This window comes from Chryseobacterium metallicongregator (assembly GCF_031324065.1).
GTDB classification, from domain to species: Bacteria; Bacteroidota; Bacteroidia; order Flavobacteriales; family Weeksellaceae; genus Chryseobacterium; species Chryseobacterium metallicongregator.
In genome coordinates, this window is the sequence record NZ_JAVIXS010000003.1 from 115,343 (window position 1) to 346,028 (window position 230,686).

General features: G+C 35.5%; 207 protein-coding genes, 9 tRNA genes, 1 other RNA gene and 1 riboswitch (1 of these 218 only partly in view). Of the genes, 123 read left to right on the forward strand and 94 right to left on the reverse strand.

What is annotated here, in order from left to right:
• Positions 1-40 precede the first annotated feature (40 nt).
• The 6 genes from REB14_RS24190 (at position 41) to REB14_RS04755 (ending at position 3,852) form a co-directional block, all read left to right on the forward strand.
• Positions 41-196, forward strand: a complete 156-nt coding sequence (locus REB14_RS24190) for a CCPGW family putative bacteriocin (protein ID WP_409993781.1) — start codon at positions 41-43, stop codon at positions 194-196.
• 131 nt (positions 197-327) lie between these two features.
• On the forward strand, positions 328-975 hold the full coding sequence (locus REB14_RS04735) for an O-methyltransferase (protein WP_079243334.1): 648 nt from the start codon (positions 328-330) through the stop codon (positions 973-975).
• Between the two features lie 85 nt (positions 976-1,060).
• Positions 1,061-1,777, forward strand: coding sequence for a C40 family peptidase (locus tag REB14_RS04740; protein ID WP_034693014.1), 717 nt, complete (start codon positions 1,061-1,063; stop codon positions 1,775-1,777).
• Positions 1,778-1,799: 22 nt separating this feature from the next.
• Entirely contained in the window at positions 1,800-2,267 is a 468-nt protein-coding gene (locus REB14_RS04745) for a DUF1648 domain-containing protein (RefSeq protein WP_309521643.1), read from the forward strand.
• Complete coding sequence (locus REB14_RS04750; protein WP_309521644.1) at positions 2,264-2,608, forward strand: cupin domain-containing protein; 345 nt, start codon at positions 2,264-2,266, stop codon at positions 2,606-2,608. Before REB14_RS04745 ends, REB14_RS04750 begins: the two co-directional genes overlap by 4 nt.
• A gap of 5 nt (positions 2,609-2,613) precedes the next feature.
• Positions 2,614-3,852, forward strand: a complete 1,239-nt coding sequence (locus tag REB14_RS04755; RefSeq protein WP_309521645.1) for a 3-deoxy-D-manno-octulosonic acid transferase — start codon at positions 2,614-2,616, stop codon at positions 3,850-3,852.
• Here REB14_RS04755 and REB14_RS04760 read toward each other — a convergent pair.
• The 3 genes from REB14_RS04760 to REB14_RS04770 are packed head-to-tail and all read right to left on the reverse strand — an operon-like array spanning position 3,844 to position 6,283.
• Positions 3,844-4,470 (reverse strand): calponin homology domain-containing protein, encoded by a 627-nt coding sequence (locus tag REB14_RS04760; protein WP_079243330.1) that lies wholly within the window; start codon positions 4,468-4,470, stop codon positions 3,844-3,846. The two genes, REB14_RS04755 and REB14_RS04760, sit on opposite strands and share 9 nt — an antisense overlap.
• The gene (locus REB14_RS04765; protein ID WP_079243329.1) at positions 4,470-5,228 is read right to left on the reverse strand and encodes a glycosyltransferase family 2 protein; all 759 of its coding nucleotides are present in this window, start codon (positions 5,226-5,228) and stop codon (positions 4,470-4,472) included. Before REB14_RS04765 ends, REB14_RS04760 begins: the two co-directional genes overlap by 1 nt.
• A 23-nt stretch (positions 5,229-5,251) precedes the next feature.
• Entirely contained in the window at positions 5,252-6,283 is a 1,032-nt protein-coding gene (locus REB14_RS04770) for an acyltransferase family protein (protein WP_309521646.1), read from the reverse strand.
• Positions 6,284-6,428: 145 nt separating this feature from the next.
• Between REB14_RS04770 and REB14_RS04775 the strand changes: the two genes are divergently transcribed.
• The 11 genes from REB14_RS04775 to REB14_RS04825 all read left to right on the forward strand — a co-directional run bounded on the left by REB14_RS04775 (position 6,429) and on the right by REB14_RS04825 (position 16,902).
• On the forward strand, positions 6,429-6,905 hold the full coding sequence (locus tag REB14_RS04775; RefSeq protein WP_047373532.1) for a lipocalin-like domain-containing protein: 477 nt from the start codon (positions 6,429-6,431) through the stop codon (positions 6,903-6,905).
• 172 nt (positions 6,906-7,077) lie between these two features.
• Positions 7,078-9,891 carry a leucine--tRNA ligase gene (gene leuS, locus REB14_RS04780; protein ID WP_309521647.1) on the forward strand — a complete coding sequence of 938 codons (2,814 nt, stop codon included), beginning with the start codon at positions 7,078-7,080 and terminating at the stop codon, positions 9,889-9,891.
• Positions 9,892-10,131: 240 nt separating this feature from the next.
• On the forward strand, positions 10,132-10,995 hold the full coding sequence (locus tag REB14_RS04785; RefSeq protein ID WP_034693032.1) for a MotA/TolQ/ExbB proton channel family protein: 864 nt from the start codon (positions 10,132-10,134) through the stop codon (positions 10,993-10,995).
• Positions 10,996-11,056: 61 nt separating this feature from the next.
• Complete coding sequence (locus REB14_RS04790) at positions 11,057-11,665, forward strand: ExbD/TolR family protein (protein ID WP_034693033.1); 609 nt, start codon at positions 11,057-11,059, stop codon at positions 11,663-11,665.
• 11 nt (positions 11,666-11,676) lie between these two features.
• Positions 11,677-12,243, forward strand: coding sequence for an ExbD/TolR family protein (locus tag REB14_RS04795; RefSeq protein WP_034693034.1), 567 nt, complete (start codon positions 11,677-11,679; stop codon positions 12,241-12,243).
• Positions 12,244-12,271: 28 nt separating this feature from the next.
• Positions 12,272-13,111 (forward strand): energy transducer TonB, encoded by an 840-nt coding sequence (locus REB14_RS04800; protein WP_079243326.1) that lies wholly within the window; start codon positions 12,272-12,274, stop codon positions 13,109-13,111.
• 75 nt (positions 13,112-13,186) lie between these two features.
• Positions 13,187-13,384: a DUF308 domain-containing protein gene (locus REB14_RS04805; protein ID WP_171006307.1), complete on the forward strand. Its 198-nt coding sequence runs from the start codon at positions 13,187-13,189 to the stop codon at positions 13,382-13,384.
• Positions 13,374-14,246, forward strand: coding sequence for a PstS family phosphate ABC transporter substrate-binding protein (locus REB14_RS04810; protein ID WP_034693036.1), 873 nt, complete (start codon positions 13,374-13,376; stop codon positions 14,244-14,246). The genes REB14_RS04805 and REB14_RS04810 overlap by 11 nt, the downstream gene beginning before the upstream one ends.
• Positions 14,247-14,337: 91 nt before the next feature.
• Entirely contained in the window at positions 14,338-15,990 is a 1,653-nt protein-coding gene (locus REB14_RS04815; protein ID WP_079243324.1) for a tetratricopeptide repeat protein, read from the forward strand.
• A gap of 81 nt (positions 15,991-16,071) precedes the next feature.
• Complete coding sequence (bshB1, locus tag REB14_RS04820) at positions 16,072-16,791, forward strand: bacillithiol biosynthesis deacetylase BshB1 (protein ID WP_079243323.1); 720 nt, start codon at positions 16,072-16,074, stop codon at positions 16,789-16,791.
• Positions 16,792-16,826: 35 nt separating this feature from the next.
• Positions 16,827-16,902 (forward strand) — tRNA-His (locus REB14_RS04825).
• Positions 16,903-17,190: 288 nt separating this feature from the next.
• Here the strand turns inward: REB14_RS04825 and REB14_RS04830 are convergent.
• Together REB14_RS04830 and REB14_RS04835 are read right to left on the reverse strand one after the other, a co-directional pair.
• Positions 17,191-17,526, reverse strand: coding sequence for a DUF3276 family protein (locus tag REB14_RS04830; RefSeq protein WP_002976288.1), 336 nt, complete (start codon positions 17,524-17,526; stop codon positions 17,191-17,193).
• 99 nt (positions 17,527-17,625) lie between these two features.
• Positions 17,626-19,287, reverse strand: a complete 1,662-nt coding sequence (locus tag REB14_RS04835; protein ID WP_079243322.1) for an ABC transporter ATP-binding protein — start codon at positions 19,285-19,287, stop codon at positions 17,626-17,628.
• Between the two features lie 91 nt (positions 19,288-19,378).
• On the opposite strand from REB14_RS04835, the gene REB14_RS04840 reads away from it, so the two are divergent.
• From REB14_RS04840 to REB14_RS04860, 5 genes are all read left to right on the forward strand, one after another.
• Positions 19,379-20,284, forward strand: coding sequence for a transcription antitermination protein NusB (locus REB14_RS04840; protein ID WP_034693040.1), 906 nt, complete (start codon positions 19,379-19,381; stop codon positions 20,282-20,284).
• Between the two features lies 1 nt (position 20,285).
• Positions 20,286-20,792: a DUF1573 domain-containing protein gene (locus REB14_RS04845; RefSeq protein ID WP_079243321.1), complete on the forward strand. Its 507-nt coding sequence runs from the start codon at positions 20,286-20,288 to the stop codon at positions 20,790-20,792.
• A 10-nt stretch (positions 20,793-20,802) separates the two neighbouring features.
• Positions 20,803-21,165, forward strand: coding sequence for a preprotein translocase subunit YajC (gene yajC, locus REB14_RS04850; protein WP_079243320.1), 363 nt, complete (start codon positions 20,803-20,805; stop codon positions 21,163-21,165).
• Positions 21,166-21,305: 140 nt separating this feature from the next.
• Positions 21,306-22,040, forward strand: a complete 735-nt coding sequence (locus REB14_RS04855; protein WP_079243319.1) for an SDR family NAD(P)-dependent oxidoreductase — start codon at positions 21,306-21,308, stop codon at positions 22,038-22,040.
• A gap of 271 nt (positions 22,041-22,311) precedes the next feature.
• The gene (locus tag REB14_RS04860) at positions 22,312-23,157 is read left to right on the forward strand and encodes a mechanosensitive ion channel family protein (protein ID WP_079243318.1); all 846 of its coding nucleotides are present in this window, start codon (positions 22,312-22,314) and stop codon (positions 23,155-23,157) included.
• 52 nt (positions 23,158-23,209) lie between these two features.
• Here REB14_RS04860 and REB14_RS04865 read toward each other — a convergent pair whose 3' ends face one another.
• The gene (locus tag REB14_RS04865; protein ID WP_079243317.1) at positions 23,210-23,755 is read right to left on the reverse strand and encodes a hypothetical protein; all 546 of its coding nucleotides are present in this window, start codon (positions 23,753-23,755) and stop codon (positions 23,210-23,212) included.
• Positions 23,756-23,923: 168 nt separating this feature from the next.
• Between REB14_RS04865 and REB14_RS04870 the strand changes: the two genes are divergently transcribed.
• The gene (locus REB14_RS04870; RefSeq protein WP_079243316.1) at positions 23,924-24,493 is read left to right on the forward strand and encodes a Crp/Fnr family transcriptional regulator; all 570 of its coding nucleotides are present in this window, start codon (positions 23,924-23,926) and stop codon (positions 24,491-24,493) included.
• A 149-nt stretch (positions 24,494-24,642) separates the two neighbouring features.
• Complete coding sequence (locus tag REB14_RS04875) at positions 24,643-25,911, forward strand: adenylosuccinate synthase (protein ID WP_309521648.1); 1,269 nt, start codon at positions 24,643-24,645, stop codon at positions 25,909-25,911.
• Positions 25,912-25,978: 67 nt separating this feature from the next.
• On the opposite strand, the gene REB14_RS04880 is transcribed toward REB14_RS04875, so the two are convergent.
• From REB14_RS04880 to REB14_RS04890, 3 genes are all read right to left on the reverse strand, one after another.
• On the reverse strand, positions 25,979-27,310 hold the full coding sequence (locus REB14_RS04880; protein WP_079243314.1) for a M12 family metallopeptidase: 1,332 nt from the start codon (positions 27,308-27,310) through the stop codon (positions 25,979-25,981).
• A gap of 516 nt (positions 27,311-27,826) precedes the next feature.
• Positions 27,827-29,581, reverse strand: a complete 1,755-nt coding sequence (gene aspS / locus REB14_RS04885; protein ID WP_079243313.1) for an aspartate--tRNA ligase — start codon at positions 29,579-29,581, stop codon at positions 27,827-27,829.
• 138 nt (positions 29,582-29,719) lie between these two features.
• Positions 29,720-30,082 carry an ankyrin repeat domain-containing protein gene (locus tag REB14_RS04890; protein ID WP_079243312.1) on the reverse strand — a complete coding sequence of 121 codons (363 nt, stop codon included), beginning with the start codon at positions 30,080-30,082 and terminating at the stop codon, positions 29,720-29,722.
• Positions 30,083-30,194: 112 nt separating this feature from the next.
• Between REB14_RS04890 and REB14_RS04895 the strand changes: the two genes are divergently transcribed.
• Positions 30,195-31,589: an MATE family efflux transporter gene (locus REB14_RS04895; protein ID WP_309521649.1), complete on the forward strand. Its 1,395-nt coding sequence runs from the start codon at positions 30,195-30,197 to the stop codon at positions 31,587-31,589.
• Between the two features lie 184 nt (positions 31,590-31,773).
• Positions 31,774-31,893, forward strand: coding sequence for a 30S ribosomal protein THX (locus REB14_RS04900; protein WP_079243310.1), 120 nt, complete (start codon positions 31,774-31,776; stop codon positions 31,891-31,893).
• 58 nt (positions 31,894-31,951) lie between these two features.
• On the opposite strand, the gene REB14_RS04905 is transcribed toward REB14_RS04900, so the two are convergent.
• Entirely contained in the window at positions 31,952-32,608 is a 657-nt protein-coding gene (locus REB14_RS04905) for a DUF937 domain-containing protein (RefSeq protein ID WP_079243309.1), read from the reverse strand.
• 111 nt (positions 32,609-32,719) lie between these two features.
• Complete coding sequence (locus tag REB14_RS04910; protein ID WP_079243308.1) at positions 32,720-33,229, reverse strand: DUF2480 family protein; 510 nt, start codon at positions 33,227-33,229, stop codon at positions 32,720-32,722.
• Positions 33,230-33,307: 78 nt separating this feature from the next.
• On the opposite strand from REB14_RS04910, the gene lpxB reads away from it, so the two are divergent.
• The 12 genes from lpxB (at position 33,308) to REB14_RS04970 (ending at position 53,498) form a co-directional block, all read left to right on the forward strand.
• Positions 33,308-34,411: a lipid-A-disaccharide synthase gene (lpxB, locus tag REB14_RS04915; protein WP_309521650.1), complete on the forward strand. Its 1,104-nt coding sequence runs from the start codon at positions 33,308-33,310 to the stop codon at positions 34,409-34,411.
• 39 nt (positions 34,412-34,450) lie between these two features.
• On the forward strand, positions 34,451-35,542 hold the full coding sequence (locus REB14_RS04920; RefSeq protein WP_309521651.1) for a glycoside hydrolase family 99 protein: 1,092 nt from the start codon (positions 34,451-34,453) through the stop codon (positions 35,540-35,542).
• A 141-nt stretch (positions 35,543-35,683) separates the two neighbouring features.
• Positions 35,684-37,456: a ComEC/Rec2 family competence protein gene (locus REB14_RS04925; protein ID WP_079243305.1), complete on the forward strand. Its 1,773-nt coding sequence runs from the start codon at positions 35,684-35,686 to the stop codon at positions 37,454-37,456.
• 145 nt (positions 37,457-37,601) lie between these two features.
• Positions 37,602-38,264, forward strand: a complete 663-nt coding sequence (locus tag REB14_RS04930) for a succinate dehydrogenase cytochrome b subunit (protein WP_034693075.1) — start codon at positions 37,602-37,604, stop codon at positions 38,262-38,264.
• Positions 38,265-38,279: 15 nt separating this feature from the next.
• Positions 38,280-40,292 (forward strand): fumarate reductase/succinate dehydrogenase flavoprotein subunit, encoded by a 2,013-nt coding sequence (locus REB14_RS04935; RefSeq protein ID WP_079243304.1) that lies wholly within the window; start codon positions 38,280-38,282, stop codon positions 40,290-40,292.
• A gap of 24 nt (positions 40,293-40,316) precedes the next feature.
• Positions 40,317-41,084 carry a succinate dehydrogenase/fumarate reductase iron-sulfur subunit gene (locus REB14_RS04940; protein ID WP_034693080.1) on the forward strand — a complete coding sequence of 256 codons (768 nt, stop codon included), beginning with the start codon at positions 40,317-40,319 and terminating at the stop codon, positions 41,082-41,084.
• Positions 41,085-41,392: 308 nt separating this feature from the next.
• Positions 41,393-42,931 (forward strand): TlpA family protein disulfide reductase, encoded by a 1,539-nt coding sequence (locus tag REB14_RS04945; RefSeq protein WP_309521652.1) that lies wholly within the window; start codon positions 41,393-41,395, stop codon positions 42,929-42,931.
• 108 nt (positions 42,932-43,039) lie between these two features.
• Complete coding sequence (rlmD, locus tag REB14_RS04950; protein ID WP_079243302.1) at positions 43,040-44,452, forward strand: 23S rRNA (uracil(1939)-C(5))-methyltransferase RlmD; 1,413 nt, start codon at positions 43,040-43,042, stop codon at positions 44,450-44,452.
• A 31-nt stretch (positions 44,453-44,483) separates the two neighbouring features.
• Positions 44,484-44,960 carry a DUF6452 family protein gene (locus tag REB14_RS04955; protein ID WP_079243301.1) on the forward strand — a complete coding sequence of 159 codons (477 nt, stop codon included), beginning with the start codon at positions 44,484-44,486 and terminating at the stop codon, positions 44,958-44,960.
• Positions 44,926-45,591 (forward strand): DUF6048 family protein, encoded by a 666-nt coding sequence (locus REB14_RS04960; RefSeq protein ID WP_079243300.1) that lies wholly within the window; start codon positions 44,926-44,928, stop codon positions 45,589-45,591. Before REB14_RS04955 ends, REB14_RS04960 begins: the two co-directional genes overlap by 35 nt.
• Positions 45,592-45,867: 276 nt before the next feature.
• The gene (locus REB14_RS04965; RefSeq protein WP_079243299.1) at positions 45,868-48,900 is read left to right on the forward strand and encodes a reprolysin-like metallopeptidase; all 3,033 of its coding nucleotides are present in this window, start codon (positions 45,868-45,870) and stop codon (positions 48,898-48,900) included.
• A 167-nt stretch (positions 48,901-49,067) separates the two neighbouring features.
• Positions 49,068-53,498, forward strand: coding sequence for a GEVED domain-containing protein (locus REB14_RS04970; protein WP_079243298.1), 4,431 nt, complete (start codon positions 49,068-49,070; stop codon positions 53,496-53,498).
• A gap of 137 nt (positions 53,499-53,635) precedes the next feature.
• On the opposite strand, the gene coaE is transcribed toward REB14_RS04970, so the two are convergent.
• Genes coaE through ruvB form a run of 4 tightly spaced genes read right to left on the reverse strand, consistent with a single transcriptional unit; the run spans position 53,636 to position 56,838 of the window.
• Positions 53,636-54,265 (reverse strand): dephospho-CoA kinase, encoded by a 630-nt coding sequence (gene coaE, locus REB14_RS04975; protein WP_309521653.1) that lies wholly within the window; start codon positions 54,263-54,265, stop codon positions 53,636-53,638.
• Positions 54,266-54,274: 9 nt separating this feature from the next.
• Positions 54,275-55,141: an MBL fold metallo-hydrolase gene (locus REB14_RS04980; protein ID WP_079243296.1), complete on the reverse strand. Its 867-nt coding sequence runs from the start codon at positions 55,139-55,141 to the stop codon at positions 54,275-54,277.
• A gap of 13 nt (positions 55,142-55,154) precedes the next feature.
• The gene (locus tag REB14_RS04985) at positions 55,155-55,766 is read right to left on the reverse strand and encodes an FMN-binding negative transcriptional regulator (RefSeq protein ID WP_079243295.1); all 612 of its coding nucleotides are present in this window, start codon (positions 55,764-55,766) and stop codon (positions 55,155-55,157) included.
• A gap of 49 nt (positions 55,767-55,815) precedes the next feature.
• Positions 55,816-56,838, reverse strand: a complete 1,023-nt coding sequence (ruvB, locus tag REB14_RS04990; protein ID WP_062675795.1) for a Holliday junction branch migration DNA helicase RuvB — start codon at positions 56,836-56,838, stop codon at positions 55,816-55,818.
• 259 nt (positions 56,839-57,097) lie between these two features.
• Between ruvB and hutI the strand changes: the two genes are divergently transcribed.
• The 3 genes from hutI to REB14_RS05005 all read left to right on the forward strand — a co-directional run bounded on the left by hutI (position 57,098) and on the right by REB14_RS05005 (position 61,007).
• Positions 57,098-58,321, forward strand: a complete 1,224-nt coding sequence (gene hutI, locus REB14_RS04995) for an imidazolonepropionase (RefSeq protein ID WP_309521654.1) — start codon at positions 57,098-57,100, stop codon at positions 58,319-58,321.
• Between the two features lie 334 nt (positions 58,322-58,655).
• Complete coding sequence (hutG, locus tag REB14_RS05000; RefSeq protein WP_309521655.1) at positions 58,656-59,576, forward strand: formimidoylglutamase; 921 nt, start codon at positions 58,656-58,658, stop codon at positions 59,574-59,576.
• Between the two features lie 138 nt (positions 59,577-59,714).
• Positions 59,715-61,007, forward strand: coding sequence for an aldehyde dehydrogenase family protein (locus REB14_RS05005; protein ID WP_309521656.1), 1,293 nt, complete (start codon positions 59,715-59,717; stop codon positions 61,005-61,007).
• Between the two features lie 199 nt (positions 61,008-61,206).
• On the opposite strand, the gene pyk is transcribed toward REB14_RS05005, so the two are convergent.
• The 10 genes from pyk to REB14_RS05055 all read right to left on the reverse strand — a co-directional run bounded on the left by pyk (position 61,207) and on the right by REB14_RS05055 (position 70,049).
• Positions 61,207-62,652 carry a pyruvate kinase gene (pyk, locus tag REB14_RS05010; RefSeq protein ID WP_034693110.1) on the reverse strand — a complete coding sequence of 482 codons (1,446 nt, stop codon included), beginning with the start codon at positions 62,650-62,652 and terminating at the stop codon, positions 61,207-61,209.
• Positions 62,645-63,118 carry an IPExxxVDY family protein gene (locus tag REB14_RS05015; RefSeq protein WP_034693113.1) on the reverse strand — a complete coding sequence of 158 codons (474 nt, stop codon included), beginning with the start codon at positions 63,116-63,118 and terminating at the stop codon, positions 62,645-62,647. Before REB14_RS05015 ends, pyk begins: the two co-directional genes overlap by 8 nt.
• Positions 63,096-63,860 carry a ribonuclease III gene (rnc, locus tag REB14_RS05020; protein ID WP_079243289.1) on the reverse strand — a complete coding sequence of 255 codons (765 nt, stop codon included), beginning with the start codon at positions 63,858-63,860 and terminating at the stop codon, positions 63,096-63,098. Before rnc ends, REB14_RS05015 begins: the two co-directional genes overlap by 23 nt.
• A gap of 9 nt (positions 63,861-63,869) precedes the next feature.
• The gene (gene fabF, locus REB14_RS05025; RefSeq protein WP_047435444.1) at positions 63,870-65,114 is read right to left on the reverse strand and encodes a beta-ketoacyl-ACP synthase II; all 1,245 of its coding nucleotides are present in this window, start codon (positions 65,112-65,114) and stop codon (positions 63,870-63,872) included.
• Between the two features lie 34 nt (positions 65,115-65,148).
• Positions 65,149-65,388: an acyl carrier protein gene (locus tag REB14_RS05030; RefSeq protein ID WP_002976354.1), complete on the reverse strand. Its 240-nt coding sequence runs from the start codon at positions 65,386-65,388 to the stop codon at positions 65,149-65,151.
• 452 nt (positions 65,389-65,840) lie between these two features.
• Complete coding sequence (locus tag REB14_RS05035; protein ID WP_309521657.1) at positions 65,841-66,407, reverse strand: DUF6705 family protein; 567 nt, start codon at positions 66,405-66,407, stop codon at positions 65,841-65,843.
• Positions 66,408-66,452: 45 nt separating this feature from the next.
• Positions 66,453-67,037: a DUF6705 family protein gene (locus REB14_RS05040; protein WP_309521658.1), complete on the reverse strand. Its 585-nt coding sequence runs from the start codon at positions 67,035-67,037 to the stop codon at positions 66,453-66,455.
• A gap of 45 nt (positions 67,038-67,082) precedes the next feature.
• Positions 67,083-67,652, reverse strand: coding sequence for a hypothetical protein (locus REB14_RS05045; protein ID WP_309521659.1), 570 nt, complete (start codon positions 67,650-67,652; stop codon positions 67,083-67,085).
• 45 nt (positions 67,653-67,697) lie between these two features.
• Positions 67,698-68,276, reverse strand: a complete 579-nt coding sequence (locus REB14_RS05050; RefSeq protein WP_309521660.1) for a DUF6705 family protein — start codon at positions 68,274-68,276, stop codon at positions 67,698-67,700.
• Positions 68,277-68,300: 24 nt separating this feature from the next.
• Entirely contained in the window at positions 68,301-70,049 is a 1,749-nt protein-coding gene (locus REB14_RS05055; RefSeq protein ID WP_309521661.1) for a hypothetical protein, read from the reverse strand.
• 605 nt (positions 70,050-70,654) lie between these two features.
• Between REB14_RS05055 and REB14_RS05060 the strand changes: the two genes are divergently transcribed.
• From REB14_RS05060 to REB14_RS05105, 10 genes are all read left to right on the forward strand, one after another.
• Positions 70,655-71,986: a phage integrase SAM-like domain-containing protein gene (locus REB14_RS05060; RefSeq protein WP_309521662.1), complete on the forward strand. Its 1,332-nt coding sequence runs from the start codon at positions 70,655-70,657 to the stop codon at positions 71,984-71,986.
• Complete coding sequence (locus REB14_RS05065) at positions 71,983-73,188, forward strand: hypothetical protein (protein WP_309521663.1); 1,206 nt, start codon at positions 71,983-71,985, stop codon at positions 73,186-73,188. The genes REB14_RS05060 and REB14_RS05065 overlap by 4 nt, the downstream gene beginning before the upstream one ends.
• A 128-nt stretch (positions 73,189-73,316) precedes the next feature.
• Positions 73,317-73,595 (forward strand): helix-turn-helix domain-containing protein, encoded by a 279-nt coding sequence (locus tag REB14_RS05070; protein ID WP_309521664.1) that lies wholly within the window; start codon positions 73,317-73,319, stop codon positions 73,593-73,595.
• Positions 73,596-73,603: 8 nt separating this feature from the next.
• A complete protein-coding gene (locus REB14_RS05075; protein WP_309521665.1) occupies positions 73,604-73,882 on the forward strand; it encodes a hypothetical protein in 279 nt (92 codons plus the stop codon).
• Positions 73,879-75,315 carry a hypothetical protein gene (locus REB14_RS05080; protein WP_309521666.1) on the forward strand — a complete coding sequence of 479 codons (1,437 nt, stop codon included), beginning with the start codon at positions 73,879-73,881 and terminating at the stop codon, positions 75,313-75,315. The genes REB14_RS05075 and REB14_RS05080 overlap by 4 nt, the downstream gene beginning before the upstream one ends.
• Before the next feature lie 186 nt (positions 75,316-75,501).
• Positions 75,502-78,771: a DEAD/DEAH box helicase gene (locus tag REB14_RS05085; RefSeq protein WP_309521667.1), complete on the forward strand. Its 3,270-nt coding sequence runs from the start codon at positions 75,502-75,504 to the stop codon at positions 78,769-78,771.
• Positions 78,772-79,063: 292 nt separating this feature from the next.
• A complete protein-coding gene (locus REB14_RS05090) occupies positions 79,064-79,345 on the forward strand; it encodes a hypothetical protein (protein WP_047098589.1) in 282 nt (93 codons plus the stop codon).
• A 56-nt stretch (positions 79,346-79,401) separates the two neighbouring features.
• Entirely contained in the window at positions 79,402-79,761 is a 360-nt protein-coding gene (locus REB14_RS05095; protein ID WP_309521668.1) for a hypothetical protein, read from the forward strand.
• 201 nt (positions 79,762-79,962) lie between these two features.
• Complete coding sequence (locus REB14_RS05100) at positions 79,963-81,345, forward strand: TIR domain-containing protein (protein ID WP_309521669.1); 1,383 nt, start codon at positions 79,963-79,965, stop codon at positions 81,343-81,345.
• A 20-nt stretch (positions 81,346-81,365) separates the two neighbouring features.
• The gene (locus REB14_RS05105) at positions 81,366-82,181 is read left to right on the forward strand and encodes a toll/interleukin-1 receptor domain-containing protein (protein WP_309521670.1); all 816 of its coding nucleotides are present in this window, start codon (positions 81,366-81,368) and stop codon (positions 82,179-82,181) included.
• A 380-nt stretch (positions 82,182-82,561) separates the two neighbouring features.
• Here the strand turns inward: REB14_RS05105 and ssrA are convergent.
• Positions 82,562-82,963, reverse strand: a transfer-messenger RNA (tmRNA) gene (gene ssrA, locus REB14_RS05110).
• A 269-nt stretch (positions 82,964-83,232) separates the two neighbouring features.
• On the opposite strand from ssrA, the gene rpsU reads away from it, so the two are divergent.
• From rpsU to REB14_RS05185, 15 genes are all read left to right on the forward strand, one after another.
• Complete coding sequence (rpsU, locus tag REB14_RS05115; RefSeq protein WP_034693154.1) at positions 83,233-83,430, forward strand: 30S ribosomal protein S21; 198 nt, start codon at positions 83,233-83,235, stop codon at positions 83,428-83,430.
• 78 nt (positions 83,431-83,508) lie between these two features.
• Positions 83,509-84,396 (forward strand): tyrosine-type recombinase/integrase, encoded by an 888-nt coding sequence (locus REB14_RS05120; protein WP_309521799.1) that lies wholly within the window; start codon positions 83,509-83,511, stop codon positions 84,394-84,396.
• Positions 84,393-84,683 carry an HPF/RaiA family ribosome-associated protein gene (locus tag REB14_RS05125; protein WP_047435429.1) on the forward strand — a complete coding sequence of 97 codons (291 nt, stop codon included), beginning with the start codon at positions 84,393-84,395 and terminating at the stop codon, positions 84,681-84,683. Before REB14_RS05120 ends, REB14_RS05125 begins: the two co-directional genes overlap by 4 nt.
• 109 nt (positions 84,684-84,792) lie before the next feature.
• Positions 84,793-84,866, forward strand: a tRNA-Thr gene (locus REB14_RS05130).
• Positions 84,867-84,884: 18 nt separating this feature from the next.
• Positions 84,885-84,965, forward strand: a tRNA-Tyr gene (locus REB14_RS05135).
• Positions 84,966-85,053: 88 nt separating this feature from the next.
• A tRNA-Gly gene (locus REB14_RS05140) sits at positions 85,054-85,126 on the forward strand.
• A gap of 89 nt (positions 85,127-85,215) precedes the next feature.
• A tRNA-Thr gene (locus tag REB14_RS05145) sits at positions 85,216-85,289 on the forward strand.
• 20 nt (positions 85,290-85,309) lie between these two features.
• Positions 85,310-85,390, forward strand: a tRNA-Tyr gene (locus REB14_RS05150).
• Positions 85,391-85,477: 87 nt separating this feature from the next.
• Positions 85,478-85,550, forward strand: a tRNA-Gly gene (locus REB14_RS05155).
• A gap of 42 nt (positions 85,551-85,592) precedes the next feature.
• A tRNA-Thr gene (locus REB14_RS05160) sits at positions 85,593-85,664 on the forward strand.
• A gap of 230 nt (positions 85,665-85,894) precedes the next feature.
• On the forward strand, positions 85,895-86,575 hold the full coding sequence (locus REB14_RS05165; protein ID WP_034693163.1) for a response regulator transcription factor: 681 nt from the start codon (positions 85,895-85,897) through the stop codon (positions 86,573-86,575).
• Positions 86,576-87,940 (forward strand): sensor histidine kinase, encoded by a 1,365-nt coding sequence (locus REB14_RS05170; RefSeq protein ID WP_079243269.1) that lies wholly within the window; start codon positions 86,576-86,578, stop codon positions 87,938-87,940.
• A gap of 216 nt (positions 87,941-88,156) precedes the next feature.
• Positions 88,157-89,398, forward strand: coding sequence for a TolC family protein (locus REB14_RS05175; protein WP_079243268.1), 1,242 nt, complete (start codon positions 88,157-88,159; stop codon positions 89,396-89,398).
• Between the two features lie 4 nt (positions 89,399-89,402).
• A complete protein-coding gene (locus REB14_RS05180) occupies positions 89,403-90,488 on the forward strand; it encodes an efflux RND transporter periplasmic adaptor subunit (protein WP_309521800.1) in 1,086 nt (361 codons plus the stop codon).
• Positions 90,489-90,557: 69 nt separating this feature from the next.
• On the forward strand, positions 90,558-93,656 hold the full coding sequence (locus REB14_RS05185) for an efflux RND transporter permease subunit (protein ID WP_309521671.1): 3,099 nt from the start codon (positions 90,558-90,560) through the stop codon (positions 93,654-93,656).
• Between the two features lie 86 nt (positions 93,657-93,742).
• On the opposite strand, the gene REB14_RS05190 is transcribed toward REB14_RS05185, so the two are convergent.
• Positions 93,743-95,242: a DUF4394 domain-containing protein gene (locus REB14_RS05190; protein ID WP_309521672.1), complete on the reverse strand. Its 1,500-nt coding sequence runs from the start codon at positions 95,240-95,242 to the stop codon at positions 93,743-93,745.
• 326 nt (positions 95,243-95,568) lie between these two features.
• Between REB14_RS05190 and tuf the strand changes: the two genes are divergently transcribed.
• From tuf to REB14_RS05315, 25 genes are all read left to right on the forward strand, one after another.
• The gene (tuf, locus tag REB14_RS05195; protein WP_034693176.1) at positions 95,569-96,756 is read left to right on the forward strand and encodes an elongation factor Tu; all 1,188 of its coding nucleotides are present in this window, start codon (positions 95,569-95,571) and stop codon (positions 96,754-96,756) included.
• Between the two features lie 65 nt (positions 96,757-96,821).
• A tRNA-Trp gene (locus REB14_RS05200) sits at positions 96,822-96,892 on the forward strand.
• A gap of 12 nt (positions 96,893-96,904) precedes the next feature.
• On the forward strand, positions 96,905-97,111 hold the full coding sequence (gene secE, locus REB14_RS05205) for a preprotein translocase subunit SecE (RefSeq protein ID WP_002976410.1): 207 nt from the start codon (positions 96,905-96,907) through the stop codon (positions 97,109-97,111).
• A gap of 19 nt (positions 97,112-97,130) precedes the next feature.
• Positions 97,131-97,673 carry a transcription termination/antitermination protein NusG gene (gene nusG, locus REB14_RS05210; RefSeq protein ID WP_002976412.1) on the forward strand — a complete coding sequence of 181 codons (543 nt, stop codon included), beginning with the start codon at positions 97,131-97,133 and terminating at the stop codon, positions 97,671-97,673.
• Between the two features lie 505 nt (positions 97,674-98,178).
• The gene (locus REB14_RS05215; protein WP_079243265.1) at positions 98,179-98,799 is read left to right on the forward strand and encodes a hypothetical protein; all 621 of its coding nucleotides are present in this window, start codon (positions 98,179-98,181) and stop codon (positions 98,797-98,799) included.
• Positions 98,800-98,812: 13 nt separating this feature from the next.
• Complete coding sequence (locus REB14_RS05220; RefSeq protein WP_079243264.1) at positions 98,813-99,460, forward strand: hypothetical protein; 648 nt, start codon at positions 98,813-98,815, stop codon at positions 99,458-99,460.
• Between the two features lie 7 nt (positions 99,461-99,467).
• On the forward strand, positions 99,468-100,136 hold the full coding sequence (locus REB14_RS05225; RefSeq protein ID WP_079243263.1) for a hypothetical protein: 669 nt from the start codon (positions 99,468-99,470) through the stop codon (positions 100,134-100,136).
• A 270-nt stretch (positions 100,137-100,406) separates the two neighbouring features.
• Positions 100,407-100,850, forward strand: a complete 444-nt coding sequence (gene rplK, locus REB14_RS05230; RefSeq protein ID WP_047435399.1) for a 50S ribosomal protein L11 — start codon at positions 100,407-100,409, stop codon at positions 100,848-100,850.
• A gap of 11 nt (positions 100,851-100,861) precedes the next feature.
• The gene (rplA, locus tag REB14_RS05235; RefSeq protein ID WP_002976422.1) at positions 100,862-101,554 is read left to right on the forward strand and encodes a 50S ribosomal protein L1; all 693 of its coding nucleotides are present in this window, start codon (positions 100,862-100,864) and stop codon (positions 101,552-101,554) included.
• A 17-nt stretch (positions 101,555-101,571) separates the two neighbouring features.
• Positions 101,572-102,159 (forward strand): 50S ribosomal protein L10, encoded by a 588-nt coding sequence (gene rplJ, locus REB14_RS05240; protein ID WP_062675819.1) that lies wholly within the window; start codon positions 101,572-101,574, stop codon positions 102,157-102,159.
• 46 nt (positions 102,160-102,205) lie between these two features.
• The gene (gene rplL, locus REB14_RS05245; RefSeq protein ID WP_034693192.1) at positions 102,206-102,571 is read left to right on the forward strand and encodes a 50S ribosomal protein L7/L12; all 366 of its coding nucleotides are present in this window, start codon (positions 102,206-102,208) and stop codon (positions 102,569-102,571) included.
• A 271-nt stretch (positions 102,572-102,842) separates the two neighbouring features.
• Positions 102,843-103,313 carry a hypothetical protein gene (locus REB14_RS05250; protein ID WP_079243262.1) on the forward strand — a complete coding sequence of 157 codons (471 nt, stop codon included), beginning with the start codon at positions 102,843-102,845 and terminating at the stop codon, positions 103,311-103,313.
• Positions 103,314-103,442: 129 nt separating this feature from the next.
• Entirely contained in the window at positions 103,443-104,576 is a 1,134-nt protein-coding gene (locus REB14_RS05255; protein ID WP_309521673.1) for a hypothetical protein, read from the forward strand.
• Between the two features lie 34 nt (positions 104,577-104,610).
• Positions 104,611-107,205, forward strand: coding sequence for a T9SS type A sorting domain-containing protein (locus REB14_RS05260; RefSeq protein ID WP_309521674.1), 2,595 nt, complete (start codon positions 104,611-104,613; stop codon positions 107,203-107,205).
• A gap of 441 nt (positions 107,206-107,646) precedes the next feature.
• Positions 107,647-111,468, forward strand: a complete 3,822-nt coding sequence (rpoB, locus tag REB14_RS05265; RefSeq protein ID WP_079243259.1) for a DNA-directed RNA polymerase subunit beta — start codon at positions 107,647-107,649, stop codon at positions 111,466-111,468.
• 106 nt (positions 111,469-111,574) lie between these two features.
• Positions 111,575-115,840: a DNA-directed RNA polymerase subunit beta' gene (rpoC, locus tag REB14_RS05270; protein ID WP_079243258.1), complete on the forward strand. Its 4,266-nt coding sequence runs from the start codon at positions 111,575-111,577 to the stop codon at positions 115,838-115,840.
• Positions 115,841-115,927: 87 nt separating this feature from the next.
• Positions 115,928-116,233 carry a DUF3467 domain-containing protein gene (locus REB14_RS05275; RefSeq protein WP_027375539.1) on the forward strand — a complete coding sequence of 102 codons (306 nt, stop codon included), beginning with the start codon at positions 115,928-115,930 and terminating at the stop codon, positions 116,231-116,233.
• A 178-nt stretch (positions 116,234-116,411) separates the two neighbouring features.
• A complete protein-coding gene (locus REB14_RS05280; RefSeq protein ID WP_062675830.1) occupies positions 116,412-117,062 on the forward strand; it encodes a Crp/Fnr family transcriptional regulator in 651 nt (216 codons plus the stop codon).
• Between the two features lie 125 nt (positions 117,063-117,187).
• The gene (locus REB14_RS05285; RefSeq protein WP_079243257.1) at positions 117,188-118,030 is read left to right on the forward strand and encodes a DUF5777 family beta-barrel protein; all 843 of its coding nucleotides are present in this window, start codon (positions 117,188-117,190) and stop codon (positions 118,028-118,030) included.
• Between the two features lies 1 nt (position 118,031).
• The gene (locus REB14_RS05290; protein ID WP_034693212.1) at positions 118,032-118,379 is read left to right on the forward strand and encodes a hypothetical protein; all 348 of its coding nucleotides are present in this window, start codon (positions 118,032-118,034) and stop codon (positions 118,377-118,379) included.
• A gap of 10 nt (positions 118,380-118,389) precedes the next feature.
• Positions 118,390-118,935 carry a YceI family protein gene (locus REB14_RS05295; protein WP_079243990.1) on the forward strand — a complete coding sequence of 182 codons (546 nt, stop codon included), beginning with the start codon at positions 118,390-118,392 and terminating at the stop codon, positions 118,933-118,935.
• Positions 118,932-119,456, forward strand: a complete 525-nt coding sequence (locus tag REB14_RS05300; RefSeq protein ID WP_079243256.1) for an ankyrin repeat domain-containing protein — start codon at positions 118,932-118,934, stop codon at positions 119,454-119,456. The genes REB14_RS05295 and REB14_RS05300 overlap by 4 nt, the downstream gene beginning before the upstream one ends.
• Before the next feature lie 4 nt (positions 119,457-119,460).
• On the forward strand, positions 119,461-120,246 hold the full coding sequence (locus tag REB14_RS05305; protein WP_309521675.1) for a T9SS type A sorting domain-containing protein: 786 nt from the start codon (positions 119,461-119,463) through the stop codon (positions 120,244-120,246).
• Between the two features lie 177 nt (positions 120,247-120,423).
• Positions 120,424-121,269: a GNAT family N-acetyltransferase gene (locus REB14_RS05310; RefSeq protein WP_309521676.1), complete on the forward strand. Its 846-nt coding sequence runs from the start codon at positions 120,424-120,426 to the stop codon at positions 121,267-121,269.
• 109 nt (positions 121,270-121,378) lie between these two features.
• The gene (locus tag REB14_RS05315; RefSeq protein ID WP_309521677.1) at positions 121,379-122,662 is read left to right on the forward strand and encodes an alkaline phosphatase family protein; all 1,284 of its coding nucleotides are present in this window, start codon (positions 121,379-121,381) and stop codon (positions 122,660-122,662) included.
• 86 nt (positions 122,663-122,748) lie between these two features.
• Here REB14_RS05315 and REB14_RS05320 read toward each other — a convergent pair whose 3' ends face one another.
• Positions 122,749-123,627, reverse strand: a complete 879-nt coding sequence (locus REB14_RS05320; RefSeq protein WP_309521678.1) for an NAD(P)H-binding protein — start codon at positions 123,625-123,627, stop codon at positions 122,749-122,751.
• A gap of 82 nt (positions 123,628-123,709) precedes the next feature.
• Here REB14_RS05320 and REB14_RS05325 point away from each other — a divergent pair, with 82 nt between their 5' ends.
• Positions 123,710-124,138 (forward strand): winged helix-turn-helix transcriptional regulator, encoded by a 429-nt coding sequence (locus REB14_RS05325; RefSeq protein ID WP_309521679.1) that lies wholly within the window; start codon positions 123,710-123,712, stop codon positions 124,136-124,138.
• 52 nt (positions 124,139-124,190) lie between these two features.
• Here REB14_RS05325 and REB14_RS05330 read toward each other — a convergent pair whose 3' ends face one another.
• Positions 124,191-125,243, reverse strand: coding sequence for an NAD(P)-dependent alcohol dehydrogenase (locus REB14_RS05330; protein ID WP_309521680.1), 1,053 nt, complete (start codon positions 125,241-125,243; stop codon positions 124,191-124,193).
• A gap of 22 nt (positions 125,244-125,265) precedes the next feature.
• Positions 125,266-125,670, reverse strand: a complete 405-nt coding sequence (locus tag REB14_RS05335) for a cupin domain-containing protein (protein WP_309521681.1) — start codon at positions 125,668-125,670, stop codon at positions 125,266-125,268.
• Between the two features lie 131 nt (positions 125,671-125,801).
• On the opposite strand from REB14_RS05335, the gene REB14_RS05340 reads away from it, so the two are divergent.
• The 3 genes from REB14_RS05340 (at position 125,802) to REB14_RS05350 (ending at position 128,753) form a co-directional block, all read left to right on the forward strand.
• A complete protein-coding gene (locus REB14_RS05340; RefSeq protein ID WP_309521682.1) occupies positions 125,802-126,704 on the forward strand; it encodes a helix-turn-helix domain-containing protein in 903 nt (300 codons plus the stop codon).
• A gap of 293 nt (positions 126,705-126,997) precedes the next feature.
• Complete coding sequence (locus REB14_RS05345; protein ID WP_079243247.1) at positions 126,998-128,338, forward strand: carboxylesterase family protein; 1,341 nt, start codon at positions 126,998-127,000, stop codon at positions 128,336-128,338.
• A 247-nt stretch (positions 128,339-128,585) separates the two neighbouring features.
• Positions 128,586-128,753: a hypothetical protein gene (locus REB14_RS05350; RefSeq protein ID WP_158521389.1), complete on the forward strand. Its 168-nt coding sequence runs from the start codon at positions 128,586-128,588 to the stop codon at positions 128,751-128,753.
• A gap of 81 nt (positions 128,754-128,834) precedes the next feature.
• On the opposite strand, the gene REB14_RS05355 is transcribed toward REB14_RS05350, so the two are convergent.
• The 6 genes from REB14_RS05355 to lpxK form a co-directional block, all read right to left on the reverse strand.
• Positions 128,835-130,307 (reverse strand): alpha-amylase, encoded by a 1,473-nt coding sequence (locus tag REB14_RS05355; RefSeq protein WP_309521683.1) that lies wholly within the window; start codon positions 130,305-130,307, stop codon positions 128,835-128,837.
• Positions 130,308-130,351: 44 nt separating this feature from the next.
• Positions 130,352-131,449, reverse strand: a complete 1,098-nt coding sequence (dinB, locus tag REB14_RS05360; RefSeq protein ID WP_079243246.1) for a DNA polymerase IV — start codon at positions 131,447-131,449, stop codon at positions 130,352-130,354.
• Positions 131,450-131,633: 184 nt separating this feature from the next.
• Positions 131,634-132,086 carry a GNAT family N-acetyltransferase gene (locus REB14_RS05365; RefSeq protein WP_309521684.1) on the reverse strand — a complete coding sequence of 151 codons (453 nt, stop codon included), beginning with the start codon at positions 132,084-132,086 and terminating at the stop codon, positions 131,634-131,636.
• A gap of 89 nt (positions 132,087-132,175) precedes the next feature.
• Positions 132,176-132,691 carry a TlpA family protein disulfide reductase gene (locus REB14_RS05370; protein WP_309521685.1) on the reverse strand — a complete coding sequence of 172 codons (516 nt, stop codon included), beginning with the start codon at positions 132,689-132,691 and terminating at the stop codon, positions 132,176-132,178.
• 210 nt (positions 132,692-132,901) lie between these two features.
• Positions 132,902-133,717, reverse strand: coding sequence for a purine-nucleoside phosphorylase (locus REB14_RS05375; RefSeq protein ID WP_309521686.1), 816 nt, complete (start codon positions 133,715-133,717; stop codon positions 132,902-132,904).
• Complete coding sequence (lpxK, locus tag REB14_RS05380; RefSeq protein WP_079243242.1) at positions 133,701-134,726, reverse strand: tetraacyldisaccharide 4'-kinase; 1,026 nt, start codon at positions 134,724-134,726, stop codon at positions 133,701-133,703. The genes REB14_RS05375 and lpxK overlap by 17 nt, the downstream gene beginning before the upstream one ends.
• Before the next feature lie 88 nt (positions 134,727-134,814).
• Between lpxK and truA the strand changes: the two genes are divergently transcribed.
• The 5 genes from truA to REB14_RS05405 all read left to right on the forward strand — a co-directional run bounded on the left by truA (position 134,815) and on the right by REB14_RS05405 (position 139,338).
• The gene (gene truA, locus REB14_RS05385; protein ID WP_309521687.1) at positions 134,815-135,570 is read left to right on the forward strand and encodes a tRNA pseudouridine(38-40) synthase TruA; all 756 of its coding nucleotides are present in this window, start codon (positions 134,815-134,817) and stop codon (positions 135,568-135,570) included.
• 23 nt (positions 135,571-135,593) lie between these two features.
• Entirely contained in the window at positions 135,594-135,935 is a 342-nt protein-coding gene (locus tag REB14_RS05390) for a hypothetical protein (RefSeq protein ID WP_079243240.1), read from the forward strand.
• Between the two features lie 69 nt (positions 135,936-136,004).
• Complete coding sequence (locus tag REB14_RS05395; protein ID WP_034696189.1) at positions 136,005-136,592, forward strand: Crp/Fnr family transcriptional regulator; 588 nt, start codon at positions 136,005-136,007, stop codon at positions 136,590-136,592.
• Between the two features lie 86 nt (positions 136,593-136,678).
• Positions 136,679-137,449, forward strand: coding sequence for an alpha/beta hydrolase (locus REB14_RS05400; RefSeq protein WP_079243239.1), 771 nt, complete (start codon positions 136,679-136,681; stop codon positions 137,447-137,449).
• A 131-nt stretch (positions 137,450-137,580) separates the two neighbouring features.
• A complete protein-coding gene (locus REB14_RS05405) occupies positions 137,581-139,338 on the forward strand; it encodes an ABC transporter ATP-binding protein (protein ID WP_079243238.1) in 1,758 nt (585 codons plus the stop codon).
• A gap of 90 nt (positions 139,339-139,428) precedes the next feature.
• On the opposite strand, the gene REB14_RS05410 is transcribed toward REB14_RS05405, so the two are convergent.
• The 5 genes from REB14_RS05410 to REB14_RS05430 all read right to left on the reverse strand — a co-directional run bounded on the left by REB14_RS05410 (position 139,429) and on the right by REB14_RS05430 (position 142,835).
• A complete protein-coding gene (locus REB14_RS05410) occupies positions 139,429-140,043 on the reverse strand; it encodes a class I SAM-dependent methyltransferase (RefSeq protein ID WP_309521688.1) in 615 nt (204 codons plus the stop codon).
• The gene (locus REB14_RS05415; protein WP_309521689.1) at positions 140,040-140,633 is read right to left on the reverse strand and encodes a hypothetical protein; all 594 of its coding nucleotides are present in this window, start codon (positions 140,631-140,633) and stop codon (positions 140,040-140,042) included. The genes REB14_RS05410 and REB14_RS05415 overlap by 4 nt, the downstream gene beginning before the upstream one ends.
• Positions 140,623-141,093, reverse strand: coding sequence for an RNA polymerase sigma factor (locus REB14_RS05420; RefSeq protein ID WP_309521690.1), 471 nt, complete (start codon positions 141,091-141,093; stop codon positions 140,623-140,625). The genes REB14_RS05415 and REB14_RS05420 overlap by 11 nt, the downstream gene beginning before the upstream one ends.
• Positions 141,093-141,944, reverse strand: coding sequence for an alpha/beta fold hydrolase (locus REB14_RS05425; protein WP_309521691.1), 852 nt, complete (start codon positions 141,942-141,944; stop codon positions 141,093-141,095). Before REB14_RS05425 ends, REB14_RS05420 begins: the two co-directional genes overlap by 1 nt.
• 216 nt (positions 141,945-142,160) lie before the next feature.
• The gene (locus REB14_RS05430; RefSeq protein ID WP_309521692.1) at positions 142,161-142,835 is read right to left on the reverse strand and encodes a DUF4919 domain-containing protein; all 675 of its coding nucleotides are present in this window, start codon (positions 142,833-142,835) and stop codon (positions 142,161-142,163) included.
• Positions 142,836-143,054: 219 nt separating this feature from the next.
• Between REB14_RS05430 and REB14_RS05435 the strand changes: the two genes are divergently transcribed.
• Positions 143,055-143,270: a hypothetical protein gene (locus tag REB14_RS05435; RefSeq protein ID WP_034696179.1), complete on the forward strand. Its 216-nt coding sequence runs from the start codon at positions 143,055-143,057 to the stop codon at positions 143,268-143,270.
• 59 nt (positions 143,271-143,329) lie between these two features.
• Here REB14_RS05435 and REB14_RS05440 read toward each other — a convergent pair whose 3' ends face one another.
• Positions 143,330-144,625 carry an MFS transporter gene (locus REB14_RS05440; RefSeq protein WP_309521693.1) on the reverse strand — a complete coding sequence of 432 codons (1,296 nt, stop codon included), beginning with the start codon at positions 144,623-144,625 and terminating at the stop codon, positions 143,330-143,332.
• Positions 144,626-144,733: 108 nt separating this feature from the next.
• Positions 144,734-145,486 carry a DUF3575 domain-containing protein gene (locus tag REB14_RS05445; protein WP_309521694.1) on the reverse strand — a complete coding sequence of 251 codons (753 nt, stop codon included), beginning with the start codon at positions 145,484-145,486 and terminating at the stop codon, positions 144,734-144,736.
• A 168-nt stretch (positions 145,487-145,654) separates the two neighbouring features.
• On the opposite strand from REB14_RS05445, the gene REB14_RS05450 reads away from it, so the two are divergent.
• Entirely contained in the window at positions 145,655-147,739 is a 2,085-nt protein-coding gene (locus tag REB14_RS05450; protein WP_309521695.1) for an outer membrane beta-barrel protein, read from the forward strand.
• Between the two features lie 57 nt (positions 147,740-147,796).
• Here the strand turns inward: REB14_RS05450 and REB14_RS05455 are convergent, their stop codons facing one another.
• The 25 genes from REB14_RS05455 to REB14_RS05575 form a co-directional block, all read right to left on the reverse strand.
• Positions 147,797-148,795 (reverse strand): T9SS type A sorting domain-containing protein, encoded by a 999-nt coding sequence (locus REB14_RS05455; protein WP_079243230.1) that lies wholly within the window; start codon positions 148,793-148,795, stop codon positions 147,797-147,799.
• A gap of 134 nt (positions 148,796-148,929) precedes the next feature.
• Positions 148,930-149,577: a 3,4-dihydroxy-2-butanone-4-phosphate synthase gene (gene ribB, locus REB14_RS05460; RefSeq protein WP_034696171.1), complete on the reverse strand. Its 648-nt coding sequence runs from the start codon at positions 149,575-149,577 to the stop codon at positions 148,930-148,932.
• A 92-nt stretch (positions 149,578-149,669) separates the two neighbouring features.
• A riboswitch (FMN riboswitch) is annotated at positions 149,670-149,795 on the reverse strand.
• Between the two features lie 140 nt (positions 149,796-149,935).
• Positions 149,936-150,289 carry a DUF2200 domain-containing protein gene (locus REB14_RS05465; protein WP_079243229.1) on the reverse strand — a complete coding sequence of 118 codons (354 nt, stop codon included), beginning with the start codon at positions 150,287-150,289 and terminating at the stop codon, positions 149,936-149,938.
• 9 nt (positions 150,290-150,298) lie between these two features.
• The gene (locus tag REB14_RS05470; protein WP_309521696.1) at positions 150,299-151,075 is read right to left on the reverse strand and encodes an alpha/beta fold hydrolase; all 777 of its coding nucleotides are present in this window, start codon (positions 151,073-151,075) and stop codon (positions 150,299-150,301) included.
• A 748-nt stretch (positions 151,076-151,823) separates the two neighbouring features.
• Positions 151,824-152,597, reverse strand: coding sequence for a hypothetical protein (locus tag REB14_RS05475; RefSeq protein ID WP_309521697.1), 774 nt, complete (start codon positions 152,595-152,597; stop codon positions 151,824-151,826).
• A gap of 58 nt (positions 152,598-152,655) precedes the next feature.
• A complete protein-coding gene (locus REB14_RS05480; RefSeq protein ID WP_309521698.1) occupies positions 152,656-153,159 on the reverse strand; it encodes a DinB family protein in 504 nt (167 codons plus the stop codon).
• Between the two features lie 36 nt (positions 153,160-153,195).
• Positions 153,196-153,579 carry a 5-carboxymethyl-2-hydroxymuconate Delta-isomerase gene (locus REB14_RS05485; RefSeq protein ID WP_309521699.1) on the reverse strand — a complete coding sequence of 128 codons (384 nt, stop codon included), beginning with the start codon at positions 153,577-153,579 and terminating at the stop codon, positions 153,196-153,198.
• A gap of 131 nt (positions 153,580-153,710) precedes the next feature.
• Positions 153,711-155,321, reverse strand: coding sequence for a serine hydrolase (locus REB14_RS05490; protein WP_309521700.1), 1,611 nt, complete (start codon positions 155,319-155,321; stop codon positions 153,711-153,713).
• Between the two features lie 82 nt (positions 155,322-155,403).
• A complete protein-coding gene (locus tag REB14_RS05495) occupies positions 155,404-155,838 on the reverse strand; it encodes a hypothetical protein (RefSeq protein WP_309521701.1) in 435 nt (144 codons plus the stop codon).
• 4 nt (positions 155,839-155,842) lie between these two features.
• A complete protein-coding gene (locus REB14_RS05500; protein WP_309521702.1) occupies positions 155,843-156,343 on the reverse strand; it encodes a hypothetical protein in 501 nt (166 codons plus the stop codon).
• Positions 156,327-156,872, reverse strand: coding sequence for a hypothetical protein (locus tag REB14_RS05505; protein WP_309521703.1), 546 nt, complete (start codon positions 156,870-156,872; stop codon positions 156,327-156,329). The genes REB14_RS05500 and REB14_RS05505 overlap by 17 nt, the downstream gene beginning before the upstream one ends.
• Position 156,873: 1 nt before the next feature.
• Positions 156,874-157,665, reverse strand: a complete 792-nt coding sequence (locus tag REB14_RS05510) for a hypothetical protein (RefSeq protein WP_145953312.1) — start codon at positions 157,663-157,665, stop codon at positions 156,874-156,876.
• A 30-nt stretch (positions 157,666-157,695) separates the two neighbouring features.
• Entirely contained in the window at positions 157,696-158,235 is a 540-nt protein-coding gene (locus REB14_RS05515) for a dihydrofolate reductase family protein (RefSeq protein WP_079243219.1), read from the reverse strand.
• 91 nt (positions 158,236-158,326) lie between these two features.
• Positions 158,327-159,043 (reverse strand): hypothetical protein, encoded by a 717-nt coding sequence (locus tag REB14_RS05520; protein ID WP_309521704.1) that lies wholly within the window; start codon positions 159,041-159,043, stop codon positions 158,327-158,329.
• A complete protein-coding gene (locus REB14_RS05525) occupies positions 159,015-159,656 on the reverse strand; it encodes a hypothetical protein (protein ID WP_079243217.1) in 642 nt (213 codons plus the stop codon). Before REB14_RS05525 ends, REB14_RS05520 begins: the two co-directional genes overlap by 29 nt.
• Positions 159,657-159,719: 63 nt before the next feature.
• Positions 159,720-160,688 (reverse strand): hypothetical protein, encoded by a 969-nt coding sequence (locus REB14_RS05530; protein WP_309521705.1) that lies wholly within the window; start codon positions 160,686-160,688, stop codon positions 159,720-159,722.
• 65 nt (positions 160,689-160,753) lie between these two features.
• Positions 160,754-161,230: a hypothetical protein gene (locus REB14_RS05535; protein WP_309521706.1), complete on the reverse strand. Its 477-nt coding sequence runs from the start codon at positions 161,228-161,230 to the stop codon at positions 160,754-160,756.
• 84 nt (positions 161,231-161,314) lie between these two features.
• Complete coding sequence (locus REB14_RS05540; RefSeq protein WP_079243987.1) at positions 161,315-161,974, reverse strand: DUF2461 domain-containing protein; 660 nt, start codon at positions 161,972-161,974, stop codon at positions 161,315-161,317.
• Positions 161,975-161,991: 17 nt separating this feature from the next.
• The gene (locus REB14_RS05545; protein ID WP_309521707.1) at positions 161,992-163,194 is read right to left on the reverse strand and encodes a hypothetical protein; all 1,203 of its coding nucleotides are present in this window, start codon (positions 163,192-163,194) and stop codon (positions 161,992-161,994) included.
• On the reverse strand, positions 163,184-163,879 hold the full coding sequence (locus REB14_RS05550) for a hypothetical protein (RefSeq protein WP_309521708.1): 696 nt from the start codon (positions 163,877-163,879) through the stop codon (positions 163,184-163,186). The genes REB14_RS05545 and REB14_RS05550 overlap by 11 nt, the downstream gene beginning before the upstream one ends.
• 142 nt (positions 163,880-164,021) lie before the next feature.
• Positions 164,022-164,528, reverse strand: a complete 507-nt coding sequence (locus REB14_RS05555; RefSeq protein WP_309521709.1) for a hypothetical protein — start codon at positions 164,526-164,528, stop codon at positions 164,022-164,024.
• Positions 164,529-164,575: 47 nt separating this feature from the next.
• A complete protein-coding gene (locus REB14_RS05560) occupies positions 164,576-165,751 on the reverse strand; it encodes a Kelch repeat-containing protein (protein ID WP_309521710.1) in 1,176 nt (391 codons plus the stop codon).
• Positions 165,752-165,899: 148 nt separating this feature from the next.
• Complete coding sequence (locus REB14_RS05565; RefSeq protein ID WP_309521711.1) at positions 165,900-166,748, reverse strand: Kelch repeat-containing protein; 849 nt, start codon at positions 166,746-166,748, stop codon at positions 165,900-165,902.
• A 150-nt stretch (positions 166,749-166,898) separates the two neighbouring features.
• Entirely contained in the window at positions 166,899-167,534 is a 636-nt protein-coding gene (locus REB14_RS05570) for an SMI1/KNR4 family protein (RefSeq protein WP_309521712.1), read from the reverse strand.
• A 1-nt stretch (position 167,535) separates the two neighbouring features.
• Positions 167,536-167,658 (reverse strand): hypothetical protein, encoded by a 123-nt coding sequence (locus tag REB14_RS05575; protein WP_309521713.1) that lies wholly within the window; start codon positions 167,656-167,658, stop codon positions 167,536-167,538.
• 316 nt (positions 167,659-167,974) lie between these two features.
• Here REB14_RS05575 and REB14_RS05580 point away from each other — a divergent pair, with 316 nt between their 5' ends.
• Positions 167,975-168,403: a CBS domain-containing protein gene (locus REB14_RS05580; protein ID WP_309521714.1), complete on the forward strand. Its 429-nt coding sequence runs from the start codon at positions 167,975-167,977 to the stop codon at positions 168,401-168,403.
• A gap of 189 nt (positions 168,404-168,592) precedes the next feature.
• Here REB14_RS05580 and REB14_RS05585 read toward each other — a convergent pair whose 3' ends face one another.
• The 13 genes from REB14_RS05585 to REB14_RS05645 all read right to left on the reverse strand — a co-directional run bounded on the left by REB14_RS05585 (position 168,593) and on the right by REB14_RS05645 (position 181,196).
• Positions 168,593-169,234: a hypothetical protein gene (locus REB14_RS05585; protein ID WP_309521715.1), complete on the reverse strand. Its 642-nt coding sequence runs from the start codon at positions 169,232-169,234 to the stop codon at positions 168,593-168,595.
• 522 nt (positions 169,235-169,756) lie between these two features.
• Positions 169,757-170,344 carry a hypothetical protein gene (locus REB14_RS05590; protein ID WP_309521716.1) on the reverse strand — a complete coding sequence of 196 codons (588 nt, stop codon included), beginning with the start codon at positions 170,342-170,344 and terminating at the stop codon, positions 169,757-169,759.
• A 22-nt stretch (positions 170,345-170,366) separates the two neighbouring features.
• On the reverse strand, positions 170,367-170,816 hold the full coding sequence (locus tag REB14_RS05595) for a hypothetical protein (protein ID WP_309521717.1): 450 nt from the start codon (positions 170,814-170,816) through the stop codon (positions 170,367-170,369).
• Between the two features lie 26 nt (positions 170,817-170,842).
• Complete coding sequence (locus tag REB14_RS05600; protein ID WP_309521718.1) at positions 170,843-171,250, reverse strand: helix-turn-helix transcriptional regulator; 408 nt, start codon at positions 171,248-171,250, stop codon at positions 170,843-170,845.
• A 147-nt stretch (positions 171,251-171,397) separates the two neighbouring features.
• Entirely contained in the window at positions 171,398-173,347 is a 1,950-nt protein-coding gene (locus tag REB14_RS05605) for a DUF262 domain-containing protein (protein WP_309521719.1), read from the reverse strand.
• 364 nt (positions 173,348-173,711) lie between these two features.
• Complete coding sequence (locus tag REB14_RS05610; RefSeq protein ID WP_309521720.1) at positions 173,712-174,422, reverse strand: endonuclease/exonuclease/phosphatase family protein; 711 nt, start codon at positions 174,420-174,422, stop codon at positions 173,712-173,714.
• A 226-nt stretch (positions 174,423-174,648) separates the two neighbouring features.
• Positions 174,649-176,274: a chaperonin GroEL gene (groL, locus tag REB14_RS05615; protein WP_309521721.1), complete on the reverse strand. Its 1,626-nt coding sequence runs from the start codon at positions 176,272-176,274 to the stop codon at positions 174,649-174,651.
• Positions 176,275-176,343: 69 nt separating this feature from the next.
• Positions 176,344-176,676: a four helix bundle protein gene (locus REB14_RS05620; protein WP_309521722.1), complete on the reverse strand. Its 333-nt coding sequence runs from the start codon at positions 176,674-176,676 to the stop codon at positions 176,344-176,346.
• A gap of 77 nt (positions 176,677-176,753) precedes the next feature.
• A complete protein-coding gene (locus tag REB14_RS05625; protein ID WP_034696138.1) occupies positions 176,754-177,032 on the reverse strand; it encodes a co-chaperone GroES in 279 nt (92 codons plus the stop codon).
• Between the two features lie 115 nt (positions 177,033-177,147).
• The gene (locus REB14_RS05630) at positions 177,148-177,939 is read right to left on the reverse strand and encodes a TerC family protein (protein ID WP_309521723.1); all 792 of its coding nucleotides are present in this window, start codon (positions 177,937-177,939) and stop codon (positions 177,148-177,150) included.
• Positions 177,926-179,137 (reverse strand): cation:dicarboxylate symporter family transporter, encoded by a 1,212-nt coding sequence (locus tag REB14_RS05635; protein WP_309521724.1) that lies wholly within the window; start codon positions 179,135-179,137, stop codon positions 177,926-177,928. Before REB14_RS05635 ends, REB14_RS05630 begins: the two co-directional genes overlap by 14 nt.
• Before the next feature lie 52 nt (positions 179,138-179,189).
• A complete protein-coding gene (locus REB14_RS05640) occupies positions 179,190-180,476 on the reverse strand; it encodes a CitMHS family transporter (RefSeq protein ID WP_309521725.1) in 1,287 nt (428 codons plus the stop codon).
• Positions 180,477-180,500: 24 nt separating this feature from the next.
• Positions 180,501-181,196 (reverse strand): DUF2490 domain-containing protein, encoded by a 696-nt coding sequence (locus REB14_RS05645; RefSeq protein ID WP_238594298.1) that lies wholly within the window; start codon positions 181,194-181,196, stop codon positions 180,501-180,503.
• A gap of 295 nt (positions 181,197-181,491) precedes the next feature.
• Here REB14_RS05645 and REB14_RS05650 point away from each other — a divergent pair, with 295 nt between their 5' ends.
• Positions 181,492-182,460 carry a sensor histidine kinase gene (locus tag REB14_RS05650; protein ID WP_309521726.1) on the forward strand — a complete coding sequence of 323 codons (969 nt, stop codon included), beginning with the start codon at positions 181,492-181,494 and terminating at the stop codon, positions 182,458-182,460.
• Complete coding sequence (locus REB14_RS05655) at positions 182,453-183,151, forward strand: LytR/AlgR family response regulator transcription factor (protein ID WP_079243191.1); 699 nt, start codon at positions 182,453-182,455, stop codon at positions 183,149-183,151. The genes REB14_RS05650 and REB14_RS05655 overlap by 8 nt, the downstream gene beginning before the upstream one ends.
• Before the next feature lie 54 nt (positions 183,152-183,205).
• Here the strand turns inward: REB14_RS05655 and REB14_RS05660 are convergent, their stop codons facing one another.
• The 5 genes from REB14_RS05660 to REB14_RS05680 all read right to left on the reverse strand — a co-directional run bounded on the left by REB14_RS05660 (position 183,206) and on the right by REB14_RS05680 (position 187,680).
• Positions 183,206-183,340: a hypothetical protein gene (locus tag REB14_RS05660; protein WP_255812661.1), complete on the reverse strand. Its 135-nt coding sequence runs from the start codon at positions 183,338-183,340 to the stop codon at positions 183,206-183,208.
• A 235-nt stretch (positions 183,341-183,575) separates the two neighbouring features.
• A complete protein-coding gene (locus tag REB14_RS05665; RefSeq protein WP_167348788.1) occupies positions 183,576-183,713 on the reverse strand; it encodes a hypothetical protein in 138 nt (45 codons plus the stop codon).
• A gap of 155 nt (positions 183,714-183,868) precedes the next feature.
• Complete coding sequence (locus REB14_RS05670; protein WP_079243190.1) at positions 183,869-184,591, reverse strand: DUF3108 domain-containing protein; 723 nt, start codon at positions 184,589-184,591, stop codon at positions 183,869-183,871.
• Between the two features lie 55 nt (positions 184,592-184,646).
• Complete coding sequence (locus REB14_RS05675) at positions 184,647-187,034, reverse strand: M1 family metallopeptidase (RefSeq protein WP_309521727.1); 2,388 nt, start codon at positions 187,032-187,034, stop codon at positions 184,647-184,649.
• A gap of 67 nt (positions 187,035-187,101) precedes the next feature.
• Entirely contained in the window at positions 187,102-187,680 is a 579-nt protein-coding gene (locus REB14_RS05680) for a HupE/UreJ family protein (RefSeq protein WP_079243188.1), read from the reverse strand.
• A gap of 151 nt (positions 187,681-187,831) precedes the next feature.
• Here REB14_RS05680 and REB14_RS05685 point away from each other — a divergent pair, with 151 nt between their 5' ends.
• Both REB14_RS05685 and REB14_RS05690 read left to right on the forward strand, forming a co-directional pair.
• On the forward strand, positions 187,832-191,047 hold the full coding sequence (locus tag REB14_RS05685) for a S8/S53 family peptidase (RefSeq protein ID WP_309521728.1): 3,216 nt from the start codon (positions 187,832-187,834) through the stop codon (positions 191,045-191,047).
• An 80-nt stretch (positions 191,048-191,127) separates the two neighbouring features.
• Positions 191,128-191,643 (forward strand): DUF6702 family protein, encoded by a 516-nt coding sequence (locus tag REB14_RS05690; RefSeq protein WP_309521729.1) that lies wholly within the window; start codon positions 191,128-191,130, stop codon positions 191,641-191,643.
• Between the two features lie 55 nt (positions 191,644-191,698).
• On the opposite strand, the gene REB14_RS05695 is transcribed toward REB14_RS05690, so the two are convergent.
• Together REB14_RS05695 and radA are read right to left on the reverse strand one after the other, a co-directional pair.
• A complete protein-coding gene (locus REB14_RS05695) occupies positions 191,699-192,292 on the reverse strand; it encodes an acyl carrier protein phosphodiesterase (protein ID WP_079243185.1) in 594 nt (197 codons plus the stop codon).
• Positions 192,293-192,423: 131 nt separating this feature from the next.
• Positions 192,424-193,773, reverse strand: a complete 1,350-nt coding sequence (gene radA / locus REB14_RS05700) for a DNA repair protein RadA (RefSeq protein WP_079243184.1) — start codon at positions 193,771-193,773, stop codon at positions 192,424-192,426.
• A gap of 139 nt (positions 193,774-193,912) precedes the next feature.
• On the opposite strand from radA, the gene REB14_RS05705 reads away from it, so the two are divergent.
• From REB14_RS05705 to yidC, 3 genes are all read left to right on the forward strand, one after another.
• The gene (locus tag REB14_RS05705) at positions 193,913-194,482 is read left to right on the forward strand and encodes a YceI family protein (RefSeq protein WP_079243183.1); all 570 of its coding nucleotides are present in this window, start codon (positions 193,913-193,915) and stop codon (positions 194,480-194,482) included.
• 226 nt (positions 194,483-194,708) lie between these two features.
• Positions 194,709-196,316, forward strand: coding sequence for a CTP synthase (locus tag REB14_RS05710; RefSeq protein ID WP_079243182.1), 1,608 nt, complete (start codon positions 194,709-194,711; stop codon positions 196,314-196,316).
• 178 nt (positions 196,317-196,494) lie between these two features.
• Entirely contained in the window at positions 196,495-198,294 is a 1,800-nt protein-coding gene (gene yidC / locus REB14_RS05715; RefSeq protein ID WP_034696117.1) for a membrane protein insertase YidC, read from the forward strand.
• Between the two features lie 129 nt (positions 198,295-198,423).
• Here the strand turns inward: yidC and REB14_RS05720 are convergent, their stop codons facing one another.
• Entirely contained in the window at positions 198,424-199,008 is a 585-nt protein-coding gene (locus REB14_RS05720) for a ribonuclease HII (RefSeq protein WP_079243181.1), read from the reverse strand.
• Positions 199,009-199,704: 696 nt separating this feature from the next.
• Between REB14_RS05720 and REB14_RS05725 the strand changes: the two genes are divergently transcribed.
• From REB14_RS05725 to argS, 6 genes are all read left to right on the forward strand, one after another.
• On the forward strand, positions 199,705-202,662 hold the full coding sequence (locus REB14_RS05725) for a SusC/RagA family TonB-linked outer membrane protein (protein WP_079243180.1): 2,958 nt from the start codon (positions 199,705-199,707) through the stop codon (positions 202,660-202,662).
• Positions 202,663-202,665: 3 nt separating this feature from the next.
• Positions 202,666-204,126, forward strand: a complete 1,461-nt coding sequence (locus tag REB14_RS05730) for a SusD/RagB family nutrient-binding outer membrane lipoprotein (RefSeq protein WP_079243179.1) — start codon at positions 202,666-202,668, stop codon at positions 204,124-204,126.
• A 57-nt stretch (positions 204,127-204,183) separates the two neighbouring features.
• Positions 204,184-204,633: a lipocalin-like domain-containing protein gene (locus REB14_RS05735; RefSeq protein WP_079243178.1), complete on the forward strand. Its 450-nt coding sequence runs from the start codon at positions 204,184-204,186 to the stop codon at positions 204,631-204,633.
• Positions 204,634-204,966: 333 nt separating this feature from the next.
• The gene (locus tag REB14_RS05740; RefSeq protein WP_079243177.1) at positions 204,967-207,885 is read left to right on the forward strand and encodes a SusC/RagA family TonB-linked outer membrane protein; all 2,919 of its coding nucleotides are present in this window, start codon (positions 204,967-204,969) and stop codon (positions 207,883-207,885) included.
• 2 nt (positions 207,886-207,887) lie between these two features.
• Complete coding sequence (locus tag REB14_RS05745; RefSeq protein ID WP_309521730.1) at positions 207,888-209,252, forward strand: SusD/RagB family nutrient-binding outer membrane lipoprotein; 1,365 nt, start codon at positions 207,888-207,890, stop codon at positions 209,250-209,252.
• A gap of 128 nt (positions 209,253-209,380) precedes the next feature.
• Complete coding sequence (gene argS / locus REB14_RS05750) at positions 209,381-211,141, forward strand: arginine--tRNA ligase (RefSeq protein WP_309521731.1); 1,761 nt, start codon at positions 209,381-209,383, stop codon at positions 211,139-211,141.
• 55 nt (positions 211,142-211,196) lie between these two features.
• Here argS and REB14_RS05755 read toward each other — a convergent pair whose 3' ends face one another.
• From REB14_RS05755 to ccoN, 5 genes are all read right to left on the reverse strand, one after another.
• On the reverse strand, positions 211,197-212,168 hold the full coding sequence (locus REB14_RS05755; RefSeq protein WP_309521732.1) for a YihY/virulence factor BrkB family protein: 972 nt from the start codon (positions 212,166-212,168) through the stop codon (positions 211,197-211,199).
• A gap of 1 nt (position 212,169) precedes the next feature.
• On the reverse strand, positions 212,170-214,497 hold the full coding sequence (gene tamL / locus REB14_RS05760; RefSeq protein ID WP_309521733.1) for a translocation and assembly module lipoprotein TamL: 2,328 nt from the start codon (positions 214,495-214,497) through the stop codon (positions 212,170-212,172).
• Complete coding sequence (locus tag REB14_RS05765; RefSeq protein ID WP_309521734.1) at positions 214,497-219,524, reverse strand: translocation/assembly module TamB domain-containing protein; 5,028 nt, start codon at positions 219,522-219,524, stop codon at positions 214,497-214,499. Before REB14_RS05765 ends, tamL begins: the two co-directional genes overlap by 1 nt.
• Before the next feature lie 289 nt (positions 219,525-219,813).
• Positions 219,814-220,701, reverse strand: coding sequence for a cbb3-type cytochrome c oxidase N-terminal domain-containing protein (locus REB14_RS05770; protein ID WP_062672552.1), 888 nt, complete (start codon positions 220,699-220,701; stop codon positions 219,814-219,816).
• A gap of 19 nt (positions 220,702-220,720) precedes the next feature.
• Positions 220,721-223,000: a cytochrome-c oxidase, cbb3-type subunit I gene (gene ccoN, locus REB14_RS05775; RefSeq protein WP_079243171.1), complete on the reverse strand. Its 2,280-nt coding sequence runs from the start codon at positions 222,998-223,000 to the stop codon at positions 220,721-220,723.
• 184 nt (positions 223,001-223,184) lie between these two features.
• On the opposite strand from ccoN, the gene REB14_RS05780 reads away from it, so the two are divergent.
• From REB14_RS05780 to REB14_RS05810, 7 genes are all read left to right on the forward strand, one after another.
• Positions 223,185-223,478, forward strand: coding sequence for a helix-turn-helix domain-containing protein (locus REB14_RS05780; RefSeq protein ID WP_079243170.1), 294 nt, complete (start codon positions 223,185-223,187; stop codon positions 223,476-223,478).
• Positions 223,479-223,764: 286 nt separating this feature from the next.
• A complete protein-coding gene (locus REB14_RS05785) occupies positions 223,765-224,613 on the forward strand; it encodes a hypothetical protein (protein WP_309521735.1) in 849 nt (282 codons plus the stop codon).
• Positions 224,614-224,820: 207 nt separating this feature from the next.
• Positions 224,821-226,734 (forward strand): sensor histidine kinase, encoded by a 1,914-nt coding sequence (locus tag REB14_RS05790; protein ID WP_309521736.1) that lies wholly within the window; start codon positions 224,821-224,823, stop codon positions 226,732-226,734.
• The gene (locus REB14_RS05795) at positions 226,731-227,345 is read left to right on the forward strand and encodes a response regulator transcription factor (protein ID WP_309521737.1); all 615 of its coding nucleotides are present in this window, start codon (positions 226,731-226,733) and stop codon (positions 227,343-227,345) included. Before REB14_RS05790 ends, REB14_RS05795 begins: the two co-directional genes overlap by 4 nt.
• 190 nt (positions 227,346-227,535) lie before the next feature.
• Positions 227,536-228,360: a hypothetical protein gene (locus REB14_RS05800; protein ID WP_309521738.1), complete on the forward strand. Its 825-nt coding sequence runs from the start codon at positions 227,536-227,538 to the stop codon at positions 228,358-228,360.
• 189 nt (positions 228,361-228,549) lie between these two features.
• Positions 228,550-229,968, forward strand: a complete 1,419-nt coding sequence (locus REB14_RS05805) for an amino acid permease (protein ID WP_079243166.1) — start codon at positions 228,550-228,552, stop codon at positions 229,966-229,968.
• 341 nt (positions 229,969-230,309) lie between these two features.
• Positions 230,310-230,686, forward strand: partial view of an agmatine deiminase family protein gene (locus REB14_RS05810; protein ID WP_309521739.1) — the 5' portion only. 730 nt of this gene lie beyond the right edge of the window; 377 of the gene's 1,107 nt are visible here — the first part of the coding sequence; the start codon lies at positions 230,310-230,312; its stop codon lies off the right edge, out of view.

The following is a 230,686-nucleotide window of genomic DNA, read 5'->3' on the forward strand; positions in this document are numbered from 1 at the left end:
AATCTAAAGAGTAGGAAATTAATACTAAACTAAAATTATTATGAAAAATTCAAAAAAACTTTCAAGAGGAGAAATGAAAACTGTACAAGGTGCTATTAAAGGGTGTAATCCACAGATATTTTGTACCAGCCCACAAACAAAGTGTTGTCCGGGATGGGTTTGTGCTGGTATAAGACAATATTGTATAGCCGTATAATGACTTTTTACATACAATTTAGATCTGGCTAAGAAAAAGAGAGAGATTAATTTCTCTCTTTTTTTGTATCTTCCTGTTGAACTTAAAAACTAGCTTTAAAATCCTTAAATTTGTTTTTAAATTAAAATGGTATGAGTTTTTTTGAAGAAAAGAATCCTGAAATGGACAGATATTTGGAGGCACACGCTTCTTCGGAATCCGAAATTCTGAAAAAGCTCAGAAGAGAGACCTATCAGAAAACGACACAGCCTCATATGATTTCCGGATATCAGCAGGGAAGACTTTTGACGATTATTTCCCAGATGATGCAGCCGAAAAGTATTCTTGAAATAGGAACATTCACAGGGTATGCTACCTTATGCCTTGCATCAGGACTGGCAAAAGACGGAAAAATTACAACATTGGATGTGAATGAAGATCTTGCCTATCTTCCTAAAAAATATTTTGAGTCTAGTGAATATGCCGGTCAGATTGATTTTAAACTTCAGGATGCCAAGGAATATTTAAAAGAAACAGATGAGTTTTTTGATCTTATTTTTGTAGATGCTGATAAAGAAAACTATGCTGAATATTTCAGACTGATTAAACCGCATACAAAATCAGGAACGGTGATTCTTTTTGATAATGTCTTGTGGTATGGTAAAGTGTTGGAAGAAAATCCGAAGCTGAAATCTACCCAGTCTATCCAGGAATTAAATGATTTGGCAGCAAAAGACGAAGATTTTGAAAATCTTATTTTACCTTTGCGTGATGGAGTCAACTTTCTTCGCAGAAAGTAACTGAAATATTCAAGGATTAAACATTTAAAGAGATACACATTGTATTTTTAATCTTTAAATTATTCAATCTTTAAATTGAAAATTAATGAATAAAGGAGTTTGTATTGTTACAGTAGCGCCGGTTCGTGCAGAAAATTCTGACAGAGCTGAAATTGTTACGGAAATATTGTTTGGGGAAAGCGCAGATATTTTGGAGGTAGATAAAAACTGGACCAAAATAAAAATGCATTATGATGGCTATGAAGGATGGATGGACACCAAGCAGCTGAAACCTATAACAGACGAAGAGCTGGCCAAAAGAAAAGTGACTGTCGTTACTGAAGATTTTTCTTCTGTACTCATGAATGATGGCAAAACTTTACTTTCTATGGGCTCCGAAGTGGAGTTTCCGGTGGTTGCTTCAAGAAGAAGTCATGATGTGCGTGAAAGTATTGCCCTGACAGCAAAAGAGTTCCTAAATGTACCTTATCTGTGGGGAGGGAAAAGCTTTTTTGCGGTGGACTGCTCCGGATTTACCCAATTGGTTTACAAAATTCACAATATAAAAATACCCAGAGATGCATCACAACAGGCTGAGGTAGGTGAAGCACTTACTTTTATAGAAGAAACGCAGCCTGGAGATCTTGCATTCTTTGAAAATGCAGAAGGGAAAATTATTCATGTAGGAATTATGCTGGAAAATCAAAAGATCATCCATGCTTCCGGAAAAGTAAGGATAGACACGCTGGATTCCACAGGGATTTTCAATAAAGAAATGAATAAGCATACTCATAAACTGAGAGTGCTGAAAAGTGTAATCTAATCTTAATTCAATCTCGTCTGAAATGGAAAATATTCTTTTTACAGTTTTTGATATTTTTAATTTTGGATTGGTTGTTTTTCTGTGGTGGTTTACCCTGAAAAACTATAATACATTGCCAGAGAGGATTCCTGTACATTTTGATATGGAAGGGAAAGCGGATGGATTTGGCGGAAGAATGTATGCCTTTCTGATGCCTGCACTGGCTCTGGGATTATATGCTCTGTTCGTTTATGGCATGAGACATCCTGAATACACTAACTTCCCGGTAGAAATTACGGATCAGAATATGAATGCTCAGTTTTTAATTATTAAAATTGGCTTGAGAATTCTTTTTTTGCTACTGGCAGTTATTTTTATGAATATTCAGGACTATATGTTCAGATATGCCTTAGATGATCAGGCTAAACCGAGAATTACATTTGCTGCCATCTTTTTATCTGTCGTTTTATTTACTCCTGCATTGCTTTTTATTGCTCATCTATTCAAATGATACATTCTAAAGATAATTCAGAACATTATATCTGGGGAAACCAATGTGACAGCTGGATTCTTAAAAATACCCAAAGCTTATCCGTAAAGCAGGAGAAAATGCCTGCAGGTACTTCAGAGAAACTGCACTTTCATAAAGTGGCAGAACAGTTTTTTTATATTCTGAAAGGAGAAGCAGTATTCCACATTAATAAAGAAAAATTCTTGGTTCAACAAGGAGAATCTATATCCATTGAGCGGGGAATGAAGCATCTTATCTCCAATGAATCAGATGAAGAAATTGAGTTTTTAATCATATCAAATCCTCCCACGGATAATGACAGAATTGAAATTAAAGAATAATTAAAATGGCATTTCTGTACAATATATTTATCAGTCTACTTACCTTCGGAATGAAGGCTTTTGCGCTGATTAATGATAAAACTAAAAAAGGCGTTGAAGGAAGAAGCCAATCTTTGAATAAAGTAAAGTCTGTATTTTCAAAAACAGATCAAGTAATCTGGATGCACGCAGCAAGCCTGGGTGAGTATGAGCAGGGATTACCTGTTCTGGAGAAACTTAAAGAGAATTTTCCTCAGCACAAAATACTGGTGACTTTCTTTTCTCCATCAGGATATGAAAATGTGGTAAAGAAGAAACATATTGCAGACGTTATTTGTTATTTGCCTTTCGATAAAAAAAGTGCTGTAAAAGAATTTATAGACCAATTTAATACTGAACTATTTTTTACGGTTAAGTATGATTACTGGTACAATCTTTTTTCAGAATTGAAAAACAAAGGGACAAAGATTTATGTCATTTCTGCCCTGTTCTATGAAAGACAGTCTTTCTTTACTTCCTATGGAAAATGGTTTGTGAAGCAGCTTCAGAGAAATGTAGATTGGTTTTTCCACCAGACTCAGTTTTCATTGGCTTTGGCGAAAAGCGTTGGATTAACGAAGTCTTCCGTAACGGGAGATACAAGATTTGACAGAGTAAAACAGCTGCGTGAAAGAAATAATCATGTAGATTTTATTGCAGACTTTATTGGTGAAAATAAAGCAATAGTCTTTGGGAGTTCGTGGCAGGCAGAAGAGAAAATAGCAGAAGTAGTTTTCCGCAAAAATAATACAGTAAAACTAATTATAGCGCCTCACGATCTGAAAAGAGTAGAACATTTAAAAAATATATTCCCGGATGCTTTACTGTACAGCGAAATACAAAACACTCAACCTTCAACTTTCAATACTTCAATTCTGATCATAGACAGCATTGGTTTATTATCAAAATTATATTCCTACGCAGATGTAGCTGTTGTAGGAGGAGGATTTCATGATGCGGGACTTCATAATATTCTGGAAGCAGCTACCTTTGGTGTTCCTGTGATCTTTGGAAATCATTACAAAAAGAATCCGGAAGCGGATGGCCTGATCTCGGCCAATGGCGGAAAGTCTTTCTCTGACGAATATACAGTATCAGAATTCGTTTTATTTCTTACGAATGAGGATAACAGAGAAGAACTTGAAGAGATGTCTCAAAACGCCGGAAAATTCGTGGATGAGAAACCAGATTCTACCAGAATGATTCTTCAGAAAATTTTATCTTAAGAATCCCTGGCTTTTAATGTCTTTCATGATCTGATCAATGTTTTCAGGAATCCTGTCGCATTCCAGCCAGTTGAGGTCAAGACCGTTATTGGTACACAATTTTTGAAGATAATGGTTTTCTGATATTTTCTTTTGAGTATCATGAAGATACTCATCAATTTCCATCCAGTAATCTTCATCCAGCTTTTTTACAAGAATCAATGACTTGAAAACTTTGTTGATGATGTAAATGTAAAGTTTATAAACATTGTCAAACCTTTGTCTGCTGAGGTCACTATTGTTTTCCAGTACCTTGTTGACAAGAAGAAGATTTAGGGAAATCTCTCCAAATTTATCAGTCGTTATTTTTACATGTTCTGTAATCTCTGCACTTATTTTTCGAACAGTAGAAAGGAAATATTTAGCATTTCCCACATATTTTGAAGCCAGAAGAAGCTGTTCCTCCACATGCTCTTCCATCGCGTTTCTTTTATCATCCGTAGTTTCCGGATCAATCAGTTCGAAGTAGAGCTTTTTAGATAATAATTTATCCTTTCTCAGGAGTCTGAAAATAAGTTTGTCCTTCTCCGTTCCGGAAAAAGCACTCAGAGCGGCTTTGAACTCTTTTGAATACTCCATTAATTGAAAATTTTCGAATATTTCAGGAATCCGTTTAATGCCCAGTTAGCCGTATAATACAACGATTTTACTGTGGAGAATCCCATGAAATCTTTATAGACAAGATACTGATCTTTGATGATGTTTTTTTTATTCCTTGAAACGCTGTTTTCGCGCATTCTGTATTTAGCCATCGTTTTTTTTACCGGGTAACCTTTAGGAATTACTTTCAACAAATTCAGCCACATGACATGATCTTCACGCTTGCTTTTTACCGGAAAGAAAAATTTTCCGACTCTTTTAGTATCATAAATGGTGGAAACCGGTGCCAGTCTGCAGGTTTTAAGTAAATTCGAAAAAGTAACAATTTTGTCGGCTTCGAAATCTTTTAAAATCGGTTCCATTGTATATTCATCACATCTTGAGTAGTTGCAATATGCCAGTTCTGCATTATTTTGCTGAAGAAATGTAATCATGCTTTCCAGGTATTCGGGATACCACAAATCATCCGAGTCGAGAAACGCAATATATCTTCCATCAGCTCTTTCAAGGCTTTTATTTCGGGCATTTCCTGCTCCTCCATTTTTCTCCAGTACCTGCAATTTTATTCTGGGATCATTATATTTTTTGATGATCTCAACAGTGTTATCTTTAGAAAGATCATCAGTAATCAGCCATTCCCAGTTTTCATAGGTTTGGTTAAGAACAGAATGTATGGTTTCCTCGATAAATTCTGCAGAATTATAACTGGGAGTAATAATGGAGATTAGATCTTTCATTTATGTTTTTCTATACTACAAAATTATAAAAATCTTTTTTCATAAAGATGCCAGGAGCTTACACCTACCGCAATAACCACCAACATACATACCAAAGCCATTACAAATGGATTATAATCTTCAAATAACCCTAAAGTCTGGAAAGTTCTGATAATAGGGAAGTGGAAAATGTAGATCCCGTAGGTGAAATCGCCATATTTTCCGAAATTATTTAAGAATTTGAATGAATAGGCAATGTACATTACAATAACCCCGATCATCATTGGAGAAAAAAGCTGAACTTTTAAGAATAAGTCAATCCACACAGTAACGAATGCAATGATGAAAATGATATTTTTATGTTGGATGAATTTATCAAAATTAAAGTAAATTAACATTCCAGGGATAAAATAGGATAATGTTCCTGGAAGCTGTTTGGCAAGTGAAATTTTATTTAAAGATTCAAAATAATTTAGATAAATAAGTGATAAGAAATATAAAATAATCAAACTTATATTTCTGTATTTATTATTTTTTCCGAAAAGCAAAAACAACAGAGGAACCGCAAAATAGTAGCACATTTCTATTTTCAGTGTCCATAGGGCTCCATTCACTGCTTGATTCCCAAAAACTCCCGGAAGCCAGGGGGCTTTAAAATTTAAAAATAATGAATTCCAAAAAATGTATTTGTAAACTTGTGTATTGCTAAAATATTCAGTGAAAGAATAAGTGCTTACCAAGCTTAATAAAATCGCGCATAAAAAAATAACCAATAAGTAGGCAGGAACAATTCTTTTGATTCTCTTTTTTAAATAGCTTTTCAGGCTTGAAGACCTCTCATAGCTCCTTGCAATAAGAAATCCACTCACTGCAAAAAAACCGAAAACAGCAATTTCTATGGGGCTGTGCTCAAAAATCTTGAGATCAGGGGAAGCGCTGAGTGTGCCAAGATGTCCCAGAAAGACAATAAAGGCAAGGAGAACACGTATAAAATCAAAATTGTTTCTCGTAATATCCTGCATTTGTATTTTGTTTCCTGCAAAAATAACTTTTTTAATAGAATGAACGATGCTCATGTATTCATTATTTGTTAAATAAAGGGAAAATAGGGTGTCCCTATTTTTAAATATATATAAATAATCGTCGATGAAATAATTTTTCATAAAAAATAGTAATATAAATCAAAAAAATTATAATTTTAGCGCTTGAAAAAATTGATCTATGAAGAAATTAGCATTACTATTTGCAGGTTTATCTTTGTTTGCTGCAGCTACAGGCTGTAGTAGTGACAATGATACTGTTCTGGAAGCTCCTCTTGTTGGGACATGGCAACCGTTAAAAGAAGTAGTTACCACTGTAGAAGTTGGTGAAGACCCGGTTTCTAACACGATTACTTATACAGATTGTCAGAAGCAGACAAGATGGTGGTTCAGCGTTGACTCTAAAGGAGGAAAAACCAACTGGGGAGATACTGCTACACCTGGTCAGTGTGCTATTCTTTCAGATATAAAATTCAATTATACTTATAATAAGGAAGGGAAAGACGTTCAGATGAAAATTCAGGGAATCGTGGAACCGCAAAATGCAAAGGTTATTACTTTGGATGCTACAACGCTCAATCTTGCGGTAAGAGAGGAGACTCAGGATCCTACTATATTCCAGACAAGAACATATACCTTCAAAAGAGTTACTCAATAATAGTATATACTTCAGGATATAAAACAGATCTCATCTCCGGATGGGATTTTTTTGTTGAGGGTAGAATTGCAATTCATTATAAATTCAATTTCTATTTACTTTAAAATCATTATTTTTGTGAATCTTGTCAAAAAGAAAAATAATTCAGTCTAACATATAACATATATATAAAGTGTTTTACGATCATCAGCAGATAGAAAAAAAGTGGCAGAAATACTGGGAGGAAAATCAAACCTATAAGACCTCTAATAACACAGACAAACCTAAGTTTTATGTACTCGATATGTTTCCGTACCCATCAGGAGCAGGACTTCACGTAGGTCATCCGCTTGGATATATTGCATCGGATATCTATGCAAGATACAAAAGACATCAGGGGTTTAATGTACTCCACCCGGTAGGATATGACAGCTTTGGACTTCCAGCTGAGCAATATGCGATCCAGACAGGACAGCATCCGGCTATTACTACAGAACAGAATATCAACAGATACGAAGAGCAGCTGAAAAAAATAGGTTTCTCATTCGACTGGAGCAGAGAAGTAAGAACTTCAGACGCTTCATATTATAAATGGACACAATGGATTTTTATCCAGCTGTATCATTCGTGGTATAATAAAAATACTGATAAGGCAGAATCTATTGATTCTTTGATTCACCATTTTGAAGAAAAAGGAACAGAAGGATTAAATGCCAATCAGAATGACGAATTAAATTTCACTTCAGAAGAGTGGAAGAATGCTTCTGAAATTGATAAAGAAGATATCCTTTTAAACTATCGTCTTGCTTACAGAGCAGAAACGACAGTAAACTGGTGTCCTGCATTAGGAACGGTACTGGCGAACGATGAGGTGAAAGATGGAAAATCTGAAAGAGGAGGATTTCCGGTATTCCAGAAGAAAATGATGCAGTGGAGCATGAGAATTTCTGCGTACTCTGAAAGATTATTACAGGGATTAAATACATTAGACTGGCCGCAGCCGTTGAAAGATTCTCAGGAATACTGGATCGGAAAATCTCAGGGAGCTCAGGTGCAGTTCAATGTAGAAGGTCATAATGAAACCGTTGAGGTATTTACCACAAGACCTGACACCATCTTTGGAGCAACTTTTATGGTATTGGCTCCGGAAAATCCTTTAGTGGAAACCATTACTACGGATGCTCAAAAAGTAGAAGTAGATACCTATATTGAAGAAACTTCCAAAAAAACGGAGAGAGACAGAATGTCTGACGTGAAAAACGTGAGCGGAGCTTTCACCGGAAGTTATGCGATCAACCCATTCAGCAATGAAAAAATGCCAATCTATATTTCAGATTATGTGTTGATGGGATATGGAACAGGAGCAGTGATGGCAGTTCCGGCACACGATGAGCGTGACCACAGATTTGCTAAGAAATTTAATCTTGAAATCAAGAAAGTGGTAGAAACGGAAGAAGATGTTCAGGAGAAATCTTTTGATTCCAAAGATTCCGTTTGTGTCAACTCTGATTTCTTAAACGGATTACATTATAATGAAGCGAAAGCAAAAATGATTTCCGAGATCGAAACGAAAGGAATCGGTCATGGAACAACAAACTACAGACAGCGTGATGCTATTTTCTCAAGACAGCGTTATTGGGGAGAACCAGTTCCTATATATTATAAGGATGGAATGCCTTACACGTTGCCGACTTCTGCTTTACCATTGGAACTTCCTGAAGTTGAAAAATATTTACCTACAGAAGACGGAGATCCTCCATTAGGAAATGCAAAAGAATTTGCATGGGATGAAGCTAACCAGAAGGTAATCGCTACAGAACTGGTTGATGATAAAACAATTTTCCCTTTAGAATTATCTACGATGCCAGGTTGGGCAGGAAGCTCATGGTATTTCCTTAGATATATGGATCCTAACGATGAAGAAACTTTTGTTAAAAAAGAGTTAGCAGATTATTGGGGACAAGTAGACCTATATATAGGAGGAAGCGAACACGCTACCGGACACTTATTATATTCCCGTTTCTGGAACATGTTCTTAAAAGACAGAGGATATATCAGTCATGATGAGCCATTCCAGAAATTGATCAACCAGGGGATGATCTTAGGGATGAGTGCATTTGTATACAGAATTGACGGTACGAATCAATATGTATCTAAAAATTTGGCTAAAGATTACCAAACTCAGCAGATTCACGTAGACGTATCCTTATTAAAAGGAACCTCTGATGAATTGGATACAGAAGCCTTCAAATTATGGAGGCCGGATTATGCAGAGGCAGAATTTATTCTTGAAGACGGAAAATACATCACAGACCGTGAAGTAGAAAAAATGTCCAAGTCAAAATATAATGTAGTAAATCCTGATGACATCTGTGGAGAGTACGGAGCAGACGGCTTAAGATTATATGAAATGTTCTTAGGACCTTTAGAACAATCCAAGCCTTGGAATACACAAGGGCTAAGCGGAGTATATGGTTTCCTTAAAAAATTCTGGAATCTGTATTTCAACGGAGACGTATTTGAAGTTTCAGATGAAGAACCTACAAAAGCAGAATACAAAGTTTTACATACCTTAATAAAGAAGGTAGTATACGATATTGAAAACTTCTCTTTCAATACCTCAGTATCATCCTTTATGATTGCTGTAAACGAGCTTCAGAAAATAAAATGCAACAAGCGCAATATTTTAGAACCGCTTGCCGTTATCATTTCTCCGTATGCCCCTCACATCTGTGAAGAATTGTGGAGTTTATTAGGACACGGTACATCGATAGAATTTGAACAATTCCCGGCATTGAATGAAGATTATCTGGTTGAAGACGAAATTGAGTATCCGGTAAGTGTAAATGGTAAAATGAAGTTCAAAATTTCGCTTTCAGCTCAATTATCTGCCAAGGAAGTAGAAGATTTGGTGATTTCGAACGAGAAAATGCAACAGATTTTGGAGGGTAAAACCCCTAAAAAAATCATTGTAGTCCCTCACCGTATTGTGAATATCGTAATTTAAAAAAAAATTAACATTGGGAAATTAAAAAAAATGGGTGTCTTATTTTTATGATTTTTTAATTCAAATGTTAAATTTGGAAAAAATAAATAAAATAATTTAAAATAATTACTATTTCGAAATCGTATTAAATTTTCTTTATCAAAAAAAAGCAAAATGTTTAATTAAGACTCTTGCATTTTAATTAATTTTGCCTTTAATTTACACCCTGTAAAATTTTAAAACAATATAATTTAGTTAAATATGGAAATGAATGTTTCAAAAAATGATGAGCAAGTAGTTGCTAGAAAGGCAGGAGGTTTAAATCCAGCTGTTATTATTCCTATTCTATTTGCTATAGGAGTATGTATTTATTTATTCGTTCTTGGTAGCCCAGGAAACTTTAAGGATGCAGAAAAACTAGGAAGTGGTTCTGTAGCTTTTTCAAGTGTTGAAGGAAAAGACATTCACCCAGAATCGTTTTTAGGTATTATCTACAAAGGAGGGGTTATCGTACCAATCTTGATTACTTTCATGATTACTGTAATCGTTTTCTCTTTTGAAAGATATTTCGTTCTTGGTAAAGCTGCTGGAAAAGGAAACTTAGACAACTTCGTTGTTCAAGTAAGAAGCTTACTAAACCAAAACAAAATTGACGAAGCTATCGAAGAGTGTGACAGACAACAAGGATCTGTTGGTAACGTAGTAAAAGAAGGTCTTACTACTTACAAAGCACTTTCTCACGATACTACATTAAATAAAGAGCAGAAAATGGTAGCTCTTAACAAAGCTATCGAAGAAGCTACTACTCTTGAGATGCCAATGCTTGAGAAAAACATGATGATTCTTTCTACTCTAGGTACAGTTGCAACCCTAATCGCACTACTTGGAACAGTAATCGGGATGATCAAGGCGTTCTTTGCATTAGGTTCAGGAGGTGGTACTCCAGATGCTGCTGCTCTATCTACAGGTATCTCTGAAGCCTTGATTAACACGGCATTAGGTATTGGTACTTCAGCAATCGCTATTATCCTTTATAACTTCTTTACATCTAAAATTGATGGATTAACTTACAAGATCGACGAGATCTCTATGAGTATCCAACAATCTTTCGCTGAATTCAACTAAGAATTAGCAAGATATTTGCATTAGCAATTAAAAGAAGTTTAATTAAAAATATTTTATAATAATGGCGAGAGTCAAACCTAAAAGACATGGAGTAGTAACGGACATGACCGCAATGTGTGACGTTGCGTTCCTACTTCTTACGTTCTTTATCTTGACCACTCAGTTTAAAAAACCTGACGTGGAGCAGATCAAACCGCCATCTTCAATTTCGGAAAAATTGCTTCCTGATGCTAGTTTAATGACTATCAACGCTACTCCGGACGGAAAATTCTATTTCCAGCCAGTAGAAAATGCATCAGAAAGAATTGCTCTTTTGGATAAAATGGGACAAAAGTATGGTATTACTTTTGACAACAACCAAAAAGCTGCTTTCCAGAAAGTTCAGGCAATCGGAGTTCCAATGAACCAGCTTAAAGGTTACTTGGATATGCCTGCAGATGAGCAGAAAAATTATAGAAGTCCATCAGGAATTCCTATGGACAGTACAAATAAGCAATTAATTGATTGGGTAAAAGAAAGTTTGAGCGTAAACCCTGACTATAAGTTAGCGATTAAAGGTGACGTTACAACACAATACCCTAAAGTGAAAAGCTTATTTGAAGGTTTAAGAGATATTGATTTTCTTAAATTTTGGTTGATTACATCACAAGAAGGTAAACCTAACGAATAATATCGATAGAAATGGCAGAAGTACAAGTACAAGAAAAAGGCGGCAAGGGCGGCAAGGTCCGTTCCAAGAAGCAAAACACCAGAGTCGATATGACTCCGATGGTGGACTTGGGTTTTCTATTGATTACCTTCTTTATGTTCACAACTACGTTCAGTAAACCGAACGTTATGGATTTGGGTCTTCCGGCTAAACCGAAAGATGAAAAACAAAAACCACCTCCAACAGAAATTAAACTTTCTAACTCAATTTCTATCTTATTAGGAAAAAACAATAGAGTTTTTTGGCACCAGCAGGATGCTACATCCTTAAATGACCAAACTCTTATGGAAACTACTCTTGACAGAGAAGGAATTAGAAAAGTAATTCAGCAGGCAAAATCTAGAGCTGCAGATCAAACGAAATTTACCGTGATCATCAAGCCAACTGACGATGCTATATATAAGAACTTTGTTGATATTCTTGACGAAATGGCAATTACCAAAAGTGAGCAGTACGGGGTTACTGATATCAAACCTTGGGAAAAAGCTATTTATGAGAAGAAAGTAGGAGGTGCTGCCGCACCAGCTGCTACAAAGTAATTTAACCATAAAATTGTATATCTAATCTATGGCAGATGAAAATGTATACGGTCAGAATCTTACTTTAGACGAGATCGTATTTGAAAATAGAAACAAGGAATATGGTGCCTATGATCTTAGACATCAGTATCCGAGACTTTTAACAAAGTCTTTTATTATCGGAACAGCATTATTCCTTTTGGCAGCTTTGTCTCCGTTCATCTATCTTACGATTAAAAATCTTACAGCTCCGCCTAAGCAAGAAGTTAAGGCAGATCTAGTAGATATTATCGAGGAAGAACCGATTATCGAGCAGCCTAAAGAAGAAGAACCACCACCACCTCCGCCTCCAAAAGAGGAAGAGAAAATTGAAGTAATTCAGAACGTGGTTCCAGAGCCTGTAAAAGCTCCGAAAATTGAAACACCACCACCACCAATTTCTAAGCAGTTGGAAACTACAACTGGTTTGAATAATCAGGAGGGGGTAAAAGCTCCGGCTTATACACCACCACCGCCACCACCATCTACAGGTACTAAAGCTACTACAGTAGAAGTGAAAGCGAACAACCCTAACGAGATCTATAAAGATGTTGACCAGTCTGCAGAATATCCTGGAGGTATGGGAGCATTAAGAAAGTTCTTGGGAGATAACTTCGATACATCTTTGATGGAAGGAGGTGAAGGAACACTTAAAGCGAAGCTTAAGTTCGTTGTAGAAAAAGACGGAACTGTTTCGAATGTTACTATTGAAGAGAAATCTCCAAATGGCGACTTCAACAGTGAAGCAATGCGTGTAGTTAAGAAACTTAAAAAATGGACTCCTGCGAAAAGAAACGGGGAGAGCGTTAGATCTTACTATAGCGTACCATTTACTATGAACTTTGAATAAGACTTATTTATTCAAAATATAAATAAAAAGAGAGGCTTATGCTTCTCTTTTTATTTTTTTTGGTATTTTTGTTACATGATGTTCAATTGGTTATCCCTGGTTACGGGATTGTTTTATATCGTTTTAGGAATTGTAGTGATTGTCTACAAATTCTTCTTTACTATCTTAGAGCCCGCTGTTGCTTATGCGTTAGGAGTGGTGCTTATTATCTATGGTATTTTTAGAATTTACAGGGCGATCTCAAGAATTAAAAAATCGAGAAATGAAGAATAGTTTCAAGCTTGCAGTAATTTTTGTGTTGAGTATGATGCTTGCAAGCTGCAAAAAGGAGAAAAACGCTCCTTCTTATCACAAAGGTAATCTTACAATTTTTACTGACGAATCTTTTCAAAGCGTTACAGAAGCATTAGCTGACGGCTATATGATCAACTATCCTGAGACACACATCAAAGTAGAAACCAAGAAAGAAGATTTAGGACTTCTTGATCTTTTGAAAGGAAGTGCTAAAGTGGTAGTAATGTCCAGAAATCTTAATCCTGAAGAAATAAAAACATATGAGGAAAGAACAGATTTAAAGTTTCTTCCTGCTAAATTTGCTGCAGATGCAGTGGTTTTTGTTGTTCCTAAAGATTCTCCAAAAGAAAGTATTTCAATAGAAGAAATCAACAGCGGTTTGATGTCTGATAAAAAGGAATTTATTTTTGACGGAACCAACTCCAGTAACCTGAATTTTGTTGCTGAGAAATTAAAAAAACAACCCAAAGACCTGAAATTTTCCATTATTCCGGGAAATCAGAAGATTATAGAGGAATTAGGAAAATATCCCGATAAAATAGGCGTTATTGGATTGAATACTTTTAGCCGTCCTTATGATAAAACGTCAGAAAAATTGAGAGAGATGGTGAAGGTTCTTCCTGTGGTAGAAAAAGGAAAATCTTACAATGCAGATTTTGAAGGACTTCGTACAATGGAATATCCGTTTACAAGAGTGCTTTATTTCCTGATTAACGAAGGTAATTTTAATATTGCCAATGGATTTATAAGATTTTCATGTACCCATTTAGGCCAAAAAATTGTGCAGAAAGAAGGGTTGCAACCTTATAATATTTATAAGAGAGAAGTGCAGATGCGTTAAAAAATATTAAATTCACAATTTATCCTCATTAAAAATTTTGATTTGGTCTGAAAATTGTGTACAATAAAACTCAATTATTTGAAAATATAAAATGAAAGATATAATGAATATGAATGTAAAGAAGATTGCTTTTGGAGCAGCCGTGGTATTTTTTACCGGTTTTGCCTCTGCACAGACATTGCAGGATGGTATCAACAGTATAGACAGTGATAAATTTGCGCAGGCAAAAACAAATTTCACTGAAATGATCGCTAAAGAACCTACAGCTGATAACTACTTCTATTTAGGAAATACTTTCTTAAGACAAGGAGAGCCAGATTACGCTAAAGCAACTGAAAATTTCAATAAAGGCTTAGCGGCTGATGGTAAAAGCTATCTGAACAAAATTGGTTTAGCTGCTGTTAAATTAGGTAAAGGTGATAAAAATGCCGTTGCTGAAATTCAGAAAGTAGTTACTGATTCAAGAGAAAAAGATGCTGAAGTTCTTTTCAGAGCAGCAGAAGCTTTAACTCTATTCGAGAAAAACAGTTCACCTGATCTTGCTATTCAGTTTTTAACTAAAGCTATCGAAAAAGCTGAGAAAAAAGGTGTTCCTGCCCATTATTATTATACATTAGGAGATGCTTACAGATTAAAGAGAATGCCGGGAGAGGCTATGTCTGCTTATGATAAAGCATTGCCTACTGCTAAAAATAAAGCTTCCGTTTATACAAGAATGGCAACTTTATGGATGGCTGCACAACAATGGCAACAAGCTAAGCAAAACATTGATAAAGCTATTGGTGTAGATGCTACTTACGCGCCTGCATATAAGGCATTAGCTGGTTATGATATCAGATACCAACAGAATGCAAAGGCTACACAAGACCTTATCAACTATACCAAGTATGCTGATGAAGATCCGTATACTCAATTAGAAATTGCAAAACTATACTTCACAAACGAAGATTATGCAAACTCTAAAATGGTATTAGATAAGATTTTTGATAAAATTGAAGATCCTATCAAGTTCAAATTAAGAGCTTACAATGCATATGCCGATAAAAACTATGCAGATGCTAAGCAAAACATGGATACTTTCGTTTCTCAGGTTGAAAAAACAAGAGTACAGCCTGCCGACCAAGGTTTGCAAGGTCTTATTGCTGCAGGTTTAGCAAAAGATGAAAAAGATGCTGCTAAAAAGACAGCTTTAATGACAGAATCTCAGCAGAAAGTTGCTATCGCAAAGGCTGCTAAAGATGAAACAATGAAGTGGGATCTTGAATTGGCTAACATCGCTGGAGGCGGTGGTGTATCTCAGTCAGAAGTTGACAAAGGACCTACTAACCCTACCATTGATGCATTAAAACAGAAAGTTGCGGCTAATAACCAGGATTCTGATTCATTATTTAAGCTAGCTACAGCTTACCAGGATGTTAAAAACTGGAATGGAGCTATCCTTACATGGCAAAAAATGTCTGCGCTTCTTCCAGATTGGGCACCGGCATATTACAGCCAGGGATATTCTTACCAGCAGGCAGGAAACAATGATGCAGCAAAAATGGCTTATGAGAAATTCATCAGTACAGTAAAACCAGCTGATCAGGAAGCTAACAAACAGACTCTTGCTTATGCTTATTTTGCTGTAGCATATATGAGCAAAGACTCTGATGCTGCTAAAGCAAAAGATTATGTAGCAAAATCTCTACAGTTGGATCCTACTTACCAGGATGCTGTAAAATTAAATGCAGAGATCAATAAGTAATTTAAAATTTAAATTATAGATATTAAAACTTCCCATTCGTAATGTTTGGGAAGTTTTTATTTTAAACTTATCTTTGATTTTATGAAAACTGATATACTTGCTTTTGGAGCACATCCTGATGATGTAGAATTGGGGTGTGGAGGAACTATCGCTAAAATGGTTTCAGAGGGAAAAAAATGTGTAGTTGTAGATCTTACAAGAGGAGAGCTCGGAACAAGAGGTACAGATGAAACCAGAAAAGCTGAAGCTGCAGATGCTGCCAAAATCTTAGGGCTTTCCGCAAGAGAGAATCTTGGAATGAAAGATGGTTTTTTGGTGAATTCCGAAGAATACCAAATGAGGATCGTAAAAATGATTCGTAAATACAGGCCAGAAATCGTCTTAGCGAATGCAATTGATGATAGACATCCAGATCATGCAAAAGGAGCGAAATTAGTATCGGATGCGTGCTTTTTGTCCGGACTGAGAAAAATTGAAACTGTATTGGATGGAGAATCTCAGGAAGTATGGAGACCAAAACATATTTTTCATTATATTCAGTGGAAAGATATCAAACCGGAATTTGTTATTGATATTTCGGAGCATCTTAATACAAAGTTGGAAGCTTGTATGGCATACAAAACTCAGTTTTATGATCCGACTTCTAAAGAACCCGAGACTCCAATTACCACAAAAGACTTTTATGAGAGCTTAACTTACCGCGCACAGGATTTAGGGCGATTATCGGGAGTGACTTATGCTGAGGGATTTACGTCTGAAAGATTAATTTCTTTGAAAAATTTTGATGGAATTGTTTGGTAGTTGAGGAAATTGTCCTATATTTGCACTCAGAAAACGGTGATTGTAGCTCAGTTGGTTAGAGCGTCGGATTGTGGTTCCGAAGGTCGTGGGTTCGAGACCCATCATTCACCCAAAGAAAGTACACTTTTTGAAAGTGTACTTTTTTATTTTTGTACCTATTTCAGTACTCACTAAAAGTTTATTTTTCTACTTTTTTTTCAAACTTTTTCACGTATTACGTTTATAATCTTGAGCCAGCATATAAAAATGGTATTGCCAAAATAATAAAATAGGTATGAGAAATCTTAAAAATAAATATTCATCATAATATTCAATAGAAACGGGCTTTAGCCCATTGATAGTTTTAGAGCATAAAAAAAGCATCTTTTTCAGATGCTTGTGTTTTTAGATATTCTTTTTTTAAACCTCGTCGTCAGAATCAATTGTATATGATCTGCTTTTGAAGTCTTTGTCATGTTTTTCTGAAATTACATCCTCACCCTTTTCATTAATGATGAAATCTGTGGACTCATTAAACATCTCCTGGAAACTCTTAAAATCTTCCTTGTAAAGGTAAATTTTATGCTTCTCGAATGTAGCTTCCCCATTCTCTCCGAAATTCTTCTTACTCTCCGTGATTGTAAGATAATAATCTCCTGCTTTCGTCTCGCGCACATCAAAGAAATAAGTTCTTCTCCCTGCTTTTAACACCTTCGTGAAAATCTCATTTTCATGGCGTTCCTTGTATTCACTCATTGTTAGATATTTTTTAATCTTGTTAAGAACAAATATAAAAGAATTCTTTTAATCACAAAATTTTTTTTATGATTTATTTAACAATTGAGAATGAAATGGCTATGCGGTTACAGAATTGGCAATTTCGGTTAGGTTGATAATCTGGTGGGCTTTTTGTGCGCTAGACTCTCTGTGTGTGATAATTATGGAAGTAGCGTTACTGATTTTTTTGTCAATATTTTCCAGAATATTCTGCTCCGTTTCAGTGTCTAAAGCGGACAAAGAATCGTCAAAAATAATGATATTAGGGTCCTTAATTAAGGCTCTTGCGATACAAATTCTTTGCTTTTGTCCCCCCGAAAGCATTACTCCGCGTTCACCTACAAGTGTTTTATATTGGTCTTTAAACTCTACAATATTTTTGTGAACATCTGCAATATTGGAATACTCTACTACTTTCTCGTGAGAAGGATGATCAATGGCAAAACCAATATTATTTTCAATAGAATCCGAGAATAAATAGCTTTCCTGAGGAATATACCCGATAAAGTTTCTGTAGTTCTCCAGATTATGGTCTTTCAGGTTTTTACCATCAATTAAAATTTCTCCTACTGTAGGATCTATTAATCGGCATAATAGTAAGGCAATAGTTGATTTTCCACTACCGGTTTTCCCCATAATAGCTAATGATTCTCCGGCTTTTACTTTGAAACTTAGATTGTCCAGGGCTTTGATGCCTGTATTTGGATATACGTAAGAAACATTTCTGAATTCTATATCTCCTTTGATCGGATAATTTTCAAAATTAGTATTAATAATTTCAGATTTTTTATCCATAAATTCATTGATTCTCTGCATAGATGCTTCAGCTCTCTGGTTGACAGAAGTTACCCATCCTACCATAGAGAAAGGAAAAATCAGGGTGTTGATATACATGAAGAAATCGGCAATCTTACCAATGCTTAATTCTCCTGCAATATATTTTGTTCCTCCAATCCAGATGATCGCTACATTTAATAACCCGATGACAAAAAGAATAATGGTGAAAAAATAGGCTTCCGTTTTAGCAAGATCCAAAGCTTTATTCTGATAATCGGTGACTTTGATTCCGTAGTTTTTTTCAATGTATTTTTCTCTGGCGAAAAATTTTACCACACGGATTCCGGAAAAGCTGTCCTGAACAAAAGTTGAAATGGCAGACTGGCTTTTCTGCATGATCTTTGACTTTTTGTTGATAATAGAACTTACCTTATAAATAGCAAAAGATAAAATAGGAAGTGGAAGTAAAGTCCACATCGTCATGGAAGCATCCGTTTTTACCATGTAAATAGCTGTAATCAGTACCAGTACAATCAGGTTGGCTACATACATCACCCCAGGACCAAGATACATTCTTACTGCCACCACATCTTCACTTAATCTGTTCATTAAGTCTCCGATGGTAGTTTGTTTATAATCCGTTAAAGATAAATCCTGATAATGTCTGTAGATTTTATTTTTAAGCTCGTATTCTATTCTTCTGGACGCAACAATGATGGTCTGTCTCATCATAAAGGTAAAGAATCCGGTTAAGAGAGAACATCCTACAATAATTCCAACATAAATCAGAACCTGATTGTTAAAGCCAAGATTCCCACTTTTTGTAAGTTCATCCACAGATTTTCCTACAAACTGAACCTTATATATATTAAAGAAATTACTGGCAATGATAAATAGTACCCCCCAAAACAACAATATTTTGTGTTTCCAAAAATAGGGGTTTAAGGTTTTAAGCGCTTTCATATAGTTGCACAAAATTACAAAAATGTCATCACACTACGAATTTCATCAATTTTAAATTTTGTATCTTTGCACCCATAAAAAAGCTCTTTGAATGTTAGGAAGACGACAAATCCGTGAAAAAGTAGTACAGACCGTGTATTCTTACTACCAAAATCCTGTAAAATTTGATGTTTTAGAGAAAAACATGTTTGCCGGGATAGAGAAAATCTATTATCTATACATCTATCAGCTCAACTTTTTGGTGGGCTTGAAAGATTTGGCAGAAAATCAGATCGAAATTGGTAAGAATAAATTTCTTAAAACTGATGCTGATATTAATCCTAACCAAAAATTCATCAACAACCAGGTATTGCTTAAGCTGGAAGAAAATCCTGAAAGATTATTTTTCACAGGACAGCACAAGCAACTGAAATGGGATATGCATGATGATTTATTGGTAAAAACTTTCCAGAGAATTACTGCCGGGAAACGTTATCAGGATTTCATGAAAGAAGAAGGATATTCTTTTGAAGAAGATCAGAAATTTATAGGTAAATTATTTCTAAGATATATTGCTGAAAATGAAGATTTTCATGATTACTTGGGAGATAAGGAACTTTCATGGTACGATGATATCCATATTGCCAATTCAATGGTACAAAAAACAATCGGTTTCCTGAGAGAAGATGAAGAAAGCAGAACTTTGATCAAAATGATTAAAGATGAAGAAGATAAAACATTCGCTGCAAAATTGTTAAGAGATACCCTGAATAACTGGGAAAACAATGAAAAGAAACTGGAAGAAAGACTGGAAAACTGGGATTTGGAAAGAGTTTCTCTAATGGATAAAGTAATTTTATCTACAGCAATTGCAGAACTTGATAACTTTGCTTTCACACCTTCAAGAGTAATTATTAATGAATATATTGAAATTGCAAAAGTATTTGCTACAGACCGTTCCAATATCTTCATCAATGGTATTTTAGATAAATATTGTAAAGATCAAAATAGAATATAAAATGAAAAAGACGTTATCAATTATCGCCTTGTCAATTATAGGCTTTGGGTTAGTATCATGTAAAAAAGAAAACAAAGAAACTCAAAGTGCTGAAACTGCAACTACTGATTCTGCAGCTGTTGCGGCTCCGGTAACCACTGATTCTGCAGCAGCACCTGTAGCAGGTGAAACAGTTGCTCCGGTTTCTAACGAACCATCTACTTCTGTAGCTTTATCTGAAAACAGCTTCGATTTTGGAAAAATCAAAAAAGGAGATAAAGTAGAGCACGTATATGAAATTACCAATACAGGTAAGAATCCATTAATCATTTCTGAAGTGAAGCCAGGATGCGGATGTACAGCTCCTGATTTTACAAAAGAGCCTATCATGCCTGGTAAAAAAGGAAAAGTTACTTTGCATTTCGATTCTTCAAGCTTCGACGGAAACGTTCAGAAGTATGCAGACGTTTTTGCTAATGTAGAAAAAGCTCCAATCAGATTAACGTTCACAGCGAACATTCAACCATAATATTTACAATATGTTAACACTATTTTTACAGGCACAGGGTGGATCTTCACCTATGATGCTGATCATGATGGGGGTAATGTTTGTAGGGTTTTATTTCCTGATGATCAGACCTCAGATGAAAAAGCAAAAGCAGGAGAAAAACTTTCAGGAAAACCTTAAAGTGGGAACAAGAGTAGTTCTTACATCAGGTCTTCACGGAAGAATTGCTCAGGTTCAGGATGATGGTTTTGTTATCGAAACATTATCCGGAAAACTGAAATTCGAAAAAGCAGCAGTTTCAAGAGAAATGACTGAAGCTCGTTTTGGAGATAAAGCAAAAACTGCTGATAAGGCAGAAGACAAAAAAGAAACAGCAACTGAAGAAAAAAAATAATTCAGTCTGAAAAATATTTAGCTGCGGCGGGTGAACTTTGTTCACCCGCCGCAATTTTTTTACACTGGTTTGAAAAATTATGTCCATTTGTGGAAAACAATTAGTGAAATTAGTGTTTAATAAAAAATTATCTTTGCTTCATGAATCAAAACACAAACAAAACGGTTCTTATTCTGGGAGCCAATTCTGATGTTGCCAAGCAATGCATAAAACAATATATGGAAAAAGGGTTTTCCGTAATTGCAGCTTCCAGAAATACAACCTCTTTGAATGATTTCATTGATTCAAACAATCTGGATCGCTCAAAAGTCTCTGTTTCGTATTTTGATGCTGCTGATTTTGATTCTCATCATCAATTTTATTCCAGTCTTTCTGTACAACCTCATATTGTGGTTTATGCTGCAGGTTTTTTAGTAGATAATCAAAAAGCACTGACTGATTTCAAGGGAGCCAGACAAATGATGGAAGTCAATTATATGGGTGGTGTGTCTATCCTAAGCATTATTGCAATGGACAAAAACAATAAAAATCTTGAAAGAATCATTGGTCTATCTTCCTTGTCCGGAGTAAGAGGGAGAAAAAGCAATTTTGTCTATGGAAGTACAAAGGCTGCGTTTACACAGTTTCTGGCGGGATTGAGACAAGAACTAGCTTCTCGAAAAATAATTGTGAATGCCTTGGTTATTGGCTATATCAGAACAAAAATCAACGAAGGATTAGAACTGAATGAATCTCTGATCATGGAGCCGGATTATGTGGCCGGATTTATTGTCAACGCCGGAAATTCCTTTACCATTGTTCCGAACTTTAAATGGAAGATTATTTATCATATTCTGAGACTTTTGCCGGAAAGCCTTGCTGCAAAATTACCTTAAGTAATTTTCATTAATATTATTTTTCTTGGATAGCTTACACACTTCGGTATCGTTTTTGTAATTCTATGACCCAAAAATTATTTCTTCCTGCAAGATTCAATTTCTGAATGAATATTGAGTAAAGCAGAAATATTCTTTTCTGCTGTTAATCTATTTTTAAGGATAAAATATAATTTACTTTCACTCTACAGTGCAAGGTGGATTTCTTTTTTTCAATCCTGCAGAAGATGTCAATGCTTCATTGATATAAATAGTAAACACATAGTATAAAATGGACGATTTAGAACTGAACAAGATTCAACAACACTGGGACACCTTAATTTCTTCAGCAATCTCATGGGCACCGAGAATTTTTACTGCAATCATTTCTGCATTATTGATTTATCTTATCGGATCATGGATGATCAGAATGATTAAAAAACTGGTTGAAAAAGGTTTCAAAAAGAGAAATATGGAAGCTTCGTTGCAGCATTTTCTTTTAAATATTATCAACTGGGGACTTAATATTCTGCTGTTTATTGTTGTTGTGACGCAACTTGGAGTACAAACATCTGCGTTTGTTGCAATGATTGGTGCCGCAGGTTTAGCGGTAGGTTTAGCTTTACAGGGATCTTTAACAAATTTTGCAGGTGGAATCTTAATTCTGCTATTAAAACCATTTAAGATTGGTGATTTTATTTCTACCAATTCAGGGGTTTCAGGAACTGTAGATGCTATTGATATTTTTCATACAAAACTGATCACCCCACAAAACCAACTGATTATTATTCCTAACGGAGTAGTTTCAAATAACAGTATTACCAATTTTACCCAACTGGGAACAAGGAGAACATCACTGGATATCGGAATTGCCTATGATGCGGATCTTAAACAGACCAAGGACATTTTAATGAACGTTATCAAGAATAATCAATATGCTCTTGCAACGCCTGCCCCACAGGTGGTGGTTACTGAACTTGGAGACAGTGCTGTGAATGTATCCGTAAGAGTGAGTACTTCCACTGAAAATTTCTGGGCAATGAATGAAGAACTAATCATCGGTTGTAAAGAAGCTCTCGATAAAGCTGGAATCGGAATTCCTTTTCCACAGAGAGATATCCATGTTTACAATCAATAATTATATTTAATTTTTTTTAAGAAGCTCCTGCATTATTGTAATGTGGGAGTTTTTATTTTTCTTTTGTAGAATGTTGCTGAAGAAAATCTAATAAAATTTTATATTCATTCTCCTTAAACTCAGGTTCCGTAAAAATGAAATTAACCTTGTTATTAACCATATTTAAAATAAGGTATTGATCAACCATTTTATAATGAGTTTTATCCCAGACGCAGTTGATTGTATTGAATGGATTTTTAACAGTAATGCTGTCCTTGTGAAGGGTTATAAAACTGATTTCCTCATGTTTTCTTCTAAGATTTTCAATTTGTTCTTCTATCAAATTGAAGGTTTTATTTTTGGTACTGAAATATTGATATAAAAGAAGGAAAATATATCCTACAAATAAGAAACTACCATATTTAAAAATAACAGAAACAGGACCAAGATTCAAAGATTTTAGAGGAAGAAATCCTAGTGCCAGGAATAGAACAGCATATAGGATTGCTTTTTTTAGTTCAACGAAGTGCTTTTTCCATGTATACTGAAAGAAAAATCTCTGATTTTCCCACTCAATATTTTCATTGAAATATAATTGTAATTTTATAGGCTCCTCCATGATAAAAGTTTTGGATGCAAAAATATTGAAATTATTCAGTGTCGATAATACTTTTCACCTTAATAAATCTTTTTGTCCCTTTTTTTAAGGTTTTTACCAAATGACAATTGTTTTTATCGGTCAGTTTTATACCTTTATATTACCGCAATCCGTGGGTAAAACAGAAATATGGAAGAGCTTTTTACTTATATCAAAAAATTCGGAATACTGAATCCTCAGGAGGAACTTTTGATTGCTGAAGGAATTCAGGAAATTAAAGTAAAGAAGGGAGAACCTTTTGTAGAGGCTGGGAAAGTAAGTCAAAGAATTGCTTTTGTAAAGGAAGGGGTTTTCCGCTCTTTATACTATAACAAACAGGGTGACGATTTTACCAGATATTTTATCTATGAAGGTAGATTTATAGGAGATTTTCAAGGTTTTACCGATCAGCTGCCTGCTCATGAAGATATTGAAGCTATTACAGATGCTGTACTGCTGGTGATTAATCTTAAGCATTTTAAACTTCTGGAAGAGAAAATTGCAGTATGGCCGGTTTTGTTTGCAAGAATTCATGCGTTTGTTGTTGAGAATAAACTAAAGGTTGCCAGTATCATGCTCAACCAGGATGCGAAATCACGTTATATTCATTTTTTAAATCATTATCCGGGGCTTGCCAACAGAGTTCCACAATCTATGCTGGCTTCGTATCTTGGAGTCACTCCTTCTTCACTGAGCCGGATCAGGAGAAATATCGTATAAGATTTTGTGGGAGAGTAATAGAGTTGGTGAGTTGTTACTAATTTCTAACATCTAGATTTTAATTTCTCAGTAAATCTCTTTTTGTCAAATGGCAATGGTCTTTCTTATTGACTGTCATAGCTTTGTTTCATAAAATTTAAAGTACGAATATGGATATTGTATTAGGATTACAATGGGGTGATGAAGGAAAAGGAAAGTTTATTGATCTGATCAGTGAAAATTATGACATTACAGCACGTTTTAATGGTGGATCGAACGCTGGGCACAGCATAGAGAGAAACGGACGAAGAATTACGCTTAAAATGATTCCTTCAGGGATCTTTATGAACGGAGTACAAAATGTGATCGGGACAGGAACCGTTCTGGATCCTGTAAGTTTCAAAAAAGAAATTGCAAATCTTCAGTTATTTGATGAAACGGTTCAGCCGGAAAGTAATGTGATTATTTCATTGAAAGCACACTTTGTACTGCCTACTCATAAGCTTCTTGATGTTTTTATGGAGGAAAGTTCTGATTATACAACCATCGGAACCACCAAAAACGGGATTGCACAGGCTTATTCAAATAAAATCTTAAGACAGAATGTAAGAATACGAGATATGTTTGTTTCTGACTTTAGAAGCAGAGTACAGCACATTTTAGAAAGAGATTATAAGATGCTGATCGCAGGAGGTATGACACTGCCTTCTTTGGAGGAAATAAGTAATGAATTTTTTGAAGCGGTAGATTTTCTGAAAAAATTCAAATGCACAGAAACTGAAATATATTTAAACAATGCTCTGGCAGAAGGTAGAACAATCTTAGCTGAAGGTTCTCAGGCTGCCATGCTGGATATTGACCACGGAACTTACCCGTATGTAACTTCTTCTTCCACCACGGCTTCAGGAGCGAGCAGTGGACTTGGTGTTTCACCGAAAAGGATAGGTGAGATATTCGGGATTGCAAAAGCTTACTGTACAAGAGTAGGGAATGGTGTTTTTCCAACGGAACTGTTTGATGAATTAGGTGAAGAGATCAGAACAAAAGGGAATGAGTTTGGTTCCAATACGGGACGTCCGAGAAGAACAGGCTGGCTGGATCTTCCTGCTTTGAAGTATGCTGTGATGATCAATGGGGTAACCCAGCTGGTTCTCACAAAAGCAGATGTTTTAAGTGGACTGAAATCCGTAGCAGTTTGTACCCATTATGAACTGGAAAATGGAGAGATCATAACTGCTTCAGGTTTACTTCCTGAAAACGGAAAACCTATACTAAAATGGATGAATGGATGGGAAGCTGACTTCTCTGCAATGAAAAGTCCTTCAGAATTACCCAAAGAAGTCAACGAGTTTCTTTCATTCTTGGAAGAAGAATTGGGAATTCCTGTGGCTTATCTTTCAACCGGGCCGGGAAGAAATGAGATGTTGAAATTAATCTAATAGATAGTTATAGAATAGAAAGAGGTTAGGGAGTTTATTTCCTAACCTCTTTTTTGTATGAAGAAATTTAGTTAACTTTTGTAAGGATAAAGCGTTGTTTTGTAGAAGGCTGAACCGTTTGATCAGTTGTGCCGATTACAATAGGGGTAAGATTGGTTGTTGTGCCATTTTTTACCTCTAATCTCAATGCTGGTGCGTTCTTAGGAGCAAATCCAAATCCATTATTTCCTAAATTAAATAATAACCATTTTTGAGAATCTGTATTTGCATTGGTTCTTAATTCAACAGCCGTTCCATTCGTTGTTCCATTACTTTTTACAGTTAATACCTTTGTAGGATCCAATAAAGATTTGATGATATAATAACCATGATCTGATTTGGTGAAAGTAAATCTCTGGTTATTCCCTGTAGAAGCTGAGTACAGAATGATGCTGGTGCCGTCTGTAGTTGAACTTCCTGAAATATCTACATTTTTATCACTCGCTAAAGCAGTTCCCATGGTATACGTTCCGTTGATGGCAGAAGTAGCATTAACAGGTCCATACAAATGATTGATTCCGGCATAATCACCTGCAGACAATCCTGTTCTTTGCTTGGTGAATGTAGATCCATCCAGCTTGGTCATTACAGGCTGACTTGAGTCTATAGCAAAGTCTGTAGACTGATACATCATCACTGAACCGAAATCAAACGCACCATGTCCTGCATAATCATTATAAAGATTGAAGTTATGACGGCTTCCTTCTACAGCCTTGTTAACATCTACAATGATGTACTGATCTCTATCCGGGCGACACTGCTCATGCATGATTCCCATAGAATGCATGATTTCGTGAGCAATAATGGCGGGATAAGTAATATTATAAATTTTTATACCGTTAACTCTGTTTTTTTGCCATCCAAGTGGAGAACTGTTGGACGTTGTATAAGTAAAGGTGATATATTCTGTTTGGTTGGTCCGTTCAACAAACTGCATGCTGGTCTGTGAAGAAATCATATCAAACGCTTTGTTGATATTGGTCAGGAACGTATTATAATTTTGAGTACTCAGACTTCCCTGGCTTGGTAATGTATAGTAGACGGTTGCATTCGGCCATGTCTTAATAAAGGAGCTTACAATGGTACTTTTCTCTGCAGTTGATATTCCGGGGTTAGCCTGCTTTTGTAATACATTAAACTGTTCTGGGCTAATCGTAATATCTTCTGCATAAAAATATTCTCCATTTACTTCATTGACATAGGTGTCTTTCCCGTCAATTGATAATTTGTGAATCTTTGCATTGTCTAGCTTCGTGGTGATAGGATCGATTGAATCAGTTTGAGGATTTTCAATGTCCGACCTACATGAATTCAGTGCCAAAACAAGGCATCCTGATAATAGTAATAGTTTGCTTTTCATATGATTTAATATTGGTTTGGTGATCAAGGTTTAAAATATGAACAGCTATATTATTATCATACGCATGAGATTATAAAAATACATCAATTCCTAAGTTTTGATTAAGTCTTCATTATAAATCAGCTGTGTAACGTAAATATATTAATAAAAATCATATTTACATATAACATAATATAATGATTGTTTTGTTGGATTTTTATTTTAAAAATGTATTTATTTCGTTTGTTTAGTTGTTTTAATTTAATTTTTACTATCGAATTTTAAATTTGATTATTTCACGAATATTTGATATAGTGTATAAAAATATACTTTTTGTTAGTATAAGGTTTGTTTTGTTAGCAAATTGATAAATAATATTAGAATTTGTAATGTTTTTGATTCTAAATAATGCTACTTTATTAAAATTTATTTTTCAAAAATAGTGTCGTCAGTATAAAACATTAGGAAGTTCAGGGTGAGCTTTAGGCTTCTGTAATAAGAATATAAAAAAAGCGGGGCAAATACCCCGCTTTACATTTATGCTTTTAAATTCAATTGTAATTCTAATTCGTCGAGCTGTGCATCAGCAATCGAAGCAGGTGCATCGATCATTACATCTCGTCCTGAATTGTTCTTAGGGAAAGCAATATAATCTCTAATCACTTCGTTTCCGTCAAGAATTGCCACCAAACGGTCAAATCCGAATGCTAAACCTCCGTGTGGCGGAGCACCATATTTGAATGCATTCATCAGGAATCCAAACTGAGCTTCTGCTTCTTCTCTGGTAAATCCTAATAAATCAAACATTTTAGACTGAAGATCTCTGTCAAAAATTCTGATAGATCCACCTCCGATTTCGTTTCCGTTCAGAACCATATCATAAGCGTTGGCTCTTGCTTTTCCAGGATCTGTTTCCAATAAGTGGATATCTTCCGGTTTTGGAGACGTGAAAGGGTGGTGCATTGCATGGTATCTTTCAGTGTCTTCATCCCATTCCAATAGAGGGAAGTCAACTACCCAAAGTGGTGCAAATACATTTCCTTTTCTTAATCCCAAACGGTTACCAAGTTCCATTCTTAATGCGGAAAGCTGAGCTCTTACTTTATTTTCGTTTCCGGAAAGAATTAACATTAAGTCACCTTCTTTTGCTCCGAATTTTTCAATGATCTTTCCTAAATCTTCCTCGTTGTAGAATTTGTTTACCGATGAGGTTTTCACTCCGTCATTCTGGAATTTTGCCCAAACCATTCCTGAAGCACCAATCTGAGGACGTTTTACCCAATCCACAAGTTCATCGATCTGCTTTCTTGTATAGTCTGCACATCCTTCTACATTGATCCCGACTACTAATTCAGCATCATCAAATATTTTAAAGTCTTTTCCTTTTACCAGTTCATTCAGCTCTACGAACTCCATTCCGAAACGGATATCCGGTTTGTCATTTCCATATTTTTTCATCGCCTCTGCGAAAGTCATTCTTGGGAAAGCTCCGAATTCCTGACCTGTAATATCTTTTATAAGAGTTTTAGTCATTCCTTCGAATACGTTCATAACGTCTTCCTGCTCTACGAAAGCCATTTCACAGTCGATTTGTGTAAACTCCGGCTGTCTGTCTGCTCTTAAATCCTCATCGCGGAAACATTTTACAATCTGGAAATATTTATCCATTCCACCTACCATCAAAAGTTGTTTGAAAGTTTGTGGAGACTGTGGCAATGCATAAAACTGTCCAGGATTCATTCTGCTTGGTACAACAAAGTCTCTTGCTCCTTCCGGAGTAGACTTGATCAAAACAGGGGTTTCCACTTCAATGAAACCTTCGTCAGATAAATAATTTCTTACTTTCTGTGCCATCTTGTGACGGAAGATCAGTTTATCTTTTACCGGATTTCTTCTGATATCCAGGTAACGGTATTTCATTCTTAATTCTTCACCACCGTCTGTTTCATCCTCAATAGTGAAAGGCGGAAGCTGAGAATCGTTAAGAATTGTCAGTTTTTCTACCAGAATTTCAATTTCTCCAGTTGGAATATTAGGGTTTTTGCTTACTCTTTCAATAACTCTTCCGGTAGCCTGAATCACAAATTCACGGCCCAGTTTTTTTGCTTCTTCCATCAATTGTGCAGAAGAGCGGTCCTGGTCAAAAACCAGCTGGGTAATTCCGTAACGATCTCGAAGATCTACCCAAATCATAAATCCTTTATCACGGATAGTCTGTACCCATCCTGATAGTGTAACTTCTTCATTCAGATTTTTCAGAGATAGCTCTCCGTTGGTGTGTGATCGAAACATAATTATTTGTTTAAAGTTCAATGTTTAAGGTTCAATTCCGAACCTTGAATTTTTCGTTGGCAAAGATAAGATTTTTGCAGGTTTTATAAATAAAAAAAACTCCCTTTCGGAAGTTTCATATATTGTTTTTAGATTTTTTTAGATTCTGTTACCACCTTTTGCGATTAGAATTCTCTTTACTTCTTCGCTGCCTTTTGTTTCATCAGCTACTTCAAGAGGAGTTTTATTCTGACATTTTTTATTCACATTCGCTTTGTTATCCAAAAGGAAGTTGATAATATTCTTTCTGTCAGACATTACGCTGAAGCCAAGGGGTGAATAAAGTATATTTCCCACAAGGAAACATTTGTTGTAATCTCCTGGAGCAAACTGTTTTTTGAATGTTGTTATATCATCAGAATAAATGGCTTTCATCTTTTCCTGACTCATCTTCTGGGCAGAGAACATGCTGCCGGACAGTAACATTCCAAATAGAAAAGTAGTAGAGATTATTTTTTTCATAAGGATAATTTTTAAGAATATACAAATCTAAATTAAATTTTATTACCAATTGCTAAGTTTTTCTAATAATTGGATTTGTATTTTTGGGATTACATAAAATATTAATTGCGAAATGACAAAATATATTGAATTTTTGAAAAAAGCATTCAGCGGTGAAGAAACTGATTTTACCAAAGTGAACATCAGAAGTGCTGTGCTGCTTTTGGCAATTCCCATGATGCTGGAAATGGCTATGGAATCCGTATTTGCGCTTGTTGATCTCTATTTTGTCGGCCATCTGAAAGAAAGCGGTTTTGCTATCCAGACGGTGGGGCTTACCGAATCTGTACTTTCGATAATGTATTCTATTGCCATTGGGATGAGTATGGCGGCTACAGCTTTGGTAGCAAGAAGAATTGGTGAGAAAAATCCGGAACAGGCTTCCAGGAGTGCAGCGCAGGTATTACTCGTTTCCTTTGCGATTACTTTTATTTTAAGCTTGTTGGGAGTGATCTTTGCAGAAGAAATTTTAATCCTGATGGGTTCAAAGCCTGAAGCAGCAGCTTATGGGAAGAATTTTACCAGAATTATGATGGGAAGCAGCACGATTATTATGCTTTTGTTTTTAATTAATGGGATTTTCAGAGGAGCCGGAAATGCTATGATTGCTATGAAAAGTTTATGGATAGCCAATATTGCTAATATCATTCTCTGTCCGATTCTGATAAAAGGCTTAGGACCTGTTCCTGCTTTAGGACTAACGGGAGCTGCTTTGGCAACAACAATAGGACGTAGTATTGGTGTTATGTATCAGCTGTATCATCTTTTGGTAGCCGATACTCAGATAAGAATTAAGCTTCCTTATTTTAAACCGAATTATGCATTAATCAAATCCATTATAAAAATTGCAACTCCCGGAATTTTTCAGTTTGTCATTGCCTCATGCAGCTGGATTTTCCTTGCAGAGCTTGTTGCAACTACCGGAGGGGAAAATGCATCGGCAGGGTATCAGACCGCTTTAAGATTGATGATGTTCTTTATGCTTCCAGCCTGGGGATTGAGTAATGCTGCATCTACGTTGGTAGGGCAGAATATGGGAGCGAATGAAATGCTGAGAGCAGAACAGTCGGTGATGAAAACCGTGAAATATAATGTCATTTTTATGCTGGTGGTAAGTTTGATTTTCCTTTTTATGGGGAACTTTTTAGTTGGTTTTTTTACTCAGGAAATGGCTATTAAAGATTTTGCTAAAAATGCGCTTCAGATTATGAGTATAGGATTTATTTTCTATGGAATCGGGATGGTGATGATCAATGCCTTTAATGGGGCTGGTGATACATGGACTCCTACCTGGGTTAATCTTTTTGGATTCTGGCTGTTTCAGATTCCGCTGGCTTATTTCTTATCAAAATATCTTGATATGGGACCCAAAGGAGTTTTTATCTCAATTCCTGCCGCAGAAACTTTAATTACGATTGTTGCCTTTATCTTATTTAAAAAAGGAAAATGGAAGACGATAAAAGTGTAGGAGATGGATGCTACTTAAGCCTTAAGTATACAAATTGTTTTTTAAGAATAATTAATTTGCAGATCAATAATAAAAATAACTTCCAGTTTTCCTCCCTAATTTATAAAACTTTAACAGCTTCATTAATTGGATTTTAGTATTGTATTTTCTAAATTCGTAGAACAACAAATACATATATAATACTATGGGAAAAGGAGACAAAAAATCAAGAAGAGGAAAAATTAATTCCGGAAGTTATGGTAAAAGAAGACCTAAAAAAGCTTCAAAATCATTTCCTGCTTCTGCAGAAAAATCTAAAAAGTAATTAAAAATAAAAAGACCGAAGATCATAACTCCGGTCTTTTTTATGAAAATTAAATTAATTATTTACCTCCCAAAATATTACCAAGGATGCTGCCTAAGCCGCCGCCTTGTTGTTGGTTTCCACCACCCAATACACTTCCCAGAATATCGTTCAAAGGATTTCCTGATGATTGAGATTGTCCTCCTCCTCCTCCTAAAACACTTCCAAGAATGTCATTTAAAGGATTAGACTGCTGAGCTTGTGCCTGATTGGAAGCATTTCCAAGGATTCCTCCTAGAAGATCTCCTAAACCTCCTGCTCCTACATTGCTCTGTTGTTTTTGCTGTCCGATATAACCCATTACTACAGGTGCAAGCATTGCAAGAATAGGACCTATTTTATCTATTGAAATTCCAGTGTTCTGTGACAGTTGGTTTTCAACAGTACTTTTTTGCCCACCGAAGATATGATCAAGAATAGATCCTCCTTCAGCCTGTCTTGCTTCAATTTGTGAAGCATCATTTAAAATACTTCCGTTGTGGTCTTTATCTAAAGCATTATTTAAAGCTTCTGCTTCTTTAGCATCCTGAGATTTATTTCTAAGATAAGAAATAATAAGAGGGGTAGCAACAGCTAATAGGGCGATTACCTGGTTTTTATTGATTCCGAATTTGTTTTCAGCCTGTTCAGCAACCTGGTTGCCTGTGTTCCCTGTAAGTAGGTCAATTAAACTCATTTTTTGTGTTTATTTAGTATTAAGTACACCAAAGTTATCAAAAAATATGCCTCACAAATTGACCGTCTTTCATAATTATTGTTAAAGTTTCTGAGAGCTTTTCAGAAAGCCTTAGTTTTTAATGATAGGAACGTTTGAACACGCTTCTCCGAACATTAGAGATTTTACAATAGGTTTCAGTTGTTCTACCAATTCAATATAAGCATTTTCAGGAATTTCTTTATCTGAACATCCTTTTACAAGGACTCTTTTTCCTCTCATTTCCTCAAAATCATGAGTCTGGATCGCATTATGCATTAAAATAACTTCCAGATCCTCGCGGCTTCCAAAAACTACTTTCTTTGCTACATCGGTAATTTTTGCTGTTAAAACAAAATAAGCCCAAAGAGGAATAATAGTGTCTACAGAATTGTAAATGTATATATAAGCGTCTTTATATTGTTCCGTATCGATAGCGTCTACCTTTTCGCGGAAATCTTTTTCTTTCAGGATCATTTCCTGAAAAAGGAAATCTTTAAGGTCTATACCCTTTCTTTCCCCTTTTGGCAGTAAAGTGGTAAGGTCAAAATTGATAAGGCCGCTTTCTGCAACTTTATTCCGGATTTCAAATTCTTCTGACATTTTTTATCATTATCTTTGAACAAATTTACGAATTAAGATCATATCTGTCTTAATTTGTTCTCTATCCTTACTATAGAAATGAAGTATTATATTATTGCAGGAGAAGCTTCCGGTGACCTGCATGGAAGCAATCTGATGAAAGCCTTACAACAAAAGGATCCGAATGCGGAATTCAGATTTTGGGGCGGTGACATGATGAAAGCTCAGGGCGGAACGCTGGTGAAACATTATCGTGACCTTGCCTTTATGGGATTTCTGGAAGTAGTGATGAACCTCCGTACTATTCTGAATAATATTAAATTCTGTAAAGAGGATATTCAGAAGAACAGACCTGATGTTTTGATTCTGGTAGATTATCCGGGATTTAATCTGAGAATTGCCAGATTTGCCAAAGAATTGGGAATCAAAGTGGTTTATTATATTTCTCCACAGCTTTGGGCATGGAAAGAAGGCCGCGTAGAGATTATCAAAAAATATGTGGATGAAATGATGGTTATTCTTCCATTTGAAGAAGAATTTTATAGAAAACATGGAGTACATTCTCATTTTGTAGGTCACCCGTTGCTGGATGCTATTTCGGATCTTCAGGAAATAAGCATTGAAAAATTCAAATCGGAGCATGGGTTGAATGAAAAAGAAATTATTGCATTACTTCCGGGTTCCAGAGAACAGGAAGTAGAAAAGATGCTTGAAATAATGCTTTCCGTAAGACCGCAGTTTCAAAACTATCAGTTTGTGATTGCCGGAGCCCCAAGTCTTCCAAAAGAATTTTATCAGAAATATGTAGATGATAATGTTCATTTTGTTTCTAATAAAACCTATGATTTGCTAAGATGTTCAAAAGCTGCTTTGGTGACTTCCGGAACAGCTACGTTGGAAACCGCTTTGTTGAATATCCCTGAAGTGGTGTGCTATCGTGGAAGTAAGATTTCCTATGCTATTGCTAAAAGATTGGTGAAAAATATCAATTATATTTCTCTGGTTAATCTGATTATGGACAGAGAAGTGGTGAAAGAATTGATTCAAAATGATCTGAATACTAAAAATCTGGTAGAAGAGCTCAATAAAATTTTGTCAGGAGAAAAGAGGGAGCAGGTTCTGAATGACTATAGCCTTCTTAGAGAAAAACTTGGCGGAAAAGGAGCCAGCGATCATGCTGCTGAGGTGATATTGAAAGTATAGTTTGTGCTGATTTTCTGATTATTAATCTACTTTTTAACTATGAATTATTGTAACCGTTTACTGTTATTCCTGACTTTTGTATTATTTTTCACAAACAGTTTTGCCCAGCAGAACAGTATAAGAGATAAGGTTCAGATATTTTATTACGGCTGGTACGCCAATCCTGCAACAGATGGAGATTATCAGCATTGGAATCATGAGATTCTTCCTCACTGGAGTAATCCGAAGTGGAATAATCTGGGGCATCATAAAGGAGGTGATGATATCGGAGCTAATTTTTACCCGGCTCTTGGTAACTACAGTTCCAATGATCCGAAAACTATCGAGCAACATATGAAAATGATTAAAGACTCCGGAGTAGGAGTGGTTGTCGTAAGCTGGTTGGGAAAAGATTCGTTTACGGATAAAAGTCTTATCAAGTATTTAGATATTGCAGATCGGTTTGATTTAAAAATAGCATTCCACATTGAGCCCTTTTATAAAAACACTTCGGAATTAAAAGAGCAGCTTTCTTACCTGTTAAAAACGTATTCCAATCATCATGCATTCTATAAAAAAGAAGGAAAACCTCTGTTTTATGTGTATGACAGCTATAAAATTTCTAAAGAAGAATGGATGAAAATATTATCCAAAGATGGAGCGGAAACAGTCAGAAACACGGATTTAGATGCTCTTTATATCGGACTTTGGGTTGAGAAAGATGATGCTAAATTTTTCGATTCGGCAGGCTTTGATGGTTTCTATACCTATTTTGCCAGCGAAGGATTTGTATATGGAAGTACAACGGCTAATTGGGATTTTATGGCCAACTTTGCTAAAGATCATCATCTGATTTTTATTCCGTGTGTAGGTCCTGGTTATTCCGATACAAGAATCCGACCGTGGAATGAAGCTAATTTCAAAAGCAGAGATCATGGAAAATATTATGAGAAAATGTTTGATGCTGCCAGTAAAGTAAATCCTGAGTTTATTGGAATTACATCATTCAATGAATGGCATGAAGGAACGCAAATAGAGCCTGCTATTCCTAAAAAAGCAGTAGATTTCAAATATGAAGATTACGGGAAAGATCCTTTATTTTATATCAAAGAAACGAAGCGTTTGACGGATAAATTTTTGAAAAAGAGATAATATACTTTTAAATGTAATTTTTAGTAAAAAAAATTAAGCGTTCTGTTAACATTTTTAATGAAGACAGAGCGCTTATTTAGTTTTTAAAGAGGTCGTGAATTTCCCATTCATTGCCTATTTTAAAAGGATAATTAATGGATATTGAACAAACAACCTCTTCTTATTCTGGCAATATGCTTTATTCTTGGAATTCTTTTTCAGGATAGAGTGGTATTAGCAGAGATCGTTGTTGATGGAGTGGGAATAATATGCTCAATATTGTTGATTTTAATCTGTTTTCATTCTTATCTTCTGCATAAAACCAAAATTGTTTTATTGATGCTTCTGTTGTTTGGAGCAGGAATTGTTCTTCATTTCTATAACACTTCTTCATCGGTTGATAAACTCCCCATAAATAAGCATGAAACGGTTTTATTTAAGATCTCTCAGAAACTAAATTCTTCGGAAAAATATAGAAAATATGAAGGCATTGCACAGGCGAGAAATGCATGTTTTAATTCAATTTTTTATGTTCCAAAAGAGAGTAAAGAGTTAGATTTTATTCACTACTATAAAGCTAAGGTTTACATTACGAAACCTCAGATTCTGTCATATGATTTTCAATTTGATTATGCTCAATATCTGAAAAGAAAACATATGGATTGCCAGGTTTATCTTTCAAAAGAAATTATATCTGCTGAACGGAATGACTTAACGTGGGCAGATCAGCTTAGGCAATATAGGTTTGAAGTTCTTAAGAAAATTGATAAAATAGAAATTTCAGCAAAAACTAAAGAATTTCTAAAAGGTATTATTCTGGCAGACCGAACAGAAATTGATGCAGGCACTGTTAGTGATTTCAATAAGTCCGGGTTGGTTCATTTTCTGGCTATTTCTGGAACTCATATTGTGGTTGTTTTTGGGATGTTCTACTTTTTTCTGATTCGGTTTGCTCCTTTGCAATTCAGAAAATATGCGGTTGTTTTCAGTTTGATTTTTATCTGGTTGTTCGCCGCTTTTATCGGATTTGGTAATTCGGTATTACGGTCCTGCATCATGTTGAGTGTTTATTTCATTTTTGTTTTGCTTCAGCGAAAGCCGGATCTGCTTCATGCATTGGCTTTATCTGCTTTTTTTATTCTAATCGGAGATACACAACAGCTTTTTGATGTAGGTTTTCAGCTTAGCTTTTTGGCTGTTCTGGGAATTTATTGGCTGAATCAGCCTCTGCTGAAATACTTCCCAAAACAGGATAATTATATTAAAAAACTTCTGTTTAACACGATTACAATATCTTTATCTGCACAGTTGGCAACACTTCCTCTGGTATTGTACTATTTTCATCAGTTTTCATTGATATCAATCATTGCCAATTTTGTTATTGTTCCTTTTTCTGAATTAATTATTATTTTCTCTTTTTTAATAACAGTTCTTATTTCTTTTGGGATTGATTTTGCACTTATAAATGGTATATATGATGGGATTATTCAGTTTTTACTGAAGGTAATCCATTGGTTTGCTGAAGTGGATGTACTGTTCTTTGAAAATATTCCAATGAATGGGATAGAAGTGATGTCAGTATCAGTGTTTGTCTATTTGCTAAGAGCAGCTATACTGAAATTCAATATGAAAAATACGATGAGGTTGATGATGACAGCATTACTATTTCTAATGATAAGAAGCGGAATCACGGCTTTTGAAAATCAGAAGGAAGAGATATTGGTTCATCATTTTAACAGAAACAAAATTTTTTCAGTGAAAAATGGTGACAGAGTCTGTTTCTGGATTTCGGATATGAAAAATAAGACGAAGATTTTACAGTATATAGTCAATCCATATTGTGCTTCCAGGAGAGTAGATCATTTTGAGATAAAAACCTTGTCACCCTCCATTCAAAAAGTGGTTTTCAGGAATAAGATTTATGATCTGAAATGATGGTTCTGAATTTAGCCATTTTCCTGTATTTATAATGGGTGAAAATCTTATTTAGAAAGATTACAAACTGTCTATTTGTGAGATTTCTCACTTTTCGATATTGTTAAACTTTCTTAATTTTGTGGAAATTCAAATTTAAACTTATATGGCAGGTTTAACGAGTTCTACGATAGGTAGAAAATACGCTATGGCATTATCAGCTATGTTTTTGCTGATTTTTCTTATACTGCATTTGACAACCAATTTGTTATCAGTTCTAAACAAGGATGCATTCAATACAGCATCTGACTTTATGGGCTATAATCCTTTTGTGCAGTTCTTAATGCAGCCTATTCTTGGTTTTGCAGTAATTTTCCATTTTGTAATGGGATTTGTGCTTGAGATCAAGAATAATAAAGCGCGTCCGGTAAAGTATGCAGCTAACAACGCATCAGTGAATTCTTCATGGATGTCCAGAAATATGATTATTTCAGGAGCTGTTATTTTAGCTTTCTTGGCGCTTCACTTATATGATTTCTGGCTACATGAAATTAATTACAAGTATGTAGAAGGATTGACTCCTGATGCAGAACGTTTCTGGCCGGAACTTCATGAAAAGTTTGCTGATCTTTGGAGAGTGGCTTTGTATGTAATCTCTTTTGTTCTGCTAGGATTACACTTAGCGCACGGATTCCAGTCTTCATTCCAGTCTATCGGTGCGAGACATCCAAAATATACGCCGGTGATCAAAGCTTTCGGGACATGGTATTCAATCCTTATCCCTGCAGGATTTATCATCGTTGCAGTTTTCCATTTTATAACTCAATAATATCAATATACTAGTATGAGTAAATTAGATTCAAGAATTCCAGCGGGTCCTCTTAAAGACAAGTGGAAAAATCATAAAGACCATATGAACCTTGTTGCACCAAACAACAGAGATAAGATTGATATTATTGTTGTAGGTACAGGTTTGGCAGGAGGTTCTGCTGCAGCTACATTAGCTGAGCAAGGATATAATGTGAAAGCATTCTGCTACCAGGATTCTCCAAGAAGAGCACACTCTATTGCAGCTCAGGGAGGGATCAACGCAGCTAAAAATTACCAGGGAGACGGTGACTCTACTTACAGATTATTCTATGATACCATTAAAGGTGGTGACTATAGAGCAAGAGAGGCCAACGTTTACAGATTAGCTGAAGTTTCTGCAAATATTATTGACCAGTGTGTTTCCCAGGGAGTTCCTTTCGGGAGAGATTATGGCGGTCAGCTAGATAACCGTTCATTTGGTGGGGTTCAGGTAAAAAGAACTTTCTACGCAAAAGGACAAACAGGGCAGCAGTTATTATTAGGTGCTTATTCTTCAATGAGCCGTCAGATCGGTAAAGGAAGAATCAAAATGTATAACCGTCATGAGATGTTAGATCTTGTTATTGTTGACGGAAAAGCGAGAGGGATTATCGCAAGAAACCTTGTAACAGGTGAAATTGAAAGACATTCTGCTCACGCTGTAGTAATCGCTTCTGGAGGATACGGAAACGTATATTTCCTTTCTACCAATGCAATGGGATCTAACGTTTCTGCTGCATGGAAAATTCACAAAAAAGGAGCTTACTTCGCAAACCCTTGCTACGTACAGATTCACCCGACTTGTATTCCTGTTCATGGAACACAGCAGTCTAAACTGACTTTGATGTCTGAATCATTAAGAAACTCAGGAAGAATCTGGGTTCCTAAAAAACATGAAGATTCGGTAGCAATCAGAGAAGGTAAATTAAGACCTGAAAATATTAAAGAAGAAGATAGAGATTATTATTTGGAAAGAAGATACCCTGCATTCGGTAACCTTGTACCTAGAGACGTTGCGTCCAGGGCTGCTAAGGAAAGATGTGATGCTGGATTCGGAATCGAAAATAATGATACTCAGGAAGGTGTTTACCTTGATTTCTCTACAGAGATCATGAAAAAAGGTAAAGAATCCGCTATCGAAAAACATATTCATAATCCAACAGATCAGCAGATCTATGATTTAGGTAAGAGCTGGGTAGAGGAGAAATACGGTAACTTATTCGTAATGTACGAAAAAATTACTGCTGATGATCCTTACAAAACTCCAATGAAGATCTATCCTGCAGTTCACTATACCATGGGTGGTGTATGGGTTGATTATAACCTTCAGTCTACTATTCCGGGATGTTTCGTAATCGGTGAAGCTAACTTCTCTGATCACGGTGCAAACAGATTGGGTGCTTCTGCATTGATGCAGGGTCTTGCTGACGGATATTTCGTACTTCCTTACACGATTGCAGATTACCTTTCTGCAGATATCAGAACAGGAGCTATTCCTACGAACTCAGGAGCGTTTGACGAAGCTGAAAAAGGAATTAAAGAAAAAATTGAATTCTTCTTAAACAATAAAGGAACTCATTCTGTAGACCATTTCCACAAACAATTAGGAAACATTATGTGGAATAAAGTTGGAATGGGAAGAACTCCTGAAGGATTAAGAGAAGCAATCAAAGAAATTGAAGAAGTAAGAAACGATTTCTGGAAAAACGTAAAAGTACCAGGAGAAGGAGAAGGGATGAACACTGAACTTGAAAAAGCATTCAGAGTAGCAGACTTCCTTGAACTTGGACAATTAATGGCTATCGATGCACTACACAGAAATGAATCTTGTGGTGGACATTTCCGTGAAGACCATTCAACTCCGGATGGAGAAGCGGAAAGAGATGACGTAAACTACAAATACGTCGGAGCTTGGGAATATCAAGGAAACGATATCAACACAGAAGTGTTGCATAAAGAAGAATTGATATACGACAACATCGAGGTTAAAACTAGAAGTTATAAATAATCTCCAACCTATAAATATAACATTATGAGTGCAAAAAAAGGCTTACATCTTACGCTGAAAATTTGGAGACAAAAAAATAGTAAAACTAAAGGTCAGTTTGAGACCTATAAAATATCAGATGTATCTACAGACTCTTCATTTTTGGAGATGTTGGATATCCTGAACGAAAACTTAATTAACGAAGGAAAAGAACCTATCGCTTTCGACCACGACTGTCGTGAAGGAATTTGCGGTATGTGTTCTCTTTACATCAATGGTAGAGCTCACGGGCCTGATACAGGTATTACAACTTGTCAGCTTCACATGAGAATGTTCAAAGATGGTGAGACGATCGTTATTGAACCTTGGAGAAGTGCTGCTTTCCCTGTAATCAAAGATTTGATGGTAGACAGAAGCGCATTCGACAGAGTAATGGCAGCAGGAGGATTCATTTCTGTGAACACTTCTGGTAATACATTGGATGCTAATGCAATCCCTGTTCCTAAAGAAGATGCAGATAAAGCAATGGATGCTGCAGCTTGTATCGGATGTGGAGCGTGTGTAGCTACATGTAAAAACGGATCTGCAATGTTATTCGTTGGAGCAAAAGTTTCTCAGTATGCATTACTTCCACAAGGTAGAGTAGAAGCTAAGAGAAGGGTTCTGAACATGGTGAAAGCTATGGACGAAGAAGGTTTCGGAAACTGTTCAAATACCGGAGCATGTGAGGTAGAATGCCCTAAAGGTATTTCTCTTGAAAACATCGCAAGAATGAACAGAGAATACATGGCTGCTCTTGCAGATCAAGGATAGAATTGATTCAAATATATAAAAAATCGCCTTCATTTTTGGAGGCGATTTTTTTATGAAAAAGTTAACCCTGTTAAAGTTTGTTAACTTATTGACTGATCTTCGTTATTCTTTATTTATTAAGTATATATTTGGAAGGTAATTGAATCGTTTTCTGAAAAAACTTTCAAATACTTTTTACCTTCAAAAAGATGACCTTCAATAATTGGAATATCCCTTTTGAATGGTAATAATAAAATTTTTAAAAAAAATAATTAGTGTGAATTAGCAAGCCCTAAAAAGCGTATTTTTGTGTAATATTAAAAATTGAAATGAAAAAATATCTTTTATTGTTTATCATCACATTCTTTGTGATGTCTTGTTCAAAAAAAGTAGAAGTAAAAGGAAAAATTACTGGAAGCTCACCATTAGAAAGAATTGAATTTGTAGAAGCTTCAGGAGTAGGAACCCTGCCTTTGATTAATATAGGTCTTGATAAAGACGGAAACTTTTCAGGAAATTTTGACGCTCCTAAAGATGGAATGTACGTAATCAATTACGCTGGCAGACAAAGCCTGATCTATCTTGAAGGTGGACAAAAAGTAAATATCTCAGGAAACGGAGCAACTTTCCCAAATGAATATGTGATTACCGGGGATGCTAAAAAGAATAATGACTTCCTTACGGCAAGTATGAAGTTCTTGGCAGAATATGGAGGTAAAGTTAATTTACCTGTATTAATGGGTGGAGATGAAGCTGCATTTTTGAAAGGTATGCATAAAATTGAAGCAGATATTAATAAAAACGTAGATGACCTTGCAAAGAAAAATAATCCAAGCAAAGGATTATTGGAATGGAAGAAAAACGATGTGAAAGTAACCATTCTTAACTTGCTTGCGAACTATGAAATGTCTCACGGTCCAATGTCTGGAAATCCTTCTTTCAAAGCGTCTAAAGCTTTCAAAGATTACGAAACTCAGCTGGAAACAGACAAAGATGGAATGGTAAAAACGATTCCTCTTTACAGACAATATCTTCTTGTAAAAATGACTCCGGATTTCCAGAAGTATGCTGAAGCAAACAGCAAAGGAAAAACAGGGATTACAACTTCTGAGATGTTCGCTCAGTATTTGAAAACAAAAAAAGATTTATCTCAAACTGCAAAAGATTATCTTCTTGCATTTGTAATGGCGCAGGCTGATATTCATCCAACAACTCCGGCTGCCAATATTGACAAGATTAAAAAGATCATCGATTCAGATATTAAAGATGCTACCATTAAAAGTGATCTTTTAAAAATGCAGGTAGCTATTACAGGACTTAAAATCGGAGAAGCAGCTCCTGAAGCATCATTAGCAAAACAAGATGGTAAATCATACCAGCTTTCTGAAAACAAAGGAAAACCTTATATGTTATTCTTCTATGCTTCATGGAATCCTTACATCAGCGAAGCTACAGTACCTGTATTAAAAGAAGTGGTAAACTTTTATAAGTCTAAAATGAATTTTGTATTTGTAAACGTAGACGATACAAAAGATCAATTTATTAAGACAAGCAACTCTTTATTAAAAGGTATTCAGGGAGTGAATGTTTATGGAGAAGGAGGATTGAACTCTGACATCGCTAAGAAATATGGAGTATACGGGTTTAAGTTACCTTGCTTTGTGATTATTGATAAAGATGGTAAAATTGCCAGCAGATCTTTTGTAAACCTTGGTGAGCAGGAATTAGTGACTATTTTGGATAAACAAACAGGTCTTTCAGCACCGAAGGTAGATCCAGCGCAAATGCAGCCACAATTACAGCTTGATCCATCTGCAATGCAGCAAGCACCACAGCCAGCAAATCCACAGCCGGCTCCAACAAAATAATAAACTTTAACACAGTATAGAAACCTTATCTTCGGATAAGGTTTTTTTTATTGTATTTTTGCAAACTGGAACGTAAAAGTTTCAATTAGGAAAATAGAAAATTTTAGAATGAGTAGGAAGAAAAAAAGAGATCTAACTCTTGAAAATATAAAATTGTTGACTGCCGGAGCAAAAGGAGTGGCAATAGGAAAAACAGAGGAGGGTAAAACCGTAATGGTAACAGGCGCAATTCCAGGAGATATTGTGAATGTGAGAGTGAAAAAAGCGAAGTCTAAATATTATGAAGGCGAAGCGATTGAAATACTTGAAAAATCCCCATACAGAGTTGAACCTAAATGTATCCACTTTGGTACTTGCGGAGGATGCAAGTGGCAGAATATGAGCTATGAAAAACAGCTTGATTTTAAACAGGAAGAAGTCTATAATAATATTAAAAGAATCGGAGGGATTGATGAGTTTGAAACTGTGCCAATTCTTGGATCTGAAGAACAGTATTTTTATAGAAATAAAATGGAGTTTTCCTTTTCCAATGCAAGATGGCTTACTCAGTACGAAATCAGTTCTGAAGAAAATTTCGGGAGCAAAGATGCTTTAGGTTTTCATATTCCCGGAATGTGGAGCAAAATTCTTGATTTGAAAGAATGTTTCCTTCAGGAAGATCCTTCTAATGCTATTAGATTGGCTGTAAAAGAATATGGCGTTAATACTGGCCTGGATTTCTTTGATGTAAGAAATCAGGAAGGATTCTTAAGAACCTTAATGATGAGACAGAATTCTCATGGAGAATGGATGGTTCTTTTCCAGCTTTACAGAGAAGAAAAAGAAAACAGAGAAAAACTTTTTGAGTTCTTATTAGAAAAATTCCCACAGATTAAAACATTGGTATATGCCATCAATCCTAAACAGAATGACTCTATCTATGATTTAAATATCAACGTATATTTCGGAGAAGGGTATCTTATGGAAGAGATGGACGGGCTGAAGTTTAAGATTGGACCGAAATCATTCTTCCAGACCAATTACAAACAGGCGTTGGAGCTATACAGAAAAACTCTGGAGTTTGCAGATCTGAAAGGTGATGAAGTTGTGTATGATCTTTATACAGGGACAGGAACCATCGCACAATATGTAGCAAGAAATGCAAAACAGGTAATCGGAATAGAATCTGTACAGGAAGCAATAGATGCGGCAATAGAACATGCTGCTTTGAACGGTTTAACAAATACAACATTCTATTGTGGAGATATGAAAGATATCTTTAATGATGAATTCATGGCTAACCATCCTAAAGCAGATGTATTAATCACAGATCCACCAAGAGATGGAATGCATCAGAAGGTTGTAGAACAGATTCTTAAGCTTTCGCCGGAAAAAGTAGTTTATGTAAGCTGTAACTCTGCTACACAGGCAAGAGATCTTGCTTTAATGAAAGAACATTATACTTTAGTAAAGATCTTACCGGTAGATATGTTCCCACAAACACACCATGTTGAGAACATTGCATTACTGATTAAAAAATAAATTTATTTAAATTTGAATTTCAAATCTTAATATGAAGTATTTTAAATTTCTCATAGCGATCTGCTTTTTAGGAATGCTTGTTTCCTGTGGAGGCGACGATGATATTTGTGAAAGCGGAGAAGGAACTCCAAGAATGAAGGTGGCCTTCAGAGACATTGATAGTGGAAAAGAGACGACTCTGGATTCACTTTATGTCGCAGTAGACTATGGTGCCGGAAAGGTAGATCTGGGAGTAGCTGTAAAGACTGATTCCAGGTTAATTCCTCTACGGGTAGACAGTTCACCTTATACAGACGTTTATTTTAAACTTACGAAAAAGGGCACGGAATCTAAAGTAAGAATTAAATATACTACAAAGTCAACATATGTCTCTCCCGGATGCGGAATCAAAAAGTATTACGAGAATTTAACTTCAGAATTAGTAACTCCGGATCCAGTTCAGAAAGTGGAGGCCGGACAAAATCAAATAGAGAATGAAGACAAGACTAATCTTTACCTTTCTTTTTAGTTTATTTGGAATAATAAGCTGGGCCCAAGACAAAAAAAAGGAAGCAGAGAAGAAGGTTCAGGAAAAATATGAACCTAATTTTATGGTTGGCCTTGATGTATTGAATACCGGAGCCGGATTTTTTTCAGATAGAAAACTGTATCAGGGATTTATTTCCTCCAAGATCAAAGGAAATGTTCATGCTATTGCAGAAGCCGGTTTTGAGAAAAACGTATATCAGAAAAATGGCTATGATGCTAAGGCAAGCGGTCCTTTCGTTAAGTTAGGAGCTTTCTATATGCTGGCAAAAGATGCAGAAAATGAATTTAACGGATTTTATGCTGGTGGAAAAGTTGCTGGATCTTTCTATAATCAGGAATATATGGCGATTCCCGTTCGTGGATTTGGAGGAAGTAATTCTTCTGAAGCATTTCCTTCATCCTCACAGTCTTCTTTTTGGTTGGAAGGAACTATTGGAGGTAGAGTACAGTTATTCAGTTCCAATTTTTATATAGATGTAAATCTCCAGCCAAGATATATGGTATATACTTCTAAACAGGATGACATCACTCCAATGATTGTTCCTGGTTTTGGAAAAAGTTCTTCAAAGTTTAATATGGGATTTGCATGGAATATAGCTTATAAATTCTAGAAATGATAGCTCTTACCGATTAAAATAAAAAAACACAACCTTTAGAATATTCTAAAGGTTGTGTTTTTTTTAATGAATGCTATTTATAATTTCTATAAATGATTATCCTTGACTTTTACAATATATATAATATAAAATCAATCTTGTTTTTTGATTTATATTTTTTTTAATGAATGTGTTTTTTAGGTGTATAATATTAAAAAATATTAAGTTATTTTATTTGTGTGAGTTATAAAATGGCTATATTTGGCGGAAATTATAATTGTGTTTTAATTTATGAAAAGAGTATTTACTGCTTTAATGTTTACTTGTATAGGAGGGGCAGTGTTCGGCCAATGGACACCAACTTCTCTTAAAAAAGGAGACGACAACAAAAGAAGTACAGGATTTAGAGTAGATCAATCTAATGTAAGAAGTAACGGGTACTATAAACTGGACCTGAACTTACTGAGATCTCAGCTGAAGAATGCACAGGAAATGGGAGCAAATTCCACTCCTGTAGTAATTTCTCTTCCTACGATGAGCGGGAAGATTGAAAGGTTTAATGTATATAGTTTTCCAGTAGTTGTAAAAGAACTGGCAGACAAGTATGAATTAGGATCTTATGTTGGAACAAGTGTCGATGACCCTACCAAATACTTAAGATTCAGTATCGCTCCTAATGATTTTCAGTCAATGATCATCCATGGAGATAAATATGAATTTATTGATCCTGCTTCAACAGACAAAACAGTGTATGCTGTTCATCCTAAGACAAAAAAGGAAAAGAACGGTTTCTTGTGTTCTACAGAAGAATCTCCTGCTGCTAAGAAGGAAATAGATGCTTTATTAAAAAATGGACAGTCGTTCACTAATCAGCCAACAACTTTTAATAAAAGTTCTGATAAGAAATATAGAACAATGAGACTGGCAATGTCTGTTACGGGTGAGTATACGCAATACTTTATGGGACTTGCTGGTGTACCTGCTACTGCTACGGATGATCAGAAAAGAGCTCCTGCTCTTGTTGCGATCAACAATACTCTAACCAGAGTAAATGGAGTTTTTGAGAAAGACTTTGCATTGCATTTGAATTTACAAAACTTTCCCAATGTAATTTATATTGATCCTGCTACAGATCCATATGCCGCTGCTGCAACCGGAGCACAAGGCGCATGGAATGCACAGCTGCAAACAGCTTTGACAAATAATGTAGGAAATACTAACTATGATATCGGACACTTATTCGGTAAATCTGGAGGTGGAGGAAACGCCGGATGTATCGGATGTGTATGTATTAATCCTACAACTTCAGTTCCTAAAGGAAAAGGTTCAGGATTTACTTCTCCTGCGAATGGAATTCCATCAGGGGATAGCTTCGATATTGACTATGTAGCCCATGAGATGGGTCACCAGTTAGGAGCTAACCATACTTTCTCTCATAATCTTGAAGGAAGCGGGGTAAATATGGAGCCAGGTTCAGGAACTACCATTATGGGATATGCAGGTATTACTGGTCCTGATACAGATGTTCAGCAAAACTCTGATCCTTATTTCCATAAAGCAAGTATCGGTCAGGTACAAGCTAACTTAATTGCAAAAACATGTGACGTAGAAACTACAATTACCAATAACCCACCGGTAATTACTGACCTGCCAACATATACTATACCAAAAGGTACTGCTTTTGCCTTGACGGGTAGTGCTACAGATCCTGAAAATGACCCAATGACATATTCTTGGGAAGAGGTAGATGATGCTTTAGTTTCCATTGATAAATATAACTTAGGAAATACAACATCAGGAGCCTCATTCAGATCTGCTGCTCCAAACGCAAGCCCAACAAGATACTTCCCGAAATTTACGTCTGTAATGAATGGAGTATTAAATAACGCAAACAATACTTGGGAAGCTGTATCTACTACGGCAAGAACTACAAATTTTGCATTAACTGTAAGAGATAATAATTCCAATGTAGCTGAACAGCAATCTGCTTTTAAAGTTCAGACTATCGTTGTAGGAGATAATGGTCCTTTCAGATTAGCTAACCAATATGCTGATGTGAATACTCCAACTCCGGTTCAATGGATTGTTGCCAATACTAATGCAGCTCCTTATAATGTTGCTAATGTAAAAATTGATTATACTACAGATAACGGAACAACCTGGACGGTATTATCAGCATCAACACCTAATGACGGATCTGAAAACTTTACTTTCCCTTCTTCATTGAACGGTCAGACTATTAAAGTAAGAGTTTCTTCAATAGGAAATGTTTTCTATGCAGTAGGACCTGTAAGTATTGCACCCCTATCTGCTTGTAGCAGTGCTGCACCAACTAACGTTGTTGTAAGCAACATTACGGTGTCTTCAGGAAGTGTATCTTGGATGTCTTATACAGGCGCAACTTATAAAGTACGTTACAGAAAAGTAGGTACAACTGTATGGACTGAAGCTGATACAGCAGTTCCTTCAATCAACCTAAGTAATTTAATTGATGGTACAACGTATGAAGTTCAGGTAGCTTTAGTTTGTGGTACTACAGTAGGAACATATTCTGCATCTGTAAACTTCAGTACACCTGCACTTGCTTACTGCGCAGCTGCTTCAACAAGTTCAGACTATGAGTACATTGCCAATGTGACACTTGCGAATGTAAATAATACTTCGGCAAATAGTACATATACAAACTATGCAACAAATACAGCACTTCAAGTTAACCTTGTAAAAGGAACTACTTATCCTATTTCTGTTACCGTAGGAAACTCCGGTAGTGCTGATTATGATACGGTAGCTGCATTTATAGACTTTAACAAGGATGGTGTTTTCAGTGATTCAGAAAGAGTATTGAATTATCCTGTAACATTAACGCAGCCATCAACTGTAGTAAGCGGAAACGTTACAATTCCAGCGAATGCAGTAGAAGGACAGCCGTTAAGAATGAGAGTTGTAGCATTCTATGTAGGTGCTGGAACTGGAGGTGGTAACATTGGTTTATCATTACCTTCAGATTATGTTTGTGGAGAACTTTTCGATGGTGAGGTTGAAGATTATAACGTAGTTATTACAGGTAATCTTGCTACTTCTGAAAGTGCTGTTAAAAATAATGGTATTCAGATTTATCCAAACCCTGCAACTGATGTTCTAAACATTACTAAAGTTTCAGATAAAGCAACTTATAAAATCTATAGTGCTGCCGGACAATTAGTCGATAGAGGAAATATTAATAATGGAAAGGTTAATGTTTCAGCTTTAGTTAAAGGTGGTTACATTATTACAATAGATGATAAAGGAATTGAACAATTCAAATCTAAATTTATCAAAAAATAAAGATAACCTTTAAATATTAGTAAATCCCCGGGAACTCCCGGGGATTTCTTTATTTAGAGCATAAGTGATGAATTTGTTATTTTTTTATAAAAAAAACATAAATGCACTTATAAATTAATAATAAAAAATGATTAGATTTGTGTGATTAATATTATAATGAAAACATTATGAAGAAATTCTTTACCTCTTTAATTCTGTTTCTCTGTTTGATTTGTACAGGCTTTGTATCCAAAGTCTCGGCTCAGGCAGGACAGATCGGGACAGGAACGGGTACCTCTGTGTATCTCCCCATACGTTCCTACTATGGGTATAGTTATTCCCAGCAGATCTATACGGCTGCGGAACTTACGACTGCCATTGGTACGTCGAACTATATCACAGCTATAAAGTTTTATTCCACTACTGTTGCAACCTCTCAGGCTGTATATAAGGATTGGGTGGTATACATGGGAAATACTACCCAGGCTGCCTTTACATCCAATACAAACTGGGTGCCGCTAAGTTCTCTGACTCAGGTGTATGCCGGAGATTTACCTAACTTAACGAATGGAAACTGGGTAACGCTTCAATTAGCTACACCATTTTTATGGAATGGAACAGACAATCTTGTGGTTGCTGTAAATGAAAAAACTCCAGGTTACGCATCTTCACCAGGTACCGCTTGGGGATCTTATAATGCAGGGGCAAACCGAGGTATCATCTATTATGAAGATGGAACGAACCCGGATCCTGCTGCACCTCCTTCTGCAAAAGACAGACTTGCAGATATTCCAAGAATCCAGCTGGAAAGTCACCAGTTGCCAGCGTGTTCAGCAGCACCGCCTACTAATATTACAGTTTCAAACCTTACAACAACTTCAGCTAACGTAGCTTGGTATCTTTCTGCAGGAGCTACTTATGTTGTAAGATACAGACCTGTATCAGGTGGAGCCTGGACAACGATTAACGTTACAACTCCTTTGATTGGGAATCAGCTGATTACCGGATTAACTGAGCAAACTCAATATGAAGTTCAGGTAGCAACTGTCTGTGGAGGCTCTCAGGGAGCATTCTCTTCCAGCGTAAACTTTACAACACCGGCTCTTACATATTGTGCTTCTGGTGCTACTAGTACATTTATTGACGGATATATCAATCAGGTTTCTGTTAATGCACAAGGAGCTCCATCAATGAACAGTAACTCTGATCAAAGTGGTTATACAGATTACAGTACAGATCCTACGAGAGTAGTTACTTTAGTAAGAGGTGGTACTGCTACAGTTTCTGTTTCAAAAACTTGGCCGGGGTATCAATATAGCTTCTTAACGGGAGTTTGGATTGACTTTAACCGTAATGGTGTTTTTGAAGCAAATGAAAGAGTACTTACTTCACCAAGTAATACAACAACTCCAGTTACAGCTACATTTACAGTACCAAATGCTGCAGGTGGTGTTTACACTGGAAACCTGACTACAAAAATGCGTGTTGTATTAAACGAATACAGCCCTATTAACGCTTGTGGAACATACTCTTATGGTGAAACTGAAGACTATGCAGTAAAATTTATAGATTTATCACCTTGTACTACAGCACCACCATCTAATATCACAGTAAATAGCATAACTCCTTCTTCAGCTAATGTTACTTGGACATCAGCTACAGGAGCTACTTATATAGTAAGATACAGAGTTTCTCCTTCTGGTGCTTGGCAGCAGATTGCTGTAAATACCCCATTAATCAGTAATCAAATGCTTACCGGATTACTGGAGCAGACTACCTATGAAGTACAGGTTGCTACTGTTTGTGGAGGAACAACAGGTGCATTCTCACCAAGTGTTACCTTTACAACACCAGCTCTTACTTATTGTACAGCAGGTCCTACAAGTAATACTGCTACAAGCGGATATATTAATAATGTAACTGTTACTCCTACGAATACTCCTATTATGTTGAGTAATTCCGGATCTGACAATTATAAAGATTATACAACAGATGCTACAAGAGTAGTGATCTTTGAAAGAGGTTCAGCAAATAATAAAATTTCTGTAAACAAATACTGGCCAGGTTCTCCTACATCTTATGGAGTTTCAGCATGGGTAGATTTTAACAGAAACGGAACATTTGAAACCAGTGAAAGAATTCTTAATACTACCTATAACACAACTACCCCTGTAACGGCTACTTTCGCAGTACCTACGGTGGCAAGTGGTAACGTATATACAGGAACTCTTCCTACCCGTATGCGTGTAGTAATGAGATATTTTGATAATGCTAATCCTTGTGGTACATTCAGCCAGGGAGAAGTAGAAGATTATGCAGTGAAATTTGTAGATGCTCAGCCTTGTTCAACAGCTGCTCCAACAAATATTACAGTGAATAATATTGGCGCTACTACAGCAACGGTATCATGGGTTGCTACTGCGGGTGCTACATATAATATAAGATGGAGAGTTGCTCCAAGTGGAGCTTGGCAAACAGCTACAGTTCCTGCTGGTCAGAACTTCTATGGAATTACTGGTCTTACAGAGCAAACCAATTATGAAGTTCAGGTTTCTACAACTTGTAACGGTTCCACAGGTTCTTACTCATCATCAGTAGCATTTACAACACCTCCATTGTCTTACTGTCCAATGACAGGTACCGGAACGAATGACCATATCTCGAATGTAACAGTTACCTCTTCGAATCTTGGAGTTCCACCAATGAATAATACTTCAGTACAGACAAACTATACAAGCTATACTACAGCTGAAACTCTTGTTACTTTAGATGTAAATTCTCAAAATAACAAAATCTCTGTTGCAAAAGGTTGGACAGGCGCAACAGGTAACGATGCTGTAACAGCTTGGATTGACTTTGATAGAAACGGACAGTTTACAGATGCCGAGAGAATTTTAATTTCTCCAGCTAATACAACGACTCCGGTTACAGCTACTTTTGCTGTTCCTTCAACTGCTTACACTGGACCATTGACAACTACTATGAGAGTTGTACTGAAACGTACAAGTGCTCCTACCATGTGTCAGAATGCAGTAGATGGAGAAGTGGAAGACTATAGAGTAAGAATCAGACCTTGTAGCAATGCAACTCCTAATGCACCAACATTTACAACAACGCATACAACAGCTACTGTTACCATCACTGGAGCAGGAGTGAGCTATGTGGTGAGATACAGAGTTCAGGGAACAACAGCTTGGACGCAAGTATATGCTTCAGCACAATTGGGGAACCTTCCGTTAGTAATTAGCGGATTGACACCAGCTACTACTTATGAAGTGGAGGTAGCAGCAATTTGTGGAGATATCGTTGGAACAGCAACTCCAATCAAGACATTCACTACAAGATGTGATCCTACTCCTCCAAATGTAACAGTAAGTAACATAACTCCAACAACAGCATTAATTACGTGGTCTCCGCTTGCAGCAAGCTCTACGTATACAATGAGATGGAGAAAAGTAGGTACTACTACATGGGCTACTATAAGTTTACCAGCAGCTCCAGCCAATACTTATGTATTAGGAAGTGTAACTCCTCTAGAGCCATATACAACTTATGAAGTACAGATTGCTAACCAGTGTAATGGTGAAACAACGCTGAACCCATATTCAAACCCTAAAGTATTTACTACAGAAAGAATATGCCAGATTCCGCCTCCAGGATTAACAATTACTCAATTGCTTCCTACATCAGCGGCAATCCAGTGGGATTCGTTCCCGGGAGCAACGTATGTTCTTAGATATAGAAAAGTAGGTATTCCAAGCTGGACAGAAGTACCCTCATTAGTTAATAACCTTGTATTGACAGGTCTTACAGAATTAACGAAATATGAAATGCAGGTAGTGAATATCTGTAATGGTACGCCAGGAAACTATACTCCTCCTTACTACTTTACAACTCCTACAGTAATCTACTGTAAGATGAAAGCAGAAAACTCTACAGGAGAGCATATCTCTAAAGTTACTGTGAAGCCTACCGGTAAGAAAACAATGGAGAATGAATCCGGAGCATCTACTTATACAGATTATACAGGAGTTCCTAAAACATTCATTGAGATGATCCAGGGGTCAACTGACAATGAGATCATCATCGAGAAGAAATGGACAGGGAATACTTACAACGAAGGAATCGCAGTTTGGATTGACTTCAACAGAAACGGAGAGTTTGATATCAATGAAAGAGTATTTACTTCTTCACCAAATTCAAACAGCCCTGTTTCAGGAAAATTCAATGTACCTGCAGATGCTTTTGTAAGTATGACAGACTATAAGTATGTAGTGATGAGAGTAGCAATGTCTAGAGACGGTATCCCTGTAAACTGTGCTGACTTCAAAAACGGAGAAGTAGAGGATTATACAGTGAGAATCTCTAAACCGACTGTTGCTAATCCAATTGATCAGACAAGTGTTATGATTTATCCTAACCCGGTAAGCTCAGTATTGTTTGTGAAAAATGTTAGCAAGAGAGCTAAATATAAGATCTACAATGCTGCTGGGCAGGTAATTGCTGACGGTATCTTACTAAATAACCAGATCAATGTAAGCAGATTGATTAACGGTGTTTATGTTATTGATATCGACGATAACGGTAATACTACCCAAAAGAAATTTATCAAAGAATAAGTCATTTAAATTTCAAATAGAATAAGCCTCCAGAAATGGAGGCTTATTTTTTATTAAAATATCTTATTGGAATAATCCCTCAGAAATTATTTTTTGCAGAAAAAAACTCGTTAGAAAAGCTTCTAACGAGTTCTTATTTATTCAATATTGAAAACTACTTTTTCAGTCTGTTCTTTTAGTTCTTCCAGATTGGTATTATTGTAAATGATACAATCTGCCATTTTTATTTTATCCCTTTCAGGCATCTGTTTTTCCATGACAGCTTCTACCTCGCGATAGGTTTTGTTATCCCTGTCCATTACTCTTTTAATTCTGATATTATCCTCAGCAGTTACTAAAAGAGATTTATAACATTGTCTGTTAAGTTTCAATTCAAACAATAAAGCTGTTTCTTTAAAAACTAAATATTTGGTTTGTTTCTTAACCCAGTTTTCAAAATCAATTCTTACAGCGGGGTGGATGATCTCATTCAATTGCTGAAGCAGATCTCTGTTATTAAAAACTTGATCAGCCACAAATTTTCTGTCATATAACCCATTTTCATCATAAGATTCTTCGCCAAGAAGTTCCTTGATTTTTATTTTCAGTTCTTCACTCTCATTGACAATGGCTTTAGCTCTGTCATCGGAATAATAAACCGGGAAACCGAATTCCTCTATAAAGCGCGCTACTGTAGTTTTTCCAGAACCTATTCCTCCTGTTAAACCAATGATCTTGGGTGCTGGTTCCGGCTCTATCTGCTGTGTTTCTGAATGTAATTCTTCCATGATTAAAAATTAATATCCAAAAACATCATTAAAGCTAAACGTTTCATCAAGTCTCACCCCTTTTTCGGTCATTTTAAGGCTTGCAAGCTCGTTATGCGCATCATGCTCAAAGAACAATAAATACTCGTTGTCTACACACTGCTTCAGGAACTTTGCTTTCTCTTCCATTGTTAAAAGTGGTCTGGTATCATATCCCATCACATACACAGGGTTGATATGTCCTGCCGTAGGGATAAGGTCTGCAGCAAAAACAACAGTTTTTTCCTGGTATTGGATTACCGGAAGCATTTGTTTTTCTGTATGCCCGTCTACGAAAATAACATCCATTTTAAGATCTGGAGCAAAACCATAGTTTCCGGTAGTAGGAAGAGGTAAATAGTTAAGCTGGCCGCTTTCCTGCATTGGCATAATATTTTCCTTCAGGAAGCTTGCTTTTTCTCTTGCATTGGGTTCTGTTGCCCATTGCCAGTGATTTTCATTCGTCCAGAAGTTGGCATTTTTGAAGGCTGGTCTGTATCCGGTTCTGTCGTCATTCCATTCGATAGCACCACCACAGTGATCGAAGTGAAGGTGGGTAAGGAATACGTCCGTAATATCCTCCTTTATAAAGCCATATTTTTTAAGATTTTTATCAAGAGTATCATCTCCCCAAAGAGAGTAGTGACCGAAGAATTTATCATCCTGTTTGTTACCAAGACCGCAGTCTACGAGGATCAGTTTTTTTCCATCTTCAATAAGCAGAGAACGTGTTCCCAGCTCGATCAGGTTTTTTTCGTCTGCAGGGTTCGTTTTTTCCCACAGACTCTTCGGGACGACTCCGAACATAGCACCGCCGTCCAGTTTAAATTTTCCACATTGTATTGGATATAACTTCATATGTATATTTTGATTATTTCTTTATTAATTTCATTTTCTCCGCAATTTTTCTCGCGTTATCATCAGATTGTTCAAGTTGAGTAATGATGTTGTTAAAATCATTCTCTTTTCTGTTCTGAGAAAGTTTTTGTTTGATAAATATTTCGGTTGGAATAACTTTAATCCCAAAAGCACCCTTCATTTCCTTTTCCACAAATTCTTTTCCCATGTCTTTCACCATCATTGGACATTGCTGAAAGCTTTCATATTTGGACGTTAATTTATCCAAATGAGCATACAGTTCATTATGATTCATTATTTCAACTTTTCCGTGAATCTGTACTGCCTCATAATTCCAGGTGGAAACATTGATATGATCATACCAGCTACTGGAAATATAAGTATGAGCCCCTAAGAAATCACAAAGAACTTCATCACCATTTTTTAAGGTTTTCGCCTGAGGGTTAGCTCTTGAAATATGAGTTTCAACATAAATATTTTCAGGATCATCTTCATTGAGCATCATCATAGAATGAGTGGCCCGTATCTTATCTACGGAAGAAATCAGTAAAGCAAAAGAATTTTCTTTGATAATCTTTCGCATCACATCAAAATCTTCACTTCTATATAATTTGGGTATAAACATAAACTAATCAATTCTCATTAACCTTAAACTTTGAACTCAAAACTTTGAATTAAAATAGCTCTCCCGGGTTTTTAGGTCTTGTAATATTCAAATGTTTGTAAGCTTTATCAGTAACTTCTCGCCCTCTTGGAGTACGGATAATAAACCCTTCCTGAATCAAAAACGGTTCATATACTTCTTCCAGTGTTTCCGGATTTTCAGCAATAGATGTTGCCAGAGCGGAAATACCAACCGGTTTTCCTTTGAAGTTTTCAATCATGACACGCATGATCTTATTGTCCATTTCATCCAGACCAAATTCATCCACATTAAGAGAATCCAGGGCATATTTTGTAATCTTGATTTCAATTTCACCATTTCCTTTGATCTCGGCGAAATCACGTACTCTTCTTAATAATGCATTCGCAATTCTTGGCGTTCCACGGCTTCTTCTCGCAATTTCGATTGCTGCGTCTTCATAAATAACTACTCCTAAAACCCTTGCACTTCTCTGAATAATCATAGACAGAAGTTCAATAGAATAATATTCCAGTCTGCTTTGAATCCCAAATCGGGCAAGCATTGGCTTTGTAAGCATACCACTTCTTGTCGTAGCACCTACGAGAGTAAAAGGATTCAGCCCGATTTGCACACTTCTTGCATTAGGACCTGTTTCCAGCATGATGTCAATCTTGTAATCCTCCATTGCAGAATACAGATATTCCTCCACTACAGGAGAAAGACGGTGAATCTCATCAATGAAAAGAACATCATTTTCTTCCAGATTGGTTAATAAACCAGCTAAACTTCCGGGTTTATCCAATACAGGGCCCGATGTAACCTTACAGTTTACCCCAAGTTCATTAGCGATAATATTGGCTAAAGTCGTTTTACCAAGCCCCGGTGGACCATGTAATAAAACATGATCTAGTGCTCCGCCACGTCTTTTCGCAGCGGTAACAAAAACCTCAAGGTTCTCCAGCGTCTTTCTCTGCCCCGCAAAATCTTTAAAGCTCTGGGGACGGATCTGTTCTTCCTGCATCAGCTCCTCTCGTGAGTAGTTTTCCTTATCTGGATGTAAAAAATCTGGCATTAATTCATTTCATTTACTTCAAAGATAGCAAATTTCGACTAAGGTTGAAGGGCAGATTGAGAAAACGTTGAGATTGATAGAGAGGTTTAAGCCGGGGTTGAAAATGAGAATAGCTAAGATTTAAATAATTGGGATATTTTAAGTATTTTTGAGAGGAGAAATTATTAATAAAAATTAATGAAATTTTGAATGTTTAGAAAAAGAGTACTGATATAAAATGAATCAGCTTGAATCTAAACATCGCATTAACTTTAAACTAATGAAATTAATAGGACCATTCAAGCAGGTGGTAACGCTTGCTAACTTACCCTTAAGAGGAAAACTTTCCGATGAGCAGCTGGAAATTATTGTAGACGGAGGAATTGTAGTAGATCAGAATACCATCCAGAAAGTTGGAAATTTTGAGACATTAAAAACAGAAAATCCTACCATAGAAATTGAACAGATTGAGGGAGAACAGGTTGTTCTTCCTGCTTTTGTAGATTCACATACCCACATTTGTTTCGGAGGAAACCGCGCTAATGATTTTGCCATGCGTAATGCAGGGAAAACTTATCTTGAGATCGCAGAAAGCGGCGGTGGAATCTGGAGCTCAGTACAGCATACGAGAAATGCTTCGGAAGAAGAATTATTAAAAACTTTAGTGGAAAGAATCAATTTTTTGGTTGATTTGGGAATTACTACCATTGAAGTGAAGAGCGGTTACGGTCTGGATATAGAAAACGAGCTGAAAATGCTTAGAATCATTAAAAAAGCACAGCATAAAACTAAGGCAACTTTAGTTCCGACTTGTCTTTCTGCCCATTTAAAACCTAGAGATTTTGAAGGAAGCAATCCCGAATATCTGGAATATATCATTACCGAAATTTTACCAAAAGTAAAAGAAGAGGAATTGGCAAACAGAGTAGATATTTTTATTGAAAAGTCTGCTTTTCAGCCGGAAGAAAGTAAAGATTTCTTACTTAAAGCAAAAGAATTAGGCTTTGAAATAACCGTTCATGCCGATCAGTTTACTCCTGGGAGTTCAAGAATTGCAGTAGAAGTTGGAGCGAAGTCTGCGGACCATTTAGAAGCAACCATTGATGAAGACATTCAGTTTCTGGCGGAATCTGATACCGTGGCAACGGCGTTACCGGGAGCAAGTTTAGGCCTTGGTGAGAAATTTACTCCGGCAAGGAAGTTATTGGATGCAGGAGCTATTGTGGCTATTGCAAGTGACTGGAATCCGGGATCTGCCCCAATGGGAAATTTAATTACCCAGGCTTCTATTTTAGCAACCTTCCAAAAGCTTACAACAGCTGAAGTGTTGGCAGGAATGACCTTCCGTGCTGCTTTTGCATTGAATCTTCAAGACAGAGGACAATTAGAAGCAGGGAAAAAAGCAGATTTTGTCACTTTCAAAACTAATAATTTCCAGAATGTATTGTATAATCAGGGAAGCTTGAAAGCTGAACTTGTTTATATTGATGGAAATCCAATATAAAAGTATTGTTTTGAAGGCAATTAAAAATTTTATAATTTATTTGGTATTACTTGTAGTATCTTTAAATATAACTGTTTTTTTGCAATCCCTTTGGAATAATGGTGAAGTAATAAAAGAAGTGAAGGTCTCAGGAATATTTTATTCTGGATTGATCTTTATATCTTTTCTATTAACAGCTCTGTTATCTTTTTATTTTTTTATCAGAGCCATATTTTGTATTTTACAGATAATAAAAAGTGCATTCGTTATCTTGGCGGGCAAAAACGAACAATTAAAGAAATAGTTGAATTTGATTGCACTTAAAAAGCAACCTACAAATTGGAATTATTTAATAATGAATAATATTTGGCAAGGCAGATTGGATGGAGAAGAACTTCTCTATCACAGATTATTTCAAAGAGTAAAAGAAGAACGTAATTACGACAACATCTCTACAGGTGATTTTGCCCTGCATGGCTTTGCTGTGGATGAAGGAGTAAGAAGAAATAAAGGCCGTCAGGGAGCGAAAGATGCTCCTGATGTGATCCGAAAAAATATGTCTAATTTTCCGGTAATTCTTCCTGACTTTTCAATGCTTGACTTTGGGAATGTTACCTGTGAGGATGGTAATCTTGAAAATACTCAGAATAATCTTGCCAAAAATATCTCAAAAGTACTTTTGAAAGGAGGGAAATCTCTTGTTTTGGGTGGAGGTCATGAAGTGACTTATGCTCATTATCTAGGCGTTAAAACAGCTTTCCCGGAACAAAAAATAGGCATTATTAATATCGATGCTCATTTTGATAACCGACAACCGGAAAATGGAGTAGGACCAAGCTCAGGGACCGGATTCTGGCAGATTGCTCAGGAAGGCCCTATCAATTCTTTGCATATTGGAATTCAGAGAAACTCCAATACGTTGAAACTTTTTGATACCGCTCATCAGTACGGGATGAAATATATCCTGGCAGACGAACTGTTTTTTGAAAATCTTAGCTCCATCTATCAGCGCATTGATGAACTGCTGGAGAGTGTAGATTATGCCTATCTTACCATTTGCATGGATGTCTTCAATGCATCAGTAGCTCCCGGAGTTTCAGCTGCAGCATATAATGGTATCTTTGCAGATACAGCCTTTATGCATTTTTACAGACATATCTTAAAAAATAAAAAATTGGTGGCGCTGGATGTGGCGGAAGTAAACCCTTTTTTCGATATCCAGGACAGAACAGCAAGGCTGGCAGCATGTCTTGTGAATGAATGGCTAATGATGTAAGATAAAGTTATATTCTTCCGATAGAGAAAATCATTATTTTATTGACCCTTAAGGAATGGAATTTGCTAATTTCACCGTGCTTTTAAAATAAAAGCGCTCATAAATTCATTAGCTGAATTTAAAACAGAAATTTATATTATGGAACAATTAATTGAAAGCAAGCTTATTAAAGCAGATAAAGCGTTTTCAGTGTGGAGAAAAGTGCCGTTTGAGGAAAGGCAGAAGTTAATTGCAAAAGCAGCGGAAATTTTAAAGAATAATTCGGAGAAATTTGGGAAAATAATTACTACAGAAATGAATAAACCCATTTCAGAATCTATTGCTGAAGTGGAAAAGTGTGCTTTAATGATGAATTATTATGCCACTGCTGAAAATATATTAAAACCAGAAAAAGTTGAATCTGAGTTTGCTTATTCTGAAGTTCATTATGCCCCGAAAGGAGTAATCTTAGGGGTGATGCCATGGAACTTTCCTTTTTGGCAGGTATTGAGATTTGCTACTCCTGCCATTTTAGCTGGAAATACGATCGTCTTGAAACATGCTTCAATTTGTTTTGGAAGTGGAAATGCTATTGAAGAAGTTCTTCTTCAGGCAGGTTTTCCTGAAGGTATTTTTCAGAATCTTGAAGTAGGGCATAAAGCTGTAAAAGAAATCCTTGAACATGATGCTGTAAAAGGAGTAAGCCTTACAGGGAGTGGAAAAGCAGGAGGAGAAGTGGCTTCAATTGCTGGTTTAAATATTAAAAAATCTTTACTTGAATTAGGCGGAAGTGATGCTTTCATTATTTTCGATGATGCAGATCTTGAAGAAGCAGCAAAAGCTGGAGCAAAGTCAAGACTTCAAAACTGCGGACAAACCTGTACTGCGGCAAAAAGATTTATCATTGATGAAAAGATTGAAGATAAATTCTTACCTGTATTCATTGAAGAATATAAGAAATATGAAATTGGGGATCCTTTAGATAAAGAAACCAAACTGGCAGGAATGGCAAGACCAGATCTTGCTGATGAATTGGAAGCGCAGTTCAACAGAGCATTGGAAAACGGTGCTGAAATTATCATTCCTCTGGAAAGAGTTTCTGAAAATGAATTTAAACCAGGTTTAATCAGAGTTCAGGAAGGAAATCCAATTTTAAAAGAAGAACTTTTCGGACCTCTTGGTATGGTTATGATTGCAAAAACTGATGAAGAAGCTTTACAGATGGCGAATGATATTCCTTTCGGACTTTCTAATTCTGTCTGGACTAAAAATAAAGACCGTCAGTTATTCTTCATTGAAAACCTTGAATCTGGAACAGTCAATATCAACCGTATGACAAGTTCTGATCCACGTTTTCCTTTCGGAGGATCAAAAGCTTCAGGATATGGAACCGAACTTTCTTTTTTAGCTTTAAAAGAATTTGTGACCGCTAAAACCATTGTTGGTAACTAAATTAGGTATAATGTCATTCAGAGGAATCGAGGAGTTTTAGAGGTTCTTCACTTCACTCCGTTTCGTTCAGAATGACAAATTACCGTTTATAAGTTAACAGTAAGCGTTACACTATAAATAAAAACTCCCGAAAATCAATTTTCGGGAGTTTTTTTATGCTTTGACAAAAAGTAATTTTGCTTATTGCTTATTGCTTATCTTATACTGTAGTCAATCTCAATGTATTCGTTTTCCCACCTTCATATGATGGAGTAGCATTGATGTTGATTACGAAGTCTCCGGTTTCGATATAACCATAGTTGTGCGTTAACATATTTACCTGAATGATCGTTTCGTCAGTAGACTTCTTCATATCATAGTAATAGGCATGTACACCCCAAAGAAGGTTCAGCATGGTAATAACTCTTCTGTTACCACTATATACGATGATGTGAGAGTTTGGTCTGTGTGCTGCAAGCTGGAAAGCTGTATATCCTGAATGAGTAAGGGTTACAATAGCAGAAACGTTGGTTGTTTTAGCAATTCTTACTGCTGCAAGACAAACCCTGTTGGTAATGAATCTTTCATCGATACAGTTGTAATCTTTCTCAATAGGCTCATTTTTGTGTTGGTAAAAATGAGTAGTTTCGATATTCTTTACAATTTTAGCCATGTTTTCTACAACCTGTACCGGATATCTCCCTACAGAAGTTTCTCCGGAAAGCATTACGGCATCAGCTCCATCCAATACAGAGTTCGCAACATCATTTACTTCCGCTCTTGTAGGTGTTAAGCTATTGATCATGGTTTCCATCATCTGAGTGGCAATAATTACCGGCTTGGAATAAAATCTTGCTTTTTCTACCAGGTTTTTCTGGATCGCAGGAACTTCTTCCATTGGAACCTCTACACCTAGGTCTCCACGTGCAACCATTAATCCATCACATTCAAGAAGGATTTCCTCAATATTTTTAACGCCTTCAGGTTTTTCAATTTTCGCAATAATAGGAGTCTTGAATTTACCGTTCGGATGTTTCGCAATTAATTCTTTCAGGTCAATGATGTCTTGTGCATGACGAACAAAAGAAAGAGCAATCCAGTCTACCTCCATGTCAAGCATGAAATTAGCATCCTGAATATCTTTTTCTGTCAATGCAGGAAGAGAAACGTTTGTATTAGGTAGATTAACCCCTTTTTTAGAACTTAACGGACCTCCCTGAATAGTTTTTGCTTTTACAGTATCTTTTTCATTGGTTTCGATAACCTCCAACATGAGTTTCCCATCATCAATAAGGATTCTTTCCCCTACTTTTACGTCTTGTGGAAACTGCTGGTAAGTCATATATACCTTAGTGGAATCTCCCTCCATCTTTTCATTGGTGAAAGTAAGAATATCACCTGGATTCAGGTAAGATCCTTCTTTTACAACTCCCACTCTCAGTTTAGGCCCCTGAAGGTCTCCAAGAATTCCTACAGAATAACCATACTCATTGTTTAGCTCTCTAATTATTTCAATATTTTTTCGAACTAAGTCGTAATCTGCATGGGAAAAATTTATTCTGAAAATATCAACACCCGCTTTCATTAAATCTAACATTACCTCCTTCGACGATGAAGCAGGCCCTAGTGTTGCGATAATTTTTGTCTTCTTTAAATACTTATTCATAATACTGGATAATTTGATAAAGTTCCTCATCAGAACTCAGTGTATAATCTTGAATTGGAAACACAAGATTTTCAGGGAGCAAAATTACGGAAAAATCAGGAAACTGTTCCGAACTATGCAGAATATATTCCACATCTACCTGATTATTTAATAAAAATTTAATGTTTTCTTCTTCTGTAAAGAGTTCTGTCTGAATTTTTTTTTGCTTACTTTCAGAAGATTTATTGGAAATGAAGGTAAAACAAGTCTTCGTATACTTGTGGTAGGCTTCAAATCTTGGAAAAAAATAATCATAATAACCTCCATGAAAGACAAGATCTTTCTTTCTTGAAAAATTGAGGTTGTTGGTTTGATTTATTTTGTAGAAAAACTCATGAGCAGGTACATCTTTGGCTAATCTTACCAATCCTATGGCAATATCTTCAAATTCTATATCATCAAGATCATAAAGTTTTTGAATTTCCAAGTATATTTTCTTTTTTGTTTAAAATATAAAATGCTCTCTGTGCTGCTTTTTCCTCTGCTTTCTTCTTGGAAGTCTCTGTTGCATTAGCTATTTTTTCTTCTCCCAGCCATACATGACACCTAAATACGATAGATTTATTAGCCTGTATTTCCTCGCAGGTTTCGTACTTTATATTAACCTTCTTCTTTTGGCTCCATTCGAGCAGGAGACCTTTATAACTTACAATTTTGTTTTCAAGCTTGTTGATCTCGGAAGGGGTCAGCAATTTTTCCAAAATAATCCTTTTGCAGGCATCATAATGGAAGTCTAAGTAAACGGCACCGATTAAGGCTTCAAACAAATTTCCAGAGATATTTTCTCCCAAAGCTGATGAGCTGTTTTGCTTTTGCAAAAGGCTGGTAAGCTTGAGATCTTCTCCTAATTTATTGAGGTTTTTCCTATTAACAATCTTAGATTTCATTTGTGTCAGATATCCCTCATTGGCTTGAGGATAAGTCTGGAACAAATGACAAGAAATAATTGTACCCAAAACAGAATCTCCCAAAAATTCAAGTCTTTCGTAATTGCTGTCTTGATTTTTAGAAGAATTTTTCAAAGAAAAAGCTTCGCGGTAAAGAGCTATATTCTGTACCTCAGTACCCAAAACTTTTCTAAGCTCGGTACTGAGAAAATATTCTCTCTCCGTTAATTGTCTTTTTCTTTTTTTGAGAAGGAATTTAGAAAAGTATTTCTGTAACTCCATTCATTGAATTTAGATTTTCTTAAATAGAACGCAAGCGTTATGCCCGCCAAATCCAAAAGTATTGCTCATGGCTACTTTTACATCTTTCTTAACAGCAGTATTGAACGTAAAGTTGAGTCTGCTGTCAATATTTTCATCATCAGTAAAATGGTTGATGGTTGGAGGAACAGTACCATGAATAATAGTTCCCAATGCAGCGATAGCTTCAATAACTCCTGCAGCACCTAAAAGGTGACCAGTCATTGATTTTGTAGAATTAATCTGAATGTCATAAGCGTGCTCGCCTAATAATTTCGAAATTGCATTGGATTCTGCGATGTCTCCTAATGGAGTAGATGTACCATGCATGTTGATATGATCTACTTCATCAGCAGTTAAGCCTGCGTCTTCCAAACAGCTTTTCATTACCAGATAAGCACCAAGGCCTTCAGGATGTGGAGCAGTCATGTGATGTGCATCAGCACTCAGACCTCCTCCCAGTAATTCTGCATAAATTGTAGCACCACGTTTTACAGCGTGCTCATATTCTTCAAGAACGATACAACCTGCGCCTTCCCCTAATACAAATCCATCTCTGTCTTTGTCAAAAGGTCTTGAAGCCGTTTTAGGATCGTCATTTCTTGTAGAAAGTGCCATCATTGCGTTGAATCCACCGACACCACTTGCTGTAACGGCTGCTTCAGAGCCTCCGCACACAATCACGTCTGCTTTTCCTAATTGGATCAGCATTTTAGAATCAATTATAGCATTTGCTGAAGATGCACATGCAGATACAGTAGTATAGTTTGGTCCGTGGAAACCGTATTCTATTGAGATATGCCCTGGAGTGATATCCGCAATCATTTTTGGGATAAAGAAAGGGTTAAATCTCGGAATTTCCGTATTCGCCCATCCTAACACTTCAGTTTCAAAGGTCTCTAATCCTCCGATTCCAGAACCCCAGATTACACCAACTCTGTTTTTATCTACATTGTCTTCAATAATTCCGGAATGCGTTACAGCTTCTCTTGCTGCAACAAGTCCCAATTGAGTATTTCTGTCCATTTTTTTAGCCTCTTTCTTATCGAAATGCTGTAACGGATCGAAATTTTTTACCTCGCAAGCGAACTTTGTTTTAAAGTTTGTGGCATCAAAAAGAGTAATCGGAGCGGCACCGCTCTCACCTTTCACAAGATTTTCCCAGTATTCTTTTGCATTATTTCCTATTGGTGTTATTGCTCCAAATCCGGTTACAACTACTCTTTTTAATTCCATAAACTTTGTTTAATTTCTTTTTTGTTGAAGAATATTATTTATTTACTACTTCTTCGATGTAAGCGATAGCGTGTCCTACAGTAGTAATTTTTTCAGCTTGATCATCAGGGATCTGAATGTTAAATTCTTTTTCAAATTCCATGATTAACTCAACTGTATCTAGTGAATCAGCTCCTAAATCGTTAGTGAAGCTAGCTTCAGGAGTTACTTCTGTTTCTTCAACGTCAAGCTTATCAGCGATGATAGCTTTTACTCTTGATGCAATGTCTGACATAGTAAATTATTTTTTTAATTGTTAGATGGTGCAAATATATAAAATTCTTTACGATAAAACATTTTTTTAGTCTTTTTTGTGGACCGGAAGCTTTCATTTTAGATTGTTTAGCTTTAGTCTTTTCGTTTTCAGTGGTTTATATTTGGTGTAAATGATAAATGAAGAAGGATAACTTTATATTTAATTATACTGATCAATTTTTTAAGAGAATAATGTATTGATTTAAGTGAAAGTTTATCCGTTATCTACCGTTATTGATTTAAGAGAGCAGTATGCAATTCTTGAAAGGCAAGAAGAAGTTAGAGAAATTTTTGAAAATATGCTTGAACCTCAGATATTGCTATGAATTGAATCATTTAGCACTATGGAGTAATGATAAACTTTTCAAAGTTTCTTAAAATAAAAATGATTGGCTTTACCACAGATAAGTAAGGCCAATCATTTTTTAGTAATTATTGTTTAGTAAAAATCAAATCTTTTGTTTCAGGAAGATAAATGGTTGTATCTAAAGTTGAAGGGCATTTACTTTCTGTTGTTGTAATATCATTTGGACGATATTCCCAGGACAGCTGAGTCACATTTAATTTTTTCAAATAAATACTTCCCCACCCAACATGGCAATTTGTACCAGTATAAATAAACTCCAAAGCATTTTTTGCAGGTCTTATTTTAAAACTATAAAATTCAATGTCTGAGCTAGTATTTTGGGTATCTTGTAAAATTGTTCCTGAAGAATTTTTAACAATGTATTTCACTATTAAAGCATCCATGTAATAGTTTTTCTGAGTACTTTTCTCTAATTTATTTTCTTGTTTAGTAATAAACAATGTGATTTCTTTTCCATCGAAACGACCTTGGTAAGTGCCAATATAAGGAGTTAATTCATTATTTGTATCTTTTATATATGCACCATTGGGAATTTTAGCGAATGGAGTGTTTAGAGGAAGATTTTGTACGGAACATGATAAGGTGTTAATCATTAAGCACATCATTAAGACTTTTAAATATATTGTTTTCATGATTCATCATTGTGAAAAAGACCGCCATTAAGACAGTCTTTATCATTATTGTTTTGTAAATATTAAATCTTTTGTCTCAGGTAGATAAATGGTTGTATCTAAAGTTGAAGGACATTTACTTTCTGTTGTTGTAATATCATTTGGACGATATTCCCAGGAAAGTTGTGTGGTGTTAACTTTTTTAAGTATTATTTTACCCCATCCAACATGACAGTTTGTACCAGCGTAGTTAAATAATGCCGTAGTTCCATTTTCTGTAACCCATTGGCTATAGATTGTGTGCAATAAATCATCTTGAAATACTTTATTTTTAGTATCTTGAAGAATTACCCCCAAGGGATTTTTAACAGTGTAGCGTATAGTGAGAGCATCTATATAAATTTGTTTATCTCCAAAATCAAATAACTTATCATTTTCTTTAGAAATATAGAGCGTGAATTGATTTCCATTATATGAAGCTAAATATGAGCCTATGAAATCTTTAAGCTCATTATTTGTATCCTTTAGGTGTGATAAATTAGGAATTTTATCGATTGACGTTAATAATGGGAATATCTGTTGTGCTTTACAAGATATAAGACTGAAAAATAACATTAGAATTACTGCTATTTTGTTATATATTGTTTTCATATTTCATCATTGTAAAAAAGACTGCCATTAAGACAGTCTCTATCCTTATTGTTTAGTGAAAATCAAATCTTTTGTTTCAGGAAGATAAATGGTTGTATCTAAAGTTGAAGAACATTTACTTTCTGTTGTTGTAATATCATCAGGTCTATATTCCCAAGAAATTTGACTGGAATTTACTTTTTTCAGATAAATATCTCCCCATCCAACATGACAATTTGTACCACCATAATAAAATATAATAGTGTTTTGATTTGGGCGAGTGTAGTAACTATAAAATTCAATATTACTTAGATTATTATTCATGGTATCCTGTAGAATAACTCCAGCAGAATTTTTCACAATATATTTTACTATTAAAGCATCCATATAATAGTTTTTTTGAGAGTTTTGTTCTAATTTATCATCCTGTTTAGTTATAAATAATGTAATTTCTTTTCCATTGAAATTAGCTTTGTAAGTTCCAACATCTTGTATCAACTCATTATTTGTGTCTTTTAGATGAGCATTGTTTGGAATGTTTTGTAATGGTGTGTTTAGAGGGAGAGTTTGTGCAGAACATAATAATATGTTAATAATAAAACACATCATTAAGGTTTTTGAATATATTGTTTTCATATTTCATCATTGTAAAAAGACTGTCATTAAGGACAGTCTTTATCATTATTGTTTAGTAAAAATCAAATCTTTTGTTTCAGGAAGATAAATGGTTGTATCTAAAGTTGAAGGACATTTACTTTCTGTTGTTGTAATATCATTTGGACGATATTCCCAAGAAAGTTGTGTGGTATTAACTTTTTTTAATATTATTTTACCCCATCCTACACTACAATTTGTACCAGCATAGTTAAATGATACCTTAGTGCCATTTTCTATTACCCATAAACTGTAAATAGTATGCAGTAAATCTGGTTGGAAAACTTTATTTTGTGTATCTTGTAGAACAGCTCCAGAAGAATTTTTTATGATGTATCTTATAGATAAAATATCTTTGTAAATCTGTTTTCCCCTAGTGTTGAAAAGTTTATCATTTTCTTTAGAAATAAAAAGAGTAATTTGATTACCATTATATGTAGCTGAGTATGTACCCGTAAAAGATTGAAGTTCATTATTTGTGTCCTTTAAGTGTGATAAATTAGGAATATTATCTATTGATGTTAATAATGGGAATGTCTGCTGAGCTTTACAAGATATGATATTCAGCATTACTAAGATAAGAGCTATTTTATATACTATTTTCATTTTTTTATTTTTTATAGATTAATTTTATGGACATGGTGTTGCTGTAATTGAGCCTGAACTATCTTTTGTCACATTATATACAGTTCCGTTAGACTCTACACGCTGAAGGACTATTTTGTTATCAAGTCCCATATTTGTCAATGTATCAAAAAACAATTTTTCTAATCCTTTTTCATTCAAATCGCCTGCTGAATTAATATAAGTACTCCCGTTTAAACTGGTATTGGTTAATTCGCTTTCTTTAGTTTGATAGTCATTCTTAAACTGTGCCATTTGTGCAGGTGAATATACAAAATTTCCTAATTCTGTTCCTGTACCTGCATAACGTATCACATAATGTATTTCTTTTTTTCCACCAGGGCAAGTATTGCACCATTCTGCTGCTATCATTCCAAAATACGCATTTCCCACACCATCATTTACACTTTGTGCTGCTGCAAATCCAAATAAGGTATCTACAATGTCATAAGGCGAAAGTATGTGTATTCCCGATGCTGTATGATTGTGGTATCCTCCATAGCCATCTGTTGTATCATTGAATTTAACCTGATGAGATAAATTGACATCGGCTGGAACGACTGTTCCATCTTTTTTCTCTTTAAAACCTATTTCTCCTGTTTTTGGATTAATGAGAGTTTGCTGTGCCTGTGCTTTTACATTGGAAATGCCTTGTTGAATACTAGATTTGTTTAGTGTTGTTTTTGTTCTCTCACAAGGAGTATCCAAAAACTGATTATAAAATTGTTCCCAGGTTGCATTTGGATTATTTGCGAAAAATTGTTGAGCAAAATTTAGCTTTGATTCAAATTCTTTCCATATAGTAATTGTGTTTGGTCCTAAATTTCCCAAACTTTTAAAATATCTAATACTCCAATGTAGCAATTGTGTGTTATTCTGATTTAAATTATTATAGAAATAAGAAAGTAATTGACCACCTATGTATTGATTGTTTTGGATATAAGTGTACTCATCTGCTGAAAGCTCTGCAAAACCACTTTCATTCAACATATAATTGAAACTATCTTGTATTGACATTTCGCTAGATGTAGTGCTGCCACCGCTGTCACCGCCGCCATCATACATTCCCATGTTGGGAAAACCTTTTGGAGGCTGTCCTCCGCTTGGACAAATCTCTGTAATTTCCACAACATAATAAGGCTTTTCACTTGCGACACATTGTGCGTACTGAGATGGAGAATGATTATCACCATTACAATTTACCTCTATAAGCCTAATGCTTAATGAGCAATCCATCTTATTCGCAGATGTTTTTGTTCCTGTTACTTTGTCGGGAAGTGGTGTGCCATTAGAAAGTTCTTTGACTCCCATTGGTCTATCGTCCATAGTTGTATATTCAACCGTACCCGTGAAATTATCAATCTGATAGTTTTTTGTTAAGTCTGCAGGTTTGTATTTTGCTATAAAACCTATGCTTTTGTTTTCATTATCAGTACTATATACTAAAACGTCCGAAGACCTGTCTAAATGTCTGACTACAGTACTGTAAGAGGTAACATTATTTTGTGTAATTACTGTTACAGTTGCTTCATCAGATAGCGAAGATAAAAAATCTTCACTTTTACCGTAAGTGTGTGAAGGGTTGTTTTTTATCTCAGTAAGATAATTTTTGAAAGCTAAAGCTTCTTTTAGTTTAATAGTTTTCCTGAAATCTGATTGAAAAGTATTGGTTTCAGTATCATTTGAAAGTTCAGTTCTACAGCCGAACATGAGGAGGGTTAATGCCAAAAGCATTAAAAGATTAAGTTTTTTCATCAAAAAGTATTTTTTTTAAAGTTACTAATTTATTGATTGTTTGTGTTGTAAATAATTTCTGAAACAAATTTATATCTGCAAGGCAGACAAAACCTGTCGTATAATATTTTATTGTGTGGTTGAAGTCTTTTTTTCTCTTTAAATTTTCCCGATTAGTGTGTTTAATTTGAGTTTGAAATCAAGGATTCTGTATGTTTTCTGCGGATTTGAATGTGCTATGATTCTTTGCCCATCGGCATTTATGGTTACTAATAGATTGGTATTTATAATTGAATTGTATTCTGTCAATCAGAAGACAATATAAAATGTTTGGGAACAAATTCAGGAATAAAAACAAAAAAGAGAAAATGTAATTATTTAGAAATAAATAAGTTACATTTTCTCTTTAGTTTTAAAAGTGGAGTTGGAGGGATTCAGACTTGTGTTAATGATTAAATTTTATTCAATCTTAATCAATTTTTATAAATATTAAATAATTGATAATCAGGTATTATTTTATTTTTTGGATGAATGGTATTTAATAAAGTTGAATGATATTGACAAATTGTTGTCTAAATGTTGTCTAATTTATTTTGATATGATAAATTTGTGTTAAACAATTTGTCATGGCTAAAGTTCAATTCTTAATTCAAGGAAAAAGCTCTAACAATCCAATTTACCTTCGATTCTCATTAGGGAGAAAGTTTGATGCTAAACGCAAAACAGGATTTGTGTGTGACGTTAAATGTTGGAGTACTACAACGGGTTTTCCTAAACCTGTAGATCCGGCACATAAAAATTTGAAGAGCAATCTGCAAAAGCTCGAGGTTTTCATTTTAGAACAATACAATCAGGATTTTGCAAGTGGCGTTTCAATTAATCACGAGTGGCTGGAGAATAAGATTGCTGTTTTCACTGGAAGAGTTGATCCAGACCAAAAAGATTACTTGGTAACCTACGGAGAATATTATGTAGAACAATTGCCTTATATGATATCTACAAAAGGTAAGAAAGGGGTGAGTGATAGGTCAATAAAAAAATATCGAACTATTGTAAATAAATTGATTGAATTTCAGAAGTATAAGAAAAAAGCATTTCTTTTAAAAGATGTTGACTTAAATTTTGGTAAGGACTTTATAAGATTTTTAATTGATACCGGAGCGACCAATGAAAATACAGCAGGAAGATATATCAAATTTGTCAAAACGATTATTTTGGATGCTCGAAAGAATGGTCATGAAGTAAGTCATCAAATTGATAATGTAAGAGGATTTACAGTTTCTACTCCCATAAATCCACTATCATTTAATGAAATCAACAAAATAAAGAATAAGGAATTTTCAGAAGAAAAATATAAGATAACACGAGATTGGTTTATTATTGGGTGTTATGTTGGACAAAGAGCTTCTGACTTATTTAGGATGACCACCAAGATGATACAAACGGTTGGTAATTTTGATTTTATAGTGATTACACAAGAAAAGACCAAAAAGTTAGTTCAGATTCCAATTCATCAAGAGGTCAGAAATATTCTTAATAAGTACAATGGTGAATTTCCTCCTTTATTCTCACAAAATATTGAAACAAATACAACTCTTTTTAATAGATATATTAAAAAAGTTTGTGAAAAAGCTGGGATTGATGAACTCGTGGAAGGTAATTTGTTCAATAAAGAAACAAAGAAAGGAGAGAGGGGTATTTATCCTAAATGGAAATTGGTATCATCACACGACTGTAGGAGAAGTTTTGCAACGAATTTCTACGCCAAAAAAGAATTTCCAACACCTTTATTAATGAATATTACGGCTCATTCTTCAGAAAAACAATTCCTTGATTATATCGGACAGAAATCAATTGACCAATCAATGCAGCTTGCAGAAATTTGGAGTAAACTGGAGGAGGATAATAAAAAAGAGGGTAAATTAGTATTGTTGAAAACAGGTTCTGATAATCAATGAATATAGAAATCAAAATAATAGAAGATACTCAAAAACTTCTTTCAGAAGATAGGATTACCCAATCTGATGTAGATGAAATATTTGATAAACTTGATAAGCTGTTGTTTTCCGAGACTTATGACAGTAAAAAATTTGGTGTTTTATTAAATACGAAAATTGTTGACAAATTATTCAATGAAGTTACTGGGCTAGAAAATGAAATTTCAAAATTGGGAAACAGTAGATCGAATCTAGAGAAAAAGCAAAACCTTATAGCAAAGGAAAATATTTTAAATAATCTAATGATAAAGCTTTTCACAAGTTATTCTGATTATTTGAATAAGAGTGAAGCATATAAGGTTTTTGCGAATACTTATTTACAAAGGGTAGAAGACCTTTGTCAAAATCTCTTGAATAGAAATGTCAACGAAGAGTATCCATTTCCAGAATATTACGATAAAAGTAATGCTAATAGGATAATCACCGAAATTGAGGAATACTATAAGAAAATTTTTCTTAATCCAGAAAATACAGTATTCGTAAAAACTAGGCTAACTAAACTTTCTGATTCTTTAAAAATAAAAATAGTAAATGTTGAAAATGAAATTGGTATTTGGAAACAAAGAAAGGATAAATACCAGAAAAAGTTGCTTTCTTTTTCAAGCGAGCAATCTGAAGAAAAAGATAGAACTTTTGATTTATACGATTGTGAAATGTCTGGAGTAATAAATTTGCTTCATTATAAAAATGACATAGTAAATTTATACAACCATATAGTAGATGAGTATCCGTTTATCAATTCGAAACCAATAACGATTTCAGATATTACTGTTTTCGGAAACTCTAACCTAGACATAATAAAATATATGTATTCAGAATATTCTGATTTCATTGATGAAACAGTTACTGATGAAAGTAATTTTGTTCAAACCTTTATGGATTTACCAATTACTCATAAAATTAACCTCATCAATGGAAGTTTACCTGACTATGCCTATTTTATTAAAAGTCTGAAGCCTTTCTTTATTTCTAAATATAAAGATGAATCGGGAGTTTATAATCAATGGTGGTCAGATAGATTTTTGTTCTCTGGAAAGGAAAAAACTAAGCGAGATATTAGCAATATGATTTCAGCTTTAGATAAAGGAAGAGGAGCATCAAAAAAGAGTGCGACAAAAAATATTGTTGATTTTCTAAGTTCATCCTACCATCGTCCTACATAAATTCAATTTTATTTATTTAATTGATTGATAATCAGCATTATTAAATAACGTTCAGTGGAGCGTTATTTTTTTTGTCCTACATATCCTACTCTAAAATTGTAACCATAAAACAATCAAAATATAACATTATGGAAACAATTAAAAGTAATGGATTGGCAAATCCTGCAAAAAATGTTACCGGAATAATTAGAAAATTAATATTTGGAACAAGTTTAAAAAATCAGACTCAACAACCTCAGTTCCAAAAAGAACTATTGACGAGAGAAGAAACAGCAACATTCTTTGATGTCGATTTGAGTACACTTCATAACTGGAAGAAAAAAGGAGTTTTGCTACCTGTTGGAATTGGTGGTCGGGTTTATTACCGAATGACTGATATAGAAAATGCTTTAGTTCAACTTAAATAATTAGAATCATGAAAAACATTAAAAATTTACCAAATCAATTTATTGGAATAGGAGAAGTAAAAGATTCTGTATTTACTAAGATCAAAGAATCCGACAAGGCTTTCATCTTTGAAGTTAATAATGGTTGTTCCAAAAATCATTACGAAGTTTTTAGGAGAAAAGCTAAAACTAATTCGGTTTGTTACTGTTACCCCACATCAAAAGCATTTGGATATTGGGCTTGGTGTCCATCAACTTTAGAAAAGGCTTTGGAAATCTTTGAAGAACTTAACAATAGTTTAAAATGAAGCCTTTTGCAGTTTTAATACCGGAAGGGATTGATATCGAAGAAATAGTAAATGTCAATCCTTCTCTTTTTGAAGAGGATTATGTAAAATATTTGTTCTCTACAATCATAACCAAACAGGGTTTAATGATTGAAAATAAAGAAATTGATAGCGATATAGAAAATAAAAAAAATCAAAAGAAAGATTCAACAGGAATATATATTAAAATCGAGGCATTGTTTCAAGGTGGGAATTATAACAAACATAACCTGCTTTGCGAGTATTTGATTCGTAATAATATCACTATCAAAAGAAGTCGAACAACCCAGCGTGAAGTCAGTATTTTTGAAAGGAAAAAGTACAGAAGAGGTGAAAATTCATTTCTTTATCGGTTGGGTTGGTTTTTTAGAAACCGTAGACTAAAGGTATCTTACATTACAGATTATAAAATGATAAAGACAATTAAACAAAATCAATCAAGATGTGACTCGGAATTAAAAAGAGGGAAATACAAATTTTTAAATAAATTTTTTGATGAGCAAAGTCTAAAGATTGATTTAGAAGGAGCAATTCTGAAATGTGAAGAAAGATATACTGTTCATAAGGATTACAGTAAGTATATCAAGGAGTTCACTCAGATTGTCAATATTCATAATGGTGTTTTCCGATTAATTTTTAAAAAAGATTCGGTCGGTAGGGTGTATACTAATTTAACTCAATTGAATAAAGAATATAGGAAGTTTTTAACTTACAATGATAAAACACTTGTAGAAGTAGATTTGTCTAATTCAGTAATATTCTTTTTAGGGTTAATGTTAAATAAAGGTACTATTGATGGATTCATAGATATATTTAACAACAAAACTAATAGTTTAATAAATGAGAATAGTATTTCTACCCTACATATGTTTTCAAAATCCATTGAAACCCTTAGTAGTAAAGAGATTGATTTGGTACGGCAACTAAGTAAAAGTGGTAGATTTTATAATTCGTTTGTTACGGATTTTGAAAAGCTATTTTCGTTTGATAAGATGAAGTTTTTCTATAAAAATGAGAATGACGATGAATATGTAGGAACAGGAAAGCAAAAGAAAAGAATTAGTAAAAAGCAAATCTTAGCAATGCTTTTTGCCAGACCAACACAATATTCAGATATTCAGGAAGTTTTTAAAATTCAATTTCCGGAATTGTTGAAAGTAATCAATGAGTTTAAGGACAGAGTTGGTTATAAAAAGCTCTCATATTTACTTTTTCAGATTGAAGCTTTTTTTATTTTAAACGTTGCTGCAAGAAACTTTAACAAACAATACTGGAGAAAAGCACCTGTTTTTACCCTGCATGATTGCTTAATTACCACCTCAGATTATTCGTGTGAGTTACAAGATCATTTGAATAAAAATCTGAATGTAATTCTTGGTTGTGCACCGAAAACAGAAGTAAAAAACTGGTGTTAAATAATAAGAAGATATTGGTTATTCTTAATTTTTATATTTCATCTAATATGTGACATAATGATTGTTTTTTTCTAATATTCTTAACGAATATTCTTTTTTATGACATAATGGCTAATAATTCGGAATTTTCACTAATTTTTAAAATTAGGTCAAATTGTTGATAATCATGTTATTAAAAATATTAATATGAGATTAAAATTACCTAGATTACAAAAAGAAGAAAAAATTGGAAGTGCAGCAAAAAAGAATATTATAATCCACTTGATTTTAGAGGAGATTGAGAAAGATTTTGAATTAGCTTCCTTTCAGAGAGGAAAAATAGTTTTAAAAGACTCTGATGATATTGAATATTATGTAACAACAAATAAAAATGATATTCCAGAAAATCATGATTTCGTTTTACTTTCAAAAAGTTTTCTCAAAACTGATGCAGAGAATGGAAATATTATATTTGAGAAATGGTTGAAGCATCCACGTGATGTGGAATATTTACCAAGTGCCATTACTGATTCTTGGAAAGATACATTTACTTTTAAAGAAGAAGATGTAGAAAATAATACTATTGGTCTACGGAAACCACAAATAGGTGCTATTCATTCAATTTTAGGACATTTGACAAATGCAAATGAAATTGCGACAGTTGTTTTACCAACAGGTACTGGTAAAACGGAAACTATGTTATCTGTGTTAATTGCCAATAGATGTAATAAACTGTTAGTGACTGTACCTTCAGATGCGCTAAGAGGGCAATTGGCAGGTAAATTTTATGATTTAGGATGGCTAAAAAAACCTGATGCTTATGGAAAATCTATTGTGTCTTTTGATGCTAAATATCCCAAGGTAGGAATATTAAATACAGGGTTTGGAAACGAAGATGAATTAAAAAACTTTCTTGATAAATGTAATGTTGTCGTCTCTACAATGAATTTATTGACTTCTATGTCTATACAGCAAACAAATGTTTTAACTGAAGAATTTTCACATCTGTTTGTTGATGAAGCACATCATTCAAAAGCGAAAAGCTGGGATAAATTTATAAAGTCTTTCGATAAAAAGAAAGTGGTGTTATATACTGCAACTCCATATAGAAATGACGGACAGTTACTGGATGGAAAGATTATATACAATTTTGCACTTAAGGAAGCTCAAGAGCAAGGATATTTTAAAGAAATTGATTTTATTCCAATTAGAGAATATGACCAAAAAAGTGCAGATTTAAAAATAGCTGAAGTAGCTGTAAATAAACTGAGAGAAGATATTGCAAATGGATATGAACATATCTTAATGGCGAGATGTGAAGATAAAACTCGGGCTGATGAGGTTTTTGAACTTTATTCAGAATATACAGACTTAAATCCAATAAAAATATATTCCGATTTAAAAGGACAATCTGATATCAAACAAGCAATTATAAACAAACAACATAGAATTATTGTTTGTGTGGATATGTTAGGAGAGGGTTTTGATTTACCAGAATTAAAGGTAGCAGCATTTCATGATGTAAGAAAAAGTTTACCCATTACTTTACAGTTTGCAGGGAGATTTACACGTACTAATCGAGACAACAATTTAGGTAAAGCAAGCTTTATCGCAAATCTTTATCAGCCAAGTTTGAGTGATGAATTGAGTTTGTTGTACGTTAAGGAGTCAAATTGGAACTCGATATTGCCATCTTTAAGTTTACAAGCTACTCAAGAGCAGATAGACTTGCAAGAATTTTTATCTGGGTTCAATCATTTAGATCAATCAATCATACCTTTTCAAGATATTCGTCCTGCATTCAGCTCGGTGGTTTACAAAAATCAGACTAATGATTGGCATCCAATGAATTTTAAGAATGGAATAAAAGGATATGAAAACTATGATTATAAATTCCACGATTTGAACAGGGAAAGAAAAACTTTACTTGTTTTTTTAGGTAATAAAAAAGCTGTTGATTGGGGGAGTTTTAAGGATGTCTACAATATTGAGTGGGATATTTACATTGTTTATTGGGAGCAAAGAAATAACTTGTTGTTTATACATTCCTCTGATAAGGGAAGTCAATACAAAGAATTGGCTAATGCAATTATTGGAGAGGGTGCTCTATTGATAAAAGATGAAAATGTCTTCAGAACATTTCACAACATCGATAGAGTTAAGCTTTTCAATCTGGGATTAAGAAAAGGGTTAGGTAAAGATATTACTTTCCAGTCCTATTACGGAAAAGGTGTGCAAGAAGGTCTTTCATTGGCGGAGGAACAATCGGGTATTAATAATAATGTTTTTGGAGTAGGATTTGAAGATGGTGATATGACTTCGATAGGCTGTTCAAGAAAAGGAAGAATCTGGTCTTATTCTCGAGGAACAATTAACCAGTTTTTAGATTGGTGTGATGAAATTGGGACTAAGCTTGTGGACAACAATATTGATCCAAATAATATCTTATTTAGAAATGCTATAAAACCAAATAAATTATCTGTGAGACCTAATGCTTATCCTATTTCTGTAGATTGGCATCATGAAATATACAAGTCAATTGAAGATAAGGTTATTTTCAGTATTAATGGAAATGAGTTTGATTTATCAGGCGTAGAACTGAATACTCATAATCCGGATAATGAGAATTTGCTGTCTTTCTCTTTAGATACAGAAACAGAAAAAATCACATTTCAATTAAATCTAAGTGAAACGATGGTTAATGGGGGTAGAATTTTCGGTTTTGACATTGTTAAAACTTCTACTACTGATGCAAATGTGAAAATGGGTTCAAAAAATTATACGGTTGTTGAGTTCTTTAATGAATTTCCACCAAAACTATGGTTTCATGATGGATCTTTTTTACAAGGAAATGATTATGTGAAATTTAATGAAGAAGTTCTTAACTATCCTGCGGAGGATATAGAAGTTTGGGATTGGACAGGTGTAAATCTGAATGATGAGTCGGAAGGATTTACTGATTTAAATAATGAATCAATTCAATATTTTTGTATTGAAAAATTAATGCAAGAAGATTATGATTTAATTTATAATGATGACAATCGTGGGGAAATTGCTGATATCGTCGCTGTGAAGAATACAGAAGATGCAATTATCATAGATTTGTATCATTTAAAATTTGCTACTAGAGGGGTGGTTTCTACCGAGATTAAAAATTTATATGAGGTTTGTGGTCAAGCCCAGAAATCTTTAATTTGGAAATATAAAGAAAATGCAGAATTTTTCAATCATCTAATCAAAAGAGAATATAAAAAGCAGAGAAATGGACAAACTCGGATTAGAAAAGGAGATATAGAATTACTGGAAAAATTACTTTTTGAAGCCAAATGGAATAAAGAATTAAAATTCAACATTAGCATTGTTCAGCCTGGTTTTTCTAGGGAGACAGTGACTCAATCAATTCTAAATCTATTAGGGGTTACCTCAAATCATTTGAAAAAAGAAGGTGGTATTGACTTAAGGGTAATATCGAGTTAAATTTGATTTGTAAAATTACATTTTATAAATTTGTGAAAATTGAATTATGGTGAGATAGATAATTTATTTAAAATATACATATAGGAGCGTAAACTCTGTTATTCTGTAAGAAAATCGGCAAAATTTTAACAGCAGGAATAACAAGTCTTTATGCACCGTCCGCTTGGACGTGTGTTAGTAAAACTTGTTTGCTGTGGCTTTGCCGAGCCTTCTTACAACAATGTTTGAACCCACACGTCTTCTTATTTTTAACCTTTCATTAAGTGGGTCGATGAAGAAAAAATATTAATATATGTTCTTCGGCACAAACACCACAAAAAGAATCAAAACAGTTTTTGACCTGTATGGCATTGATTCTTATTCACTAACAGGAAAGTTTTCACTTTCTCTTCTAAAACTTTCAGCTATTGTAATTCCTGTCATCTTTGCTTATTCAAGATTTGAAGAATTTGGATTATGGAATAGTCTCAAACTTATTGGTTGGTTTCTACTAGCTCACTTCATTTATGAGAATTTTGTTGTGAATTTTATTGCTGGAATTTTAATAAGAAAAAAACAAGAAAAAACTCCTTAATCAATTGCTGAATTGGAGTTTTTTATAAAAATCAATAACCTCAAAAAATTACAATCATGAGAACCTTTTTTATTACATTTTTTTCCTTTTTATTTATATCTATCAATATAAATGCTCAAAAAAAGAAAAAGAAATCCATGGCTTTACATCCTGAGCGTCTATCAATCGGGATGACGAGAAAAGATGTTATCATTGCAATGGGAGAACATATTCCTTTTAAAATTATTGGTGCTAAAACCTATCCAAACGGAACTGTTGAGGTTGGTGAATATTCTGATAGAAAGCTAGTGTTTGGGAGAGGAATTGTTGAGGAACAATATTATTTATATTTCTTAAATGACTTCCTTGTTCAATGGGGAAGACCTCAAGATTGGCAACGAGAAGCAGATAGAATCTATGAGATTAAGATAAGGTAATGTTAGTATGCAGAGTAACCATGTTGAATGCTATTTGGTAATTGTGGACTAATTGATACCAAAAATAAAATATACGGTTCAAAAAGGGTGTTAAAAAGATTCCTAGAAATTTTCAGATCTAAATTTTAATTGATTCGGATTATTATTTTCATGAGTAATTAATATTGTACCTTTAACATCTAATCATCAAACAGTAGCATTATGAAATATGATGCATTTATATGTCATGCAGGTGAAGACAAAAATGATTTCGTAAGACCTCTTGCACAACTTTTACAACAGCAGCATCTTGAAATTTGGTATGATGAATTTTCGTTAAATATTGGTGATAGTTTAACACAAAAGATAGATGAAGGATTAGCTAATTCTAGATTTGCGATTGTCGTTCTAAGCCCTAGTTTTTTTAATAAGCCATGGGCTATTCGAGAACTGAATGGTTTCAGTTTTAGGGAAATGCTTAAAAATGAAAATATTATTTTACCTATTTTACACAGAGTCGATATAGAAGAGGTCGCTAGATATTCACTACCATTGGCAGATAAGAAGGCTACATCATCTAAAGATGGGATAAATATTGTAATTCGAGAATTAGTAAAAAAGATTCGACCTCAAGAAAGTCCGTTATTAATAGCGAAGGAATATTTAAAAAACTTAAATGTAGATACTCCTGTTATATCTGATGAATGGTGGCTTGATATTATTGAGTATAAAGAATTTTTAAAATTTCCGGATTTAAACTTTCATAAAAAATGGATTTTTCCACTTCCTCATAATGATGATTATGGTAGGAATAGAGGACATAATATTGCTTCAACAGTTTTGCAAATGGATTGGTCATTTGAAGGTGAAGAAATGAACATATCTCCTATAACACACCCATCAATAGTTCACGAGTATATCAGAAAATGGGCAGGATTATATGATTGTGCAAGGCAAAATCCTGAAATATTGGCACTTTATGTACCACAACTAACAATCCGAGGTTTTGACACCGGTTTTGAAGATTTGTTTGATGAGTTATTAGAACCCAATAATGAAAAAGCTAATAACTTATTCTCTTATGGAGATTTGGAAACAATATTGGGAGAAAAACCTTTGTGTGGAAATGTAATAGCATTTCGTCATGATACTTTCGGGAATTATACAAAAAGAGAACTAGCAAAGCTATATTTTTCAGCACATGATACAACTTATTCCAGATCTTCTATAGATTTGTTTGAAGGATTAGTCTGGCTTTTAAGTGATGATTCTAAATGGTTACCTGAACAACATCATTCTTTGTTGTTAGAAGGACTTGTAAAAAGTACTTTCTGGTTTAATGATCTATCCCATAAAGAAGCTGAAAAGTTTACGGATTTAGTTTTTCAAGCAGGAGATACTCATGATTACACAATGACAGAAGAAGTAATTGATGAAATATACAATTTAGTTGTAGAAATTAAGGATAGGCTAAATATTCGAGATAGTGCAAAACAAATTCTCAAAAGATTCATAGAGGTAAATCTGATTAAAAACTATTACGAATTTAAAAGACGATCAGATGAATTCATAAGCAGGATTAGTACCTTGAAGAAAAAATCATAATACTTTAGTAAATATATAAAATGAATTTAGTAGAAAGAGTGAAAAATGACTTTGGAAAAAATTTCGAGAGTCTTGGTTATCAAGCAAAATTAAAGCAATCTGGGGTAATTGAAGGCTATGAATTTATGTGTGTTTTTAATATCAAGGATTATTACCAAGTATCTGTTGTTAATTGTAATATTTTAGATGAGAATTATAAAAAAATTCCTAAGTCTCTACTTGCAATGAAAATAACTGAAGAAGAGAAAAAATTTTCATTCTATCAGTTGCAGCAAGAAAACCCTCCCTTTGTTTCTATCCCACATAATAGAAATGTATATATTTACTGTAATGAAGTTGATTCTGATGTAGAAGAGATGAATGAGTTCTTTCTACAACATAATTTAAGATTAATTATTAGAGATAAAAAATATAGAGAAATGGAAAAAGCTGATTTTTTTATATCACATGATTCTGGGGATAAAGAGAGTGTTGCAAGACCTTTGTATGAAGCTTTAAAAGAAAGAGGGTTCAAAGTTTGGTATGATGAATATTCCTTAAATATCGGTGATAGCTTAACTGAAAGTATTATGAAAGGAATTTCTGAGTCGAAACATGGAATTCTAATTCTAAGCAAAAAATTTTTAAGTAATGAAAAATGGGTGAAATTTGAACTACAAGCACTGTTGACCAAACAGGTTGCTACAAATAGTAAAGTAATATTACCTGTTTGGCATGGAATATCGGAAGAAGACCTTCAAGGTAATTATTGGCTACTAGATAAGTTAGGAGGCAATACAGATAAGGGAATAGAGAAACTTGCAGATAAATTGAAAGAGTCATTTCAAAATTCGTAATAAAATCTCAAAAAGGCTTTGCATTTAAGAGCTTAGAGTACCTCCCAATTAACCCCCGCCTGTTAGATAAAAGGAAATGGTTTTCAAAAAAGGGGGTATGGGGTCTCTGATTAGAATTCTCAGAATAAATTTTCAACTTTTTTTATTTTGGTTTCCTTGTTAGCTATAATGTTACCCATCTTGTTTTTTGAGTGACATATATGTTTTTATCATTTATTTGATTTTGTGATAGTGATAAGGTAAATGCTAGTAAAGGATTCTAAGATTTATTTATTTGTTATGTAAATGAATAATGGAGTATTTACGAAAATGAATAAAAAAACAAATTGTTGTCTAAATGTTGTCTAAAAATAAATAAAACCACTGATTATCAGTGGTTTTAGTGGAGTTGGAGGGATTCGAACCCTCGTCCAAACAAGCAATACATAAGCTTTCTACATGCTTATTCTACCATTGATTTTCGACTGGAAGCAGAGGATAGACACCCAACTACCAGCTTATCTTCTGAATTTTTCGAGCTTTAGTCAAAGCTTCTAAAGCCTTATTTCCGCATTCCTATATCCCAGGATCAAACGCCGCAGAACAGAGCATTTGTGGAATATCTTGCTTCCCTACTGAAATCTTCGGGAAAACGCTTGATCTACTATACTTCGATATTAAGCTGCAAGAGCGAACTCTTCGTTGCCAGTTAAAATTTTGTAGCAAGGGATTATAGAGATCGCGCTACGGTTCTCTGCATGCTTACTTACCCATTGGTCTTGCTGTCGAAACCAGTCAACCCCATGAATAAAGTGAATGCAAAGATAATGCTTTTTGTTTACATTTCATTAATGTAGATGTTTTTAATAGAAATTAGGAAAGAAAATGAGTAACCTGAAGCTATTAAGAATTGAATATCTAGTTATTGTGGATAAAATATTATTGTTTGTCAACCGCCTTTAATACGAGGTTTTTAAACAGTCTTAAGCTGGAGTAATGATTGTTTGTTGCAATATATTTTGTGTTCTCATAAAAATTGTCTAGTTTTGCAATCCAAAATGAGATGTAAAATATGTTAATAATTCCAGTAAAAGATGGTGAATCCATCGACAGAGCTTTAAAAAAATACAAGAGAAAATTTGATAAAACAGGAACTGTTCGTCAATTAAGATCTAGACAACAGTTTATTAAGCCTTCTGTAACTTTGAGACAAGCTAGACTAAAAGCGGCTTACAAACAAAGAGCACTTAGCAAAGAAGAGCAGGCTTAAGATTTTTTCTTAACCATATATTAATTCACTTCTTAAATTCTTATATTTGAGGAGTGAATTTTTATTTTTATACCTATGATGCTGGAAAAATTTTTAGAATACTTACAATTCGAAAAAAGATATTCTCCTCATACCATCACAAGCTACAAAAAAGACCTTGAAGACTTTTCTCATTTCTTTCTCCGAACGGAATCTTCCGACAATTTAGCCAAGGCAGACAAAAAGATTATCCGAAATTTTATTGTTCAACTCAGTGAAAATGACATTTCCAAAAGAAGTATCAACAGAAAATTATCTTCTCTCCGCAGTTTTTATCTTTTTCTTTTAAAAATAGGGGAGATTACAGTTTCTCCCACCGAAGGGATCTCTTCCCTGAAGTTTTACCCTGAAAAACAGATTCCTATATCTAAAGAGGAAATGGAAGACCTTAATGAAAGGATTTTCGAACAGGCACATGATGTACTTGAAAAATGCATTATGGAAGTTCTTTATCAGACAGGAATGCGTAAAGCGGAACTTTGTGGCCTGATATTTGAGAATGTTGACTTATATGAAAATGAATTAAAAGTAATAGGAAAGGGGAATAAAGAAAGGGTAATTCCTATTTCCAATGAACTGTCCGGACTTCTTAAAAGTTATCTTGAAATAAGAAATCCGCAGACAGAATTTAAATCATATTTTTTTGTCAATAAGAAGGGGAAAAAACTCAACGAAAAATTTGTTTATGTGGTAGTTAATAAGTACCTTAGTCTTATAACAACGAAAGAAAAAAAAAGTCCTCACATCCTTCGGCATAGCTTTGCTACTCACGTTTTGGATAATGGGGCGGAGATCTCCAAAGTGAAAAAAATATTAGGGCATTCCAGTCTTGCCAGTACTCAAGTCTATACGAATGCTAATATTGAACAATTGAAAAAAGTGTTTAATCAGGCTCACCCTCGAGCATCAAAAAAAGAAGAATTATGAAGATTTCAGTTCAATCAATCGGTTTAACACCACACGAACCACTAGAGTCACACATCGACAAAAAAGTTAGCAAATTGGATACCTTCTATGACAAAATTCAGGAGTGTAAGGTATTTTTGAAAGTAGAAAATAATGCTGATAAAGCAAATAAAACAGCCGAGATTATTTTGGCGGTTCCGGGAGACGATATCGTAGTAAAGAAGACATCTACAAGTTTTGAAGAAAGTTTGGACCTTTGTGTTGATACTGCTAAAAAGCTATTAATCAAGAAAAAAGAAATGGCATAGAAAAAAAAGTTAAAAAAAGTTTATAAAATATTTGAGAATTCAAAAAATCCGTTCTATATTTGCACTCGCAAAAAAGGAACAGCGATCTTTTGAATTCTTTTTTATATTTGCCTCCATAGCTCAGTTGGCCAGAGCACGTGATTTGTAATCTCGGGGTCGTGGGTTCGAATCCCTCTGGAGGCTCATAAAATATAAACTTTTGGGGAGATTCCAGAGTGGCTAAATGGGACTGACTGTAACTCAGTTGCTTCGGCTTCGTAGGTTCGAATCCTGCTCTCCCCACTTTATATTTTTATAAAAAAAACTTGCAAGATTAAATAAGTTTTCTTAGTTTTGCACAGCGTTTACCAATAGTTTTGGAAACAAAATTGCGGAAGTAGCTCAGTTGGTAGAGCGTCAGCCTTCCAAGCTGAATGTCGCGGGTTCGACCCCCGTCTTCCGCTCAAAAAAGTCACACCATAAAAGTGATTTTTTTTAACACTGAAATGTGTAGAGTAGAGTTTCTCGATCAGTTTCAGTCTTTTATTAAAATGCCTCCATAGCTCAGTTGGCCAGAGCACGTGATTTGTAATCTCGGGGTCGTGGGTTCGAATCCCTCTGGAGGCTCATTTTAATATAAAATATCTGGGGAGATTCCAGAGTGGCTAAATGGGACTGACTGTAACTCAGTTGCTTCGGCTTCGTAGGTTCGAATCCTGCTCTCCCCACATTTTATATTATAAAAAAAACTTGCAAGATTAAATAAATTTTCTTAGTTTTGCACAGCGTTTACCAATAATTTTGGAAACAAAATTGCGGAAGTAGCTCAGTTGGTAGAGCGTCAGCCTTCCAAGCTGAATGTCGCGGGTTCGACCCCCGTCTTCCGCTCAACAAAAAATCATGCTACTTAGTGTGATTTTTTTAGTTGATGCCGACTTAGCTCAGCGGTAGAGTGCTTCCTTGGTAAGGAAGAGGTCACGGGTTCAAGTCCCGTAGTTGGCTCTTGATTTTCCCGAATTTCTTCGGGATTTTTTTATGCCCAAAAGAATTTAATTTTATTATCTGATCATTTTACAGTTAAACATCTGCTTAGATAAATCCTAAAATTATTTCCTTCTTCAATCTTGTTTTAGATGCGTTTCTTGCTGATAGTGCTATCATGAAAACTTTTCCCTCACCTTTAGAATCACAATCATAAAATTTTCTTTAAATTCGTGTAAAATAAATTTTTGATGAATATTCTTTTATTGGAAGATGATCTCATTCTGTCTGCAGAATTGTGCAGATTTTTAGAATCAAATAATTTTAACTGTGATAAGATCTATGACGGAGAGACTTTTCTTCGTCAGATAAAAAATAGTACTTATGATCTGTACTTACTAGACATTAATGTTCCTAAAATAAATGGACTGGATGTCTGTCAAACGATCCGTTCTTTTGACAAAAATACTCCGATCATTATTATCTCTGCCTATGGAGATATCTCTGATAAAAAAGATGCCTTCACCAGGCTGGCTGATGATTATCTTGTAAAGCCATTCCAGTTTGAGGAACTTCTGCTAAGAATCAATTCATTGCTAAGGAGAAAAGCGCCTTCTGATAGTTCTGATCAGGATATTTTAAGAATTGATGACCTTATTATCAATAAAACCGAACAGAAAGTCTATCGTGGAGGTAATGAAATAGCTCTTACATTAAAAGAATTCCAACTTCTGGTTTATCTTGCAGAAGCACAAGGAAGAACCGTTTCCAAGCAACAGATCACAGAACATGTGTGGGAACATAATTTTAACACGAATACTAACACCGTAGAAGTTTATATCAATTTCCTGAGGAAGAAGATCGATAAAGATTTTAAAATAAAACTGATCCACACCCGTTCCGGTTTCGGATACTATCTAAGTCCATTATAAATGTCTTTAAAAAGAAAGATTGCTTTAACGATAAGTATTGCCTTTTCATTATTATTTGGAATGGTGATGGCGGTCATTTATTTATCCTTTAATGATTTCAGAAGAGACGAGTTTAAAGAAAGATTCAGGCAGAGACTTGAATTTACTTCTCATTTCATCTCAAAATCCAAAGACTTTGAAGAGGAAGCCCCCGTTTTTTTTAATGAAAATTCAGATAACATTCTTTTGAATGAAAAGATTTTAATTTTCAATGAAAAAAAAGAATTGATCTACAGTACAATTAAAGACCGAAATGTCATTTGGGATAGTGCGATGCTTAAGGAGCTGGATAAAAAGAAGATTATCTATACAGAAAAAACTGTTCCGGAAATCTATGCAGCACTTAGGAATATCAACGGTGAAAATTATTATATCCTTACAAGTGCTTTTGATACCAATGGGAAATCCAAATTGGGGTATCTTAAATATCTTTTGATTACAGCTTATGTGATGAGCACCATGCTTATTGGTTTCTTCAGCTATTATTTTGTGGAAAAGTTCCTCCGTCCTCTGGAAGACCTGAACAAAGAAATCTCTGAAGTTACGGCTCATAAACTCACCACACAGATTCCGGTAGAACAATCCAATGATGAAGTAAGTGTTCTTGCCAAATCTTTTAATACCATGATTGGAAGGCTGGATGATGTATTTCAGTCACAAAAAGATTTTACTGCCAGTGCTTCGCATGAGATCAGAACTCCTATTACAAGAATGGCGTTTCAGCTGGAAAACCTTATTAAGTTTGAAGAGCATTCTCCGGAAACACTATCATCTTTAAAGCAAATTCAGAGGGATGTATACCAGCTGTCTGATCTGACAAATTCCCTTTTACTGCTGACAAAATTCGATAAAGAAAATATCCAGAGCATCTATGAGGAAGTAAGAATCGATGAAGTTATTTTTGAAGCTTTTGAAGCAGTGGAGAAAAGCTATCCACAACTTAAGCTGGATTTTCTGATTAATGAAGAAAGTTCTGAAAATGCTTTTCTGACTATAAAAGGAATTCAGTCGCTAATGGTAATTGTATTTATCAACTTGTTTAAAAATGCAGCGGTGTACTCAGATAATACAGAAGTGAATGTTCTGATTACTGAAACCAATGATAATCTTTCCATAGAAGTTATTTCCCATGGTAATACTATTTCAGAAGATGAACAGACTAAATTGTTTGAAGCTTTCACGAGAGGAAATAATGCACAGAATATAGCAGGGTCAGGATTAGGTCTTAGAATTGTCAAAAGGATTCTGGAATATCATGATGCAGATATTATATACTCTTCACCTGAAGAGTATATGAATAAGTTTACACTATTTTTTAAAAAATAAAATGAAAAGCAACTGATACGAAAACAGTTTGCTTTTTGTTAAACTCCTGATTAAATTTTTCAATAAAAATTCAATAGTTGGAGAAAAATCAACTGGTTTCACGTTGTGGGTTGTTGTAGAAACAGCCTGTTCAAGCCTATTTTAATATTTTTTTAAGCGTCCTTTAAGTTTCTTTTAATAGCATCAAAGCAATTTTGTAATTTAAAAAGAAAAATAATGAACAGAATTGCAGTGCTGTGCCTCGCCGTTTCCTCATTCATGGCGGCACAACAGCAGATGTCTCTTTTGGATTGCGAAGAAGCTTTTCAGAAGAACAACCTCCAGCTGCTCGCCGAACAATACAACATCAATATGGCTGATGCGGATATTCTGCAGGCTAAAATCTGGGAGTTACCACAATTAAGCGGGCAATTCAACGCTTATAATCCTCAAGACAAAAAGTTTTTTGATGTAGGACATTCTAAAGGAGCGGGTATTACTCAATTGATTTACATGGGTGGTAAAAAGAAAAATGAAATTGCTTTTGCCAAGTCCAATAAAGAGCTTGCTCAACTTCAGTTTTCACAATTGCTGGTAGATTTAAGATCTCAGCTCCGTTCTACCTATTTCAATCTTTATTACGAAAAACTAAAGCTTGAGAATACCAACAGGCAGTTGGGTTATATGAATGATCTTTTAAATGCCTATCGTGTACAGTCGGCAAAAGGAAATGTTTCCCTTAAAGACGCAGTAAGGCTGCAGAGTATTGTAATCCAGCTGAATCATGATAAACTGGAGATCAATAAAAATATCCTTGATTTTGAACAGAATCTGAAAGTTCTGACAGGGGTTACCGAAGAAATAGAGCCTACGATGTCTGAAACCGAAGCTAAAGAAGCTTTGGCGGCACAGCCTTTCGGTGATGAAGAAGAACTGAAAAACAAAGCCCTGGAAAATAATGCAGATTACCGATATAATTTGAAACTTATTGATAACAGTAAGTTGTATGCACAGTGGCAGAAATCATTGAATGTACCGGACGTTACAGTAGGTGCTGCATGGGATCAGGCAGGAGGAACCTTCAATAACGAAGCGAATCTGACCCTGGGAATTCCTTTACCGCTATGGAAAGCCAATCAGGGAAATGTAGTAAAAGCAAACTATGCCATTCAGCAGAATCAGAAAAATGCAGACTTTCAAAAACTGACTCTGGAAACTAAAGTTCAGTCTGCCTATAAAACCTGGAAAGTACAATACGACCAACTTCTGGATGTGAAAACGACAGACCTTCAGAATATGGAGCTTGTTTACAACGGAATGTTAACCAATTTCAGAAAAGGAAATGTCAGTCTGATTGAATTTACAGACTTTATGGACAGCTACAGGGAGACAGCTCTTCAGCTCTATGATATGAAAAATGAAATCATGCAGTCTGCAGAACAGCTTAATCAATTAGTACAAACGAAAATCTTCTATTAAAATGATGAAAACATATATTATCCCCGCATTGATGGTCCTTTCATTAATGGCCTGTTCCAAAAAAGAGGAAGAGAAAAATGTTCACGCAAAAAAAGGATTTGAACTCAGTAATACGATGCTGAATTCTATTTCCCTGGCAAAAGTTGATAAAAAGAATATAGAAGATGAATACAGCTTTTACGGAAAAATCTCAGCAGACAAAAACAGTTACATAGATGTTTATCCTTTAGTGGGAGGAAATGTGATGAGTGTCAATGTAGAGTTGGGTGACTATGTGAAAAAAGGACAGGTACTGGCAACCATCAGAAGTACAGAGCTTGCAGAGATTCAAAAGGATGTAAGCGATGCAAAAACAGATCTTGTAGTGGCCAAAAATAACCTCCGTGTTGCCAAAGAGCTCTACGAAGGAAAGCTTAATACAGAAAGAGATGTTCTGGAAGCTAAAAGTCAGTTACAAAAAGCTGAAGACCAATTGCAGAGAGCTGCTGCGGTAAGTACGGTTTATAATGTGAAGACCGGAAATATATACAGTGTGGTAGCACCTATCAGCGGTTATATTGTTCAGAAAAGTATCAATAAAGACATGCAGCTGAGAAGTGACAGAAGTGATAATATTTTTGATGTGGCCAATACTACCAATGTATGGGCGATTATGAACGTTAATGAATCCGATATTGATAAAATCAGCCTTGGAATGAGAGCTCAGGTTTCCACGCTTTCTTATCCGGACAAAGTTTTTGATGGAAAAATTGACAAAATATTCAAGATAATTGATCCGCAGACTAACGCCATGCAGGCAAGAGTAGTATTGGACAACGCCAACGGACTTTTGATCCCGGACAGTAAAGCTACGATAAAAGTTTCCAGCCTTGAAAACAATACTACGTTAGCTGTTCCGTCCAAAGCTGTGATTTTTGATGATAATAAAAGCTTTGTGGTGATTTTTAAATCCAGAACAGATGTAAAGATCAGAGAAATCAAAGTATTAAAGCAGGTGGGTGATGTCACCTATATAGCAGACGGTCTTAAAGAAGGAGAAGAAGTGATTACCAACAATCAGCTGCTGATATACCGCTCGCTGAACAGCTAGTCTTATTAAACCATTAAGAATGTTTGCATTTTTCTTTAACGGCTTTTTTAGGTCATCAATGTATCTATCATGAATAAATTCATAAAAAATATAATCGCTTTTTCATTAAAAAATAAAGCATTTACCTTTATCTGGGTAGCGATTTTAGCCATCTCCGGTTTTATAAGTTTCAAAAATATGCCTATTGAAGCTTTTCCGGATGTAACCAATACCCAGATTGTAATCATCACCCAATGGAATGGACGTAGTGCAGAAGAAGTAGAACGTTTTGTCACGACACCCATCGAGTTGGCGATGAGCCCGGTTCAGAAAAAAACAAGTGTGAGAAGTACGACCATGTTTGGACTTTCCATTGTTAAAATTCTGTTTGACGACGGGGTGGATGATACTTTTGCCAGAAATCAGGTCAATAACCAGTTAAGAACCATTAGCCTTCCTGATGAGGTAGACCCTGAAGTACAGCCACCCTACGGGCCAACCGGTGAGATTTTCAGATATACGCTGGAAAGTAAAACAAAAGACTCCCGAACACTGCTTACCCTGCAAAATTGGGTGATAGACCGTGCTCTAAGAGGAGTTCCCGGTGTAGCAGATATCAACGTTTTCGGAGGACAGGATAAAGTTTTTGAACTCAGTATTGATCCTAGAGCATTGGATAAATACAATCTGACACCTCTTCAGGTATATGATGCAGTAACAAAGAGTAACCTGAATGTAGGAGGTGATGTTATTGAAAAAAATGGTCAGGCTTATGTGGTAAGAGGGATTGGTTTGGTGAAATCTGTAGCAGATATCGGAAATATTACCATTCAGAATGACAGTGGAAACCCTGTTTTGGTAAAAAATGTAGCAGAAGTTCATGAAAGCTCTATGCCTAGAGTAGGACAGGCTGCTTTGAATCATCATGACGATACAGTAGAAGGAATCGTTGTGATGAGAAAAGGAGAAAATCCAAGGGAAGTTCTGGTAGGAGTGAAAGCAAAGATTAAAGAACTTAACGAAAAAGTACTTCCGAAAGATGTGAAAATGGTCACTTTCTATGACCGTGACAATCTGATGGATTTTACTACACATACCGTAATGCATAATCTTATTGAAGGAATTGTCTTGGTAACGGTAATCGTTTTAATCTTTATGGCGGACTGGAGAACAACCCTGATTGTTTCCATCATCATTCCTCTGTCCTTGCTATTTGCTTTTTTATGTTTAAAACTGGCCGGGATGAGTGCCAATCTACTTTCGTTAGGTGCTGTAGACTTCGGGATTATCATAGACGGAGCCGTCGTCATGGTGGAAGGTCTCTTCGTGATGCTGGATCATAAAGCGAAACGGTACGGAACAGAGAAGTTTAATAAACTCGCAAAAGGAGGCTGGATCAAGCAGACCGGAACCGGATTAGGAAAAGCAATCTTCTTTTCGAAATTAATTATCATCACCTCTCTGATTCCTATTTTCTCATTTCAGAAAGTAGAAGGAAAAATGTTCTCTCCTCTGGCATTTACATTAGGATTTGCATTAATGGGAGCGTTGATATTTACCTTAACATTAGTTCCTGTTCTTTCTCATATCCTTTTAAATAAAAATGTAAGAGAAAAAAATAATCCATTTGTTAATTTCTGGGACAGAATCGTTTTGAAAGGCTTTAATTTAACATTCAGGCACAAAAAAATGAGTATGATCGTGGCGATCTCTTTCCTGGCAGTCACTCTGTTTTCCGGTAAATTTTTAGGAACAGAATTCTTACCCCAGTTGAATGAAGGTTCATTATGGATCACTGCAGAAATGCCGATGAGCTCATCACTAAAAGAATCTTTGAAAACTGCTGACCTTTTAAAGAAGGATATTATGAGCTTCTCCGAAGTAACAGATGTTCTTGCGCAGACCGGAAGAAGTAATGACGGAACCGACCCCAACGGATTTGGTTTTGTACAGTTTGCGGTGAATCTTAAGCCAAGAGAAGAATGGAAACGTAAGATTACTTATGACGAACTGATCAATGAAATAGACAAAAAACTTAGAAGTTATCAGGGAATTACCTTCAACTATTCTCAGCCGATTTCGGATAACGTAGCAGAAGCTGTAGCAGGTTTTAAAGCTGAAAACGGAATCAAAATCTATGGTGATAACCTGGAAACTCTGGATAAATTAGCCCATGAAGTCTTACTGAAGATTAAAGATGTGAAAGGAGTAAAAGACCCGGGAATTATTAAAAATATCGGCCAACCTGAAGTAAGTGTAGTTTTAGATAGAGATAAAATGGCTGCTTACGGAGTAATGCCTGCGGATGCACAAGCTGTGCTGGAAATGGCATTTGGAGGAAAAACAGCTTCTGAAATGTTTGACGGGGAAAGAAAATACCCGATCCGTCTTCGTTATTCTCAGGAATACAGAACCAATGAAAATGATATTGCTGCTTTGATGGTTCCTACACAGGATGGAGCAAAAATTCCGTTAAAAGAAATAAGTACCATTGTTAAAGATAACGGAGCTGCATTTATTTACAGAGATAATATCAAACGATATATCGGAGTTAAATTCTCCATTCGTGACAGAGATTTGGGAAGCACCATTGCGGATGCCCAGAAAAAAGTGGAAACTATTGACCTTCCTGATGGTTATTCTGTAGGATGGACAGGGCAGTTTGAAAACCAGCAGCGTGCCTCGCACAGGTTAGCACAGGTAGTACCCGTGAGTATTCTGATGATTTTCTTCCTGTTGTTTATTCTGTTTGGGAATATGAAAGATTCTCTTCTGGTATTAGCAAACGTACCTTTTGCTTTGATTGGAGGAATTATTGCTTTGCATGTTACCGGAATCAATTTTGGAATTTCTGCCGGAGTAGGGATGATTGCTCTTCTGGGAATTTGTATTCAGAACGGGGTTATTCTCATCACAGAGTTTCATCAGAATGTTAAAGACGGAATGGATATAGACACCGCCATCTTAAATGGAGTGAAATCCAGAACAAGACCCGTCATTATGACAGCGCTTATGGCTTCCATCGGACTGATGCCGGCAGCCTTGTCTACAGGAATCGGATCGGAGTCTCAGAAACCATTGGCCATTGTCATTATCGGAGGACTGATTACCGCCACTGTGCTTACCCTGCTTATTTTCCCAATTATCTTCTGGATCTTCAACAGAACAAAAAAGCTCAGTCAGATTTAATTAATCTTTCATTTATATATTAGTTAGAAGCGCGGAAAACAAAGTTTTCCGCGCTTCTCCATTATTGAAATAAAAAAAGGATAAGTTTAAAATCCTAATCCCACTGCAAAAGCTTTTACAGCATTGGGGTAATCAGCAACAGAAGTTGCAGCGCCTGTCATTGTATTAACAGTATAAATTTTTGTGGATGAACCTACCGATGCCATTAAGTAGGCTTTCTGGCTCATACTTCCAATATCAAAACCATTAGCATTTGTAATATTGATTCCTAAAGATCCTGTCTCAACTAGAGTTCCGTTATTGGGTGGATTTTGCTGATATAATTTATCCGTATTATGATCAATGACAAACAGGGTTGTTGTTGTAGCCCCTGCAAAATTGTTGGTATAGGCAGCTGCACTTATCATTGGACTTCCCGGATTTAATGCGAGATCTGCAGCAGCAATTGTTCCATCGTTTGGATTGAGTCGGAGATTTTGTCCAGTATTGCTTACTACTCTTATTCTGTCAACAGTTGGGTTAAAGTCAAATCCAAAATCAGTTCCTGAAAGCAGAGTGGCAAAAGGAGTGGTCCCCACAGCAGTAGCAGCACCTGTTCCCAGGTTAATCGTATAAATTCTGCTTGAACTGCCCAAAGCATATAATTGTCCGTTGGCAGGACGGAAATCTATTCCCAAAATATTTTCACCACTTTGTAATCCTGCTACAGTCTTGGAAACAGGCATTGGACTATTCGGGTTGAAAATCTGAAGATTGTTCGAATTGTCAATGGCATACGCTACCGGTTCTGTAGGAATGGCAATATCGATTATTCCCTGCTGGAGAGATCCTATGGAAGTTGCTTTTCCATTATTCAGATCCAGAATATGCAGTTTATCATTGAAAGCCAAGAGAGCAGTACTGTTATCATATTTGATGTCGAAGGCAACCTGTCCTGTATAAGTAGTGCCAAGACTTCCAATCTCTACCAAAGTTCCATTGTTGGGTGGATCCTGTTTATATAATTTTCCCAGCATCGGATCAATATCATATAAAATAGTCGTAGCAGCTCCTGCTTTACTGTTGGTATAGGCTAATCCTGTTATTGAAGCGCTTCCTGTTCCATTAATAGGAATATCAGTAGCAGCAACAGCTCCGGTTTCCGGATGTAAACGCAGATTTTGTCCCGAATTACTCACCAGACGAATTCTGTCAACGGTAGGATTGAAATCAATAGAAGCTATTGTTCCGGAGATCATAGGCGTAAATGCTGTTGAGCTTATCGGTCTTGCCGAAGCATTGGAGGTATTGATGATATATAATTTGCTGGCATTGGATAATGCATATAATTCCCCTGTTGCAGGTCTGAAGTCTATACTTAATAATTTTTCTCCTGAGGCAACACCGGTTACAGCTGTTTTTGATGTAAACATTTTGGGGTTGTTGGCATTAAAATAAACAAGTTCGTTCATTGCTGTTATTCCATACACCATAAGATCCGGGCCTTGAGGTATATTTTCTGACATAGTGTTTTCATCTGAATGATCACATGAAAATAATGTTGTAATAGCAAACAAGGCTAAATACATGTGTAATAGTTTTCTCATAATATTAATTTTAGTTGTTATCTTTATATGTACGAGAAAATATTGCACTAGGATTTATGTATACAGGTAATGATCAATATTTTTTTTGTCTGTATATCCTATTCATAATTAACGAGATAGTTTATATTTTTAATAAAACGTTTCTAAGGATTTTTTCTATTCGGAAAAATGTGTAAATTTGCAGTCTCAATACGTTAAATATAAGGTTTGTCCTTCACTGGATGAGAATATTGAAAGTTTTTTTAATAAAAAGTTTTTGGTATTTAAAAATTCATTATATTTGCACACCGAAAATTTGAAAAACAATAAATAAATAATTTTAAATCATGGCAAAGGAAACGTTTAATCGTAACAAACCACACTTGAACATTGGTACTATTGGTCACGTTGACCATGGTAAAACTACACTTACTGCAGCTATCAGTAGTGTATTAGCGAACAAAGGTCTTGCTGAGAAAAAAGACTTCTCTGCTATTGACTCTGCTCCAGAAGAAAAAGAAAGAGGTATCACTATTAATACAGCTCACATTGAGTACGAAACTGAAAACAGACACTATGCACACGTTGACTGTCCAGGTCACGCCGACTATGTTAAGAACATGGTAACTGGTGCTGCTCAGATGGATGGAGCGATCTTAGTATGTGCTGCAACTGATGGACCAATGCCTCAAACTAGAGAGCACATCCTACTTTGCCGTCAGGTAAACGTACCAAGAATCGTTGTTTTCATGAACAAAGTTGATATGGTGGATGATGCTGAGCTTTTAGAGCTTGTTGAACTTGAACTTAGAGATTTATTATCTACTTACGAATATGACGGAGATAACTCTCCAGTGATCCAAGGATCTGCTCTTGGTGCTCTTAACGGAGACGAGAAGTGGGTTAAGACTGTTGAAGAATTAATGGATGCAGTTGATACATGGATCGAGCAGCCTGTTAGAGATCAGGATAAGCCATTCTTGATGCCAATCGAAGACGTATTCTCTATTACAGGTAGAGGTACTGTAGCAACTGGTAGAATCGAGGCTGGTGTTATCAACACTGGTGATCCAGTTGATATCGTAGGTATGGGTGATGAAAAATTAACTTCTACTATTACAGGAGTTGAGATGTTCAGAAAAATCCTAGACAGAGGTGAAGCTGGTGATAACGTAGGTCTATTGTTGAGAGGTATTGAAAAAACTGACATCAAGAGAGGTATGGTTATCGCTAAGAAAGATTCAGTTAAGCCACACAAAAAATTCAAAGCTGAGGTTTATATCCTTTCTAAAGAAGAAGGTGGACGTCACACTCCATTCCACAACAAGTACCGTCCTCAGTTCTACGTTAGAACTACTGACGTTACAGGTGAGATCTTCTTACCAGAAGGTGTAGAAATGGTAATGCCTGGTGATAACTTAACAATCACTGTTGAATTACTTCAGCCAATCGCTCTTAACGAGGGTCTTAGATTCGCGATCAGAGAAGGTGGTAGAACAGTAGGTGCAGGTCAGGTAACTGAAATCATCGACTAATCCACATCTAAAACAATATAAAAAAGCTTCCGTAAGGAACACTCTTTACGGAGCTTTTTTTAACTACGGGCATCGTCCAATGGTAGGATACCGGTCTCCAAAACCGTTGATCAGGGTTCGAATCCTTGTGCCCGTGCAAATATAAATTATGAGTTCATTTGTCGATTTTTTAAAAGGTTCTTATAACGAATTCAGACATAAAGTTGAATGGCCAAAATGGGCTGACCTTCAGTCTTCTACAATTGTAGTGACTATTGCGACAGTTATTCTGGCTTTATTTACCTTTGGAGTTGATGAATTGTTTTCAAAAGCAATCAGCAACATAATAGGAATGCTAATCAACTTGTTCAATTAATAATTAAGTATTTTCCATAATGAGCGAATTGAAATGGTATGTGCTGAAAGCAATCAGCGGACAGGAAAATAAAGTGAAAAACTATATTGAGACAGAAATCAAACGTCTAGGGTTTGAGCAGTACGTTACTCAAGTGGTTATTCCTATGGAAAAGGTGATCCAAATTAGAAACGGTAAAAAAGTTCCTAAAGAGAGACCTTACTATCCTGGCTACTTGATGATTGAAGCTGACCTGATGGGAGAGATTCCTCACGTTATTAAAAATATCCCAGGAGTTATTTCTTTCTTGAGTTTAACAAAAGGAGGAGATCCTGTTCCAATGAGAAAATCAGAGGTTAACAGAATGCTTGGAAGAATGGATGAACTTTCTGAATTTGCAAGCGATGTTGAAATTCCTTATGTAGTAGGTGAAAACGTTAAAGTAATCGACGGACCTTTCAACGGATTCAATGGTACAGTTGAGAAGATTCTTGAAGACAAAAAGAAAATTGAAGTTTCTGTATTGATCTTCGGTAGAAAAACTCCAATGGAATTAAGCTACATGCAAGTAGAAAAAGTATAATACATTATTTATAAAATATAAAAAGACTGCTTTTTAAGCGGTCTTTTTTCATATATATTCTCTTTCAATTTTCTTTGGTGATGAATTGCTTATTCTTTATTATTAAGTAGTTCTATAATACTATTAATTCATAATGAAATATTGAAACTTAGTTTTTATATTTTTTCCCTGTTGTTAGAGTTTTTTTAAGTTTATTAATATTATTTTGTTGATTTTCAATTTTCATACCTCTCTTGGTTACTTCTATAGTGTACTTTGCTTTAATTTAATTATCACCATTTAGTGATCATATTTTCTTTTTAAGCATTGAGTTTTTTTAATTGCTTAATTCACCTTCAGATGGCATACTTCTTGCAACCAAGCTGTTAACTATTCCATAAAATTTTATATATTTTTTATTTCATGCACTGGTAACAGAGGTATGGTTAATTTATGTTATTAAATAAATATAAAATTCGGATCAGTTATTCAAAAACACAAGCTTTTTATATAAACACATAACCCTATGACAAAAATTATTTCGATGATCACTCTGGTGAGCACATCTGTGCTCGTGAGTGCGCAGGTTGGTATCAATACTGCGACGCCAGAAAAGGAGCTTACCGTGAACGGTACAATGAAGACATCAGGAATTGTTTTTAAACAACCCCTGGAAAAATTGAAAGCGGACGAGAATTACACTTTCATTATCAAGTCTCCAGCACCGGAAAACAAAATTACTGCGTACAATGATTCTTTTGTACCTAACTCACCGGCACCTATTAATCTTATTCAGTTCAAAATTACCTGTGATCCTACAGACAAAGATTGGGTAAATCAATTTGACACAAAGATCAATTCCAGCAAGTTTTTGGTAGTAATCTCTTCTTTTGGATTTACACAGCCTACAAGAACGTATTCTGCTGACTGGCTTACTCCAATGCCTCAGATCTTTGCCTACTCGTCAGGAGGAACATGGAAGCTTAAAGCAGATTACCAGGGATTCGCCCCTGATAATTCTTTCCCTACAGGTGTCTGGACACTGAACTTATTGGTGTTTGACAGATCGTATGCCAAAGATTTTAATTCAACACAAAGCCTTAGTGGGGCAGCTACTGGTGCTGCAACAGCTCCATTAATTCAATAAAAACATAAACTATATGAAAAATATTATTGCAATACTCTTCACGGGTTTTGCTGCTTTAAGCATAAATGCACAAGTAGGAATCAATACTACAACACCTAAAGGAACGTTGGACGTTGAAGGGGAAACATTAGTAGAATCCTATTTAATAGATACTGAAAATACAAAGGCAGGAGGAAATTATCTTCTTCTTACCCGATCAAAAGATTCTTCGCCGGTAGGTAAGGTAAAGCTGCTGGATATATCGCTCCGTAATGTAGCACCTGTAAATATGTATAATGTTGTATTGAAAAATGTGAGACAGGATGAAGTGGTGAATCTCAATACAGGATTAGATGCGAGTAAATATGTGGTGGCTATTACAGGTGCTGTTTTTACAGGAGCGGTTTCAGCAGCGAATACCACCACCAGCCCAAAATCGTATGGTTCCTATGCAACTGAAATTACACAGGTAACCAGTGGAGGTAAAAAATACCATGCTATTAATTTGGCTTTTAAAGGAGCTGGAACTGTTTCCTCCATCAATGGAACCTGGACACTTACTCTAAATGTATTTGAAAAATCATTAGTGAAAGACTGGGGAACTTTTAACGGTTCTGTTTCAGCATCTGCTTCACCGGGATATTCGGGAGTATCAACCAATACGCCTTTAGGGCTTCAATAAAAAAACTATGAAAAGAAAAATTTATATCACAATAATCATGTGCCTTGGGATATTTTTGAATGCCCAGAAAGGAAAAGTAGGGGTGAATACAGCTAATCCTACAGAAACACTTGATGTTAATGGAAAAACATATACGAATTCTTTGTACTTGAGAAATCCGGGAGAACCTACCATGACAGGAGGTAGCTTTTTAGCAACTTCACAGAATGCTTTACAGTTGTATGATCCGGCTCTGGAAAGCAGCGGATTGTTCAATTATCTTAAACTTACCCTTACCGGCGTACCTGGGACAGGAATTACGGATTATGATACTAAAATTGATGCCAACAACTTTTTGGTTATACTTCACAACTATTCATTTAAGCTGAATGATGGAAATACCAGCGTAATGCTTGATTACGGAGATAATGGTGTGAATGACAATAAACAGGGATCTCCGGATGTAGTAGCCTTCAAAAGTAATGGAACATGGCACGTAAGAGCAAGATTTACAGATAGCAGAATGATTGCTACCAATACCTCTACACCATCAAGAACTTATAACAACTTTACGGTTGACCTTTATCTGATGGCCTACAGAAGATTGATTGAAAAGCAAAATATAAGCGACATCAATGATGATCTTGGAGGAAATGACGGTTCTACAAAAACAATTAATAAACCTTCCGGTTTTTAATCAGCCTTTCATTTTAAAAATATTTTAAAACGGTTATTTAATGCAAATAACCGTTTTTATTTTTCTGGCTGTATTTTAAATTATACCATAATGAGCAAGATTTATTTTTTTTCTAAAACTTTTTAAAAATCAGCAATTTCCGTTTGCTATTTCAAAAATATTTTATACTTTTGCAGTCCAAAAAGTAGGTTTATTGTTATGTGAGTGCATAACCTACTGAATAATAAATGCTTCCAAACTCATTAATTATTCAAATTTAAAAAACAAACAATGGCTAAGAAAGTCTTTAAAATGGTAAAGCTTCAGGTGAAAGGTGGCGCAGCTAACCCTTCTCCACCAGTAGGTCCAGCATTGGGTTCTGCAGGTGTGAACATCATGGAGTTTTGTAAGCAATTTAACGGAAGAACCCAAGATAAGCCAGGGCAAGTTTTACCTGTAGTAATTACAGTATACGAAGACAAATCTTTTGAATTCGTTATTAAAACTCCACCTGCAGCGATTCAGTTAATGGATGCAGCTAAGATCAAGGGAGGTTCTGGTGAACCAAACAGAAACAAAGTAGGTTCTGTAACTTGGGAACAAGTAAAGAAAATCGCTGAAGATAAAATGGCGGATCTTAACTGTTTTACAATGGACTCTGCTCTTTCTATGGTTGCAGGTACTGCTAGATCTATGGGATTAAGAGTAACAGGAACTAAACCAACTAACGCTTAAAACTTAAAGAAATGGCAAAATTAACTAAAAAGCAAAAGGAAGCTTTAAGCAAAGTAGAAAAAGGAAGAATCTATAACCTTGAAGAAGGTTCAGCTCTTGTAAAAGAAGTGAACACTACAAAGTTTGATGCTTCAGTAGATATCGCTGTAAGATTAGGTGTAGACCCAAGAAAAGCAAACCAAATGGTAAGAGGTGTTGTATCTCTTCCTCACGGTACTGGTAAAGATGTTAAAGTATTAGCTCTTGTAACTCCAGATAAAGAAGCAGAAGCTAAAGCTGCTGGTGCTGACTATGTAGGTCTTGACGAATATTTACAAAAAATCAAAGAAGGTTGGACAGATGTTGACGTTATCGTTACTATGCCAGCTGTAATGGGTAAATTAGGTCCATTAGGTAGAGTATTAGGTCCAAGAGGTTTAATGCCAAACCCTAAATCAGGAACTGTAACAATGGAAATTGGTAAAGCAGTAACTGAAGTTAAAGCAGGTAAAATTGATTTCAAAGTAGACAAGTATGGTATTATCCATGCAGGTATTGGTAAAGTATCTTTCGATGCTGCTAAGATCAAAGAAAATGCTCAGGAATTAATCCAGACATTGATCAAAATGAAACCAACTGCTGCTAAAGGAACTTATGTGAAGAGCATCTATTTATCTTCTACAATGAGCCCAGGTATTGCAATTGATACTAAATCTGTTAACTAATAATAATCCTTAAGACAATGACAAAAGACCAAAAAGTTGTAGCAATACAAGAGATCAAAGATTTGCTTCAGGATGCAAAAGTAGTATACGTAGCAGATTTAGAAGGTTTGAACGCTGGTAAATCTTCAGATTTCAGAAGACAAGCTTTCAAGCAAAATATCAAAGTGAAAGTGGTGAAAAATACACTTTTACAAAAAGCAATGGAGCAAATTGAAGGAGTAGATTACTCTGAAATGTTCCCATCTTTCAAAGGAAACTCAGCGTTAATGATTGCTGAAACAGCAAACGCTCCTGCGAAATTGATCCAAGGATTCAGAAAGAAAGAAGAAAAGCCAGCTTTAAAGTCTGCTTTTGTTCAAGAAACTTTCTATGTTGGTGACAATAACCTAGATATGTTGGCTAACATCAAGTCTAGAGAAGAAATGATCGGTGAAATCATCGGATTACTTCAGTCTCCAATCCAGAGAGTTGTTTCTGCTCTTCAAAACAAATCTGAAACTGTAGAAGCTCAAGCTGAAGAAGCTGCTCCTGTAGTAGAAGAAACTCCTGCTGCTGAAGCTCCAGAAGCTGCTGCAGAAAGCACTGAAGAAACAAGTGCTGAATAATTACACTCAAAAAATTAAATAAATAATCAACAAAAACATTACAACAATGTCAGATTTAAAAAATTTAGCTGAAACGCTAGTAAACCTAACTGTAAAAGACGTAAACGAATTAGCTGCTATCCTTAAGGATGAGTACGGAATTGAGCCTGCTGCTGCTGCAGTAGTAATGGCTGGTCCTGCTGGTGAAGCTGCTGAAGAAAAGACTGAATTCGACGTAATTCTTAAGTCTGCAGGTGCTTCTAAATTAGCTATCGTTAAATTAGTAAAAGATTTAACTGGTGCTGGTCTTAAAGAAGCTAAAGATATCGTAGACGGAGCTCCTGCTGCAATTAAGCAAGGTGTTTCTAAAGACGAAGCTGAAGCTCTTAAGAAGCAATTAGAAGAAGCTGGTGCTGAAGTAGAATTGAAATAATTTCAATTTTATTATAAATATAGAAGCCCGGGCATTTGCCCGGGCTTTTTTTGTATGTAAGTCTTTGTAAATGTGATTCTTATTTTGTAACAGTATTTTAATATTATTATTTCCAATTTTAATATATCTTTTTACGATTGAATATTATTTAATAATTAACATAATATTTTATTTTTATTTTTATTTCCGATCATTTTGTGTGAATTTTTATTAATAAAGTGTTGTTTTGATTGAAAATATATTATATTTGTATCGAAAAAACACAATATAATTGGATAGAAATTATTTTCTTTCCTACGGCCGTAAGATTACACTTTTGTTGCTTCTGGCAGCTGTAGGAAAATTAAACACTAAGTTGATATCTGTAATGAGAACAAAACCTGAGTTATCATATCGTACAGATATTAAAAATCATCTGCAGGGTTACTTAGCTGATGTTTCTGTTCATCTGTGTTCTGAAACCAAAAATGATGGGTCTGTTTCCGAATGTCTTTCTGCTCATCAAAATGGAACTCATATATTTTACAACAAAGATTCCCAACATAAATTCCCTTTCTTTAATACTATAAAACTTATAGGCATTTCAAATAAATGGAGCTATTCGTGCCAGCAATATAGGGAGAACGTTTGCCCGATATTTAAAGACGTTAAAAAGTTCTACAGCAATTCCATTAAACTGGTTGACGGTTTTAAATTTATTATCAAAATTCCTGATAAACCAATTCTTTCCCTTATTCTATAACATTCCTTACAATTTTAATCGCCTTCTTACAGCATAAACTGTTATTTCATTTATGATTTAGATGAGAATGCCTGAGAATTGCCTTTTCAAAAAAACACATTTACATAAAAACAGCAAACATCATTAGAAATGAAAAACAAATTATTAACCATCACTCTGTTATCAGTAAGTTTTCCAATAATCGCTCAGGTAGGGATTAATATTAATCAGCCACAGGCAACTTTTGATATCGTAGGATCACCTTCCAATCCAGGCAAACTCGACGGTGTGATTGCCCCAAGGCTTACAGGAATACAATTAAAAGCTAAAAACTACACTGCAGCTCAAACCGGAGCAATAGTATATGTTACAGCAGCTGAGACTGCTCCTACAGGACAAACTGTAGATGTTGTTTCACCAGGCTACTATTATTTTGACGGCTCGAAATGGAGCAACTTAAGCGGAAACTGGCGACTAGTAGGGAACACAGGAACAGTAGCAAGTACTGCAACCTTAGGAACAGACATTGGAACTGGAAATTACCTGGGAACTAATGACAGTCAGAACTTGGTTTTGGCAACTCAGAAAAACGTAAAAGGAATCCTGGATATTAACGGAACCCTGCAGGGTGGAAATGCTAATTCTTCATCAGGTTCTTATGCTTCATTGACATGGGGATCAAACAATACCCTTACAAACAGTACTTCCTCAAATATTGCCCTTGGAAAAGATAATACCGTTTCTGCACAGGGAAATTTTCCGGCTGTAGCTATTGGGTTAAACAATACAGCAAATAACGGAGCTAAAGTAATAGGAAATAACAATACAGCAACAGGTGCTAATAACCTTGTTTTTGGAAATCTGAATACGGTAACAGGACTCACAGGGCTGACAATCGGAAATAATCACAATAACAATGGCGGTATTGCCATTGGGAGCGGAAATACTACCTCATTAAACAATATAGCTGTTGGTTCGGCAAATACAGCGACAGGTACGGAAGCTTTTGCTATAGGATTTTCAGGTCAGGCTGCTGCAGGACAAATGGTGTATGCTAATAAGGAACATGTTTTCTTTAATAAAGGAAACGGAACAGATACCATACTGGGAATTAATATGGCTCCTACAGCGGCTACTTCTACAGGAGCAGCTCTTCAGATGAAAGGAATTGCTTCCGGTGCCAATGCAGCATGTACAGCAGCTGAAGAAGGCGCAATCCGATATAATACAACTGCTAAAGTTCATGAGGGCTGTAACGGTTCCAACTGGAAGGCACTTTACTAATTCAATAAAAACACAAACCTTAAAAAAATAAAAAATGACCAGAAAATTATTCGAAAAGTTAGCTGCGCTGCTCATGACGCTGACGATGTTTGCAGGAGTATTGGCACAGCAGGGCTATGAACCAATCCGTGGAATGGGTGTGGAGGCAAAACCTGTCAATAATTCAGGAATATGTCTCGCATGTTATAACGGAAGTATGAATCCCGTAGTGGATGCAAGTCTTGATAATAGTGTAAGCATGGGAAATTTCGCTTCTCTTTTAAGCGGAAACGGAATCTCTGTAAAAAATAAAAATACAACTTATCCTGCGGGATATATTACCGGTTTCAATGTAGATCTTGGGACAAGTTTTATTACTGTTGATCTTTTAAGCTCTTTGAGAATCAGTACTTATAAAAATGGAGTTCTTCAGGAAACGACTACCAGCAGTACGCTTTTGTCAGTACCTGCATTCGGGGGAAGTAAAAACAGAATATTTCTTCATTTCAAAACTTCAAAAGAATTTGATGAAGTAAGGTTGTATCAGACCAATGTTCTTTCCATATTCAGTGCAATGAATGTATATTATGCATTTGCATTTGATCCAACAAAAGTACCTACAGATAACAATGGTATTTGTGACGATATTATTGCTGGAAGCGGTGTGGATGGAAATGTATCCGGAAGCAGCAGTTTTCTGGCTCCACTTTCTTATGTTCAGAATAAAGAAAAAATAGGCGACGGGAACAAAAATTCTTATGGATCAATTGTTCTGCCAGTAGGATTATTGGGCTCTTATTCGGTAGGCGTTTTAGACAAAAACCAGACATACCCTGCAGGAAACAGAACAGGTTTTGTAATAGAACCGGATGATCAGGGAAAACTGTTAAGTGCTGAATTTTTAAAAAATATTACCATAGAAACTTATCTTTTTGGCCAGCTTCAGGACTCAAAACAGTTGTCCGACGGAGGAGGTTTAATTAATATAAAAGTATTAGGTTATGGCTCAGGAAAACAAAAAGTTACCTTAACGACTACTAAACCTTTCAATGAAGTAAGATTAAAAGTTACTCAAACCCTAGGATTTAATTTAGGAGCATTGAAAGTCTATTATGCTTTCGAAGAACCAGTTTCTTGTGATTGTGATGATAAAATTCAGACCAGTGGCTCTTCTGTACCTGGAAATTTGGTTACAGGTACTCCATGGACATCGGGCCCAGGATTCCTTGGTCTTATTTTAGCTAAAATGACCAATCCTGAAGCGATTGTAGATAATAATCCTTCCAATTATGCCACGGCTACTGTTCCGGCTGCTTCTATTTTTAGCCTTTTCTCAGCATTTGCTACGGTAGGAACTAATGCAGTACTTCCCGCCAATACAATGGCAGGATTTACGGTAGAAAAAGCAGGAAACCTTCTTGGAGTAAGTGTTTTGGAAAATATCACTGTGACCTTGTACAACGGAAATACTTTGACAGATACTTTTACGAGTTCAGGAAGTCTTATCAGTGGAAATTTCTTTACAACGAATTCCAATAAATTCTATGTTGGAGGAAAATCAACAAAACCTTTTAACCGTATTAAAATCACTTTCAACAGCGGAACGGCTATTCGTATTCCTCAAAACTATTATATCTACAATGCCTTTGCGAGCAGAGATGATGATAGTGACGGTGTACCGAACTGCTTTGATCAGTGCCAGGGAGGAGATGACAGCATAGATAATAACGGAAACGGAATCCCTGACTGTGCGGAAGGATGTACAGTCGTAAATGACAAATCTCCTGCACTCGATACAGATGGTGACGGCATTGTAGATGCCTGTGATCTGGATTCTGATAATGACGGAATTCCGGATGCAATAGAAGACTTTGATAAAAACGGAAAGTTCCAGGATGATGATAATGAAGGAGATATTCTGCTGACGCCGGTATTGGGAGATTCTGTTCCTAATTATCTTGACCTTGATTCTGATAATGATGGTATCTTAGATTTATTTGAATCTGGAATTCCAAACTCAGTAATCAACCAGATTGATACAGATCATAACGGTATCATTGATGCCAATGTTCCGGTAGGTAAAAACGGAATTGCTGATATTCTTGAAACTTCACCTGATTCAGGTGTATTGAAATATCCAATCAAAAATACAGACGGAGATGATAAACCGGACTTTCTGGATATTACTTCCGATGGTTCAGAACCTGACCTTTATAAGATCGGAAAAGCAAACCTGGATACATTAGGAGGAGGATTCATCTCTACCATTAATGATAAAGATAAAGACGGAATTCAGGCTGTAGTAGATACAGATCTTGTAAAAAGAGGTTCTCCGGATTCCCCGCTTTCACCTTATGCTTCATTATTGAAAAGTGCATCCAATACGGCAAAAATTACTTCCGCAGAAATTATTGAAGCAGCAAATGATGTAAAAGTATACCCGAATCCGGTAAAAGCAGGAGAAAATCTTAGAATTGTCTCAGAGGAAGAAGGAGTGTATACTTTGTTCTCTGCACAGGGACAGGTTGTTAAAGCAGATCATTTTAATGCTCATACAGGTATTGATACTTCTTCACTTCCTGCAGGAGTGTATATTATTAAAATAGAAACTAAATCAAAAATAAAATCTTATAGGGTTATTGTGAAATAATCATAGGATTAGCTTGTGTTGTGGAGGGGTTGCTCATATTTGGGCAGCCTCTCTTGTTTTAAGAGTCTCAAAATGAGAGGTTTTATTTGTTATTGTGGATAAGTTTTTGTATCTTTGCCCCTCTTTTGGCGCGAAAAATTGTTTGTAAATTTATAAAATACTGAAAATCAACTCTTTCATTGTGTAAAACATGGAAGGGATTTCGTGTATATAAATACTGCGGTAATACTGCCTCAAAAGTAATAAAAATATTTTGCATTACGCTGTGAAAAGATATACCAGCGTTGCAGTTAGAAAGAACTCTATACAAAGTTTAAAAGAGCTTAAGGTCCTTTGTGAGCGCCAAAAACACTTTTACCTTTTACTTTTATCTTGTTTCTTGTTCTTTTCTGATATTTTTTAATGAATCAAAATATTTTTTAACCCTTTCTTAAAAGTTTTATGAGTAAAACAAAATCAACAACTCAAGGAAATCCGAGAATTAATTTCTCATCAGCGAAAGGAAAAATCATCACTCCAGACTTTTTGGATATCCAAATAGAGTCTTTCAGAGAATTTTTCCAGCTTGATACACTTCCTGAAGCCAGAAAGACAGAAGCTCTTTACAAGACTTTCCAAGAGAATTTCCCAATTACGGATTCAAGAAACCAATTCGTATTAGAATTCTTAGACTATCTGGTAGATTCTCCACGTTATTCAATCGATGAGTGTGTGGAAAGAGGACTTACTTATTCAGTTCCTCTAAAAGCTAGACTTAAATTGTATTGTACTGACCCGGAACACGAAGATTTCCAAACAGTGGTTCAGGACGTATACTTAGGTCCGGTTCCTTATATGACGCCAAGTGGTTCTTTTATCATCAATGGTGCTGAAAGAGTTATCGTTACGCAGCTTCACCGTTCACCTGGTGTATTCTTCGGACAAACTTACCACGCAAACGGAACCAAACTTTACTATTCAAGAATTATCCCTTTCAAAGGATCTTGGATGGAATTTACAACAGATATCAACAGCGTAATGTACGCGTATATCGACCGTAAGAAAAAATTACCATTAACAACTCTATTAAGAGCGATTGGTTATGAATCTGACAAGGATATCCTTCAGATCTTCGACCTTGCTGAAGAAGTGAAAGTTTCTAAAGCTGCCCTTAAAAAAGTAGAAGGGAGAACATTGGCTGCGAGAGTATTGAACACTTGGTTTGAAGATTTCGTAGACGAAGATACAGGTGAAGTAGTTTCTATCGAAAGAAACGAAATCATCTTGGATAGAGAAACTATTCTTGAAAAAGAACACTTAGATCTTATTCTTGATGCTGGTGTGAAATCAATCCTGATTCACAAAGAAAACAGCAACGAATTCTCTATCATCCAGAATACATTACAAAAAGACCCTACTAACTCTGAAAAAGAAGCGGTAGAGTATATTTATCGTCAGTTAAGAAATGCAGATCCACCAGATGAGGAAACTGCAAGAGGAATCATTGAAAAATTATTCTTCTCTGAGCAAAGATATTCATTAGGTGAAGTAGGACGTTACAGATTGAACAAAAAGTTAGGTCTTAATATTCCAACTACAACTGAAGTTCTTACAAAAGAAGATATCATTGCTATCGTAAGACACTTAATCGAGCTTGTAAACTCTAAAGCTGAGGTTGATGATATTGACCACTTATCAAACAGAAGAATTAAAACTGTTGGTGAGCAATTAGCTGGACAGTTCGGAGTAGGTCTTTCAAGAATTGCAAGAACAATCAAGGAAAGAATGAACGTTAGAGATAACGAAATCTTTACTCCACTTGACCTTGTAAATGCTAAGACATTAACATCTGTAATTAACTCATTCTTTGGTACCAACCAGCTTTCTCAGTTCATGGACCAAACCAACCCTCTATCAGAAATTACTCACAAGAGAAGATTATCTGCACTAGGGCCTGGTGGTTTATCAAGAGAAAGAGCAGGTTTCGAGGTTCGAGACGTTCACCATACTCACTACGGAAGAATTTGCCCGATTGAAACTCCGGAAGGACCAAACATCGGTTTGATTTCATCCCTAGGTATTTATGCTAAAATCAACAGACTAGGTTTCATCGAAACTCCATATAGAAAAGTAGAAGACAGCAAGATTAATCTTAATGCTGATCCTATTTACCTTAATGCAGAAGACGAAGAAGACAAAGTAATTGCTCAGGCAAACGTTGAATTGAGCGATAACGGTGATTTCTTAACAGATAGAATTATTGCAAGATTAGATGGTGACTACCCTGTAGTGGAGCCATCTCAGGTTAACCTTATTGATGTTGCACCAAACCAGATCTCTGGTATTTCGGCTTCATTAATTCCGTTCCTTGAGCATGATGATGCGAACCGTGCATTGATGGGATCTAACATGATGCGTCAGGCCGTTCCTCTATTGAAGCCACAGGCTCCAATCGTGGGTACAGGGCTTGAGCAACAAGTTGCAAGAGATTCAAGAATCTTAATTAACGCTGAAGGTACAGGTACAGTACAGTACGTAGATGCTGACAGAATCGTTATTAAATATGAAAGAAGCGAAGACGAAGATTTAGTACAATTCGAGTCTGCTACTAAAACATATAACCTTACTAAGTTTAGAAAAACTAACCAGAGTACAACCATTACCCTAAGACCAAACGTAAGAGTAGGTGATGTAGTGGAAAAAGGACAGGTACTTTGCGACGGTTATGCTACTGAAAAAGGAGAATTAGCTCTTGGTAGAAACTTAGTGGTAGCGTTCATGCCTTGGAAAGGATACAACTTCGAGGATGCGATCGTAATCAACGAAAAAGTTGTACGTGAAGACTGGTTTACTTCAATCCACGTGGATGAGTATTCTCTTGAAGTTCGTGATACCAAATTAGGTATGGAAGAACTTACAGCAGATATTCCAAACGTATCTGAAGAAGCTACTAAAGATCTTGACGAGAACGGTATGATCAGAATCGGTGCTGAAGTGAAGCCTGGAGATATCATGATTGGTAAAATTACTCCAAAAGGTGAATCTGACCCGACTCCTGAAGAAAAACTTCTTAGAGCAATCTTCGGTGATAAAGCTGGTGATGTGAAGGATGCTTCATTGAAAGCTGACTCTTCATTAAGAGGAGTTGTTATCAACAAAAAATTGTTCTCCAGAAACATTAAAGACAAAAAGAAAAGAACTGAAGAAAAACTTAAACTTGAAGAAATTGAAAACACTTACAAGGCTAAGTTTGATGAGTTGAGAAATACTTTAATTGAAAAATTAAACACACTGGTAAGCGGTAAAACTTCTCAAGGGGTACAAAATGACCTGGACGAAGAAATCATCGGTAAAGGTGTGAAGTTCACTCACAAGTTATTAACTTCAGTTGAAGATTATGTAAACGTTAGCGGTTCAGACTGGACAGTTGACGCTGACAAGAATGAGTTGATCAAACAATTGATTCACAATTACAAAATCAAATATAACGACATCCAAGGAGTTAAAAACCGTGAGAAATTTGCAATTTCAATCGGAGATGAGCTTCCGGCAGGGATCATGAAGTTGGCTAAAGTTTACATCGCTAAGAAACGTAAACTGAATGTAGGAGATAAAATGGCAGGACGTCACGGTAACAAAGGTATCGTTTCAAGAATCGTTCGTGAAGAAGATATGCCATTCCTTGAAGACGGAACACCAGTAGATATCGTATTGAATCCACTAGGGGTACCTTCGCGTATGAACATCGGTCAGATCTACGAAACCGTTCTTGGATGGGCTGGTAGAAAATTAGGATTGAAGTTCGCTACGCCAATCTTCGACGGAGCAAGTCTTGATCAGATTACTGAATATACTGAGAAAGCAGGTCTTCCTAAATTCGGTCACACTCACCTTTATGATGGTGGTACCGGAGAAAGATTTACTCAGGCTGCAACAGTAGGTATCATTTACATGTTGAAACTAGGACACATGGTAGATGATAAGATGCACGCACGTTCTATTGGTCCTTACTCATTGATTACTCAGCAGCCGTTAGGAGGTAAAGCTCAGTTCGGAGGTCAGAGATTCGGAGAGATGGAGGTTTGGGCACTTGAAGCATTCGGTGCATCTAACATCTTGAGAGAGATCTTGACTGTGAAGTCGGATGACGTGATTGGTAGAGCAAAAACTTATGAAGCAATTGCAAAAGGTGAATCTATGCCTGAACCAGGTATTCCAGAATCATTCAACGTATTACTTCACGAGTTACAAGGTCTTGGATTAGACGTAAGATTGGAGGAGTAAATTAAAGATTTAATTACTAAAAATTAAAGAATTAATCAACTCCGAGATGATAAGAGCGAAAGTGTAACGCTTTCAATCTTTAATCTTTATAATCAAAAATAAAATTATGTCAAATAAAAATAAATCAAGTAGATTTAATAAAATAACCATCGGTCTAGCTTCACCGGAGTCTATTTTACAAGACTCAAGAGGGGAGGTTTTAAAGCCGGAAACTATTAACTACAGAACTCACAAGCCTGAAAGAGACGGGCTATTCTGTGAGAAAATCTTTGGTCCTGTAAAGGATTACGAATGTGCTTGTGGTAAATACAAGAGAATTCGTTACAAAGGAATCGTTTGTGACCGTTGTGGAGTAGAAGTTACTGAGAAAAAAGTAAGAAGAGAGAGAATCGGGCACATCAACCTTGTAGTTCCAATTGCACACATCTGGTATTTCCGTTCATTACCAAACAAAATCGGATACCTTTTAGGAATTCCTTCTAAGAAATTAGACATGATCATCTACTACGAAAGATATGTAGTGATTCAGCAGGGTATTGCTAAAAAATTGGACGGTTCTGATTTTGAAAATATGGAATTCCTTACAGAAGAAGAGTACCTTGACATCATGGAAACTCTTCCTGTAGAAAACCAATATCTTGATGATTCTGATCCAAACAAATTCATCGCCAGAATGGGTGCTGAAGCTGTAGAAGATCTATTAAAAAGAATCGATCTTGATGCATTGTCTTTCGACTTGAGACACAAAGCTCACAACGAAGGTTCAAAACAAAGAAGAACAGAAGCTCTTAAGAGATTGAACGTTGTAGAAGCATTAAGAGGTGCTAATACAAGAATGATCAACAGACCAGAGTGGATGATCATGCGTGTACTTCCTGTTATCCCACCAGAACTAAGACCATTGGTTCCATTGGATGGAGGACGTTTCGCTACTTCTGACTTGAATGACCTTTATAGAAGAGTTATTATCAGAAATAACCGTTTGAAGAGATTATTGGAGATCAAAGCTCCTGAAGTAATCTTGAGAAACGAGAAGCGTATGCTTCAGGAATCAGTAGATTCATTATTCGATAACACAAGAAAATCTTCTGCAGTAAAATCTGAATCAAACAGACCATTGAAATCACTTTCTGATTCATTGAAAGGTAAGCAAGGTCGTTTCCGTCAGAACCTACTAGGAAAAAGGGTTGACTACTCTGCGCGTTCGGTAATTGTTGTAGGTCCAAACTTACAGCTTCACGAATGTGGTATTCCTAAAGATATGGCAGCTGAACTTTACAAACCATTCATCATTAGAAAACTAATTGAAAGAGGTATTGTAAAAACAGTAAAATCTGCAAAGAGAATTATCGACAGAAAAGAACCGGTAGTTTATGATATCCTTGAAAACGTGATGAAAGGTCACCCTGTTCTATTGAACAGAGCACCTACGCTTCACAGACTGGGTATTCAGGCTTTCCAACCTAAGATGATCGAAGGTAAGGCAATCCAGCTACACCCATTAGTAACAACGGCCTTCAACGCGGATTTCGATGGTGACCAGATGGCGGTACACTTGCCACTAGGACCAGAAGCAATCCTTGAAGCTCAGTTATTGATGTTAGGTTCTCAAAACATCTTGAACCCTGCAAACGGTTCTCCAATTACAGTACCATCTCAGGACATGGTTCTTGGTCTTTATTTCATGACTAAAGAATTAAGCTCTACTGAGACGATGAAAGTAAAAGGAGAAGGTCTTGCATTCTATTCTCCTGAAGAAGCAGAAATTGCTTACGCTGAAGGTAGAGTATCTTTAAATGCTAAAGTAAGATGTAGACTACCTATCAAAGAAGATGGAGAAATCGTTACAAGATTGATCGAAACTTCTGTAGGTAGAATCCTATTCAACCAGATTGTACCTAAGCAGGTAGGATATATCAATGAACTTTTGACTAAGAAATCATTGAGAAACGTTATCGGTAAGATCCTTGCTGATACAGATTTCCCTACAACTGTGAAGTTCCTTGATGCAATGAAAGACCTAGGGTATTCAAACGCATTCAAAGGAGGTCTTTCTTTCTCACTAGGGGATATTGTAGTTCCTGTTGAGAAAAAACAGATGATTGCTAGTTCAATTGAAACTGTAGACGAAATTAGAGCTAACTATAACATGGGTCTAATTACCGATACAGAACGTTATAACCAGGTAATCGACGTTTGGACAAATACCAACGCAGGATTAACTGAAATGATCATGAGCAGAATGAAAACTGACCAAGGTGGTTTCAACTCTGTATACATGATGCTTGACTCTGGAGCGAGGGGTTCTAAAGAACAGATCCGTCAGTTATCAGGGATGAGAGGTTTGATGGCAAAACCGCAGAAAGCCGGTTCTACCGGAGCGGAGATCATCGAAAACCCGATCCTTGCAAACTTTAAGGAAGGTCTTTCGATTCTAGAGTACTTTATCTCTACTCACGGTGCTCGTAAGGGTCTTGCGGATACCGCTCTTAAGACAGCTGATGCTGGTTACTTAACGAGAAGATTGGTAGACGTTGCACAGGACGTTATCGTTACAGAAGACGACTGTGGAACACTAAGAGGTACAGAAGTTACTGCACTTAAGAAAAATGATGAGATCGTTGAAAGAATCTCTGAAAGAATCTTAGGTAGAGTATCCCTTCATAATATTTACGATCCTGAAACTGACGAGCTTATTGCAAGTGCAGATCAGGTGATCATTGAATCTTTGGCGAAGAGAATCGAAGAAGCAGGATTAGAAGCTGTGGAGGTTCGTTCACCATTAACTTGTGAAGCTAAGAAAGGTATCTGTGCGAAATGTTACGGTAGAAACTTAGCAACAGGTAAAGTGATCCATATGGGTGAAGCGGTAGGTGTAATTGCAGCACAGTCAATTGGGGAACCAGGTACTCAGCTTACGTTGAGAACCTTCCACCAAGGGGGTACTGCAGGTAACGTATCAGAAAACCCATCTATCGTTGCAAGAAGAGATGGTATCGTAGAAATGGACGAGGTAAGAACAATTACTTCTGAAGATGAAAACGGTAATACAGCTGAGGTTGTAGTGTCTCGTTCAACAGAATTCAGATTAGTTGCTGATAATGAGTCCAGAACTCCATTAATGGTAGCTAACGTACCTTACGGATCTATATTATCTGTAAAACCAGGTGATAAAGTGAAGAAAGGAGATACAATCTGTAGATGGGATCCGTATAACGCGGTTATCATTGCTGAAACTTCAGGTAAGGTAGAATACGAGGATATCATCCAGGGTATTTCATTCCAACTTGAAATTGACGAACAAACAGGATTCGAAGAGAAAGTAATCTCTGAATCCAGAAATAAGAAAGCCGTACCTACCTTGAAGGTGGTAGACTCTAAAGGAGTTGAGCAAAAAGCTTACAACTTACCGGTAGGAGCCCACTTAATGGTTAACGATGGTGAAAAAATTAAGGCTGGTAAAGTTTTAATCAAGATCCCAAGAAAATCTGCAAAAGCAGGGGATATCACCGGAGGTCTTCCGAGAGTTACCGAATTATTCGAAGCAAGAAACCCTTCAAACCCAGCGGTTGTTACTGAAATCGACGGGGTAGTTTCTTACGGAAAAATCAAGAGAGGTAACCGTGAACTTATTGTTGAGGCTAAAACTGGAGAAAGAAAAATTTATTTAGTAAAACTTTCTAACCAGATTCTTGTTCAGGAAAATGACTTCGTAAGAGCAGGTTCTCCACTTTCTGACGGTTCTATCACACCGGAAGATATCTTAAGAATTAAAGGTCCAACTGCCGTTCAGGAATACTTAGTAAACGAAATTCAGGAAGTTTACCGTCTACAGGGGGTAAAAATCGACGACAAGCACTTCGAAATTATCGTAAGACAGATGATGACGAAAGTATCTATCGTAGATGGAGGTGATACTCAATTCCTTGAAGGAGCTCTTGAACACAAGTTTGATTTCTTAGAAGAAAACAACAGAGTATTCGGTCTTAAAGTAGTAGTAGATGCTGGTGATTCTAAAGAATTCCAACCAGGTCAGATGATTACGGCAAGAGAATTAAGAGACGAAAACTCTAAGTTGAAGCGTGAAGATTTAGGTCTAGTAGAAGTAAGAGAAGCTCTTCCTGCTACTGCAACTCCTGTACTACAAGGTATTACAAGAGCGGCCCTTCAGACTAAATCATTCATGTCTGCAGCATCGTTCCAGGAAACAACGAAAGTTCTTAACGAAGCAGCAGTTGCTGGTAAAGTAGACGATCTTAACGGTCTTAAAGAAAATGTAATTGTAGGTCACAGAATTCCTGCAGGTACAGGTCTTAAAGAGTATCAGAACGTTATTGTTGGTTCTAAGAAAGAATTCGAAGACCTTAACTAAAATTAATGATTTGAAATTTGGGATTTGAAATTATTTTTATATTTTCACAATCTCAAATTTCGAATTTTAAAAACATAATTTATAACAATGGACAACAATCAAAATCCACAAGACGGAAACATCAACATCGAATTAAACGAAATGGTAGCTGCTGGTATCTATGCTAACCTAGCTTTAGTAAACCACTCTCCATCTGAATTTGTAGTAGACTTTATTCAGTTGATGCCAGGTGTTCAGCAAGCTAAAGTAAGATCAAGAGTAATTCTTGCTCCACTTCACGCTAAAAGAGTATTAAGTGCTCTTCAACAGAACATCGCTAACTACGAGCAGCAGTTCGGAGAAATCAAAGAAGTTGAGCCTTTCGTATTAGGAGGAAACAACGTTCAAGCGTAAGATTTCTTTTACAATAAAATAAAGAATGTCCTGGTTTTTACCAGGACATTTTTTTGCACTTTAAGGAAAGATAATTAGAATTTGTCAAATTGTTAATTTTGTTTAATAAGATAAAAATGTGTAGTAAGGATATATCAATTTTATATCTTTGTTTGAGAAAAAGCAGAAAATATAAAATATGATTGATAACTCGTTCGCTGTAAGTAAATTTGGCTTTTTAGGTGCCGAATTTTTATCTGAGCTTGAAAAACATGCTGTTGCTATTGATATAAAAGCAAAGACTGAAATTATAAGAGAAGGACAGAAAAATAAGTTTGTCCCTTTCTTAATAAAAGGTTCTATCAAGGTTTTTACCCTCAATGATGGTAGAGAGCTGATCTACTATTATATCAAACCGAAAGATAGTTGTCTGATGACCTTTTCATCTATTCTGACAGATTATATCAGTAGGGTATATGCTGTTGCAGAAGAAGATTCAGAAGCCATTCTGATTCCCGTTTCAATCATGCACGAATGGCTTACCAGATTTCCGGAGATTAATAAACTCTTTTACCATGAATATGACCGAAGATTTTCAGAAGTGATGAACATGGTGAATGATGCTGTTTTTCACAGACTGGATAAGAGGGTTCTGAACTATATCAAACAACAGATTTCATCCACAGGAAACAATCCTATTAAGATTACCCATCGTGAAATTGCCAATAGTTTGGGAACTTCCAGAGAAGTTGTGAGCCGGGTTTTGAAAAAAATTGAAAGCGAAGGTGAAATTGTTCAGACTAAAGAAGGAATAAAAGTTCCTGTAAATGAAAATGTTAGAATCGTCTAATATCAATTGTTTGAAAACTTTATTTCTATCATTGATAAAAACAATTTGACTGGTGACTTTTATCACCTATTTTTGAATTGAGAACTCAATAAGTTTGTTATATCATAATTTAATTCAAATTGTATATGACAAAAACTCTCTTATTTTTGTCAATGTTTTCTTCAGGTCTTGCCTTTGCACAGGAAGATCTGCTGAAAGATATTGACACTGTTAAAACCAATACAGAAACCTCACAACCCGCCTTCAAAGCCCTTCAGATTGTAACAGGGCAATCTACAAAACTTGCCGCCAAAAAAGAATGGTACATGATTGTTGCCCATAGATTTGGGGATATAAGTGCAGGATTTAAAGATTTTTTCGGACTGGATAATGCCTCAACCAAATTAGGTGCTATCTATGGTATTTCAGATGCGGTATCTGTAAGCCTGTCCAGAGAAACAAATATGAAAACCTTTGAAGGAGCAGTGAAATACAGACTGGTAAAACAAAGTGAAAACTTTCCGGTGGATATTGTGGGGTACAATGTAATGGGTGCTAATACTGAACTGGATAAAGATACGTATCCACACTTAAAATTCAGTGACAGGCTTTCTTACCTTACACAGGCATTGATCTCAAGAAGATTCAATGATAAGCTTTCTTTACAGCTTACTCCTTCCTTTGTTCATAAAAATCTTTATGAACCTACCATTGAAAACAAAAATCAGTTTCTGGCAGGCTTGGGAGGGCGCTACAAAATCTCAAAAAGAGTTTCTTTAAATGCAGAATACTTTGTGAATTTTGACGATCACAGTTTTTATAAAAACCCTTTATCATTGGGAGTAGATATAGAAACAGGAGGACACGTGTTCCAGCTTTTACTCACAAACTCCCAGATAAATTCAGATATCGGATATCTTACCAATGCTACAGGCGCATGGGGAAAGGGACATATTTTCTTTGGGTTTAATCTTTATAGAGTTTTTTAATATGAAAAAGCTAACATCCTTATTAGTATTGTCATCAGCAATCATACTGATGGCTTGTGACAGCAGAACTTATGAAGAGATTTCTGATAATACACCTATCACGGCACCTGTAAAATATACAGCTGATGTAAAACCCATTATGGATAACAGCTGCGCAGGCTGTCATTCTGCAGGAAGTTTTAAACCTCTGGTTACCTATGATCAGGTAAAAAATAATATTGACGGAATTCTGGATCGTATCCAAAGGCCTAATGGTGATCCGGAGAAAATGCCAAAGGGAGGATCTCTATCTGCAGCTCAGATCAATATGTTTATCAAATGGAAGGCTGACGGATTAAATGAAAATTAAAAAAAATGATATGAAAAAATTAGCATTATTAAGCGTATTACTTCTTTCTGCAGGCTACGCTTCAGCACAAAAATATAGCTCCAAAACAGGGAAAGTGACTTTTGAAGCTTCGGTTCCTCTGTTTGATGATATTTTTGCTCAGGATGACAACAATGTTGTTATTCTCAATGCAGATAATGGTGAAATGGCATCAGTCTCAAATGTCAAAAACTTTCATTTTAAAACAAAATTAATGGAAGAACATTTCAATGAAAGCTATGCTGAATCTGCAAAATATCCGAAAACCACTTTCAAAGGAAAGATTGTCAACTTTGATAAAACAAAGCTTACTGCAAGCCCTCAGAAATACACAGTTCAGGGAACACTAAACTTTCATGGAGTAGATAAAGCTGTTACCTCTGCTGCTATTTTATATGCAAAAGATGGAAAAATCTATATGCAAGGAGGCTTTATAGCAAGACCTGTAGATTATAAAGTAACCATTCCTAAAATGGTAACCAAAAAAGTGGCTGAAAACGTCAATATCGAATACAACTACATAATGGTAAAACAATGAGAAATATAATCTTAATATTAGGACTATTCCTGAGTTCATGGTTGTCTGCTCAGGAGAAGGCTAAATCAATATTTGATATTGCCAGAAGCGGAACAGTGGCTGATGTACAGCAACTGATGAAACAAAATCCTGATATCATTAACCAAACTAACGAGAACGGATTTTCACCCCTTATTTTAGCATGTTACAGAGGAAATATTCCCGTTGCTGAATTTTTAATTACACACGTTAAAAATATGAATTATGCAAGTGGGGAAGGAACTGCTTTAACGGCTACTGTATTTAAAGGAGATAGAAATCTTACTCAGAAATTATTACAGAACAATGCTGATCCAAATGTAGCGAACAGCAGTGGAGTAACTCCATTGATATATGCTGTTCAGTCTCAAAACAAAGAAATGGTTGAACTGTTACTAAAAAATAAAGCCAATAAAACATTATCAGATAAACAGGGAAAAACTGTTTTTGAATATGCTTTATTTTCTAAAAACCAAGATATTATTAACCTATTAAAAAATTGATCATATGAAATTAAAAACTACACTCGTATTATTGATCGGATTTTTTACTTTTTTAAATGTAAAAAGTCAATATTCGACAGGAACTGTGCCTCTTTTTTCTACACCAGGAGGAACAGATTTGGCTTATTCAGTTAAGATAGACCTTAGCCCTTCTTTAGTTACCCTTACCCTTGTAGGGCCTTCTACAGGATGGCTTGGAATGGCTTTTAATACCACAAATATGGATGATATCGGAAAGGATGTCGTAATCTTTGACGGGACGAATTTAAGTGACAGAACATTTAATGGACAGGGTGTGGTTCCGCCGTTGGATGGAACTCAAAACTGGACTGTAACATCCAATACGGTTGTAGGAAGTGTCCGTACTGTAGTTGCTACAAGAGCTTTAAACACAGGTGATGTGAATGATTATGCCTTTACTGTTCCTCCTACAAGTCCTCTCGATATTACTTATGGACGCAGATTATCAAATTTTACGATTGGTTATCACGGTTCTAACAGCTGTGGTACTACAGCTCTTAATTTTGCTGCTACTCTAGGAACTAGCGAAACAGCTTTAGAGAGCAAGAAAATAGTTCTTTATCCAAACCCTGCTAAAGAAACCGTAAGCTTAAAAAATGCTGATAAAATAAAATCTGTAGATATTTATGAATCTGCCGGAAGAAAAGTAAGATCTGTAAAACTTGAGGGAGAAAGTATTAGTATCAGAGATTTAAAATCTGGTATTTATTATTTTGAAATCATATTGAAAGATGGAACTACATCTTACGAAAAATTGATTAAAGAATAATTTTTCAGAAAAAACACACCTAAATATTTTTTTAAAACGGATACCTCTGACTTTTCAGAGGTATCTTTTTTTTCTTAAAGTCCCAATTTCAGGGAGTTTGCTTTAAAATTCATATATTTGTGTATATCCTGATTCTTAACAAAAGGAAGTCTCCTGACCTTACAATTTTTACGACCAATGGAATTTAAAACGTTAGCTAATATCACAATAGATGAACTCTTATCCGTGTTCAATCATTCATTTTCTGATTATGTTGTTCCTTTTCACTTAACGAAAGAAGTACTTGTTTCAAAAATTGCTGCAGAAAAATTAGATCTTAGTTTGTCTGCCGGAGCATTTGAAGATGGAAAACTGGTAGGCTTTATTCTTCAGTCTGAAAAAATTGAAAATGGTGAGAAAATTATTTACAATGGCGGAACAGGAGTAGTTCCGGAAAACAGAGGTAAAGGCCTGGTAAGAAAAATGTACGATTTTATCATTCCTGTTTTAAAAGAAAGAAATGCCAATACATTATTGCTTGAAGTTATCGAAGGAAATCAGCCTGCTATCAGAGCTTATGAAAATTTAGGATTTACAATTGTCAGAAGACTGCTTTGCTTTAATGGAAATATTAAACATGAAAAAGGAAATATTGAAGTATCCATACGAGACTTGAAAGACTTTCAATGGAATGTATTATGCTCATTCTGGGATATTGAACCTTCATGGCAGGGATCTGTTTTCGTATTGGAACCTATGCCGGAAAACTATGTGACTTTAGGTGCTTATAAAGGTGAAAATCTGGTTGGATATATTGTTTATGGTCCTGTTTCAAGAAAAATATATCAGTTTGCTGTAGATAAGAATTACAGAAATCAGGGAATAGGTACAAAGTTGTTTAATGCAATTAGAGAAAAAAATAACGGACAGTCTGTAGCCTTGAATAATGTGGATGATTCCTCAGAAAATACAGGTAAGTTTCTTAGCGAAAGAGTAGGACTGAATAATTGGCTGTCACAGTTTGAAATGAAAAGACCTATTTAGCAGGGATTAATTTTGACTCAAACAAAATAAGAGGTTTTAATATACTTTTAATCTCCTAAACTTTTCAGGCAGAAGTATAGGATGTAACTTTGCAGAAAATTTTAAAATAATGAAGCGAGGAATCCATTTTTTACTCCTGCTAATTTCCTTTACGGCTTTTGCACAACAAGCCAATATTGATACTGCCCAGGTAGTTATCTCGGGAAGGCAAAATAGCACTGAAGCACAGTCAAAACCTTATGTGATCATGATATCAACGGATGGTTTCCGTTATGATTATGCTCAGAAATACAATGCTGAAAACCTTTTGAAACTAGCTAATGGTGGAGTAAAGGCTGAAGCAATGATTCCAAGTTATCCAAGTATTACTTTCCCGAACCACTGGAGTTTAATCACCGGACTTTATCCTTCTCACCATGGCCTGATTGATAACTTTTTCTACGATTACAAGAGAAAAGAAGGCTATGCAATGAGTAGTAAAAATAATGCTGAGGATGGAAGCTGGTATGGAGGAACTCCGCTTTGGGGACTTGCTGAAAAGCAGGGAATGATCTCAGCTTCTTTAATGTGGGTAGGATCTGCCAGCGATGCAGGAGGGATAAGACCTACTTATTATTATCCGTATCATGAAAAATTTACCCCTTCCGAAAAAGTAGAAAAAGTAGTCAACTGGCTGAAATTACCGGAAGATAAAAGGCCTCACTTTATTTCATTATATTTCCCGGAAGTGGATGGAAGCGGACATCATTATGGTCCGGATACCAAAGAAACGGAAAATGCTGTTCATCTGATAGATCAGGCCATTGGTGATCTTGTTCAGAAAGTAAATGATTTAGGATTAAAAAATGTCAACTTTATTTTTGTTTCCGATCACGGAATGATCAAAGTAGACGGAGGTACACCGTTGGAGATTCCTGCTGTTCTTTTTGATAAAAACAGATTTGATTTTTACAATTCCCAGACCTTGCTGAGAGTTTACGTTAAAAATCCCGATGAGGTAAAAGCAGTTTACAAAGAACTGAGAGCTAATAAAACAGACGACTACGAAGTATATCTTGATAAAAAACTTCCCAGATATCTGCATTTCGCTACAAGAGATGACCAGTACAACAGAATAGGGCAGATTCTTCTGATCCCGAAAGCACCAAAGATTTTTCTTGAAAAAGGTAAGAAAACATCTGTTGGAAAACATGGTTATAACCCTAAAGTGGTACCGGAAATGAAAGCCACTTTCTTTGCCTGGGGACCTGAGTTTAAAAATAATCTGGTAATCGATGAATTTGCGAACATCAATGTTTATCCTTTGGTTGCTGAGGTTTTAGGATTAAAAATAGATCAGCCCATTGACGGAAAACTGAAAGTTTTAAAAGAAACCCTGAAAGAGAAAAAATAATCTTAAGATATCATACTAAAATAGAATCGGCGCACCAAAGGTGCGCCGATTCTATTTTTATCAATCTTGAAAAGACAAAAAGAAAATTAGAATTTAGAAGAAAACTCCTTCGCAAAATCTTCTAGCTTAATGTTTCCTGTTACGGGAGAACCATTATCAATAAAACCCTTTTGTACAACACCGGTTCTCATTCCTCTTCCCATTTCAACATACAGTTTGGCCATATCATCCGGTAAACCTGCCTGAAGCATTCCGTTTAAAGACTCTTCATCAGAGAATTCTACCCATGGAAGTTCAGGCTTATTAACAGAAGTTCCCAGAACTTTTGCAAAATCAGAAGCTTTTCTTACATCACTTACAATATATCTGATTGTATTGGTATTTCCGTTTTTTACCAGTTCCTCAGCAGCTGCTTTGGCAATATCATTAGGGTGTACAATGGGTACTTCAATATCTGCAGGATAATTTCCTCCAATGATTCCAGCATTTTGAATTAAAGGAATATCATTGAAAAAATTGTTATAAAAATATCCGGCTCTTAAAAAAGTAAAAGAAGTATTCTCTACTTCATTATATATTTTTTCAATATTGTGAAGTCCTGCAATCGGACCGTTTTCTACAGGAGATTCTGCTCCTACACTGCTGAGCATTACAGCTCTTTTTACTTTGGCATTTTTTAAAGCTTCAGCATAATTTTTCCCAGCATTGGTCGTGTTTTCTACAATCTTATCCGGGCTGATAGCCGGAGGAGTCATGACAAAAACAGCATCGGCTCCATCAAATGTTTGCGTTAAAAAATTGACGTCTGTAATAGATCCTATAGCTGGGGTTGCTCCCAGAGATTCAATATCCTGTTTTCTGGCATCGCTGCTGCTTACTACCGTAATATTATGCCCTTCGGCAATTAATTGTTGTGCTAATGGTTTAGCTACGTTTCCCAGTGATCCTGTGATTATAATTTTCATATATAAATATTTTTTTATTTCTGAGAACAAAGTTATATTTGTACTTACTTTTATACAAGTACTTACCCTAAAGTATGTAGATATGACAGCGATCAAAGAAAGTTCAACCATTCAGGAGAATAAAAAAACAGTGCAGGATTGTCCTGTAATGTATGTTATGGAAAGAATTGGCGGGTTTTGGAAACCAATCATCCTGTTTAATCTTTCCACAGGAGAAAAAAGATACAGCGAATTGAAAAAAGCAATTCCTGCCGTAACGGAAAAAATGCTTATCCAGCATTTGAAACAGCTTGAAACAGACGGACTCATTATCAGAACAGCAAAACCTGTAGTACCACCTCATGTGACCTATAAACTGAGTGAAGCAGGTAATGAACTGGCTCCAGTGATTGATGCCATGGCAGCATGGGCTTTTCAGGATATGGAAAGAAATGATATCAAATGTGCTGAAGGAAACAGATATATAACGAATCAGGATCAGAATGCTTTTAGCCAAAATCTGAAAAAATAAAACAGGCTCTTCGATCTGAAGAGCCTGTTTCTGTTACTATTCTGTAAAAGAATTATAAAGACTGCATATCAATAACGAAACGGTATCTTACATCGCTTTTCAGCATTCTTTCATATGCCTCGTTGATGTCCTGCATTTTGATTATTTCGATTTCCGAAACGATATTGTGCTCTCCACAGAAATCCAGTAATTCCTGAGTTTCTGCAATACCACCGATTACTGAACCTGCTACAGATTTTCTTCCCATAATCATAGGAACCGTATTCAGGATAGGTTCTAAACCTCCAAGATATCCCACAAGAACATGCGTTCCGTTGATATTTAAAGTAGTTACATACGGATTTACATCATGTACATAAGGAACCGTATCAATGATCACATCGAATTTCCCTTTTACAGAATTCATTTGTGCGTCATCAGTAGATATCACAACATGATCAGCACCCAATTGTTTAGCGTCCTCAGTTTTTCCCGGAGTTCTGGAGAATAAGGTAACTTCAGCTCCCAGCCCTTTAGCCAGTTTAATCGCCATGTGACCAAGGCCACCTAATCCTACAACAGCCACTTTAGAACCAGGACCTACATTCCAGTGTTTTAAAGGTGACCATGTGGTAATACCTGCACAAAGAAGTGGAGCTACTGCTGCCAGATCAAGATTTTCAGGTACTTTTAAAACGTGGTGAGAATCTACTACTACTTTTTGAGAATATCCTCCAAAAGTATGACCTCCCAAATGCTTGTCCTTCCCATTGTATGTTCCTGTGAAACCATTCAGACAATATTGTTCAAGATCATGCTGACAGCTGTCACAATGCCCGCAGGAATCTACAATACATCCTACTCCTGCAAGATCACCCACTTTAAATTTGGAAACCTCGCTTCCTACTTTTGTGATTCTTCCCACGATTTCATGTCCCGGAACTACAGGATACAAAGATCCGCCCCAGTCGTTTCTTGCTGTATGAAGATCAGAGTGGCATACCCCGCAGTATAGAATTTCAATCTCTACATCCTTTGAGGTTACTTCTCTTCTTTCAATATTCATTTCTTTCAGATCTGCTGTGGTAGACGCTGCACCATAAGCTTTTACTGTGATTGTACTCATTTTATATTTAGTTTATTTAGGGTTATACATTATTATATTCTTCATCCGTTACAGGCTGCATCCATTCTACGATTCCGTTTTGGGTATTAGGATTGATGGCAATATGGGTAAACGCACTATCAGGAGCTGCTCCATGCCAGTGGATAACATCCGGAGGGATATTAACAACATCTCCAGGGTTTAAAACCTGTGCTGGTTTCCCTTTTTCCTGATAAAATCCTGTTCCTGAGGTCACGATTAAAATCTGCCCGCCTCCATGAGAATGCCAGTTATTTCTGCATCCTGCTTCGAAAATCACATTTCCGATCTGACAGTTCAAATTGTCTTCATTGGGTTTAAGGATATGAACCCACGCTGTTCCGCCGGAAAAATAATCTGGGGAAGCCTTTTCTCCTTTTGGAAAAATGTTGGTATTAAAAGTTTCCATAACGGTACAAAAGTCGAAACTTTCACTTAAACCAGACTTATACAGATTACCGAATTACTTACCAATTTTACAGACCTCATTTTAATTACAAATGAAAGTGGTAATTTTGAATAGTAATAAAAATATACTTCATGGAAAATCAGGAGGTTGAAATCTATAATACGGTCTCGGAATATAATAAAATGGCCAATCATGAAACGCTGCACCCTTTGGTGAGTGTGATTGATTTTTCCAAATCCGATCCTATCTGTCAGTATAAAAGAAAATTTGGGTTTTATACCGTTTTCCTGAAAGATGTTATGTGCGGAGACATGCAGTATGGAAAACACAGCTATGACTACCAGGAAGGGACATTGGTTTTTATTGCTCCGGGGCAGACCTATGGAATTTATAATAAAGACAGACATGTTCAGCCTGCAGGATTTGCATTAATTTTTCATCCGGATTTAATAAAAGGAACCAACTTAGGGAAGAATATGAAAGACTATTCATTTTTCTCTTATGATGTACATGAAGCGCTCCACCTCTCTGAAAAAGAACGAGAAGTTGTCCTGGATTGTTTTAAAAATATTAAACTGGAACTGGAGCAGTCTATTGATAAACACAGTAAATCTTTAATTGTTAATAATATTGAGCTTTTTCTGAATTACTGTATGCGTTTTTATGACCGTCAGTTTATTACAAGAGATCATATCAATCAGGGAGTCATCGGGAAATTTGAAAATCTGGTAGATGACTATTTAAAATCTGAAAATCCAAAAAATATAGGTTTCCCAATGGTCAATTATTTTGCAGAAAAACTGAATCTGTCTGCCAATTATTTCGGAGATCTGATCAAAAAAGAACTGGGAATTTCCGCTCAGGAATTTATTCACAACAAACTTATTGATATCGCCAAAGAACAGATTCTGGATCAGGCAAAAACAATCAGCGAAATTTCTTATGATTTAGGCTTTAAATATCCACAACATTTTACAAGACTTTTTAAAACCAAAGTGGGAATTTCTCCGAGTGAGTATAAAATCCTGAACTAAGTTTTTTAACACGAATAACACTCATTGTTTCAAAAAAACACCATAATGATTTGTGGACATTAGTGTTTTCATTTGTGCAATTTGTGTTTAGATTATTTTTGGATTTTTAAACACGAATAACACTAAATTATTTCACAAATAACACCATGATAATTCGTGGAAATCTGTGTTTTCATTTGTGCAATTTGTGTTTAAACTATTTTTAGATTCTTAACATGAATAACACCATAATAATTGTGAAATTTGTGTTTAAATAACTAAATTTAGAGAGAAAAGTTTTCACCATTCTAAAGATGACACCAAATCAGCAGAACACCACTATTTTCGAGACTCGTTTCGGGAGAATTATCGCATTAAAAGATGATGGAGTAATCAGAATTAAAAGTATTCGCTATGCCTATTCTGAGAGGTTTCAAAAACCTGTTTCTATAGAGTATTCTTCATCATCACTTATTACTTCTCCTGAAAAAACTCCGGTCTGTCCGCAGTCTTTAAGTCCGCTTGTGGAAAAAATGATAGGGGCAACTCCTGTTGAAAGTTTCGAGGCTGATGAAGCTACGCAATACCTTTCCATAACCCGTCCGGAAATCATATCTGAAAATGAAAAATTACCTGTTGTAGTCTGGATTCATGGAGGCTCTCATGAAATAGGCTGTGGTGATCTTGCCACTGCCGATCCTGCCGAATGGGTGAAAGAACAACATATCATCGTAGTTACGGTTTCCTATCGTTTGGGGCTTTTTGGCTTCCTGGGAGGAGATGAAAAAAGACCTGCGAATCTTGGGCTGCTGGATATGATTGAAGCATTGAGATGGATTAAAAAATATATCGCAGAGGTAGGAGGCGATGAAAATAATATTACCCTTCTCGGCCAGTCTTCAGGAGGTGATGCTATTGCCCATCTTATGATCTCAGAAGGAATAGAAGATTTATTTCAGCGGGTGATTATACAGAGTGCTCCGTTGGGGCTTCGTCATAAAAGACAGAAAATGTCTGCGGAATTTCTTAAAAAAACAGAGTTGTTGAAGGATGAAACTGATGTTTTAAAAATGATGGATGAATACGGGAAATTTGTACCCTCTGTGATAAGATATGGCTTAAAAGCAGCAATGCCTTTTGGAACTCAATACGGATATTTCCCTTTGTGTACAGAAGAAGAGTCTGTAGATATGTGGAAAAAAAATGCTCAAAAATTTGATGTTCTGATTGGTTTAAATAATGATGAAACGGCATTTTATCTTAAAACCTCTGAAGCTTTAAATAAATATTTCGGAAAAGGATTCGGTTTAAAAATTATGGATAAAACGGTGGAAAAAACAACAGCATTGATCTATGGAAATCCCGCAAAGCAATTTGCTCATAATCTGGCAGATGCAGGAGGAAATGTCTATCTCTTCAGAATTCATTCAAAATTGAAAGACAACCCTATCGGAGCACCACATTGTATTGATCTTCCTTTGATTTTTGGAAATGAATCAGCCTGGAAATCATCTGAACTGCTGAAAGATATTCCATGGAGCCGTATTCATGAGCATGGTGAAAAATTAAGAGCTCTCTGGGCGGAATTTGCCCGTACCGGAAAAATAGCTGACACCTCCGAAAGACCCGAAATTCTGGAACTCAGAAAAATGTAGTTATACAGCAAGCTTATAACATCTCTAATCTTAACAATTATCCCAACTGGAGGTATAAACATTCCCATCCTTTGGAGGGGTGGCAAAAATTCAAAGAATTTTTGACGGGGTGGTTCATCATATTCTCAATATTTATCTCTAATAATGAAAATTGTATATACTCAATCAAGTAGTTGGTATTAAATGTTTATTCATAATTGTAATTTTAAATGTATATTTAATAACTAAACCATAAAAAATAATCATTATGAAAACGAAAAAAGAGTTCAAAGTAAGAAAACTTAACCGTGAGGAATTGAAGACTTTAAAAGCCGGAGATTTAAACTGGGGCAAAGTATGCTGTACTTCCAACGAAGACGGGCAATGTTGCGAGTGGGCCATAGATATCTGGAATTGCCGATATATCTATTGCTAAAATACAGCTTGATATACTGATAGATACAAGGCATATTGATTATCTGGTCAATGTGCCTTTTTATTTTATGAGAATATATTCTTATTCAGGAATCCAGACGCTTACATTTCCTGCCGGAACAGGGAAATTTCCCCAGCCGTTGTCGTCAATGATCACTTTATCTTTACATCTTTTCAAAAGGTCTTTAAATTTTTTCCCGGCATACAATGTTCCCATTTCCATAGGCTTATGGTAAGACTCTTTATTGCTTAGAACAACAGCACATCCGCTATGTTCATCATCTCCCGTACGTATCCAGCCAAGGCAGTTGGCATCCTCAAAATAATCATGTTGCTCACCATAAGCATGATCTTTTCTTGCTTTTAATAGCGCTTCAATGCCATCTACTTTAGGCATGAAAATTTCCTGATCATTACCTTCTCTGTCTTTATCCACATAATGAGCTCCATAGAGATCGGGATAAAATACACATGGATAGCCGTCTTTTCTCAACAAAATAAGGGCGTAAGCAATAGGTTTGAACCATGGTTCTACAGGAGCTTCAAGATCCTGAAGAGGTTGTGTGTCATGATTTGCAACTAAACTTACAGCATGCATAGGATCTGCCTGAGTGAGGGTTTCATCAAAAATTCTTCGGAGATCATAAGAACCGCCTTCTTTTGAGGCGTTGTGGAAATTGTTCTGCAGGGAGCTGTCAAAAAGACTCATACAGCCTTCCGTTACTTCAATATATTTTTGAAGCAGATGAAGATACCCCGGAGCCCAGTATTCTCCTACAGCGAAAATATTTTTTCCGGAATTGGAACGAAGCAGAGAAAGCCACTCTTTATAAAAATCAAAAGAAATATGTTTTAAAGCATCCAGTCTTACCCCATCGAAATCTGTCTGGTCAAAATACCATTTTGCCCAATTGTTGAGCTCTTCCCGTACAAAAGGATTCCGGTGTTCAATATCGTTATACATCAGATAATCGTAATTTCCTTTCTCATCATCAATCATTTCCTCCCAGTCATTTCCATATTCTGACTGTATTTTATAGATATGAGAATCCATCCCTTCAGCATAATCCACACCACTGAAGCAGGTAAAGTTCCATTCAAAATCAGAATATTTTTTTTCTCTTCCGGGAAACGTGAATTTTGTGTAAGATTCTATTTCGATAACATCAGAAATTACTTTTTCCCTGTTTTCCTCATCTACTTTTACAACGTTGAATTTTTCCAGTTCATCACCTCCGGCTTTATGTCCCAGAACAATGTCTACAATAACCTGTATACCCTGTTTCTTTAAAGCTTTAATGGCTTTAGTATAATCATTTTTTGTACCGTATCTGGTAGGAATGGTTCCTTTTTGATCAAATTCTCCAAGATCATAGAGGTCGTAGGCGTCATAGCCAATAGAATAACCACCATTTGTCCCTTTGTAGGCAGGAGGAAACCATACAGAGGTAATTCCAAGTTTTGCTAAATATCTGGCCTGCTTTTCGGCTTCTTTCCACAATTTTCCGTCTCCTTCAGAATACCAGTGGAAAAATTGGATCATGGTTGGGTTCATAGATTTGCTGATTTGGTTCATACAAGTTAGCAAAAAAATATCACCTATTCATTTTCAAATTCCTCAAACGGGATTTTTAGTTGAACGGAAACCTGCTTTTTTTCTTCCGTATTCAGTTGGGAGAGAGATAATCCAAGCAGACGCACAGCTTTATCAAAAGGACGAAGTTCCCAAAGTTTTTTCCCTGTGTTATAATACTGTTCTGGTGATGAATAATAATTTTCCCTTGTGATGCTTCTTGTAAAAAGAGAGAAGTCTTTATATTTTATTTTTAACGTTAAAGTTCTACCAAGAATATTATGTTTCTGTAATCTTTGATGAATTTCCTCTGCAAGGCTTTCCAGCTTTTCATTGATCTGCTGCTCATCTAAAAGGTCCTCAAAAAATGTTCTTTCCACAGCCACACTTTTCTGAATCCGATGAGGTTTTACTTCAGAAGTATGAATCCCGCGTACCACATTATAATAATGATTGCCAGACTTTCCGAAAATTTTGATCAGATCTTCAAGTGATCTTTTCTTTAAATCTTTTCCTTTATAAATTCCTAAACTAAACATTTTATTAGCCGTCACTTTTCCTACACCATAAAATTTTTCCACAGGCAATTCTTCCAGAAAGTGCTCCATTTTATCAGGATGGATGGTTTTCTGGCCGTTCGGTTTATTAATATCGGAAGCTACTTTAGCTAAAAATTTGTTGACGGAAATTCCTGCAGAAGCCGTAAGTCCAGTCTGTTCAAAGATTTTCTGACGAATTTCTTTGGCAATCAGATTGGCAGATTCCATTCCTTTTTTATTTTCAGTGACATCCAGATAGGCCTCGTCCAGAGATAAGGGTTCTACCAGATCTGTATATTCATAGAAAATTTCCCGGATTTTTTTTGAAATTTCTTTATATCGGGCAAATCGGGGAGGAACAAAAATAAGCTGAGGACATTTTTCTTTGGCTGTTTTACTAGGCATTGCAGAGCGAACACCATATTTTCTGGCTTCATAACTTGCAGCTGCAACGACCCCGCGATGCTGGCCTCCTACAGCAATCGGCTTGCCTTTCAATGTAGGATTATCATGCTGCTCCACAGAAGCATAGAATGCATCCATATCCACATGAATAATTTTACGAAGAGGCAAAGAAAAATCCATATACAAAGATATGGATTCCTTTATTTATGGTAAATTATTTTAAGAAGGTAAGTCTGAATTTGGGAAAGGGAAGTTAATGAGGACAATATAAAAATTGAATGTCATTTATTGAAAATTAATTTAAAGAACAAGTAATTATTAATTGCACTGAAATTACTTCCAGCTTCGATCTTCCAGCCTTTTACTATTTCAGTCTCATGGTGAGAAGATGAGGTTCAAAACCTGCCTTTTCATAAGCTTTGATAGCAGATTCATTTTGAGCATATACATCAAGTCTTACCTCACTGATTCCCCTTGATTTTGACCAGGAAATGAGTTCATCGGTAATCACTTTATTGATTCCTTTTCCTCTATGTTCCGGCTTTACATACATAAAACCCAGATAAGAATACTTTTCAAATTGGTTGTAATATTTTTCCGACTTTTTAATCAGAGCATACCCGGATGCAATGATTTCATTATTCTCTTCAGCAACAATTACATTTGCGTCAGAAGATTGGATCAGAAATTTTAAATCATAATAATGGATCTCTCCTTCAATAAGTGTACTGTTGAAAGGTCTTTCAGCAGTAATCACTCCCTGTTCAAATTCTAAAAGAATTTCTAAATCCTGTTCTGTGGCTTCTCTTGTGATCATGGTGTTAAATAAATAAAATTTTAAAACTCATTGAAATCTGATGATTTTCAATGAGTTTTTATGTTTTTTCAGATTAAAATAAATGACAATTATTTTAAAAGCTTGTCAATAGTTTGCTGAAGTTCTGGGTCTTCGGGGGAAATTGCATAATATTTTGCAATAGAAGATTTCTGATCAATAACCATATATCTGGGAATCCAGTTAAGATCCACATAATTGTTAAAATCATTTTTCCAGCCTGTAGAAAACCAATAATTTTCTTTGTTTTTCATATCAAATCTTTCAAGACTTTTTTCAAACCCTTCTTTTGAACGGTCTAATGATAGAAATACAAAATCAATATTCTTGTTATTTTCTTCTAATTCCTTAGCTTTTGGAAGGGCATTTAAACAATCTCTGCACCATCCTGCCCAAAAATCAATGACTAAAACTTTTCCTTTATGCTGATTTAGAATCTGCTGAATGGTAATGGCTTTTCCTTCTTCATCTTCCAGTTTTTGCTGTAAAGCTTCTTTTGAAAATCCTGTTTTAAGGACAGTGGGGACTTTTTGTGAATAGCTTATCCCAAAAATACCCATCATAAAAATTAATATCAACTTTCTCATCTTGAACAATTTCATTTGTACAAATCTAAACAATGAATGGCAATCTGGGATTGATTTCTTTGGAATTAGTAAAAATTTATAATATTGATGTATTCTATGAGGTAGGAGAGTGGGAATGTAAAAACCACCCCGTCAAAAATTCTATTGAATTTTCGCCACCTCTCCAGTAGAGAGGAATATTGAGACTTCCAGTTGTAATGCTGGACGATTTTACTGATAGTTTTTAATCAAACCTTTAACAACAGAAATTACGTTAGGCATTGCTTTGTTGGCGGCATTCAAAACTTCTTCGTGAGAAACGGCAAACGCTACATCGGGACCGCCAAGATCTGTAATTACGGAAATACAGAAAACATCCATTTCCATATGTCTGGCAACGATGACTTCGGGTACCGTGCTCATTCCTACCATATCCCCACCAATAGCTTTAATCATTCCGTATTCAGCCGGAGTTTCAAAAGTGGGTCCCTGAAGGGCAACGTAAATTCCCTGATGAATTTTGATATGTTGATCTGCAGCGACCTGTTCTGCAGTAGCAATCATTTTTTTGTTGTAAGGCTCACTCATGTCCACAAAACGTGGTCCAAGTTCATCTATATTTTTTCCGCGAAGAGGATGCTCAGGCATCATATTGATGTGATCTTTCAGGATAACAATATCAGCAACGCTGTAAGCAGGATTTACCCCTCCACAGGCATTGGAAAGAATAAGATTTTGAATTCCCAGCAGATGAAAAACTCTTATCGGGAAAGTAACGGTTTCCATTGAATGTCCTTCATAATAATGGAAACGGCCGCTCATCATCAGTACTTTTTTCCCTTCCAATATTCCATAAATCAGTTTTCCGGTGTGCCCGGCCACTGTAGTTTGTGGAAAATGAGGAATATTTTTGTACTCTAAAATATGGATGGGTTCTACTTCATTTTGTAATTTTCCCAGTCCGGATCCTAAAACAACCGCAAAATCAGGAGTTTCCTGAATAATATTTTTGATAAAATCCGCGGTCTCTTTAATTTTTTCTAACATAATCCAAGATGATTTGATTGAATTCTTCTTTCTTATCAATAAGTACATTGATAGGCCAGTAGTAAACAATTTCTCTAAGATAGTCAAAAGTTTTCAGACGTACGTAATCTTTCTCTGTGGTTAATATCAGTTTATATTCTCCTAGTTTTTTGTATTCGGCAAGGATTTTTTTTATATCATCATCGGTGAAATTATGATGATCCCTGAATTTTAAATGTTTCACCCTTTTTGAGAATTTGGCCAGATGTTCCAGAAGTGGTTTTGGATTGGCAATTCCGGTAATCAGTAAAATATCATAATAATTCAGGTTGTTATCCGGAAGCATTTTATCTTTTCCGTATACATTTTCGTCGTAACCAATGGATGAAAAGAAGACTTTCTGCCCATAGGAAGGTCTTATTCTTGAAATATAATACCTTTTTGTTTCCTCTGTCAGTTCATCAGGACATTTACTGACCATGATGATATTGGCTCTTTTATATCCAGCTCTCGATTCTCTGAGGTCTCCGGCAGGAAGCACATAATCTTTAAAAAAAGGATCGTTAAAATCAGTCATCAGAATATTGAATCCAGCCTTAATAGCTCTGTGCTGCATGGCATCATCCAATACAAGAACCTGAAGATCCATATCATCAATTACTTTTTTAGCTCCGGGAACACGTTCTTCCGAAACGGCAATAACAAAACGGTTTTTAAAACGCTCAAAAAGCTGCATGGCTTCATCACCCACCATTTTGTAGTTGCTTTCGTAATTGGTTACTTCATAACCTTTGGTCAGCCTTCCATAGCCTCGTGAAAGCACACCGGTTCTGTAATGTTTGGATAGGAACTGAGCAAGATACATCACCATAGGTGACTTTCCGCTTCCGCCCACAGAAAGGTTTCCGACATTGATTATCGGTGTTTTGAATTTTGTCGACTTAAAAATTCCCAGATCATACATTGTGTTCCGGATACCCGTTACCAAATGATAACCAAGGGAAAAAGGATAAAGGTACCATCTTTTCATACGATTGCAAAAATAGGAATTTTCATAGGCATTTGGTGTAATATTCTCAAAGACTTTTCAACAAATATTTCGTTAAATTAAAGTATTTTTGTGGAGTTATTACAATACATTGAGATACTTTATTGAATTTTCTTACAACGGAAAGAATTATTTCGGCTATCAGATACAGCCGGATGCCATTTCTGTGCAGGAAGAACTGGAAAAAGCGCTGTCTACAATTTTGCGCCAAGAGATTAAGACTACAGGAGCGGGAAGAACTGATACCGGGGTTCATGCCAAAAAGATATTTGCCCATTTTGATACTGAAAAGGAACTGGACGACCAGCTTACACGCAGGCTGAATAGTTTTCTTCCGCCTGATATTTCCATTAAAAGGATTTTTCCGGTAAAAGATGATTTTCACGCCCGTTTTGATGCGACTTACAGGACTTATGAATATTATATCTCACTGGAAAAAAATCCGTTTACCCAGGAATCTGCATGGCAACACTGGAAAAGATCTCTGGATATGGATGCGATGAATGAGGCCTGTAAGATTCTTTTTGAATATGAAGATTTCACCAGTTTTGCCAAATTGAAAACCGACAACAAAACGAATATCTGCAAAATCTACAAAGCAGAATGGGAACAGAGCGGAACAGAGCTGAAATTTACCGTTTCAGCCAATCGTTTTCTCAGAAATATGGTTCGTGCTATTGTAGGAACGATGGTAGAAATTGGTACAGGAAAGCTGAAACCGGAAGATCTCCGTAAAGTAATTGAAGATAAAAACCGCAATGCTGCAGGTACTTCAGCTCCGGGACACGGGCTGTATCTGGTGGATGTGGGATACGATTTTAAATAAAAACTAAAAACAAAATAATAATCATGTTATCAATTTTTATTCTTATCGGTGCTTACCGATATTATGCACAATTAGCCGAAAGATTTGGAAAAACAAAATGGCAATACGGTGTTTTGGCTATTGGAATTTATCTGGGAACCCAGATTGTGTTAGGGATGAGTTACGGTGTGTATTTGGGAATAACAGATCCTGAATCCGTAGATAATGTAAATTATACAGGATTTTCCGGAGTGAATATCGTAGGTTGGCTAATCTCTATTGTTGCCGTTTGGGGTGTTTATAAACTCCTTGAAAATAAGTTTATAAAAGAAAGACCGGCAAAAACCATCGAAATTGAAGAAATAGGGAAGGCTATTGATCAGTAACATTTCTCTTTTTAGTATCAGAAAATAAGATTATTTTTAAATAATGTAAGGGATACTAAAAAAATAATCATGACTGAAATTGAAAAACTAGCCTTCGCATTACATCATTTTGCCGGACTTTCAGAAGAAGATTTCAGATTGTCTGAACAATTTTGGCTTCCTAAGGAATATAAAAAAGGAGATTTTTATAATCTTCAGGGAAATGTCTGCTCTTATTTGGGGTTTATCGTTGATGGAGTTTTCCGTTCTTACGTTATTAATGGAGATACCGGAGAAGAGAAGAATGTTTTTCTGTATTCTGCCAATGGCTTTGTTGTTCCTTTTAAAAGTTTTCTGAATCAGATTCCATGTGATTATTTTACACAGGCTCTTACGGATGCCTCCATTATTTTTATCCGACATACTGATTTACTTTCGCTTTATCAGCAGTCGCATCAATGGGAAAAATTCGGACGGCTTATGGCACAGGCAGCATTTAATATTACCATGACAAGGGTAGAGGGGTTTTTATTAAAGTCTCCGGAAGAACGCTATCTGGATCTTATGAAAGAGCATCCGGATATTTTCAGCAATGTTCCGCTGTATCATATTTCTTCTTATCTGGGCATTCAGGGACCTTCTCTGAGTAGGATAAGGAAAAGAATTTCAGGGAAATAGTACGATTTTAACCTGAGTTAAAGTTTTCGTCATTTTATCTGCGGAAATTTGTTTCATCATTTTAACAATATAAAAAAGTAAAAAATATGAAAACAAAAACTATCGTATTAATTCATGGATTATTTGTGAATAATACAAGCTGGAAAGAATGGAAAACCTATTTTGAAGCTCAGGGGTATACCGTGCATACGCCTTCAAATCCGGGACATGAAGGAGATCCGGTGAATTTAAAAAACAATATCCCTCAGGAATTGCGACATGTGGGCTTTGATGATACCGTAAATAATCTTGTAAAACTGATTGACAGCCTTCCTGAAAAACCTATTGTTATCGGCCATTCTTTTGGAGGACTTATGGTTCAGAAGCTGATTGATATGGGAAAAGCTGCAGCCGGAGTAAGTATTGATGGAGCACCTCCAAAAAATGTAATGGCTCCTTTTTCTACAGTAAAAATTGTTTGGCCGGTGGTTAACTTTTTCAAAGGAAACAGCCCGTTTTTAGGAACGAAAGATTGGTATCACAAAGCTTTTTTTAATAATTATTCTAAAGAAGAAAGTGATAAATTGTATGAAAAGGTAGCTGCTCCCGAAAGTCGAAAACTGGCAAGAGATCCTTTACTCAAAGCTTCTGCGAAATTAGATCTAAAGAAACCCCATCAGCCACTGTTGTTTATTGCTGGCTCTAATGATAAAATTTTTCCTGCTGAATTTTCAAAAAAAATTGCGGGAGCTTATAAAGATTCGAACAGTATTGTAGATTTTAAAGAATTTGCAGGGAGAAGTCATTTCATCTGTGGAGAAAAAAATTGGGAAGAAGTAGCAGAATATGTTCTGGGCTGGATACAAAAAAATGCTTAATATATTCATATTGTAAATGGTAGGTATCTTATATTTTCTATGACGATTTGCGAAAGTTGTAAAGGCAGTCCGGTTATAAAGTCTTATTTTTGCATAGAATTTTATTTTAATTCTTTCTTTCGATTCGTACAATGAAAAAACAAGATACCTGGGGAATTATAAAAAGGCTGTTCTTTATCGGAATGAAGTTTCGTTCTTGGTTCATCCTTACTCTTATTATTTCCATATTCCTTTCCATCGTTTCTACTTATAGGCCTTATCTTACAATGCAGGTGGTGGATAATGACATTACAAAGCTCCATGATAAGGCTTTGATGATGAAGCATATCTATATCCTTGTAGGATTGGTATTTGCAGAAACTATATTAAACTTTTTCCTGGTTTATTTTTCAAATTTCATCTCGCAGAATGTGATCAGGGATATCAGAGAGCGTTTATATGCTAAACTGATTTATTTCAAAACTTCATTTTTTGATAAAACGCCAATTGGTCAGTTGGTAACGCGTGCTGTAGGAGATGTGGAAACCATTGCTACAGTATATACAGATGGATTCCTGATGGTATTCGGAGATATTCTGAGAATTCTGTTTGTACTGGTGATGATGTTCAGTACCAATGTTCACCTGAGTTATATTACACTGGCTATTTTACCTTTAATGGTATTGATTACGAGATTTTTTCAGAAAAGACTGAAAAAAGCTTTCGGAGATGAAAGAAACTGGACAGCCAATCAAAACTCATTTGTTCAGGAAAGACTGGCAGGAATGTCAATCATTCAGGTCTTCAACAGACAGGAATCTGAGTTCAAAAAATTTGATGATATCAATATTACGCTGAAGGGAGCATTGCTGAGAACTGTATTTATTTTCTCACTGTTTTTTCCTGTAGTGGAACTTATTTCTTCATTATTCATTGGTTTTATTCTTTTCTATGGAGGATATATTACGATCAGCGCCGGAGTTGTGATTGCTTTTATCCAGTATATTTCAATGCTGATCCGTCCATTAAGACAGATTGCAGACCGTTTTAATAATATCCAGCGAGGAATTGTAGGAGCAGAAAGAGTATTGGGATTGATGGATGAGGAAAACTCAATGCTTAATAACGGAACGGTGAAGAAAGATCATTTTGCAGGAAAAATTGAATTCCAGAAAGTACATTTTGCGTATGATGAAAAGCAGGAAGTACTGAAAGGAATTGATTTTAAAGTAAATCCGGGAGAAACAGTAGCGATTGTAGGAGCAACAGGTGCCGGGAAATCTACCATTATCAGTTTGATTACAAGATTATATGATATCAACTCCGGAAATATTCTGATTGATGATGTGGATTTAAAAGATTATGAATTGTATAACCTGAGAAGTCACATCGGGGTAGTATTGCAGGATGTTTTCCTTTTCCACGGAAGTATTTTCGAAAATCTTGCTTTTGGAGATGACAGCATCACATTGGAGAAAATAAAAGCAGGTGCCAGAGAAATTGAAGTAGATCAGTTTATTCAGCAGCTTCCTGGCGGATATGATTATGTAGTAAGCGAAAGAGGTTCGTCCATTTCTTTAGGACAGAGACAGCTGTTGTCTTTCCTGAGGGCTTATTTATCAGATCCGAAAATTTTAATTCTGGATGAAGCTACCTCTTCCATTGATCACGAAAGTGAAAAGCTGATTCAGAGAGCCACAGAAAAAATTACCAAAAACAGAACATCCATTATTATTGCTCACAGACTTTCCACCATTGAAAAAGCGGATAAGATCATTGTGATGGAACATGGTAAAATTGTAGAAGAAGGAAAACACCTTGAACTTCTGGATAAAAATGGATACTATGCTACGCTTTACAAAGCTCAGCTTCGTCATGAAGTGGAATTGGAAGAAGAAAAAGAATCATAATAAAGAACTGTTTCAAAGTTTAGATAAACAAAAAAGAGAGTCATTACCGGCTCTCTTTTTTTATATTTAAATAAAAATATATACAATTCATTAATGCGTTTTAAAACAGCAGAACACAAAATTCTGAACGGTCTCAAAAGGGGTTGTGTGATCTTCGGTAATACATTGTAGCTTTTTAAAACTTTTTTCAAATTTTTCTGTTAATGATTCCTCATCATACTGCTGAATATCTAATCCGCTGCATTTGGTAGGGCCATTTTTCGAAAAAGTTCCAATGATCATAAAATGGTTTACATTTTTCTCCGCAATATTGGTGTATTTTGAGACCTGGTCCGGAGTTGTCAGAAAGTGAAAAGCAGCTCTGTCATGCCAGATATCATAGCTTTCTGTAGGTTCGAAGGCTGTAATATCTGTGACAATCCATTTTATTTTACTGGCAGCATCTCCGAGTCTTTCCTGTGCCTTTTCCAGAGATTTGGCAGAAATATCAAGCACTGTAATATTTTCATATCCTTCTTCAAGAAGAAAATCAACAAGGTTACTGTCTCCACCACCAATATCAATGATGCTGGCATCTTTTCCCAATCCGGAAGATTTTATAAAATCAAGAGAGGTTTGAGGTTTTTTCTGGGTCCAGCTTACCTGATCAGGATTTTTGGTTTCATATACATTTTCCCAGTGGTTTTTGTTGTCAGAAGATATCATGATTCTTTTAATTGATTATTGATCTCTTCAAATTTATTAATTAATTCGTCAAGTTTTTCCTGCTGTTTCTTTATGGTTCGGGGTCTTAAGTAAAACCAGTTGAAAGCGATCCATGCACATGTCATAGCATATGCTAGAATACCAAAACCAATGGCCATTTTCGATGTGTATTCATACATATAAAAACAAATTCCGAGAAAGAGCATCATAAAATACAAATTGAGTATCGTTGTCTCCATCCATTTCTGTTTGTTTTTTACCACGTATAAACTTTGTAGATATTCATGGTTAGATTGAGTCTGATCAATTTTGTAAAAAACCATAAACATTTTGTTATAGGCCAATAGAAAGATAACCATACCCAGAACTACAAGCACGATTCCGATTTTTGTTGTGATCATTTCCGGCTGATAACGGTACCAGATGAAAAGAATTACTAATGAAGTAGCGATTAATCCAATATTAGCAAAGATGAGTCTGCGCAGATTCTGGTTTCTGAATTTTTTTAGCTTTCCAAGAAGCTCCTCCAGATTAGGTTTGTTGGAAGTCTGCTGCTTCCATATATTTTTGAAATCAATATTAGTAGCCATTTTCTTTAAACTTTTGCGTTAATTTTTCTTTTATCCTGTGAATCTTTACCCTGATGTTGGATTCTGAAAGTCCTACGATATGAGCTATTTCAGCCTGTTTTATCTCTTCAAGTTCCAATGAAATAATAATTCTGTCTGTTTCAGGCAACTCTGAAATAAACTGATAGAGCATTTGAATCTGAGGTTCCATAGATTCCTGTTTTTTTTCTTCCAGGTTGATGGGTAAATCTGTTTTGGTAAATTTCTTTTCCTTTTCAATCTGTCGGAGACAGTTGTTAGAAGCTATTCTGAAAATCCATGTTCCTACGCTGGATTCATTCCTGAATTTCGGGAGGTGCTGCGAGACAATGATAAATGTTTCCTGAGCAAGATCCTGAGCAATCTCAGTATCATTCACATATCCCATGCATAAGCGGAATATCCTTTGCCAGTAGAGTTCGTATATCTCTTCAAAAGCCATTATTTCGCAGATAAAAAGTTGTTAAGTTGGCTAAAATACCAATCCTTATCATCGTACATAATGAAATGTAATCCTTTTGAAGCATACTGCATATTGGCATTCTTTACATTTTTGTATTGCCCTTCAATAGCGGGTTTAAGGCTAACAAAAAAGGATTCCAAAAGAATAAGGGAAGGACACTGGATGTTTTTTATTTTTTCTCTGAGATCGGTATTATAAAAATCGCAGTACATTTTAGCAAATGTTTTTCGGTCTGATTTCATGCTCCAGCTGATCACGGTTTCCTGCATAGAAGTATCTGCTAAGAGACGTGGTATAGCCTGAGCCTGCATTTTTCGGAACTGTTCATCATTCATCGCTGTTAACTGAGTAATGGTAGCCGAACAGTCATTGTTTTCTTTAGAAGTAAAATTAGGATCAGATAAGGCTGCCAGGCAGGGCAGCGTATCTACAATAATAATTTTGCCTACAAGTTCGGGATAGTCGGCTGCAATAGCTAATGCAAGACCGCCTCCCATACTATGTCCGATAAGAATAGGTTTGTCAATTTTATTATTTTTGATGTAAGCAGCTATTTCTTTTTCCCAGTCTTTAAAGCTGGCATCTGCCTGTGGTTTTGTTCCGGCAAATCCTGCCATCGTTAAAGTATAACAGGTGAAATCTTTTTCAAACTTTGCAGTGGTTTCGTTCCAAACATCTCCTGAAGAAGCAAACCCCGGAATGAATAGTAAAGATTGATTTCCTTTTCCTGTTTTCTTTACTTCAAACGGATAAGTTATTTGTTGCCCGAATATATTGCATACTGCTAAAAAAAATAACATGATGATCAAAAGGAATGTGAATTTTTTCATGATTTCTAAAGTTTTAAAGTTTATTTGTCTTTTAGAGACGAAACTTTAAAAAATGTTACACAAGATTTAATTTTTTTTGAAAAAAATATCTTTCCTCCTTCCAAGCCCTTTTGTTTAGGGTAAATTCATATGAAATTTATTTTTATAAAAATTGATAACGGTCATTTCTGAATAGTAAAAACGTGATGAAATAATGAATAAAATATCAGAAAATTATTAATCTAATATCCTTCCATAGAATCTGCTGATGTCAAAATAAAAACCCGGAACTTTGTATTTATCCTTTTCAAATTCCTGATAATCACATTTTCCTTTCATACTTTGTGATTTTGTTTCCATTTGAAACCTGTTTAAAAGAACATATTCATCTGTTACAGAAATAACGTGAAAGCCTGTTTCACAGGTCAATCCATTACCTGAGGTAAGAATGGCATTTAATAACCCGTGGAAATTTCCTGCGATTTTTTCAGCAGTGGTGTCATCATTATCCAAATGATACAAATAGGCGAGATAATTCATGGCCCTAAGATCCAGAGGATTTTCATCCAATGCACCCAAAAATAACTGAATTCCCTTCGAAAGATCTTTTTGTGAAATACCTTCTCCACGATAATATTTGGCAACTTCTTCTGACTTCTTTCCAATTTTATAAGGTTGATAGTCTTTTTGAAAGGTATATCCGAAATAAAGATGACGGTATTGATTACTTGTAAGAAGCGTATCGTTCTGTTTTAACCTCTTTAAAAGTTTCGGATAATAGAATTCTGAATTTTTATCCTCAATATTTTTTTGAATTTCCACATAATCCGGTGCTTTAAATTGCATTTTTTGACCATGCAGGAAAGTAAGCAGTAGTAAAAAGAATAAAGAGAAAAATGCTTTATTATTCATGGTTTGTATAAGGTTGTTACAATTTTTTTTTGAGGTTAAAAATATGAAATATGCATCAATCGAATAATATCGACCTACTATTTGTAAAAAAAATAATAAAATATTGTCAAAGTGTTACTTTGTGTCAATAAATTTACTAACTTTATTCGGAATTTGAGATGTTACCCCTCACATTTGAAGGGGTGAATGGAATTTTTAACTAAAAAACTATAAATATTAATGAGCAGTAGTATCCAAGATGAATTTAAAGTCTTCAAAGACGAATTAAGAAAGTTGAATATCGAAGTACAGAAAGTTGTAAAAGTAGGAAACGGTAGTATGGATTTCCACGAGGTTTTCTACAAATCACCGAGGTATGAAGAGGTAAAAAGTATATACGTCCAGCGTCATAATCTGGATAGTATGATTGAAAAATTTAAACAGGCCTATCATTAAAAAATAGAACGAGCGCCGCAGATTTTCTGCGGCGTTCAATTTTTATATTATTTCTGATATTAATCTTTATCCAGTGCAGACGTTTTCTTGGTGTCTTTCATTCCAACATAAACAACCAGAGAAAAAAGAATACAACCGGTAATGTACCAATAAAAATATTCTTCAGATCCTATCTTTTTAAACCAAAGTGCAATATATTCCGCTGTTCCTCCAAATACAGCTACAGTAATAGCATAAGGCAAACCTACACCAAGTGCTCTGATTTCGGAAGGGAAAAGTTCTGCCTTTACCACTGCATTAATGGAAGTGTATCCGCTGACAATAATTAACGCTGCCATAATCAGGAAAAATGCAGTCCAAATGGATGTAGTTGTACTTAATGCTGTAAGAAGCGGAACCGTACACAAAGTTCCCAGAATACCAAAACCTAAAAGAAGCGGTCTTCTTCCGATTTTATCAGATAACCCTCCAAAGACAGGCTGAAGACAGGCGAAAATAAATAACGAAATGAAAGAAACTAATGTAGACTCTTCCTTGGTAAGATGTACCGTATTCACCAGAAATTTCTGCATATAAGTTGTATAGGTATAAAATGCCAATGTTCCTCCTAAAGTAAGGCCTACAACAGTAAGCAGGGCTCTAGGATGTTTCAGAAGCTCTTTTACAGTTCCCTTTTTCTTTTCGCTGATTTCTTTTTTATTTTCAAAAGCTTCCGTTTCATGAAGGTTGGCTCTGAGGTATAATGCAATGATAGAAAGCATAGCCCCGATTACAAAAGGAATTCTCCATCCCCATTCTTCCAGCTGAGCTTCTGTGAGTAATAATTTTTGTAAAATAAGCTGAATTCCCAGTGCTATAAGCTGCCCGCCAATCAAAGTGACATATTGAAAACTTGAATAAAATCCTCTTCTGTCCTGTGTAGCCATTTCGCTGAGGTAAGTTGCGGAAACGCCATACTCACCGCCCACACTTAATCCCTGAAGTAATCTTGCCAGTAAAAGCAATAAAGGAGCAAGAATACCTATAGATTGATAAGTAGGAGTAAGGGCAATTAGTAAAGATCCAAAAGACATCAACAAAACAGAAAGTGTCATTGCTTTTTTTCTTCCCATCTTATCCGCAATGCTACCGAACAGCCATCCACCGATAGGACGCATAAGAAAGCCTACAGCAAATATTCCTGCGGTATTCATCAGTTGGGCATTCAGATCAGAATCCGGGAAAAATGAATGGGAAAAATAAATGGCAAAGGCTGCATACGCATACCAGTCATACCATTCCACAAGGTTTCCGATAGATCCACCTATGATGGCTTTAATTCTTTGAGCGGTAGTAATAGTGGACGAATTCATCATGATATTTTCCAGAAAGTTTTGTTAATTATAGCGTCCAAGATACAAATTTCAGAAAAAAATAAACCGCTCTGGAAAAGAACGGTTTGTATAAATAAAGGATTATTTTTTTTAAAATCTATACCCAATGGAAAGTCCGCTTCGGAAACCCGCCCAGGGGCCATCCACTTTTATTCTGGCGCCATTGGCATTCGTTTCTACCGTATATTTTACAAACGGAATATCCAGATTTTCAATTTCTTTTTTTAGCTGAGCCTGCATATCAGGAGTCAGTACATAATCTGAAGTCATGGTAAAATCACCTTTTCCGCTTCCATAATGAGCTCCTGCAATCCAGAAATCCAATACAAGATTCTGGCTTCTGGTCAAAAAGAATTGTACGCCGACCATTAATCCGCCACTGTTCCCTTTTGTATCTCCCTGTCCTTTAAGTGGTACCTGATAAGTGATTCCATTCGGACCGTTATAATCATAATAAAAATCAAAAGCATTGGATGTTACACTTGAATAGCGGTAATAGGGAGCAAAATAAAATCCTTTTCCATAACCTTTCCCGATATAAAACCTCGGCTCAATAGTGAAATTGGTTGCTTTTACCCTAAGATTCTGGAATCTTTTCTCATCTTCATCTTTCAGAAAAGCATTGATAAAGGGTACTTTTCCTTCAGGCATTGTTCCGAAACCGATATTCACGGAAAACCATTGGTTGATCGCCCGTTCATAAGACAGATTGATATTTCTGAATGCATAAGCCGTGACATTGGTCTTGATGATATTCATCTTCTCTGCTGAACTGTTCTGAATTTCCTGAGCTCTGAGAAAAGAAAACAGGAAGCACGGAATTAATATGAATACTTTTTTCATGACTCTATATTTTGTGATGTAAAAAATACCAGCAAAAAACGGGCTGGATTTAACATAATAACTGAAATTTTGAAGAAAACTTATTTATTGCTTTTTAATTGATCTGCTATTATAAATGTAACAAACATGAAGGATTGATTGTTTTAATGGTATAATTCATCTTCAGACATGAAAAAAACTATATATACCCTCTTCTTTCTTTGCTGCACTTTTATGTTTTCACAAGAGACGAAAAATGATACAGCTGATGCTGCGGCCACCAAAGAAATTCAGGAGGTTATTTTAAAATCTCAGCGTAAAAAACAGTTTGCAGACAAAGCTGTTTATACTTTTGATAAGGAGGCGCTGGAGAAAGCAAGATATGCAAAAGATCTGCTTCGTACTCTTCCTGAATTACAACTGGATCCGGTAGCCAATACCATTACCAGTACGAAAGGAGGAACGACACTATTTCTTATCAACGGGATTGAAGCTACCGATATGCAGATCCGAAGTATTGCACCCAGTGAGGTTGTAAAGGTAGAGTATTATGATATTCCACCGGCAAGATGGGCAACCAGGGCGGATACCGTTGTTAATATTCTGACAAAATCTACAGAAACAGGATATGTTTTCGGAGCTGATGTTTCTGCAGCTTTGAATACAGGATTTGTGAATGGTTCTGCCTATGCTGATTATACGAAGGGAAAAAATAATTTCGGACTGGAATATTCCCTGAATCTTAGAGATTATAATGACAGAAGAGTTAATAGTATCTATGATTATCAACTGAATGGAAAACATTACCGTTCTGATGAAAATAGAAAAGATCATTTCGGATATACTTTCCAGAATATTGCGTTACGCTATACCAGACTTGTTCCTGATGATTACGCTTTTCAGGCTAAACTGAATATGGATATTTTCAGCAGGTTTTCAAAAGGAGTAGGGCAGAGTGTTTTTACTGAGGATAATCTGAATGAAGAGCACAATATGTTCAAAAATAATGGCTCAGATTATGTGATCCCTAAGCTGGATCTTTATTATTCTAAAAAGATTGGGGAAAAAGATGAGTTGAGTATTAATGTTGTAGGTTCTCATTATACTACCAATACTACAGAAACAGCCAAAGAATGGATTGTAGGTTCAGGATTATCGGTATATGATAATGATATGGTATTGAAAGCAAAACAGACGAGTATGGTGGGAGAACTGGCGCATGTCCATGATTTTACAGCAGGAAAACTTTCATCCGGATACCGCATTTCAAGATCCTCTATTTCTAATGATCTGAATAACCTTGCCGGATATTCTCAATACAGTGTCACTTATCTGGAACAGTATTTTTATACTGAATTTGCTGGGAAAGTAGACAAATTAAGCTATCGTATTGGAGCGGGTCTTACCAATATTCACAACAAAAGTGCAGAGAATGTTTTTGATGAATGGACTTTTACTCCGAAGGTGATTTTAGCCTATCAGGTTAAAGGTAATCAGAATCTTCGTTTTACCGCAAGCTACAATCCAGTGAGTCCATGGAGTAATGCATTAAGTAGTAATGTAGTACAATTGGCTCCTAATATCGTTCAGAGAGGAAATCCTTTTTTACAATCCCAACAGGTTTTTTCTAATAATCTGACTTATTCTTTTAATAATAAGTATTTTGATTTCAATGCAGGTTTATTTTACCGATATACGAACAGGGTAATCAATCAGTATTACGTTCATGATGAGGTATTGAATGGATATGCACTGACTTATGAAAATGGAAAAAATGCTCAGAGATATGGAGCTCAGTTAACAGGATCTTATAAACCTTTTGGGAATAGTCTCCTTGTTATCAAAGCTGTGATTACACCCACTTCTGAAACAGTAAGAACAAGCAAAGGAGCTTTGATAAAAAATAATTATTTAGGAAATTATTTTTCGCTTTCTTCAGAATATAAATCTTTTTCCGTTCAGTATCAGTTCAATATTCCTGTGTATAGTCTCAATGGAGCATTCCTGAATACGAATGAAAATCAAAATAATATTTTTGTGAGCTATAAGCATAAAAACTGGACATTTTCCACAGGCATGTACTGGATAGGAATGCCTTCAGAATATAAAACGAAAAGTTTACCGGAAAGCCTGGTAGATTATAAAATTCATACACAGATTATGAACAATAAGTCCATGTTTGTATTAGGGCTAAGCTATGATTTCTCGAAAGGGAAGAAAACCGAAATTCAGCGAAAGCTTAATAATGAAACAGCTCCTGCAGCTACCTTTTAGTAGATGTAAGGTTGAATGTTAACAAAAAATCCCCGCTCATTGGAGCGGGGATTTTTATTATTTCTTGATGAATTTTGTATTCTTTGTTTCTGCAGCATTTTTTCCACTGATCTCAATGAAATAAGATGCTGGTGGAAGATCTGAGATTTGAATGTTTCCAGATTTTACATCGGAAGTCTTAACCAGTTTACCATCCAAACTGTAAATGTTGGCTTTAGAATAATTATCTGTATTTCCTTTGAAACCGATAAAATCCTGAGCAGGGTTTGGATAAACTACTAGGCTTTCTTTTTTCACAGCATTGTTTACAGCCAGGAATGTCTCATTTAATGCAAATGAAGTGATTACATTCTGGTTGATACTCAACAACGGAATGCTGATATTTCCGTTGGTAGAATTTAGCAATGCATATCTGTGAGAAGCATCGTAATAAGAATAGGCCGTATTGGTAATGGCACCAATAGGGTTAGAATAAGTAATATCAAAAGATGAATATAGGTTCAGGTTTTGTGTAAATTTTACTCTAAGGACATTACTGTATGTTTGATTACCGATAATTAATGTTCCGTATGCATCAGCAATGGAAGTCATTGTACCGCTGAATAATCCATTAGCGGAAGATGAAGAGAAAGTTCCTTTAGCTGTATCGTTTTGTGCCGGTCCATAAGTTGTTGGATAATTAATATGAGTACCGTTATCTACATTAAAGTTTAACGTTGCCTGTGAATTTACCATTCCTGTAATCTCCAGTTTAGCAGATGAAGCTTTGTAATAAACGGTGGTTGCACCGTCTATCATTTTAATTGTGGAACCTGGAAAAGTCGCTATTTCAGTAGAAGTAGGAGTTGAATAGGTTGTTTGTGATGCTGCTCCCATCGTAAGTCCTGAGTTTGAGAATGTAGCGTTAGGTCCGGTTGCAGAGTTGTTTACTCCTCCGCTTGCAAGATTGTAATTAACAACGTTTCCAGAAATAGGGTCATTTGCCACTTTAGTAAGTGTGATCTGCGCGGAAAACATCGCAGATGCTCCTAATAAAAGGAGTAAAGATTTTTTCATAGTCAAAATTTTTTGTTAAAAATAAATAAAAAATGGTATTCAATTATCAAATTAATGAGTTTTTAGTTAAATTTTTAATAAAAACGCCTGCTGGTCGGATCAACAGGCGGTCTGTGCGTTAAAAATGTTTATGTTTAGTTGCTTATTACCATTTTACGGTAAGCGTAAATATCCTCGATGGTCACAACACTCATCCCTTTTTTGATGGCAAAATCAACAATCTCCGGAAGTCTTGCCATAGAACCGTCTTCATTCGTCAGTTCACAAAGTACAGCATCGTTACCCAAGTTAGCCATTTTTACAAGGTCAACACTGCCTTCAGTATGGCCACGTCTTTCAAATACTCCACCTTCTCTTGCAATTAAGGGGAATACATGACCTGGGCTTGCAATGTGCTCTGCCTGTGCATTTGATGCTACGGCTGTTCTGATGGTTGTTACACGGTCTTTTGCGGAAACACCTGATTCCACACCTTCTCTGGCTTCAATGGAAATGGTGAATGCAGTTTGATTTTTTGAATTGTTGTTTTCCACCATTGGACGAAGGTTGAGGTGTCGGCTTTTTTCCTCAGAAATACACAAGCATACAATACCGCTGCATTCGCGGATTAGAAGTGCCATGTCCTGCTCTGTAATAGTGGAAGCGGGGAAGATGATGTCGCCTTCGTTTTCACGATTTTCGTCATCTACTAAAAGAATACCTTTTCCCTTTTGTAATGTCTGAAGTGCTTTTTCTACACGTTCTCTGGAGGTAGCTCCAAATTGTTCTAATAATTTTTCCATGTTATTTTACTTTTAAAAGTTAAAATACTCTTCGGTACATGGAAATGAAATACAACGCAACAAGAATCCATAAGGAATCTTATTGGTCATCTCATTTTCTTCTCCCATCCAGACTTTAACTGTCGGTTCCGGAATTTCACCAGATCAGTCCTTTCCGAAGAAAGGAGTCGCGGACTGTAACCGCCGGTAGGGAATTTCACCCTGCCCCGAAGAAAACTTATACTAAGTTTTGCTGTATGTTGTAATTTAAATTTTTATTTCATTGAATAGTTTTAACGCACAGACCGCTAATTTCGGGAAGTTTTTTGAATTGGAGAAGAGATTTTTCAGATTTATAAGTTTGTAAGGATATTTATTTTTAAACTGCTCTTAATATTTTTTCCATCTTCTTTCCTTTCGCCAATTCATCAATCAGTTTGTCCAGATACCGGATATTTCTCATCAGTACATCTTCAATTTCTTCCACACGATATCCACAAATGACTCCTTTAATTAATGAAACATTGGGATTCATCTGTGGAGCCTGTTCAAAAAATGTTTTGAAGTTAGTTTTATGGTCCAGTATTTCCTGCAGTTTTTTTTCGTCATATCCTGTCAGCCAGAATATGATTTCATGTACCTCTTCTTTGGTGCGCCCCTTTTTTTCGGCTTTTTGAATATAATGTGGGTAAACGCTGGAGAATGCTGTTGCGAAAATTCTGGTATTTTGCATGGTTAAGTATTAGATTAGTTTTTTGATAACGTTATCAAGAATAGTATTGAATTCAGTTGGCTTTTCCAACATAGGATAATGTCCAACTCCTTCAATGGTCACGTAGTCATAGTTTTTCATATATTTTCGATTGGTTTCCGCATCGGTAGGAGAAGCATCCGAATTGATGGCGATCACTGGCACCTGAACCTGCTTTGCAATTGTATTGATATCAGCTTTGTAAAGCGGTCTGAGGACATTGATTGCCAGTTCAGGGTCATTCTGAAGAAATTCGTGCTGGAGTCTTTCTTTTACGTCAGAAGGAGTTTGTTCGACAAACAGATATTGCGGAAGAATGTTTTCCACAGTATACTTAAAATCGGTTCTGTACTGTGATAAAACTTCTTCAGTCTGTTCTTCCGTATAAGATTCATCTAAATTTTTCAGGGTATCAATCAGAATTAACGCTTTCACCTGCGGGATTTTCAGTGAAGCCTCAAGCACATAAGCTCCGGACATAGAATGCCCTACAAGTATAATTTCATTTGAATGAACAACATCAGCAACAGCTTTAATGTCATCCGCATATCTTGTGCTTGTCCATTCCTGTCTGGAAGAATCAGATTTTCCATGTCCTGCAAGATCCATTTGTACAATATGATACCGGCTGCTAAAATATTTCTGCTGGTTTTCCCACCATTCGGTATTGCCAAGCCATCCGTGGATGAAGATCAATGTTGTGTTCCCTTTTCCGAATTCTTTATAATGAATTTTCTGACCGTCTGATGATATTGTGTATTTTTCCATATGAAATTGAGTGTATGGGTCTGGTTTATTTTAAAGTCTAATTTACGAAAAGACATATAAATACAATTTTCAGGAATTAAAATTTATAGTACTGCTTGCCGGGATAAGGAATGATGCTTTCCATGATGTCTGTTGTTGTCATTTGAATGAGGATATTGGGTTGTTGCATTTGTTCTCATTGTGGATAACTTTTCATCATAAAGTATAATATTAGTTGCAGATACCTGCATGTTTGTGTCCGTTGATTTTTAATTGAGCATCCGGAAAAGGTAAATTAAATAGATCATAATATTAACGGTTTATATTGTAAATGTGTTTTTAATATTCTGAATATAATGTGGTTGTATATTTTGTTTTTAATGCAATTCATAAAAAATATTCATCATAAGTGATGAATAAATGTTTGTTGTTTAAAATTATCAAGATGGAATTAATGAAAAAGAAAGACCTGAAAATGTGGAAAATTTATCCACAGAACTTATCCACACTATTTGCTGTTGTGGAAATTTCGAAAAAATTAATAAGTATTGTAAATTGAAGAAATATAGGTGATTACAGACTTGTTTTTAATAATTTAAAAACTTATCCATACTTTACCCACAGTGACAAATTGAATTGTGAAAAGTTATCCACAACTGTATAAAGATGCGGATAACTGTTTGTTTTCAATTTAATCATTTTAAAACCAGATAGATATGATTTTTTTTCTTACTATTCCGAAATACTCTATTATACTTATCCACAAAATTTATAATTCTAATGGATTAATGAGCGTAAATGATTTTTTATTGACTTGGTAAAAACACCCATTTTCAGTAGACTGCACATTTTTAAAATCAGAACCTATTGGACGGAGCTCCCGCGAATGTAGATTCCAGACAAGAAAACTTGTTTTGTCTTTATAGGTTGAATGAAATATAACATTACCTGCCTTTGCAGATACAGATTGAGCGCCTATGCAAACAGGGGGAATTTCATAACTGACAAGATTAAAGTTACTTATATCCAGTTCCTGCAACATAAAATTTCCATAACCATTAAAAACTATTTTTCCATTTCCCAGATTGGCAACACAATAGCAATCGATAAGCTGGTCTTGTAAATTGCTTGAATTAAAACCAAAAACTTGCTCCCCGTTAAGATTGAATACAGCCAATGCATCAGAGTCAGGTTTATCACCTCGTAAAATACCTTCATCAAAATACGAGACTATTATTTTTTTGCCATTTATCTTAATGTCATTAATTGAAGTTCCAATATTAAATTTTACATAAGGCTTTCCCATATAGTCGATGATTAAAGCATTTTCTATTGAGGTTGGACGGTCAAGTACAATTAAAATTTTTTCTTCATTAATGATTCTAGCCATTAAGATATCAGCTTCTAATTCTAATGGTGTTTCTGTGCCAGAGATTATCACTCTGTTTCTGGAAGTTATGGCAATAAAATTTCCTAGTTCATTTGTTGAAAGATGCTTGATGTTCTCCTGGAATAAATCAGGTTCTATGGTTGTAGTGGTCATAATGATAGGATCAAACTATAAATTATTATCTTTTTAAGGGATAGAAAAGATATGTTTTTTATTGCTGATCTTTGTAAATATTCCAGAAATTAAAATCCGTCATAGGAGCATCCGTGATTCCTATATTTCTTCCCATTGTTACGATTTGTCCTCTGTGATATGTTCCGTGAAGAATAGCATGCTGTATATATTCGTATTTGGAAAAATCACACTGAAACCATTGGGACTCTATCTTTACATTTTTTGAAAGTTCTTCTTCAGATAAACTTTCCACATAATCTACCAGTTTCTGCGAATTATTTTTTATGGCATTGAAAACATCTTCTTTGCTGGTGGTCTCTGTTGTTTTTACAAAATCAAAATCATTCTTTTCAGAAATATGACTCCACCAATATTCCTGTGTTTGCCAGATGTGGTGTAATGTTTTTAAAATAGTCGGAAAACTGGAAATAGTTTCCTGGTTCAATTGTTCATCAGACTTTGTGGATAACCAGTCGATATATTTATTGACTACCCAATTGTTGTACTGTACACTTTTGCTGACTAATGTTTTTAAGCTCATATTATTAATGTTTAGTTGTGTGTGTAAAGGTGAATGTTATAAACCAAAATGCCTGTCCTGGTCTGAATTTTCAGGATTGATGAGTGCTTTGTTACTGTACGTTGCCGCCTCAAAATCATTGATATTGACAGAAAGAAAAGAAATATCAGGCAGCAATGCTGAAAGCCGGGTACAGATCTGCTTTGAAAGATCTGCTTTTTGTTCTGTATTGCGTCCCTGCATAATATACCCAAACACATGGAAAAAATTTTTCTTACCTGTGCCTAATGTGTAATACTGATAGGGTTGAAGTCTTACCTTGATGTCATTGGGAGCAAACAGTCCTGTTCCGTCTGCCGCTTCATAAACGGCATCCATCAATTCATTGGGTGTTCTCTGCTGAAGAATATCCTGCGAACAATCTATTATAAAATGAGGCATAGATTCTATTTTGTGTTTGATTTTGTGTGAGATAAAAATAATAAAAAATAGTAATGGATATTCAAAATAAAAAACCATTCTAAAACAGAATGGTTTGAAAATGTGTATTTTTTACTTTGTGAATGCTGATTTTATGGATTTGATTTTTTAATGCTGTATTGTGGTTGTACCGCATTGGTCATGTCAAGTACAATATCATAAATTCCATCTTCATTAACTGGAAAATCGTAGGCATCAAAGGCAATACTTTTATTATCATTATTCAGACCGAGGCTGTATCCCCAGTCATTATTAAATCTGAATTTCAGGTTGCCTTTTTTCAATGCATAGTTTTTCAGAAAATAAATATTCGGATTTTTAGGATCTGTTTGTAACGGAATATCTTTTCCATCCCAACCGTTCGGAGTGGCATTTCCAATAATTCCCCACGTAAGAGTATTGGTATTTCTTTTTGCTGTTTTTACAGTTCCATCCCAGAAATGGATGACAACGGTATTTATTTTTCCGTTTTGATCCGGTTGGAACGTACAGGTGAATTTTTCATCCAGCTGAAATGATGTTTTGCTTTTTGGCAACAAGGAATTTCTTGGATAGCTGCCTTCTTTGAAAACAAGTTGCCCATCGTTACTGGTGATATAAAAATTTGAATTTTCTGTGGAATAAACACCTTCCAGCTTTTTTAAATCTTCCACACTCACTTTTGCAATAGCCGGAATGCTATATGGTTTATCGTACAGTATTTTTTCTACTTGAGGAATAATAAAATCGGAGTGCGAAAGTTCTGAATTGGAAATTAGAATCACACAAATATCATCATCCAGAACTCTGTAATATCGGCTTCTATAACCAGGTCCACCACCATCATGACCAACCCGTTTTTTATCAAAACCCGTCGAGATCTGGAAACCTAAGCCATAATGATCTTTAAGATAAGGGGTAAAAGCTTTATCTGTGGTCTCTTTTTTAAGAAGGGTATAGTTTTTTAACGCTTCATTAAATTTAAAAAGATCTTCTACCGTAGAATACATTGCCCCTGCAGCAAAAGGATGATCGGTTTTGAAACGTAATGCTTCGTTAGACCTTTTGTCAGATAAAAACTCATATCCAAATGCTTTGTTTTCATCCGTCACATTATTGAAGTTGAATCCGCTATGATTCATTTTCAGAGGTTTCAGTATATTATTTTCTATGACCTGATCATAATTCAGACCTGTAACTTTCTTAATGATATAACCGAGAATATAATACCCGGAATTGGAGTAATCCCAATCTTTACCAGGGGAAAAATTCAAAGGTTTTGCAGCAATATATTTTAAAAATGTTTCCTCATCTATGGTGTATTCGGAGTTGGTATCATTAGGAATCCCTGAAGTATGGGATAGCAGCTGGGCAATGGTAATGCTGTTGCCTTTCGGAAAGGCAGGATAATATTTGGAGAGTTTGTCATTCAAAGATAATTTTCCCTGTTCTTCCAACTGAAAAATAACAGTTGCCGTGAACATTTTTGTGGTGGAGAAAACTCTGTAAAGACTGTTGTTGGTATTTTTCTCTTTTTTAGGAGCATTTCTGTAACCATAGCTATTTTCAAAAATAATTTTTCCTTTTTCGGCAATCAAAACAGAGCCACTGAACAATCCTGATTTTTCATACGTTGAAAATAACTGGTCCAGTTTTTTGGATTTCTGTGAAAAAAGAGGGTGCACTGCAAGCATTAAAACGATACAGGTGAGAATAGATTTCATGTAATTTTTTAAATAAGACACTTTTAAGTGTGATAATATTACATGGGGTTTTAAAAATGTTTTATTGAAGAAGGGTAGAGAATTATTTAATTTGAATTAACGTTTTAACACCATACACCATGATCATAGAAGCTTTTCCTGTTTCAATAAAATATTTTACGGTTTTTCCATGTTCCAGAATAATTTTTCCGAAAGTAAACTTCTCATTTCCGTACCCCTTAAAATTTCCATATAATCCATTTTCTGCATTTTTAATGAGTCCGGATTCTAAAATCCCGTTTTCTGATGTGATCAATTTCTGAGTCGTCAGAATACTGTAATTATCTAAGTTGACAATAGTAGAACAGATCAGAAGTTCTTCTTCATTTAATTGAATTGGGATGTCAGGATATGCATTATAAAAAGAATGATTGTCTTCATAAAATTTTGTCCATTGAAAAGCATCGTAGGGTTTAAAGGTAGTTCTTTTTATTTTTGAAATACAGATGCGGTGTTTTAATTGATCGGTTTTCTTCATTTTACTACCACATTTTTTTTATTTCATCTGTTATTTCACAGGCTTTGGTTTCGGTGATCCAGTCTACAACTCTTATTTCGTTGTTATTTTGTATGAAAACAACAGAATAGGTTGAACCACTCATAGAAAGATGGTAACGAACTCCGAATTTATATTTTTCTACCTGAAAATCTTTTACCTGAATCTGATCAATTTCTTTTTTTAAATAGATTTGGGGACTGGTAAACAATTTCTTTTTATGTCGGACTGTGATTTTTTCGGGTTCAATGATGAGGATTGTTTTTCCGAAAGTATTCCATAACCAGATATATAGAAATAGTATAAAAAATGCCGCAAAAGGAGTAGCAAATGAAATGTAGTTTACAATAAAAAAGAAACCTTCTGCCTGGATGCTTAAAAGAGGAATAATAATCAGGATAATAAGAGAAAGGATCAACAGGCCTAACCCCAATATAATGGTCACAGCCCAATTGGTTCTGTTTTTTATTTCAATGGTGACCGGCATAATCATCTATCTTTAGAGCAAGTTTTTTTTCATATAATTTTGTTTTCTTAAGTCCGAAATTGTTCATCTTCATCGTTGGTGAATTCAGCTCCCAAGTTGGAAGATGAGTCGAAAGCTGATCTTCTAATTTTACGATTCCCGGGGTTACCTTTTGATCAAATTCATAACTTTTTTTATGTGTCATGATTTCCAGTCCGGATTGCTTTTTATCAAATGGAGAAGGAATAGTCAATGAGTAAACAGATATTATTTCATCCCATTTTATAAATTCTGTTCCGCTATTCTGCCTGAAAAAAAATCCATCTTTTGTGTATTGAAAGATTCCATCAAATGTATGCAGGCTATTTATTTCCTTTTCAAATGAATCATAATCTTTTTCTTCAGGAGAATAGAGTTTAGTAATGGAAAATACAAGAACCACAAAACAAAGAAAAATAATAGCAAATGTTATTTTTTTGTCGTCATAAACAGGGTAGTTATAAAGGGTCAGAACTAATACCAGACCTGTAGCAGCAATGATTTTTTTCATCCTATATTTTTTCAAAGTACTTCCCTTTGAACTGGTAACGGATTTTCTTTTCTGTAATCTTAGAATCATCAAGAATTAACGGAATACTGATGATTTTCTTTTTAGGATCATATTGAATATCCAGGTTTTCAAATGTTTTGGTTTTGATTGAATTATTGGTGTTAGGAGATGCTATAAAATCCAATTCATAGCTTAACTCATTTTGGATTCCGGAAGCGGTTTTTATAAGTTTAGCATTGCTGTTCAATTTTCCATTGTCAATAGAAAAAACTTTTACTCTATAGTAATAAAGTGCAGTGCTGTATACAGAAATGTTCTGGGCCAGATAATACTTTTTATTCTGTGATACAATATCATTAATCTGATAATAATTGGATTCTGCATCCTGCTCCATATCGCTTTTCAACGTTTCACTCTGTACTTTTTTACCGGATTCGTACTGGAAAACACTTCTGTAAAAACGCATTGTTCCTCCGGTTAACGTATTCCAAGAATAGATTCTAAATTTCCCATCTTCTGACGAACTGATAACTAAACCACTTTTTGTAAGTGATTTAAAATCATGCCTTAGGGTTTGAGGATTGGATGATGTATAGTGATGTAATAATTTTTCGAACTTTCTATTGGCAGCGTAAAGAGAGTCCTCGGTGAGGATATTCTTGCGGCTTGTATCATACCAGTATTGAATTCTTTGAAAAGAACGGTTAAGTTTTTTTTCAATGACAGAAATATTTTGTCCGGACATCATACAGGAAGCCACCATACAAAAAAAGATTCCTACTATTTTTTTCATGATTGTGGTTAATTCGTTTTTTATTTTGGCTTAAACTTCATAAATAAGCTGTACTACACCGGATTTGAAAACATTGGTTTTCACCAATTTTAGATGCAGTCTTTCCTTTAAATCTTCAAAAAGAGGCTTTCCTTTTCCCAGAGCAATTGGGTGAACAGATATTCTGTAGGTATCAATAAGATTATGCTGAATAAATGTTTTAATAAGACTTGCTCCTCCATACAACCAGATGTCTTTTCCTCCCTGACTTTTTATTTCCGAAACTTTTTCCACAATATCCGAACTGATAAAAACAGCATTCTCATCTTCTCTGTTTTGACTGGAAAAGACAAATTTATTCTTTGAATGGACTGCTTCCCAAAGTTTTTGTTCTTCTAAACCTGAATTTTCTTCCGGCTGATAATTTCCCCATGCGTCATAACTTACTCTTCCATAGAAAATAGTGTCTATGCCGGAAAGAAATCCATCAAAATCCATATCATCATCCATGATACACCAGTCGGTTTCTCCGTTGGGTCCTTCAATAAATCCGTCTAATGTAATGGCAAGGTCTAGTATTATTTTTTTCATTTTGGATTGGGTATTATTTTATTTTAAGACATGAGATTTCAGAACAAATATATTGCTTTCTAATCATTCAATAGTTCAGATGTAGAATGTTTCAGTTTCTGTATTTCCTGCGTAAAATGATTAAAGCTATCAGAAGCATAATAATTACAAAAATGGAAATATAAATGACGATTTTGTACCTGTTATTCTGCTGATGAAGTGTTGATATTTCTCTTTTTTGTTCCCTAATTTCTCTGTCGGATTGATTGGAGTCGTCCGCAATCAAATCTGTAAGTTCAGCATGATCGGATGTATCGGAATTTTCAGATATTTTTTTATACTCAAAACTTAATGACTCCAGTTCTTTTAATTCTTCCGGTGACAGCTCATCCAGTTTTTTTTGAATAAAACACTGGTCAGAGTAGAGAAGTCCGGTATCTTTTTCATCATAGGCGAAAATCAGATATTTCCCTTTTTGGGTAAAAAGAACATCGCAGGAATGCAGCGGAGATCCGAAAAGGCTAGCATTGTGTGTATAAAATCCATCATAGGAATCCGATTTGTAGGTCTTATTGATTTTTACTTTACTTAGAATATTCTGGACCGTTTTAAATCCGGACGGAACTTCTGTAATATCATATATTTCCCCAATAAAAACAAAATCAGCACTTTCAAATGAAGATTTTAAAGTAGGAGTGCCATTGCATTTGCAGGCAGCTATTTTCACAGAAAATAGTACTAGAAAAAGTAAAAAAATCCTGGATTTTACAAGAATTATAAACTTAAGCTTGTTCATCTGCTTAGCGGTAAGGCAGATTAATTTCTTCAATTTTTGTTCTCAAATCTCCAATGGTGAAGGTTTCTGAATTACATTGAAATTCAGGAATATCGTGTTTGGATAGGAAATCATTTAAATCATCACAATTTTGCAGAATATTAAATTCTTTATTGTCTAAATCTAAAACAATTCCTTTCGTTTTTCCATTGATAGAGTAGGTAAGAGGGCTTAATGCTCCTAAAAATGCCTTGGACCATAAGCCTTTCATGTTTTCTTCAAAATAAATGAATCTTCCATAGTTCAGAACTTTACAAAATCTTGAATATTGGTCCGGATCATATCCTTTATCGTCCCTGTTGGTATATTTTCTATAGGTCTGAAAATACATTTCCCCTTTATGCGAAACGGCTAGCGGAAATTTCACTCTTTTATTCTTTTGCTTAAAGTAAAAAAGAGCCTTTTCCGGCAGAGCAAGAGTATCACATTTTTCACAGACTTTGAAGTATACTTCTTCGGTGGAAGAAGGTTTTTTATTTAAAACATCTTCCAGTGTCATATAAACGCCTTCCGGGAAATCTCCTTTTTTGATGGATGGATATTCTTTCTCTTGTCCGGTTACGATGCCGGAAATAAAAAAAAGAGAAAATAAAATATACAGTTTCATGGGTTTGTTTTTTTAAGTGCCTAAATTACAAATAAGTGAATAGGAAAATAGAATAAAGATCGTTTATTCTGTATCATTATAAGAATTGACCTTATAAATCAGCTGAAATTTCACCGTATTTTTTTTGGAATTGGGATATTTTTCTTCATTGACCTGTTTTTCGAATTCTTTCATAATTTCCAGATCCAGATCATCTCTAACCGCATATTGGATGTCATTCTTCTTTTTTCCTAATTCGAATTGAACCATTATTTTTCCTTCTTTCTCAGAGTTTTTGAACAGATTTTCAAAGATCTTGTTGGTTTTTTCTATAACAGCCTGAATATCCTCAATGGAAGAATTGGCCTGTATTTCAGGCTCAGTGCTTAAGAATAGTACTTTTTCAAGTTTTGTTTCTTTGTTTCCCTTATCGGTCATGTAAACTTCATTACCATTTCTATACTTTTTGAAAGTTCCTTCCGTTGTATAGGTTCCGTTATCAATGGGATTGTTGTACGCATTTTTATTGGGAAACTCATCAAGCCAGAATAATTTCAGCTTTTCTTTCAGGAAATTTACGATGTAATCATGATTTTCGGTGTGCAGAATGAATAAAGGCTCCTGGATGTCAAACGAAATGGTGGACCAATAATATTTTAATTCATCTTCATTGGCTTTTCTGATCTGATAATTTCCGGAAACTTCTTTTTTAAATTCATTCCAGATCTTTTTTGAGTCATCCAGTTTTTTTGCCATTTTCCCTTCAATTTCCATATCATCTATGTGGAAAATCAAACTGTCAGGTATCGTTTTTAAGCTTTCAATATTTTTAAACCTTTTCCAAAGAGTTGGGCCTATAATTAAATTTTTCCCCAACAGATCATTATTGGCTGTATTGGTAAGGCTCTCGGTAAGCATTTTTTTTGCTTTCTCATTTGTTTTATCATCTGCATAGTGATAAACAACACCGGAAGGTATGGTGATTTTCTCTGTGATTTGTGCCTTGACAGCGTTGAAAATGAATAAAAGGAGTAGAAGTATTTTTATTTTCATGGGTTGCTTTTTAATTGGGGTAAAATACAAAAAAAGAGACGCTTATTTTTTCTGTACTTCAAATATTATTTTCGGAATTGTAATGTTTGAATTGCCTGTAAAAGTTCTATCTGACTTTCTTTTTTCAGATTTGTACCATATAGATTGAATCTGATTTTTCCTATTGATTCAGTCTTGAGGCTGTCGATATAAATTCCTGTCATGCCTTTTCCCACTTGTTTGGGCTCTACTATTTTAGCCTTGTACCCATCAATTTTTTTATAGGTTATTTTACTTTTTACAAAATCTTCTCTCTTTGAATTTTTATCAATGATAATAAATTCTGTTGTATCAGCCTTTGGATTCACCGTTAGAAGTTCGTTGACATCTCTTCTGCTAATAATCGTGATATTTTCTTCTAATGAATAGGAATAAGGTCCGTAATCGTAGAAAATCGAATCATTATTTTTTGTGACGATAATTCCTGCATTGCTGTCGTAAGCATCCATTTTCAGTTTGTTCCAGTCTTTAGGAGCCTGAAATGCAAAACTTCGAAAATCCATGAATTTTGTTTTCTGAGAATTCTCAGAACAACCTAACACTATAAAAGATGTAAAAATGAATAAGAACGTTTTTTTCATGGCTTTTTAAAACAAAGGTTCCCCGTTCAAATCCGTGGTCAGAACTTCACTCATATAATCAAAAAAAGGACGCATGGCAAGTAAGGTTTGCAGGGCTTCTTTTTGAAAATTGTCTGATAAAACTTCCTTATCGGTAAACTTCCGCATCACCAGAAACTGCTTTTTTCTGATCAAATCTATAGCCGGATGATTTTTATCAAAACCTCGTGGGGCTGTTTTTACAGCGTCACCTTTAAGTTCTCCAAAATATTGTATAAAAGTTTTGTCAGAGATAATTTTTTCAATTTCTGTACTGCTGATTTCAAATTCTTTACGGATACGAAGTAAATCTTTGGATTCCGGACCCCAAAAACCGCCGCCTACAAAACTGTTACCCGGTTCCAGTTGAATATAATAGCCGCCTCTCAGCATAGGTTTTGAACGGGAATATCCCACTCCGAAATAGGGTTTATAAGGTGTCTTGTCTTTGGAAAAGCGTACGTCATTATAAATCCTGAAAATATGGATTCCCTTGAGCTGATCGTGCTCCTGAAGGGTATTATAAATCTGAGTAAAAAAAACTTTGTTTTCTTTTACAATGGTGTCGTATTCGGATTTGTGTTGAGCAAACCATTCACGATTATTGTTTTCTTTTAAATGGGTAAGGAATTCAAATGCTTTTTTCATGTTTTTATTAAGTGACGTTATGCTTGTTTCCATTGCAGTTCAATATATTTTGTACAGTCGTTTTTCATATCATCATATCCGTCAAGTAAAATGGCAGAACCTCCTTTTTTTACTACTTCCTGTACTATTTTATAAGTTTCTTTCGCTCCTTCAGGACCTTGACCTACTAAATCAAAAATAATATTTTTCGTTTTTGAAAGAGCTGTGTATAAAGTTAATAAGCGTCTTGAGTTACCAGCAAGGGTATTAACCTTTGTTTTTTTATTGATCCACTTCGTTTCATAAATTTTTTCGGTATAGCGGCTGGCAGGGTTAGCGTTCTTTCTTAAATATTCACCCACAGTCATAGGATAAAAAATGTTTCTGAAATTTGATTCTCTGAAATGTTCAGCAAAAGTCATATTTTTGTGGATGATAACACTTTCATGGTTTGTTTTACCACAAAATAGATCTTTAAGAAACATTTTCGTTTCATGAAAGCGTGGTCCGTGGAAAAGATTTATAATAATAATTTCCCCTTCATTGAGTGTAAATGGAGGAACGTAAAACAGATCTGTTTGTATTCCTTTGTTTTCGATGAGTATTTGGGTGTTTTTTATCCAGCCAAGCTTGTCAAATAATAGTTCTTCATATTCTTTATTCCCTTTAATCACTTTAATAAGATTTTCAGCATTGTCCGGGATATTAGTGATATGATCGAGCTTGTTTCCATATTGTAACTTATAATGAAAAAGCTCAATTAAATTGGAGGTGTTATTGGCTTTTTCTAAAATAGTATGATGCAATTGATCTGCTTCGCCATTTCCTTGTGGCTTTAGCCAATATATCAAATTAGAAATCCCTATACGCTCGATGATGTTTCCTTTGCTGAATTGGTAGGCAAGGTAATTGGCAACAGCTTTAGTTCCAAATGCATTGAGACAAGGTATAAGAAATATTCTGTTGAAACTAGGATCTTTATAATGTATTGCTGTTGTTAATAGAGACTCAAATAGATCTCTACTGAAGCTGTTGTATAAATAAAGTAAGTCTGCAACAAAATATTTGTCGGGTATTTCAGAATCACTTTGAAGAAGATTTAGTAATTCAGCTGTTTGTTGATCCGATAAATTTTGATTGTTTGCTTTGAATTCAGCCAAGGCTTCGTTCTCCCGCTCATAATCAGGATCAAAGTATTTGCCAATGATTTTATATTTTTCGAGGGCAGCTTTAATTTCCATAGTTCATCAATCTTTGTTTCAAACTTTCCGATAACAAATTGTTTTCTAGTAAGTAGCGGGTCATCATTTTCAGGAAATACCGGCATTTTTTTAAATAATCTTTATCTGGTAAAACATTATCGGTGTCATTTAAATAAGTGTTGGCTCTGTTGATAAATACTCCGGCTCCTTCAAATTCTTTGCTGATGAAGAGTGTTCCAATCAGGGAGATGTAAGAAACAAATTTATATTCACTGTGGTTTCTACGTAAATATTGAGGAGGCATCTTTTTGTTCATCTCCTGAAAATAGGATATGATTCCGATATCTTTCAGGTATTTTTCCTTCTCAATGACAAACCAGTCGTCCACTATTTCGCCATCAAAACCCATGTCAAGTTCATAATACCCGATGGGTTCTAGATTTTCAACATACGTTTCCTTTTCCACACAAAGACTTATTTTTGCCCGGATAATAGGTTCCCGGTATCGCTGTTCAATCAGATATTGGTATCCCTCAAATACAAAAGTAATTTCGTGGCGGGCAAAGCCTCCTATCAGTTCTTCAGGATCTTCTGAGAGTATTTCGTGGAGCGTGTGAAATGCTTCATTTTTGAGATGAAATTTTTCAGCTCTTTCGGTGAGTAATGTTTGAAGTTCCTGAGCGTTCATATCATGATTATTAGTTCCCAAATCTACGAATAACAAGAAAATATTTGTGGATAAAAAAACTGTCTAAGCCAAAGATTGATATCAATACAGAATATCTGCATCTGAATTGATAAGAAAGATTGCTTCAGAAATGTTTTTACAATAAACGACTATCTTTATACTCCCAAGGTCTTGAATATTATCTGTGATTTTTTATATTAATTTTTACATTAAGTCCGGTAATTAGTTTCAATGAATCAAAAAAGGAAATCTCTGCATTTTTATATTCATGTATTGCAAACTTCTTTTTTAGCTCTTCGTAGTTTGAATAATCAAAACTTGAAATTCGTTCAACAATTTTATTTTCTTTAATGATAAGCAATGCATCATAACTTTTATATTTTGCAAATTCTTTTTTTTCAAAATAATTGAGGTCTGCAAAATTGAATGTTTTAGATTTAAATAGTTTTTGGAATGTAATATCTTTTTCAGTAATTATAATTTTAGTATGGATATTTACGAAAAATAACCAAATAAAAGCCAGACAGACTAATAAAAATCCACTCTTTACTACCATAATAATTTTCAAGCCATGTTCAATGCTTTTATAGTTATCATAAACAATAGCTGGTATAATGATAGATAACATAAAAGTGAGAAAATAAATAATTATAAAGGACTCAAAATTTATTTTTGATTTTATCATTTTGTTGTGTTTACTACTATTTTTTAATAGATGATTATACGGTAGGATTATCTGAAAATTTTAATCTGCTGTAAAACTCCTTTCTCATCTTTAAAACTGAAAATATAGTTTCCGGGCTTTACTCTGGATAAATCTATCGTTTTATTATAGTAAGCAAAACTTTTGCTTATTTCTTTTCCATCTAAGGAGTAAACGGTAAATTCAAATTGATTGCTGTTATTTTTATTACTGATGATAAAACCGTCCTTCTGTGCATTGGTATACACTCTTGTTTTGGTCTCACGATTTTCATTGGCTGTAATTGAAGAGAGGATACTCTCGGTAATATCAGCTACCTGTGTACTTTTAATCGCCGATTTGGTGGAAGACGTTGTACTTCCGCCGATGATGTATAATTTATTGTTATATACCTCCGCTGCAGCATGTCTTCTGGGAATCATATTAGAGGATAACTGATGGAATTTATTGGTTGTCGTATCAAAATAGGCCAGAAAATTCTGATTATTATAACCTCCTGCCATAAAAATCTTACTGCCGGATACCGCTAATGAGTGTCCGGATATCCCGGCAGGCATCGTATACTGGCCGGTCCAGCGATTAGTGTTGAGGTCGTAAACATTGATCAGGCGGGATGAGGTACCATTAAAACCACCAATGACATACAGTTTATCATTCACAATTTTACCCTTTGCTTCTCTGGCTGTTGGCATATCCGGTAATGGATGCCATGTATTGGAAGCAATATCATAATATTGGAATCTGTTAGAAAATGTAGTGGTAGAAGCATTGTTGAGTCCACTGCCTCCAAACACATATATTTTGCCATTATGGATGGCAGAACCTGCATTTCCGGTATAAGAACGGTTAACAGCTCCCTTCGTTACTTTCTGGGTTTCAAGGTCTACAATTTCAAGATGGCTATTTCCCCAACCGTTAAAAATATAAATCTTATGATCGTAAGTCTCCGAATTTGCAAATTTTTTGGGACTTAGAGTAACATTGAGAACACTCCATTTATTATCGGTAATATTATATTTTTCAATAAAATTGGCGCTACCTCCGCTTTGCTGATATCCATTGCTCACATATATATTATCATCCACGATGACACTGGTTGTGGCTCCTCTGCCTGCAGACATAGTAGCGAGAGTTTTAAACTGAAGCGTTTGTGCATAGGTGAGCAGTGAACCCAAAAATGAAAGGAAAAATAATTTTGTTTTCAAGGGTAGTAAGGTTTCGTGTTTGTTTTACATATTGATAGAAACAAATATATGTAAAAGCTGAATCTGAAGTGGGAGACTTCGGATTTTATTTTTTTGATGACGTAAAGTTTCCTGACTTTGAGTAACTGGATATCGATGTTTTTCTCGTCTATGGAGATAATGGGATATTCAGATTGAACATTATTTCATTAATCTCTGCAAATTGTGTACTTTTAATAGAGGAAGAGGGAAGAGTGCTTGTATTTCCACCAATGATGTATAATCTGTTGTTATATACTTCTGCAGCTGAATGTCTTCGGGGAATCATATCAGATGATAACTGGTAGAATTTATTGGTGGTAGTATCAAAATAGGCCAGAAAACCCTGATTACTATAATCACCCACAATGAAAATCTTATTATCGGCTACTGCCAATGAGTGCCCGGATACTCCAACAGGCATTTTATACTGATTGGTCCAACGATTCGTGTTAAGGTCGTAAACATCTATCAGATTAGAAGAATTTTCGTTAAAACCACCAATGACATACAGTTTATTATTAACAACTTTACCTTTTGTTTCTTTGGCTATGGGCATATCCGGTAATGGATGCCAGGTATCTGAAGCAATGTCGTAATACTGAAATTTATCAGAATATATAGGAGCCCCGTTTAATCCGCTGCCTCCAAACACATATATTTTCCCATTATATATGACAGAACCGGAACCGCCGGCATAATAAGGATTCATTGCTCCTTCAGTTATGGTATTGGTTGCAAGATCTAAAATTTCAAGATGACAGTTCCCCAAACCGTTAAAAATATAGATCTTATTATTGTAAGCCTCCGAATTAGCAAATCTTTTGGGACTTAGAGTAGCGTTGAAAATACTCCAACTGTCATCGGTAATATTATATTTCTCAATATAGCTGGCTTCTTTATCAGCTGTATAGCCATTGGATACATAAATATCATCATTCACTATTACACTTGTTATGGCTCCTCTGCCTGCTGACATGCTTGCAAGCTTTTGAAAATGAAGTGTTTGTGCATGGGGCAGCAAGAAACCCAAAAATGAAAGGAATAATAATTTTGTTTTCAATGGTAGTAAGTTTTAGTGTTTTGTTTTATAGGCTTAAAATCAGAGATTATAAGATTTTGTAATACATCAGGATTTTCCTTCGTTGATATATTCCAGATAATCCTGTTCTAAATTATTAATTTCTTCAATTAAAAAATCGTAAATATTTCCTTCAAATACTTCATGATCTTCCTCGTCGTATTTGTCATACTCAATTTTTATGATTCCGTTGTTGGTATAGGCTCTGTAGAGATTTCCACTGCGCTTGAAAAACAGTTGCCCCAATGGCTTTTCTTTATACTCAATGGCTTCCTGATGTTTTTCTTCAAATCCCATCCAGGAAGGCATTTCTTCATCCTGCGAAAGTCCGTACACAAAAAAACCATACCCGAATTTCCAGCCTGGAAGAACATCAAATTCCTGGGGACGTTTCCAGATCTCTTCTTTCACTTCAAAAAGTAAGGATCCGAATGAGGTCAGAAAATCCTTAACATCTTCGCTGAAGGTAAATCCTGTGCTTTCTTCATATTTTCTGATTTGTTCTTCGGTTGCAGGATTGGCCACGGAGCCCATCACGAAAAAATCATCATTTAATTTCTTTTTCCTGTCCCAGAATTCTTCTTTTGTTGCCATATTTTGTTTTGGTGCTACATCGTCAGCACTGTTCAGATCGTTATTGAAACAAAGATAAGAGAAAGTTTGAGGTAGTGGGATGAACATCATATTATTTAACTAAAAACAGGATCATTTTATTTACATTCTGCATTTCATCATCAAGTACAGTTGCTGAAGTGGCTACAGGCTGTTCCGAAGGGATATTGCTACTTATCCAACTGGTTGTAGTCACGTATAAAAAGGACGAACCACCTGATGAAATGGTAACAGGGGTTTGGAAGCGGCATGAGATGACAATTTTGTCTGGAATTTCTTGAGAATTATTTTGGTAAGATATTGAAAATTAACTATTAAAGTTAGAGTGTTCTTTAAAAAATCACAAGGATGGAGCAATGATATTTAACATATCAAACAGGAGGAAAAATTGATAAATGTCAGCTGTAATTGTATAATGGGGCAGGTTTTTCTTCGCTAACTTTGAGTATGAAAAAAGAATTTATGGTTCGTTTTTCATTGTAAATTTTCACAATAATCTAAACAAAAATGGTATGAAACAAAGAGTTCCAATTTCCCAAATTATGACTAAAGAACTGATTACACTCAATCTTACACAATCATTGTATGAGGCTGAAAGTTTATTTAAAAAAAATAAAATCAGGCATATTCCGGTTGTCGAAAATCAAAAGTTATTAGGAGTACTAAGTTATAGTGATTTATTAAAAATCAGTTATGCGGATGTAGAACAATCGGATGATGAAGAGGATGTTCCTGTGTCAGCAGTGGTATACGACGTATTTACTATTTCGCAGGTGATGACAAAAGCTCCTCTCACTGTCAATCCTGACACTACCATAAAAGAAGTAGCAGAGATTTTATCCGAACATAGTTTTCATTCTGTTCCGGTGGTAGAAAATGGTGACCTGAAAGGTATTGTGACTACTACAGATATTTTAAAGTATTTATTGCAACAGTATTAGATTTATCAGTATTCACTTTAAATGCCTATTTATACTGAGTTTCTTAAATTTTCCAAATTCAGAGTAATTGAAGATTAAATACGTATAAGAACCCCGAAGTCCAGACTTCGGGGTTCTTATTTTTTTAGAGGCTGTTGAATGTTCCCCGCTGCCTTCTACAATGGTGCAAAATCATGTTAGCAACAGTTATTATTTTAATTGAATTTCAATCTTTTTATCTTCCATACATAACTTTATCCAATTCGGATTTTCATTATTTCCTGGAATGCATTCGATTAAGCTTTTATTATTTTTATAATTGTCTATAGCTTTTTTCCCAAACTTGATTTTCATTTCATAAATTTCATTGCCACCATATCCAATCCAGGCTTTTGTTATGATTTGCTTGTTGTTTTCAATCTTATTGCAAAGTAAAGATTTTGTGTCTTCCGGTAAATGACTTATACCATCACACCAAAAAGATTTAGCATAATACTTTATCTTTTCATTTTCAATGTTGCTAAAATCCAGAGACCATTCTAAATGACTGCAAAATTCTAAATTAAACACGGGTTCATTAAGATTATAATTAAAAGCACCACAATTGGGACATTCAACATATTCTCCATTCAATTTTTCAAACTCACATTCTGCACAGCTGCCATTTCTCTTGTTTAAATGTTGAATAATAATTTTTGCTTCCTTTTTGTCTACATTGAATTCGTCAATTAATTTTTTTTCAATAAATACTTTTAAATCGTTTTGCATCAAAATATAAAGATCAAGTTTTTGTTCTTCAGAAAAGTTTAGAGTAATCACTTCATTTTTACATTTGTTGCAATTCATTTTCATTCTTAATTTGTTTTTTTGTTACCAACATCCAAATTTAGCTATTAAATGAACATGTGAGAGTATCTATAGGTTCAAATGTAAATAGAGATAATAAGATACGCTGCATCAGGCATATAGGTTTATCATATTCCTTTCTGTAGTTTGTCCTAGATGCCGGCTTTATTCACACTCTGCCTATCATCATCCGGTACAGCTACCCCCTTACCTAAGGGGGTAGAGGGGGTTGCATAAGGGGCTCTACCCATTTGTTCAACGGGGTACAGGCCGTTCCGAAGTGGGTACAGCTACTTACCCAAGGGGCTTTAGGGATTTATAGAAGGGGGTTGGAGGCACTTTGTAAAGGGGCTAGAGGCCGTTCGGAAGTGGCTGGAGACCCTTGATAAAGGGTCTGGAGGAAGTTATGAAAGTGTCTGGAGGGGGGTTCGGAAGAGGTTGAGGGTGGTTTATTGTCCGAAATCTGTGACTTTGGTGATATATTTTATTGGTGCAAAGTCGGGAGCATTGGAAGAATGGGGTTATCAATCAGTGATATCCTTTTATTTTCTGTAAAATAATAGCATCATTCTTATTCGTATTCTTTTCTATGAGGAGATTTAGAATCTCTCCATATAATGCCCTTTGCTTTTCATTGGGAGCGTTCATCGGGTTGATTTGAACTAATTTTCCATTGGAGTATACAATGATAATGTTCGTTGACATCCCATCCATTGCGGGTTTTAAATCTTTATCATTAAAATCTTCTGAAGTGAAGGAACATGATATTCGTTGAATTCGATCGATATCATTTTGAGAGAGTGTAATTTTAAAAGGTTGCAGTTCCGGCCTTTCATTGAGGTATTCCAGATGTCCTTTCTCTTCTTCGGTACTCCATTTTTCTCCATTTTCCTTTGATGGAGGCAGAGGTGGCGGTGGGTTATAAGAAACCGGGCTGTAAAAAATCAAATATTTTTCGTTAAAATTTAAGATGGTTTCAGCAGGAAGATGAAACGTAGGGTAGTATCCTATTTTGATCAGAACAGGTTTAGGTTTTTCAATTTTGTGATCACCATTTTTATTACTACAGGAATATAAAAGTGCAAAACAAAACAATAGCAGTATAAAGTTTTTCATGGAGGAAAATGTACAAAAGTTTTTATTGAGTATAATCCCCTGCAACAATAGATTTTTCCATTGCTTCTACAATCTCAGAAATGGGAATGGTGAATATTCCTGCATCTCCTTTGTCGAACTCTTTTTTCCAGTAAGAATAACCGCCCATTTTAAGAGAATCTGGCTTTTTGCCGGTTTCATTTTTCAGACTGGTGACACTTTTGTCTAATGCCTCTTCTGATATGGGAATATGGCTGAGGGTTTCTGCATAACCGATAGGGCTGGCAGGGTTTTTCATCTTCAAACCGCTGACAGAAATATGAATCACTTTTCCGGTTTCAGGGTATTCTTCAATTTTTAATATGGTAAGGGTAGAGTTTTTTTCGGTGGGTCGGGTTTTGTAGTTCCATTCCTGGCCGACTCTGTATGGGTCTTTTTTTGTGCAACCGGAAAATAGTAAGAGTATTCCTACTATTAAAGTATAAAGTTTCATGAAGGGTTGGTTATTAGTTTTGTTTTTTATTTCTGAATCAACTGCTCCAGTCTGGCCATCATCTCATCTTTTTCCTTCAGCATTCTTTCGTACAGCGCAATTTTTTCTTCGTGTACTTTGATTAATTGATCTACAGGATTAATTGTAGAGTTATAGAAAATAGAAGCTGGTTGCTGGCAGTTATCGAAAGTGTTGGAAATAATATTGATTGCCTGCTCCTCATCAAAATTCTGAAAAGCTTCCACAGGAATTTTTAATACTTCAGAAATCCTTTTCAGCAAAGGATCTTCAATAGTTTCTCTCTGCTCCAAAAGCGAAATCTTCTTCTGGTTCCAGTCTTCCCCAAGATCAAAAGCCAAAGCCTCCTGCTTGATACCCAACATCTCACGAAAACGCTTAATATTTCTCCCCTGATGTATTTTTTTGTTTTGCATATTTGTGTACGTTATAGAAACAAATATAAGTAAAAGTTGGGGGATAGGAAATGGGGAAGTGGGGTATTTTAGATGGGGTTGGGATATAAAGAATCCGAAGTGGGAAACTTCGGATTACTTGTTTTATTTGGGTAAGTTGAGAGACTTTTATTTTAAGAAATTCAAATTTAATATCTCAATTCTATTATCATCGTTTTCAAAATTTAGCCCCCATCTTTTTTCCATAAACTTTAATAATTTTATTCCTCTTTCTTTAATGTTTTGAGGTGTCCATTCGGGTAAACCAGAGATTTCATTTTCAGAATAAGAGCCATATCTAAATCCTACATAGTTTTGATCATTGTTGATTTTATCAACAAAACATCTGTTTTGTAAACTTGAATTTTTAGGTTTAGACAGAGGAAGTAAATTTCCAAGTGAATTTTTCAGAGCTCTTCTATCTTTTAAGCTATGCTTGTTAAAGACCTTTGTCCAACAATCTTTTTTAGGGGTTTGAGGATATATATGTTCAATTGTAATGAAGTCATCTTGTTCATCTATATATTCTAGCCAGTTTATTTTATTTTTTTTTGCTTTAGACTTCTCTTTTAAGCTTAATTCATACTCAAATAAAAAGTATCTAATTCCATCCCAATAGTAAAATCCCCCTGGATTTCTGAATATTTCTGCAATTTTACTAGGTAAATCTTCTTGCATGAGAAATTCATTTATTTTAGTATCTAATTGTTTTGTCAAATCAGAAATACTTTTTTCGCCGGAATGAATTTTTATGGCTACCATTGGAAAATTTATTGTTTCAAGTCCATACCTTCCGAAATAAAAATTCATTAAAAATCCTAATCTTTCAATTTTTTCTAAAACTTTAATTCTTGTTGTAATTGTTGGCTTTTTTAAATAAATGGCTAATAATAAAGTTGAATATCTTCCAGACCTTAATCTTGATATCTTGTCAAGTAATGATTTTTCTTTATCAGAAAATTCATTAGATAAAGTAGGGTTAAGTATATTATACCATACTATAACAGCATTTTGTAAACTTTCAACATAATTTTTAATATAGTCTATTGTAATTTTGTTATCACCATCTTCATAAATATTTTTTAAATTGAATTTATTATCTAATAAAAAATCTTCAAGCCCACCTCGAATTGTATAATGTCTTCTGTAGTGTCTCTCTAAATCAATATCTTCTTCAGAAAACATTTCTTTTCCAAAATATAATTCTCTATGGACATTTAAAAAAACATCATCTTTTAGTGGATTTTCTTTATTTAGCCCTAAATAGTGATAAATACCCTTCCAACCGTCATTAATAATTTTTCTCAAAATAATTTTCTCATTATCATCTTCTTTAATTTTTGTAGATAAATAAATTAATCTATTTTTAAGTAGTTCTAAATTTGTTAAAGGCTTTCCTCTATTATTCATAGTTTCAAATGCTACAAACACGTCTATATCATTCGTAATAGCATAGATATTAAATAATAAGTTCTGTGTAGTTTTCTTGAAAATTGATTCTTTCTCAGCAATTGATGAGGATTTAAGTTTTTCTAGAAAAAACTGTTTAGCATATTCAAGATTATGTGTATAAATTGTTATTTCGTTGCTATATCCACTTGTTGAATTTTCATTAAAAATTTTAGTTTTTAAAAATTCATATGAAGGATTATCTTTTTCATAGCCAAATATATATGAGCGTGAAATTCCTTTATCCTTAGATTCAAAAATATATCTCTTTCTAATTTCCTCTGCTGTAGAATAGTTTAATTCATCTTTTTTGGTCAGAGTTTCAGTTATTGCTTGTATTAAAATTATTGTTGTTGTTAATCGTTGTTGGCCATCAACAATATAATATGGTTCAAAGCTTTTTGATTCTATGATCCATTTATCATCCTCCCATAAATCATAAACTTCAATAGGAACTTTTTCTAGAGTTAATACTCCAACATAATGATTCTTATCGTTTTCCAATTGTATTATATCATTCCAATATTCTTTTAATTGTTTTTCCGTCCAAGCATAACCTCTCTGATAGTCTGGAATTCTAAATAATTTTTCTGTAAATATTTTAGATATTGATTGTAATTGGTTTTCCATAAATTTTTTGAAGTATTAAAAAGCTCCTTTATTTTCAAAATAGACAACTTGTAAGAAAATGTAATAAGGTACTTTCATTATGGTTAATTGTTATGTCTGTTTTTATTAATGTAATTATGCTAAGTTAAAATTTCGATATAGCAGTTCCTTACGGGAAACCATAAAAAACAAAAACCGCCCTACAAAAGTAGAGCGGTTAGTATATTAATTTACACATTCAGTAGTAAGAAACCTTCCAGATACAGAAGCTGCGTTTTCAAGGGCAACTCTTGTTACTTTAGTTGGGTCAATGATTCCTGCTTCAAGCATTTGAACATACTCGTAAATTTTTACGATTTAAGTTTCTGGACTTTGGATTTTTATACTATAAGTTAATCTTTACTATTAATGGCTTATGATCGCTATATTTTGTCCATTTTTCATAAGTGCCTATCTCAACATTTTCTAATTTATCAATAAGATTTAAAGAGGCAAAACAAAAGTCGATATGATATGGTTTGTTAATTTTTCGATGCATGAACAGGGTATTATGTTTTTCCTGCCCTTGAGCCTGATTATGGAAGTGATGATAAGTACTTATAATATTTTTGGTCTTTAAGTAGTTAACAAGATTGGTGTGATTATAAATTCTGTTTGGTTTATCCCAAATTGAATTACTATTAAAATCACCTGCAAGAATTACATTATCCTTATCTAATAGATTACTATAAAAATGAACTGCGTTCCAAATTTGTTCAGTATAGCAGCTATGTTTTTCTGGTTTCTGTGCCCATATTGCAAAAACTGTGAAGCAGACTTTGTCATTATAAATTGATAATGGTAAAACGTATCTGAAGTCAGAGTTATGAATGCCTAGTAATTTAATTTTAAACTCATTAAATGAAAAAATTCCAATTCCTTTATTAGGATTGTCTCCATACCAAAAAATATCAGTTGGTTGCTTTGTATAATGTCCAATTGAAAGGCGTTCTTGGTTTTCACATTCAGGAATTATAAGTATATCAGGTTCTTCTGTTAGAATAATTTCTCCTTTTTTACGAAAGGCCATGTTACAATTCCACGTGATTATTTTCATTTTCTTCGTTGTCTTTAGCTATTTTAGTTAGTTTTATTGAAATAAAAACCAATGAAATTATGGAATTTGATTTGTTATAATCGGTAAGTGTCGATTTTATTTCGTTTTGTTGGAGTTGTGACTAAATTAAAGGATTAAAATGAAATACCGTTACGGAAAACCATAAACAAAAAAACCGCTCTACAAAGTAGAACGGTTTATATATTAAATTTGTCTTAGCGACATGTTACATCATTCCTGGCATTCCACCACCCATTGGCATAGCTGGTTCAGCGCTCTTCACTTCAGTGATAACACATTCAGTTGTTAAAAGCATTCCAGATACAGAAGCTGCGTTTTCAAGGGCAACTCTTGTTACTTTAGTTGGGTCAATGATCCCTGCTTCAAGCATGTTAACATACTCGTCAGTTTTCGCATTGTATCCGAAGTCTCCTGATCCTTCTGCTACTTTAGCAACAATTACAGAACCTTCACCACCTGCGTTAGCAACGATTTGTCTTAATGGCTCTTCGATGGCTCTTTTCACGATTTTGATACCCGTGTTTTCGTCAGCATTAGCACCAGAAAGTTCGTTTAATGAAGAGATTGCTCTTACTAAAGCAACACCACCACCTGCAACGATACCTTCTTCTACAGCTGCTCTTGTAGCGTGTAGAGCATCATCTACTCTGTCTTTTTTCTCTTTCATTTCTACTTCAGAAGCAGCACCTACGTAAAGTACAGCAACACCACCAGCTAACTTAGCTAATCTTTCCTGAAGTTTTTCTCTGTCGTAGTCAGAAGTTGTAGTTTCCATCTGAGCTTTGATCTGAGCTACTCTTCCTTTGATTTTCGCTTCGTCACCACCACCGTTTACAACCGTAGTGTTGTCTTTGTCGATCGTTACTTTCTCAGCAGTTCCAAGCATATCTAAAGAGATGTTTTCCATTGTGAAACCTTGCTCTTCAGAGATCACCTGTCCACCTGTAAGGATAGCGATATCTTCTAACATTGCTTTTCTTCTGTCTCCGAATCCCGGAGCTTTTACAGCAGCAATTTTAAGAGAACCTCTTAGTTTGTTTACCACCAAAGTAGCTAAAGCTTCACCTTCTACTTCTTCAGAGATGATCAATAGAGACTTACCACCTTGTGCAATTGGCTCAAGAACCGGTAACAATTCTTTCATTGAAGAGATTTTCTTCTCTACTAAAAGAATATATGGGTTTTCTAGTTCAGCTAACATTTTCTCAGGGTTAGTCACGAAGTATGGTGACTGGTAACCTCTGTCGAACTGCATACCTTCTACAACATCTACCGTTGTATCGATACCTTTAGCTTCTTCTACAGTGATTACTCCTTCTTTTCCAACTTTTCCGAAAGCTTCAGCGATTAAAGCACCGATTGTTTCGTCGTTGTTAGCAGATACAGAAGCAACTTGCTTTACTTTATCTGTAGAATCTCCCACAGCCTGAGACTGCGCTTTAAGGTTTTCAACAACAGCAGTTACCGCTTTGTCGATTCCTCTTTTAAGATCCATTGGGTTAGCACCTGCCGCTACGTTCTTAAGACCTTCTCTTACGATTGCCTGTGCCAATACAGTAGCGGTAGTAGTACCGTCTCCTGCGATATCATTAGTTTTGGAAGCTACTTCTTTTACCATCTGAGCTCCCATATTTTCTACTCTGTCTTCAAGTTCGATTTCTTTTGCAACAGACACACCATCCTTAGTTACGTGTGGAGCACCGAAAGATTTTTCGATTACTACATTTCTCCCTTTAGGACCTAAAGTTACTTTTACTGCATTAGCCAATGCATCTACTCCTCTCTTTAGAGCGTCTCTTGATTCAATATCGAATTTTATTTCTTTTGCCATGTTTGTTTAGCTTTTGGCGACTTGCTTTTTGCTTTTAGCTTTTGCAATTCGCGTGTTTAACTTTAATTTTTAATTTCCATTGAGCCTGTTCCATAGAGTGACAAGCTTCTTTTTTAGTATTGTTAGTTCTTCTAAAATATTTTGATATTCATTTTCATGAATGTATCCTAAATCTTTAGCAAGAATTAATTGGTTCTCGGCTTCATTAGAGGATACTGATGCAATATTGATGAAGTTGGCAAATTCTTTATCTGAATTTCTGCCGCTTCCTTCTGAAATATTATATCCTATTGATGCAAATGATCTTCTGATTTGAGAGGTGAGTCCAAAAATTTCTTCTTTTGGAAAACTTCTGGTTGAAGTATATATTTTTAAAGTCAATTGATGACTTAATTGCCACACTTCAAATTTTTAAAAATCTCTCATGAATTAATTTCTAAGCAGAAAAAGCCATTTGCCAGAAGCCAATAGCCAGAAGCTTACCCAATGATTCCCAATAAATCAGCTTCTCTTACGATCAAGTAATCTTTACCTTCCAACTTCAATTCAGCACCTGAATATTTTCCATAAAGAACTTTGTCACCTACCTGAACTGTTGTAGGCTCATCTTTTTTACCAGGACCTACTGCCACTACAGTACCTTCTTGCGGCTTTTCCTTTGCAGTGTCCGGGATAATGATTCCTGAAGCTGTTTTAGTTTCTGCTGCGATTGGCTCTACCAGAACTCTGTCTGCCAATGGTTTAAAGTTTACTGACATAATATATTTATTTTTTAATTATTTCTGTGTTGTAATTCTCTAAATGTATGCCATGAGACGTCGGTGGCTGAAATGGCAGACTTTTATTTCTGAATGTGAAAATTTGGCAGAAAAATTATTTTTTGCGGGCTGGGAATCCGAAAGCATAACTCGTCGCTACCGGTATTACAAACAAAAGAACAGTGATGGCGGAAACTAATATTTCCATGGTATGGCTGGCTAAAAATTGAGCAAATGCCGTAGCAGGGTAGAAGTGCTCATATAAAGATAAACTTAGTTTAATTCCTAAAATAGCAATGACAATAAAAGCTGCCGTTTCAAGAAAAGGAAATACCTGCATAAGGCGGACAAACCACTGTGCTATAAATCTCATCGCTAAAATTCCTATAAATACTCCGAGAGTAATCAGAAGTAAATTGTCTGAAAAAGCTACTGCTGCAAAAACATTATCTATGGAAAAAGCAAGGTCCATTACTTCTACAATAGCAACGGTTGCCCAGAATTGTCCCAGCAGCCCGATGGAATTTTTATACAGCCAGCTGGATTCTTTGTCCGGGTTTTCCTCCGGATTTTCTTCATCATTTGTGTTTTTAATTTTTTTGATGAACCAGTCAAAAGAAATGTAGATCAGATAGAATCCTCCCAATGGTTTCAACCACCATACGGAAATCAGTACGGAAGCAAAAATAAGAGCGAGTCCGCGAAATACATAAGCTCCAAGGATTCCATATTTCAGGGCTTTTTTTCTTTGATGTTCGGGCAGATCCATTACGATGGTGGCCAATACTGCGGCGTTGTCCACAGAAAGAAGGCTTTCGATCAGGATAAGATTGCCGATAATAGCAATGGATTTTGCCGGGTTTTCTAAGATGTCATTGAAGAGGTGTGTAAAATCAGGAAATATCATTTTTTAAGGGAATAGAATTTTGATTAAGTTTTGAAATAATGGCAGCAGAAACTGAAATGCCAATGAAGTTGGTAACCGATCTCGCTTCGTTCATAAAACGGTCTATGCTGTATAAAAGCGCAAGATCTGTGGTAGGAATTTTTCCAAACCTGCTTAGGGTAAACATCAGCGCAAGGAAGCCTGATCCGGGAACTCCGGAAGCCGTTTTTGAAGCAATGGAAATCGTTATAAAAAGCCAGAAATAATCCATTGGCGTAAGAGAAATATTGTAAAGCTGAACGAGGAAAATACATGAAATAGAAAGATAAATGCACGCTCCTGCCAGATTAAAATTGTATCCGAGAGGAATAATAAGACGAAGAATTTTCCGGTCATATCCCTGTGATTCCATTTTGTCAAAGATCATTGGGAAAGCAGTCTTTGAAGAAGAGGTGGCCACTACAAGAATGATTTCTTCTTTGATGCTGATCAGAAAATCCCAGAGATTAATTTTAAAGTAAGCCGTTATAACACCCAATATTCCGAAAATAAAAAATACACTGGTAAGATATACCGTGGCAACAATTTTACTTAAAGGGAGCAAGGTATTAATTCCATAGACGGAAATTCCGTAGGCGATATTAGAGAAAATGACGATCGGAAGAAATAAATAAACATATTTGATGAGCCTGAAAAACAAATTTCTTCCCGCATCTAAAGCTTTAAAGATGTTATTCCTCTTCTTTGAAAGACCGATTACGACTCCTGCAGAGATGGATATTAAAAGAAAAAGAACATAGTTGCTGATATGCAAGGGATTTGAAGTCTTGATTAAAAATCTTTCTGGGAGTTCTTTATGAGAAGAAAGAATAATTCCTGTATTGGCACCCGGTTTTAAAAGAAGACCAGACCCGATTCCCAATAAAATACTGAGAGAGGTAATGATTAAAAAATACAGAACCATCTGGCTCACAATTTTAAAAGCATTTTTGGTACTGAAAATATAGCTTACCCCATACGTTACTGCAATGAAAATAACAGGAATAATCAAAACTTCAAGAAGTGTGAAGAAATAACTGCTTACCGTTTCCAGATGTTTGCTGACTTCCGGAAAATAATAACCGGTCAATGCTCCACAAATAATCGCTGTGAATACATAAAGCGTAAGGTTTCTTAAATAAGAGTCGGTAAATGTTTTTTGCTTGGCAGTTTTCATCATTCACTTTTTATTGATGGTAAGATTACAATATTCAAAATTCAAAGATATAACCTTATATAATACCAAGAATCAATGCGCTCAGTAACATTACAATTGATGATCCTATAGCCCATTTTAAGGTGAATTTCAGGTGGTCAGAGAATTCTACACCGGCCAGTGAAACCAACAGATAAGTAGAAGGCACCAACGGACTTAATAAATGAGAAGCCTGCCCTACAAGACTGGCACGTCCCAAAATATCAGGAGGAATATTCAGCTGGCTGCCTGTAGCTGTAATCACAGGTAATATTCCAAAATAATAAGCATCATTGGTAAGAAAAAAGGTAAGCGGTACACTGAATATTGCGGTGATGACATTCAGATATCCACCCCAGGTTTTAGGAACAATACTGATAATGCTGTTTCCCATAGCATTCATAATTCCGGTTCCATTCAGGATTCCAGTGAAAATTCCAGCTCCAAAGATCATTCCTGCTACAGATAACGCATTCCCTGCATGTTTTGAAATGATTTTCTGCTGGTCTTTCAGTTTCGGGTAATTAATCAGGGAAGCTATACAGAAGGCTATCATAAAGGCAATTCCCAAAGGAATAATGTCCAGAATCATAACGCAAAGAAGAATAATAGTCAGAATTAAATTAACAATAATAAGCTTTGGACGTCTTAATGCAGGGTCATTTTCACCAGCAATATCCTGTCCGCTGTATTTGGTATATTTTCCATGTTTGTTTATTCTTTTTTTCTCCCGAACTCCCAGAATATAGGCCACAAAAAATACCCATACCAGCCCGATCAGCATAACCGGAATCATAGGAACAAATATTTCAGTATGTCCCAGTTTAAGGGAGCTCATCACTCTTGCGGTAGGACCACCCCATGGTAGAATATTCATAATACCACCTGCAAGCATGATAATACAGGTTAAAACCAGAGGGTTCATTCCCTGTTTTTTATAAAGCGGGAGTAATGCTGCCACTACAATAATGTAAGTGGAAGAGCCATCACCGTCTAAAGAAACTAAAGTGGTGAGAAGGGCAGTTCCGATGGTTGTTTTTACAGGATTATCTCCTACAGCTTTTAATATGGCATTGACAAGTGGTTCGAAAAGCCCGGTGTCAATCATCAGGCTGAAATACAGGATAGCAAAAATCAGCATAACCCCCGTAAGTGCTATTTCTTTGACACCATTTTTCATCATATCTCCGAGTTCGGGTCCGAATCCTGCCACTACAGCTATAAGGACTGGTACTAGGACCAAGGCGGTAAGCGGAGTCATCTTTTTGTTCATGATGAGAATCATGAAGATGAAAATCATTAAAAAACCAAGAAATGTAAGCATAGTTATCTATAAATATTAATGAGATTATTGTTGTTTCTTTTTTCTCCAGTCAAAGCTGTTTCTGAAACCTATGAAACCGTAGTTACTTGTTTTTCCGGTTTCCAGCTGATTGATGAAAGCCAATTCCAGTGCAGAGTTTTTGCCTATTTTTATTCCAAGTCCTGCTGTAATACGATTGCTGTCGAAAGGCTCTACTTTATCCACATTCATTCTTATTTCATTTTTAAGAATACCGTAGAGCTTTTCTTTTTCTCCTTTTTTGTTGAAGGGAATTCTGACAGAGATGAGATATCGGATTCTTACTTCAAATTCATCAGGATTGCTGAGGAAACGTTCTTCCACTCTAAGACGGTTGGAGATCGATGTTCTTCCGATGAAATACTCAGCAGTTACCTGTTGGAAAGGTCTTTTTTCATATCTTATCTTTTTAGAATCGTCGGCATTATAAGATTCTAGGATCAGAAACATCGCTCCTGCGGCAGGTCTTATATTTTCTGCCACTTCATAGTCTACATAAGCATTCACAAGGAAAAGTCTAGTGTCGTAAGCCAGGTCAAAGGAACGGTATTGGGTAAGTGCAGTTAAAGTACTTTTATCAGTCAGCTTTGCAGACATCAGGTACTGAAACCACATATTATAATTGTCTTTGCTCTGACTATATAAAAGACCATTCAGTAGACAAAATGATAAGATAAGCGTTGATTTTATATTAAGTTTCATGTAATATTTGATTAATATTGCGGTTTCTCAAATATATTTATTAGGAAGAGCGGGCCTGGATTTTTTCAATCAATGACAGTTTTTCTCAACGAACTGCATTTTGAGACAAAAAGATATTATATTTGATGCGTTTCAAAATAAGGTATGGACTATGTTTTTAATCATTAATTTTATCATTATATTATTGATTATCAGGATTTTATTTAGTGGTAAAATTCTGGAAAGCCTTATGAAGTATCGCTGGAAGTTTTTGTTGAGGTTTCAGCACATTTTTTTCCTTTTTATCTTCATTTTAATGACTTATTTCACCGAAAACTACTTCCTGGATTCAAATCAATTGGTGATAAGCATTATTTTGAATACAATTTTCAATGTTGGAATTTATTATCTGGTGTATTACTATCTTGTTCCACGATTCTATTTATCGAATAAGTATCCGGAGTTTATTCTCTATGCATTAATCCTTTTTTTAGGGTCCAGTCTTTTCAGAATTCTTTGGGAACCTGCCGTTTTTCAGATGGATTTCAGTGGAGAAGGTTATCATGTCGGGTTTCTGTATAATGTGTATATCTCGCAAGGAATCATCATTCTGGTAGGCTCTTTTCTGGGAATTACCAAAGACAAATTTTTAATAGAACAGGATGTGATCAGTCTTGGAGAAGAGAAGGATCAGCTTTATCTTGATTTGCTGAAGTCTAAGCTAAATCCTCATTTTTTGTTGAATACCCTTAATAATATATATGCCAATAGTTTTACCCATTCGGAGAAGACATCGGATTCTATCTTGCAGCTGAGCAGACTTCTGAAATATATTATTTATGATAGTGGAAAAGAAAAAGTAACGGTTTCTCAGGAGTTTTCTTCCCTGAAAGCGCTTGCTGCATTGTATCAGCTTAAATATAATAACCAGCTTGATATTGTAATGGATATTGAAGATCAGGAAGAATTTGACATTGCTGAAATTCCGTCTGCTATACTTCTTACTTTATTTGAAAATGCTTTAAAACATTCAGCAATTGGAGAAGATGCTTATGCTTTTATAAAATTATTCTGTCATATTGAGCGCTCTGAACTGTATTTTGAAATTATAAACTCTGTCGGGAAAGATAGAACTCTTGTAGCTGAATCTGATTATCACGGATTGGGTAATGAAGCAATTATTCATATATTGGAAAAATTTTATCCTGATCAGTATGAGTTTTATTCCGGACCGAAAGAAAATGATCAATATAAAATTGCTTTAACAATTACTATCAATGGCTAACCTGACTATCGTTAATGTAGATGATGAATATCCTGCATTACAGCTTGTAAAACAATATTGTGATCAGCTTGAAGAGGTTGAACTGCTGGCTTCATTTCAGAAACCGGAAGAAGCACTGGCGTTTCTGAAAGCCAATAAAGTAGATCTTGTTGTTTTCGATATCAATATGCCTGGCATCAATGGAGTAGAGCTTTTGCAGCAAATTCCTGATCCGCCGCTGTGTATCTTTCTTACGCTGGAGACAAAATATGCAGTAAAAGCCTTTGAACTAGATGTTGTTCATTATCTTATCAAACCTGTGGATTTTGATACATTTAAAAAAGCAGTCAATAAAGCAAGGGATTTTGTCCAGTTTAAAAGCTCAGCAAGCAGTCAGCAACAAGAAGACTTTATCATGTTCAAATCCAATTATGTGATGAATAAAGTTTTTCTAAAAGATATTCTCTGGATACAGGGATTCGGGGAATATATTGTGCTGATGACGCCGTTGAAAAAGTATATGATTCTGGAAAGAATGTCCAATTTTGAAGAGAAGTTTCAGCATTTTGGGTTTATCAGAATTCACAAGTCTTATATTGTATTATCAGAACATATCAATTCTTATAACTCTGGTCATGTTTTTTTGAAAAACGGCGATGAGCTTCCTTTGGGGAGAACCTATAAAAAGAATCTAAAAGAACATTTAGGGTAAAAAATAAAGCCGGAATATTTCCGGCTTATTAAAAACTGTTATCAAGTGACTGAACTATGGGCAATATTGTCCAGGTCCAATCCACAGGATACACTGTCCTTTGTAATTGTACTCACAGCAAATACGTCCTGCTGCTCCGCCATTGATAGATTTCTGAGCATCTCTGCTTAATAATTTAGCGTTTTTCATAGTTAATAATATTTTGTTTGTACGTTCCTGAGCATTTAAAGTCAATCAGGATTTTGACATTTGGTGTAAAAGAAGTAAATCAAAGATACTATTTTTCCTTATTTCGTGATATAATTTTATTATGTTTTTTGAAATAAAATTTTGATTATCAGACAATAATGATAATGAGTTGAGGGTGTGAATAGAAAAAGCCGGAAATTTCCGGCTTTATCAAAATTGTTATCAGATGACAGAACTAAGGACAGTTTTGTCCTGGTCCGATCCATAAAGTACATTTTCCGTTGTCGTCGCGTTCGCAGCAAACGAGTCTGGCAGCAAGTCCGCCATTAATTGTTTTCTGAGCATCTCTGCTTAGTAGTTTTGCATTTTTCATAGTTAAAAATATTTTGATGGGTACATCCTGAACATTTAAAGTCAATCAGGTTTTTGACATTTGGTGTTATGTAATTCAAATATAAAACTTTTTAAGCCAGATTGTTATGTTTTTTGTAGACGAAAATGAGATATTGGTATCTGGATTTAAGTAATTTAAGGAGCTGTTTCTAAATACATTTTTCTTCCTGCCATTTCTATATCCTGCTTTACAATTTTCCTTGTGGCTGCATCAATATAATAGGTTACTGTGGTTGCTTTGTTGCTGATGTCATCATTGGTTTTTACTGCCCAAACCGGTTTTCCTTTATATTCTGTCTTTTGAGTATCCAGAATGTAGGCTTTCATCATCCCTTTTTTCTCAGATTTGGGGTTATAATCGAAAATAGAAATCTCGGCAGTATAGTGTTCTTTCAACGGAAGATATCTGATCAGCTGGGCATAGCTGCTACTGTCGAAATAATGATCTGCAGGAATTTCGATGATATCTTTTTTCTGAGATTTCTTATCAAGATAATATCCGGTGACCTTATCTTTTTCAGACTTGAGAACCATATCTCTCATTGAATTGTAAGAAGAGTGGTAGACTGGGGTGAAATTGGCTGTTTTGACAAGAGTAGAATCCGTCCATTTCGCATCCGGAGCCTGTTTCATTTTTACCGTTGTTCTGATCAAAAGATCTGCTTTGTTCAGTTTTTTGATTTCAGTAACAATGCTTCCTATTTCTATTTTTGTACCTGCATTTTCAGCAAACCATACGGCTTCAGAAGTTTCATCGTGGATAAGTTTTGAGTTGATCCCGGAATTTTCAGGAGTAAGTAGCTTCTGGGAAAAAAAATTAGCACTACTTAGTATTAAAAGGAAAAGAAAAGTTTTCATGATCTTTTTAATAATAAGTAGTGCTGTATTTATAAAAGTTACAACCTTTTGATTTTTAACTCTTTCCTGCGGCCTGCATTGGGTTGACTTTTCCGGTTGAGCCTCCTCTTACAGAACCTCCTCCTTGTTTTTGTTTGAAAAGTTGGAATTTTGAAGTTTCACTTCCCACTCCGGCATTGCTCCAGAAATTATTGCTTGTATCAATATCAGCAGTCTCTCTCATTGGATCCAGCTGAATAGATTTTACTTTCTTATCAAAATAATACGTCTTGGAAACTTTTTGTTCGTTCAGCCTCCAGATCTGCGCTGCAGATTTGTCATATACTTTTGATCCGTCTTCAAAAGTGAACTCAAGAATGATTGGCATTACCAGACCGCCTTTGTTCACAAAATCTATCTGATATCCTGTTATATTTTTGAATTTCTCTTTATCCTTGGCATCTAAAGTAAGACCTGCCTCTGTTTTGATGGTGTATTGCTTATTGTTATCAACCTTTTCCTGGCCTCTGTCATATCTGTAATAGAAATCCTGAAGATCTTTATCACCATCTACATAGAATTTGATATTCTTATCTTCTCTGTTTCTTATTTTTGAAAGGTCTTCAAAACTGTTTACCAATGGTTTTTCAACCTGATATTTTAGTTCAGCAGCAGCTCTTGGATCACTCTCAAGATTAGGAACAGCAACCGTTACTTTATCAATTGCAATATCTACAGGATCTGTTCCGTAGAACCAGCCTCTCCAGAACCAGTCAAGATCTTCTCCGCTGGCATCTTCCATCGTACGGAATAAATCTGCAGGTTCAGGATGCTTGAATGCCCATCTCTTTGCATACGTTTTAAATGCTTTGTCGAAAAGCTCCCTTCCCATGATCGTTTCACGAAGAATATTCAGTCCTGTAGCAGGTTTTGAATAAGCATTCGGACCATACTGAACAATATTTTCTGAGTTACTCATGATAGGCTCCAGCTGATCTTTCGGGAGTTTCATGTAGTCAACGATTGTCCATGCTGGTCCTCTTTTAGACGGGAATTTGTTATCCCATTTCTCTTCTGTAAGATATTCAGTAAATGTATTCAAACCTTCGTCCATCCATGCCCACTGTCTTTCATCAGAATTGATGATCATTGGGAAAAAGTTGTGACCAACCTCGTGGATGATTACTCCGATCATTCCATTTTTTGTTCCTTCAGAATAAGTTCCGTCTTTTTCGGTTCTCCCGAAATTGAAACAGATCATAGGATACTCCATTCCATTGGCAGCTTCTACAGACTGAGCCACAGGATATGGATAAGGAATGGTAAATTCCGAATAGGTTTTGATGGTATGGGCTACCGCTTTTGTAGAAAATTTTCTGTAAAGACCGTAAGATTCTTTTGGATAGAAACTCATTGCCATTACTTTATTATTGTTTTCAGGAATCGTTACACGCATTCCGTCCCAGACAAACTTTCTGGAAGAAGTCCATGCAAAATCACGAACATCTTTCGCTTCGAAAACCCATGTTTTTCTTTGTTTTGAATGATTTTTCTCTGCTTTTTTAGCTTCATCCAAGGTTACAATTTCGATAGGCTCTGCTGCGTTTTCAGCTTTTCTGTATCTTGATAGCTGATCAGATGTCAACACCTGATCGTAATTTTTACATTCTCCTGTTCCGCCAACAATATGATCTGCAGGTACATTCATGGAAACCTTAAAGTCTCCGAAAACCAAAGCAAATTCACCTCTTCCGGTAAACTGATGATTCTGCCAACCCTGGAAGTCACTATAGACGCACATTCTTGGATACCATTGGGCCATTGTATACAGATCATTGCCATCTTCAGGGAAGTTTTCAAAACCTCCTCGGCCTCCCATTTTAATTCTGTCGGAAATATTATAGTTCCAGTCTACTTTGAAAACGAATTTCTCACCCTTTTTTAAAACTTTGGGAAGATCGATACGCATCATCGTTTTGTTGACTGTATACTTCAATGGATTACCTGAAGCATCTGTTACTTTTTCCAGACTTACACCATAACCGTTATCTTTTACAGGAAGTTCAGAAACTTTAAGCTGCTGGTCCGTAGTGGAAGGACGAAGTACAGACGAAGTGTCATATCCTGCATTTCTGATGCTTGAGTGTTCGTTTTCATCAAGCTGCAGCCAGATATAGTCCAGTTCATCAGGCGAATTATTGTAGTAAGTCACCGTTTCTGAACCTTTCAGATTTCTTTTATCTTCATCCAGATAAGCGGTGATGTTATAATCGGCTCTGTTCTGCCAGTATCCGTGACCGGGAGCTCCTGAAGCCGTTCTGTAAATGTTGGGTGTTGGTAGAATAGTTCCCAGCTGCTCAAACTTATTGCCGTGATTGCTGCCTGGGTTATTCTGAATATTTTGTGCGGTGAAACCTGTATATGCAAATACAGAAAGTGAAAGTATAACAACTTTTAGTTTCATAACCGAAATGATTTTTTAATGATCAAAGATAGTAATTACCTGTTGAATTAATGAGAATATTTAACTTTTAAAAAGGAATTCTTTCCAAAGTCATTTTTAAGGATAAAGCAAATACTCCGGAAGAAACAAAGAGTATCCAGTCTTTTTTATTCACTTTGAAAAGATTGAGTGAAAGAAACAGGATGATTAAAATTGCTGCAACAATGACAATCTGACCAAGTTCCAAACCCATATTAAACCCAAGGAGAGGTAAAGCAATACTTTGGCTTTTAGCAATCATTACTCTTGCTGTATTGGCAAATCCCATTCCATGAACAAGACCGAAAATCAGTGCAAGATAATAGTTGGCCCGCATCAAAGTCTGTTTCTGATTTTTCATGATAATATTATCCAGTGAGGTCAGAACAATGGTTAAAGGAATTAAAAACTCCACCCAGTCAGAAGGAACTCTGAAAACATCCAGAATGCTTAAAGCTAATGTAATAGAATGCCCGATTGTAAATGCAGTAACAAGAATCAGTATTTTTTTCCAGTCACTGTAAGAGTAAACAGCAATCAAAGCCAAAACAAAAAGCTGATGATCCAAGGCATCCAGAGAAATAATATGTTCCCATCCAAGGTTTAAATAAAAAAGAAAATCCTGCATTTTGATTAAAAAATTTTATATTTTGAATATATTGTTAAAATAATATTAATTTTATTATTTGATTTAATTTTTATGCTTAATCATTATTAATATTTTACATTATTTATGTTTTGAATAAAAATTGTATAATTGTATTGCTTAAAAATGAAATATGGATATCAAAAAATTATTTTTTACAAATGTAAACATTTCACATGGAGGAGCGAAGCTTCTTAGAAATGCTACAGCAGCCTTTTTGGGATTGTATTCCTACGCTTTTTACGGGCAGGTACAGAAACTGGATTCCCGGTTTGATCTTTTATTGAAAAATAAAGAAAATATTGCCAAGGGAAGAGCTGTAAAAGAACTGGAACGTCCTGATATGAAACTTGACCAGCACCTGGTAGTAACTTCAAAAGGAGCACAAACCATGTATTCATGTATTGTTTACACGAAGGAGCCTGAAAAACTAAAAGCAGACGGATTTATTGTACAAAGCCAGTTTCCCGCTTTTTCCACAGCTTTAGTTTCTATTGAAGATATTGAAAGACTGACTCAGCTTCCGTATGTAATTTCTGTAATGGGACCGCAGTTTGATGAGCTTCATAACGATGTGAGCCGCGCTCAGTCAGGAGCAAGTCTTTTGCAGGATGGTGTTTTCAATAACACAGCTTATAATGGAACAGGAGTTTTAGTAGGAATTTATGACACTGGAATAGACTGGAAACACCCTGATTTCAGAAAAGCTGATGATCAGACCAAAAGCAGAATTGTTTCTATTTGGGACCAGACATTAACTGCCCAGGCGGGAGAAGTTGCCCCGACAGGGTTTTCTACTGGAGTGGAATATACAAAAGCACAGATCGATGATGAACTGGATGGCACACCCACAGGTTTTGTTCGTGAAAATGATACCAATGGCCATGGAACCCATGTTTCAGGTACTGCCGCTGGAAATGGCTCTGCTTTTACAGATAAAAGACATAAAGGATTCTCATCTGACGCGGACATTGTTTTTGTGAAAGGAGGAAACGGATCTTTTCCTACAACCAATACCATTAATGCTTTAACCTATTTTAAAAATGTGGCAACAGCACTTAATAAACCTATTGTTGTCAATATGAGTATCGGTGGGCAGAGCACTGCTCATGATGGAACTTCCAGCCATGAAGTAGCGGTTAATAATTTTACCACCTCAGGAACGGGAAGAGTAGTTGTTATTTCGGCAGGTAACGACTACGGAGCTAATCTTCATAGAAAAGTAGATATTGCTGCTAATGCTTCCCAGACTTATAATTTTACGGTAGTAAGCAATACTTCTGCAGCTACAGTATTTTCATTTATAATGTATGCCAACGATAATACTCCTGTTACTGCAAAGCTAACTACTCCCGATGGGCAGCAGTATACTCAGCATATAAGTACAACTACAGCTCATAATATCTTGGGAGGTGGGCTTACAGCAACAATGTATAACTATTGGAGCAATGATAACAATAAAAGGTATGTTCAGCTGGTAATTGCCAGAACTTCAGGAACTACCAATGTTCAGGGAAATTATACATTGGAAATTACCAATAACGGAACACAGCAAATCTCAACCCATGGCTGGCTGTATAGCCAGGGAGTACAAACCACGTTGCAAAACGGGGATAATGAATATATTGTAGGAAGCCCGGGGAATGCTTCTAATGCTATTACAGTAGCATCATATATGGGAAGACCAAGCTGGTATAGTACGGGTGCTTATTCTACCACAACCCCACAGGAGTCTATTTCTTCATTCAGTTCACAGGGACCAAGAGTGGATGGGGTTCAAAAGCCGGATATCGCAGGTTCAGGTCAGAATGTTATATCATCAAGATCCAGCAATTCTGCTCCCGCAGCAACAGACATTATTTCAGGCACCAATTATTATGTGAAAAATCAGGGGACAAGTATGTCTTCACCAGGTGTAGCTGGAGCAGTAGGATTATTACTGCAGGCTAATCCTTCATTGACGGCAGCACAGGTGAAAGCCCGTCTTACAACTAATGCAAGAATGGACGGTGCAACCGGTGTCGTTCCGAATATGAGATGGGGATATGGTAAATTGGATATCTATAAAGCTGTTACTGATGAATTAGGATGCGTGAAATCCAATTTTGAAACGGTAAGTTACGATGAGCCATACATTGTAGCCAATACAGAATTTAATTATTATTTTGATAATATGGCTCTTGCGGTAAGATATACCCCTACATTAACAGGGAAACTGGGAGGGTTCTCTTTTGTATCAGGGTCTTCAATTCCTTCAGATATCCCGGTGGATATTCAGATCAGAAAGGTGGATGCTAACGGAAATCCCGGAGATATTATTGCTACTAAAACCATTACTTCATGGCTTAATAATATTCAGAGATATACCTGGAACTACATCAATCTTTCAGATTTGAATGTACAGATGGTAACCGGAAAAGAATTTTATATTGTTGTTAATGGATTAGGAGGAAGAATTGCCATGAAAGCAGAGAATGCTGTACTGAATAGCAGATCTAAAACTTCTACTGACGGTGCTACATGGACTTCCAGAACATTTGATCTTAAAATGAGAGCCGTAATCTATGAAAAGGTTGCTGAAGTAAAGAATTTAGCAACTTCCAACCAAACAAAAGCCAGTACAGTGGCCAATGGTTATAACTATTTTACAAATGCATGCCAGCTTATCTCAAGAGTAGAAAAAGAAGCGGGCAGTACAGTAACAGGAAATGTTACCTCAAAGGTATGGGTAGATAATGCACAGCCAAATTATGTTGCAAGAAGATACGAAATCAATTCCGATGCAAATACTACTACGGCTACCGGAAAAGTAACTTTATATTTCAAGCAGAGTGATTTCGATGCTTATAATCTGACCAATGGAGTGAAATTACCTACTTCACCTAGCGATGTAGCCAATAAAGCGAATCTTCTTATTGAAAAATATACAGGAACAAGCACTACGGGTACAGTTGCTTCTTTTGGAGGAGCTGCCACGGTTATTACACCAGATGTTGCAGATATTATCTGGAATGACACCTATCAATATTGGGAAGTCAGTTTCCAGGCAACAGGTTTTGGTGGTTATTTTATTAAAACAGGAACAACGTTAGGAACAGCTGATGTAAAGATGAATTCAGAAGTGAATATCACTCCTAATCCTGCCAAAGATTTTGTTACTGTAGTATTGGGAAGACATTCTAAAGGAACGGTAACCATTTATGATGTTTCAGGAAAATTGATTAAAACCGTAAATGTGAATGCTAATTCAGGTAAAATTGATGTTTCCGAACTGATAAAAGGAACGTATCTGTTCACCATAATGCTCGAGGATAATACAAAAATTACGAAAAAAGTAATTAAACAATAAATCATCACCGATCAATTATCTTAAAAAGCAGCAGTTATAGAAACTGCTGCTTTTTTTATATTTGCTGTAAAATAAGATTCATGTCAGGTAAATTTTTTTGGAGTGTTCTTTTATTATTAACAATGACTTTTCAGAGTTTTACAAAGAGTGAAGCTTTTCACCCTTATCACGTAGGCTCTGTAGAAATTAATTATAATTCAAAATCCAGAACATTTGAAGTGACAGGAAGATTTTTCCTGGATGATACGGAAAATGGTTTAGGAAAAAAATACGGAGGCTCTTTTCATTTTAATGATGAAAAATACAAAGCAAAATTGAACGATGCTCTGCAAAAATATTGTTCAGAATATTTTAAACTAAAAGCTGATAACAGGTTTTTGAAGGTAAATTATATCGGTTATGAAGAAGACCAGGAATCTGTAAATATCTTTATGGAATCTGAACCTGTAGCTACCCCGAAAAAAGTGGAAGCTGCTGTAAGTTTTCTGTATAATCTTTTTGATGATCAGATCAACATTGTCCATATTATTGTAAACGGACAAAGAAACAGTGAAAAACTTACCTATCCTAACCGCTATCTTTATAAGCAGTTTTAAAATATTATGGTGCAGCTACGAAAGCCGGACAACTTTCCAATTCTATTAGAAAATATTAATTTTCCAGCTGCAACAATGTATTGATTCCTTTTGCATGGGCCAGCAGATCAGGAAAAAAATCATCATAACACTGCTGAAGATGATCTTTGTTCTTCAAAAAAGCTTCAAAAACAGGAATATCCTTATCAAGGTACTTCGCTTTATTCAAAACATTCTGAATACTGAATTTAATTCCCCAGTCTTCACGGTAATTATAAAGCCAGTCATCATGCTCCATTTTCACAAGCATTTTTTTGAAATTTTCTGGAAGCCATTGTTCATAGGCATTTAAAACACGATAAACTTTAAGGGAATGCGCTTTCCATTCCGGAAGAGAATTCAGAGAAAGATCCTTAGCTACAAAATGATCCATCGAGACATCTACAAACGCACCTGCATACAGTCTTACCAAAGGAGCAAATACCTTTTTGGCTTCATGAATGGCAGGATGAGAATCGGTGTAAGTATCAATAGCTCTGTGCAGGGTAATTCCGTCCTGAATATCTTTCGGGAAAGTAAAACGATCTCTGTTACGGATAAAGTCTTCGAGAAACTGCCCCACGATCTGACCGTCGGTAAAAGAAAGAAAAGAATGCGCCAGATAATTCATAAATTAAAGGTATGAATTAAATGTGAATGTTTGATAATAGTGAATAGTGAATAGTCAATTCGCTTTGTTTGTGAATTTTTACCCACATTCTGATTGACAATTGACTTGCGAAGCAAAATTCACCATTCACATTAAAAAAGCCTCTCGTGAAAATCCTCAATCTTACTCACTTCTTCAATCTTGATTCCAAATTTTCTTTTCGGGATTTTATTAAGATTGGAAACAAATATTTTCTCATAGCCTAATTTTTCAGCCTCAGTAATTCGCTGCTCAATCTGTGCTACCGGACGAATTTCGCCACTTAATCCGATTTCTCCGGCAAAACAGTAATGTTCAGAAATCGCAATATCTTCATTAGAGGAAAGAACAGAAGCGATGACCGCCAAATCCAGTGCCGGATCATCTGTCTTTATTCCTCCGGTAATATTCAGGAAAACGTCTTTCGCTCCCAATTGGAAACCTGCTCTTTTTTCCAGTACAGCCAAAAGCATATTGAGTCTTTTTGAGTCAAAACCGGTACAGCTTCTTTGAGGAGTACCATAAACAGCTGTGCTTACCAATGCCTGAATCTCAAGAAGCATAGGTCTGTTTCCCTCCAGCGTTACGGCAACGGAGTTTCCGGACAGTTCTTCAAATTTCTTGGTGATCAGAATTTCAGAAGGGTTTTTAATCTCTTTCAATCCCTGGGACACCATTTCATAAATACCAATTTCGGCGGTAGAACCAAAACGGTTTTTATTGGCTCTCAACAATCTGAATAGGTGATTTCGGTCTCCATCGAAATTCAGAACCACGTCTACCATATGTTCCAGGACTTTTGGGCCGGCAATTTGGCCGTCTTTGGTGATATGGCCTACAAGGAAAACAGGAGTATTATTTTCTTTGGCATATTTGATAATCTCATTGGAACATTCTCTGATTTGAGAAACAGTTCCCGGAGAACTTTCTATCAGCTGAGACTGTAGGGTCTGAATGGAATCAATGATGACGAAATCAGGTTCCAGTTTTTTGGCCTCATGAAGAATTTTTTCCAATGATGTTTCAGTGAAAAGAAAACAGTTCGGATTTTGAATATCTGTAAGTCTGTCCGCTCTCATTTTAATCTGAGAAGCACTTTCTTCACCAGAAACATAGAAAATTTTTTTCTTCATTTTCAAAGCAAGCTGAAGCAGAAGGGTAGATTTTCCGATTCCCGGTTCGCCGCCAATCAGAGTTACAGAACCCAAAACAATTCCTCCTCCTAAAACACGATTAAGTTCTTCGGAAGGTGTTTTTATTCTCGGCTCTTCGCTGGTTTCCACTTCAACAATATTGATGACATGTTGTTTGGTTTTTGAAAAAGGAGGAGTTTTATGAGATGGTTTCTCTACAACCTCTTCTACTAAAGTGTTCCATTCTCCACAGTTTTTACATTGTCCCAGCCATTGAGGATACTGGGTTCCGCAGTTTTGACAGAAATATGCTGTTTTCAGTTTTGCCATACTGCGAAGTTATAAAAAAGCATTTTTCTTTCAGAATCTAAATGGATTTAATATTAAAAACTAATCTATGCATGGTAGAAATATCTTTCATATCTTAGCTTCATTCAATTAAAATATATTAATGTAAAATATCATTACAATGAAAAAAGTATTTTTATCTTTCGTATTTACGCTTTTAAGTATTGTTGCTTTTGGACAGGGAACCTGGCAGGTAGACCAGATGCATTCATCGGTCAACTTTAATATCAAGCACATGGGGATTAGTTTTGTACAGGGAAGGTTTGATAAATTTGACGGAAAAGCAGCTACCAGTGGTGCTAATCTGGATAATGCCGATTTAAACTTTTCTATCAGTGTTCCTACTGTTAATACCGGAGTGGACATGAGAGACAGACATCTTATCAGTGAAGAGTTTTTCGATGTTGCCAAATATCCTACTATTGAATTTAAGAGCTCATCCGTTACAAAAGATAAAAACAACAACTATATTGTTAAAGGAAAACTAACCATGAAAGGAGTAGAGAAAGAAATCACTGCTCCGGTTACATTTGGAGGAATTACAAAAAGTAAAGACGGAAAAGAGATTATGGGGATTCAGACAAAATTTACAGTAAACCGTCTGGATTATGGAATCAAATATGATCCGTCAGGAGCTGGTATCGCGAAAGATGTTGAAATAACGGCTTACTTTGAACTGACTAAGCAATAATATTTCAGAATATAAACTATAAAAAGGTTTTCCGCTCCAATGGAAAACCTTTTTCGTTGATAGACGAAATCCTGTTGGTTATAGCTTTGTTTCATTTGCTTATATCAAATATAGATAAAAAATTTTATCAGGTTTTATAATTGTTTGAAGCGGGTTTTATCATTTTCAAAATGTAAAAGATTGCTTTGTATCTCTTTTTCCCATAACTTTGCACAAACCTAATCTAATGAGTAAAAAGAATACAAAGTACATCTTTGTGACAGGAGGTGTAACTTCATCTTTGGGAAAGGGAATCGTTTCTGCTTCTCTGGGACTTCTACTAAAATCACGCGGCTTTAATGTAACGATCCAAAAATTAGATCCTTATATCAATATCGACCCAGGAACTTTGAATCCTTATGAGCACGGAGAGTGCTATGTGACTGAAGATGGTGCAGAGACGGATCTGGATTTAGGCCACTACGAGCGTTATCTTGATGCTCCTACATCCCAAAACAACAACGTTACTACAGGAAAAATCTACCAGACTGTAATTGAAAAAGAAAGAAAAGGAGATTTCCTTGGAAAAACAGTTCAGGTAATTCCTCATATTACTAACGAAATCAAACGTAGAATTAAAATCCTTTCAAAACAGAACTACGATATCATCATTACTGAGATCGGAGGGACAGTAGGGGATATCGAATCTTTACCATACATTGAAACCGTACGTCAGTTGAAGTGGGAGTTGGGAGAGAGTAATTCTATGGTGATTCACCTTACTTTATTGCCATATCTGGCTTCAAGTGGAGAACTAAAAACAAAACCATCCCAGCATTCCGTTCGTCAGTTAATGGAAAGCGGAATTATGGCAGATGTTTTAGTTTGTAGAACAGAACATAAAATTCCTAAAGATCAGAGAGCAAAATTAGCTCAGTTCTGTAATGTTCCTTTGGATAACGTTATCGAATGTAAAGATCTTGAAACGATCTATGAAGTTCCAATGTACCTTCAGAAGCAGAACTTTGATGATGTAGTACTGAAAGAACTTGATCTTAAAAGCGATAAAGACGCAGATCTTAAAGACTGGAAGAGTTTCCTTAAAAAATTCCAGAACCCTAAAAAAACCGTTGAAATTGCATTGGTAGGAAAATATGTTTCCCTTCAGGATTCTTATATTTCTATTGCTGAAGCATTCAAACATGCAGGAGCTGATCTTGAAACTGAAGTAAAAGTAAGATGGGTTTACAGTGGAGATATTACGGAAGAAAATATTAAAGATACGCTGAAAGGAGTGAATGGTATCCTTGTAGCTCCAGGTTTCGGAGACAGAGGAATTGAAGGAAAAGTTCTTACCGCAAAATATGCAAGAGAAAATAAAATTCCAATGTTGGGAATCTGTTTAGGAATGCAGATTATGACGATTGAATTTGCAAGAAATGTTTTAGGACATACCAAAGCAAACTCGATGGAATTTGATACAGCTACTCCTGATCCTGTAATTTCTTTGATGGAAGAACAGAAAAATGTAGTAGATAAAGGAGGAACAATGCGTCTTGGAGCATGGAAATGTACGTTGAAAAACGGATCTAAATTAAATGATATCTACGGAACCAAAAATATTTCTGAAAGACACCGTCACCGTTATGAATTCAACAGTGATTATCTTCAGGAATTTGAAAAAAATGGTTTCCTTGCTACAGGTACCAACCCTGAAACAGGTTTGGTAGAAGCGTTGGAACTTCCTGATCACCCATTCTATGTGGGAGTTCAGTATCACCCTGAATATAAAAGTACGGTAGCGACACCGCATCCACTATTCAGAGCTTTCATTAAGGCTTGCGAAAAGAAATAAGGTAAAATTTTATCATAAACGTCTACATATAAACTCAGGCTGAGAATAATCAGCCTGAGTTTATTATATAGTAACAACGTAAAGCATAGAGTTTTGATAAAAAAACAGTATTTTTGTCAGCTCAAATTACGTACACCAGTACGTACATTTTAAATTTAAAATTTTAATATAAAATAAAATGCAACAAAACAACGGAATCGATAAGAAGCAAATGATTAGTTTCGCGGTTTTATGCCTTGTTCTCTTCGGTTTTATGTTCTACTTCCAGAACAAACAAACGAAAGAAGCGGAGTTGAAAGCTCAGGAGCAAAAAACGGAACAGGCTAAAAATGCCGTAAAGCAAACTCAGGCAAACAATATCAATCCAAATGTAACTCCTAATGCAATCCAGACAGCAAGTCTTGGAAATAATGAACTGAAACTTGAATTTTCAAGCTTAGGAGGACAGGTTTCCAAAGTAGAGCTTTTAAAATATAAAGCCTACAATCACAAAACAGACAATGCAGATCAGCCACTTTATCTGATCACTAAAAATAACTCAAACTACGGTTTTCAGTTTAAAGATAAAACAGGGAAGATTGTTAATACTAAAGATTTAGTTTTCTCACCTACTGTTAATGGAAATGCGGTGACCTTAACTGCAGATTATAATGGTGCTGTAATTCAATTCATTTACACATTGCTTCCAAAATATACCCTTGATTTTAAAGTAAGAACTCAGGGACTTTCCAAAATTACTTCTGATAACAAAGCAGATTTCATTTGGGATTATAATGTAAGAAATCTGGAGAAGGGTAGAGCTCAGGAGCAGTCTCACTCAGAGTTTTCTTATGCTTTCAATAATTATAAAGACTATGATTATGATGGAAGAACCACAATGGAAGAGGAAAAAGAAACCCTTAACTGGATTGGTGTAAAGCAGCAGTTTTTCTCTTCAGTAATCGAAGCTAAAAACGGATTTACTCAAAATAAAGGAAACCAGGAAAATGTTGAAGAAGGAGAATATTTGAAGAAATTCAACTATGAAGGTTTCGTTCAAATGACTGGAAGTGAGCTGAACCAGGATTTCACATGGTATTTTATGCCATTGGATTTACCATTGCTTAAATCTTATGATAAAAACTTTGATGAGATTCTTCCTTTAGGTTGGTCATTTATTGGAGCAATGAACCGTTATTTCTTCATGTGGTTATATAGCATTATCGCTGCGTGGGGATTATCAGCAGGTTGGGTTATTTTTGTAATGACGATCATTGTGAAACTGATCCTTTCACCTATTATGTATAAGCAGCACAAGCTAAGTGCAATGATGAAGGTGATCCGTCCGGAAATTGATGAGGTGAATGCGAAGTTCAAGGATGCAGATCCGATGAAGAAACAGCAGGCTACAATGGAAGTTTATAGAAAGGCAGGAGTAAATCAGATGGCGGGATGTTTACCGGCATTAGTTCAGATTCCAATTTTCTATGCCTTATTCCGTTTCTTCCCGAACTTTATTGATCTTAGAGGACAAGGGTTTTGGTTTGCAAAGGATTTAACAGCTTATGATGATTTGATCAAGCTTCCATTTAAAGTTCCTTTCCTTGGAGATCATTTAAGTATTTTCGCTTTAGCTTGTACGGTTGTTATCTTGATTTATACTGTGATGACTTCAGGAAATATGCAACAGCCTCAGCAGGAAGGAATGCCAAATATGAAGGTATTAATGTATATCTTCCCGATCACATTCCTATTCTTCCTTAACACTTCAGCTTCAGGTCTTTCATGGTATTATTTTGTATCGAATGCGATTAACATCCTTATCATTCTTGTTATTAAGTATGTGATTCTGGATGAGAAAAAAATCCATGCTCAGATTCAGTCTAACAAGGAAAAACCGAAAGCAGAAGGTAAATTCCAGAAGAGAATGAGAGAAATGATGGAGAAGGCTCAGGAGCAGCAAAAAACTCAGGAGCAACAAAGAAATAAGAAGAAGTAATTCTTAAACATAAATTAAAAAGAGAAGCAATTTGATAATTGCTTCTCTTTTTTTATTTGGGAGTTTTATTTACAGGGATTTTCAGTCTTTAATTGACATGCCGATTTAATAATTGAAAATGAGTATTTTTCAATCATATTTAAGTCTGAAAGATTGTCTGTGATGAGGTGTTGGTCCATATTTTATAAGGGCTTCCTGATGTTTTTTTGTGGCATAGCCAAAATTGGTGTCCCAACCATATTCAGGATGTTCTTCATGAAGCTGAATCATTAACTTGTCCCTATAATTTTTGGCAAGAATAGAGGCTGCAGCAATAGATAACACTTTAGAATCTCCCTTAATAATGCATTGATGCGGAATGTAGTTATAAGGATGGAATTTATTTCCGTCCACCAGAATAAGTTCAGGAGTTATGGTCAGTTGATCCAGCGCACGGTGCATCGCATGAATACTCGCATTGAGAATATTATGTTCATCTATAAAGGAAGGTGGTAATTCTGCGATAGCATAGTTTTTCACATTGTCTTTGATGTAACTATCCAGTTCCATACGCGTTTTAAACGTTAATTTTTTGGAATCATTCACCAGGTTTTGTTTGAAATCATCATCTAAAATTACCGCTGCAGCTACCACCGGACCACTTAAACATCCTCTTCCTACTTCATCACATCCGGCCTCAATATAAAGATTTGACCAGTTTTTTATTAGCTCCATGAATTGTTTCTATACTGCAAAAATATAAAATTTTGAAGGAAGAGATTTTGGATGTTTTTTATTTTATTCTTACTTCAACAAAAGATAATATTGTGATTATATCGAATGCAGGGAGAAGACTGTAATCTGTTTTTAAATAACCGATATATAGGATGATTTTAAGAGTTTAGGATGGTTTAATTATAGAATGAGGCGAAAAGTGGATTCGAAGTGATATTGGTTAAATTGGGCTTAGGTTTATTCTCTCAATTTGGAACTCAATCTCATTTTGAAACATAAAAATTTATCTTGCTCTGGTAAGGAAACTTTAATACATTTTATCGCTTTTATGCATTTTTTTTGTTTAAAAAATGAAATATTTCTTCAATTGTAGAAATATGCTTTGCATAGTATCGTTTATTGGTTTTCTTTCATTTCTGTATTTTGAATTTTTAATTTATTGATATTCAATTTATTTACATTCATAATTAAATTTGTAATATAGATTATATCAATTTAAGTGATTGTTATTATTTCTTAAAAAAAACTAAGTTTTAAATGTTGTGTTTTTGTTAAATATTTTGTTTTTAACTTATTTTAATAATTTATTGACTTGTTTTTTTTGAAATTATTGAATAAGTTGTAATTTTTTCACATTTTGCTTTGTGGTATTAAGAAAGTTTTACAAATTTGTAAGGTCACAAAAATTAATTTGATATGAAGAAACTAACAGCAAGTCTTCTTGTTCTAGTAATGTCTTCTTCGATAGCTGTCGCTAACGCCCAGCAAAAGAATGACACTATTAAAACAAAAGAAATTGAGGGAGTGGTTGTAACCGCACTCGGAATTAAAAGAGAGAAAAAATCTCTTGGTTATGCTTCTGAAGAAGTTAAAGCTGCGGAATTAACTGGTGGAACGACTAATACCGGAAACGTAGCATCTCTTCTTTCAGGTAAGGTAGCCGGACTACAGGTAAATACTAATAACAACTTTGGCGGATCTGCAAACCTTTTGATCAGAGGATATAAATCTTTGTCAGGAGGTTCTCCACTTATTGTAATTGATGGTTCACCAGTTAACAATAATACGGTAACCGGATCTGTATTCGATTACGGTAACTTTCTTTCAGATATTAACCAGGAAGACATAGAATCTGTAAACGTACTGAAGGGTGCCGCTGCATCAGCTTTATATGGTGAAAGAGGAAGTGATGGTGTAATTTTAATTGTAACTAAAAGCGGACGAGGAAACAATGACGGAAGCTGGGGGGTTACTCTTAACTCAGGAATTACAGCAGGATTTATTGATAAATCTACTTTTCCTACCTATCAGACAAAGTATGGAGCAGGATACGGTGGCCAGTCATGGAACGAAGATCCGGGACCTGGAGGTTACAATTATGCTAACTTTGTAGATGACGCATCTTACGGACCTGCATTTAATCCCAACCAATTGGTTTACCAATGGGATTCATTTGATCCTTCTTCTCCAAACTATGGAAAAGCTACACCTTGGGTTGCTGCGAAAAACGGACCTATTAAATTCTTTGAAACACCAGTCACATACATTAATACAATTACCATTGAAAAAGGAAATAAAACTTCGAATCTTTCCTTGTCATATTCCAATATGCTTTCTAATGGTTTGATGCCTAACTCTGAGCTTAAAAAAAATACAATTTCTGCAAAATTTAATCACGATTTTACAGATAAATTACATGCCTCTGTTTTCACAACTTTAACTTTACAAGATACAAGAGGACGTAATGAAACTGGCTATTCGGATAATATTGTTTCTGGTTTCAGACAGTGGTGGCAGACCAACGTAGATGTGTTGGCATTAAGAGATGCTTATGCTAACAATGGAAATAGTAACTTTTCCTGGAACAGATCTACAGCGGCTGATGGAACTCCTCAATATTGGAACAATCCATATTTCCAGAGATATCAGAATTATCAGTCTGATGACAGGACCAGGATATTCAGTTATGCACAATTAAAATATGATGTTTCCAAAAATTTTGGAATCACAGGGAAACTATCTTATGATGATTTACAGATGGTTGTAGAAGAGAGATTAATGAATGGATCGCTTCCTCAGGCATTCGGTGCATCCGGACTTAATGTAAGTTCGGGATACGCAAGAACCAATGTGAAAAATACTGAGATCAACTTTGATTTATTTGCTAATTACAAGGTTGATATTACTTCAGACCTAAGTGTTAGCGGTATTGCAGGGGGGAACGTTAGAAGAAACCTTGTGGATAATATTTTTATGAGTACAGAAGGAGGTCTATCTAAACCTGGGCTTTTTGCTATATCCAACTCTGTAAGAACGATACTCCCACCTGATGAGAATTATGCAAAATGGGTTACTTCCAGTTTATATGCAACAGCATCTTTTGGATATAAGAACTTCTTATTTGTGGATGGTACTTACCGTGTAGACCAATCGTCTAACTTACCAAAAGGAAATAATAGCTATGGATATCCTTCGGTTACAGGTGCTGTTATTCTATCCGAATTTGTAAAACAACCATGGTTAAGTTTCTGGAAATTGAGAGCAAACTACGCTGAAGTAGGTTCATCTACCAACAATTACAGATTGGTAAATACTTTCAAAGCTAGAGGTGAAGGTCTGTTTGATCAACCTTTTTTCCTTGCGAATCCAAACCTGAAACCTCAAAGATCTAAGGAAACAGAATTTGGTATGGAGGCACAATTCTTCAAAAACAGATTAGGTTTTGATATTGCAATTTATAAAACCAGAACATTTGATCAGATTATCAATTTACCGGTTTCTTCCGCAACAGGATATAGAACATTCCTTGTAAATGCTGGGCAGATTGATAACAAAGGTATAGAAGTACAGTTAAATGGGACACCATTTAAAACAAATAATTTTACATGGGATGTAAACGTGAACTGGTCTAAAAATGAGAATAAAGTTATTGCATTAAATGGTGATTCTCAGAATTACTTAATAGCAAGTTATCAGGGTGGGGTTTCTCTTAATGCACGTGTAGGAGAATCTTTTGGAGCTTTGGTAGGATCAGATTATGTATATAATGCGAATGGCGATAGAGTAATTGATCCAGCTACAGGTCGTTATTTAAGAAATAATAATCAGGTTATAGGGAATATCACACCAGACTGGGTAGGTGGTATCAGAAACAGCTTCCGTTATAAAGATTTCTCAGTAAGTTTCCTTATTGATGTGAAAAAAGGAGGTGATGTATTCTCTACCGATATGTATTACGGATTAGCAACTGGTCTTTATGCAGAAACAGCTGATTATAGAGAGGGTGGATTCGTACATCCAGGTGTTAACCCGAATGGAAATGTAAATACGACACCTGCGATTAATCCGGGATCTTTTGGTAACGTAGACGGATATAGAAGAATGCCGAATAAAAGATTCGTTTATGATGCATCTTATGTAAAACTTAGAGAAGCAAGTATAGGATATAACCTTCCTAAATCTGTTTTGGCTAATACTGCTATTCGTGATGCAAAAATTTCAATTGTAGGTAGAAACCTTTGGATTATCCACAAAAACTTACCTTATGCAGATCCGGAAGCGGGTACTGGGAATGGTTTAGGAGCTAAAGGTAATTCTATCGGAGTACTACCTACTACCCGTGATATTGGGATTGATATAACTTTAAAATTCTAGAAAATGAAAAAAATATTTTTAATTATAGGTTTAGCTTCATTATCGTTAACTTTTACATCTTGTGAAAGAGACATCACGTCACTAAATGAAGACCCTAAACACCCAACGGAAGTTCCGTCAGGAGTCCTTTTTGCCAGCGCTGAACATGCACTTCTTGACCAGCTATTGTCTGCCAATGTAAACCGTAACATTACCAGGTTTTTTACACAGCAGTGGTCAGAAACTACTTATACTGATGAGACGAACTATGATATGGTGACGAGACCAATTCCAAGGAATCATTATAACCGTATGATGGCATCTGCGTCAGCTACAATTAATTCTCCGGGAGTATTATCTGCATTAAGAGATGCCAGAAGGTTTCTTGAGAGCGAAGGAGTAGATCCCGTTACTAAAAATAACAATATTGCTATGATTGAATTAGTAAATGTTTATGCATGGGCTAATTTGGTTGACACATATGGTGATATCCCTTATTTCGGAGCATTGAAAGCTACCGCTGAAAATCCAGGAAGTGCGGAAATTCCTTATGATGATGCAAAAACAGTGTATCTGGATCTTATCAAAAGAATTGATGCCGCTGTTGCTATGATTAATACTTCTGGTAGTGGATATGACAAGGATTTGATCTACAAAGGAGATATGACTAAATGGAAGAAAATGGGTAATTCATTGAAATTCAGAATGGCTGTAACCTTAGCAGATAGCGACCCCGCATTGGCTAAAACGTATGCAGAAGCAGCTTACACTGCGGGATTATTTACTGACAAAATGGATAATTTCGGACTGCAGACTTTTCCATCGGGATTGTTGTCAAATCCTGTGTATCAGGATGTTATTCAGTCTGGTAGAAATGACTTTATTCCGTCAGATGTTCTGGTTGATTTTATGAATACTACTTCAGATCCAAGAAGAGCCACGTGGTTTACACAGGTTGCTGGTGCTTATGTAGGGGGTGTGTACGGAGATCAGAATATTTTCAAAGATTATTCTCACTTTACAAACGTAATTTCTGGAGAAAATGCACAAGGCTTTTTATTAGATTATTCTGAAATTCAGTTTTTAAGAACTGAAGCCGCTGCTAGAGGATTTAGTGTTGGTGATACCGCCGCTAATCTATATGAATCTGCAATTAAAGCATCAATGACTGAGTATGGTATTACTGAAGCTACTGCAAATACTTTTATAGCTGCCAATCCATATAATGCTGCCAACTGGAAAAAATCTGTTGGTGAGCAAGCTTGGATAGCAATGTTCAATAAAGGGTTCCAGGCATGGAATTTTGCAAGAAGACTGGACTTCCCTGTATTTGTAAATCCTGGGGGATCTGTAGTAGAATCTGTACCAGTAAGAATGAAATATTCTGATCAGGAATATCTTCTTAACGCTAAGAATGTGAATGCTGCAGCTTCAAAGATTGGAGGTGACAAAGTATCCACAAAAATATTTTGGGATAAATTTTAAATTAAATAATAATTCCTCAAATCTACGAGTAGGTTTGAGGAATATAAAAACATTTATATGAGATTTTTTATAGGAATTGTTCTTTTAATAAGTGTTGCATCATGTTCCAATGATGACGACCGTGCAGTTGAAAATGAAAGTGTAAGTATTAATGGGACTTGGAAACCATATAAGTATGAGTTTAGAGGTAAAGATGTCATGTTGAGTGACTGTGAAAAGAAAGGAGTTATATTTATAAATCCTGATTTCTCGGGATCTTATGAAAGATATGATTTGTCTTCTTCTTCCGGAAACTGTAATCTTTTTGATTCTTTTGGAGGAAAATGGACCTTTGATAAAATGTATCAAACATTAACCCTTACCTATACAGAAGCTGGAGTTTCTAAAACAATGAAAAAAGAAATTGATTCCTATTCCAATACAGAACTCAGAATTAATGACAATAGTAAAAACCTGGATAGTACGCCTGGAAATGACGAAGCTATCCTTGTTTTCAGAAAAGAATAAATATTTCTTATTTATCTAAAAAAACCGCCAAATGGCGGTTTTTTTTTATTTGTAATCATTTTTATAAAGGATTTTGTGAATTAAAACTGACTTTTTTGTTTATATTAATCTTATAATCAGCACTTTATCTGTTATATTGAAAAGTGATTTTAAATGATATCAATTAGAAAATTGATGTTATTTTTTTTATTAAATATTTTATTTTTAATGTATTTTATTAATTGTTTTGTTTGTTTTTACTTCTATTTGTTGTTCTTTTGTTGTTTTTTTTAAGTTTTACTTGTTGAATTGTTAACAAAAACACAATTTTGCTGAGTAAAAATTAATTTTGATATGAAGAAACTAACAATGAGTCTGCTTGTTGTGGTATTATCCTCTTCTATGGCTATTGTAAACGCTCAACAGAAGAAAAAAGATACCATTACACAGACAAAAGAGATTGAAGGTGTGGTAGTAACTGCACTTGGGATTAAAAAAGAGAAAAAAACAATAGGATATGCTACTTCACAAGTCAATGGAGATGATTTAAAAAAGTCAGGGGAAGCAAATATTATTCAAGGTTTAGCGGGAAAAGCTGCGGGAATTCAAGTTACAGGCTCTTCTGGTACGCCAGGAGCTTCAAGCAAAATTCTGATTAGAGGCCAAAAGTCAATTAATCTATCAAGCCAACCTATTATAGTTTTAGATGGGCAGATTATTGATAACTCTGTTAATAATAATGCGGGGCAGGGCAGTAATTTGGCTGGAGTAGATGACTCGAACAGAGCTATTGATATAAATCCTGATGATATTGAAAGTGTATCAATTTTGAAAGGTGGTGCAGCAGCAGCGTTATATGGAGAAAATGCTAGAAATGGTGTAATTATTTATACAAGTAAGAAAGGGAGAAAAAGAAAAGGAATTGGAATTGATTTTTCTACAGCTGTATCTTTTGATATGATTACTCGTTTACCGAAACTTCAAAAAACCTATGCCGCTGGAACTAACGGAGCTACCTATATTGCACCTGCTCAATATGGTTCTGATGGTTTTGCTACCACATCGGGAACCAATCAAAGTTGGGGACCATTAATTTCAAGCGTAACTGGTTTGAAGGCCTATGATAATACTAAAAACTTCTTTGAAACAGGTGTTACACAAAATTATAATCTGGCTTTTTCAGGAGGTGGAGATTATGGTAATTTCAGAGCTTCATTTGGACATATTGATCAAACGGGGATTATTCCAAATACATCGCTTAAAAAGACAAGTTTTGGGGTGAATTCTGAATTTAAGTTAACTGATAAGCTAAAAGCTGGAGCTGATGTAAAGTTTTCAAATACAAATGGGTTAAGAGCTCAGAAAGGGAGTAATACTGCAGGAGTAATGTTGTCTTTACTGAGAACACCAACAACCTATGACCTTAGAGATTATCAGACTGTACAAGGATATAATAAAAATTATTTTGCAGCATATGACAATCCATATTATACAGTATACAATAATCCATATAAAGACGAGACAAACAGATCCATTATTAGTGGTTATTTAACTTATAATTATAATAAAGCCTTGAATATACTGTTGAGAGCGGGGGTTGATACCTATACAACTCATGCTCAGCAGAATTATTCATTCTCAAGTAATGGTAATTCAACAGCTGACCGAACAGGGCAGGTCGTTGTAGACACTTATACACAAAGTCAATATAATTTAGATTTAATCTTTAGTGGGTTGGTTAACTTTACTGATAACATTAATTTGAATTATAGTTTTGGGGGGCAGATAATTTCTAAATTTGGAAATGATCAATATACTCAAGGATCTACAATGTTGGAACCTAATCAATTCAACCTTTCTAACTTTACGACTTTTGTTTCCAATAATACAGATTTCAAACAAATTAAAAGAGGGATATTAGCTTCGGCAGAATTCGGATTTTACGACCAGTTTTATTTAACATTAACAGGTAGAAATGATTGGAGCAGTACATTGCCTAAACAGAATAGTTCCTATTTCTATCCTTCTGTTTCAGGATCTTGGCTGTTTAATAAGACATTAAATTTACCAAACTGGGTTAACTTAGGAAAAGTAAGAGTAGCTTATGCGAAAACTTTTGCATCTGCTAATCCATACAATATTGTTAACACTTATGGAACTCCAAACTATTTTGATACATTTGGTCCACAATTAACTTCTCCATATTTGGGAGTTGGAGCCTATGGGCTAACTACCATTGCGAAAAATCCAAATTTAAAGCCTGAGCGAAATGACGAATTTGAAGTCGGTTTAGAATTAGAATTATTTAAAAGGTTACGCTTAAATGCGAGTGCTTATAAATCAACCAACTATGATCTGCTTATCCAGGCTCCAGTTGCACCATCTTCTGGATTTCAGAATTATTTCACCAACGGTCCTACAGTTGAAAATAAAGGTATAGAAGTAGAATTAGGGTATGATATTCTTAAAAATCAAAACTTTAACTGGAGTGTAAACCTTAACTGGGCTAAAAACGTAAATAAGGTCGTTGAAATACAAGACAATTTAAATTTCTCCAGTGAAGGCGGTGATTTCTTTTCGGGAAATGTTGTTCCCGCAATTATTAAGGGGCAACCGCTTGGTGTTTTTTATGGAACCGCGTGGGAAAGAGATTCATCAGGAAATGTAATTATAGGTTCTGATGGCTTACCGCTGGTTTCTGCACAATCTCAAATTATAGGAAATCCTAATCCAGACTGGTTAGGAGGAATCAGAAATAATTTCAGTTATAAGAACTTGTCTTTAAGCTTTTTATTAGATATTCGTAAAGGTGGAGATATTTGGAATGGAACATTAGCGAGATTACATAGATTAGGAATGAGTCAGGCTTCTGCTGAAGACAGATCTGCTATGTATGTAATATCTGGTGTTACTGAAACAGGAGCTCCTAATACAGTAGCAATTAATAACAAAACTTATTATTCAAGCTTTTTAGGAGATGGATCTGGTAGTGCAAATGAACAACAGATGGAAAGAGATATAAATTGGCTTAGGTTAAGAGATATAAGTTTATCATACAATTTTGGTAAAATGTTATCTAGTACTCAAACTCTATCTTTTATAAGAGATGCTCAGGTTACTTTTTCTGCTAGAAACTTATTTTTAATTACTAACTACAAAGGTGTAGACCCTGAAACATCTATTGCTGGTGCAAGTTCAAATACTAATGGATTTGATTACTTCAATAATCCAGGGACAAGAAGTTATACCCTATCATTTAAATTTACTTTTTAATTATGAAAAAAATAATATACATACCTATAATTATTGCCGGAATATTTCTCAATTCTTGTCAGCATGAGCTAGATACATTTAATGAAAATCCCAATAGTCCTACACAAGTTACATCTCCTAAAACTTTATTTACCGGTGCAGCAGTAGGAACAATTAATAATTCAACAGGTAACTTGACAAGACAAATAAGTTTGTTGGCTCAGCATACTAATGGAAATCAGTTTCAGTCATTAAATTATACCAATTATTTTTTAACAGAATTGGATAATGAAACAGATTGGTCTAATATTTATAAGACTGGAGTAAATCTTCATCAGATTATCACTCAGTTTGGGGATAAATATCCTTATTATTCAGGTATGGCTAAGATTTTATTAGCTATGAATATGGGATATGCTACTGATGCTTGGGGAGATATCCCTTTCTCAGAAGCATTTCAGGGGGTTAATAATTTCTCTCCGAAATATGATTCTCAGCAAAATGTTATTGCCCAGATTCAAAGTTATTTAGATAGTGCAATAATAGATTTATCAAAACCTGGAAATGCTAATTTAGGGCTACCGGCAGGTGATGATATTTTTTATGCAGGAAATACAGATAAATGGAAAAAATTAGCCTATGCCATTAAAGCACGATATGCATTAAGATTAACTCAAAGAGAAGGAAGTACTGTAGCAGCTCAGAAGGCTTTAAACTACTTGCAAAACTCGTTTACATCCAGTTCGGATAACTTGGTGGCTCGGTTTGATGGAGGAAATAATCAAAATCTTTGGTTTGCATTTGATAATCAAAGATCAGGTTATATGTCTATGGGAAAATATTTTATAGATCTTTTAAAGAATAGTAGTGATCCAAGGCTACCTCATTATGCTGGATTAGATGCATCCGGGGGATATTCTGGATCAGCTCCGGAAGAAAGCAACACAGATGCTTCTCCTTTTGGGAGTTACTTTGCAGGAAGTGCAAGTACATCGAATATAATATTTAGCTATAGTGAAATTAAATTCATAGAAGCAGAAGCACAATTCAGACTGGGAAATACGGTAGGTGCTCAAGCTGCCCTGAAAGCTGCTGTAAGTGCATCTTTGATAGATGTTACTGGTGCTGATAATCCTGTCTTTGCTACTACAGCTTCAGCCGCAGTAACATTACAGAATATTATTACTCAAAAATATTCTTCCCTGTTTACTACAATGGAGCCTTATAATGATTGGAGACGTACAGGCTTCCCTGTATTAACCGCTAATCAAAAAAGCCAATCTAAAAAAATACCTTTGAGATTAATAACTCCTAAAGCTGAAAGAACATTAAATAATAATGCAGCAGTCGTGAGTGATGTGAGTATACCCGTTTGGTGGGATAACTAGGACCATTTAAATTTTTAAACCGCCTTCGGGCGGTTTTTTTATTTCCGTATATTTGTAACTCAGATTTTGAGCTGAGACACACTTTAAAAATGTTTCAGCGATAAGCATTAAAAAGAGAATTTAGAAACATGAATATTAAATATATTATAGAACAAAAACTTTCGGAGGTCATTTTAAATGTATATCAGTTAAAAGACATCAAGCTGGAAGTTCAGGAAAATAAAACGGAATTTGAGGGTGATTTTACCATTGTTACTTTTCCGTTGGTAAAACAATTGAAAAAAAATCCTGAAAACATCGGGGTTGAATTAGGTGAAGCTTTGACAGAGCAGACGGAAATTTTTGAAAGCTTTAATGTGGTAAAAGGTTTCCTTAATGTGAAGGTGAAAAATCAATTGTTTGTGGATAACTTCAGATCTGTAACTAAGAATTTTTCCACTATAGAAAAGAAAAATGCTACGGTAATGGTAGAATATTCTTCACCGAATACCAATAAACCACTTCACTTAGGGCATATCAGAAATAATTTATTAGGATTTTCAGTAGCTCAGATTTTAAAAGAAGCCGGATATGATGTAATCAAAACTCAGATTATTAATGACAGAGGTATTCATATCTGTAAATCTATGCTGGCCTGGGAGAAATTTGGAAACGGAGCAACGCCTGAAACAACGAATACCAAAGGAGACAAATTTGTAGGAAACTACTATGTAGAATTTGATAAAAACTACAAAAAAGAAATTGCAGATTTTGTAAACCAAGGTGTAGGAGAGGAGCAGGCGAAAAAAGAAGCTCCGGTGATGAAAGAAGCTCAGAAAATGCTTTTGGATTGGGAAAATGGTGAAGAAACTGTAAGAGCACTTTGGGCAGAAATGAACTCATGGGTTTACAAAGGTTTCAATGAAACGTATAAAAGATTAGGGGTTGATTTTGACCAGGTTCAATATGAAAGCAACACGTATATTTTAGGAAAAGATCTTATTCAGGCGGGATTAGATAAAGGTGTTTTGTATCAAAAAGAAGATGGTTCTGTTTGGTGTGATCTTACCGATGAGGGACTTGATCAAAAGCTATTGCTTCGTTCAGACGGTACATCAGTCTACATGACGCAGGATCTTGGAACAGCAGTAGAGCGTTTCAAGCAAAATAATATCCAAAAGCTGATCTATACAGTAGGAAACGAACAGGATTACCACTTCCAGGTTTTATTTAAAATCCTGAAAAAATTAGGGTATGAATGGGCAGATCAGTTGTTCCACCTTTCTTACGGAATGGTAGAACTTCCTGAAGGTAAAATGAAATCCCGTGAAGGAACTGTAGTAGACGCAGATGATCTGATGCAGGAGATGTACGAGACGGCAAAATCTAAGGCTCAGGAGTTAGGAAAACTGGAAACCCTTTCAGAAGAAGATAAAGAAGCATCTTATGAAACAGTAGGATTGGGAGCATTGAAATATTTCATGCTTAAAGTAGATCCTAAGAAAAAAATGCTTTTCAATCCTGCAGAAAGTATTGATTTTAATGGAAATACAGGTCCGTTTATTCAATATACCTATGCACGTATTCAGTCGTTATTGTCTAAAGCAGGTGCTTTACAGTCCGAAACTGCTGATATTGAATTGAATCAATCCGAAAAAGAATTGATTATGCAGTTGACCAACTTTAAAACTGTGGTTGCTAAATCAGCGGAAACGTTAAGCCCGGCTTTGGTTGCCAACTATGTTTATGATCTTGTTAAAGCCTATAACTCTTTCTATCAGAATAATCCAATTCTGAATCAGGAAGATGAAAATGTAAAACAATTCCGTTTAAATATTTCAGATATCACAGCAAAGACGATCAAAAAATCGTTAGAGTTGCTGGGAATCGGAACGGTAAACAGAATGTAAAAATAGAAAGCCTCCTGAATTTCAGGAGGCTTTTTTATTATAAATCTATTTAATACTAAGATTGTTTTGATTCCGAAGTTTCTGGACTTTTGGTCTCTTCTTGATTATCCTTCATCTGTTTCAAACTATCAGCGTACAGCTTGGCTGGAGTCCACCGTGCATGTTTGGAAAGAATAACTTTATATCCTTTTTTGTAAGTATAAACTTTGGTAAATTCTGCGCCGAAGAATATCAGCATACAGGAATAATTGATCCACATCATAATCAGAATGACGGTTCCGGCAGCGCCAAAGGCTGAAGTAGGTTTTACCTGGTTAAAATAGAGGCTTAATAAAAATTTTCCCAGCGTAAATAAAACAGTAGTGAGAAAAGCTCCTTTCCATACCGGTTTCCAGCTGACCAAAACATCAGGCAAAACTTTAAACATTAAAGCAAATAAGAGCATGACAAGTCCAAAGCCTACAGCGAAATTCACGGTTTCTACCAGCATATACGTTTCAAAACCAAAATATTGGGTGATAATCGTATTAAACAGACTGATCAGAGAAGATAAAATCATGGTGATCATCAGAAGAAATCCCAGAATAAGAATCATCCCTAAAGAATTCGCTCTGTCCAGCAGAAATTTAACCAGTGCTTTTTTGGGAGCTGCTTCCACTTCCCAAAGTGTATTTAATGAATGCTGAAGCTGAAAGAAGAGGGTTGTAGAACCGAAAACTAATGACCCGACTCCCACTGCCTTCATAAAAATATTTTTTTTATCAATAAGAGCTCCGGCCAGCATTCCTTCGATACTTTTTGCCACATCTGGCCCCATAATACCGCTGATTTGTGTGCTGATCTGCCCACGGATAGCTTCTTCACCAAAGAAATTTCCAAGTACCCAGATAATAATGATCAATAATCCCGGAATAGAAAAGATGGCATAATACGCAAGACTTGCTGAATCTTTTGATGCAGTAGAATTGTTCCATTCAGTAAATGTATCTTTAAGAACTTCCCAGAAAAATTTAACAGTATTGATCATATTAAAAAGGATATCCGATGGCAATATTAAAAACAAGATTATCTTTTCTCCAGCTTGGATCTCCGAAATTAATTTTATCGAAGGTCCATCTGTCTCCTTTCTGATAGTAAGGAACTCTCAGTGGCATGGCCAGATCCAGTCTTAAAATCAGGATAGAAAAATCCAGTCTCAGACCTACTCCGGCTCCCACCGCAATTTCATTTAAAAAGTCTTTTGAAAATTTAGCGCCCGGTCTGTCTTTATCGTCGTGAAGCAGCCAGATATTTCCGGCATCTACAAAAACAGCAGCATTTAAAAATTTATAAAGATTGGCTCTGTACTCAGCATTTAATTCCAGTTTGATATCTCCAGACTGGTCAAAGTAAATGCTCGGATCTATCGTTCTCGGATCAAAACTTCCCGGTCCTAATGTTCTTGCACGGAATGCTCTGATACTGTTACTCCCTCCTGAGAAAAACTGTTTAGAGAAAGGAATAAATTCTGAATTTCCGTAAGGATAAGCGATTCCTCCGATAAATCTCGTTGCCAGTGAAGATTTTTCAGTAAACTTATGATAGAATCTTATGTCGTTTTCAATCTTTACATACTGGCTGAAAGGAATTCCAAATATTTTCTTCTCTTTGTCCTTTTTTACATCAGCTCCGGTAACCAGACCTGTAATATTTCCTGCCAGATCAAGTGTTCCTTTGTAGTAAAAGGTATTGGTTCTTGGCAGCATCGTATTAGTGTAGGTATAAGAATAGGTAGGACCGAAAATAAGCTGTTTGGCTACAACTCTTTTCAAGGCAGGATTTTTTGCAGAGATAGATTCATATTCTGCAGTGACATTTGCAGGAGAAACCAATGTAATATCAATCACTTTCAGATCATGTTCTTTCCTTGCATTTTCTTTCCATAGATATCCGAATGATCCGGTGAAATTATTAAGCGTGTAATATTGGGTTCTGTTTTGGAATTCATATCCCAATGTAATATTTGTTCTGGGAACAAATTCACTGGAAGAATGAAAACGGAATGGTGCTACAATTCTCGGAATAGAAAGTTGTACGTTTGTTCCTGCACGGAAAATATTATTGGCATTCTGAGCGCCTCCCATCTGAAAATCAAATGCTCCGTAGATGGCGGCTTTGAATTGCTCTGCACCGCGGAAAAAGTTTCTGTGTGTCCAGTTCAGGTTCAGCTCACTACCTGCATAATTGGCAGAGTTTGTTCTTCCCAATGCTTCCAGGCGAAGCGACTGGACTTGTCTAGGGGTCAATAGATAATACGCATCAAATTTATGGCTTAAAGAGTCAGATACAATGAACTCATTCTTTACAAATTTGAAGACACCCAGACTGATTAATCGGTTCAGGGTAAGATTATGATTAGAGCGGTTATAAAGATCTCCTTTTTTGAAATATAAAGCTCTGTCAAAAATTTTTGGTTTGAATTTATGCTGAGGATCAATAACATAAATGTCGTCAAAACGATATTTGGAAAGAGAATCTTTATCCATCGGGATACTGTATTTACCATCTTTTACGTCCTGAATGTTGTAATTGGGAAATACAATAACATTATCAATGCTAAACTGCTGCGTTGCTAAATCAGGGGTATTGTCTTTCAGTTTTACATTAAGTTCCACCTTATGATTTTTGCTCACCGTACTGTCAGCCTGAACAATAATATTATCGGGATGGAAATAATAAAAACCTCTTTCTTTTAACCTATTGTCAATTCTGTCTCTTTCAGCTTTGATAACATCCAGATCAAATGGTCTTCCATTTTTAAGAAGCGTTTTATCCGTAAGGTTTTGAATTTCCTGATTAACCAGTGTAGAATCTTTCTGGAATTTTACGCCGTCAATCAGATATCTGGAACCTGGTCTTACCGTATAAATAACCTGAGCTTTTTTATTCCTTGAAACCGTATCATAAGAAGCTTTAGCATTGAAATATCCTTTATTTTCAGAATAATTTTCAATGATATCTTTATTGAACTCACGGTCTACATCACCCAATAATACAGGCTTTTCACCCACTTTATATTTTAGCCAGTAATTAAAACCCTTATCCTTTTTAGGTTCCTTGGCTATATTATAGAAATACAGCTTTGGGCGCAGTCCTAAAAACGTAGAATTGGGTTTTGGAGTAAGATTGGCTTCTAAGGCAGCCTGAAGATCTTTTTTTTCTTTTTTGGAAATTGTATCATTCTCAATCTTCACTTTGGCTCCTGTATACAGCATCTGGCCTTCTTTCAAAAACCTGGTATTGCTGCACGAAATTACCGTGGATGCCATTCCGGAAACCAACAGATACTTACAATATATATGGAACTTATTACTCATTATTTAAATTCTACCACTTGGTTATTTTGATTTTTTTTTGGCTTCTTCTCTTTAGATTTCTGGAAAATCTCGCGGAATTTGTCATAATCCAATGTAATGATGAATCCAACTCCGGTCTCTATGATCTGCCCCTGAAGAGCCACCTGATACTCATCTTTACGGTAAGCTCGTAACATATACCTTCCATCTTTAGAAAGGCTGTAATCTACTGAAACATTACCCGCAATATTGGTCATATTTTCATTTTGACGGGCCTGACCTTCCAGTCCGAAATTACTTCCTACCGTTACTTTCAGTCGGTCATTCAATAATTTTTTACTGATATCTACATTCAGGTCAGTTCGCGTATTTTTTTCTCCGGTGGAATAATCTTCTGAAGAATCAAGACCAAAATTAAGATCTACTCCTTTAATTAGTCCTGCGGCAAGATTGTTCAGCTGCTGAGAAAGAATTTTACTCACACTCTGTCTTGCCATAGTCTCTGCAGACATTCCAGCTCCACTTTCAAATGGATTTTCTCCGATAAAACGGTTCAGAAGAAGTAAGGCAAACACCTGCTTATTCAGCTCGGATTCCTGAGTTCTGATCTGGGCAAGCTTTTGATCTACAACATCTTTCACATTCGTAGATACAGAATTATTTTTTTCATCTGTAGTGATATCAAAAGTAAGCTGAGGCTTCAATAATTCCCCTTTCATTTTTAATAAAGCATTGAAAGGAACTCTCTGCTTAAACTGATTCAATGTTGAAGCACTTTCTCCACTGATCTGCTGTTCTACAAGGTCAATAGGCGCAGCTTCTGTTTTATAAACGGCGGTAATATCCATTTGGGCCGTTGTAGGTTCACCGGTCCATGTGATAGTACTGCCTTTCTGGATGTCAAATTTACGTTTCAGGAAACTCACAGAAAGATCATAACTTCCTTTTTCCACTTCATATACTCCTACCAATGTGGTTTTTCCTGACGGATCTATTCCTCCGGTTAACTCTGCTTCACCCTGGAGCTGTACAAAATCACCATTGGCTTTATCAATGATCAGCGACAGTTTTGCTTCTTTGCTGACTTCAATATTAACACTCACATCCATCCCTTTGATACGGCTTTGCGCATTAAGAGAATCTGCTTTGATTGTTTTGTTTAAAACCACCTGATCCTGATCCACAAATTCTACAATACCATCTCTTTCCTGTAAAGTAGGGCTGGATTGAGGAAGAACAAAAGTGAAATCCGTATTGTCTGCCACGCTCAGTCTTCCATCTACTTTTGGAAGATCAAGGTTTCCGCGGATATGAAGTCCGGCATCAATAGCAAGAACACCATACATCATTGCGTCATTGGATTTTTCTGAATTGACAACTTTAAAATCTTTAGCATTCACATTCAGGTTAAAGGCGAAATCTCTGTAGGTCTGAGTCAGGACCTGTCCGTCTACAACAAGAGCATTTCCGTCTTTATCTTTTATTTTAAATTTATCAAACTCGATTCCCTGGCTTGTAAAATCTATTTCATCACTCAGGTGTCTGAAATCACTTCCTGTTTTGGCAATTTCCAGTCCCGCATCATTGAATTTTACTTTTCCTAAAATATTAGGTTTATCAGTCGTTCCAGTGATCTTTAAATTTCCGGAAAGATAACCTTCTGTATTGGTAATCGCATTCATAGAAAACCCTTGAATACTCTTCATCTGAAGCTGGTTGATTGCCATATTCAGATCAAAAGTACTGGAAGAAGTATTGTAATCACCCAGGATTTTTACGTCATTATTATTTCCGGAAAGGGCAATATCTGCATTTAAAACTTTCGGTGAAGCATTGTTCACTTTTACCGCAAGATTTCCAACAGGGCTTCCGTAGACGATTAAATCAGAAATATTAAGATCCGAAGTGAAGGTCATATTTTTAGTCACATCACGAAGTTGTGCTGTCCCGTTAATAGTTCCTCTTGCCAGAACCGTATCTTTTTTAATGAGTTCCGTAATGGTTTCAATCTTGAAATCTTTCAACGAAATATTTAAAGGACTGCTTGGGCTGCTACTTTCAGACTGAACGGCAATTTCACTGTTTCCATTGGAAAGTATGAAATTATCAGCCAGAATTCCCTTATCGCTGATCTGAATTTTGTTATTTTCTGCAACATTCCAATCCGTATAATTAAGTTTAAGTCCATTCGGATTCAGGGATATTTCGGTAATATCATTCAGTGATTTTGCATTTCCTGCAATCAGGAATTGGGTAGCATCTTTCTCATCTTTTGTCGTAACATTGTAGCGAATGGTGTTGTCAGCAACATCTCCATCAATATTGATTTTGTTTAAAGAAAAACTTGAGCTTTTCAATGCTGCCACATTCAGACTGTACTGCAATGCCTGATTTTCATTGGTGACTTTCAAGGCTCCTTTTTCAATGGTATTTTCACCATACAGTAACCTTGGGGTCTGTCCGTCAATCTCTATTTTTTGAGAATCTGCATCATAATTCCCGACAAGATTGATCGTTTCAAAATCTTTCAGATCCGGCACAAATTTTCTGATCAGATCATCATTTTTTACTTTGGCGGTAAAGGTAAAATGTTGTCCCGGATCAATTTTCTGGGTTTTATCCGGTTTCTGGAATTGATAATATTGATTGATCGTTTGGGTTAAAGCACCAAAGATCTGGGTAAGTTTATATTTTCCTTTCAGTTCCACATCTGCAATCTGAGAATTGAAAATAATCTGAGTAGAATCTATTGTGGATGATGCTTTCAGGTTAACTTCCTGTACCGGATAAACCTCTTTCGTATCAGAGAATGCAAAATCTTTAAGGTTTAGATAGCCATTCAGATTATTTGGATCTAAGCTGGTGAAATCTCCATCAATTTTTCCGGCAATGATCATTGGCTTTTCATAGAAGCCAAGTTTGTTGACATCCAGCTTGATGACTTCTCCATTGATTTTTACGGTAGGATTTTTTTCATCATACACACCGGAAGCAGCCAGCTGTAGACTGGCATTCGGGTCTTTTGAATCTAAAATCACATGATATGCTCCTTTGTTGATCTTTCCGGTAAGGTTCATATTTTGATAACGATATCCTTTGTAGACGGCAGAAGCAACATGCCCTTTTAAATCCGCTTTGGCATTTTTAAAATCAAAACTTTCTCCTTTTGCGGCAATTTGTGCGGTGATGGGACCAATATCTTTGTTCTGAATAATTTTTCCTACCTGTATTCCCTGAAGATTGGCTTTTACATCATACAGTTCGTGATTCTTTCTACGCATGTCTACCTGCGCGATGATGGCTGCATTTCCTAAAGTAGAGTAGAGGTTCAGATCAGTATTCACAACCTTAGTTGTACCTTTTGCATTTCCTTTAATGCTGAAATGGGAAGGAAGCGAAATATTGGAAGGAATCGTATTTTTAGGAACAAGATTGAATATCGTTTTGGCACTGGAAGAAAACTCTCCGATTCTCAGATCGTAATACAGCTGATCAGGATTCATCGCATTTTTGATCTTTCCGGAAGCCATTACTCTCAATTGATCCAGCCCGGAAACTTTAAGATCCTGAATTAAAAGATCATTGACGCTTCCTTTTACATTCGCATTTACGTTAAGGATTGCGTTCGGATATTTGTTGAACGGAACGGTATTTTTTAAAGTAGGAACCAGATTCAGAATGTCGGAGAATCCTATTTTTGAATCTTTGATATTGGCTGCAATCTTTACAGCACCTAAGTTTGAGCTGAGCTGATCAATGGAGTTATAGTTTAAAATAACCTCATCACGTAATATCGTTTTCGGGGTTTGAAGATAAAGGTCTTTGAGATAAGCTTCCTTTTCAGCATATACAAAATCCGTATTGAATTTTTGGATATCCAAGCCTCTGTTTTCTTTGATTTCTGCAGAATTTACTGTTCCTGCAAAAGTATTGTTCTCCATTTTGAAGCTTCTTACCTCAACATTCATTTTTGAAAAATTGAGGTGATTGAAGTCTATACCTTGTTTAGTTGGAGCAATAGCAGTATTGTTATAAGTTGCCTTTACATCATTCAAAACAAGTTTCCCTAAGAGAAGTTTCATGGCTTTATCCTGATCGGAAGCTTTGGAAACCTCAGGTTCCTGTGTTTTTTTCGGATTGGCATTCTGAGCGGGAAGGTAGAGATTAGCATTGATGTCTGCTCCGGAAAGAAATATATTGGCTACATGGTAGGCATTGTTCTCCAGATCAAGCTTATTAACCTTTGTGCTCAGTTCTTTAAATATAACTTTTGCGAATGTTTTGGTATTTTCATCACCGTAATCAATATCGAAATGAGTAAGTTTAATGCCTCTCAATCCAATATTCATCGGTTTCTTTTCATTGAGAGAATCTACTTTTTTCTCTACTTTTTGAGCAACTTCTTCTACGAGTCCCTGCTTTAACTTTAATTTTAATCCGTCAAGATTGATGTCATTGACTGCATATTTGTTTTTGCTGAGATCAAAAGTTTTGACTCTGGTATCGAACGACTTAAAATAGAGTTTGATGTCATTCTTCGACTGCTGGTCGTTGAAGGTTACTCCAATATCTTTTAAATTGATTTTATCAAGAGAAATAATAAAGGGCTTGGAAGGGCTTTCTTCTTTATCGCTGGAGGCAAATGCATCAATAATATAATCAAAATTGAATTTGCCATCCGGTTTCCGTACCACATTAGCACGGGCACCTTCCATACTGACTGAAGTAATATCTGCTGTAGAATTAAGGAGTTTCAGCATGTGTAAACCTACATCCAGTTTCTTTACTGCCAGAAGAGTATCTACATCTTGCCCTTTGAGGTAGAGATTTTCCATGACAAGGCTGTTGGGAAATCCGATATAAACTCTTTCAAGTTTTACCGGAGTTTTGATTTTTTTCTCCAGATAAACAATGAGCTTGTCTTTGATAAAGTTTTGGACGGCAGGAAGTCTTAAGCTTAGTATCAACAGGGTAAGAAGAACCAATATTGAAATAAAGGTTATTGCAATACGCCTTAAAAGTTTTGTAGTGTTGATTTTCAGTTTCAAATGCGAAGTGGTTTCTAACAAAGATAATAATACTATTTTATTTGGTCCTTGTTGTGGTACCCTTTTGCGAATGCAAAAATCCTGCCTTGGCTGTCTTTTTATGGAATTTCTAGTTTGTAGTTGTCAAGTGAATAGTTGAGTAAGACAGCCAAAGTAAGGATTGTTATTGGTAAAAAACGCCCCCTTTTATCATTTTTTTAATGTTGAAAAGGTTAGTTAGCAAAAATGAAAATTCAAATGTTAGTAGTTGTAATGGGGGCGTGGCATGGTTTATATGATAGATAATAATTTAGTTGTTTCCGTTTTCCCATTTCACTTCTTCTCCCTGAGGAGCAGCACCTCCTTGTGCTGTAGTGATAGGAGCAGTTTCCTGGTTGATGTGATAAATATAAGCGGCAATCTTTTCAGCATCTCTTCCGGTAATGGTTCCTTCCTTAATGAAAGGTCTCATGGTAGGATTGTTTGGAGAACCGTTTTCAAGCATCCAGAATACATTTTTAAATAAGCTTTTTTCTTTAATATTGATCCAGTGGGTATCGGTAAGGTTAGGACCTATACCACCTTTTCCTCCGTCACCGTGGCAGGTAACACAATTCGTTTTAAACAATTCCTGTCCTTCTGCAATATTATCTGCACTGTATTTTGCTGATTCCAGATTGATCTGAGGAGCTGTTTTCTCATACTCAGCAATGGAAGCTAACATCGTTTTTGTTTCTTTGGTATATTCTGCTTCCGGATGAGCATAGTCTGTGAAAGAAAAAGCAAACAGATAAACTGCACAGAAAATACATCCGAACCAGAACAAGCCGATCCACCATTTCGGAAGAGAGTTGTCAAGCTCTGTAATGCCGTCAAAACCATGGTCGATAAGAATATCTTTTTCTTCCGTAGCAGTTTGTTTTTTGAAGGCAGAGTTCCATAATTTCTGATAGTACGGAACTTTCTTTTCTTCCAGGTATTGTTTTTTCTCTTCCTCGGATAATCTGTTGAAACTTTCATTTTCCACCAGATCTCCAATAGAGTTCATAATCAGTAACAGGATAGTGGCGATTAATATCAGCGCCCAGAAAAAAGGAGAAGAAAAATATCCTGAATCTCCGGCGAACATTTCAAAGGCCATGATCGTTAAACCTATCGTAGTTGCGATATATATTGAAATGGGGGTTCTCGTTTTCATTGCAGTTTAATTTTAAATGTTACTCTACGCTTGCGGTTTGTACCTGTGTTGTTTTAATGTCTGTACCTAATCTTTGCAGGTAAGCAATCATTGCCACAATTTCTCTTTGTTCAAGCGGTACATAGGCAGATCCTTTTGCTGTTTTTTCTTTTACCATCTGATCTTTTACATCGGTTGCTTCAGCGTAAATTCTCTGTACAATTGCTTTAGACTGGTTGTCTGCCCATTGGTTGGCAGAATCAATCTGAGCTTTTGTATAAGGAACATCGAAGGCATTTTTCATCAGTTTCATTTTGTCCACCATTTGAGTTTTGTCCAGTTTATTGGTAATTAACCATGGGAAACGTGGCATGATAGAACCGGCAGAAGTAATTCTTGGGTTATACATATGTTTGAAGTGCCATGAATCCGGGTTTCTTCCTCCTTCTCTGTGAAGATCCGGTCCTGTTCTTTTAGATCCCCATAAAAATGGTCTGTCGTATACGAATTCTCCCGCTTTGGAATACTGTCCGTTTTTTCCTTCAAATCTTACAACTTCGTCACGGAACGGTCTGATCATTTGTGAGTGGCATGAGTTACATCCCTCACGGATATATAAATCTCTACCTTCCAGTTCCAGTGGAGTATAGGGCTTTACTGCGGTAATTGTCGGAACACTTTGCTTCAGTGACAATGTAGGAACAATTTCCACCAATCCACCGATTGCTATAGTGATGAAAGCTAATACAGAAAGGAGAGTAGGTGTTCTTTCCAACCAGAGGTGTACACCTTCGCCTTCTTTTCTTGTGCTTCCGATATTGGCTAATGCAGGAGCCTCCGCAGGAACGTTTTTCTGGAATGAACCGGCTTTAATCGTTTTGATAACATTGATTACCATTAAAATTGCTCCGGATAAATATAGTATTCCACCTAAGAATCTCATTTTAAAGTATGGAATAATTGCCGTTACCGTATCCAGCCAGTTTTTCCACAATAAAGTTCCGTCCGGATTGAATTGCTTCCACATTAATCCCTGTGTAAATCCTGAAATATACATAGGTACTGCATAGAAGATGATTCCTAAAGTTCCTAACCAGAAGTGCCAGTTGGCTAATTTTTTAGACCAAAGAGATGTTCTCCACATGATCGGAACCAGATAATATACCACTCCGAATGCCATAAAACCATTCCATCCAAGAGCTCCCAGGTGTACGTGGCCGATAACCCAGTCGGTATAGTGACCAATTTTATTTAATGATTTTGTTGCCAATAAAGGCCCTTCGAAAGTAGCCATACCATAACATGTAACTGCTACAACAAAGAATTTTAGAATAGGATTTTCTCTTACTTTATCCCATGCTCCTCTTAAGGTAAGAAGACCATTCAGCATTCCTCCCCATGACGGTGCAATCAACATAATAGAGAATCCTGTTCCTACCGCCTGAGCCCATGCCGGTAAAGCTGTATATTGCAGGTGGTGAGGCCCGGCCCAAAGATATACGAAGATCAGCGACCAGAAGTGAATGATGGATAATTTGTATGAGAAGACCGGTCGCTGAGCTGCTTTTGGCATAAAGTAATACATCAGACCTAATACAGGGGTGGTTAATACGAATGCAACCGCATTGTGTCCATACCACCATTGTACTAATGCATCTTTTACACCTGCATATACAGAATAAGATTTCCAGCTTGTGAAAGATAACGGAACTTCAAGATTATTGAAGATGTGAAGCATTGCTACCGCAATCCAGGTTGCCAGATAGAACCAGATTGCTACATATAAATGTCTTACTCTTCTCTTAGCAATAGTTCCGAACATATTGATTCCGAAAATGATCCAGGAGAAAGCAATTAAGATATCAATTGGCCATTCATGTTCAGCATATTCTTTAGAAGTATTGATTCCCATAAGGAAAGTAATAACCACACTTACAATCATAAACTGCCAAGACCAGAAGTGAAGCCATGAAAGCGTGTCACTGTACATTCTGGTTTTAAGAAGCCTTTGCATACTGTAATAAGCACCACAGAAAAAGGAGTTACATACGAAAGCAAAAATTACCGCACTGGTATGAAGCATTCTGATTCTCCCGAAGCCCATCGCTCCCTGAGTATTAATCAGTCCCTGAATATTCCCCGAAGCTAAGCTTTTAATCGTTGTATCATCCGTACCGAATAAAAATTCAGGCAATTCAGGATAAAAAAGCATCAATGCAGCTGTAAGCCCCAGCAGAAATCCTACAAGTCCGAATGCGACAGTCGCATAGAGGAATGCTCTGACAATATTATTGTCATAATTAAATTTTTGCGTCTCCATAAATTCCAATAGTGTTTACCGAAGTGATATTTTCTCTGAAAAAAGTTCTATTTTTAAGTCTTTTCTATGTCGAAAATAAATATCATGTAACGTGTATAATGTTTTGCCAAAGGTATTTATTAACTTTGTTGGAGACTAATAGCTAATCTTCTAAAATATACCGAAAACTACTAAAACAAAAACGATGAAAGTATGTGGACAAAATATCAGGAAAATACGTAGGAGCAGAGATCTTACGCAGGAATATATGGCTTTTGAAATGGGGATTTCCCAAAAGGCGTATTCCGATATTGAGAATTCCAAGGTGAAGATCAATCTGGAGATACTGACTAAAATATCCGATATTTTAGACATCAAACCATCAGACATCTGTAGTATTTCGCATAAGTGTGGAAACAATGAATATGAAGATAAATATCAAAACCTTTTGGAATACATGAAAAAGAATAATATTTCTGTTCCGAAAGAATTTTTATAGCCTATAAAAATTTCACTTTTACTTACATTTAATTATCATAGAAGAATGATCTCCTTGGACAGAAGGAGATCATTTTTTTGCGAACAAAAAAGACTGTGTTTTCAGTATGCCTGATGACCATGACATTGATGAGGGAACAAATGTTTGGTTTTTCAAATTTATTATAATGAATATATTATACATATCTAATTATGTAGAAAAAAATTCACATAATTGTGGATAAATGTTTACAATAAATTTAATTTTCTATAATATATTTGTCTTAAATATAAGGCTGTCCTACTGAATGAAGCTTCTCTACTTTATTTCATTTCTGTTTTTTCTAAGTGTCAACGGGCAAAGCTATACTACCCAGTGGTACAACATGGACAATGGTTTGCCTCAAAACAGCATCAAGGACATTGTAAAAGATAAGTATGGTTTTATATGGCTCTCTATGGAAGGCAGAATTGTACGGTATGATGGAAGTAATTTCGTTGAGTACAAAAATTTTAAACTTAAAAACTTAAGTTTTGGTGATTTCTCCGGAAACATCCAAAAAGACAGTATTGCTGTTTTTAATGCTTCTGAGAAAGATGCTCTGATGATTTCCCATAGAAGTCCCCATATTATATCTTCCAGACTGATATCGAGTTCCGGAAACAGGGCAGATAATAAAATATACAAACAAATTTTTAAAAATAATTTCACGGTACGGTATGTTTCGATTGTAGATTCGTTTTTCATCCATTTAAATACGGGTTCTTATTATTTTGAAAAGAATGGAATTATCTATATTGAAAAGAAGAATAAGAAGCGTACGGAAATTGATCTGACATTTTCACAAAGCAGATTAAACCGATTGTTTGTTCATGGGGATTACGTTTTTGTTGCTGATGCTGAGAATAAAAAAATTCTTCAGCTCTATCAGGGAAAATATTCTTATATCAATGCACCATCTGTTTATACTGATCCGGAAACCAAAATTTACTGGCAGCAGATTACCGGACAGGTGTTCATCATCAGTCATGGTAAAATATACAGAAGTGAATTTTCAGATGGAAAATTGAAGCTTACTTATTTGCTGGAATATAAAGATATTGATAAAGATATTTCCGGTGCTATGTTTTACGATGAAGCGGCCCGGAAGTTATAGATCGGGAGTTCTATTCATGGGCTTAAAATCCTAAGCTTATCCGATTTTTCGGTTTCCAGAAAGGACTTATCTTATCAGGATGAGGTTTGCTATGCTGCATTACCCTATGGTGATAATTCTGTTCTGACATCAGAAGGTATTAAATACTATCAGAATAGATCAGAAAGACTATATCCTGCTCCCCAATCTTATGATAAACGGTATATTTTGGAAGATAATGCCGGAAATCTGGTTTACAGGGAAAATAATTCCATTTACATCAGATATAAGAACAGTGGATTTACAAAATATGATTCCATTTCTTTTAAAAATAAGGAACTTGATGGTCTGTATAAAAGTGGAGCGCTTTATATGGCATCGCTTGTGAGCGGAAAAGGGTCTTACCTTTATCTGTTTAAGAAAGATAATTTTAAAGAAATTGAAAGAATTATTCCCTGTAAAGATAATATAGATGCTGTTCTCCGATATGATAAAAACTTTCTCTATCTGGGAAGCAGTGGTGGAATATATGTGTATTCACTTATCGCGAATAAAGTGGTGAAGCTTATCGGAAAAGGTCTTCCGGTAAAACAAATTATAAGGACAAAAGATGGAAGTATCTGGTTTACCACATACAATAGAGGGCTTTACTTAATAAAAGATCAAAAGACAATCAGGGTTCCGTCTGATAAAAATGATTTCCTGGCGAATGCCCATTATCTGTTGGAAGATAAGAATTCCAACCTGTGGATCTCATCCAATAACGGATTGTTTAAAATCAATAAAAATATACTTTTACAATATATAAAAGATCCGAAAGGAGACCTCACTTATTACCGATACACCAAAAAACAGGGACTGTTAAATAATGAATTCAACGGAAGTGCAAATCCCTGTGCCCACATTCTGAAAGATGGACAGTTTGTATTTCCTTCCATGGAGGGATTCGTATTTTTTAATCCTGAAAATGTAAAAACGTATTATCCCCAGCTTGAAGACATACATCTGGAAAGAGCAAAGATAAAAGGAAAGATGATTCAGGTGAAAGATAAACTCTTTCTGGAACGAGGGTATAAAAATGCAGAAATCTATATAGATGTTCCTTATTATTCCGATTTTGAAAATATTTATTTACAGGCTAAGCTTGACAATGAAGACAGCTCATGGATAAATATTAAAAATGATAAAACATTCCGGCTGGCCAATATAGATCCGGGAACCTACAATCTTCTCGTTCGGTTTTTATCTTCTGAAACAGGGAAGTTTATTTATAAAACCATTCCTGTAGAAGTAGAACCCTATTTTTATCAGACACTTATCTTTAAAATACTGATCGCTGGGATTATTATTTTCATTGTTTTGGTGATTGTACAGAGCAGGACCAATTTTTTAAGACTGAAAAATAAAGTTCTGAAAAATACCCTTGTTCATAAAGACAAAGAACTTCTCGAAACGAATAACAAACTTAAAAATGAGTCCGATTATCAGAAAAAACTGGTAGAAAGTATCAGTCATGACATTACTACACCCGTAAAGTTTATTGCTCTTCTTTCGCAGGAACTCAACCAATCTGATGATCCAAAGACTCAGAAAAAATATTTTGACAGCATTTATAAAACCTCAGAACAGCTCTATAAATTTACGTTAAGCCTTAAAGAATATACAGAATTATACAAACAACAAAATAGTGCGGAAGAAGAATATTCCGTATATGATCTGATTGAAACCAAAAGATTGCTGTTTGAAGAAATTGCAGCGCAGAAAAATACATTTATCTACAACTTTTGTGATCACCAGTTGACAACACGGCTCAATAAAAACATTCTCCTTGCAGTTTTCCACAATATTATAGATAATGCAGTGAAAAATACTTCAGACGGAGAAATTACCATCACATCAGTTTCCACAGCGTCCCATATGGAAATTAATATTTCAGATACAGGGAACGGAATGTCTGAGGAACAGAGAATTTACTATTCGGGGCTCTTTAAGAAAAAAGAAAATGATGAACATATGATTTTCAAAAACTATGGGTTAGGTCTTCATATGGTTGTTCAGCTGCTCATGAAGATTAATTCCGAAATGACTTTTCATAAAAATACTCCGAAAGGAACCACCATTAAAATCTTTATTAAAATATGACGAAAAAAATACTCATTGCAGATGATCATCATGTGGTAAGAATTGGAACCGCGATGATTCTGGAGAAAAATTTTAACCATTTTGAGGTCGATTTTGCAGAAACCTATGATGAGGTAAAACAGAAAATACAATCGGAAAAATATGATCTGGTTATTCTTGATATTGAACTTCCGGGAAGTATTCTCAAATCAATGGTGAAAGAGATCAAAGCAATTGCTGAAGATATACTTATCTTAATATTTACATCCTACAAAGAAAATATTGCATTGCAATACATTGAAGAGGGCGCAAATGGCTTTTTGAATAAGCAAAGTGATCCCGAAAATTTTGTCAAAGCTGTTGAGGCACTCTTTAAAGATGGACAGTATTACACTCCGGAGATATTGAATGAATTGCTGAAAGGAAATAAAAAACGAAAAGCCATTGAGAATTTATCAGAGAGAGAACTGCAGGTTTTTAATCTTCTGGCAAAAGGAAATGGGAATCTTGAAATCGCTAATGCTCTTGATATCGAAGAATCTACCGTAGGAACTTATAAAAGAAGGGTTTATCAAAAATTAAAGATCACCAATCTTGTTGAATTGCTGGAAATCTATAGCGAAATTCATTAATACAACTTCTTTAAAGTCATAATATCATTACACTTTTGTGGAAAAATACGTACAGTTTCTGTTCGTTAAATACCCGTTTTTAGCGGTAGGTTAGTCTCTCATTAACTTCGGTCTGCCAGATGAAGTTAACAGAAAAATATTTCACAAAATTGTTTTGCTTTTTTACGAATAATAATTAAAACCAATTTCAATGAAAAAGATGTATGTTATGACTTTAGGGATTTTTGCAAACGTGGCGTTTGCACAAGTTGGGTTAAATACTCCAAATCCCCAGGCAATGTTTCATTTAGACGGAAAAAAAAATAATGAAACCTCCGGCCCTGTTAGTATTACCAATCAGATGGATGATGTAGTGATGACTGCTGAGGGTCGTTTAGGAATCGGGAATAATAACCCGGCAACGAGTTTGGATATTAAAACTGCAGGAACATTAGCGGTTCCGGTGTCGGGAATAAAGATTGTAGACGGAGCCCAAAACGAAAATTATGTGCTGACTTCTGATGTCAACGGGAATGGTCTATGGAAACCTGTAAGGCTTACAGTGGTAAGAGGAACAAATGGAACGGGTATTGATATCCCTTTCACCTCCACGGGAACATTTCAGTATACGGGCTCTTATATTGATCTGCCTCAGGGAAAATGGCTGGTTACAATACAACAACTTATTATCCCTACAGGAACTGCATTAATCAGTGATCAATGGATGTGGATAAGGACAAGCTTTTCAGATCAGCCTAATATTAATCCGGGAGATACCGCGAATATTTCAGGAGATATTTTTGAAGCACCTGTTTTAGTAAGCGGCCTTATTCAGGGGCCTACATCTTCTTCACTCACAAGATTTTCTATCATTCAGGGAAGTTTAATTGTTAATAACTCATCTGGTGCAGTAAAAAGGTATAAATATATTGCCGGAAATAACGTGATTGGAGGTGCGCCATCAGCAGGAAGTTTATTTCAGGGATTCGGAGGTAACTATTCCGAGAATATTATTTATGCTGTACCTACAAACTAATTTCTCAATAATGCTTTAAAAGCTCTTTCAACAGAAGATCAATGATTTTATTATTTATGTGCGGAAAAAGCCTTGACAAATTGTTAAGGTTTTTTCTTGTCCTGTGAATTACAAATTGTCAATTTGCCCCATGGAATGTGAATTTCTCTGAAAAGTTTTTATATATTTAGCGACCGAATAATTCATTCAATGAGCAACGAAAATAAAACAGGACAAAACGAGACTTTAGTTAGAGGATTAACAAACCGACATATACAATTAATTGCCCTTGGAGGTGCCATAGGAACAGGGTTATTTCTGGGAATCGGACCTGCTGCGGTACTGGCAGGCCCCTCTGTAATCTTAGGCTATGCTTTGGCAGGAATTATCGCCTTTTTTATTATGCGTCAGCTGGGTGAAATGGTAGTTCAGGAACCTGTTTCGGGAAGTTTTAGCTACTTTGCCTACAAATATTGGGGAAATTTCCCTGGATTTGCCTCCGGATGGAACTACTGGATTCTTTATATTCTGGTAAGTATGGCGGAGCTTACCGCTATCGGACATTATATTCATTTTTGGTGGCCGGAAATACCACTCTGGGTTTCCAGTTTATTCTTCTTTATAGTCATTAATGCACTTAACCTTGCTTCTGTAAAGGTTTACGGAGAAACAGAATTCTGGTTTTCCATTATCAAGGTAGTCGCTATTATTGCCATGATTATTTTTGGAGTATACCTTTTAATAAGTGGTACAGGAGGAGAAAAAGCAACAATCACGAATTTATGGAATGACGGTGGATTTTTCCCGAAAGGATTATTTAATAAAACAGAAAACGGATATTCAGGATTATTTGCGGCAATGGCGATGATCATGTTCTCATTTGGGGGACTTGAACTTATCGGAATTACAGCTGCAGAAGCAAAAAATCCGGAAAAAACCATTCCACAGGCAACCAACCAGGTGATCTATAGAATCCTTATTTTCTATGTAGGAGCTTTGGTGATCTTATTTTCATTAAGTCCCTGGAGAGATATTACAGAAGGATCCAGTCCGTTTGTAATGGTATTTCAAAATCTGAATGGCCTTGAATTCAGTCTTTTTGGTAAAGTAATTCAGTTCAATACATTGATCGCAAATGTTCTTAACCTGATTGTTTTAACAGCTGCTTTGTCTGTATACAACAGTAGTGTTTACAGTAACAGCAGAATGCTTTTCGGATTAGCTCAACAGGGAAATGCTCCGAAATTCCTGAAAAAACTGAACAAAAACTCCGTTCCTACCAATGCAATTATTATTTCTTCTTGCTTTGCCGGGATCTGTATTATCATCAATAAATTAGTGCCGGAAAAAGCTTTTGAATACCTAATGGCTTTGGTTGTATCCACACTGATCATTAACTGGCTGATGATTTGCTACACCCATTTGAAGTTTAAAAAATCAATCAATGCAGAAGGTGTTCAATCCAAATTCCCGTCTATATTTTACCCGATATCCAACTATATCTGTATTGCATTCTTAATCCTGATCTTAGGATTGATGAGCATTACAGGAATGGAAATTCAGGTGATCCTAATTCCAATATGGATTGGCTTTTTGTTCGTAATGTATAAATTGTACAAACCAAAATAAGAATATAACAACTCATTCTGAGGGGTTTCGGAGAGGTGGAAATCATACGGTTTTCACCTCTTTTGTTTTTATTTTCAGTAAATTAGAATAGGAAATAGGATCCCCGTATTTATTTCGCTGTATGAAAAGAATGTCAATTTAGGACAAGATCTGTTTTTTTGAGAGATGTAATTTTGCACCTGTAAATCAACACAATGATGAAGTTGTAGTGTAAAACTAAAAAAAACAAATAGAATGAAAAATATATTTCTCCTCATCTTATTACTCTTTTTTCCTGGTCACGGATTTCTACACAGCCATTACTAATTTGGAGGTATTAATTGAAAAGAAATTTTAATGATATGAAAAAATTATTCACACTCACTTTAGTATTGAGCTTTATATTCAATATGGCACAGACAGACTATTATTTTCCCGAAGAATCTTCAAAACATGAAGGAACATGGCTACAATGGCCGCATCATTATCAACACGGAATGACTTACCGTAAAAGGGTAGAGCAGACATGGGTAGACATGACAAAGGCCCTTCAGTCCGGCGAGAAAGTTCACATAATTGCCTATAATAATGAAGAGAAAAACAGAATTACCCGTCTTTTGGAAGAGAACAAAGTTCCAATGAAAAATGTTGATTTCAAAGTGTATCCTACCGATGATGTATGGATCAGAGATAACGGACCTATTTTCGTAAAAGATAAGAAAGGAAATGTTCTCATTGA

Excerpts from the sequence above, each read along its gene's own strand:
- REB14_RS24190 (WP_409993781.1), top strand. The coding sequence starts at position 41 with ATGAAAAATTCAAAAAAACTTTCAAGAGGAGAAATGAAAACTGTACAA.
- REB14_RS04735 (WP_079243334.1), top strand. The coding sequence starts at position 328 with ATGAGTTTTTTTGAAGAAAAGAATCCTGAAATGGACAGATATTTGGAG.
- REB14_RS04740 (WP_034693014.1), top strand. The coding sequence starts at position 1,061 with ATGAATAAAGGAGTTTGTATTGTTACAGTAGCGCCGGTTCGTGCAGAA.
- REB14_RS04745 (WP_309521643.1), top strand. The coding sequence starts at position 1,800 with ATGGAAAATATTCTTTTTACAGTTTTTGATATTTTTAATTTTGGATTG.
- REB14_RS04750 (WP_309521644.1), top strand. The coding sequence starts at position 2,264 with ATGATACATTCTAAAGATAATTCAGAACATTATATCTGGGGAAACCAA.
- REB14_RS04755 (WP_309521645.1), top strand. The coding sequence starts at position 2,614 with ATGGCATTTCTGTACAATATATTTATCAGTCTACTTACCTTCGGAATG.
- REB14_RS04760 (WP_079243330.1), bottom strand. The coding sequence starts at position 4,470 with ATGGAGTATTCAAAAGAGTTCAAAGCCGCTCTGAGTGCTTTTTCCGGA.
- REB14_RS04765 (WP_079243329.1), bottom strand. The coding sequence starts at position 5,228 with ATGAAAGATCTAATCTCCATTATTACTCCCAGTTATAATTCTGCAGAA.
- REB14_RS04770 (WP_309521646.1), bottom strand. The coding sequence starts at position 6,283 with ATGAGCATCGTTCATTCTATTAAAAAAGTTATTTTTGCAGGAAACAAA.
- REB14_RS04775 (WP_047373532.1), top strand. The coding sequence starts at position 6,429 with ATGAAGAAATTAGCATTACTATTTGCAGGTTTATCTTTGTTTGCTGCA.
- REB14_RS04785 (WP_034693032.1), top strand. The coding sequence starts at position 10,132 with ATGGAAATGAATGTTTCAAAAAATGATGAGCAAGTAGTTGCTAGAAAG.
- REB14_RS04790 (WP_034693033.1), top strand. The coding sequence starts at position 11,057 with ATGGCGAGAGTCAAACCTAAAAGACATGGAGTAGTAACGGACATGACC.
- REB14_RS04795 (WP_034693034.1), top strand. The coding sequence starts at position 11,677 with ATGGCAGAAGTACAAGTACAAGAAAAAGGCGGCAAGGGCGGCAAGGTC.
- REB14_RS04800 (WP_079243326.1), top strand. The coding sequence starts at position 12,272 with ATGGCAGATGAAAATGTATACGGTCAGAATCTTACTTTAGACGAGATC.
- REB14_RS04805 (WP_171006307.1), top strand. The coding sequence starts at position 13,187 with ATGATGTTCAATTGGTTATCCCTGGTTACGGGATTGTTTTATATCGTT.
- REB14_RS04810 (WP_034693036.1), top strand. The coding sequence starts at position 13,374 with ATGAAGAATAGTTTCAAGCTTGCAGTAATTTTTGTGTTGAGTATGATG.
- REB14_RS04815 (WP_079243324.1), top strand. The coding sequence starts at position 14,338 with ATGAAAGATATAATGAATATGAATGTAAAGAAGATTGCTTTTGGAGCA.
- bshB1 (WP_079243323.1), top strand. The coding sequence starts at position 16,072 with ATGAAAACTGATATACTTGCTTTTGGAGCACATCCTGATGATGTAGAA.
- REB14_RS04830 (WP_002976288.1), bottom strand. The coding sequence starts at position 17,526 with ATGAGTGAATACAAGGAACGCCATGAAAATGAGATTTTCACGAAGGTG.
- REB14_RS04835 (WP_079243322.1), bottom strand. The coding sequence starts at position 19,287 with ATGAAAGCGCTTAAAACCTTAAACCCCTATTTTTGGAAACACAAAATA.
- REB14_RS04840 (WP_034693040.1), top strand. The coding sequence starts at position 19,379 with ATGTTAGGAAGACGACAAATCCGTGAAAAAGTAGTACAGACCGTGTAT.
- REB14_RS04845 (WP_079243321.1), top strand. The coding sequence starts at position 20,286 with ATGAAAAAGACGTTATCAATTATCGCCTTGTCAATTATAGGCTTTGGG.
- yajC (WP_079243320.1), top strand. The coding sequence starts at position 20,803 with ATGTTAACACTATTTTTACAGGCACAGGGTGGATCTTCACCTATGATG.
- REB14_RS04855 (WP_079243319.1), top strand. The coding sequence starts at position 21,306 with ATGAATCAAAACACAAACAAAACGGTTCTTATTCTGGGAGCCAATTCT.
- REB14_RS04860 (WP_079243318.1), top strand. The coding sequence starts at position 22,312 with ATGGACGATTTAGAACTGAACAAGATTCAACAACACTGGGACACCTTA.
- REB14_RS04865 (WP_079243317.1), bottom strand. The coding sequence starts at position 23,755 with ATGGAGGAGCCTATAAAATTACAATTATATTTCAATGAAAATATTGAG.
- REB14_RS04870 (WP_079243316.1), top strand. The coding sequence starts at position 23,924 with ATGGAAGAGCTTTTTACTTATATCAAAAAATTCGGAATACTGAATCCT.
- REB14_RS04875 (WP_309521648.1), top strand. The coding sequence starts at position 24,643 with ATGGATATTGTATTAGGATTACAATGGGGTGATGAAGGAAAAGGAAAG.
- REB14_RS04880 (WP_079243314.1), bottom strand. The coding sequence starts at position 27,310 with ATGAAAAGCAAACTATTACTATTATCAGGATGCCTTGTTTTGGCACTG.
- aspS (WP_079243313.1), bottom strand. The coding sequence starts at position 29,581 with ATGTTTCGATCACACACCAACGGAGAGCTATCTCTGAAAAATCTGAAT.
- REB14_RS04890 (WP_079243312.1), bottom strand. The coding sequence starts at position 30,082 with ATGAAAAAAATAATCTCTACTACTTTTCTATTTGGAATGTTACTGTCC.
- REB14_RS04895 (WP_309521649.1), top strand. The coding sequence starts at position 30,195 with ATGACAAAATATATTGAATTTTTGAAAAAAGCATTCAGCGGTGAAGAA.
- REB14_RS04900 (WP_079243310.1), top strand. The coding sequence starts at position 31,774 with ATGGGAAAAGGAGACAAAAAATCAAGAAGAGGAAAAATTAATTCCGGA.
- REB14_RS04905 (WP_079243309.1), bottom strand. The coding sequence starts at position 32,608 with ATGAGTTTAATTGACCTACTTACAGGGAACACAGGCAACCAGGTTGCT.
- REB14_RS04910 (WP_079243308.1), bottom strand. The coding sequence starts at position 33,229 with ATGTCAGAAGAATTTGAAATCCGGAATAAAGTTGCAGAAAGCGGCCTT.
- lpxB (WP_309521650.1), top strand. The coding sequence starts at position 33,308 with ATGAAGTATTATATTATTGCAGGAGAAGCTTCCGGTGACCTGCATGGA.
- REB14_RS04920 (WP_309521651.1), top strand. The coding sequence starts at position 34,451 with ATGAATTATTGTAACCGTTTACTGTTATTCCTGACTTTTGTATTATTT.
- REB14_RS04930 (WP_034693075.1), top strand. The coding sequence starts at position 37,602 with ATGGCAGGTTTAACGAGTTCTACGATAGGTAGAAAATACGCTATGGCA.
- REB14_RS04935 (WP_079243304.1), top strand. The coding sequence starts at position 38,280 with ATGAGTAAATTAGATTCAAGAATTCCAGCGGGTCCTCTTAAAGACAAG.
- REB14_RS04940 (WP_034693080.1), top strand. The coding sequence starts at position 40,317 with ATGAGTGCAAAAAAAGGCTTACATCTTACGCTGAAAATTTGGAGACAA.
- REB14_RS04945 (WP_309521652.1), top strand. The coding sequence starts at position 41,393 with ATGAAAAAATATCTTTTATTGTTTATCATCACATTCTTTGTGATGTCT.
- rlmD (WP_079243302.1), top strand. The coding sequence starts at position 43,040 with ATGAGTAGGAAGAAAAAAAGAGATCTAACTCTTGAAAATATAAAATTG.
- REB14_RS04955 (WP_079243301.1), top strand. The coding sequence starts at position 44,484 with ATGAAGTATTTTAAATTTCTCATAGCGATCTGCTTTTTAGGAATGCTT.
- REB14_RS04960 (WP_079243300.1), top strand. The coding sequence starts at position 44,926 with ATGAAGACAAGACTAATCTTTACCTTTCTTTTTAGTTTATTTGGAATA.
- REB14_RS04965 (WP_079243299.1), top strand. The coding sequence starts at position 45,868 with ATGAAAAGAGTATTTACTGCTTTAATGTTTACTTGTATAGGAGGGGCA.
- REB14_RS04970 (WP_079243298.1), top strand. The coding sequence starts at position 49,068 with ATGAAGAAATTCTTTACCTCTTTAATTCTGTTTCTCTGTTTGATTTGT.
- coaE (WP_309521653.1), bottom strand. The coding sequence starts at position 54,265 with ATGGAAGAATTACATTCAGAAACACAGCAGATAGAGCCGGAACCAGCA.
- REB14_RS04980 (WP_079243296.1), bottom strand. The coding sequence starts at position 55,141 with ATGAAGTTATATCCAATACAATGTGGAAAATTTAAACTGGACGGCGGT.
- REB14_RS04985 (WP_079243295.1), bottom strand. The coding sequence starts at position 55,766 with ATGTTTATACCCAAATTATATAGAAGTGAAGATTTTGATGTGATGCGA.
- ruvB (WP_062675795.1), bottom strand. The coding sequence starts at position 56,838 with ATGCCAGATTTTTTACATCCAGATAAGGAAAACTACTCACGAGAGGAG.
- hutI (WP_309521654.1), top strand. The coding sequence starts at position 57,098 with ATGAAATTAATAGGACCATTCAAGCAGGTGGTAACGCTTGCTAACTTA.
- hutG (WP_309521655.1), top strand. The coding sequence starts at position 58,656 with ATGAATAATATTTGGCAAGGCAGATTGGATGGAGAAGAACTTCTCTAT.
- REB14_RS05005 (WP_309521656.1), top strand. The coding sequence starts at position 59,715 with ATGGAACAATTAATTGAAAGCAAGCTTATTAAAGCAGATAAAGCGTTT.
- pyk (WP_034693110.1), bottom strand. The coding sequence starts at position 62,652 with ATGAATAAGTATTTAAAGAAGACAAAAATTATCGCAACACTAGGGCCT.
- rnc (WP_079243289.1), bottom strand. The coding sequence starts at position 63,860 with ATGGAGTTACAGAAATACTTTTCTAAATTCCTTCTCAAAAAAAGAAAA.
- fabF (WP_047435444.1), bottom strand. The coding sequence starts at position 65,114 with ATGGAATTAAAAAGAGTAGTTGTAACCGGATTTGGAGCAATAACACCA.
- REB14_RS05030 (WP_002976354.1), bottom strand. The coding sequence starts at position 65,388 with ATGTCAGACATTGCATCAAGAGTAAAAGCTATCATCGCTGATAAGCTT.
- REB14_RS05035 (WP_309521657.1), bottom strand. The coding sequence starts at position 66,407 with ATGAAAACAATATATTTAAAAGTCTTAATGATGTGCTTAATGATTAAC.
- REB14_RS05040 (WP_309521658.1), bottom strand. The coding sequence starts at position 67,037 with ATGAAAACAATATATAACAAAATAGCAGTAATTCTAATGTTATTTTTC.
- REB14_RS05045 (WP_309521659.1), bottom strand. The coding sequence starts at position 67,652 with ATGAAAACAATATATTCAAAAACCTTAATGATGTGTTTTATTATTAAC.
- REB14_RS05050 (WP_309521660.1), bottom strand. The coding sequence starts at position 68,276 with ATGAAAATAGTATATAAAATAGCTCTTATCTTAGTAATGCTGAATATC.
- REB14_RS05055 (WP_309521661.1), bottom strand. The coding sequence starts at position 70,049 with ATGAAAAAACTTAATCTTTTAATGCTTTTGGCATTAACCCTCCTCATG.
- REB14_RS05060 (WP_309521662.1), top strand. The coding sequence starts at position 70,655 with ATGGCTAAAGTTCAATTCTTAATTCAAGGAAAAAGCTCTAACAATCCA.
- REB14_RS05065 (WP_309521663.1), top strand. The coding sequence starts at position 71,983 with ATGAATATAGAAATCAAAATAATAGAAGATACTCAAAAACTTCTTTCA.
- REB14_RS05070 (WP_309521664.1), top strand. The coding sequence starts at position 73,317 with ATGGAAACAATTAAAAGTAATGGATTGGCAAATCCTGCAAAAAATGTT.
- REB14_RS05075 (WP_309521665.1), top strand. The coding sequence starts at position 73,604 with ATGAAAAACATTAAAAATTTACCAAATCAATTTATTGGAATAGGAGAA.
- REB14_RS05080 (WP_309521666.1), top strand. The coding sequence starts at position 73,879 with ATGAAGCCTTTTGCAGTTTTAATACCGGAAGGGATTGATATCGAAGAA.
- REB14_RS05085 (WP_309521667.1), top strand. The coding sequence starts at position 75,502 with ATGAGATTAAAATTACCTAGATTACAAAAAGAAGAAAAAATTGGAAGT.
- REB14_RS05090 (WP_047098589.1), top strand. The coding sequence starts at position 79,064 with ATGTTCTTCGGCACAAACACCACAAAAAGAATCAAAACAGTTTTTGAC.
- REB14_RS05095 (WP_309521668.1), top strand. The coding sequence starts at position 79,402 with ATGAGAACCTTTTTTATTACATTTTTTTCCTTTTTATTTATATCTATC.
- REB14_RS05100 (WP_309521669.1), top strand. The coding sequence starts at position 79,963 with ATGAAATATGATGCATTTATATGTCATGCAGGTGAAGACAAAAATGAT.
- REB14_RS05105 (WP_309521670.1), top strand. The coding sequence starts at position 81,366 with ATGAATTTAGTAGAAAGAGTGAAAAATGACTTTGGAAAAAATTTCGAG.
- rpsU (WP_034693154.1), top strand. The coding sequence starts at position 83,233 with ATGTTAATAATTCCAGTAAAAGATGGTGAATCCATCGACAGAGCTTTA.
- REB14_RS05120 (WP_309521799.1), top strand. The coding sequence starts at position 83,509 with ATGCTGGAAAAATTTTTAGAATACTTACAATTCGAAAAAAGATATTCT.
- REB14_RS05125 (WP_047435429.1), top strand. The coding sequence starts at position 84,393 with ATGAAGATTTCAGTTCAATCAATCGGTTTAACACCACACGAACCACTA.
- REB14_RS05165 (WP_034693163.1), top strand. The coding sequence starts at position 85,895 with ATGAATATTCTTTTATTGGAAGATGATCTCATTCTGTCTGCAGAATTG.
- REB14_RS05170 (WP_079243269.1), top strand. The coding sequence starts at position 86,576 with ATGTCTTTAAAAAGAAAGATTGCTTTAACGATAAGTATTGCCTTTTCA.
- REB14_RS05175 (WP_079243268.1), top strand. The coding sequence starts at position 88,157 with ATGAACAGAATTGCAGTGCTGTGCCTCGCCGTTTCCTCATTCATGGCG.
- REB14_RS05180 (WP_309521800.1), top strand. The coding sequence starts at position 89,403 with ATGAAAACATATATTATCCCCGCATTGATGGTCCTTTCATTAATGGCC.
- REB14_RS05185 (WP_309521671.1), top strand. The coding sequence starts at position 90,558 with ATGAATAAATTCATAAAAAATATAATCGCTTTTTCATTAAAAAATAAA.
- REB14_RS05190 (WP_309521672.1), bottom strand. The coding sequence starts at position 95,242 with ATGAGAAAACTATTACACATGTATTTAGCCTTGTTTGCTATTACAACA.
- tuf (WP_034693176.1), top strand. The coding sequence starts at position 95,569 with ATGGCAAAGGAAACGTTTAATCGTAACAAACCACACTTGAACATTGGT.
- secE (WP_002976410.1), top strand. The coding sequence starts at position 96,905 with ATGAGTTCATTTGTCGATTTTTTAAAAGGTTCTTATAACGAATTCAGA.
- nusG (WP_002976412.1), top strand. The coding sequence starts at position 97,131 with ATGAGCGAATTGAAATGGTATGTGCTGAAAGCAATCAGCGGACAGGAA.
- REB14_RS05215 (WP_079243265.1), top strand. The coding sequence starts at position 98,179 with ATGACAAAAATTATTTCGATGATCACTCTGGTGAGCACATCTGTGCTC.
- REB14_RS05220 (WP_079243264.1), top strand. The coding sequence starts at position 98,813 with ATGAAAAATATTATTGCAATACTCTTCACGGGTTTTGCTGCTTTAAGC.
- REB14_RS05225 (WP_079243263.1), top strand. The coding sequence starts at position 99,468 with ATGAAAAGAAAAATTTATATCACAATAATCATGTGCCTTGGGATATTT.
- rplK (WP_047435399.1), top strand. The coding sequence starts at position 100,407 with ATGGCTAAGAAAGTCTTTAAAATGGTAAAGCTTCAGGTGAAAGGTGGC.
- rplA (WP_002976422.1), top strand. The coding sequence starts at position 100,862 with ATGGCAAAATTAACTAAAAAGCAAAAGGAAGCTTTAAGCAAAGTAGAA.
- rplJ (WP_062675819.1), top strand. The coding sequence starts at position 101,572 with ATGACAAAAGACCAAAAAGTTGTAGCAATACAAGAGATCAAAGATTTG.
- rplL (WP_034693192.1), top strand. The coding sequence starts at position 102,206 with ATGTCAGATTTAAAAAATTTAGCTGAAACGCTAGTAAACCTAACTGTA.
- REB14_RS05255 (WP_309521673.1), top strand. The coding sequence starts at position 103,443 with ATGAAAAACAAATTATTAACCATCACTCTGTTATCAGTAAGTTTTCCA.
- REB14_RS05260 (WP_309521674.1), top strand. The coding sequence starts at position 104,611 with ATGACCAGAAAATTATTCGAAAAGTTAGCTGCGCTGCTCATGACGCTG.
- rpoB (WP_079243259.1), top strand. The coding sequence starts at position 107,647 with ATGAGTAAAACAAAATCAACAACTCAAGGAAATCCGAGAATTAATTTC.
- rpoC (WP_079243258.1), top strand. The coding sequence starts at position 111,575 with ATGTCAAATAAAAATAAATCAAGTAGATTTAATAAAATAACCATCGGT.
- REB14_RS05275 (WP_027375539.1), top strand. The coding sequence starts at position 115,928 with ATGGACAACAATCAAAATCCACAAGACGGAAACATCAACATCGAATTA.
- REB14_RS05280 (WP_062675830.1), top strand. The coding sequence starts at position 116,412 with ATGATTGATAACTCGTTCGCTGTAAGTAAATTTGGCTTTTTAGGTGCC.
- REB14_RS05285 (WP_079243257.1), top strand. The coding sequence starts at position 117,188 with ATGACAAAAACTCTCTTATTTTTGTCAATGTTTTCTTCAGGTCTTGCC.
- REB14_RS05290 (WP_034693212.1), top strand. The coding sequence starts at position 118,032 with ATGAAAAAGCTAACATCCTTATTAGTATTGTCATCAGCAATCATACTG.
- REB14_RS05295 (WP_079243990.1), top strand. The coding sequence starts at position 118,390 with ATGAAAAAATTAGCATTATTAAGCGTATTACTTCTTTCTGCAGGCTAC.
- REB14_RS05300 (WP_079243256.1), top strand. The coding sequence starts at position 118,932 with ATGAGAAATATAATCTTAATATTAGGACTATTCCTGAGTTCATGGTTG.
- REB14_RS05305 (WP_309521675.1), top strand. The coding sequence starts at position 119,461 with ATGAAATTAAAAACTACACTCGTATTATTGATCGGATTTTTTACTTTT.
- REB14_RS05310 (WP_309521676.1), top strand. The coding sequence starts at position 120,424 with ATGGAATTTAAAACGTTAGCTAATATCACAATAGATGAACTCTTATCC.
- REB14_RS05315 (WP_309521677.1), top strand. The coding sequence starts at position 121,379 with ATGAAGCGAGGAATCCATTTTTTACTCCTGCTAATTTCCTTTACGGCT.
- REB14_RS05320 (WP_309521678.1), bottom strand. The coding sequence starts at position 123,627 with ATGAAAATTATAATCACAGGATCACTGGGAAACGTAGCTAAACCATTA.
- REB14_RS05325 (WP_309521679.1), top strand. The coding sequence starts at position 123,710 with ATGACAGCGATCAAAGAAAGTTCAACCATTCAGGAGAATAAAAAAACA.
- REB14_RS05330 (WP_309521680.1), bottom strand. The coding sequence starts at position 125,243 with ATGAGTACAATCACAGTAAAAGCTTATGGTGCAGCGTCTACCACAGCA.
- REB14_RS05335 (WP_309521681.1), bottom strand. The coding sequence starts at position 125,670 with ATGGAAACTTTTAATACCAACATTTTTCCAAAAGGAGAAAAGGCTTCC.
- REB14_RS05340 (WP_309521682.1), top strand. The coding sequence starts at position 125,802 with ATGGAAAATCAGGAGGTTGAAATCTATAATACGGTCTCGGAATATAAT.
- REB14_RS05345 (WP_079243247.1), top strand. The coding sequence starts at position 126,998 with ATGACACCAAATCAGCAGAACACCACTATTTTCGAGACTCGTTTCGGG.
- REB14_RS05350 (WP_158521389.1), top strand. The coding sequence starts at position 128,586 with ATGAAAACGAAAAAAGAGTTCAAAGTAAGAAAACTTAACCGTGAGGAA.
- REB14_RS05355 (WP_309521683.1), bottom strand. The coding sequence starts at position 130,307 with ATGAACCCAACCATGATCCAATTTTTCCACTGGTATTCTGAAGGAGAC.
- dinB (WP_079243246.1), bottom strand. The coding sequence starts at position 131,449 with ATGGATTTTTCTTTGCCTCTTCGTAAAATTATTCATGTGGATATGGAT.
- REB14_RS05365 (WP_309521684.1), bottom strand. The coding sequence starts at position 132,086 with ATGATCACAAGAGAAGCCACAGAACAGGATTTAGAAATTCTTTTAGAA.
- REB14_RS05370 (WP_309521685.1), bottom strand. The coding sequence starts at position 132,691 with ATGAGAAAGTTGATATTAATTTTTATGATGGGTATTTTTGGGATAAGC.
- REB14_RS05375 (WP_309521686.1), bottom strand. The coding sequence starts at position 133,717 with ATGTTAGAAAAAATTAAAGAGACCGCGGATTTTATCAAAAATATTATT.
- lpxK (WP_079243242.1), bottom strand. The coding sequence starts at position 134,726 with ATGAAAAGATGGTACCTTTATCCTTTTTCCCTTGGTTATCATTTGGTA.
- REB14_RS05390 (WP_079243240.1), top strand. The coding sequence starts at position 135,594 with ATGTTATCAATTTTTATTCTTATCGGTGCTTACCGATATTATGCACAA.
- REB14_RS05395 (WP_034696189.1), top strand. The coding sequence starts at position 136,005 with ATGACTGAAATTGAAAAACTAGCCTTCGCATTACATCATTTTGCCGGA.
- REB14_RS05400 (WP_079243239.1), top strand. The coding sequence starts at position 136,679 with ATGAAAACAAAAACTATCGTATTAATTCATGGATTATTTGTGAATAAT.
- REB14_RS05405 (WP_079243238.1), top strand. The coding sequence starts at position 137,581 with ATGAAAAAACAAGATACCTGGGGAATTATAAAAAGGCTGTTCTTTATC.
- REB14_RS05410 (WP_309521688.1), bottom strand. The coding sequence starts at position 140,043 with ATGATATCTTCTGACAACAAAAACCACTGGGAAAATGTATATGAAACC.
- REB14_RS05415 (WP_309521689.1), bottom strand. The coding sequence starts at position 140,633 with ATGGCTACTAATATTGATTTCAAAAATATATGGAAGCAGCAGACTTCC.
- REB14_RS05420 (WP_309521690.1), bottom strand. The coding sequence starts at position 141,093 with ATGGCTTTTGAAGAGATATACGAACTCTACTGGCAAAGGATATTCCGC.
- REB14_RS05425 (WP_309521691.1), bottom strand. The coding sequence starts at position 141,944 with ATGAAAAAATTCACATTCCTTTTGATCATCATGTTATTTTTTTTAGCA.
- REB14_RS05430 (WP_309521692.1), bottom strand. The coding sequence starts at position 142,835 with ATGAATAATAAAGCATTTTTCTCTTTATTCTTTTTACTACTGCTTACT.
- REB14_RS05435 (WP_034696179.1), top strand. The coding sequence starts at position 143,055 with ATGAGCAGTAGTATCCAAGATGAATTTAAAGTCTTCAAAGACGAATTA.
- REB14_RS05440 (WP_309521693.1), bottom strand. The coding sequence starts at position 144,625 with ATGATGAATTCGTCCACTATTACTACCGCTCAAAGAATTAAAGCCATC.
- REB14_RS05445 (WP_309521694.1), bottom strand. The coding sequence starts at position 145,486 with ATGAAAAAAGTATTCATATTAATTCCGTGCTTCCTGTTTTCTTTTCTC.
- REB14_RS05450 (WP_309521695.1), top strand. The coding sequence starts at position 145,655 with ATGAAAAAAACTATATATACCCTCTTCTTTCTTTGCTGCACTTTTATG.
- REB14_RS05455 (WP_079243230.1), bottom strand. The coding sequence starts at position 148,795 with ATGAAAAAATCTTTACTCCTTTTATTAGGAGCATCTGCGATGTTTTCC.
- ribB (WP_034696171.1), bottom strand. The coding sequence starts at position 149,577 with ATGGAAAAATTATTAGAACAATTTGGAGCTACCTCCAGAGAACGTGTA.
- REB14_RS05465 (WP_079243229.1), bottom strand. The coding sequence starts at position 150,289 with ATGCAAAATACCAGAATTTTCGCAACAGCATTCTCCAGCGTTTACCCA.
- REB14_RS05470 (WP_309521696.1), bottom strand. The coding sequence starts at position 151,075 with ATGGAAAAATACACAATATCATCAGACGGTCAGAAAATTCATTATAAA.
- REB14_RS05475 (WP_309521697.1), bottom strand. The coding sequence starts at position 152,597 with ATGACCACTACAACCATAGAACCTGATTTATTCCAGGAGAACATCAAG.
- REB14_RS05480 (WP_309521698.1), bottom strand. The coding sequence starts at position 153,159 with ATGAGCTTAAAAACATTAGTCAGCAAAAGTGTACAGTACAACAATTGG.
- REB14_RS05485 (WP_309521699.1), bottom strand. The coding sequence starts at position 153,579 with ATGCCTCATTTTATAATAGATTGTTCGCAGGATATTCTTCAGCAGAGA.
- REB14_RS05490 (WP_309521700.1), bottom strand. The coding sequence starts at position 155,321 with ATGAAATCTATTCTCACCTGTATCGTTTTAATGCTTGCAGTGCACCCT.
- REB14_RS05495 (WP_309521701.1), bottom strand. The coding sequence starts at position 155,838 with ATGAAGAAAACCGATCAATTAAAACACCGCATCTGTATTTCAAAAATA.
- REB14_RS05500 (WP_309521702.1), bottom strand. The coding sequence starts at position 156,343 with ATGCCGGTCACCATTGAAATAAAAAACAGAACCAATTGGGCTGTGACC.
- REB14_RS05505 (WP_309521703.1), bottom strand. The coding sequence starts at position 156,872 with ATGAAAAAAATCATTGCTGCTACAGGTCTGGTATTAGTTCTGACCCTT.
- REB14_RS05510 (WP_145953312.1), bottom strand. The coding sequence starts at position 157,665 with ATGAAAAAAATAGTAGGAATCTTTTTTTGTATGGTGGCTTCCTGTATG.
- REB14_RS05515 (WP_079243219.1), bottom strand. The coding sequence starts at position 158,235 with ATGAAAAAAATAATACTAGACCTTGCCATTACATTAGACGGATTTATT.
- REB14_RS05525 (WP_079243217.1), bottom strand. The coding sequence starts at position 159,656 with ATGAAACTGTATATTTTATTTTCTCTTTTTTTTATTTCCGGCATCGTA.
- REB14_RS05530 (WP_309521705.1), bottom strand. The coding sequence starts at position 160,688 with ATGAAAATAAAAATACTTCTACTCCTTTTATTCATTTTCAACGCTGTC.
- REB14_RS05535 (WP_309521706.1), bottom strand. The coding sequence starts at position 161,230 with ATGGATTTTCGAAGTTTTGCATTTCAGGCTCCTAAAGACTGGAACAAA.
- REB14_RS05540 (WP_079243987.1), bottom strand. The coding sequence starts at position 161,974 with ATGAAAAAAGCATTTGAATTCCTTACCCATTTAAAAGAAAACAATAAT.
- REB14_RS05545 (WP_309521707.1), bottom strand. The coding sequence starts at position 163,194 with ATGGAAATTAAAGCTGCCCTCGAAAAATATAAAATCATTGGCAAATAC.
- REB14_RS05555 (WP_309521709.1), bottom strand. The coding sequence starts at position 164,528 with ATGATAAAATCAAAAATAAATTTTGAGTCCTTTATAATTATTTATTTT.
- REB14_RS05565 (WP_309521711.1), bottom strand. The coding sequence starts at position 166,748 with ATGTCAGCAGGCAGAGGAGCCATAACAAGTGTAATAGTGAATGATGAT.
- REB14_RS05570 (WP_309521712.1), bottom strand. The coding sequence starts at position 167,534 with ATGATGTTCATCCCACTACCTCAAACTTTCTCTTATCTTTGTTTCAAT.
- REB14_RS05580 (WP_309521714.1), top strand. The coding sequence starts at position 167,975 with ATGAAACAAAGAGTTCCAATTTCCCAAATTATGACTAAAGAACTGATT.
- REB14_RS05585 (WP_309521715.1), bottom strand. The coding sequence starts at position 169,234 with ATGAAAATGAATTGCAACAAATGTAAAAATGAAGTGATTACTCTAAAC.
- REB14_RS05590 (WP_309521716.1), bottom strand. The coding sequence starts at position 170,344 with ATGAAAAACTTTATACTGCTATTGTTTTGTTTTGCACTTTTATATTCC.
- REB14_RS05595 (WP_309521717.1), bottom strand. The coding sequence starts at position 170,816 with ATGAAACTTTATACTTTAATAGTAGGAATACTCTTACTATTTTCCGGT.
- REB14_RS05600 (WP_309521718.1), bottom strand. The coding sequence starts at position 171,250 with ATGCAAAACAAAAAAATACATCAGGGGAGAAATATTAAGCGTTTTCGT.
- REB14_RS05605 (WP_309521719.1), bottom strand. The coding sequence starts at position 173,347 with ATGGAAAACCAATTACAATCAATATCTAAAATATTTACAGAAAAATTA.
- REB14_RS05610 (WP_309521720.1), bottom strand. The coding sequence starts at position 174,422 with ATGAAAATAATCACGTGGAATTGTAACATGGCCTTTCGTAAAAAAGGA.
- groL (WP_309521721.1), bottom strand. The coding sequence starts at position 176,274 with ATGGCAAAAGAAATAAAATTCGATATTGAATCAAGAGACGCTCTAAAG.
- REB14_RS05625 (WP_034696138.1), bottom strand. The coding sequence starts at position 177,032 with ATGTCAGTAAACTTTAAACCATTGGCAGACAGAGTTCTGGTAGAGCCA.
- REB14_RS05630 (WP_309521723.1), bottom strand. The coding sequence starts at position 177,939 with ATGATATTTCCTGATTTTACACACCTCTTCAATGACATCTTAGAAAAC.
- REB14_RS05635 (WP_309521724.1), bottom strand. The coding sequence starts at position 179,137 with ATGATGAAAACTGCCAAGCAAAAAACATTTACCGACTCTTATTTAAGA.
- REB14_RS05640 (WP_309521725.1), bottom strand. The coding sequence starts at position 180,476 with ATGCTTACATTTCTTGGTTTTTTAATGATTTTCATCTTCATGATTCTC.
- REB14_RS05645 (WP_238594298.1), bottom strand. The coding sequence starts at position 181,196 with ATGAAACTTAATATAAAATCAACGCTTATCTTATCATTTTGTCTACTG.
- REB14_RS05650 (WP_309521726.1), top strand. The coding sequence starts at position 181,492 with ATGACTTATTTCACCGAAAACTACTTCCTGGATTCAAATCAATTGGTG.
- REB14_RS05655 (WP_079243191.1), top strand. The coding sequence starts at position 182,453 with ATGGCTAACCTGACTATCGTTAATGTAGATGATGAATATCCTGCATTA.
- REB14_RS05660 (WP_255812661.1), bottom strand. The coding sequence starts at position 183,340 with ATGAAAAACGCTAAATTATTAAGCAGAGATGCTCAGAAATCTATCAAT.
- REB14_RS05665 (WP_167348788.1), bottom strand. The coding sequence starts at position 183,713 with ATGAAAAATGCAAAACTACTAAGCAGAGATGCTCAGAAAACAATTAAT.
- REB14_RS05670 (WP_079243190.1), bottom strand. The coding sequence starts at position 184,591 with ATGAAAACTTTTCTTTTCCTTTTAATACTAAGTAGTGCTAATTTTTTT.
- REB14_RS05675 (WP_309521727.1), bottom strand. The coding sequence starts at position 187,034 with ATGAAACTAAAAGTTGTTATACTTTCACTTTCTGTATTTGCATATACA.
- REB14_RS05680 (WP_079243188.1), bottom strand. The coding sequence starts at position 187,680 with ATGCAGGATTTTCTTTTTTATTTAAACCTTGGATGGGAACATATTATT.
- REB14_RS05685 (WP_309521728.1), top strand. The coding sequence starts at position 187,832 with ATGGATATCAAAAAATTATTTTTTACAAATGTAAACATTTCACATGGA.
- REB14_RS05690 (WP_309521729.1), top strand. The coding sequence starts at position 191,128 with ATGTCAGGTAAATTTTTTTGGAGTGTTCTTTTATTATTAACAATGACT.
- REB14_RS05695 (WP_079243185.1), bottom strand. The coding sequence starts at position 192,292 with ATGAATTATCTGGCGCATTCTTTTCTTTCTTTTACCGACGGTCAGATC.
- radA (WP_079243184.1), bottom strand. The coding sequence starts at position 193,773 with ATGGCAAAACTGAAAACAGCATATTTCTGTCAAAACTGCGGAACCCAG.
- REB14_RS05705 (WP_079243183.1), top strand. The coding sequence starts at position 193,913 with ATGAAAAAAGTATTTTTATCTTTCGTATTTACGCTTTTAAGTATTGTT.
- REB14_RS05710 (WP_079243182.1), top strand. The coding sequence starts at position 194,709 with ATGAGTAAAAAGAATACAAAGTACATCTTTGTGACAGGAGGTGTAACT.
- yidC (WP_034696117.1), top strand. The coding sequence starts at position 196,495 with ATGCAACAAAACAACGGAATCGATAAGAAGCAAATGATTAGTTTCGCG.
- REB14_RS05720 (WP_079243181.1), bottom strand. The coding sequence starts at position 199,008 with ATGGAGCTAATAAAAAACTGGTCAAATCTTTATATTGAGGCCGGATGT.
- REB14_RS05725 (WP_079243180.1), top strand. The coding sequence starts at position 199,705 with ATGAAGAAACTAACAGCAAGTCTTCTTGTTCTAGTAATGTCTTCTTCG.
- REB14_RS05730 (WP_079243179.1), top strand. The coding sequence starts at position 202,666 with ATGAAAAAAATATTTTTAATTATAGGTTTAGCTTCATTATCGTTAACT.
- REB14_RS05735 (WP_079243178.1), top strand. The coding sequence starts at position 204,184 with ATGAGATTTTTTATAGGAATTGTTCTTTTAATAAGTGTTGCATCATGT.
- REB14_RS05740 (WP_079243177.1), top strand. The coding sequence starts at position 204,967 with ATGAAGAAACTAACAATGAGTCTGCTTGTTGTGGTATTATCCTCTTCT.
- REB14_RS05745 (WP_309521730.1), top strand. The coding sequence starts at position 207,888 with ATGAAAAAAATAATATACATACCTATAATTATTGCCGGAATATTTCTC.
- argS (WP_309521731.1), top strand. The coding sequence starts at position 209,381 with ATGAATATTAAATATATTATAGAACAAAAACTTTCGGAGGTCATTTTA.
- REB14_RS05755 (WP_309521732.1), bottom strand. The coding sequence starts at position 212,168 with ATGATCAATACTGTTAAATTTTTCTGGGAAGTTCTTAAAGATACATTT.
- tamL (WP_309521733.1), bottom strand. The coding sequence starts at position 214,497 with ATGAGTAATAAGTTCCATATATATTGTAAGTATCTGTTGGTTTCCGGA.
- REB14_RS05770 (WP_062672552.1), bottom strand. The coding sequence starts at position 220,701 with ATGAAAACGAGAACCCCCATTTCAATATATATCGCAACTACGATAGGT.
- ccoN (WP_079243171.1), bottom strand. The coding sequence starts at position 223,000 with ATGGAGACGCAAAAATTTAATTATGACAATAATATTGTCAGAGCATTC.
- REB14_RS05780 (WP_079243170.1), top strand. The coding sequence starts at position 223,185 with ATGAAAGTATGTGGACAAAATATCAGGAAAATACGTAGGAGCAGAGAT.
- REB14_RS05785 (WP_309521735.1), top strand. The coding sequence starts at position 223,765 with ATGAAGCTTCTCTACTTTATTTCATTTCTGTTTTTTCTAAGTGTCAAC.
- REB14_RS05795 (WP_309521737.1), top strand. The coding sequence starts at position 226,731 with ATGACGAAAAAAATACTCATTGCAGATGATCATCATGTGGTAAGAATT.
- REB14_RS05800 (WP_309521738.1), top strand. The coding sequence starts at position 227,536 with ATGAAAAAGATGTATGTTATGACTTTAGGGATTTTTGCAAACGTGGCG.
- REB14_RS05805 (WP_079243166.1), top strand. The coding sequence starts at position 228,550 with ATGAGCAACGAAAATAAAACAGGACAAAACGAGACTTTAGTTAGAGGA.